The organism is Paenibacillus glycanilyticus, assembly GCF_023715145.1.
Lineage (GTDB): Bacteria > Bacillota > Bacilli > Paenibacillales > Paenibacillaceae > Pristimantibacillus > Pristimantibacillus glycanilyticus_A.
Map to the genome: position 1 here is coordinate 57672 of NZ_JAMBNP010000003.1, position 230686 is coordinate 288357.

The 230686-nt window shown below is 51.5% G+C and carries 221 protein-coding genes, 4 pseudogenes and 3 riboswitches (2 of these 228 only partly in view); of the genes and pseudogenes, 154 read left to right on the forward strand and 71 right to left on the reverse strand.

What is annotated here, in order from left to right; genetic code table 11:
* Window positions 1-1267: the 5' portion of an aminomethyl-transferring glycine dehydrogenase subunit GcvPA gene (gene gcvPA / locus M3194_RS09845; protein ID WP_251653266.1), read on the reverse strand. The gene continues 92 nt to the left of window position 1, outside the view; only the first 1267 of its 1359 coding nucleotides appear in the window; the start codon lies at window positions 1265-1267; the stop codon falls past the left edge of the window.
* Between the two features lie 9 nt (window positions 1268-1276).
* Window positions 1277-2389 carry a glycine cleavage system aminomethyltransferase GcvT gene (gene gcvT, locus M3194_RS09850; RefSeq protein WP_251653267.1) on the reverse strand — a complete coding sequence of 371 codons (1113 nt, stop codon included), beginning with the start codon at window positions 2387-2389 and terminating at the stop codon, window positions 1277-1279.
* Window positions 2390-2503: 114 nt separating this feature from the next.
* A riboswitch (glycine riboswitch) is annotated at window positions 2504-2597 on the reverse strand.
* Between the two features lie 3 nt (window positions 2598-2600).
* A riboswitch (glycine riboswitch) is annotated at window positions 2601-2703 on the reverse strand.
* A 154-nt stretch (window positions 2704-2857) separates the two neighbouring features.
* A riboswitch (glycine riboswitch) is annotated at window positions 2858-2969 on the forward strand.
* Between the two features lie 194 nt (window positions 2970-3163).
* On the opposite strand from gcvT, the gene gcvH reads away from it, so the two are divergent.
* The 6 genes from gcvH to M3194_RS09880 all read left to right on the forward strand — a co-directional run bounded on the left by gcvH (window position 3164) and on the right by M3194_RS09880 (window position 8126).
* Complete coding sequence (gene gcvH, locus M3194_RS09855; RefSeq protein ID WP_251653268.1) at window positions 3164-3556, forward strand: glycine cleavage system protein GcvH; 393 nt, start codon at window positions 3164-3166, stop codon at window positions 3554-3556.
* A 57-nt stretch (window positions 3557-3613) separates the two neighbouring features.
* Window positions 3614-4279 (forward strand): L-serine ammonia-lyase, iron-sulfur-dependent subunit beta, encoded by a 666-nt coding sequence (gene sdaAB, locus M3194_RS09860; RefSeq protein ID WP_251653269.1) that lies wholly within the window; start codon window positions 3614-3616, stop codon window positions 4277-4279.
* 29 nt (window positions 4280-4308) lie between these two features.
* Window positions 4309-5190, forward strand: coding sequence for an L-serine ammonia-lyase, iron-sulfur-dependent, subunit alpha (gene sdaAA / locus M3194_RS09865; protein WP_251654189.1), 882 nt, complete (start codon window positions 4309-4311; stop codon window positions 5188-5190).
* Window positions 5191-5214: 24 nt separating this feature from the next.
* Window positions 5215-6648 carry a dihydrolipoyl dehydrogenase gene (lpdA, locus tag M3194_RS09870; protein WP_251653270.1) on the forward strand — a complete coding sequence of 478 codons (1434 nt, stop codon included), beginning with the start codon at window positions 5215-5217 and terminating at the stop codon, window positions 6646-6648.
* A gap of 170 nt (window positions 6649-6818) precedes the next feature.
* Window positions 6819-7298: a 23S rRNA (pseudouridine(1915)-N(3))-methyltransferase RlmH gene (rlmH, locus tag M3194_RS09875; protein WP_251653271.1), complete on the forward strand. Its 480-nt coding sequence runs from the start codon at window positions 6819-6821 to the stop codon at window positions 7296-7298.
* Between the two features lie 621 nt (window positions 7299-7919).
* Window positions 7920-8126 (forward strand): helix-turn-helix domain-containing protein, encoded by a 207-nt coding sequence (locus tag M3194_RS09880; protein WP_311290584.1) that lies wholly within the window; start codon window positions 7920-7922, stop codon window positions 8124-8126.
* A 152-nt stretch (window positions 8127-8278) separates the two neighbouring features.
* Here M3194_RS09880 and M3194_RS09885 read toward each other — a convergent pair whose 3' ends face one another.
* On the reverse strand, window positions 8279-9265 hold the full coding sequence (locus tag M3194_RS09885) for an aldo/keto reductase (RefSeq protein ID WP_251653273.1): 987 nt from the start codon (window positions 9263-9265) through the stop codon (window positions 8279-8281).
* 180 nt (window positions 9266-9445) lie between these two features.
* Here M3194_RS09885 and M3194_RS09890 point away from each other — a divergent pair, with 180 nt between their 5' ends.
* Entirely contained in the window at window positions 9446-10417 is a 972-nt protein-coding gene (locus M3194_RS09890; RefSeq protein ID WP_251653274.1) for an AraC family transcriptional regulator, read from the forward strand.
* A gap of 379 nt (window positions 10418-10796) precedes the next feature.
* Window positions 10797-11291 carry a DinB family protein gene (locus M3194_RS09895; RefSeq protein WP_251653275.1) on the forward strand — a complete coding sequence of 165 codons (495 nt, stop codon included), beginning with the start codon at window positions 10797-10799 and terminating at the stop codon, window positions 11289-11291.
* Window positions 11292-11433: 142 nt separating this feature from the next.
* On the opposite strand, the gene M3194_RS09900 is transcribed toward M3194_RS09895, so the two are convergent.
* The 3 genes from M3194_RS09900 to M3194_RS09910 all read right to left on the reverse strand — a co-directional run bounded on the left by M3194_RS09900 (window position 11434) and on the right by M3194_RS09910 (window position 14184).
* Window positions 11434-12462, reverse strand: a complete 1029-nt coding sequence (locus M3194_RS09900) for a zinc-binding alcohol dehydrogenase family protein (RefSeq protein ID WP_251654190.1) — start codon at window positions 12460-12462, stop codon at window positions 11434-11436.
* A gap of 365 nt (window positions 12463-12827) precedes the next feature.
* Entirely contained in the window at window positions 12828-13547 is a 720-nt protein-coding gene (locus M3194_RS09905; protein WP_251653276.1) for an MBL fold metallo-hydrolase, read from the reverse strand.
* A gap of 4 nt (window positions 13548-13551) precedes the next feature.
* On the reverse strand, window positions 13552-14184 hold the full coding sequence (locus M3194_RS09910; RefSeq protein ID WP_251653277.1) for a TetR/AcrR family transcriptional regulator: 633 nt from the start codon (window positions 14182-14184) through the stop codon (window positions 13552-13554).
* A gap of 479 nt (window positions 14185-14663) precedes the next feature.
* On the opposite strand from M3194_RS09910, the gene M3194_RS09915 reads away from it, so the two are divergent.
* The 4 genes from M3194_RS09915 (at window position 14664) to M3194_RS09930 (ending at window position 16369) form a co-directional block, all read left to right on the forward strand.
* Window positions 14664-14912: a YciI family protein gene (locus M3194_RS09915; protein WP_251653278.1), complete on the forward strand. Its 249-nt coding sequence runs from the start codon at window positions 14664-14666 to the stop codon at window positions 14910-14912.
* Window positions 14913-15131: 219 nt separating this feature from the next.
* Window positions 15132-15455 carry a sigma factor gene (locus M3194_RS09920; RefSeq protein ID WP_251653279.1) on the forward strand — a complete coding sequence of 108 codons (324 nt, stop codon included), beginning with the start codon at window positions 15132-15134 and terminating at the stop codon, window positions 15453-15455.
* Window positions 15456-15511: 56 nt separating this feature from the next.
* The gene (locus M3194_RS09925) at window positions 15512-15916 is read left to right on the forward strand and encodes a DUF6596 domain-containing protein (protein WP_251653280.1); all 405 of its coding nucleotides are present in this window, start codon (window positions 15512-15514) and stop codon (window positions 15914-15916) included.
* 18 nt (window positions 15917-15934) lie between these two features.
* Window positions 15935-16369, forward strand: a complete 435-nt coding sequence (locus M3194_RS09930) for an RNA polymerase sigma factor (RefSeq protein WP_251653281.1) — start codon at window positions 15935-15937, stop codon at window positions 16367-16369.
* 92 nt (window positions 16370-16461) lie between these two features.
* Here M3194_RS09930 and M3194_RS09935 read toward each other — a convergent pair whose 3' ends face one another.
* Together M3194_RS09935 and M3194_RS09940 are read right to left on the reverse strand one after the other, a co-directional pair.
* Window positions 16462-16971 (reverse strand): dihydrofolate reductase family protein, encoded by a 510-nt coding sequence (locus M3194_RS09935; RefSeq protein ID WP_251653282.1) that lies wholly within the window; start codon window positions 16969-16971, stop codon window positions 16462-16464.
* A complete protein-coding gene (locus tag M3194_RS09940; RefSeq protein ID WP_251653283.1) occupies window positions 16968-17858 on the reverse strand; it encodes an alpha/beta fold hydrolase in 891 nt (296 codons plus the stop codon). Before M3194_RS09940 ends, M3194_RS09935 begins: the two co-directional genes overlap by 4 nt.
* 136 nt (window positions 17859-17994) lie before the next feature.
* On the opposite strand from M3194_RS09940, the gene M3194_RS09945 reads away from it, so the two are divergent.
* The 7 genes from M3194_RS09945 to M3194_RS09975 all read left to right on the forward strand — a co-directional run bounded on the left by M3194_RS09945 (window position 17995) and on the right by M3194_RS09975 (window position 24060).
* A complete protein-coding gene (locus M3194_RS09945; RefSeq protein WP_251653284.1) occupies window positions 17995-18357 on the forward strand; it encodes a winged helix-turn-helix transcriptional regulator in 363 nt (120 codons plus the stop codon).
* 240 nt (window positions 18358-18597) lie between these two features.
* Window positions 18598-19263 (forward strand): TetR/AcrR family transcriptional regulator, encoded by a 666-nt coding sequence (locus M3194_RS09950; RefSeq protein WP_251653285.1) that lies wholly within the window; start codon window positions 18598-18600, stop codon window positions 19261-19263.
* Window positions 19264-19376: 113 nt separating this feature from the next.
* Window positions 19377-20045 (forward strand): pentapeptide repeat-containing protein, encoded by a 669-nt coding sequence (locus tag M3194_RS09955; RefSeq protein WP_251653286.1) that lies wholly within the window; start codon window positions 19377-19379, stop codon window positions 20043-20045.
* A 13-nt stretch (window positions 20046-20058) separates the two neighbouring features.
* Window positions 20059-20820 (forward strand): ABC transporter ATP-binding protein, encoded by a 762-nt coding sequence (locus M3194_RS09960; RefSeq protein WP_251653287.1) that lies wholly within the window; start codon window positions 20059-20061, stop codon window positions 20818-20820.
* Window positions 20821-21588, forward strand: a complete 768-nt coding sequence (locus tag M3194_RS09965; RefSeq protein ID WP_251653288.1) for an ABC transporter permease — start codon at window positions 20821-20823, stop codon at window positions 21586-21588.
* 171 nt (window positions 21589-21759) lie between these two features.
* On the forward strand, window positions 21760-22155 hold the full coding sequence (locus M3194_RS09970) for an ATP-binding protein (protein WP_251653289.1): 396 nt from the start codon (window positions 21760-21762) through the stop codon (window positions 22153-22155).
* A 165-nt stretch (window positions 22156-22320) separates the two neighbouring features.
* Complete coding sequence (locus M3194_RS09975) at window positions 22321-24060, forward strand: ABC-F family ATP-binding cassette domain-containing protein (protein ID WP_251653290.1); 1740 nt, start codon at window positions 22321-22323, stop codon at window positions 24058-24060.
* 145 nt (window positions 24061-24205) lie between these two features.
* On the opposite strand, the gene M3194_RS09980 is transcribed toward M3194_RS09975, so the two are convergent.
* Complete coding sequence (locus M3194_RS09980; RefSeq protein ID WP_251653291.1) at window positions 24206-24598, reverse strand: TetR-like C-terminal domain-containing protein; 393 nt, start codon at window positions 24596-24598, stop codon at window positions 24206-24208.
* Between M3194_RS09980 and M3194_RS09985 the strand changes: the two genes are divergently transcribed.
* The 3 genes from M3194_RS09985 to M3194_RS09995 all read left to right on the forward strand — a co-directional run bounded on the left by M3194_RS09985 (window position 24597) and on the right by M3194_RS09995 (window position 26242).
* Window positions 24597-24908, forward strand: coding sequence for an NAD-dependent epimerase/dehydratase family protein (locus tag M3194_RS09985; RefSeq protein WP_251653292.1), 312 nt, complete (start codon window positions 24597-24599; stop codon window positions 24906-24908). The two genes, M3194_RS09980 and M3194_RS09985, sit on opposite strands and share 2 nt — an antisense overlap.
* Before the next feature lie 83 nt (window positions 24909-24991).
* Window positions 24992-25417: a Rossmann-fold NAD(P)-binding domain-containing protein gene (locus M3194_RS09990; RefSeq protein WP_251653293.1), complete on the forward strand. Its 426-nt coding sequence runs from the start codon at window positions 24992-24994 to the stop codon at window positions 25415-25417.
* A gap of 156 nt (window positions 25418-25573) precedes the next feature.
* Window positions 25574-26242, forward strand: a complete 669-nt coding sequence (locus M3194_RS09995; RefSeq protein ID WP_251653294.1) for a DNA alkylation repair protein — start codon at window positions 25574-25576, stop codon at window positions 26240-26242.
* Window positions 26243-26540: 298 nt separating this feature from the next.
* On the opposite strand, the gene M3194_RS10000 is transcribed toward M3194_RS09995, so the two are convergent.
* Complete coding sequence (locus tag M3194_RS10000; protein ID WP_251653295.1) at window positions 26541-27374, reverse strand: phytanoyl-CoA dioxygenase family protein; 834 nt, start codon at window positions 27372-27374, stop codon at window positions 26541-26543.
* Window positions 27375-27707: 333 nt separating this feature from the next.
* Here M3194_RS10000 and M3194_RS10005 point away from each other — a divergent pair, with 333 nt between their 5' ends.
* A complete protein-coding gene (locus M3194_RS10005) occupies window positions 27708-28598 on the forward strand; it encodes an AraC family transcriptional regulator (RefSeq protein ID WP_251653296.1) in 891 nt (296 codons plus the stop codon).
* Between the two features lie 200 nt (window positions 28599-28798).
* Here M3194_RS10005 and M3194_RS10010 read toward each other — a convergent pair whose 3' ends face one another.
* Window positions 28799-29887: a sensor domain-containing diguanylate cyclase gene (locus M3194_RS10010; RefSeq protein WP_251653297.1), complete on the reverse strand. Its 1089-nt coding sequence runs from the start codon at window positions 29885-29887 to the stop codon at window positions 28799-28801.
* A gap of 139 nt (window positions 29888-30026) precedes the next feature.
* Here M3194_RS10010 and M3194_RS10015 point away from each other — a divergent pair, with 139 nt between their 5' ends.
* The 7 genes from M3194_RS10015 to M3194_RS10045 all read left to right on the forward strand — a co-directional run bounded on the left by M3194_RS10015 (window position 30027) and on the right by M3194_RS10045 (window position 38773).
* Complete coding sequence (locus M3194_RS10015; RefSeq protein ID WP_251653298.1) at window positions 30027-30803, forward strand: AAC(3) family N-acetyltransferase; 777 nt, start codon at window positions 30027-30029, stop codon at window positions 30801-30803.
* Window positions 30804-31096: 293 nt separating this feature from the next.
* Complete coding sequence (locus M3194_RS10020; RefSeq protein WP_251653299.1) at window positions 31097-32041, forward strand: ABC transporter permease; 945 nt, start codon at window positions 31097-31099, stop codon at window positions 32039-32041.
* Window positions 32042-32055: 14 nt separating this feature from the next.
* Entirely contained in the window at window positions 32056-32985 is a 930-nt protein-coding gene (locus tag M3194_RS10025; RefSeq protein ID WP_251653300.1) for a carbohydrate ABC transporter permease, read from the forward strand.
* A gap of 93 nt (window positions 32986-33078) precedes the next feature.
* A complete protein-coding gene (locus tag M3194_RS10030) occupies window positions 33079-34596 on the forward strand; it encodes an ABC transporter substrate-binding protein (RefSeq protein ID WP_251653301.1) in 1518 nt (505 codons plus the stop codon).
* A 146-nt stretch (window positions 34597-34742) separates the two neighbouring features.
* Window positions 34743-36500, forward strand: coding sequence for a sensor histidine kinase (locus tag M3194_RS10035; protein WP_251653302.1), 1758 nt, complete (start codon window positions 34743-34745; stop codon window positions 36498-36500).
* Window positions 36475-37236, forward strand: a complete 762-nt coding sequence (locus M3194_RS10040; RefSeq protein ID WP_251653303.1) for a response regulator transcription factor — start codon at window positions 36475-36477, stop codon at window positions 37234-37236. Before M3194_RS10035 ends, M3194_RS10040 begins: the two co-directional genes overlap by 26 nt.
* A gap of 7 nt (window positions 37237-37243) precedes the next feature.
* On the forward strand, window positions 37244-38773 hold the full coding sequence (locus M3194_RS10045; RefSeq protein WP_251653304.1) for an ABC transporter substrate-binding protein: 1530 nt from the start codon (window positions 37244-37246) through the stop codon (window positions 38771-38773).
* A gap of 309 nt (window positions 38774-39082) precedes the next feature.
* On the opposite strand, the gene M3194_RS31235 is transcribed toward M3194_RS10045, so the two are convergent.
* Both M3194_RS31235 and M3194_RS10065 read right to left on the reverse strand, forming a co-directional pair.
* Window positions 39083-43258 carry a S8 family serine peptidase gene (locus tag M3194_RS31235; RefSeq protein WP_311290314.1) on the reverse strand — a complete coding sequence of 1392 codons (4176 nt, stop codon included), beginning with the start codon at window positions 43256-43258 and terminating at the stop codon, window positions 39083-39085.
* 43 nt (window positions 43259-43301) lie between these two features.
* The gene (locus M3194_RS10065) at window positions 43302-46703 is read right to left on the reverse strand and encodes a S8 family serine peptidase (RefSeq protein WP_251653305.1); all 3402 of its coding nucleotides are present in this window, start codon (window positions 46701-46703) and stop codon (window positions 43302-43304) included.
* Window positions 46704-47231: 528 nt separating this feature from the next.
* On the opposite strand from M3194_RS10065, the gene M3194_RS10070 reads away from it, so the two are divergent.
* Entirely contained in the window at window positions 47232-47393 is a 162-nt protein-coding gene (locus tag M3194_RS10070) for a hypothetical protein (protein ID WP_251653306.1), read from the forward strand.
* On the opposite strand, the gene M3194_RS10075 is transcribed toward M3194_RS10070, so the two are convergent.
* Complete coding sequence (locus M3194_RS10075) at window positions 47368-47751, reverse strand: ATP-binding protein (RefSeq protein WP_251653307.1); 384 nt, start codon at window positions 47749-47751, stop codon at window positions 47368-47370. The genes M3194_RS10070 and M3194_RS10075 overlap by 26 nt on opposite strands.
* Before the next feature lie 62 nt (window positions 47752-47813).
* Between M3194_RS10075 and M3194_RS10080 the strand changes: the two genes are divergently transcribed.
* Entirely contained in the window at window positions 47814-48380 is a 567-nt protein-coding gene (locus M3194_RS10080) for a DUF3502 domain-containing protein (protein ID WP_251653308.1), read from the forward strand.
* Window positions 48381-48438: 58 nt separating this feature from the next.
* Here the strand turns inward: M3194_RS10080 and M3194_RS10085 are convergent, their stop codons facing one another.
* Window positions 48439-49077 carry a nitroreductase family protein gene (locus tag M3194_RS10085; RefSeq protein ID WP_251653309.1) on the reverse strand — a complete coding sequence of 213 codons (639 nt, stop codon included), beginning with the start codon at window positions 49075-49077 and terminating at the stop codon, window positions 48439-48441.
* A 132-nt stretch (window positions 49078-49209) separates the two neighbouring features.
* Between M3194_RS10085 and M3194_RS10090 the strand changes: the two genes are divergently transcribed.
* The gene (locus tag M3194_RS10090; RefSeq protein WP_251653310.1) at window positions 49210-49572 is read left to right on the forward strand and encodes a MerR family transcriptional regulator; all 363 of its coding nucleotides are present in this window, start codon (window positions 49210-49212) and stop codon (window positions 49570-49572) included.
* A 21-nt stretch (window positions 49573-49593) separates the two neighbouring features.
* Here the strand turns inward: M3194_RS10090 and M3194_RS10095 are convergent, their stop codons facing one another.
* From M3194_RS10095 to M3194_RS10105, 3 genes are all read right to left on the reverse strand, one after another.
* Window positions 49594-50313: a DUF421 domain-containing protein gene (locus tag M3194_RS10095; RefSeq protein ID WP_251653311.1), complete on the reverse strand. Its 720-nt coding sequence runs from the start codon at window positions 50311-50313 to the stop codon at window positions 49594-49596.
* Window positions 50314-50521: 208 nt separating this feature from the next.
* Window positions 50522-50953: a hypothetical protein gene (locus tag M3194_RS10100; RefSeq protein ID WP_251653312.1), complete on the reverse strand. Its 432-nt coding sequence runs from the start codon at window positions 50951-50953 to the stop codon at window positions 50522-50524.
* Window positions 50950-51156 (reverse strand): helix-turn-helix transcriptional regulator, encoded by a 207-nt coding sequence (locus tag M3194_RS10105; protein ID WP_251653313.1) that lies wholly within the window; start codon window positions 51154-51156, stop codon window positions 50950-50952. The genes M3194_RS10100 and M3194_RS10105 overlap by 4 nt, the downstream gene beginning before the upstream one ends.
* A 284-nt stretch (window positions 51157-51440) precedes the next feature.
* On the opposite strand from M3194_RS10105, the gene M3194_RS10110 reads away from it, so the two are divergent.
* The 4 genes from M3194_RS10110 (at window position 51441) to M3194_RS10125 (ending at window position 55543) form a co-directional block, all read left to right on the forward strand.
* Entirely contained in the window at window positions 51441-52724 is a 1284-nt protein-coding gene (locus M3194_RS10110) for a glycosyltransferase (protein WP_251653314.1), read from the forward strand.
* Between the two features lie 182 nt (window positions 52725-52906).
* Window positions 52907-53560 (forward strand): response regulator transcription factor, encoded by a 654-nt coding sequence (locus tag M3194_RS10115; RefSeq protein ID WP_251653315.1) that lies wholly within the window; start codon window positions 52907-52909, stop codon window positions 53558-53560.
* A 2-nt stretch (window positions 53561-53562) separates the two neighbouring features.
* The gene (locus M3194_RS10120) at window positions 53563-54963 is read left to right on the forward strand and encodes a sensor histidine kinase (protein ID WP_251653316.1); all 1401 of its coding nucleotides are present in this window, start codon (window positions 53563-53565) and stop codon (window positions 54961-54963) included.
* Between the two features lie 70 nt (window positions 54964-55033).
* A complete protein-coding gene (locus tag M3194_RS10125) occupies window positions 55034-55543 on the forward strand; it encodes a hypothetical protein (RefSeq protein ID WP_251653317.1) in 510 nt (169 codons plus the stop codon).
* A gap of 59 nt (window positions 55544-55602) precedes the next feature.
* On the opposite strand, the gene M3194_RS10130 is transcribed toward M3194_RS10125, so the two are convergent.
* The 4 genes from M3194_RS10130 to M3194_RS10145 form a co-directional block, all read right to left on the reverse strand.
* Window positions 55603-57609, reverse strand: a complete 2007-nt coding sequence (locus M3194_RS10130; RefSeq protein WP_251653318.1) for a catalase — start codon at window positions 57607-57609, stop codon at window positions 55603-55605.
* 141 nt (window positions 57610-57750) lie between these two features.
* Window positions 57751-58794 carry a glycoside hydrolase family 18 protein gene (locus M3194_RS10135; protein WP_251653319.1) on the reverse strand — a complete coding sequence of 348 codons (1044 nt, stop codon included), beginning with the start codon at window positions 58792-58794 and terminating at the stop codon, window positions 57751-57753.
* A 21-nt stretch (window positions 58795-58815) separates the two neighbouring features.
* Entirely contained in the window at window positions 58816-61449 is a 2634-nt protein-coding gene (locus tag M3194_RS10140) for a transglutaminase domain-containing protein (RefSeq protein ID WP_251653320.1), read from the reverse strand.
* Between the two features lie 5 nt (window positions 61450-61454).
* Window positions 61455-62480, reverse strand: coding sequence for a carbohydrate-binding family 9-like protein (locus tag M3194_RS10145; protein WP_251654194.1), 1026 nt, complete (start codon window positions 62478-62480; stop codon window positions 61455-61457).
* Window positions 62481-62591: 111 nt separating this feature from the next.
* Between M3194_RS10145 and M3194_RS10150 the strand changes: the two genes are divergently transcribed.
* Complete coding sequence (locus tag M3194_RS10150) at window positions 62592-64880, forward strand: helix-turn-helix domain-containing protein (RefSeq protein WP_251653321.1); 2289 nt, start codon at window positions 62592-62594, stop codon at window positions 64878-64880.
* 70 nt (window positions 64881-64950) lie between these two features.
* On the opposite strand, the gene M3194_RS10155 is transcribed toward M3194_RS10150, so the two are convergent.
* From M3194_RS10155 to M3194_RS10180, 6 genes are all read right to left on the reverse strand, one after another.
* Window positions 64951-66567, reverse strand: coding sequence for a type 2 periplasmic-binding domain-containing protein (locus M3194_RS10155; RefSeq protein ID WP_251653322.1), 1617 nt, complete (start codon window positions 66565-66567; stop codon window positions 64951-64953).
* Window positions 66568-66614: 47 nt separating this feature from the next.
* On the reverse strand, window positions 66615-67523 hold the full coding sequence (locus M3194_RS10160) for a carbohydrate ABC transporter permease (RefSeq protein WP_251653323.1): 909 nt from the start codon (window positions 67521-67523) through the stop codon (window positions 66615-66617).
* Between the two features lie 18 nt (window positions 67524-67541).
* Window positions 67542-68510 carry an ABC transporter permease gene (locus M3194_RS10165; RefSeq protein WP_251653324.1) on the reverse strand — a complete coding sequence of 323 codons (969 nt, stop codon included), beginning with the start codon at window positions 68508-68510 and terminating at the stop codon, window positions 67542-67544.
* A 349-nt stretch (window positions 68511-68859) separates the two neighbouring features.
* Window positions 68860-70248 carry an aminotransferase class V-fold PLP-dependent enzyme gene (locus M3194_RS10170; protein ID WP_251653325.1) on the reverse strand — a complete coding sequence of 463 codons (1389 nt, stop codon included), beginning with the start codon at window positions 70246-70248 and terminating at the stop codon, window positions 68860-68862.
* A 26-nt stretch (window positions 70249-70274) separates the two neighbouring features.
* Window positions 70275-70772, reverse strand: a complete 498-nt coding sequence (locus M3194_RS10175) for a rhodanese-like domain-containing protein (protein WP_251653326.1) — start codon at window positions 70770-70772, stop codon at window positions 70275-70277.
* Between the two features lie 25 nt (window positions 70773-70797).
* Complete coding sequence (locus tag M3194_RS10180; protein WP_251653327.1) at window positions 70798-71436, reverse strand: DUF2306 domain-containing protein; 639 nt, start codon at window positions 71434-71436, stop codon at window positions 70798-70800.
* Window positions 71437-71616: 180 nt separating this feature from the next.
* Between M3194_RS10180 and M3194_RS10185 the strand changes: the two genes are divergently transcribed.
* The 11 genes from M3194_RS10185 (at window position 71617) to M3194_RS10235 (ending at window position 82690) form a co-directional block, all read left to right on the forward strand.
* Window positions 71617-72306 carry a response regulator transcription factor gene (locus M3194_RS10185; protein ID WP_251653328.1) on the forward strand — a complete coding sequence of 230 codons (690 nt, stop codon included), beginning with the start codon at window positions 71617-71619 and terminating at the stop codon, window positions 72304-72306.
* Between the two features lies 1 nt (window position 72307).
* Window positions 72308-73381, forward strand: coding sequence for a sensor histidine kinase (locus M3194_RS10190; RefSeq protein ID WP_251653329.1), 1074 nt, complete (start codon window positions 72308-72310; stop codon window positions 73379-73381).
* Window positions 73382-73436: 55 nt separating this feature from the next.
* Window positions 73437-74039 (forward strand): class I SAM-dependent methyltransferase, encoded by a 603-nt coding sequence (locus M3194_RS10195; RefSeq protein ID WP_251653330.1) that lies wholly within the window; start codon window positions 73437-73439, stop codon window positions 74037-74039.
* 162 nt (window positions 74040-74201) lie between these two features.
* Window positions 74202-74666, forward strand: coding sequence for a phage tail protein (locus M3194_RS10200; RefSeq protein ID WP_251653331.1), 465 nt, complete (start codon window positions 74202-74204; stop codon window positions 74664-74666).
* A gap of 231 nt (window positions 74667-74897) precedes the next feature.
* Window positions 74898-76385 (forward strand): PTS mannitol transporter subunit IICB, encoded by a 1488-nt coding sequence (locus tag M3194_RS10205; RefSeq protein WP_251653332.1) that lies wholly within the window; start codon window positions 74898-74900, stop codon window positions 76383-76385.
* 88 nt (window positions 76386-76473) lie between these two features.
* Window positions 76474-78540 carry a BglG family transcription antiterminator gene (locus M3194_RS10210; RefSeq protein WP_251653333.1) on the forward strand — a complete coding sequence of 689 codons (2067 nt, stop codon included), beginning with the start codon at window positions 76474-76476 and terminating at the stop codon, window positions 78538-78540.
* Window positions 78537-78974: a PTS sugar transporter subunit IIA gene (locus M3194_RS10215; protein WP_251653334.1), complete on the forward strand. Its 438-nt coding sequence runs from the start codon at window positions 78537-78539 to the stop codon at window positions 78972-78974. Before M3194_RS10210 ends, M3194_RS10215 begins: the two co-directional genes overlap by 4 nt.
* Window positions 78971-80137: a mannitol-1-phosphate 5-dehydrogenase gene (locus M3194_RS10220; RefSeq protein WP_251653335.1), complete on the forward strand. Its 1167-nt coding sequence runs from the start codon at window positions 78971-78973 to the stop codon at window positions 80135-80137. Before M3194_RS10215 ends, M3194_RS10220 begins: the two co-directional genes overlap by 4 nt.
* Window positions 80138-80151: 14 nt before the next feature.
* A complete protein-coding gene (gene ptsP, locus M3194_RS10225; RefSeq protein ID WP_251653336.1) occupies window positions 80152-81870 on the forward strand; it encodes a phosphoenolpyruvate--protein phosphotransferase in 1719 nt (572 codons plus the stop codon).
* The gene (locus M3194_RS10230) at window positions 81870-82133 is read left to right on the forward strand and encodes an HPr family phosphocarrier protein (RefSeq protein WP_251653337.1); all 264 of its coding nucleotides are present in this window, start codon (window positions 81870-81872) and stop codon (window positions 82131-82133) included. The genes ptsP and M3194_RS10230 overlap by 1 nt, the downstream gene beginning before the upstream one ends.
* Window positions 82134-82255: 122 nt before the next feature.
* Window positions 82256-82690 (forward strand): hotdog fold thioesterase, encoded by a 435-nt coding sequence (locus tag M3194_RS10235; RefSeq protein ID WP_251653338.1) that lies wholly within the window; start codon window positions 82256-82258, stop codon window positions 82688-82690.
* Between the two features lie 17 nt (window positions 82691-82707).
* Here M3194_RS10235 and M3194_RS10240 read toward each other — a convergent pair whose 3' ends face one another.
* The 3 genes from M3194_RS10240 to M3194_RS10250 are packed head-to-tail and all read right to left on the reverse strand — an operon-like array spanning window position 82708 to window position 86019.
* On the reverse strand, window positions 82708-83460 hold the full coding sequence (locus tag M3194_RS10240) for an SDR family NAD(P)-dependent oxidoreductase (RefSeq protein ID WP_251653339.1): 753 nt from the start codon (window positions 83458-83460) through the stop codon (window positions 82708-82710).
* A 24-nt stretch (window positions 83461-83484) separates the two neighbouring features.
* Window positions 83485-84447, reverse strand: coding sequence for a helix-turn-helix transcriptional regulator (locus tag M3194_RS10245; RefSeq protein WP_251653340.1), 963 nt, complete (start codon window positions 84445-84447; stop codon window positions 83485-83487).
* Between the two features lie 48 nt (window positions 84448-84495).
* Entirely contained in the window at window positions 84496-86019 is a 1524-nt protein-coding gene (locus M3194_RS10250) for an MDR family MFS transporter (protein WP_251653341.1), read from the reverse strand.
* 250 nt (window positions 86020-86269) lie between these two features.
* On the opposite strand from M3194_RS10250, the gene M3194_RS10255 reads away from it, so the two are divergent.
* Window positions 86270-86509: a glutaredoxin family protein gene (locus M3194_RS10255; RefSeq protein WP_251653342.1), complete on the forward strand. Its 240-nt coding sequence runs from the start codon at window positions 86270-86272 to the stop codon at window positions 86507-86509.
* A 140-nt stretch (window positions 86510-86649) separates the two neighbouring features.
* A complete protein-coding gene (locus tag M3194_RS10260; RefSeq protein ID WP_251653343.1) occupies window positions 86650-87258 on the forward strand; it encodes a MarR family winged helix-turn-helix transcriptional regulator in 609 nt (202 codons plus the stop codon).
* Here M3194_RS10260 and M3194_RS10265 read toward each other — a convergent pair.
* Complete coding sequence (locus M3194_RS10265) at window positions 87253-88143, reverse strand: LysR family transcriptional regulator (protein ID WP_251653344.1); 891 nt, start codon at window positions 88141-88143, stop codon at window positions 87253-87255. The genes M3194_RS10260 and M3194_RS10265 overlap by 6 nt on opposite strands.
* Before the next feature lie 79 nt (window positions 88144-88222).
* On the opposite strand from M3194_RS10265, the gene M3194_RS10270 reads away from it, so the two are divergent.
* Complete coding sequence (locus M3194_RS10270; protein ID WP_251653345.1) at window positions 88223-88930, forward strand: MOSC domain-containing protein; 708 nt, start codon at window positions 88223-88225, stop codon at window positions 88928-88930.
* Window positions 88931-88976: 46 nt separating this feature from the next.
* On the opposite strand, the gene M3194_RS10275 is transcribed toward M3194_RS10270, so the two are convergent.
* Window positions 88977-89849: an aminoglycoside phosphotransferase family protein gene (locus tag M3194_RS10275; RefSeq protein ID WP_251653346.1), complete on the reverse strand. Its 873-nt coding sequence runs from the start codon at window positions 89847-89849 to the stop codon at window positions 88977-88979.
* A gap of 729 nt (window positions 89850-90578) precedes the next feature.
* Here M3194_RS10275 and M3194_RS10280 point away from each other — a divergent pair.
* Together M3194_RS10280 and M3194_RS10285 are read left to right on the forward strand one after the other, a co-directional pair.
* Window positions 90579-91205: a nitroreductase family protein gene (locus M3194_RS10280; protein WP_251653347.1), complete on the forward strand. Its 627-nt coding sequence runs from the start codon at window positions 90579-90581 to the stop codon at window positions 91203-91205.
* Window positions 91206-91316: 111 nt separating this feature from the next.
* Window positions 91317-91688 carry a winged helix-turn-helix transcriptional regulator gene (locus M3194_RS10285; protein WP_251653348.1) on the forward strand — a complete coding sequence of 124 codons (372 nt, stop codon included), beginning with the start codon at window positions 91317-91319 and terminating at the stop codon, window positions 91686-91688.
* Here M3194_RS10285 and M3194_RS10290 read toward each other — a convergent pair whose 3' ends face one another.
* The gene (locus tag M3194_RS10290; protein ID WP_251653349.1) at window positions 91689-92744 is read right to left on the reverse strand and encodes an SDR family oxidoreductase; all 1056 of its coding nucleotides are present in this window, start codon (window positions 92742-92744) and stop codon (window positions 91689-91691) included.
* A 293-nt stretch (window positions 92745-93037) separates the two neighbouring features.
* Between M3194_RS10290 and M3194_RS10295 the strand changes: the two genes are divergently transcribed.
* Both M3194_RS10295 and M3194_RS10300 read left to right on the forward strand, forming a co-directional pair.
* Window positions 93038-93250 (forward strand): TetR/AcrR family transcriptional regulator, encoded by a 213-nt coding sequence (locus M3194_RS10295; RefSeq protein WP_251653350.1) that lies wholly within the window; start codon window positions 93038-93040, stop codon window positions 93248-93250.
* Entirely contained in the window at window positions 93219-93926 is a 708-nt protein-coding gene (locus tag M3194_RS10300) for a DNA alkylation repair protein (RefSeq protein ID WP_251653351.1), read from the forward strand. Before M3194_RS10295 ends, M3194_RS10300 begins: the two co-directional genes overlap by 32 nt.
* A gap of 81 nt (window positions 93927-94007) precedes the next feature.
* Here the strand turns inward: M3194_RS10300 and M3194_RS10305 are convergent, their stop codons facing one another.
* A complete protein-coding gene (locus tag M3194_RS10305) occupies window positions 94008-94529 on the reverse strand; it encodes a cupin domain-containing protein (protein ID WP_251653352.1) in 522 nt (173 codons plus the stop codon).
* Window positions 94530-94825: 296 nt separating this feature from the next.
* Between M3194_RS10305 and M3194_RS10310 the strand changes: the two genes are divergently transcribed.
* The 10 genes from M3194_RS10310 to M3194_RS10350 all read left to right on the forward strand — a co-directional run bounded on the left by M3194_RS10310 (window position 94826) and on the right by M3194_RS10350 (window position 103676).
* On the forward strand, window positions 94826-95596 hold the full coding sequence (locus M3194_RS10310; RefSeq protein ID WP_251653353.1) for a TerC family protein: 771 nt from the start codon (window positions 94826-94828) through the stop codon (window positions 95594-95596).
* A gap of 88 nt (window positions 95597-95684) precedes the next feature.
* Entirely contained in the window at window positions 95685-97232 is a 1548-nt protein-coding gene (locus M3194_RS10315; RefSeq protein ID WP_251653354.1) for a tetratricopeptide repeat protein, read from the forward strand.
* A 166-nt stretch (window positions 97233-97398) separates the two neighbouring features.
* Entirely contained in the window at window positions 97399-98226 is an 828-nt protein-coding gene (locus tag M3194_RS10320; protein ID WP_251653355.1) for a sugar phosphate isomerase/epimerase family protein, read from the forward strand.
* A gap of 206 nt (window positions 98227-98432) precedes the next feature.
* On the forward strand, window positions 98433-98930 hold the full coding sequence (locus tag M3194_RS10325; protein ID WP_251653356.1) for an RNA polymerase sigma factor: 498 nt from the start codon (window positions 98433-98435) through the stop codon (window positions 98928-98930).
* A 118-nt stretch (window positions 98931-99048) separates the two neighbouring features.
* Window positions 99049-99768, forward strand: a complete 720-nt coding sequence (locus M3194_RS10330; protein ID WP_251653357.1) for a DUF5666 domain-containing protein — start codon at window positions 99049-99051, stop codon at window positions 99766-99768.
* 87 nt (window positions 99769-99855) lie between these two features.
* Window positions 99856-99990 (forward strand): hypothetical protein, encoded by a 135-nt coding sequence (locus M3194_RS31240; protein WP_285889207.1) that lies wholly within the window; start codon window positions 99856-99858, stop codon window positions 99988-99990.
* A gap of 289 nt (window positions 99991-100279) precedes the next feature.
* Complete coding sequence (locus M3194_RS10335; RefSeq protein WP_251653358.1) at window positions 100280-100927, forward strand: hypothetical protein; 648 nt, start codon at window positions 100280-100282, stop codon at window positions 100925-100927.
* Window positions 100928-100965: 38 nt separating this feature from the next.
* The gene (locus M3194_RS10340; RefSeq protein ID WP_251653359.1) at window positions 100966-102270 is read left to right on the forward strand and encodes a polysaccharide deacetylase family protein; all 1305 of its coding nucleotides are present in this window, start codon (window positions 100966-100968) and stop codon (window positions 102268-102270) included.
* A 254-nt stretch (window positions 102271-102524) separates the two neighbouring features.
* Complete coding sequence (locus M3194_RS10345) at window positions 102525-102860, forward strand: YciI family protein (protein WP_251654195.1); 336 nt, start codon at window positions 102525-102527, stop codon at window positions 102858-102860.
* A 6-nt stretch (window positions 102861-102866) separates the two neighbouring features.
* Window positions 102867-103676, forward strand: coding sequence for a GNAT family N-acetyltransferase (locus M3194_RS10350; RefSeq protein WP_251653360.1), 810 nt, complete (start codon window positions 102867-102869; stop codon window positions 103674-103676).
* A gap of 100 nt (window positions 103677-103776) precedes the next feature.
* Here M3194_RS10350 and M3194_RS10355 read toward each other — a convergent pair whose 3' ends face one another.
* Window positions 103777-104418, reverse strand: coding sequence for an NAD(P)-dependent oxidoreductase (locus tag M3194_RS10355; protein WP_251654197.1), 642 nt, complete (start codon window positions 104416-104418; stop codon window positions 103777-103779).
* Window positions 104419-104562: 144 nt separating this feature from the next.
* Here M3194_RS10355 and M3194_RS10360 point away from each other — a divergent pair, with 144 nt between their 5' ends.
* The 3 genes from M3194_RS10360 (at window position 104563) to M3194_RS10370 (ending at window position 106909) form a co-directional block, all read left to right on the forward strand.
* Entirely contained in the window at window positions 104563-104931 is a 369-nt protein-coding gene (locus M3194_RS10360; protein ID WP_251653361.1) for a winged helix-turn-helix transcriptional regulator, read from the forward strand.
* Window positions 104932-104964: 33 nt separating this feature from the next.
* Complete coding sequence (locus M3194_RS10365) at window positions 104965-105135, forward strand: hypothetical protein (protein ID WP_251653362.1); 171 nt, start codon at window positions 104965-104967, stop codon at window positions 105133-105135.
* A gap of 259 nt (window positions 105136-105394) precedes the next feature.
* Entirely contained in the window at window positions 105395-106909 is a 1515-nt protein-coding gene (locus M3194_RS10370; protein ID WP_251653363.1) for a malate:quinone oxidoreductase, read from the forward strand.
* A 61-nt stretch (window positions 106910-106970) separates the two neighbouring features.
* Here M3194_RS10370 and M3194_RS10375 read toward each other — a convergent pair whose 3' ends face one another.
* From M3194_RS10375 to M3194_RS10410, 8 genes are all read right to left on the reverse strand, one after another.
* Window positions 106971-107873, reverse strand: a complete 903-nt coding sequence (locus tag M3194_RS10375) for a phosphotransferase (RefSeq protein WP_251653364.1) — start codon at window positions 107871-107873, stop codon at window positions 106971-106973.
* A 188-nt stretch (window positions 107874-108061) separates the two neighbouring features.
* Window positions 108062-108526 (reverse strand): SgcJ/EcaC family oxidoreductase, encoded by a 465-nt coding sequence (locus M3194_RS10380; RefSeq protein WP_251653365.1) that lies wholly within the window; start codon window positions 108524-108526, stop codon window positions 108062-108064.
* A 104-nt stretch (window positions 108527-108630) separates the two neighbouring features.
* Complete coding sequence (locus tag M3194_RS10385; RefSeq protein ID WP_251653366.1) at window positions 108631-110130, reverse strand: alpha/beta hydrolase family protein; 1500 nt, start codon at window positions 110128-110130, stop codon at window positions 108631-108633.
* A 13-nt stretch (window positions 110131-110143) separates the two neighbouring features.
* On the reverse strand, window positions 110144-110908 hold the full coding sequence (locus M3194_RS10390) for an ABC transporter permease (RefSeq protein WP_251654199.1): 765 nt from the start codon (window positions 110906-110908) through the stop codon (window positions 110144-110146).
* 1 nt (window position 110909) lies between these two features.
* Window positions 110910-111827 carry an ABC transporter ATP-binding protein gene (locus M3194_RS10395; protein WP_251653367.1) on the reverse strand — a complete coding sequence of 306 codons (918 nt, stop codon included), beginning with the start codon at window positions 111825-111827 and terminating at the stop codon, window positions 110910-110912.
* A gap of 117 nt (window positions 111828-111944) precedes the next feature.
* Window positions 111945-112868, reverse strand: coding sequence for a sensor histidine kinase (locus M3194_RS10400; protein WP_251653368.1), 924 nt, complete (start codon window positions 112866-112868; stop codon window positions 111945-111947).
* A 4-nt stretch (window positions 112869-112872) separates the two neighbouring features.
* Entirely contained in the window at window positions 112873-113574 is a 702-nt protein-coding gene (locus M3194_RS10405) for a response regulator transcription factor (protein WP_251653369.1), read from the reverse strand.
* Between the two features lie 72 nt (window positions 113575-113646).
* On the reverse strand, window positions 113647-114492 hold the full coding sequence (locus M3194_RS10410) for an AraC family transcriptional regulator (protein WP_251653370.1): 846 nt from the start codon (window positions 114490-114492) through the stop codon (window positions 113647-113649).
* A gap of 120 nt (window positions 114493-114612) precedes the next feature.
* Here M3194_RS10410 and M3194_RS10415 point away from each other — a divergent pair, with 120 nt between their 5' ends.
* Complete coding sequence (locus M3194_RS10415) at window positions 114613-115932, forward strand: alpha-L-fucosidase (protein ID WP_251653371.1); 1320 nt, start codon at window positions 114613-114615, stop codon at window positions 115930-115932.
* Window positions 115933-115996: 64 nt separating this feature from the next.
* Here M3194_RS10415 and M3194_RS10420 read toward each other — a convergent pair whose 3' ends face one another.
* Window positions 115997-116959 carry an alpha-E domain-containing protein gene (locus M3194_RS10420; RefSeq protein ID WP_251653372.1) on the reverse strand — a complete coding sequence of 321 codons (963 nt, stop codon included), beginning with the start codon at window positions 116957-116959 and terminating at the stop codon, window positions 115997-115999.
* Window positions 116960-116989: 30 nt separating this feature from the next.
* Window positions 116990-118462: a circularly permuted type 2 ATP-grasp protein gene (locus tag M3194_RS10425; protein WP_251653373.1), complete on the reverse strand. Its 1473-nt coding sequence runs from the start codon at window positions 118460-118462 to the stop codon at window positions 116990-116992.
* Window positions 118463-118700: 238 nt separating this feature from the next.
* On the opposite strand from M3194_RS10425, the gene M3194_RS10430 reads away from it, so the two are divergent.
* From M3194_RS10430 to M3194_RS10440, 3 genes are read left to right on the forward strand one after another with little or no spacing between them, the layout of a single operon-like run.
* The gene (locus M3194_RS10430; protein WP_251653374.1) at window positions 118701-121370 is read left to right on the forward strand and encodes an ATP-binding protein; all 2670 of its coding nucleotides are present in this window, start codon (window positions 118701-118703) and stop codon (window positions 121368-121370) included.
* A gap of 13 nt (window positions 121371-121383) precedes the next feature.
* Complete coding sequence (locus M3194_RS10435; protein ID WP_251653375.1) at window positions 121384-122226, forward strand: CheR family methyltransferase; 843 nt, start codon at window positions 121384-121386, stop codon at window positions 122224-122226.
* Window positions 122198-123970 (forward strand): response regulator, encoded by a 1773-nt coding sequence (locus tag M3194_RS10440; protein ID WP_251653376.1) that lies wholly within the window; start codon window positions 122198-122200, stop codon window positions 123968-123970. The genes M3194_RS10435 and M3194_RS10440 overlap by 29 nt, the downstream gene beginning before the upstream one ends.
* A 68-nt stretch (window positions 123971-124038) precedes the next feature.
* On the opposite strand, the gene serS is transcribed toward M3194_RS10440, so the two are convergent.
* Entirely contained in the window at window positions 124039-125316 is a 1278-nt protein-coding gene (gene serS / locus M3194_RS10445; protein WP_251653377.1) for a serine--tRNA ligase, read from the reverse strand.
* 291 nt (window positions 125317-125607) lie between these two features.
* Window positions 125608-126103 (reverse strand): annotated as a pseudogene (locus tag M3194_RS10450) (NUDIX domain-containing protein).
* A 326-nt stretch (window positions 126104-126429) separates the two neighbouring features.
* On the opposite strand from M3194_RS10450, the gene M3194_RS10455 reads away from it, so the two are divergent.
* From M3194_RS10455 to M3194_RS10465, 3 genes are all read left to right on the forward strand, one after another.
* Window positions 126430-127242 (forward strand): AAC(3) family N-acetyltransferase, encoded by an 813-nt coding sequence (locus tag M3194_RS10455; protein ID WP_251653378.1) that lies wholly within the window; start codon window positions 126430-126432, stop codon window positions 127240-127242.
* Between the two features lie 21 nt (window positions 127243-127263).
* Window positions 127264-127923: a hypothetical protein gene (locus M3194_RS10460; protein WP_251653379.1), complete on the forward strand. Its 660-nt coding sequence runs from the start codon at window positions 127264-127266 to the stop codon at window positions 127921-127923.
* Window positions 127924-128113: 190 nt separating this feature from the next.
* A complete protein-coding gene (locus M3194_RS10465) occupies window positions 128114-128563 on the forward strand; it encodes a helix-turn-helix domain-containing protein (RefSeq protein ID WP_251653380.1) in 450 nt (149 codons plus the stop codon).
* Between the two features lie 105 nt (window positions 128564-128668).
* On the opposite strand, the gene M3194_RS10470 is transcribed toward M3194_RS10465, so the two are convergent.
* The gene (locus M3194_RS10470; protein WP_251653381.1) at window positions 128669-129448 is read right to left on the reverse strand and encodes a DeoR/GlpR family DNA-binding transcription regulator; all 780 of its coding nucleotides are present in this window, start codon (window positions 129446-129448) and stop codon (window positions 128669-128671) included.
* A 256-nt stretch (window positions 129449-129704) separates the two neighbouring features.
* Here M3194_RS10470 and M3194_RS10475 point away from each other — a divergent pair, with 256 nt between their 5' ends.
* The 13 genes from M3194_RS10475 (at window position 129705) to M3194_RS31245 (ending at window position 144190) form a co-directional block, all read left to right on the forward strand.
* Window positions 129705-130511 carry a creatininase family protein gene (locus tag M3194_RS10475; protein ID WP_251653382.1) on the forward strand — a complete coding sequence of 269 codons (807 nt, stop codon included), beginning with the start codon at window positions 129705-129707 and terminating at the stop codon, window positions 130509-130511.
* Window positions 130512-130515: 4 nt separating this feature from the next.
* Complete coding sequence (locus M3194_RS10480; protein ID WP_251653383.1) at window positions 130516-131298, forward strand: ABC transporter ATP-binding protein; 783 nt, start codon at window positions 130516-130518, stop codon at window positions 131296-131298.
* A gap of 15 nt (window positions 131299-131313) precedes the next feature.
* The gene (locus M3194_RS10485) at window positions 131314-132666 is read left to right on the forward strand and encodes an FAD-binding oxidoreductase (protein ID WP_251653384.1); all 1353 of its coding nucleotides are present in this window, start codon (window positions 131314-131316) and stop codon (window positions 132664-132666) included.
* Between the two features lie 3 nt (window positions 132667-132669).
* Complete coding sequence (locus M3194_RS10490) at window positions 132670-133545, forward strand: ABC transporter permease (protein ID WP_251653385.1); 876 nt, start codon at window positions 132670-132672, stop codon at window positions 133543-133545.
* Window positions 133546-133580: 35 nt separating this feature from the next.
* Window positions 133581-134912, forward strand: a complete 1332-nt coding sequence (locus tag M3194_RS10495; protein ID WP_251653386.1) for an amidohydrolase family protein — start codon at window positions 133581-133583, stop codon at window positions 134910-134912.
* 221 nt (window positions 134913-135133) lie between these two features.
* A complete protein-coding gene (locus tag M3194_RS10500) occupies window positions 135134-136123 on the forward strand; it encodes an ABC transporter substrate-binding protein (RefSeq protein ID WP_251653387.1) in 990 nt (329 codons plus the stop codon).
* An 86-nt stretch (window positions 136124-136209) separates the two neighbouring features.
* The gene (locus M3194_RS10505) at window positions 136210-136905 is read left to right on the forward strand and encodes an NAD(P)H-dependent oxidoreductase (RefSeq protein WP_251653388.1); all 696 of its coding nucleotides are present in this window, start codon (window positions 136210-136212) and stop codon (window positions 136903-136905) included.
* 11 nt (window positions 136906-136916) lie between these two features.
* Entirely contained in the window at window positions 136917-138206 is a 1290-nt protein-coding gene (locus M3194_RS10510; RefSeq protein WP_251653389.1) for an amidohydrolase family protein, read from the forward strand.
* A gap of 117 nt (window positions 138207-138323) precedes the next feature.
* The gene (locus M3194_RS10515) at window positions 138324-139313 is read left to right on the forward strand and encodes a helveticin J family class III bacteriocin (protein ID WP_251653390.1); all 990 of its coding nucleotides are present in this window, start codon (window positions 138324-138326) and stop codon (window positions 139311-139313) included.
* A 174-nt stretch (window positions 139314-139487) separates the two neighbouring features.
* Window positions 139488-140417: a phage baseplate protein gene (locus tag M3194_RS10520; RefSeq protein ID WP_397334306.1), complete on the forward strand. Its 930-nt coding sequence runs from the start codon at window positions 139488-139490 to the stop codon at window positions 140415-140417.
* A 186-nt stretch (window positions 140418-140603) separates the two neighbouring features.
* On the forward strand, window positions 140604-141899 hold the full coding sequence (locus M3194_RS10525) for an MFS transporter (protein ID WP_251653392.1): 1296 nt from the start codon (window positions 140604-140606) through the stop codon (window positions 141897-141899).
* 35 nt (window positions 141900-141934) lie between these two features.
* Window positions 141935-143890 carry a GTP-binding protein gene (locus tag M3194_RS10530; RefSeq protein WP_251653393.1) on the forward strand — a complete coding sequence of 652 codons (1956 nt, stop codon included), beginning with the start codon at window positions 141935-141937 and terminating at the stop codon, window positions 143888-143890.
* A gap of 168 nt (window positions 143891-144058) precedes the next feature.
* Window positions 144059-144190 (forward strand): hypothetical protein, encoded by a 132-nt coding sequence (locus tag M3194_RS31245; protein ID WP_285889209.1) that lies wholly within the window; start codon window positions 144059-144061, stop codon window positions 144188-144190.
* A 50-nt stretch (window positions 144191-144240) separates the two neighbouring features.
* On the opposite strand, the gene M3194_RS10535 is transcribed toward M3194_RS31245, so the two are convergent.
* Window positions 144241-145245 carry a GNAT family N-acetyltransferase gene (locus M3194_RS10535; protein ID WP_251653394.1) on the reverse strand — a complete coding sequence of 335 codons (1005 nt, stop codon included), beginning with the start codon at window positions 145243-145245 and terminating at the stop codon, window positions 144241-144243.
* A 65-nt stretch (window positions 145246-145310) separates the two neighbouring features.
* Complete coding sequence (locus M3194_RS10540; RefSeq protein ID WP_251653395.1) at window positions 145311-145937, reverse strand: DUF2306 domain-containing protein; 627 nt, start codon at window positions 145935-145937, stop codon at window positions 145311-145313.
* Window positions 145938-146081: 144 nt separating this feature from the next.
* Between M3194_RS10540 and M3194_RS10545 the strand changes: the two genes are divergently transcribed.
* A complete protein-coding gene (locus tag M3194_RS10545) occupies window positions 146082-146408 on the forward strand; it encodes a hypothetical protein (RefSeq protein WP_251653396.1) in 327 nt (108 codons plus the stop codon).
* Between the two features lie 47 nt (window positions 146409-146455).
* Here the strand turns inward: M3194_RS10545 and M3194_RS10550 are convergent, their stop codons facing one another.
* Window positions 146456-147637 carry an MFS transporter gene (locus M3194_RS10550; protein WP_251653397.1) on the reverse strand — a complete coding sequence of 394 codons (1182 nt, stop codon included), beginning with the start codon at window positions 147635-147637 and terminating at the stop codon, window positions 146456-146458.
* Window positions 147638-147736: 99 nt separating this feature from the next.
* Here M3194_RS10550 and M3194_RS10555 point away from each other — a divergent pair.
* The 8 genes and pseudogenes from M3194_RS10555 (at window position 147737) to M3194_RS10595 (ending at window position 151967) form a co-directional block, all read left to right on the forward strand.
* Window positions 147737-148685 (forward strand): annotated as a pseudogene (locus M3194_RS10555) (helix-turn-helix transcriptional regulator).
* Window positions 148686-148740: 55 nt separating this feature from the next.
* The gene (locus M3194_RS10560) at window positions 148741-148917 is read left to right on the forward strand and encodes an Ig domain-containing protein (protein WP_251653398.1); all 177 of its coding nucleotides are present in this window, start codon (window positions 148741-148743) and stop codon (window positions 148915-148917) included.
* A complete protein-coding gene (locus M3194_RS31250; protein WP_311290376.1) occupies window positions 148907-149200 on the forward strand; it encodes a carbohydrate-binding protein in 294 nt (97 codons plus the stop codon). The genes M3194_RS10560 and M3194_RS31250 overlap by 11 nt, the downstream gene beginning before the upstream one ends.
* 71 nt (window positions 149201-149271) lie before the next feature.
* The gene (locus tag M3194_RS10575) at window positions 149272-150069 is read left to right on the forward strand and encodes a lipase family protein (RefSeq protein WP_251653399.1); all 798 of its coding nucleotides are present in this window, start codon (window positions 149272-149274) and stop codon (window positions 150067-150069) included.
* A 92-nt stretch (window positions 150070-150161) separates the two neighbouring features.
* A complete protein-coding gene (locus tag M3194_RS10580; RefSeq protein WP_251653400.1) occupies window positions 150162-150482 on the forward strand; it encodes a MazG-like family protein in 321 nt (106 codons plus the stop codon).
* Window positions 150483-150495: 13 nt separating this feature from the next.
* Window positions 150496-151077, forward strand: coding sequence for an LOG family protein (locus M3194_RS10585; protein ID WP_251654201.1), 582 nt, complete (start codon window positions 150496-150498; stop codon window positions 151075-151077).
* Between the two features lie 59 nt (window positions 151078-151136).
* Window positions 151137-151475 (forward strand): carbohydrate-binding domain-containing protein, encoded by a 339-nt coding sequence (locus M3194_RS10590; RefSeq protein ID WP_251653401.1) that lies wholly within the window; start codon window positions 151137-151139, stop codon window positions 151473-151475.
* Window positions 151476-151511: 36 nt separating this feature from the next.
* Window positions 151512-151967 carry a hypothetical protein gene (locus tag M3194_RS10595; protein WP_251653402.1) on the forward strand — a complete coding sequence of 152 codons (456 nt, stop codon included), beginning with the start codon at window positions 151512-151514 and terminating at the stop codon, window positions 151965-151967.
* A 58-nt stretch (window positions 151968-152025) separates the two neighbouring features.
* Here M3194_RS10595 and M3194_RS10600 read toward each other — a convergent pair whose 3' ends face one another.
* A complete protein-coding gene (locus M3194_RS10600) occupies window positions 152026-153321 on the reverse strand; it encodes a sulfatase-like hydrolase/transferase (protein WP_251653403.1) in 1296 nt (431 codons plus the stop codon).
* 605 nt (window positions 153322-153926) lie between these two features.
* On the opposite strand from M3194_RS10600, the gene M3194_RS10605 reads away from it, so the two are divergent.
* From M3194_RS10605 to M3194_RS10645, 9 genes are all read left to right on the forward strand, one after another.
* Complete coding sequence (locus tag M3194_RS10605) at window positions 153927-154565, forward strand: AraC family ligand binding domain-containing protein (RefSeq protein WP_251653404.1); 639 nt, start codon at window positions 153927-153929, stop codon at window positions 154563-154565.
* The gene (locus M3194_RS10610) at window positions 154562-154711 is read left to right on the forward strand and encodes an AraC family transcriptional regulator (protein ID WP_251654203.1); all 150 of its coding nucleotides are present in this window, start codon (window positions 154562-154564) and stop codon (window positions 154709-154711) included. The genes M3194_RS10605 and M3194_RS10610 overlap by 4 nt, the downstream gene beginning before the upstream one ends.
* A 183-nt stretch (window positions 154712-154894) precedes the next feature.
* Window positions 154895-156694: an FtsX-like permease family protein gene (locus M3194_RS10615; protein WP_251654205.1), complete on the forward strand. Its 1800-nt coding sequence runs from the start codon at window positions 154895-154897 to the stop codon at window positions 156692-156694.
* A gap of 58 nt (window positions 156695-156752) precedes the next feature.
* Window positions 156753-157238, forward strand: coding sequence for a MerR family transcriptional regulator (locus M3194_RS10620; protein ID WP_251653405.1), 486 nt, complete (start codon window positions 156753-156755; stop codon window positions 157236-157238).
* Window positions 157239-157302: 64 nt separating this feature from the next.
* Entirely contained in the window at window positions 157303-157737 is a 435-nt protein-coding gene (locus tag M3194_RS10625) for an SRPBCC family protein (RefSeq protein WP_251653406.1), read from the forward strand.
* Window positions 157738-157861: 124 nt separating this feature from the next.
* A complete protein-coding gene (locus M3194_RS10630; RefSeq protein WP_251653407.1) occupies window positions 157862-158437 on the forward strand; it encodes a GNAT family N-acetyltransferase in 576 nt (191 codons plus the stop codon).
* A gap of 80 nt (window positions 158438-158517) precedes the next feature.
* A complete protein-coding gene (locus tag M3194_RS10635) occupies window positions 158518-159018 on the forward strand; it encodes an SRPBCC family protein (protein ID WP_397334307.1) in 501 nt (166 codons plus the stop codon).
* The gene (locus M3194_RS10640) at window positions 158981-159661 is read left to right on the forward strand and encodes a YdeI/OmpD-associated family protein (protein WP_251653409.1); all 681 of its coding nucleotides are present in this window, start codon (window positions 158981-158983) and stop codon (window positions 159659-159661) included. Before M3194_RS10635 ends, M3194_RS10640 begins: the two co-directional genes overlap by 38 nt.
* 3 nt (window positions 159662-159664) lie before the next feature.
* A complete protein-coding gene (locus M3194_RS10645; protein ID WP_251653410.1) occupies window positions 159665-160042 on the forward strand; it encodes an MmcQ/YjbR family DNA-binding protein in 378 nt (125 codons plus the stop codon).
* A 32-nt stretch (window positions 160043-160074) separates the two neighbouring features.
* Here M3194_RS10645 and M3194_RS10650 read toward each other — a convergent pair whose 3' ends face one another.
* Window positions 160075-160596 (reverse strand): YfiT family bacillithiol transferase, encoded by a 522-nt coding sequence (locus tag M3194_RS10650; RefSeq protein WP_251653411.1) that lies wholly within the window; start codon window positions 160594-160596, stop codon window positions 160075-160077.
* Between the two features lie 150 nt (window positions 160597-160746).
* Between M3194_RS10650 and M3194_RS10655 the strand changes: the two genes are divergently transcribed.
* Window positions 160747-161709: an iron-hydroxamate ABC transporter substrate-binding protein gene (locus M3194_RS10655; RefSeq protein ID WP_251653412.1), complete on the forward strand. Its 963-nt coding sequence runs from the start codon at window positions 160747-160749 to the stop codon at window positions 161707-161709.
* Window positions 161710-161763: 54 nt separating this feature from the next.
* Here the strand turns inward: M3194_RS10655 and M3194_RS10660 are convergent, their stop codons facing one another.
* Window positions 161764-163260, reverse strand: a complete 1497-nt coding sequence (locus M3194_RS10660) for a DHA2 family efflux MFS transporter permease subunit (RefSeq protein WP_251653413.1) — start codon at window positions 163258-163260, stop codon at window positions 161764-161766.
* A gap of 371 nt (window positions 163261-163631) precedes the next feature.
* Here M3194_RS10660 and M3194_RS10665 point away from each other — a divergent pair, with 371 nt between their 5' ends.
* From M3194_RS10665 to M3194_RS10680, 4 genes are read left to right on the forward strand one after another with little or no spacing between them, the layout of a single operon-like run.
* A complete protein-coding gene (locus tag M3194_RS10665; protein ID WP_251653414.1) occupies window positions 163632-164627 on the forward strand; it encodes a sulfonate ABC transporter substrate-binding protein in 996 nt (331 codons plus the stop codon).
* Between the two features lie 37 nt (window positions 164628-164664).
* Entirely contained in the window at window positions 164665-165810 is a 1146-nt protein-coding gene (gene ssuD, locus M3194_RS10670; RefSeq protein WP_251653415.1) for an FMNH2-dependent alkanesulfonate monooxygenase, read from the forward strand.
* A gap of 11 nt (window positions 165811-165821) precedes the next feature.
* A complete protein-coding gene (locus M3194_RS10675) occupies window positions 165822-166619 on the forward strand; it encodes an ABC transporter permease subunit (protein ID WP_251653416.1) in 798 nt (265 codons plus the stop codon).
* Window positions 166589-167407 carry an ATP-binding cassette domain-containing protein gene (locus M3194_RS10680; protein ID WP_251653417.1) on the forward strand — a complete coding sequence of 273 codons (819 nt, stop codon included), beginning with the start codon at window positions 166589-166591 and terminating at the stop codon, window positions 167405-167407. Before M3194_RS10675 ends, M3194_RS10680 begins: the two co-directional genes overlap by 31 nt.
* A gap of 52 nt (window positions 167408-167459) precedes the next feature.
* Here the strand turns inward: M3194_RS10680 and M3194_RS10685 are convergent, their stop codons facing one another.
* Window positions 167460-168008, reverse strand: a complete 549-nt coding sequence (locus M3194_RS10685) for a helix-turn-helix domain-containing protein (protein WP_251653418.1) — start codon at window positions 168006-168008, stop codon at window positions 167460-167462.
* A 155-nt stretch (window positions 168009-168163) separates the two neighbouring features.
* Between M3194_RS10685 and M3194_RS10690 the strand changes: the two genes are divergently transcribed.
* A complete protein-coding gene (locus tag M3194_RS10690) occupies window positions 168164-168808 on the forward strand; it encodes an alpha/beta hydrolase (RefSeq protein ID WP_251653419.1) in 645 nt (214 codons plus the stop codon).
* 23 nt (window positions 168809-168831) lie between these two features.
* Window positions 168832-169602, forward strand: coding sequence for a DODA-type extradiol aromatic ring-opening family dioxygenase (locus M3194_RS10695; protein WP_251653420.1), 771 nt, complete (start codon window positions 168832-168834; stop codon window positions 169600-169602).
* Window positions 169603-169675: 73 nt separating this feature from the next.
* On the opposite strand, the gene M3194_RS10700 is transcribed toward M3194_RS10695, so the two are convergent.
* Window positions 169676-172219 (reverse strand): choice-of-anchor A family protein, encoded by a 2544-nt coding sequence (locus M3194_RS10700; protein WP_251653421.1) that lies wholly within the window; start codon window positions 172217-172219, stop codon window positions 169676-169678.
* 122 nt (window positions 172220-172341) lie between these two features.
* Here M3194_RS10700 and M3194_RS10705 point away from each other — a divergent pair, with 122 nt between their 5' ends.
* The 4 genes from M3194_RS10705 to M3194_RS10720 all read left to right on the forward strand — a co-directional run bounded on the left by M3194_RS10705 (window position 172342) and on the right by M3194_RS10720 (window position 177476).
* A complete protein-coding gene (locus M3194_RS10705; RefSeq protein WP_251653422.1) occupies window positions 172342-173625 on the forward strand; it encodes a glycosyltransferase in 1284 nt (427 codons plus the stop codon).
* A 136-nt stretch (window positions 173626-173761) separates the two neighbouring features.
* Window positions 173762-174856, forward strand: coding sequence for an endospore germination permease (locus M3194_RS10710; RefSeq protein ID WP_251653423.1), 1095 nt, complete (start codon window positions 173762-173764; stop codon window positions 174854-174856).
* Entirely contained in the window at window positions 174853-176313 is a 1461-nt protein-coding gene (locus M3194_RS10715; RefSeq protein ID WP_251653424.1) for a spore germination protein, read from the forward strand. The genes M3194_RS10710 and M3194_RS10715 overlap by 4 nt, the downstream gene beginning before the upstream one ends.
* 14 nt (window positions 176314-176327) lie before the next feature.
* On the forward strand, window positions 176328-177476 hold the full coding sequence (locus M3194_RS10720) for a Ger(x)C family spore germination protein (RefSeq protein WP_251653425.1): 1149 nt from the start codon (window positions 176328-176330) through the stop codon (window positions 177474-177476).
* A 2-nt stretch (window positions 177477-177478) separates the two neighbouring features.
* Here the strand turns inward: M3194_RS10720 and M3194_RS10725 are convergent, their stop codons facing one another.
* Window positions 177479-178219 carry an SDR family NAD(P)-dependent oxidoreductase gene (locus M3194_RS10725; RefSeq protein ID WP_251653426.1) on the reverse strand — a complete coding sequence of 247 codons (741 nt, stop codon included), beginning with the start codon at window positions 178217-178219 and terminating at the stop codon, window positions 177479-177481.
* A gap of 127 nt (window positions 178220-178346) precedes the next feature.
* On the opposite strand from M3194_RS10725, the gene M3194_RS10730 reads away from it, so the two are divergent.
* Both M3194_RS10730 and M3194_RS10735 read left to right on the forward strand, forming a co-directional pair.
* Entirely contained in the window at window positions 178347-179240 is an 894-nt protein-coding gene (locus tag M3194_RS10730; protein WP_251653427.1) for a LysR family transcriptional regulator, read from the forward strand.
* An 81-nt stretch (window positions 179241-179321) separates the two neighbouring features.
* Window positions 179322-179864 (forward strand): NADPH-dependent FMN reductase, encoded by a 543-nt coding sequence (locus M3194_RS10735; RefSeq protein WP_251653428.1) that lies wholly within the window; start codon window positions 179322-179324, stop codon window positions 179862-179864.
* 298 nt (window positions 179865-180162) lie between these two features.
* Here M3194_RS10735 and M3194_RS10740 read toward each other — a convergent pair whose 3' ends face one another.
* Window positions 180163-180378: a hypothetical protein gene (locus tag M3194_RS10740; protein WP_251654263.1), complete on the reverse strand. Its 216-nt coding sequence runs from the start codon at window positions 180376-180378 to the stop codon at window positions 180163-180165.
* A 246-nt stretch (window positions 180379-180624) separates the two neighbouring features.
* The gene (locus M3194_RS10745) at window positions 180625-181740 is read right to left on the reverse strand and encodes an S-layer homology domain-containing protein (RefSeq protein WP_251653429.1); all 1116 of its coding nucleotides are present in this window, start codon (window positions 181738-181740) and stop codon (window positions 180625-180627) included.
* 136 nt (window positions 181741-181876) lie between these two features.
* On the opposite strand from M3194_RS10745, the gene M3194_RS10750 reads away from it, so the two are divergent.
* The 4 genes from M3194_RS10750 (at window position 181877) to M3194_RS10765 (ending at window position 188401) form a co-directional block, all read left to right on the forward strand.
* The gene (locus M3194_RS10750; protein ID WP_251653430.1) at window positions 181877-184063 is read left to right on the forward strand and encodes a YhgE/Pip family protein; all 2187 of its coding nucleotides are present in this window, start codon (window positions 181877-181879) and stop codon (window positions 184061-184063) included.
* Window positions 184064-184532: 469 nt separating this feature from the next.
* Window positions 184533-185390, forward strand: coding sequence for a class II fructose-bisphosphate aldolase (locus tag M3194_RS10755; protein ID WP_251653431.1), 858 nt, complete (start codon window positions 184533-184535; stop codon window positions 185388-185390).
* Window positions 185391-185690: 300 nt separating this feature from the next.
* Window positions 185691-186437: an ABC transporter ATP-binding protein gene (locus tag M3194_RS10760; RefSeq protein WP_251653432.1), complete on the forward strand. Its 747-nt coding sequence runs from the start codon at window positions 185691-185693 to the stop codon at window positions 186435-186437.
* Complete coding sequence (locus tag M3194_RS10765; RefSeq protein ID WP_251653433.1) at window positions 186434-188401, forward strand: ABC transporter permease; 1968 nt, start codon at window positions 186434-186436, stop codon at window positions 188399-188401. The genes M3194_RS10760 and M3194_RS10765 overlap by 4 nt, the downstream gene beginning before the upstream one ends.
* 60 nt (window positions 188402-188461) lie before the next feature.
* On the opposite strand, the gene M3194_RS10770 is transcribed toward M3194_RS10765, so the two are convergent.
* Together M3194_RS10770 and M3194_RS10775 are read right to left on the reverse strand one after the other, a co-directional pair.
* Complete coding sequence (locus M3194_RS10770; RefSeq protein ID WP_251653434.1) at window positions 188462-189454, reverse strand: sensor histidine kinase; 993 nt, start codon at window positions 189452-189454, stop codon at window positions 188462-188464.
* A complete protein-coding gene (locus M3194_RS10775; protein WP_251653435.1) occupies window positions 189451-190122 on the reverse strand; it encodes a response regulator transcription factor in 672 nt (223 codons plus the stop codon). Before M3194_RS10775 ends, M3194_RS10770 begins: the two co-directional genes overlap by 4 nt.
* Before the next feature lie 183 nt (window positions 190123-190305).
* Here M3194_RS10775 and M3194_RS10780 point away from each other — a divergent pair, with 183 nt between their 5' ends.
* The 3 genes from M3194_RS10780 (at window position 190306) to M3194_RS10790 (ending at window position 194891) form a co-directional block, all read left to right on the forward strand.
* Complete coding sequence (locus M3194_RS10780) at window positions 190306-191037, forward strand: class I SAM-dependent methyltransferase (RefSeq protein ID WP_251653436.1); 732 nt, start codon at window positions 190306-190308, stop codon at window positions 191035-191037.
* Window positions 191038-191122: 85 nt separating this feature from the next.
* Window positions 191123-192739 carry a histidine kinase N-terminal 7TM domain-containing diguanylate cyclase gene (locus M3194_RS10785; protein ID WP_251653437.1) on the forward strand — a complete coding sequence of 539 codons (1617 nt, stop codon included), beginning with the start codon at window positions 191123-191125 and terminating at the stop codon, window positions 192737-192739.
* 160 nt (window positions 192740-192899) lie between these two features.
* Complete coding sequence (locus tag M3194_RS10790; protein WP_251653438.1) at window positions 192900-194891, forward strand: PAS domain-containing sensor histidine kinase; 1992 nt, start codon at window positions 192900-192902, stop codon at window positions 194889-194891.
* A 93-nt stretch (window positions 194892-194984) separates the two neighbouring features.
* Here M3194_RS10790 and M3194_RS10795 read toward each other — a convergent pair whose 3' ends face one another.
* On the reverse strand, window positions 194985-196193 hold the full coding sequence (locus M3194_RS10795) for an MFS transporter (RefSeq protein ID WP_251653439.1): 1209 nt from the start codon (window positions 196191-196193) through the stop codon (window positions 194985-194987).
* Window positions 196194-196407: 214 nt separating this feature from the next.
* On the opposite strand from M3194_RS10795, the gene M3194_RS10800 reads away from it, so the two are divergent.
* A complete protein-coding gene (locus M3194_RS10800) occupies window positions 196408-196986 on the forward strand; it encodes a sterol desaturase family protein (RefSeq protein WP_251654206.1) in 579 nt (192 codons plus the stop codon).
* Between the two features lie 320 nt (window positions 196987-197306).
* Window positions 197307-197813, forward strand: a pseudogene (locus M3194_RS31625) (phosphotransferase family protein); the annotation flags it as partial.
* Between the two features lie 54 nt (window positions 197814-197867).
* Here the strand turns inward: M3194_RS31625 and M3194_RS10815 are convergent.
* Window positions 197868-199235, reverse strand: coding sequence for a dicarboxylate/amino acid:cation symporter (locus tag M3194_RS10815; RefSeq protein WP_251653441.1), 1368 nt, complete (start codon window positions 199233-199235; stop codon window positions 197868-197870).
* A gap of 360 nt (window positions 199236-199595) precedes the next feature.
* Between M3194_RS10815 and M3194_RS10820 the strand changes: the two genes are divergently transcribed.
* Both M3194_RS10820 and M3194_RS10825 read left to right on the forward strand, forming a co-directional pair.
* Entirely contained in the window at window positions 199596-200378 is a 783-nt protein-coding gene (locus M3194_RS10820; protein ID WP_251653442.1) for a hypothetical protein, read from the forward strand.
* A 47-nt stretch (window positions 200379-200425) separates the two neighbouring features.
* Complete coding sequence (locus M3194_RS10825) at window positions 200426-203476, forward strand: S-layer homology domain-containing protein (protein ID WP_251653443.1); 3051 nt, start codon at window positions 200426-200428, stop codon at window positions 203474-203476.
* Between the two features lie 95 nt (window positions 203477-203571).
* On the opposite strand, the gene M3194_RS10830 is transcribed toward M3194_RS10825, so the two are convergent.
* Window positions 203572-204636, reverse strand: a complete 1065-nt coding sequence (locus M3194_RS10830; RefSeq protein WP_251653444.1) for an LLM class flavin-dependent oxidoreductase — start codon at window positions 204634-204636, stop codon at window positions 203572-203574.
* Between the two features lie 286 nt (window positions 204637-204922).
* On the opposite strand from M3194_RS10830, the gene M3194_RS10835 reads away from it, so the two are divergent.
* Window positions 204923-205843 (forward strand): aminoglycoside phosphotransferase family protein, encoded by a 921-nt coding sequence (locus M3194_RS10835; RefSeq protein ID WP_251653445.1) that lies wholly within the window; start codon window positions 204923-204925, stop codon window positions 205841-205843.
* 38 nt (window positions 205844-205881) lie between these two features.
* Here M3194_RS10835 and M3194_RS10840 read toward each other — a convergent pair whose 3' ends face one another.
* Window positions 205882-206505: a TetR/AcrR family transcriptional regulator gene (locus M3194_RS10840; protein ID WP_251653446.1), complete on the reverse strand. Its 624-nt coding sequence runs from the start codon at window positions 206503-206505 to the stop codon at window positions 205882-205884.
* Window positions 206506-206680: 175 nt separating this feature from the next.
* Here M3194_RS10840 and M3194_RS10845 point away from each other — a divergent pair, with 175 nt between their 5' ends.
* From M3194_RS10845 to M3194_RS10870, 6 genes are all read left to right on the forward strand, one after another.
* Window positions 206681-207853: a YhgE/Pip domain-containing protein gene (locus M3194_RS10845; RefSeq protein WP_251653447.1), complete on the forward strand. Its 1173-nt coding sequence runs from the start codon at window positions 206681-206683 to the stop codon at window positions 207851-207853.
* 116 nt (window positions 207854-207969) lie between these two features.
* Window positions 207970-208671: a response regulator transcription factor gene (locus M3194_RS10850; RefSeq protein WP_251654208.1), complete on the forward strand. Its 702-nt coding sequence runs from the start codon at window positions 207970-207972 to the stop codon at window positions 208669-208671.
* The gene (locus M3194_RS10855; protein ID WP_251653448.1) at window positions 208655-209752 is read left to right on the forward strand and encodes a sensor histidine kinase; all 1098 of its coding nucleotides are present in this window, start codon (window positions 208655-208657) and stop codon (window positions 209750-209752) included. Before M3194_RS10850 ends, M3194_RS10855 begins: the two co-directional genes overlap by 17 nt.
* Before the next feature lie 84 nt (window positions 209753-209836).
* Complete coding sequence (locus tag M3194_RS10860) at window positions 209837-210694, forward strand: M15 family metallopeptidase (protein WP_251653449.1); 858 nt, start codon at window positions 209837-209839, stop codon at window positions 210692-210694.
* 163 nt (window positions 210695-210857) lie between these two features.
* A complete protein-coding gene (locus M3194_RS10865; RefSeq protein ID WP_251653450.1) occupies window positions 210858-211439 on the forward strand; it encodes a TetR/AcrR family transcriptional regulator in 582 nt (193 codons plus the stop codon).
* A 111-nt stretch (window positions 211440-211550) separates the two neighbouring features.
* On the forward strand, window positions 211551-212369 hold the full coding sequence (locus M3194_RS10870) for an SDR family oxidoreductase (RefSeq protein ID WP_251653451.1): 819 nt from the start codon (window positions 211551-211553) through the stop codon (window positions 212367-212369).
* Between the two features lie 28 nt (window positions 212370-212397).
* Here the strand turns inward: M3194_RS10870 and M3194_RS10875 are convergent, their stop codons facing one another.
* Window positions 212398-213249, reverse strand: coding sequence for a pentapeptide repeat-containing protein (locus M3194_RS10875; protein WP_251653452.1), 852 nt, complete (start codon window positions 213247-213249; stop codon window positions 212398-212400).
* Window positions 213250-213392: 143 nt separating this feature from the next.
* On the opposite strand from M3194_RS10875, the gene M3194_RS10880 reads away from it, so the two are divergent.
* The 14 genes and pseudogenes from M3194_RS10880 to M3194_RS10945 all read left to right on the forward strand — a co-directional run.
* Window positions 213393-214379, forward strand: coding sequence for a phosphotransferase (locus tag M3194_RS10880; RefSeq protein ID WP_251653453.1), 987 nt, complete (start codon window positions 213393-213395; stop codon window positions 214377-214379).
* A 48-nt stretch (window positions 214380-214427) separates the two neighbouring features.
* Window positions 214428-215207: an RNA ligase family protein gene (locus tag M3194_RS10885; protein ID WP_251653454.1), complete on the forward strand. Its 780-nt coding sequence runs from the start codon at window positions 214428-214430 to the stop codon at window positions 215205-215207.
* Between the two features lie 14 nt (window positions 215208-215221).
* Entirely contained in the window at window positions 215222-215902 is a 681-nt protein-coding gene (locus M3194_RS10890; protein ID WP_251653455.1) for a hypothetical protein, read from the forward strand.
* An 89-nt stretch (window positions 215903-215991) separates the two neighbouring features.
* Window positions 215992-216960: a quinone oxidoreductase family protein gene (locus M3194_RS10895; RefSeq protein WP_251654216.1), complete on the forward strand. Its 969-nt coding sequence runs from the start codon at window positions 215992-215994 to the stop codon at window positions 216958-216960.
* Window positions 216961-217155: 195 nt separating this feature from the next.
* The gene (locus M3194_RS10900; RefSeq protein WP_251653456.1) at window positions 217156-217587 is read left to right on the forward strand and encodes a MerR family transcriptional regulator; all 432 of its coding nucleotides are present in this window, start codon (window positions 217156-217158) and stop codon (window positions 217585-217587) included.
* Window positions 217588-217589: 2 nt separating this feature from the next.
* Window positions 217590-218825: an MFS transporter gene (locus M3194_RS10905; RefSeq protein WP_251653457.1), complete on the forward strand. Its 1236-nt coding sequence runs from the start codon at window positions 217590-217592 to the stop codon at window positions 218823-218825.
* Window positions 218826-218982: 157 nt separating this feature from the next.
* A complete protein-coding gene (locus tag M3194_RS10910; RefSeq protein WP_251653458.1) occupies window positions 218983-219132 on the forward strand; it encodes a hypothetical protein in 150 nt (49 codons plus the stop codon).
* The gene (locus M3194_RS10915; RefSeq protein ID WP_251653459.1) at window positions 219093-219605 is read left to right on the forward strand and encodes a glucuronyl esterase domain-containing protein; all 513 of its coding nucleotides are present in this window, start codon (window positions 219093-219095) and stop codon (window positions 219603-219605) included. The genes M3194_RS10910 and M3194_RS10915 overlap by 40 nt, the downstream gene beginning before the upstream one ends.
* Window positions 219606-219758: 153 nt before the next feature.
* Entirely contained in the window at window positions 219759-220388 is a 630-nt protein-coding gene (locus M3194_RS10920) for a YhbD family protein (RefSeq protein WP_251653460.1), read from the forward strand.
* A 15-nt stretch (window positions 220389-220403) separates the two neighbouring features.
* On the forward strand, window positions 220404-221075 hold the full coding sequence (locus M3194_RS10925) for a polymer-forming cytoskeletal protein (protein ID WP_251653461.1): 672 nt from the start codon (window positions 220404-220406) through the stop codon (window positions 221073-221075).
* Window positions 221076-221095: 20 nt separating this feature from the next.
* Window positions 221096-221833: a hypothetical protein gene (locus M3194_RS10930; protein WP_251653462.1), complete on the forward strand. Its 738-nt coding sequence runs from the start codon at window positions 221096-221098 to the stop codon at window positions 221831-221833.
* 143 nt (window positions 221834-221976) lie between these two features.
* Window positions 221977-222594, forward strand: a complete 618-nt coding sequence (locus tag M3194_RS31255) for a TetR/AcrR family transcriptional regulator (protein ID WP_285889212.1) — start codon at window positions 221977-221979, stop codon at window positions 222592-222594.
* Between the two features lie 56 nt (window positions 222595-222650).
* Entirely contained in the window at window positions 222651-224516 is a 1866-nt protein-coding gene (locus M3194_RS10940) for an LTA synthase family protein (protein ID WP_251653463.1), read from the forward strand.
* A gap of 122 nt (window positions 224517-224638) precedes the next feature.
* A pseudogene (locus M3194_RS10945) lies at window positions 224639-224836 on the forward strand (FAD-binding protein); the annotation flags it as partial.
* 138 nt (window positions 224837-224974) lie between these two features.
* On the opposite strand, the gene M3194_RS10950 reads toward M3194_RS10945, so the two are convergent.
* From M3194_RS10950 to M3194_RS10960, 3 genes are read right to left on the reverse strand one after another with little or no spacing between them, the layout of a single operon-like run.
* Window positions 224975-225982 (reverse strand): FecCD family ABC transporter permease, encoded by a 1008-nt coding sequence (locus tag M3194_RS10950; protein WP_251653464.1) that lies wholly within the window; start codon window positions 225980-225982, stop codon window positions 224975-224977.
* Window positions 225979-226992, reverse strand: a complete 1014-nt coding sequence (locus M3194_RS10955; RefSeq protein WP_251653465.1) for a FecCD family ABC transporter permease — start codon at window positions 226990-226992, stop codon at window positions 225979-225981. Before M3194_RS10955 ends, M3194_RS10950 begins: the two co-directional genes overlap by 4 nt.
* Before the next feature lie 4 nt (window positions 226993-226996).
* Window positions 226997-227974: an iron-hydroxamate ABC transporter substrate-binding protein gene (locus tag M3194_RS10960; protein ID WP_251653466.1), complete on the reverse strand. Its 978-nt coding sequence runs from the start codon at window positions 227972-227974 to the stop codon at window positions 226997-226999.
* Between the two features lie 210 nt (window positions 227975-228184).
* Between M3194_RS10960 and M3194_RS10965 the strand changes: the two genes are divergently transcribed.
* Together M3194_RS10965 and M3194_RS10970 are read left to right on the forward strand one after the other, a co-directional pair.
* Window positions 228185-229237: an NAD(P)/FAD-dependent oxidoreductase gene (locus M3194_RS10965; protein WP_251653467.1), complete on the forward strand. Its 1053-nt coding sequence runs from the start codon at window positions 228185-228187 to the stop codon at window positions 229235-229237.
* Window positions 229238-229369: 132 nt separating this feature from the next.
* Window positions 229370-230059, forward strand: a complete 690-nt coding sequence (locus M3194_RS10970) for an NAD-dependent epimerase/dehydratase family protein (protein WP_251653468.1) — start codon at window positions 229370-229372, stop codon at window positions 230057-230059.
* On the opposite strand, the gene M3194_RS10975 is transcribed toward M3194_RS10970, so the two are convergent.
* Window positions 230031-230686: the final stretch of a histidine kinase gene (locus tag M3194_RS10975; protein WP_251653469.1), read on the reverse strand. The gene runs 1675 nt beyond the window's last position; only the last 656 of its 2331 coding nucleotides appear in the window; its start codon lies off the right edge, out of view; the stop codon is at window positions 230031-230033. The genes M3194_RS10970 and M3194_RS10975 overlap by 29 nt on opposite strands.

The following is a 230686-nucleotide window of genomic DNA, read 5'->3' on the forward strand; positions in this document are numbered from 1 at the left end:
GCTCCGGATAAGCGAGCCCAAGATCATAACCGCCAAGGTAGCCGGCCTCCAGCAGCTTGAGATTGGTCTCCTTGACCGAAACGCCATCCGGCAGCTTGATGACAAATTCATTAAAGAACGGAGCGTTGAACGCAAGCTCGAAGCCATGCTGCTTCAGCTCCTCGGCAGCAAAGTGGGCCTTCTGCAGGTTCAGATTCGCCACATCCACCAGCCCTTGACGGCCCATGGTCGACAGGTAGATCGAAGCGCATAAAGCCAGCAGCGCCTGGTTGGAGCAGATGTTGGAGGTCGCCTTCTCGCGGCGGATATGCTGCTCGCGAGCCTGCAGCGTAAGAACAAAACCGCGCTTGCCGTCCAGGTCGGTCGTTTGTCCAACAATCCGTCCCGGCATTCTGCGGGTAAGCGGCTCCGCAACGGCGAAGAAGCCGCAAGTCGGACCGCCCAGCGACATTGAAATGCCAAGTGGCTGCGCATCACCGACGCAAATATCGGCACCAAGCTTGCCAGGAGTTTCGAGAAGTCCGAGAGACATCGGGTTGGTGCTGACGACAAACAGGCCTTTGACGTTATGGATGATAGGCTCAACTGCGGCGAGATCCTCGACCGCGCCGAAGAAGTTCGGGGACTGGATCAGCACGGCAGCCGTCTCTGTCGAGATTGCTGCCTTTAATGCGTCCAGATCCGTTACGCCATTCGTATAACCGACCTCTACCACCTCAAGGTTTAAGCCACGCGCCATCGTAAGAACCATCTCGCGGGCTTCCGGATGAACGGTGCGGGAGATAACCAGCTGCTTGCGCTTTGTTGCGCCAGCGGCGAGAGCTCCGGCTTCGGCAAGTGCCGTTGTGCCGTCATACATGCTTGCATTGGCCACCGCCATGCCCGTTAGCATGCAGATATACGATTGAAATTCAAAGATCGCCTGCAGCTCGCCTTGGCTGATCTCCGGCTGATAGGGGGTATAGGCTGTATAGAATTCGGATCGTGAAATCATATGGTTAATGACAACCGGAAGGTGATGGTCATAGATGCCCGCGCCTAGAAAGCTTTTGTATCGGTCCGTATCGGCGTTGCGACCGGCCAGCTCCTTCATATGCTCCAGCAGGGACCATTCGTCCAGGGCGGATGATATCGGCAGTGTGCCGCGGTAACGAATGGCCTCCGGAATATCGCGGAACAGCTCTTCGGTATCCGAGACGCCGATGGTGGCAAGCATATCGGCCTGGTCTTGCTCGGTCATAGGAATGTAACGGTGAAGATTAGGCATAACGAATAATCACTCCTTCGGAAGTCTTTTATAAAATGGTGTAGGAATAACAGCTGCCTTCAGCCTTTTGCCGCGGATGTCGACTTCCAGCTCTGTGCCAAGGGCGGAATAGCGGGAATCAATTAAAGCCAGTCCGAGGTTTCGTTTTAACGTAGGCGATTGGGTGCCCGTCGTAATTTCGCCTATTAAGGCATCGCCAGCATAGACGGAATAATGGCAGCGGGGGATGCCCCGGTCAATCATTTCAACGCCAACAAGCTTGCGGGGAAGCCCTTTGGTCTTCTGCTTGACCAGCGCATCCTTGCCAATGAAATTCTCCTTGCTGAGCTTAACGAAAAAGGATAAGCCTGCCTCCAGCGGAGAAATGGTACTCGACAGCTCCTGACCGTACAGAGGCAGACGGGCTTCAAACCGAAGTGTGTCCCGTGCGCCCAATCCGGCGGGGAGAAGGCCAAATGGCTCTCCGGCGGCAAGCAGGCTATTCCAGACGTTGCCGGCTTGCTCCGCAGGAACATAAATTTCAAAACCGTCCTCGCCGGTATACCCGGTTCTGGAGATGAGGGTAGGCGAGCCGGTTAAACCGATATCGGTGCGGAAGTGGAAGGAAGAAAGCTCAAGCGTTTCGGAGTCTGCGCCCGCGGCCTTCAAAATCTGTACGGCCAGAGGGCCCTGCAGCGCAAGCAGCGCAGTCCGGTCGGACATATTCTCCATCACGACATCACCAATCAGATGCTCCTCGAGCCAGCTGAAATCCTTGTCGATATTGGATGCGTTGACCACAACCATGAATTGATCCGCAGAGATGCGGTAAACAAGCAGGTCATCAACGACGCCGCCATCGGGGTAACACATGAGCGTATACTGCGCCTGGCCGTCTGCCAGGTTGGAAACATCGTTGGTAGTCATGCGCTGCAAAAAGCTTTCCGCAAACGTACCGGTCACCATAAACTCGCCCATATGCGAGACATCAAACAGCCCGGCCTGCTGTCTTACGGCAGCGTGCTCCTGTTGAATGCCGGAAAACTGAACGGGGAGCTCCCACCCGCCAAAATCAATGCAGCGCACGCCAGTGTAATCGGAATAGAAGGGGTAAAGCGGCGTTCTTTTCAAATCAAGCGTCATGTGCGTTTTCGCCTCCACAAGTTGATGGAATAGGGCATATCTCAGTATGCCAAAAAGGACAGCAGCAAAGAGGGCACACGAACGGCTTTATACCGATCGCAGGTGTCCTCTTCACTCTGTCCTTTGTACCTGAGAGTTACCTTGGCTTCCGTCTCGAAGGCAAGTTTCCCCGTGGGCGACCCCGGCAACAGCGGGATTCTCTCCAGAGCTGCGTCCAGCAAAGGTCCTTTTGCCTGAGAGATTCTCCTCTTAGCGAGGGTTACTCCTTCGGCGCCGCCGTGGTGTAGCAGGGCGATCTCTCCCATTGCCTTCATACGCTATGTTCAATGTCTCACTTTATTATTACATGGTCACGTAAGCGGGTGTCAATACAATATGCCTAAAAATAAAATTTTATGTAAGGTATATTGACACAAGCTTGTCCATGCCTTATTCTAAGGGCAATCAATTCCAAATTCGATATGCGGATGACGATGCAAGGGAGAGACCGAAGGAGCAGGCGCTCCAGAGGCACCGAAGGAGCAAGTCGACGGCCGCCAGCCGAAGATTAATCTCTCAGGTAAAAGTACCTGCATCCGACGCGACTCTGGAGAGAGCGAACAGCCACCAAAGGGGTAACAACGGTCCGGCATCGGACTCGTTTAAACTCTCAGGTACCCGGGACAGAGAACATGGCTTTAAGGCCTGTTCTCTGTCCTTTTTTGCTGTTCTGCTGTACGCAGGGGCTTCCTGCTGTTTTTTGAGTAAACCCATTCTAGAGAGGAGTTTTTTATAATGAGCGAAGTAAATGCAGGCTTTGGATATTCGGAGGAGCATGAATGGGCGGAGGCGCGCGGAACGACTGTCCGCATTGGCATTACGGATTTTGCGCAGTCCCAGCTTGGCGATATCGTATTCGTGGAATTGCCCGAGGTAGGCATGAAGCTGGACGCCAACGATGCAATGGGCACGATTGAATCGGTTAAGACGGTATCCGATCTCTATTGTCCGGTGTCTGGACGTGTTGTCCAAGTGAACGAGGAGCTGCTGAATGCGCCGCAAAAGGTGAACGAGGATCCTTACGGAGAGGGCTGGATTGTTGAAATTGAAGTAGACGGCGATGCATCGGCCGAGGTTGCCGCCCTTCTGGATGCGGAAGCGTACGCGGCATATATCGCCAAAAAGTAATCAAGCGGATTTGTTAGCACGGTTTCAGGATTTTTGGGCATAGGAGGTCGTACCGGTATGCGTTTCAAGCATGTCTTCTCCATAATCGGGCCTGTTATGGTAGGGCCTTCAAGCTCTCATACGGCCGGTGCCGCAAGAATCGGGAGGGTTTCCCGGCAAATGCTCGGGTGCAGTCCGGAGGAGGCGGTTATTACCCTCTATGGATCCTTTGCCGAGACGTATTCCGGTCATGGTACGGATCTCGCGATAATCGGGGGTCTGCTCGACTTTGACACGGATGATGCAAGAATTCCGGAGGCGTTCGCGGAAGCGGAGAGGCTTGGCATGAAATATGACATCCGTGTTGGAACGGGTATCATGCCTCATCCTAATTTTGCGGAGATTACGGTGAAGGGCGGCGGCCGGGAAGCAACCGTTCAGGGTGCCTCCATTGGCGGCGGCAACATTGAGATTCATTCCATTAACGGGTTTGATGCAGGCTGCACGGGCAATTATCCTACGCTTGTTATTGCTCATCACGATCAAGTCGGAGTTGTTGCAGCTATAACGAATACGGTTAGTGCGGCCGGTCTAAACATTGGCTTCATGAATGTCGCCCGTAAGGCACGCAGCGGTGACGCCATGACGGTTATTGAAGGAGACCGGGTGCCATCCGGGGAGCTGGTGGAGGCGCTTCGCAGACTGACAAGCATAGAGAACGTGTCCATCATTGATGTCAGGTAGGATTAAGGGGAAAAAAGGAGATGGGCAATATGCGATTCCGCACCTTAAGCGAGCTTGAATCCCTATGCAGGAACGAGTCGCTCACGATTGCTGAGCTGATGATAGCAGAGCAGGCAAGGGAGACGGATGAACCGGCTGAAGCGGTTATCCGACAGATGAGCGGCTATTATCAGGTGATGAAGGAAGCCGTGAGCAAAGGGCTTGCGGCCGGTACGCAGTCGCGAAGCGGAATAACGGGAGGAGATGCGCATAGAGTGAACGAGTATGTCCTTGCCGGGGAGCCATCCGTTGGCGAATGGGCGGGCAAGGCGCTTGCCTATGCGCTGTCGGTGTCTGAGGTAAACGCTTCGATGGGCCGCATTGTGGCAACGCCAACAGCCGGCTCCTGCGGCATCATTCCGGGCGTATTCGTAAGCTCGCAGGAGCGCTTCGGATGGAGTGACGAGAAGCTTGTGCAGGGCTTGTTCGCTGCGGGGGCGATCGGTTACGTCATCGCGAATAACTCGTTTATATCCGGTGCGGAAGGAGGCTGCCAAGCCGAGGTGGGCTCCGCGATCGGAATGGCTGCGGGTGCGCTTGTCGAGCTTCGCGGCGGTACGCCTGCGCAGGCGGTGCATGCGGTTGGCATCGCGCTCAAAAACACGCTTGGCCTGATCTGCGATCCAGTTGCCGGGCTGGTGGAGGTGCCCTGTATCATTCGGAACGGATTAGGGGCAGTGAATGCTTTGGCCGCGGCCGACATGGCGCTTGCCGGGGTGCGGAGCGTCATTCCGTCCGATGAGGTCATCGGGGTCATGTATGAAGTAGGCGCAAAGATGCCGATGGAGCACCGGGAGACGGCTTTAGGCGGTCTAGCCGCAACGCCAACGGGACTGAAGCTGACGGAGCAGCTGAAGAGGATGAAGAAATAAGCACTTGAAGGGGAGAGAAGGCCAATGCAGCAATACGATATCGTCATTCTGGGAGGAGGTCCCGGCGGTTATATGGCCGCGATTCGAGCGGCTCAGCTTGGCAAGCGCACGGCGCTTGTCGAGAAGGAGAAGCTTGGAGGAACCTGTCTGCACAGGGGCTGTATTCCGAGCAAGACGCTGCTGCGCAGCGCGGAGCTGTTCGAGACGATGAAACGCAGCACAAGCTTTGGCATTCGAACGGGGAGTGTTTCCGTAGACTTCGGCGGTGTTCAGGCCCGCAAGGACGGTATAGTCGGGCAGCTGGAGAAAGGCGTGCAGTTCTTGATGAAGAAGAACGGCATTGACGTATATTCCGGCAAAGGGGTTATTGCCGACGCGGCCGGAATCGAGGCAGCTGAAGCGGGTCTGCACGGTATTATTGAGATAAGAAGCGGTGACGGGGAAACGGTACGAGAGGCGATTGGTTACAGGGATCTGATTGTAGCCACAGGCTCTCGTCCGCGCCGAATTGCCGGACTGCCGGCTCATGAACGGATCATGAGCAGCGACGAGGCGTTAGCGATGACAGAGGTGCCGGCATCTATTATTATTGTTGGCGGCGGTGTCATTGGAGTGGAATGGGCTTCTATGCTGAGCGACTTTGGCGCTCAGGTTACCATTATTGAAGCTGCGGAGCGTATCGTGCCTACGGAGGATGCGGATATTTCGCGGGAGCTGGCAAGACTGTTTGCCAAACGCAAGATTAAAGTATTAATCGGGGCGAAGCTGCTTCCTGAAAGTGTAACGGCGGATGAAGCGGGCGTTGCCTTGGAGATTGAACGCAACGGGAAGACGGAGCGGCTTGAGGCGGAGCGGATGCTTGTCTCCGTAGGGCGCGCGGCTAACGTGGAAGGCTTTGGCCTGGAACGAACGGGTGCTGTTGTCGAGCGTGGCGTCATCTCCGTCGATCATTCGATGCGGACGGCCGATTCTCATATATATGCAATTGGGGATGTAGTCGGCGGCCTGCAGCTTGCTCATGTGGCTAGTCACGAAGGGATAGCTGCCGTTGAGTCGATATGCGGATTGGAGACGCATGCTGCTGATCCGTCATCCGTTCCGAAATGCGTGTACAGCAGGCCGGAGCTGGCAAGTGTAGGGCTCTCGGAACAGGCGGCCATCGACAGCGGAAGGAATGTCAAAGTCGGCAAGTTTTCTTTTAAGGCGATCGGCAAGGCGCTTGTGTTCGGTGAATCGGACGGCTTCGTCAAGGTTGTAGCCGATACCGATACGGGAGCTGTGCTTGGCGTGCATATGATTGGACCGCATGTGACGGATTTTATCGGGGAGGCGGCGCTCGCTCAATTGCTGGAAGCCACGTCCATGCAGGTCGGGCGGATGATCCACCCCCATCCGACGCTGTCCGAGATTATTGGAGAAGCGATGCTTGGCGCGGACAAGCTGGCTTTGGGTATGTAAGTTTCGAAAAACCGCTCGGCAAGAATGGCGCTCAAATTTGGGCGCTTTTTTTGTTGCGTTTGGAAATAAGAGCTGGCGTAGTTGAACGTAATCTAGTTCATAATAAAGGGAAGATTTGTTATGCTTAATCAGGTCTGTCATAAATCAAGTACATAAAGGATGAATCATTCATGCATATACAGATTGCTTCGGTCGGCAAGCTTAAGGAAAAATATTTGGTGCAGGGCATAGCGGAGTACGCCAAGCGGCTTGGGCCGTACGTGAAGCTGACGCTCACGGAAGTGCCCGATGAGAAGGCGCCGGAGACGATGAGTCCGGCGGAGGAAGCGCAGGTTCGCGAGCGGGAGGGGGAACGGCTTCTGGCGCAGCTGAAGCCGGACGCCCATGTCGTGGCGCTCGCGATCGGCGGTGAGCTCTGGTCCAGCGAGGAGCTCGCGGACCAGCTCGATAAGCTGGCCACGTATGGGCGGAGCCACGTGGCTTTTGTCATTGGCGGGAGCACGGGGCTTGCTCCCGCGGTGCTGCAGCGCGCCCAGCAGAAGCTCAGCTTCGGGCGCATGACGCTGCCGCACCAGCTGATGCGGCTGGTGCTGATCGAGCAGATCTACCGCGCGGTGAAGATTAATCGGGGTGAACCTTATCATAAGTAGGGCAAATTTGTGGTTATAACAAGGAACCTCTTCGAAAAAGTCGGAGAGGTTCCTCGCTAAAATAGAAAGCCGGTTGGTTATCTGATCTATATTCTGCTAAGTGATCTTGACGTCCGCTCCAGGCCAATGGCAACGGTTTATTGCATAGGGTTGCCTTGCGCTGCATTCGAGACAGTCTCCCAGGCTTCCCAGGTTGCTAGACGGTCAGCATAGATGCCACGCGCCATAGGTAAGACTTTCCGAGCCGAGCGCAAATCGTAGTGAGGTTCAATAACGCCGAGTTCGCCAGCCTACTTCAGAAAACTGTTTATATATGATATCCCGTTGCTGTTCTTCATTTCGGTAGTCGTAGGGAATTTCCTGCTCCGAATAAAATCCGAGGAGGATATCGGTTTTGTTGTCGTACGCATTGAGCATGACCGTCTTGCCCAGCTCATTGTACATCTGTGACTGGCAAATCCGCCTTGCTTCAAACGTTACACGCAATGAATTCCAATTCGTTTATGAAAGTCAATGCGTTGCTTGAATACATCCATTGTCGTTACTTCGAAAAAATAGCGAGCCATGACATTGAGCGCTTATGTGAGTCCAACTTTGACTATTTAAAGTAATTTCAAAAGAATTACGGGGTATTCGATGATCCAATACATCAATAATGTTCGAATTGACCACGCCAAAGAACTGCTTCAGTCGAAGGACCTGAGCAAAGGAGAGGTTGGATATTTATCCGGTTTGAACGACCCGTATTATTTCAGCAAGGTATTCAAGAAACACATTGGCGTTTCCCCACTTCAATACCGACCCAGGGAAGCCTTCAAGACACGCTGATATATTGCATTGTTCCGTAGTAGCGATCTCGATTGGGTACATATGACTATGCTTAATCAAGCTAGGCTTTCTTGCCCGTTAGCGTGGATAAGGCAGCCGATTTTTGAGGTCGGCTGCCTTTAACGTATCTGGTTATACGGTGAGTTCCATCCTTAAAGGTTGAGGCTGCTCATCGCGGCTTCAGGATAACGCAAGCCAGAGGCTGTTCCTCGGGGAGCCACTTCGTCGATGCGCGCCAAGTCTGCTGTTGTCAACTCGACTGCAAGCGAGCCTACGTTCTCCTCCAGGTACTTGATCCTCTTTGTACCAGGGATTGGCACAATATCTTGTCCCTGAGCGAGCAACCATGCAAGCGCCAGCTGTGAAGGCTCGCAGCCCTTATCGGCGGCCAGCTCGGAGACCCGCTCGACGAGATCCAGATTGCGCTGAAAGTTTTCTCCTTGAAAGCGTGGGGAGAATCGGCGGTAATCATCCTCCGCCAGATCCTCGAATCTGCGAATCTGTCCTGTCAGAAATCCGCGGCCGAGCGGGCTGTACGGCACGAAGCCGATGCCGAGCTCCCGACATACAGCCAAGATGCCGTCCTCGACGTCGCGGCTCCATAGCGAATATTCCGTCTGAAGCGCGGCAATCGGATGTACGGCTGCCGCACGGCGAATGGTAGCTGGAGCGGCCTCGGACAGGCCAAGGTAACGTACCTTCCCTTCGCGTACCAACTCGGCCATCGCGCCGACCGTCTCTTCGATCGGCGTGTTCGGATCGACTCTGTGCAGATAGTACAGATCGATATAGTCGACGCCGAGACGACGCAGGCTCGCTTCGCAAGCGGCCTTGACGTATTCCGGGCGACCGTTAATACCTAGGTACTTGCCGTCCTCGCTGCGCATGTTGCCAAATTTGGTCGCCAATACTACCTTATCGCGGCGTCCCTTGACTGCTTTGCCGACCAGCTCTTCATTTTTGCCGACGCCATACATATCCGCTGTATCCAGTAGATTGATGCCCAGTTCCAATGCACGATCGATCGTGCGAAGGGACTCCTCGTCGTCCCTACCGCTGTAAAAGTCGGACATGCCCATGCAGCCAAGCCCGAGCGCAGACACTTCAAGGCCACTCTTACCTAACGTTCTTCTTTTCATAATTGGTTTCGCCTCTCTATTCCCTTAATTTGATCTACGCCTTTATTATGCGACGATGGGCGCCCAACCGGGTAGCCGGGTTGTATCAAGTTATTGCCTAATCCTCTCAACCGAACAGTCGCCGTCCCCGATCGGTGCTATAATGAACTTACCAAAGGGGATAAAGAATGGAGGGAAAAAATGTCGCATCCGCAGTTCACATCGGCGCTGTCAGGCGCCAATCAGGACGGGCATTCGTTCGATGGTGGACATAAGTCAGTTGACCAGCTTGCTGAGTTGGGCAGGTTAATCGAGCGTCATACGGGCAGAGACGGGATGTTCGGAACATCCGTGCCATCGCTGCATCTGATTCGCAGCTCAAAAACCACACTGCCGGTCAATACAGTTTATGAGCCAGCAATCGTCATCGTAGCTCGTGGCTCGAAGATTGTTATGCTGGGAGAAAATAGCTTCACCTATGGTCCCTCCTCGCACTTTGTTGTATCGGTCGATCTGCCGGTCACGTCACGGCTTATTCAAGCTTCTCCTGAAGCGCCTTATTTGTGTATGCGGCTTGGACTGAATCCCGCTCAGGTACTGGAAATGATGCAAGGCGCGGATGCGGAGGATGGCAGAGAGGCGAAACGGGGCGCCTTCGTCGACTGGACGAGTCCCGAGCTTCTGGACGCAGCAGTTCGGCTCGTTCGGCTGCTGGATACGCCTGGCGACATTCCTCATCTGGCGCCGCTGGTCGTCCGCGAGATCTATTACCGGATAATGAAGGGAAGCCAAGGTGGAACCTTTAAGCAGCTTGCCCTAGCTGGCAGCGGTACTAGCCGGATCGCCAGAGTCATCGCCCGCATCAAGCTTGATTATGCCCAGCCGCTTCATATCGACGAACTCGCAAGAATTGCCCATATGGGTCCCTCGTCGCTCCATCGTCACTTCAAGGAAGTGACTGCCCTGAGCCCGCTGCAGTACCTGAAACGGATTCGCCTTCAGGAGGCGCGCCGTCTGCTATTAGCCGAATCCCTCGATGCAGCTGACGCAGCCTATCGTGTCGGCTACGAGAGCGCCACACAATTCAGCCGCGAATACGCTAGGCTGTTTGGTCTCCCGCCGATCAGTGACATCAAAAGGCTGCGGGAAGAGACGGTGCAGGAAATCGATTGAGTTCTTGTCGTCACATTGATCCATGGATATTTATAAGCTGGCGGCCACAGGGCCGCCATTCTTTTTCGCCGATGCCCCCGTTAAGGTGAACCTTATCATAAGTGACGGCGAAATTTTAGGCCTTACCCGCGCACGGGGCGCGGAAAGTCGCCCCTGTGGGAAAGGTTGGGGTTGTGTCACTTTGGGAGACAATCGTCGCGTAGGAGGCAATGCAAACCAGACGATGATTGATGAAGGAGCTCTGGTGGATCGGATCGAATTGCGCGGAAACACGCTTTATTTTACGATTATAGACCCGGACGGCAATGTATTAATGTTAACCGGGAGGTTGCCATTGCAAGATGGACGGTATCATTCGAAGTTTGAGGAGTGATTGCAGTTGTTGAAACTGTTGCAGCAACAATACAATTGGATCAGATCCGCTAGACAAGATATGCTTGCGTTTTTGGAGGAGCTTCCTCTTCAAATCTTGCATCAACCGGTTCCCCAATTTGGGCGTGGAACGATCATTCGAACCCATCTTCATGTCGTTGATTGTTATAGGTATTGGCTGGAATCTTTTGCATTTAGGAGATTGAATGATCATTGGGATGTTTCCGTACATGAAACTGCTGACGTGAAGTTTGTCCATAAGAGATTTGCGGAAGTGGATGAACTCGTGCAACGGTTCTTGTACGAGTTTGATGATCGCTGGTCTGAACCGATTGAGCAAGACCAGAGCTGGCAGGGTTACCTGAAGGAACCCACTCCATTGCTGCTGTTAACTCATACGGAATCACACGAATTTCATCACAGAGGTCAAATCGTAACGATGGCAAGACACTTGGGTTACCCGCCTCCTGCAGATGATCGTCTAGGCGGACTCTTTACCTAAATCCCCAGAGATTATCACCCATCAATGGGGGACGCTCGAGACGGAGCGTCCAAGAAGAAAATCGCCAGAGGAGGGACGGAAATGTCCGAAGCCGACTGTAATTAGCAGTCGGCTTCTTGTATTTTTCAATGCGAGCGGATATTTAAACAAAACCTTCAAGAACAACCTTACCGATCGTCTTATTGCTCTCCAATAGCTTGTGAGCTTGACGAAGGTTCTCTGCCGAGATCGGTCCAAGTATTTGGGAAAGCGTTGTTTTCACTTTTTGCTGGTCTATGGCATCCGCGACCCGATTGAGTAGCCGATGCTGCTCGATCATATCAACGGTTTCGTAAATCGAGCGCGTGAACATAAACTCCCACACGAAGGTAGCGCTTTTGCGTTTGAGCAGGGTTAGCTTGAGAGGAGAAATCGGATCATCAATCGCACATACGATTCCTTGTGGCGCGACGGCTTCACAGATGCCCTCCCAGTGCTTTTCCAAAGCATTCAGGCAAAAAATGTACGGAACGCTTGGAAACCCAATGGCCTCAAGCTGCGGAAGAAGAGACTCATGGTGATTGATCGTATAGTCTGCCCCCATGGATTTAACCCAATCCACAGTCTCCGGTCGGGATGCCGTCCCGATGACCGTAAGCCCTGCTTGTTTCGCAAGCTGGACGGCAATGGATCCTACGCCTCCGGCAGCCCCGATTATAAGAATAGACTTTCCATCGTTTACGCTTGGATCTTGGGAAATTAACATACGGTCAAAAAAGGCCTCCCAAGCGGTAATAGAAGTCAAAGGAAGAGCGGCCGCTTCCGCGAAGTTCAATGAAGTCGGCTTACGCCCAACGATTCGTTCATCGACTAGATGGTATTCGCTGTTTCCGCCTTGCCTTGCAAGGCTTCCCGCATAAAAAACTTCATCCCCGGGACGGAACAACGAGCAATCCGGGCCCACCTCATCAATAATTCCTGCTACATCCCAACCTAGAATTTTAGGGGCAGCTTCAACCCTGTCTTTAGGTGCCCGCACCTTGACGTCAACCGGGTTAACCGATATGGCGACAACTTTAACTAAGATGTCACGGCCTGTTGCTTGGGGCTTGTCGATAACGATATCAACCAGACTTGCCGGGTTGTCAATGGGGAGGTATTGTGTTAGTCCTATTGCTTTCATGGTATTCATCATCAACGACTCCTTTCCTTACTAGTATATCATTTTCGATTATGGACTAAAAACAAGGCTGGCGGGACAGCGATGACGTTCGGCTCGAACGAAAATCCGAGTCTCGAGACATGCGCAAGCAGGCTAGGGAGGCACCATATCCAATTTCTTGGCTGAACCGGTCCAACGGTTCTCCTTGCGGATGCAATCCGGTCCTTGGTCGCAAAATTTGGAGGCCTCCGAATTTCGCATTTCAATGTCGACAGGAATAGAGTAAGACTTATACCATGGTTATGACGCTCGTTTCCGCTGACTCGGGTTCGACAGAAGTCGATGAAGCAGCATGAATTATTTTTTGCAGATGTGTGAGGTTAGCCATTGAATGGTTAATCTCTTCTTTGAATCTTGTCAGAGCCGCCAGCAGAGACAACGGATGTACGGTGCTTCTTCGATTCCTCAGAGATATAGTCTGATAACTGATCTGCCGGGTTGAACACGGAATGACCATGGCATACTTCCATTCGTTTAGGGAGCAGTTTGCCTACGACTAAACTGCTGTCCAGTACTTCCTTCATGTTCGGTGTGAAGAGTGGTTTGCGAAGTTTGCCGTTCTTAGACGAGAAAAGATCGCCTGCGAGCATAACCCGATCTTTTACGTGATAGAAGACGACGTGTCCTGGCGAATGACCTGGTGTAAAGTAAGGCTTTAGGCTACCAATAGCGTGTATTTCTCCGCCATCATCTTCGGCGAAAGCTTGAACCCCTCCATTAATTAAAGCGGCGACCGGCTTTTTACCTTCTCGATAAGAGCGTTCGCCTAGCAGGTAGGGGACTTCTTTACTGTGAGCGAAGACAGTAACCGTATCATGATTCAATATTGATTTAAGCGCTCCGACATGATCGGGATGCCCATGGGTCAGCACGATTTGTTTTAACGGGCCGGCGTTTAGCCTTTTGATGAATTTCAGAATTCCCTTGGCCATCATGGACATTCCTGTATCGACCAGAGTGACCCCGTCTTCTTCAATGACCACCCACACGGTAATCGGGATTATCATCCATGTCCGTAAGCTCCAAATATGTTCTGAAATTTGTGTAGCTTTCATTTCATCATCCCTCGCTCGTTATTTTTAATTTAAAGCCGGTGAGAAGCGTGTCGAAAGCTTCATCGAAAGCCGGGCTCAAGCGGTTCATCAGGTCTGAAAGGGATTCGTCTGTCAGCAGGTATGTGTTAATGATACCGTTCAACATAAAGAAATAGATTCGATTGAACCTCAGCAAACGATCCGAACTTGGTTGTATCGGAAATACGTCTTGAAGGGCCTGCCCAATCGCCTTGAATAGGTTGATGCGAAGCCGGTTAATCTCCAATACCGGTTCCTCTTCGTCCACCCGCACCCCTTTGACCATAAATACAACTTGATATATGGATTTATGCTGCAAACAGAAACGGAGGAATTCCATGCTGATTGCCTTGAGCTTAGCTTCTGGCGAGAGGCTGGTCCGATTCGCAATTACATCAATGTTTCTTTGTGCCTCGAGCAGTGGGGGCATAGACATCGCGTGCAAGAGTTCTTCTTTATCCTTGAAGTAAATGTAGATCGTCGTGTGCGAACAATTGGCCTCTTTCGCAATTTCCCTCATCGACACGCCATTATAGCCTCGATTCGCGAATAGCATTCCTGCGGCAGTCAAAATCGCTTGTTTTGTCTCCTCTGAGCGGAGCTTCTGGCGTGGTGCCATTCCCGTAACCTCCATGTCGAAAAGATAACTAACCACTGGTTACAACATAACCTATGGTTAGTTATTCGTCAACCAAATTAAGGGAAATTTTGTTAGCCCCGTTAAGCTGAACCGTATCACAAGTGACGGCGAATTAAAATTAATGTGCGAGCACTATTACCGAAGCGCTTCAAGGAGTTCAATTCTTTATTGAGTATCTATATTTCGGTTGATACAATATATGTAACATATCCGGGATTGCATCGGAAAAGGGGAGATGGCGTGATGGTTTTGGGCAATGGCTATGCGACTCCCCAAGTAGATTGGTTGATGAGATTTGTTGAAAGAAGATGAGTGAACACGCGCTGCACGGGATCACGCCTTAGGTAGTGATGGGTTTAACGAAGTTCCAGTTATCAACAAATTTCTAGAATTATAATATATATGAAAAGTCAGGAGGACTTTGCGGCAAGAAAGGATCCAGCGCCTGGACGCACTATGTGCATGCTTTGCGAGGGGCTGGAATTGTAGTATTCGGTTCGGGTCTTTGTGCTCCCGAGACTGCTGCCACAATGAAGCGTCGCTGCGGTCAGATGGTGGTTCAGGACGGCCCGTTTCGCGAGACGAAGGAGCAGCTCGGCGGGATATTCGTGGTGGATGTTCCAGACCTAGACATCGCACTAGAGTGGGCTGCTCGAGGGCCCATCGATACGGTTGAGGTCAGACAGAACATTCCTTCGTTGAAATAAATTTCATGGAACCTAATTAGGTCATTGAACAAACGGCCTTGCTAGGAAGCTGCTTCCAGCATGCGTTCCAGTTAAACTTCCTCGGCAAAGTTGAATCTCGGGAAGTGCAGAAGGTTTATGTCGAACGCATTTTACATTTGTTGTTCCCCAGTGATTACTAAGGGCCTGTCGATACGGTTGAGGTCAGACAGAACATTCCCCCGTTGAAGTAATCATTCTATGGAAACTAAGCAGGTAATTGAAAAAGCGGCACGTGATGCTTATGGCCGATTGCTCTCCTATTTAGCTGTAAATTGGCGAGATCTACAGGCTGTTGAAGATGCCATAGGGGATGCCTTTCTTGCCGCGCTAGAAACTTGGCCCAAGGTCGGCGTTCCGGATAAGCCTGAATCATGGCTGATTACAGTCGTCCGTAGGCGACTTATCGACCGTGCCCGCCGTACACGTATTTCAGAAAGTGCGCTGCCGACACTTCTTGCCATGTCAGAGGATGCGCAGCTTCTGACCTCTTCAAGCGCGCTGCCTCTCCGGACGAACGACTGAGGATGATGTTTCTGTGTACTCATCCGGCCATTGATCCAATTATGCGTACACCGCTTATGTTGCAGACGGTTCTTGGAATCGATGCCTCTCGAATTGCGTCTTCATTCATCATCAAGCCCTCCACAATGAGCCAGCGTCTTACTCGGGTAAAAACCAAAATTCGTGCAGAACGTCTCACTTTTGAAATGCCTGATGCAGAAGAAATTCCGGATCGTATCGATTCCGTTCTGGAGGCCATTTATGCTGCTTACGGGACCGGGTGGGATGAGGCAGCCATTGCCGACTCGCCTCGCAGGAAATTGGCGGAAGAGGCGATCTACCTAGGAAGGCTGCTTCTACCATTTGCTCCCCACGAGCCGGAAGTTTACGGTCTGTTGGCACTCATGCTGCACTGTGAGGCGCGCCGCGAGGCACGACATGATGACGAGGGGAACTATGTTCCCCTCTCTGAGCAAGAATGAACGCGGTGGGATCGGGATATGATCATCGAGGCGGAGCGGTATCTGCATACTGCCTCGCAAGCTGGCAGAATCGGCCGCTTTCAACTCATGGCTGCCATTCAATCCGTACATGCGCAACGTTTAAGCACTAGGCGTATCGAGTGGGAGGCGATTGCACAGTTATATGAGGGACTCATTGGTATGCATCCAACACTGGGAGCATTGATTGGTCGAACCGCCGCCATCGCAGAGGCCTATGGAGCGGAAAAAGGCATTGCCTTGCTGGAAGATTTTCCTTTTGCGAAAGTGGCAAACTATCAACCTTATTGGGCGTTAGCCGGTCACTTGTACAAGCGGATGAATCGAAAAGAAAATGCTCTTTCAGCCTATAGCCGTGCTATAGGACTAAGTATTGATGTTTCGGTTCGACAATTTTTAAATCTCCAAGCTACCGAGATCGAAAAGCGGCAATGATAAAAGGATTTCGGAGTGCACGAGATGACGATCTGCAGCTCTTTTAAAATTAAAAGACCCTTGAAAAAGGGTCTTCGTGCCGAGTAATCATTTTATCGTTGAATCGCATAGCGCAGTTGGACGATGCCACCGCCGAGGGGCTGGCAGTTCAGCAGCTCCACATGCTTATATGAGTAGTTATCTTTGTCGATTAGAAGATTCAAGCCCTTGCCTTCCATCACCGGCGCCACATTGAAAATAACTTCGTCTACCAGATCTTGACTGAGGAATGAATTGTGGATATCCGCGCCACCGCTAATGAGAGCGGTTTGATGGCCTTTTTGCCGCAGGTGGTTCAAGGCTTCCTCTGGCGATCTTACAACCGTTACGCCCGGGATATCCGAGGCGTTCTTAGAAACGATGACGATGTCGACTTCGCCAAAGGGACCTGGACCACCGTTGCCGCGCATACCTTCGAAAGTGCGGCGCCCTACAATAAAATTGCCTGCAGCTTTAGCGTGTGTCGCGAAATCGTGCAACGCTTCTTTCTTCGGTGGGTTATCTGGACCGGATTGCGCATAATTGCCATTGGCTGTTAAGGTTGCCCATAAAATTGTTTTCATAGTAAAACTCCTCCTCTTATTCTCTTCCGTATTCTTCGAATTGCTGCAACTACCCGGTCCGGACGATCCTCTTGCACGTAGTGCGATGCGTCTTCCAGAATCTCGGTTTCGTTTAACGGCAAGTATCTTTGCCATTTGGCCATCTGATCGATCGGGAAGCCTGCGCTGTCTTTCGTTCCCCACAATATTTGAGCAGGCAAATCGGATAAATTCGACAACTTCGATTCAATGTCGGTAAGCCACTTTCGTGACTTGCGGATCTGTCTTGGAAATACCCATGTCGGTATCCTGGACTTCGGAGTCGGGAACGGGTCGGTATAGGCTTTTCTCAAGCTATCCGTGACTTTCTCGGCATGGTGTATTCCGTGCGGAACAATGATTTTGGCGAAGAAGTTGCGCCGTGTTTGAAGCCAGCGACCGATTGGCCAACCTCCCATAGCGAGTGAAAACAATTTCATCGGCATAATTTCAGCAGGCCAGGCCCAAGTATTCATCACAACGATGCCGCGCAAGTTATTCCGATGCCGTACCGCGTAGTTCAGCCCAATCGGGCCTCCCCAATCCTGAACGACTACAATCATATCTTTCAGATCCAAATGGTTAATCAGATCTTGAATGGCTGCCGATTGCTCTTGCGGTGTAAAGCGGTAACCCGTAGGCGCCTTCGACATGCCGAATCCGGGGTAATCCGGAGCGACGAGTCGGAAATCCTCGCGAAGCTCTTTAATGACGTTCCGATAAAGATAGGACCATGTGGGGTTTCCATGGAGGAGAAGAACCGTTGGTCCTTGCCCTTCATCGAGGTAATGAATATAACCATCACGGTAAGGCAGCCAGCGATCAGTGAACGGGTACTCCATCGGATCCAATTCAAAGGGTCTATTCATGATGTGTCCTCCCTTCTAAAAAATAGAATATTTTTCCTCCTTCTTGGTTTACATCATAATTGCACCATGGTACATTTGAAAAGTAGTTACATTTAAGTGCAATAGTTTCAAAAAATGAACTAAGGAGAGAAAGCCAATGATGGATCGATCCTGTCCAGGCGTCGTTGAGCCCATCCTTGAGATTCTGGATGGAAAATGGACGCTTCTTCTCTTGTTCGAGCTAATTAACGGGACCCGACGGTTTGGGGAACTACGTCGTAAGCTACAACCCATAAGTCCGAAAACGCTGACAGACCGTTTGCGGCTGTTAGAGGAGAAGGGACTCGTCATTCGTACGCTTTATCCTGGCGTACCGCTGCATGTCGAATATGAACTTACAGAGAGCGGGAAGGCTTTGCAGCCGATTTTTGCCGCGATGTGGACGTGGACTCAGGAGCATGGGACCCTGCTCCGGAAGAATAGGAACGAAAGCGGCGAAGGAGCAGAAAAGGCGCTGTAATTTAAGGCCATCCGCTGAAGGATGGCCTTAAATCTTGCCGTTACAGACGGCGCGGTGAACCGTACCATAAGTAACGGCAAGTTTTTTAGACGAGGTGGAACTTTGGTCAGGCAAACGCAAAATCTTGTTTAAGGGGCTGCCTCCAAACCGATGTTTTATTTTTTTGGAAGGGGTTGACATTAAAAAGTCAATCGGGTATATTGTTTACATACCAACCGAATGTATGAAAGGGGAGAGCGAATGGCTAGAAATAAATATCCGGAAGAAACAATCAACCAAATTTTAACCGTGGCTCTTAACCTCTTCATCCAAAAGGGATACGAGCAGACCTCCATTCAGGATATTATTAATGAACTGGGAGGGCTGACAAAAGGGGCGATATACCATCACTTCAAGTCGAAAGAAGAGATCATGCAGGCCGTTACCGACCATATGTTCAAAGGCGTTGACGAGCTGCTAGCCCCCGTCAGGGACGACAATGGTCTGAACGGCCGGGAGAAGCTCCGCAAGATTTCCCGCGTCTCTCTCGACAATCCCGCCCAGAACGAAATCGCATCGGTGGCACCGAACCTCTTGCGTAATCCGAAGCTGCTGGCCGCACAGATTGAGAACATTATCGAAGTAGCCATACCGGTGTATATCCAGCCTATCATCGAGCAGGGTATGCGAGACGGCTCGATCCGAACCGACTATCCAAGGGAGCTAAGCGAAGTGTTGATGGTTCTCACCAATCTTTGGCTAAATCCGGCGGTCATCCCGGCTTCGCCCGAGATGATGCTGCGAAAGTTAAGGTTCTTCGATGAGATTATGAAAGGCCTGGGGCTTGACCTGTTCGATGAGCAAATGTTTCAACGATACGAGGAACTGCTTCGTTTGTCAGCTAGAGAAGTCAGCAAAGAAAACTAAACTGCCGAGAGGCAGCTTATTTTTAAACCTATACATACCAACGGTTGGTATGTAATAGACGATCCAGGTTCAAAGCGTTGATAAAAAACCTACTATTAGGAGATGTGAATGTTATGAATCAAACAATGACCTCCAGCTCGCTGGAACGGCAATTAGTGACAAACTTTAACGGAAGCAACCTATCGAAGAGCGACTTTGCTGGCGTTACCGCACATAAAGGAAAATTTACAGCGAGCACGCTACGCGGCTCCGACTTCACGAACGCGGACTTGACCTGCAGCTCATTCGCCAACAGCGATGTGCGAGATGCCCGTTTCGATGGCGCAAACCTGACGGATTGCAACCTGTCCACCCTCGACCTTGCGAATGCGAGCTTCCATCAGTCCATCCTTGTGAGAACCAACTTTAGCAAGTCATGGCTAGCCGGAGCTAAATTCACTGGTGTAAAGCTGACCGACGTCAAGCTGACCATGATCGACCTCAGAAAAACAAGCTTTGAAAACTGTATATTTGACGGCGTAGACTTCACCTCTTCCGATCTGACGGGACATTGCTTTGACGGGCAGACCATTAACGGCGTCAAGTTCGACAAGGCGGGTCTGAGCGAGGTTTCGTTCAGAGGCGCGACACTCAAGAACGTATCTTTCCAAGGGCATGTGTTGTCCAAAAAGTATTACCGCGCAATCAAAACCATCTGCTTCGACGGCGCGGTCATGGATAAACTGACCTATGCAGCGCTTAAAGGCATGGAAGCCGACTTATCCAAGGTTACAGTGAGATAAAGGAGGAGAAAAAATGACAAACAACTCCATTCAAGTGAAGGGGCTGCAAAAATCCTACAAGCAGCATCAAGTCCTTAAGGGGGTCGATTTCGAGGTGGAGCAGGGCAGCATCTTTGCCCTGCTCGGCTCCAATGGCGCGGGCAAGACAACCGCTGTCAAGATCCTCACCACGCTGCTCAAACCAGACAGCGGAAGCGTTACCGTAAACGGATTCGACGTTGCAACGAGGCCCGACCATGTACGGCAAGCGATCAGTCTGACCGGGCAATTTGCCGCTGTGGATGAAATTCTGACCGGACGGGAAAATCTGGTGATGATTGCAAAGCTAAGACACCTCAAAAATCCGCGTCAGGTTGCAGATGACATGCTTAAGCGCTTTGGCCTGACAGACGCTGCCGATCGCAGGGCGTCAACGTATTCAGGCGGTATGCGCCGAAGGCTCGACATCGCCTTGAGTATCGTGGGAAAACCGCAGATCATTTTCCTCGACGAGCCGACCACCGGGCTTGACCCTGAGGCGCGCATCGAGGTTTGGAAGATCGTCAAGGAGCTTGCGGACGGAGGTACAACAATATTTCTCACCACACAGTATCTGGAAGAAGCCGAGCAGCTTGCTGATCGAATTGCCATTCTGCACGAAGGCAGAATTATTGCCAATGGCACGCTCCAGGAACTGAAAAAGCTGTTTCCGCAAGCCAAAAAGGAATATGTCGAAAAACAGTCGACATTAGAGGAAATTTTCCTCGCCATTATCGGTAACAAGGAGGCAGTGTAAATGGAAACGGTAAAAAATCACTTTTTCAGCGATATGGGTGTTATGCTGGGGCGTTCTATGCGCCATGTGTTCCGCAGCATGGACACCATCGTCACGGTCTGCGTCACTCCGATTGCGATGATGCTGCTGTTCGTCTACGTGTTTGGCGGTGCCATTCAAACCGGTATGGATAACTATGTGAACTACCTGTTGCCGGGTATTCTGCTGATTGCAATTGCCAGCGGAGTTGCCTACACGTCTTACCGGCTGTTTCTGGATAAGCAAAGGGGCATTATTGAGCGGTTCCACTCGATGCCGATTGCGCGTTCCTCCGTGTTGTGGGGGCATGTGCTGACCTCGTTGGTATCCAATGCGCTATCGCTTGTCGTAATCATTCTCGTCGCATTGCTGATGGGCTTTCGTTCATCAGCGGGACTGCTGCCATGGTTAGCGGTAGTCGGCATACTCGCGCTGTTTACGCTGGCATTAACTTGGGTTGCGGCAATTGCCGGACTATCTGCCAAAACCGTGGAAGGCGCTAGCGCGTTTTCCTATCCGCTTATCTTCCTGCCGTTTATCAGCTCGGCGTTTGTGCCGACCGATTCGATGCCGACCGTCGTTCGCGTCTTTGCCGAGAACCAGCCGGTGACCTCGATCGTGGAAGCGATTCGCGCGCTGCTGGCAGATCAGCCGGTGGGCAATGAAATATGGACCGCGCTTGCGTGGTGCGTCGGCATTATGCTCGTGGCCTATATCTTTGCGATAAGGGCGTATAAAAGGGGGGTGTGAGGGGGCGACAGCGTCAGAATTAAGTCGGAATGAAATACGCAAACGAGGGCCAATCTGGCCAAAGTCCTCCAATCATTCTCCATCAGACGAGTAAGCAGCTCCGGTACTTCAACAAGAATCAAGTGGGCGACCATCTAAAGAGAAGAAGACCTATCCCTGAGGGGTAGGTCTTTGATCTATAATAGAGGAGTTGAAACGCATATTACTTTTTCGGGTGGAATGACGATAGAGTCAAGAAATACATATATTTATAACTCTCACCAAAAATGTTTTGATCATAAATTGAATCCCAATGATCTGCCAGCTCCTCAAGTAAAATTGCCGAAAAGTGTGTTGGAGCAAAAGAAGAGGGTATTGGATGAAATTATAATCGGAGATGATGGATTTGGCATGGATAAAGATACTTTAGAAAAGCTGTCTACTCCTTTTTATTCAACGAAAAAATACGGATGGGGTCTAGGATTATCGATGAGCTATAGTATGATTGAATTGCATAAAGGAAGAATAAAAGCAGGAAGCGAGAATGGAAAAGGGACAGCCTTTATCATATGGCTGCCGCAAACTTAAAGGCGCTTGCGCGCGAGACTGCTGCAGCTGCTGATCCCGATGATGGGATACAATGGAATTGAAGTTGGTTGTAAACAGTGTTACTCTAGCAACGGTAAACTTGAAATCTAAGTTTTGCAATACATCTAGTAATAGTCACTATTCTGGTTAAAGAAAGGTAACACTATGATAAAAGTTGATAAATTATCGTTCTCATTTCCGCAAAAGGAACTATATAAAAACATTTCATTTACGCTTGAAGAGGCGCAGCATTGCGCTTTTATAGGAACAAGCGGCAGTGGGAAAAGTACATTGATCGATATCTTGATGGATCCGGAAAGATATTTGTTCGAGGGCAAGCTAGAAATAGATCCGGCTTGCAAAATTAGGCATGTAAGTCAGTTCCCGCAATTCGACAAAACGAAAGAAACAACCGTTTTTGAATATATAGGGGAAGAATTTATTAAATTACAAGATGAAATAACAGCTATTTGTACGGAGATGGAAACATCATCGGATATGGATGCCTTATTAGAAAAGTATCAATTCGCTCTAGACGCATTTGATTCAATCGGCGGGGCTGATTTTGAAAGCAGCATTAATAAGAAGCTAAATCTAGCCAACCTTACAAAGCTAAAAGATCTTAGGGTATCCGACCTCAGTGGCGGGGAATTCAAGCTTATTCAAGTGATGAAGGAAATGCTTAGTCGTCCGGACTTACTGATTATGGACGAGCCCGATGTATTTTTAGACTTCGAAAACCTAAATGCGCTAAAAAATCTTATTAATTCTCACAAAGGGATGCTGCTAGTTGTTACGCACAATCGATATCTATTGAATCATTGCTTCAACAAAATCATACACCTTGAAAACATGGAGATCCAAGAGTTTGACGGGCGATATATGGATTATAACTTCTCATTGCTTCAGACTAAGATCGAGTTGCAAGAGCTCGCAATCGCTGAGGCTGAAGAAATGGAGAGAAACGATAAGATAATCGATAACCTTAGAGCTATCGCGACTTATAATTCGGAAGCATCTAGAGGGAGAGCATTAAAAGCTAGAGTTAGGTTCCAAGAAAGATTGGAAGCGCGTAGAATTAAAGCGCCATTTGTTGAGATTAAGCAGCCGAATATTCGTTTTGGCATTGAAAATGAATTGGAAGACACTGTTGTTGTAAAAGTCGATAATTATAGCGTTGCCTTTGATGAGCTGCTTTTAGACCATGTTAGCTTTGAGATAAATGCTACGGACAAAGTAGCCATTATTGGTCCAAACGGTACTGGCAAAACGACTTTGCTCCGAGATATCTTTAGAAATAATCATGCTTCAATTGAAATAAACGCGGATGCTAAAGTGGCTTATTTATCTCAGAATCAAGGCGAAGTGCTTAAGGATTCGAATACAATCCTAGAAGAATTCATTGATGCCGGATTTAACACGTATGATGAGGTTAGATCGTATATTTCGAGCTATGGCTTTGAAGGAGAAATCGTTAATCAAAAGATAGCATCTTTATCCGGCGGAGAAAAAAACATGCTTCAATTAGCTAAGGTTTCTGCCAGTAAAGCAAACGTACTGCTTCTTGATGAACCGACAAGCCATTTAGACATCTATTCGCAAATCGCGCTGGAGAAAGCGATTGAGGACTATAAAGGTGCCATTCTCATGATTTCTCATGATTTTTATTCTGTTGTAAATGGTATGGATTATGTTCTGATCATTGAAGATAAGACGTTTAGAAAAATGAGCATGCGAAAATTTAGGCAGATGATTTATGCTAGCCATTTTGATAAAGACTATCTGGCAACGGAACAAAATAAAAAATCAGTTGAAATGAAAATAGAATTGGCTTTAAAAGATAAGAATTTTGAACTTGCAAAAGTATTGGTTGATGAGCTCGAAGAGCTGATTAAATTGCTTTAAATGACAAACCTCTAATTGAAATAATTAGTCCGAGTTGACCATTGTTAAGAAGCAGAGTGCCAAAGCATCTGCTTCTTTTTTATTCTGGTTACGTCATCAAAGGAAAATTCACCTTGTTTTTTTATCACAAGTAATAACAGCTATGTCACTTATGAAACAATCTAAGCAGAGCCGAGATTTCCTCTAAGGATTCTTTTTGACCGTTTTTGATCCACATCACCCACACCTCAAACACGCCCGCGCTCATGAAGTCGATCCAATAGCTGCGTTTTGCGCCCGTCCAGTCCGGGAAGGGAACGATCTTATCATAAAGCCTGGCGATATGGCTCTTGAATATTTTGTACAGCACCTGTATATACTCGCTCTCAATGGCCATTTGAAAATCGCCGGAATGCTCGTGAAAAAACTTCGTCAAATCCGTTATTTTCTGCTCGTGGTTCGTTTGCAATGTAGTTTTATTAAAGATATCCGCATAGATAGGCTCGAAATATTCCTCCAATACTTGTTCAAGACTATCGAAATTTCTATAGAATGCCATGCGACTGACGCATGTTATCCATGTTGCATCTCCTACGCCCAATAAAGTCTATAGAGACGAAAACGAAATGATTCGACCCGCCCGGGACGGAGTACTGCGCGTTCTGAGAGCGGCGCGTGATGCAGGAGTCAAGCGCGCTGTTCTCACTTCGGCTTTCGGAGCGATTGGCGTGGGACATACGAATCACAAAGGACCATTCACGGAAAAAGATTGGTCGAATACGGACGCGAACATTCATCCTTATCAAAAATCGAAAACGATCGCCGAGAAAGCGCTTGGGCATTCATTCGCCAAGAGGGCAATGGATTAGAACTGGCAACGGTAAATCCCGTCGGCGTGATGGGGCCGATCCTAGGCAGTGATTATTCGCATTCGAATAGCAGCGTTCGACAGATGTTGGAAGGAAAAATGAAGGCCGTCCCTAAAATATATTCCGATTACGTAGACGTTCGAGACGTTGCGGAACTGCATGTTCTGGCAATGGTGCGTCCCGAAGCCAACGGCGAGCGGTTTATTGCCTCTACGGCAGAGAATCTTTCGATGTTGGACGTTGCCAATATCTTAAGAAAACATATGGGAGAAGATGCAAAAAACGCTCCAAAGCGACAAATCCCAAATATAGTCGTTCGCACTATGGCACTGTTTAAACCCCAATTAAGAATGATTGCATCCCTCTTGGGACTGGATATGTCAACGAGCAATCATAAAGCCAAACAGTTACTGGGATGGAACCCGCGTTCGGCAGAAGAAGCCATTGCGGCGACAGGCAAGAGCATGGTGGAAATCATGAAACAACAGCTAAATGAATTACGCCGATAGACTCGTTAAGCTGAACCGTACCATAAGTAGGGCGAAATGAATCACTCTTTTTTCAATAGTTATAGTATAATTATATGCAATAAAACTAATAACGAAATTGATGTATCGCGCGAAGGAAACATATGAAGCAGTCCTTTAATAAAGGAGTTGTGTCAAATGAATAAGAATAAAAGTACGGAAATGAAACGCTCTTCAAAAGCAGAAAACATTCTAGCCCAGGTCAATAGCAAAACTAAGCTAGGCGACTTGCGAATCATCGCGAAGGACATTAAAAAAGATCACGAACTAGCTATGGAACTTTGGTCAACCGAAGAGTTTTTGCCCAGACTATTGGCAACCTTGATTATGGACAAAAAACTTCTTTCAGAAGATGTGTTAAATAAGCTTGATAAGGACATGAAGATTCACACCTTTGATGAGCGAAATAACTTAATGGATTGGTTAATGGCTAATCAGCTCACCAAAGACAAGAAGACCATTGCATGGATGGAGTCATGGGAAAATAGTCCTTCTGCTCTTCAAAGGCGAGCCTTCTGGTATTACAAAGGGCGATTAAGATGGACCGGACAAACACCGCCCGATAACAACGAAGACTTACTAGCTGCAATTGAAGCTGCTATTACGCAGGAGGAACCGGAGGTTCAATGGGCTATGAATTTCACCGCGGGCTGGATAGGCGTGTATGATCAAAAGAATCGAGCACGTTGTATTCAACTTGGCGAGAAAACAGGTCTTTATAAAGATCAAATGGTATCAAAGGGCTGTACTCCCAATTATTTGCCGGAGTTCATTGCGATTGAAGTTAACAAACGAAATAATAGTTAGTTACCCCTGGAAAATTCAATATGGACAAAGGATCTGAAAGTAAGCTTCCAGATCCTTTTTTGCGTATCTACATACATTTAGAAAACCCGCACAAGGTACAATGATCAAGGTCGGGCAGTCCATCTATACGGCTTTGCGATTACGGCAGATGAATAAGAACGGATTCCGTTTAAAATGCTGCAGCCTTTTATCCAAGAAATCACTCCTTGTCGGGAGTGGTTTTGCCTTTCTATACGAGCCGGACATGCGCCACAAAACAAAAAGCCGCGCAGTCTGCGCGGCTCCCGCCTGAAAACTATTAAACCTGTACCCCCTGCTTCCGGTACACCTCCGGAAAATGATCGCCCACGAGCAGCTCGCCCGGCTGTACGTTGACGTAGGAGAGCATGACGTGCTCGCCTACAGGCTCGTAGCGGGTGTGGCCCGGCATGTAGTGCACGGCGATGGCGCGGCGCTTCATCTCCGAGCGGTTGTTCGGGCTGCCGTGCCAAGTCAGGCAGTGGTGGTAGCCCACTTGGCCTTTCTTGATCTCGAACGGCACGGCATTTACTACCGCGTTGTTTGGCAGCATCTCCGGCTGTTTATGGTACGGCATGAAGTCCGGCGTGCTATCCAGGTAACGCTGGTGATTGCCCCACTTGTGGCTGCCCGGCACCATCCACATGCAGCCGTTCTCGATGACGGCGTCGTCAAGGGCGACCCAAGCACTGACGAGGTCGGCGGGCTGGATGATCGGCCATAGCGGGTGATCTTGGTGCCATTGCGTGGGTCCGCCCGTAATCGGCGGCTTATATTGCACTTGGTCGTGCCAGATGCGAAGCGAATTGGAATGGCAAAGCTGGGCAATTTCTTCGCAGATGACCGGATGCGCGGCATGCTGGAGGAAGCGATCGCTGGCGAGCCAGATATTAACGATCTGGACGACACTCTCGCTCGTGATCATTTTCATATTGTCATACGGGGAATCCGAATTTAGCATGTCGCGATTTAAGACGGGTTTATTGACGGTCTCGCCGTTCATCACCTTGCCCAGCTCCTCGCGAAGCTCCTCTACCTCGTCCTCGCTCAGCACGACCCCACCTTTTAGAAAACCGTTGTTTTCAAACTCCGCGATTTGTGCTTGACTTAACATAGGATCCATTCCTCCTCAAATGAATTGTCACCCAAACAGCCGTATGGCTGTTCGTGATGATTCATACATCGAAAGCATGAGCTCAAATGAATTGTCACCCAAGCAGCCGTATGGCTGTTCGTGATGATTCATACATCGAAAGCATGAGCTTAAATGAATTATCACCTCAATAGACCGTGTACGGGCTATCGTGATGATTCATACATCGAAAGCTTTATGACTTGATGTGTTAAGCATAACGGAGTTTGTAAGCGGTGTATTTACAGATACGAAACAGGTCTTTGCACTTTTCAAATATCCTATATCCTTCCCGCGATGAGGTGATTTCGACGTATGCTCCAAGACCCGCCGCATTCACATCCGGACATTGTTCTTGGCGCGATAGATGACCTGCGGCCAACGGTTAACTTCGCGAGCCGGGCCGAAGTGCCTGCCGCCGAGCAATGGGGGCCGCGCATTATCCCGGACTATCAGCTATTCTGCCTGCTATCGGGCGAAGCCGAACTAACAATTGGCCAGGAACAATATACGCTGGCAGCAGGAGACAGCGCGCTGTACGGACCCCATTGTCCGCACCGAATCATTACGCGAACCGGTGCCGTCTTCATCGGCATCCATTTTGCATACCGGCATCCGTCGCCGGAGCCTGTCCATCCCGCATTCTCGATTGAAAGCTGCAGCGAGGAGGAGCTTAAGTCCAGCATTCGTCCCAGGTACAAGCTTGAGCTCCACAACAAAGAGCTGCTGGAGTTGCCGCCTTTCTTTACCAAGCCTGACCTCAAGCCGACCCTGATGCGTATTGTAAAAGAATACATGGACGAGCAGCCGGGCTACCGCATTGTGCTGCGTTCATTAATGACAGAGCTGGTCACCGCCATTGTTCGCAATCAGCTGACGAAGCGGCCGAGGTCGCCGGAACAAGGCAAGATTGATCCTGCCCTCCAGGCGATCAACAACCAGCCGGAGAAGAACTGGACCGTCAACGAGCTCGCAGCGCTGTGCGGCTATCACGTCATCTATTTCTCTTCGCTATTTCGCAAATGTACCGGCGATAGTCCGAAGCAATATCTTATCAACGAACGTATCCGCAAAGCGAAATACTACCTGCTGAGCGGCGAGAAGATGGAAGTGATCGCAGAGCGGCTTGGCTACGCCAGCGTTCATTATTTCTCCCGAAACTTTAAAGAGGAGACCGGGCTGACGCCTACGGAATTCAAAAATTGATTAAAACCTCGCAGCAGGATTGGAAGGGCTTGGTGGGATATGGGAAGGTTTTATAATACAGGGAGGCACTGAAATCGAAGCAGAATTAGAAGCGTATACGGAAGAAAAGGAAGTTGAACTAGTAAGCTGGAATAGTTGGTTCTTAGAGGCGTCAATGCTTATAGGAAGGGCCATATCGTGAACAGAATGGCCCCAAGCTATTATCTTGCGAGCTCTCCATTAATCGCAATCCGATTGGTGCCGTTCGCTTTGGCGATATACATCGATTGGTCAGCCACTCGTATGAGATCGAGCTCTGTCATGCCCGTTGCCCATTGCGTACAGCCGACGCTTGTGGTCATCGGAAGACGAAACTCCTTAATCAGCATCGCCGATTCCAATTGCTTGATTAACTGAAGGGCAACCTGCACCAAGCCGTCGTAGTCGTTCTGCAGCCATGCAGCCACCACGAACTCATCGCCGCCTACGCGCGCGACCAGGTCGGATTCGCGAATGGCATTCTTGATTCGATTCGCGAATTCGACAAGCACGAGATCACCGATTTCATGTCCAAAGGTATCATTGCACTGCTTGAATTTGTTCAAATCGAGGTAGAATAGCCCGAATAAGCATTTTTCTCGTCCGGCGCGTTTAATCCAGTCCTGGATTCGTACGCTAAAGCCTCTGCGATTCAGCAATCCCGTCAGAATGTCGCGCTCTGTCAATTGAATAAGCTCGCGCTCTAGTTTCTCGCGTCTTTCTATTTCGGATCTTAATTGAATCAATAATTGCTCGTAATCGTTCAGGATCCGAATTTTTTCGTCGTAATTGATTTGCTTGCTTAGCTCCGACCCAAGAGCGAGAGACAACAACTGCAACGTCTCGATATCGCGGTTAGAGAAGGCATCGGGACGGCCGGAGATGACCTTCAAGACGCCTACGGCATTGCTGGTCTCGAACAGGGGAACGCAGACCATGCTTCTCGCGCCGACCTTCATAGTGGCTTGCTTGTTGACGCGATCATCCTGCTGCGTGTCCGGCGAATATAAAATATTCTTCTCCGTCACGCACAAGCCCGACAAACTGCCGTCCTTATGGATTCGGATTCCATGATGAGGCTGTAAAGTGCCGCTTACGGCGGCATACACCATTTCATCGCCCGCCAGCATCTCGATAGTAGAGCCGTCGGCATCGGTTAATAGGCACATCCGATCACAAATCGTCTGCATAAACAGCTTTAAATCAAAGTTGGATAACAGCATCTGCTGCTGGACTTCCATGATGACTTTCAGGCGATGGTTCTCAATCATCGTCCCTGTTCCCCTCCAAGCTTATATAGTATTCCTGCCCGAACATATTAGATAACATGCTAGCATGTTTAAATAGGTTTGTCAGCCCGGCAAAAGGCAATTTATCATTCATACCGCGAGGTCACCAGGAGGTAAAAACATGCACACGAAAGAGAGCTTAATACAGCAATTTGAGGAGATGGGCATCGACAGAAAAGGAACTCTATTAGTCCATTCCTCGATGAAGAGCATAGGGAAGGTCGAAGGCGGAGCGGACACTGTCTTAGATGCGCTTTCGGAGTATATGAAGGATGGGCTATTGGTCTTGCCCACTCATACGTGGTCCTATATTAATGCCGACAATCCGATATTTCACGTGGAACATTCTCCTGTCTGCGTGGGCATCTTACCCGAGCTATTTCGCAAAAGGCCTGGTGTAGTGCGTTCGTGGCATCCCACTCATTCCGTGGCGGCATTAGGCTCGGATGCCGCAGCGTTTACAAAAGACGATCATCTATTCGATACTCCATGCGCTAGAGGCTCCGCCTGGGGGAAGCTGCTCGATCGTAGAGCGACCATATTGTTAGTGGGGGTCGATTTGAAGCGCAACACCTTTATTCATGGAGTCGAAGAATGGGTGGATATACAAGGCCGGTTAACGGATGGGCATGAGATGCTGTGCACGGTATTACCCGATGGCACGGAAATTCCCGTACCTTCCCGCAGACATTGCGGGCTGTCGTGGTCGCAGCATTTTTGGAAAGTAGACGAGGTACTCGAAAGTAAAAGCGCCATGCATAGGGGGCAGCTTGGTGATGCCGTTGTACGCGTGTGCGATGCGGAAGCGGTGGAGAAAGTCATCACGGAAATGCTCAGGAGCAATCCTGATTTGTTCTCGGATAACGAACCTTTGGACCATTCGCTTTATATCAGATAAGTGGATTAGCAAGCTAAAGATATTTCTTGATTTAGGGGCTTTCTCTGCAAAAGAGAAGGCCCCTTTTGTTATGCTGTCTCTTCGTTGAAGGCTCGAATATAAGGGGGGGAGTTGGAATTTAGCAAAAATCTAACGTTTGTTGACTGCGGTCTCATGTTTTTAGTCTGGAACTGAGCAGGCGATTTTCTATAAAATGACATCAATTAGATGGATCAGCATGTTTCTTGAAGGGGCTTACGGAGACTGAAAGCGCGTACATGCTGATCGCAAAAAAAACGCAAGGAGTGGCGAACATGGACATGAAGAGCGGGCCAAAACGCTTGCGAATACGCTGGCGCACGCAGGATACCGAACTGACGCTTCTGGCCTTACCAACGACCCTCTGGTATATCTTGTTTTGTTTCTTGCCAATGTTTGGCCTTATTATCGCCTTTAAAGATTTCAAGATCCACGGGGGTTTTCTGAGCAACGTCATCCACAGCGATTGGACCGGCTTCAAGAACTTCGAATTCCTGTTCAAGTCGAACGACGCTTGGGTCGTAATCCGCAATACGCTCGGCTACAATCTGATTTTTATCGTGCTGAGCATTGTGGTCCCCGTCACCTTAGCACTGATGATTGGTCAACTGCATAGCGGCAAGGCCGGCAAAATCTATCAAACGCTGATGTTCTTGCCGTACTTCCTCTCCTGGGTCGTGGTTTCCGCTATTGTTTGGGCGTTTCTAAGCTTCGATAAAGGGATCGCCAATCAATTCCTGGCCGTTCTTGGCAATGATCCGGTGAACTGGTATATGGAGCCGAAATATTGGCCGTACTTCCTGGTTTTCATGAACGTATGGAAGGGTCTAGGCTACGGCATGGTGATCTACTTGGCGACCATTACCAGCATCGACAGCACCTACTACGAGGCTGCCGTGATTGACGGCGCGTCCAAATGGCAGCAAGCGCGATACCTTACGCTGCCGCTTATGAAGCTCGTCATCGTGATGATGTTCATCTTGGCCGTTGGCCGCATCTTCTACACCGATTTCGGCCTGTTTTTCCAAGTACCGCGGGATTCCAACTCATTGTTCAATGTAGCGACCACAATTGACGTTCTTGTGTATAAGCAGCTCAAGTCCGCAACGCTCGGCATGGCATCGGCTTCCGCATTCCTACAATCCGTGATGGGCTGCGTAACCATTCTGATTGCCAACTGGGTCGTTCGTCTCGTAGACCGAGAGAGTGCAATGATGTAAAGGAGGAAGCGGAAATGTCATCAAAAGGGAATTTTGAGACAGGTTTGGACAAGTTCAACCGGATCCGAACCGGCACGAACGTGGTTTTCCATCTGATTTTTATCGTATTGGCGCTGCTTTGCCTAATACCTGTCCTTGTGGTGCTGTCCATATCGCTGACCAGCGAGGATTCAATACGGGAGAGCGGGTACCATCTCTTCCCGACGGCGTTCTCCGGTGACGCTTATCACTATATCGTGCAGCAGGGGACGATGATCACGAAGGCGCTTGGCATCTCCGTGCTCGTTACCGGGCTTGGTACCGTGCTGGGCGTGCTCCTTACAACATCCATGGGATACGTTCTATCCCGGCCAAATTACAAGCTGAAAGGGCTTCTGACGTGGATCGTGTTCATTCCGATGGTGTTCAACGGAGGCTTGGTGTCCAGCTACTATATCAATTCGAATATGCTGGGCTTGAAGGATTCGGTGTGGGCGCTCATTCTGCCGCTGGCCGTTTCCTCCTTCAACGTCATTATTTGCAAAACCTTCTTCCGAAGCACGATTCCGGACGCGCTGATCGAATCCGCCGAGATCGACGGCTCCAGCCAATTGCGCATCTACTTCTCGATCGTGCTGCCGATCTCGCTGCCGGTCCTGGCGACCATTGGATTGTTCCTCTGCTTCGCCTATTGGAACGATTGGTTCCAATCCATGCTCTACATCGACAACCAGAGCCTGTACTCGCTGCAGGCGCTCTTGAACAGCTTGATGACCAACGTGGACGCCCTGGCGAAGAATGCTTCCAGCATGGGCATCAGTTACGCGGAGCTTGTCGCAACCATGCCCAAGGAATCCGCGCGCATGGCCGTGGCCATTGTCATCGTGGTTCCCGTGGCCGTTGCTTACCCGTTCTTCCAGAAATATTTTATTTCCGGTCTGACGGTAGGCGCCGTGAAAGGTTAACCCGAAATAAACTCGGATTCGTCCGGTTTATGATATCCGCCGGGCATGGTTGACGGCGGGAATAAAGAAAGCTATTAAAGGGAGGAAATGTACATGAAAAGGACGAAGAAAAAATGGCTCACAATTAGTGCCGTAGCGCTTCTGACAACCGCTCTTGCAGGCTGCGGCAACTCGAATTCCAATTCCGAATCAAGCAGCAGCACGCCTTCGAATGACAACAAGGCGGCAAGCACGCAGACGGAAACAAGCAAGCCCGCTGATTCGGGCGAGGTGCCTACGCTGGTATGGTGGACCATCGGCGGCCAGACGCCCGCCAACTTCGACAAAGCGATTGCCGCGATGAACGACTACACGGCCGAGAAGATCGGCGTGAAAATCGACATCAAGGTAGCAAGCTGGGGCGACTGGGATACAAAGATCAATACCATCGTAAATACAGGCGAACCGTTCGACATCATGTTTACGAATAACTCCAAGTATAGCCAGCAAGTAACGATGGGCGCTTTTGCCGACCTGACCGACTTGGTGCAAAGCGAATCGCCCGATCTCTACAAACTGATTCCTCAAAAGGTTTGGGATGGAACAAAAATCGGAGGGAAAATCTACTCCGTGCCGACTTACAAAGACTCCTCCTTGACCCAGTACTGGGTGTTTGACGATAAGTACGTACAGAAGTACGGCATCGACACGGCTGCGATCAAGTCGTTGAAAGACCTCGACAAGCCGTTCCACGATATGAAGGCAGGCGAAGGAAAAAGCTTCTATCCGCTGTCGCTCACCCAAGGCGACGGATTTAACGGATTCTTCAACGGCTACGACGATATGACGCTTGGTCTGCCGCCAATCGGCGTGAAGGTCGACGACGCTTCCCGCAAGGTCGTCTCCGTGCTAGAGCAGCCGGACATCATGGACGGGCTCAAGCAGCTGCACCAATGGTACCAAGACGGCATCATCAATCCGGACGCGCCGACGAAAACGGAAGCGGACAAAGCCCGCCCGTTCTTCGCGGCACAGGCATTCCCGGGTGCGGAAGCAAGCTGGCAGATTACGGAGGGTGTAGAGAAGTACACCATGTTCCAAATCTTTGGCCCGATTTACACGACGAGCACGATCCAAGGCTCCCTGAACGCCATCTCGGCCAACTCGAAATATAAGAATGAGGCGTTGAAATATTTGCAGCTGGTCAATACGGATCCGAAGCTGCGCAATATGCTGGCCTTCGGCGAGCTGGGCGTTGACTACGACAACGTGGATGGAGAGAAAGTCATTGAGCGCAAATCGGATACATGGCCGCTTGCCGCTTATACGCAAGGGACGTTCTTCGACCTGGCTGTAACGAAAGGCGCTCCGGTAGATCAGTGGGATCAAGTTCGCAAGCTGAACGATCAAGCGACTTCCTCCACGAACTTGGGCTTTGCGCTGGACATCAGCAAGCTGAGCACCGAAGTGGCCAATACGAAAGCGGTATGGGACAAATATCGGTATGAACTGCTAACGGGCGCTTCCGATCCGGAGAAGATGGTACCGAAGATCGTTGCGGAATTGAAGGCCGCCGGCATGGATGCGATTACGAAGGCTGCCCAGGAGCAAGTCGATACGTACTTCAAATAAATCTTGTCTGTTATCAACATCCAGAAAACCCGAACGGATCGCCGTTCGGGTTTTCTGGCACAAAATTTTAGGATTGCTTTTATCGATAACAACGTTATATGTTTGAGCAGTGGGGGCGAAAAAGCCTATTGCAAAGGAGATGCCGCATGCGTTCATTTATGCAAATTAAGATCTATCGCGGCAAGTTCATTGCATATGCGGTATTTGTGGTGTTCATCGGCCTGGCGCTCGGCGCGCTTACCTGCGCAGTACTGCTGGACCAATGGGTAGGAAATTCCAGGAATGAAGCCGCCGGCGCGTTCTCCCGGGTGGAAAACAGCCTTCAGTACGATGCCGACCGTATCGAAGCGTTCATGCAGCGAGTGTATTCCAACAGCGGGCTGGTGTCCGACATTCGCAGTTTTTTGGGTAATAACGCGGAGGGCTATCTGACGAGCAGGCTGCAAGACAGCCACTATAACCGGCCGCTTGTCTCCTTTCCCGACGATATGAAATCCTTCTTAAGCAACGGGGGCAAGGGAGACATCACGCAAATCAGCCTGCATACCGAGCAAGAGGGCAACGTGGTGAGCTTTGACAATAACGGCAATACGAGTTACCTATTCCGTCTGCCGAGCTCCGATGAAACGTTCCGCGAGACGATTCAAAAGGGATTCGTCTACCACAAAAAGCTATCGGATCCGAACCAAATCTCGCGTCAGCTCGGCGAATTCCGCTTCCTGGTCAGCAGCGACCGGATTTTTAAGACGGTGCAAAACGACCATTTGGACGAAGCTGCTGCAGTCAGCGACTCGGGAGACGTGTACCTGATAGCGGGTAACGGCCGCGGCACGGAGGAGCTAATTCGCCGGATTGTGGCGGATGGCCGCACGCATGGCTTTCTATCAACGGGATTCATGGACCGTGCGTATTTCGTGACGTTCCACTCGAGCGAGTTCGATTATCGGTTCGTCAGCATCGTGGATTTAGCCTCATTGATCCGTCAAAAAGCGAACGTGCTGCTCATCGTATTTCTCATCGTACTGGCCGCGATGATCTGTGTTCTGCTGCTCATCGTTTACAATCTGCGCGAGGACGCAAACTTCCTGCGGCGGATTATTGTTTCCATCGGGCGCGTGAAAACGGCGGATTTTACGCCGGTGAACCCGGCCCGCTACCGAAGGAACGAATACGGCATGATCGCCCGGGAACTGGACGATATGATCCGTCAGCTCGATCGGCATATCCGCACCAATTATCTGCTAAAGCTCAAGCAGCAAGAAACCGAAATGAAAGCGCTTCAGCATCAAATCAATCCTCACTTTCTGTACAATACGCTCGAGGTGATTCGTTCCTCTGCGCTGATGAACAGCGCCGACCATACCTCCGACGCCATCGCCACCTTGGGTGCCCTCTACCGCGATATCGTGAAAAACGAGAATATTATTTCACTCGGAAGCGAGTTAAACTTGCTTCAAAAATACCTGAAAATTATGGAATTCAAATATCCGGAACGATTTTATTATCAGTTTAACGTGGAAACGGCGTTACTCGCCTTGCCCACCGTCAAATTCTGGCTGCAGCCGCTCGCGGAAAACTTTTTTATTCACGGCTTTCACCCGGAGAGCGAGTTCAATCTGCTCCTTGTGAACGGCTGGGAGGAAGAGACATGCTTCGTGCTGGAGATCGTGGACAACGGCAACCGGATTTCCGAAGAGCGTCTGGACGAAATCAGGAAAAAGCTCTCCAGAGGCGACGACCCGGTAGACAGCATTGGTCTGCGCAACGTGTATACCCGGCTGCGCTTTTTCTATGGGAAGGGCTTCTCCATGACGATCGACAATAACGAGGAAGCGGGCGTTAAAATAACTGTAATCCTATCCAAGGAGGCGACGAACGATGTACAAGCTGCTGATCGTGGATGACGAGCCACAGATTTTGGAAGGAATGAAGCGCACGCTGGACTGGGAGAAATACGGCTTTGGCCGCATCGAGACGAGCGAAACGTATGAGGGCGCGATCTCGAAGGCGGTGGAGATTTTGCCGGATTTGGCGATTTTCGATGTATGCATCGGCAAGCAGCGCGGTTATGATGCCATCCATAAGCTCAACGAACTGCGTCTTCCCTCGAAATATATTATCATGAGCGGCTATGGCGAGTTCCAGTATGCCTTGGAGGCGATTCGCTGCGGGGCCAAGGACTATCTGCTCAAGCCCGTCGATCGTTCGAAGCTGCAGCAGCTTGTCGAGAAGATTATCGTAGAAGATCTAAACGGTAAGCTGGCAGACGCGGATCGCAGCGACCTGGATATGGACCCGGTACTCGGCGTGCGCTATGACAGCCTGTCCAAGCTGACCAATCGCATTCTGCTCATCGTCAAGGCGGAGTATGCCCAGAACCTCAGCTTGAAGTCGGTTGCGGAACGTTTTCGCATGAACGGAACGTATCTCGGACAGTTGTTCCTCAAGGAAACGAAAAAGAAGTTTTCGGAATATTTAATGGCCTACCGGATGCTTCGGGCCCAGGAACGCATACAGTCCACGGACGAGAAGATTATCAGCATCGCGCTTTCCGTCGGATATCCCAACCTGAACTATTTTTATTCTCATTTCCACGCTTATTTCGGCAAATCGCCCTCGGACTTGCGGAGAAAGGAATAACGACGCCATGCGGGAACAACGGAAATGGAGTCGTCTCGCTGCAGCCTTTCTGCTTGTCATGATGCTGACACTGCCTATGTCCGGCTGTTTCTCTGCATCCGGCAATGACGAGAAGGCCGCGTTGGCGGGCGATACGGTAAATTTGATCTATTACACGATCGGGGATCCGGACAAGGATCTTAAGATGGTTAACGACAAGATCAACGAGATTCTGGCCAAGAAAATCGGTATTACCATCACGTATATCAAAGTGGGCTGGCAAGAGTACGAGGACCGTCTAAATACTCTCGTGTCGGCGGGAACTCCCTTTGACATCGCCTTTGCGCCGGAGTACGCAACCTACGCGCAGCGCGGCGCGTGGCTGAGGCTGAACGACTACCTGTCGAACGAGGGGAAGGATATGTATGACGCAATCGACCCTACTTTCTGGCAAGGCGTACGGATGGATGACGGCGGCATCTACGGCGTGCCGACCAATAAGGAATTAGCCGTTCGCGACCAATGGATGTACCCGGATACGCTGGTGAAGAAGTACCATATTGATATCTCGAAGTATACAACGCTTTCTTCCCTCGAGCCGCTGTTACGGATGATCAAGCAGAAGGAGCCCGCTTATCTGCCGATGGAGCTCGATAAGGAATCTCAGAACTTCTTCGCCTTGGACGGCTACGAATACGTATCGGAAAAAACGCTTCCGTTAATGCGGAATGTGCTGGATCCCGATTCCCCGGTTGTGAATATATTCGAAACCGACGAAGCCCGGAAGGTACTGGATCTTCTTCGGGACTATTATGTGAAGGGCTATATCAACGAGGACGCGGCCATGCGGGAAACCGAAGGACTGAAGCGGGGCGGGCTGGTATTCTGGAAAGCCGCTGGGGGAGGCCCGCTGGCGGAAAACAGCTGGAGCAAGGATCGCGGATACAAGCTGGTGGCTTACCCGGTAACCCCTGCGCTCATTACGACGGAATCCATTCGGGGAGGGGTTATGGCCGTCAGCGCGGATACGAAGCACCCCGTCGAGTCTGTCAAGTTCCTCAATCTGCTGAACACGGATCCCGAGGTTCGCAATTTGTTCAATTTCGGAATCGAGGGGGTGCACTACACCTTGGATCGCAACGGCCAGGTAGTGCCCATTCCGCCCAAGGACAAGAACGGCAATCCGATCCCGGACGCGCAGCCAAGCTATGGAGGCGTGCAATACACCCAGGGCAATTGGTTCATCTTGAAGACCATGGGCGGTGAATACCCGGATCCCTTGGACAAATGGAATCAATTCCGCGCAAGCAACAGGGAAGCGGTTGTATCAAGTACGCTGGGCTTTACCCCGGACTTGTCCCGGATGCCCATTCAGATGCAGAACATCCAGATGGTCTGGGAGAAATACTTTCCCAGCCTGATGACGGGCAGCGTGGACGTCGCTTCGGTGCTGCCGATGTTTAATCAGGAGCTTCGGCAGGCGGGTATCGACGAGGTGCGATCCGAAGTGCAGAAGCAGCTTGACGCTTGGCGAGCCGCCCATTCGTCACTCGGATGAGCCCCAGGAAGTGATGGAGGAAAGTCGGACCGGTAACCGGTCCGGCTTTCTCAGTAATGGGGAATGGAAATTTAAATTAACGCCAAAAGGTAATTTCCTCGCTAAGCATGACGGCGGGAATTCGTTATTAAGTAATAGCCATGGTTATTAACTCGTATACAGAGGGTATTTATGTAAAATAATAACCAATCGAATTCTCATCGGAGGTCCTGCTTCATGCTTAAAGTTCTGGGTATTATTCTCGCCATTCAAATCGTCAAAAAAAAGGGCTGCCCAGACATTGTCTCAGGCAGCCGCTTTGTTGAAAGGTTAATTTATTCGATTCGAAGCTTGAAGCAAATCATGAATGACTTTCGCTGCTGCTTCGCGTGTGGTAGCAGCGAAAGGTTGGAAGAAGTAGCTTCCCTTCACTTCAACCCCTTGCATCAGACCCGCATCCGTAACTGCCTGGATGCTGTCCTTTGCATACGCGCCGAACTTATCGGCATCAGCATAAGAATGTCCGTTGCCTGAAGTCGATACTTCCAAGCCGATAAGCTTGATCGCTCTTCCCAGCATTACCGTCAGATCTTGACGTGTAATCGTTGCATTCGGATGGAATTGACCGTTCTCACCTGTCACCAATCCAGCTGCATATGCGGTTGCCACATCGGAAGCGAACCAGTCATTGATCTTCACATCTCCGAATGTTGCTTGTGTCGCTTGCGTCTGCAAGCCAAGTGCACGTACGAGCATCGACGTGAATTGTGCACGCGTGACGTTCGATTTTGGCGAGAACGTACTTGCGGATGTACCATTCAACAAGAATTTATCCGCAAGCGATTGAATCTGTTCGCTCGCCCATGACTTGTCGATATCCGTGAATACCACTTGTCTCGTAGCTGCCGCGTATGTAGAGAATCCTGGGCGACGAATCGTCACGATGGATGCACCATCAGCCGTTTTCGTAATCACTGCTGCAACCGGGTTTACTTTGCCATTCTCTAGATAAAGCGCTCCGGCATGGCTGGTGTCAATTCCTTTGTGTACAAGGAATGATCTTGCCGCTGCTTCGCCAGCTTTCAACTGCAACGGCGTTGTTGTACCATTGCTTACTGTGCCTGCTTCGAACACATACGGCGTGCCAAGAATCGTTGCATTCTTCACTTGCTTCGTGAACTTTGCTTTGCTCGCCTCATCTTTCTTGATCGTCAGGATGAGCTCCGCACCAGTTGCGACTTGTTCCAGTGACGTCAGTGGCAAGGCAACTGTCGAATCATTCCATGCAAAGACAACAGTTCCTTTCACACCCGCTTCCTTCAACTTCCCAACCTGCGCTGCACTCAGCGTCAGCTTAGCAGCTGAAGCATCGGTAGATGCCGCTCCAACTGTCAAAGCTGCGGGCGTCTTCACCTCTTTCAATGCAGCCTGCAGATCCTCATCCTTCACAGTTACTGACAATTGCGAACCTTCCAAGCTTGTTTGTCCTGCAAGCTCAACACTTGTCTGTCCTTTCTCGAAGACAGATGCTGCAACTTCTTGGTTATACGCTGGTTTGACCGGTCCTGGCAAGCTTGGAGACGGGCTGCCCGTGCCTGGATTTCCTGGATTAGTTGGTTCTGGCTCATCGTTCACGTAGAATGTCTTAAAGGCAATATTCTCATCAATAAGGGCATAGTTCTCGTCTAGAACATCTGCAACTAATATGAGCTTATATCGTCCCTTGGGAAGCTGCTTGATCGAATTATTACCATCAATCAAATATCGACCTTCGGTATATGAACCTGAAAATTCTGTAAGAATAAAGTCTGTTGGAAGTGGATTTAAATGATCTGTCTTTTCGTCAATATCAAAGCCCTCTGCCAGTAAACCTAAAACGTTGTTTTTCATATCGAGAATAGCCACCGCTAGATAATTGACGTCCCCGGAAGGAAAAGATGCCGTCATATCAATTGGTTCAGCCTTGGTCACTGTTGGACTGCTGATTGCGAAATCATGAATTAAATAATCATTATCTTCTGATTCTTTGCCAATATGAATGACAAATGGTAAATGCAGAGTAGGATGGTCAGCACTTTCTAATACAACCTCACCCTCGTACACGCCAACTTTAGCTTGTGAGCTAGCTGCTGCGCTAAGATTAAACTCATAGCTAGCTGCTGCTCCAACTTGGATCATATCGCCATGAAGGCCCTCTAACTGCACAGCGACTTTACTCGTATCAGGCGTCGGAATGGGATCGTTAGGATCAGAAGTTACAGAAGAATGCATGACAACCTTTACTTGATATGCAACAGATGCATCGGACAGATTTTTCACTTGAAGCGGCTGCTTCACCGCTGCGGACCCTGGCTGAAGCATACCAAAGCTCACACTGCTTGCTTCACTCGGAATGACAGTCGGATTCATCTTATTATCATAGATTGTTATATTATCCAATGATTCAATAATAGCAGGTGTTTCAATCGCTCTAATAACATCAACCCGGCCTGCGCCTTGCGAGTAGACATCGTATGACGTGCCTATTTCATTCGAGAGTGTCTCTGCTGTATTAGCAAGAGCCGAACGAATGTCAGTCGGTGTCCAGTCTGGATGCGCTTGTTTCATTAGCAGCGCAAGACCTGCCACGTGAGGAGTGGCCATGCTCGTACCGCTCAGCTTAGCGTAAGCTTTATCATAGTTACCGCCGTATGCAGGCATCGTCGAGAGAATTTGAACGCCTGGAGCTGCTAGATCTGGTTTTATTCCGTAATTGCCATCAGAATTCGGACCTCGGGAACTGAAGTCTGCCATTCGATCGCCAGCCAAATCCGTTTTCTCGAAGTCGCTCTTCATAGTGAATTGAAAGGTTTGGCCTGGATTGTCACGCAATTCACGAGCCAGTGCGCGTCCAATCTGCCCTGGCATATCGAAGGTTGGCACATACTCATAGTTATCACCTAGGAAAGCAACCGGCCCAATTGGACCGTTACGACCAGGGATATCTTCTTTAAGATCTGGTACTGGTAGATGTTGTGCATTCTCAGTGGCATTACCGTTGAATATGATCAAAGCTTTCGCACCGAGTTTGGCTGCTTCTTTCACTTTTTCCTCGAAAGGGAATATACCGCGGGAAACGAACACTACTTTACCCTCTACCGATTCTCGATTCAACCCTAAATCTTCATAGCTATACTTATCACCAAGGCCAGCATAGACACCTTGAATCGGGCCAGTGCCAAACAACTCATTGAAATTCTCTTGTTCTGTTGTCCACGCCATCAAGTCCATCCGTAAATCTTGGGTAAGCGAGCCGACTTCGCTGAGTACGCTTCCCGATACACGAATCCCATCACTAGTAGCTGCGCCTACAGCAATCGCTAATTGAGAGGACGCTGGCGAGCCCATTGAATAGTAATAGTGCGGACCACTGCCTGCGTTTCCATTTGCAACGACGGCAACCACACCCGCAAGAACGGCGTTATTCAGTGCTATTGCATCTGGTGAATTAGGGTCTTTCTCGGAATCATTTCCTAATGATAGATTAATAACGTCCATGTTATCCTCTACAGCATGCTCAATTCCGTCTATGATTTGAGCAGAGGTACCCCCCTCTGGTCCTAGCACCTTGTATGCATATAAGCTGGCTTCATAAGCGACACCTTTTTGCTGCAAATTGGAACTAGTATTAGAAGCTGTACCGGCTATCGTACCAGAAACGTGAGTACCGTGATAGGAACCTTCATAACCAGGATATATTTCCGGCATATCTTCGTATGGATCATCATCCAGGTTGATTGCATCATAGCCACCCTCGACATAATTTCCTTCGAGGTCAGGGTGATTGTAGTCAATACCTGTATCTAGAACGCCAATCTTTAAGTCTTTTCCTGTCAACCCCCGATTCCATGCCTCCAGAACGCCGATTTGCTCCAGCGGCACGGTATCAATGGCCGACGTTTCTACCGCAGCCTGCTGGCTGTCAGAAACTTCTGCCGGGTAATAGATCGCATTTGGATAAATAGATTTAACCTCCGGCAGCTCTGCTAGCATCGGAATTTGATCTGCACGAACAGTGACCTCCATACCATTCAGCACGGTGTTGAACTTTCGTTCAACTTGCAACGGAATCCGACTAGACTGAGCGTTACGCACAAATTGGTCTTGTTCAGTTTGAACGGCAACCTCCGTAGCTTCTGCTGCTAATGCCTTGAAGCCTTGCTGAGCTGCATACTTTCCAACAGCAGTTGGTTCTCCTCTCAGCTGTACGATGACCTTAATTTCATCTTGTGAAGCGGTATTAATGCTCTTCGCTACATACGCTTCACCCAAAGCTGAATCAGCACTACTTAACTCAGGATCAACCTCTTCTAAAGAGCGACTAATTTCTTGTAATCTCTCTTTCGTAATATATGGTCTGTCAGGTTTATTTGCACCTGCAGCTGGAAGATTCGGAATTGCGAGACTTCCAGCCAACAACGTAACCGTCGCTATCGTAAGTGATTTCATTAATCGTGATCGTTTCACGTTCAGCTACCCCATTTCGGATCAATATGATAATCTGCTGCTACTATTTCAAGTTCTCGACCTCTAATCCTTCGATTGTTACAATATGGTTGCTTGACCTCGGATTGGTATCCCCTGCGTGTACGATCTTAATCTTATGCTCGCCCGCTTTTAGTTCCTCAGAGGTGAAGACCGCAACCTGATCTTGACGCTTATTGCTATACAAATCGATTGGTCTAGACGTCACAGATACACCATCGATAAATACATTCACCTTGCCACGATTGTTGCCCAGCGAGGACCATAGTGTAACTTTTGTTCCATTGAACGTATATTCCGAGGAACTACCCGGCGTCGTTGTATAGAGCTGAGAACCGTCTGCGAACTTCGCGTCATATCGAACTACCCATGGACCGACTTGGGTAGAAGATCTGGCTATTGGCGATATCAAGTTGGAGATCTTGAATGCATCCACATTGAATCCAATGTTTTCTTCACCAAACTCAGGTTCTACATTACTAATCTCGACTTCATGATGACCATTAGCCAGCACTGTTTTATATAATACCTGTTGCGTTTTTGGAGTTGCGCTAAATAAATTTAACCCAGATACCTGCAAACCATCGATGAAAACTTTCGCATGACCCTGCAGATCATTTGTCGTTGCTATCATCTCAAATGCATTGCCTCGAAAACCAAATTTTACAGAACCGCGTCCAGTGAGCTGCTTCATTGAACCATTCGAGTAACCTGATCCTGAAACTGTCTGCCAATCACCTTCATATCTCAGCGATGGATCATTGTCCTCGATCACGGCAGTCGTATTGCTATAGTCAACACGAAGTGAATATTGCCCTGCTCCTGCAACGGCAAAGACATTGATATAATATTTTCCGGAATTGGTTGCTCGGAACGTAATCGACTCATTCGATGTGCCCGGCGTCTCGGAATAGGCAATCGCACCGTCTTTGCTCGCTACTGTCGTTGCGGATGAATCGTATAAGATGAGATCGAAATCAGTTCCCTTAACCCCTGTAAGAGAGATCGTCGCCTCTTCTCCCGCATATAGTTCAATGGAATATACATGGTTTGGATCTTTCTCGTTATCAAGCTTGTTGGAAATGGAAGGATCAATCAGTGACATACCCGGGATATCCTTGTTCCAAAGGGCACGGTAAGCACTAATGTATTTTCCGCTTGCCGTATAGCGCTTAAGCTCTTTCTCAGATTTACCACTTGTCATGATGCGCTGTTTGATTTCCGTATTGCTCATATCCGGATACTCACTTTGAATAAGTCCTGCCACGCCAGCAGCATAAGCAGCAGCAAATATTGTCCCTGTTGCGTACGTATACGCTCCTGAGGTATTTTTCATATTAATGGTAGTCATTTCAGGCTTACTACTTGTTATGGTATTGATAAACAACGAAAAGTCCGGCAGCAAATACGTTTGTCCATCGAAAATGGAGTCTTTCGCACCCCAAGCTTTGGTTATCCAACCACCTTCAGCAGCATGCTGAACACCTAAAACATCTAAAGCGAAATTAGAATCTTGAATGGAATCGAGTGCATTCTGCCCTGCAAGCAGCAAATGTCCTCCATTATTCAGATAGTCAGTCAAGTTTTTTTGATCTTTTGCATTAATTAATAATTCGGTGTCAGCGTCACCTGCATTTCCTGTAAACCAGATTACAATATCGTAGTCCTCCAATGTAGTCAGGGAAGGCCCATCGGCTGCTATATTTTCTGTTGTAACCGTGTCGAAGTCATAGCTCGCATTATTGAGCAGCTCTTCATAAACGGGGAAGATTGCAGGTCCACCTGGTATGCCAATTCCAGGATCTCGACTAATGCCCCCAGCATTACCTCGTACACTGTCATCTACAAGCAACGCTTTTGGCACTGCATTACCGTCAGTATCTTTCATCCCATCTTTCAAGTAATTCATCACGCGATTGAATACGTCCTGACGTTGCGTGTTAATTACTGCTTGATCATCCGGAATCGGAATCTCTTCGAATCCTATACTACTGAAATAGGCTTTATACTTTCCTGGGTTATTAATTTGAGCGGCATATCCGAAATCAATATTCAAATCAGTTGAAGCAATCAATTCTGAAGGTGCCGAGACATCTATGGATTCTTTGCCTATTGCTGAAAGGTCTGACAACACGCCAGATATACTAATTCCGTTGACAGCTAATATATTGGGACTTGGATAGGAAGCGGGATAAATAGGCTTTATTTCCAAATTTAGAATATCTCGGTTCGCGCGATCTCCTGATGGTGCTACAAATAACATGCTAGAAGCATTGATCGCATCTTCAATGTATCTGCTTCTGTACTCGTAGACCATTCCGAACATCGCAATCTTAACACCGTTTTGCTCTGCGTAATCAATGGCTTCAACAATATCCGTATAGCGTCCGCCCTTTTTGGTCAAAACTTTGAGCGGCATAACTTTAACGTTCGGCGCTACACCGGCAATGCCTTCATTGTTCCCCCACTTTGCAGCAATTTGACCTGCGGCTACCGTTCCGAATGCGTCCGAGTAACTATCACTTCTATCAAATAATGAATTATCACGATTAGCAAAGTCCCAACCATTGAAGTCATCGTCGAAACCGTTTTTATCATCATCTTTTCCGTTGTTTGGTGTCTCGCCTTTATTCTCCCAAATCTGACCTTCCAGGTCAGGGATGTCAATCTTTGCACCACTACCAATAATGGCAATCGTTACATCTTCATTGCCCTTGGTAATTTCCCAGGCTTCTGGCAAATCCATATCTGCATCTGGAGTACCACCGGGAACCGTACCATCTTTTACCCATTGACCTGTATTATGAAGGCCCCACTGATCGTTAAATAGCGGATCATTTGGTAACTCTATTGCCGCACTATCTGTTTGAGCGGTTGTTTCAGCAGTGCCTGCAGCCTGCTCCAAAGCTTGTACAGCTTCTTCACCCTTACTGAAACTTTGGGCATTAATTGCATTAGGCACCATATAGTTGGGCTCTGCATAGAGTACATCTGGATTCTTCAGCAACTCATTAATCACGTTATGTATGTCTGTACCATCAGCGAGCTGAAGCAGTTCTGTGTTTGGAATCAATAACGAAGACGATCCCGTAATTTGTGCAGATACTGCACTCATGCGTGAGGAAGCAGCATCCGACTTATACCTAACGATGACTTCATCCGAAGCATACTCTGGTATCTCAGGTAATAAGCTTACATATTCAGGCTTGCCATCCGCATTTAGTGGTGCTTGTGTCTCATCACTTACATCAGAGCCAACAGATTTCGCAGAATCAGATAACGGTTGTATCTCTTTCATTTGGCTCTTTCTTAGGAGCTCGTTTTGCGGATGGTTTTGATAATGCATGGCTAAAGCTGGCGTCACTAATCCAAATGCCAATGCAGCAGAGATTAATGTTGCCGTCATTTTCTTGTTTTTCTTGAACAAGAGTCGTCACTTCCTTTGTAAAAATTTAGATGAATTATTATTCTGATTATTAAAATTATTATTAATGTTCTGAAATTTTTTAATAGAACAATCTTCTAATTAGCACATAATCTCCTTTCGCAAGTATGTATCCTTAAGTGGTTAGAGCTGCAGAACGATGCAATCTGTAAAAACTTAACTATGAATGCAATTCATGTCAACTAACCTGACAAGGACTAACAAAAATCTATTAACTAAAATATTTATAGTATATATATCATTAGTATACATCTGTAAATTTAATAGCGTCAATACATTTGTTAGTTACTAATTGTATCAGTATTGGCGATATGTAATTATTATGTCAGATTACTTGACGTAATTTATGTAAGATTTATATAAATAAAATGAATCCTATACATACATTTACTTGCACTTACTTCATAAAAAAAATAAAACCTTAGCAAGAACATTCAAAAAATGTTCTTGCTAAGGTTTTATTAAAGTATTTTTATCCTAAATATTAAATTTAATGAACGGTTCAACCGTTTGATCCATCTGCCGGACAGTCCGAGGCAGTTCTTCAGCGATATGCTCAAGAATCCGAAGCATAAGTACCATGCAAGGTCGCTCAAGACGCTTCGGAGACCGCTGGACAGTCAGGTCAAACAGATCGTTCAGCATGTCAAGAAGCAGTTGACCAAAGCGTAACGAAATTGACTTGATCTGCGTGTACGGCGGCGGAAGCCGAGCATCCGGCAGAAGCCGCGAGCGCTGTCCTCCACGAAGAGGAAACCTCTCCTCTCGCCAGGATCAGCAAGAACGAGGTTCCTTCTTCGGAACTTTCGCTCAATACTAGATTGCCTTTTTGCGTTTGCGCGAGCAGCTTGCTGAATGCTAAGCCCAGACCAAGCCCGCGCAGGCTCTGTTTCTTGTGCTCCCCGCGAAAGAAACGCTCAAACACGAGGCTTTGTTCGGAGCGGGGGATGCCGGAGCCGTTGTCGACTACAAGGATGTCGGCGTATCCATCGTTCAAGGAAGTAAAGTTCGACTCGAGCGCGATGTACAAAACGAGCAGCTGCTTCTTTCCGGTAAGACTAGCGTAACATTCGCCGATTTCGGGGAGGGGTTATGGCCGTCAGCGCGGATACGAAGCACCCCGTCGAGTCTGTCAAGTTCCTCAATCTGCTGAACACGGATCCCGAGGTTCGCAATTTGTTCAATTTCGGAATCGAGGGGGTGCACTACACCTTGGATCGCAACGGCCAGGTAGTGCCCATTCCGCCCAAGGACAAGAACGGCAATCCGATCCCGGACGCGCAGCCAAGCTATGGAGGCGTGCAATACACCCAGGGCAATTGGTTCATCTTGAAGACCATGGGCGGTGAATACCCGGATCCCTTGGACAAATGGAATCAATTCCGCGCAAGCAACAGGGAAGCGGTTGTATCAAGTACGCTGGGCTTTACCCCGGACTTGTCCCGGATGCCCATTCAGATGCAGAACATCCAGATGGTCTGGGAGAAATACTTTCCCAGCCTGATGACGGGCAGCGTGGACGTCGCTTCGGTGCTGCCGATGTTTAATCAGGAGCTTCGGCAGGCGGGTATCGACGAGGTGCGATCCGAAGTGCAGAAGCAGCTTGACGCTTGGCGAGCCGCCCATCTGAAACTCGGAAGAGTCCGAGGAAGTAATTGAGGAAAGTCGGACCGGTTGCCGGTCCGACTTTCTTTGTAAGGGGGAATAGTATTTCGTATTAGCGCCAAAAGGTAATTTCCTCGCTAGGCAGGCGAACGGATTCATGGCCTGCTTCTTTTGCTTTCCCAATGGAGAGGATCATGACAGGTACATACCGTTCGTCGTCCAGATCAAATGCGCTGACAATCTTATCGCGTTCAAAGCCGCCCATAGGATTGGTGTCATATCCATGCGCACGGGCTACCAGCATGAGCTGCATGGCAAATAAACTCGCATCGACTTTGGCAATTTCGATCTTCAATTCTCTCGGCAACTGCGGAAACATGCTCATTATCTGCGCGACCTGCTTGTCACGTACATCGCTGGGCATTTTCCCCAGCTCCACAGCCGTATTATAAATGTCTTCTACATATAATTCACTCCGAGTATCGCCCAAAATAATGAGCATCGCCGCAGACGTATCGTTTTGACGCGCATTAAACTGTACAAGAGGCCGGAGTTTGTTTTTCCCTTCAGGGGAATGAACGACGATAACACGCCATGGCTGCATATTCGCAGATGAAGGCGCTAGGCTTGCTTCTTGTAGGATTGCCTGTAATTCTTCCTTTGAAATTTTGACGTCCTCGTCGTAAAGTTTTACGGAACGCCGGCCCGTGATAATATTGGCAAAATCGTTGTTCCGGTTAGGTTTCAGCATGTAATCTCTCCTTTTGATGAGGCCAGTTGTTTTGACAGCAATGATGTCACTGGTTATCATGTTGTAAGTATGAACTATGAACCTTGGTTTATAGCAAACGCAAATCATTATAAGTCCAGAAGGGAACAGGTTATGAAAGCAAATGAAGTCTCCAAGCTGACGGGGCTGCCGATATCCACTTTGCGTTTCTATGAACGCAAACAGTTGATTCCGGAGCCATTTCTATCGAGGGATGACAATAATTATCGCGTGTACGATAGGGAAGTGGTTGAATATTTGCAGGATGTGAGAATGCTGCTCTCGTTAGGCTTTACGATTCAGGAATTAATTTTGCTTATAAGTGAAAGCTCCCATATAGAGAAGAAGGCATTGGTGATGGAGAAAATCAACTATATGCAGGAGTTAGAAGCGAAGTTGGAAGCGTCAAAAACATTCCTGGGGGATTTGTTAGAGGGCAGGGCAAATTTCCAGACCCATTGCAAATCTAAGCATTAACCGAGGCGGAGCGGCCGGCGACTAATGCCGAATAGGCGGAGGATCCACGAGCGTCGGATCAGAAATGTAAATGTTCCCCTTGTTATCGACGGAAGCGAAGAAGATATCGTCTTGGCCAACGCCTTTCGCTTGCAGCTGGGAATCCAGCCAGGCTGTATCTTTTTTGATATAAGAAAGCGTATCTTGGTATACCGTCCCTTCTACGATTAGGGGGTAGGACAAGTCGCTCTGCATTCTGATTAGCCCTAGCTCTTCTAGGGTAGGTGCCGATTTAGGGCTTTTTTTGTACACGGTCAATTTTCCGTTAGCCTCCAGTACGGCAAATTCGACGTCGGCAAGATGAAAAACATCCTTCTCGCGCAGCATCTGAAGAATGTTATCGATGGAATACCGCGCTTTCTTGAGGTTATGAACCAAAAGGTTTCCTTGATGTACGACGACGGTGGGCTCGAAGGAAATGAGCTTCCCGAATCTTCTGTATTTGATCGATAGGGAGGAAACAACTCGCTGCAGAAGACCAATCAATAGGATTGCTATTGCAATATGGATATGGTTAACGCTTGGTTCGGCAATATCGGCTCCGATAACAGATCCCAAGGAAAGAATGACTAGAAAATCGAATACGGGCAATTCACCCAGAGAGCGCTTCCCCATGATTAACCCTATCACTAACATTAGAGGGTAGATCGTCGCGATCCTTCCCGCAATCAGCAATGAATCCTTCGCGTAGTCCGTCCACATGCGCGCGCAACCGCCCTTCCTCAATTAATTCTAACCGGATGGTTTGTATTTTCTAATATTTCCAAAGCGCTATCCGCCTACTCTCTTACCTCGGCAGCTTCTTTTGACGGGGCAGGGGACGGATGCCCGAGCAAAGATAAAGCCCCTTCCACCAATCTGATGGAGGGACTCTTTGTCATCGATATCACGCCTCGCGGTTACTATTTTATTACATCTCTTTCGAGTACTTCACCCGATAATAAGTTCCGTATCCAAGGATGAGCATATAGACAATAACGAACAGCAGAACCAGGGTTAAATCGATTTTCATCAAGGCTATTGCCGTAATTAAGGCGCCAAACACAAAAACCATCATGTCATATGCTTTTGCTTTTGACCGGTTAATGATTGCCAGATTGCGCTCATCTTTTTGTTCAATCTCCAGCTGCTTTGCCGCGGCGGGATCATGCTTCATCGCGAAACGGGTCATGATTTCACCCATGCCGTGACCAAACATGCCGGAGCCAAGTCCAACGCAGATGCAAGGCAAAGCCCGAAGCAAGCCTTGCGGATCCTCCATTGTTTTGATGAAGAACACGCCGATTATTAGCAGGGCTACGCCTGCAGCGGCAATCAAATAAGACGCATTTGTTTTGTTCATGCCTTCTCATCCTCCTCGTAAATAAAGATCTCTTCGATACTCATACCGAAAAAACGAGCAATCTTGAACGCTAAGAGGATCGAGGGATTATAACGCCCGTTTTCTAATGAACCGATCGTTTGCCTGGACACTTCAAGAGCCGCCGCTAATTCTTCCTGCTTAATACCGCGTTGCTTGCGGATTTCTTCTAAACGGTTGTTCAATGCGTTCACCCCCTAATGGAAAGCTGGCTTTCCATGATGAAAGCATATCGCGCATAGCGATCAATGTCAAGCGAGCTTTCCATTTTGAAAAGGGAGCCGCCGGATTTATTGACAGCCCCCGAGGTGCCGTTAAGCAGCAATTTCTGCCACTCTCGTAATATCCATAATTTTATATATTTGGTTAAAATTTAACTAGGACAAAATCGTTAACTTTACAGTCAGTTAATTTAGGGGTGATATATTTAGAGCTGAAATAGATATAGATGAATGCTAGGAGTGGAACAATGTCTAAATTTTTATTCGCGGTTATGCCTATTCAAGGACATATCAGCCCGGGTCTTCCGATTGCCAAGCGACTGGTAGAGACGGGCCATGAGGTCATGTGGTACAGCACTTCTAAATATCGAGATAAAATCGAAGCAACGGGTGCACGTTTTGTCAAGGTGCAGTCAGCTAAGGATTTAGATGATAGTCGGTATGAAGTTTGGTTTCCCGAAAGAAGTCAGTTTCAGGGTGTCAATCAAATGAAATTTGATTTAAAAAATATTTTCTTTGGGGAAATGCCTGCATATGCTGCAGATCTCATTGAGCTATTAAAGGAGTTTCCCGCGGATGTGGTGGTTATGGACGCTGCATTCACAGGAATGCTGCCGTTGAAGCTGACAGGCAAGGCTCCGAAGATAGCGGCTTATGGAGTATTTCCTATGACTCTGAGCAGCCGCGATACTGCGCCCTTTGGGCTTGGAATTCTGCCGAGCACAAGCGCAATCGGTCGAATTCGCAATAAATTGTTGAACGGATTGGTTGAAAATATCATGTTTGCGGATGTGCAGAAGCATGCGAACAAATTATTATCCAGCATGAACGCGCCTAAACTTCCGCACTTTGCATTGACTGCCCCTGCGCTGGCAAGTGATTTGTTCCTGCAGGGCACGAGTACTTCCTTTGAATATCCTCGCAGTGATTTGCCGGGCACCGTTCGATTTGTCGGACCGTACTTGCCGGCCAAACCAACCGAATTCACGCCGCCCTCTTGGTGGGATGACATGAAGAACCGTACGGTTGTATATGTTACGCAAGGAACGATCGCAAACGAAGATTTTCATCAATTGCTTATTCCCACTATTCAAGCATTAGCGGGCGAAGATGTCCTGGTTGTGGCTACGACAGGGGGCAAGCCTCTAACGAACGTTAATATTCCATTGCCGGACAATGTTCGATTGGAAAGCTTCATTCCTCATCATGAACTGTTGCCTCATGTGGCTGCAATTGTGACTAACGGAGGATACGGCGGCGTACAGCAGGCTATCTATTATGGGGTTCCTATCGTTACAGCGGGTAAAACCGAAGATAAACCGGAAGTAAGCGCACGTGTTGAATGGTCAGGCGTAGGGATTAACTTGAAGACTGACCGTCCGTCGAAAGAAAAGATTTTGCATGCGGTGAAGCAGGTGCTGAACCAACCTCAATTTAAGAGTAATGTTATGCGATTGTCTAAGGAATTCCAATCAATGGATGCGATTGAGAATACAATGAAGGAATTAAGCAAGCTTGCCAATTCCAAATAATAGAGCAATATGATGGTGCCGATATGAAAATCGGCGCCATTTTTCAATTTCGGTAGCAGATGATACGCTATCCCTTTGAATGGATCAATTTCCACGGGGTAAGACTGTAGGATAACGAATTTTACAACTCTATGATAACTTTCAATCGGAGAATTGCTATCATGGCCTAGAGGTGTATTCTTATGGCGAAAATACTGATTGTAGATGACGAGAAGGCCATTAACGATTTGATTGCCGTCAATCTAAAGATGGTCGGGCATGAGTATGTCCAATTGTACAGCGGAGATCAAGTCGTGAAGACATTAAATGAGACGCGAATTGATTTGGTCATCCTGGACGTGATGCTGCCCGGGAGAGACGGCTTTGAAATTGTGCAGGACATTGTGAAGCGCGGCGTGCCGGTTATTTTCTTAACGGCCAAAAATTCGGTTTCCGATAAAGTGCATGGCCTCGAGATCGGAGCGGAGGATTATATCGTCAAGCCTTTTGAAGCTGTGGAGCTTATCGCCCGCATCCATGTCGTTCTAAGAAGGAACCAGAAGGCCGCGAACGAATTTAAGCTGGATGACACCATCGTCGATTTGGACAAGCATATGGTGACTGTTCATGGGCAAGAAATCGAGATCACCAACAGGGAGTTTCAATTATTGGATCTTCTCGTGCAAAATAAAAATATCGCGTTGTCCCGCGAGAAAATTATTGAGCAGACATGGGGCTTCGATTTTTATGGCGATACAAGAACCGTGGACGTGCATATTCAGAAGCTGAGGAAGAAGCTGAATTGGGAGAACCGGATCAAAACGATATATAAATACGGATACAGGCTAGAGGTGTAGAGGTGAAATTCTGGCAGAAAACGTATCTGAGCGTGCTGATTGTATTCCTGATCGCCTTCGACCTTGGAGCCTATGGACTGTTAAAAAAGAGCTACGAGCTAAACGAGCAGCTGGATGTCTCAAGAGGCATGAGCGTATACGGGAGCATCGAGAATTCATTAAGCTATATCCTTCGCGTATATGCTGAACGCACGGGCAGTACCCGTTACGAATCGATCATTGCCAGCTTTGCGGAAAATTATTATAAAGAGGATATCCTTCTCGAGGTTTATCAAGCGGATCGATTAATTTTCTCCAATGCCTATCAATTTGCGGGGAACCGGGCAGAGCTCCAGGCCGAACATCCCTATCAGTCCGTATATAGAAAGATGAATGGCGAGCTATGGCTGTTTATCGGCGGGAAGATGGAATTCCGGGATTTCAGGCTTGTGATGTCCAGAAATTCGGATTACTTGCAGGACTATTATGTTACGTTACGCCAGTATTTCATTACGCTTAGCGTCGTAATCTCGGTCCTTTTATCGGCAGCGCTTATTTTTCTGTTATTTCAATTAACCGCGCCGATCCGCAGGCTAAACAAAGGCGTAAAGGCAATTGCCTCGGGAGCGTATGATCGAAGGGTAACGGCAAGAGGGAATGATGAATTCGGGGAGTTGGCCCAGGATTTCAACAGGATGGCGGATGCGGTCTCCAATCATGTTGAGACGATCAAAAAGGCAAGCGAAGACAAGGAAATGTTCATCAATAACCTTACTCATGAACTAAAAACGCCCATTACGGCGATCAAGGGATACAGCGAGTTTTTAAATCACGCCAATCATAATGAGGAAGAGAGGAAGATGGCGGTCCGATATATTCATGAGCATATAACGCGGCTGGACGTCCTCTCGGGTAAAATGATGCAATTGTTATATTTGAAGAGCGGAGAGGTTGCTTTAGAGCCTATCCCCATTCATAATCTGTTTGCCTATGTGGCAAGCATGGAGCGGCATCATCTGGAGGCGAAGCAAATGACGATCAGAACGGAATGCTTGGCTGACGTCGTGCATGGAGATCAGGAATTATTGCAATCGATGTTCATTAATTTAGTGGAAAACAGCATAAAGGCCTCCCCGCTTGGAGGGGAGATCGAGCTTAGGAGCTACGCTTCTGGCGAAGGCGTCGTGCTTGAGGTGCTGGATCAGGGAAGAGGCATACCCGAGAAGGATATCGCCAAAATCACGGAAGCGTTTTATGTCGTGGATCGGTCCCGTTCCAAAGAATTGGGCGGGATTGGTCTTGGGTTGTCCATCTGCAATCAGATCGCCCAGCTCCATCATGCAAGCCTGCGAATTGAGTCCGAAGAAAATAAATTTACGCGAGTCTCGGTTTTTTTTACAACTCCGCAACAACTTGAAAATTAGTTCATAACTCGTCTCCATCATAATGGGTTTGTAGCTACGAAACACCATAAAATGTTGGAGGTAATGAAGGATGAGAAAAAAAATGACGGCAAGAGTACTGGCTACTTTGGGAGTAGCAACCGCTTTGATTGCAGGAAACGGCGTGATGTCGGCCTACGCGTCTTCCAATACGGATGCTCAAGAAGTGAAGGTTATCGCTAAGCAGGAGCAGCCCGATATTGCGGGTCCAGGCTCAGAGCAGGGGATCATCAACAAAGATTTGCCGGTAAGCGAGAAAGTAGCCGTTGTAACTGCGGAGGAAGCGGTTCAAGAGAAATTCCAAGTATCCTTAAGCGGCTTCAAAATTTCCTATGATTTGGGCACGCGGGTAGACAAGGAAGGCCAATTCTACTTCGTAACCTTTGTCGAACAAAAATACGAGTATTCCGACGAGGAGCTCCTCAAAGCGAAGAAGGACTTAAAGGATGGCAAAGACATCGGCATCGGGCAAAATGATATTTACACCGCATTCGTTAACGCGGAGACCGGGGAAATCGATTCCGTTGAGAAAAATTGGGCGGCACCTAAAGGCGCCAATTAGATCATAAATTGGCTCCGGGTCGTATTGGATAATACGACCCGGGTTTTTTTATTATAGAATTATAATTGCCGTTTCCAGAAGCGGCCTTGTGCGATTCCGTTAATAAACGCCTGAATCGTGGAATTCGTTAAATCGTATACTCCGGCCTCGTCGACCTTCACCCTTGCTGCCGCTAAAGCTTGTTGATCGCCAAGAGCCAGCGCCAACGGCTTATAATGCTTAAATGTCGTCTCGATGAAGGCCAGGGCGGGCGCCGGAATGACGGCTTCGCTGCTGACCAGTAAGACGGCGTCAAAGAGAGTAGGATCCGTTGTCTCATAGGTGGCCGTTACTCTTAATGGGTTAGGCAAGTCATGGAGCTTATGTCCTACAATCGTATAATGAACCTTATGCTCGGTTAGAGCCGTCGTCCATTCGGCAAACCGTTCCACATCGGGATCGCCGATTCGCACAATAGCGACATGCTTCGTATCCGGTACGAGGACCGTATCGGCCATGCTGAGCGCGGGAGATTTTTTGTCGGATTTCACTTCCATATTCTCTTCGGGTAGTGGAGCTCCGATGTGATGGGCAACCGCTTCCGCCAAGCCGCGGTCGATATGATTCAGCAAGGCGACTGCGTTTGCTTTTACGGAACTCGATTTGCATTTTCCGAGCTCGAAGCGGAAAGCCTTCTTCACATGCTCCTGTTCGTAAGGAGCGAGGCTGTTGTAGAAAAGCTTAGCCTGCGAGTAGAAGTCGAGAAAGCTCTCGCTGCGACCTCTTATTTTGTGCCCGTCAATCCGCTCTTGATAATGCTCATAACCGCCTTGCCGAGCTGGAACCGGCTCAGGCTGGTTGGCATTGAGGCCGTTCCGATGATAGCTTGTTTGCCCCTCATGAATGGTCATCTGGTGCATGCCGTCGCGTTGATTGTTATGGAACGGGCACACCGGCCGGTTAATCGGAATTTGGTGGAAGTTAGGGCCGCCCAACCGGGACAGCTGAGTGTCGGTATAGGAAAATAACCGCCCTTGCAGGAGCGGGTCGTTCGAGAAATCGATGCCGGGAATGACATGACCGGGGTGGAAAGCCACCTGTTCCGTCTCCGCAAAAAAATTGCTCACATTTTTGTTCAAGGTCATTTTACCGACCCGTTTCACGGGGACGTCCTCTTCCGGCCACAACTTGGTCGGATCTAGCAGATCAAAGTCGAACTTATGCTCATCCTCTTCCCGAATTAGCTGCAAACCAAGCTCCCACTCCGGATATTGCCCCCGCTCGATGGCTTCATATAGATCCTCTCTATGAAAGTCGGGATTTTTGCCCGCGATTTGCTGAGCTTCATCCCAGACGAGGGAATGTATTCCCAAGACGGGCTTCCAATGAAATTTTACGAAATGCGATCGTCCCGCCGCGTTCACCAAACGGAAGGTATGCACGCCGAAGCCTTCCATCATGCGCAAGCTGCGCGGAATGGCACGGTCGCTCATAACCCACATGACCATGTGGGCCGTCTCCGGATTCTGCCCGATAAAATCCCAGAAGGTATCATGCGCGCTGGCCCCTTGCGGGATTTCATTATGCGGCTCGGGTTTCACGGCGTGGACGAAATCCGGGAACTTGATGGCATCCTGGATAAAGAAAACCGGCATGTTATTGCCCACCAAGTCAAAGTTGCCCTCATCCGTGTAAAACTTCGTAGCGAATCCGCGCACGTCCCGAACGGTATCATTTGATCCCCGTGAGCCTTGAACCGTGGAGAAGCGCACGAATACGGGCGTGATTTTGGACGGGTCCGTAAGGAAATCCGCCTTCGTATAGTCTTCTAAGGATTCATACAGTTGAAAAAATCCGTGAGCCCCAGTGCCGCGCGCATGCACGATTCGTTCGGGAATGCGTTCATGATCGAAGTGAGTCATCTTCTCGCGGAAGTGGAAATCTTCCATAAGTGTAGGTCCGCGGTGTCCCGCCTTTAATGAAAACTCGTCCTCGGCTATTTTCAACCCCTGGTTTGTCGTCAAGCCATGTTTCTCTTCATTGTTAACGGTGTACTTCTTTAATTGCTCCGTTTTCTTATTATCCATAGAAACCCTCCTAGCCGTATTTGTTCGCATGCAGAGCCTTACGTTCAAATACCCTGTTGGCCAGGATTTAATCATCTGGTTGAAGAAAAAGAAGACCACCCGGCTAAAGCGGGATGGCCTTCTTGTAAGCCTGCTGCTTCGTTATTCCTGATCCCTCTGGAAACCCAGATTGATCGCGTCCAGCAGGCGATGCGTCTTATCGCAGCTATACTCCCAGAACATGATGCCCGCGAGCCCTTGGCTTATCACATACTCGCATTTGCAGCGAAGCGATTGCTCGTCTTCATAGGAGATAAAGGTTGACCCGTCGAACAAATACGGCGCGCAAGCCTCGTTGTCCCAGTACCGGATGAAGCCTTGCTTGTTTATGTAGTCAGCGTCTAATTCGGTGAAGGAAGGACCGTATCCCCCTGAGGTGCCGGCCATTTGGTGAAGGCCGTTATTGCGGCCCGGCACGCCGCTCCACTTGCGGGAGTAAAAGGCAGCGCCTATGACGATTTTGTTCCTAGGCACCCCGGCGTTAGCGAATATGCGAACGGAGGCATCCACGCTGATGCGGAACAAATCCCCGGTTGGCGTATGCAGATTGGTGTGATGGCCGGTGAGCACTTGGAAGCCGCCGCGCATATCGTAGGTCATCAGCTGCACGTAGTCCAAATACTGCTGCACCTTGTCCATCTCCGTGCCATCGACGTAGTACTGATCTGCACCGGCTGCAATCGTGAGCATATAATGACGGCCGTCTTCGGAGCCTTGGGCATCAAGCGCCTCCCGGATTGCCCGGAGCAGCAGCGTGAAGTTCTCTTTATCCGCCGGACTTGAGGCAATATCCGCTTCGCCGTAACAAGGATACTCCCAATCCAGGTCAATTCCGTCGAAAGGAAGCGTGCGAATAACCCGGACGGCCGAAGCCGCCATCTTTTGCCTGCCCGTTTCGGTCGAAGCCGCTTCGGAGAAGCCGCCAGCGCTCCAGCCGCCGACGGACAGGAGGATCTTCAGCTCCGGATGCTCTCTTTTGATGGCGCGGACGGCTTGAACTTGCTTCAAATGCTCCGTGACGATCTCATCCTGCCGGACATGGCCAAAGGCCACGTTGATATGCGTCAGCTTCCGCAGGTCCTCGCGTGTCATCTCGGGGAGCGCAGAGTCGCTTACATAACCTACTTTATAGTAGTGGTTTCCCATGGTTGGTTAGCTCCGTTCTTTTTATTTGTGAGGAATGAGGTCCGTTATGGTTTGCATGGCTTCCTTGACGTTTCCGATTCTGTACCCGGAGGCGGCATAACGAATTTGATCTTGGCGGTCCAGGGCGAACAAATGCGGGAAGCCCGCCTCGCTTGCCAATGCTTGGTTGGATGTCGCCGGCAAGGCAGCATGGCTTATATCCCAGACGAATACGGTACGCGAAGGCAGCTTCGGATAATCGGCCGGGTTAAAGGATGCGGTCCGCTCCAATTCGCCGGTAAGCAGGATAATTGGCGTTCCAAGCTTATTAAGCGGTTCGGCCAGCTCCGTTAGCTCACGGAACAAATGCTTGGTTGGCTCCCGTTCCGGTTCAATCCAGGCCACAATAGCGCCGTCTGTTCCGAGTAGCTGCTCCAGCACGGCGGGCGAGCCGCCTGGCAGCTCAATAGCTCTGTTGCGGTCGAATGCGCCGAGTACCGGTATTTCGGTCGTCGCGTCCCGGAATGTCAGGGGGACTTCCGTTGTTTCGCCGGCCCGCACTTCGAAATACGAGAGGCGTACGCGCACTGTGCCGTCCTTCAGGCGGATGCCCGACGTCAACCGGTATTGGCCAGGCAGCACTTCAAACGGCTTGTCGTAGACGTCTTTCTTGCCGTGAGGATACGCTAACGTATGGTAGACATCGTTCTCCAGACGGGCAAAGGTGAAGTTCTCCGCATAGGAAGCGACCGGCCCCTCGTCCGCCGAATCGGCGTCCTTCATTAATCGCAATAGCCCCCGATCGGTAGGTTCCTGCTCGCCGCCGGAAGCTGTTTGATCCGCGATTACGGCGTCAAACCAGCTGGCCTGCTGCCAATATTGCGCTCTTTGCTCGCTCGGATGCAGGCGCGCCGGAATCCCAAGGCTTCGGCAGATGGCTACAAACATAATATCGAGCGAGTGCGGATCTCCTTGCTTAAGCTTATAAGTTCCCGCCGGATTTCCCCGTCCCTCGAGATTCGGCAGATCCGTCCAGACGCCGAAGTTCTCCTGCAGGCTGCGGGCAAGCAGTGAAGGATCGGCTTGGAATGAAGCGGCTTCCTCCGCCGTGAATGCAGCCTGGAACAGCTTCCGGTATGGAACCAGCATCTCGTGCTGTACCCGCGGACAAAGCACATAACGGACGAAATCGTCCTCGGCCAGCGTCCCGCGGCTTGCGAGCGCACCAATCAAATGGTCCTCAAGCACGGGGCGGAACGTATCAATCAAATCCTTGCCCCGCAGCGTTTCCAGCAAGCGCAGCGGCCATTCGCCGTAAGCGCCGGACTGCTCGCGCAAAAAGGCCGCAATCTCCCGGCTGTTGCCCCGCGCTTTCTGAATGACGCCCCATACGCGATCCGAAGGCAGTCCCGCCTCCTCCGCAAGCGAGGTCGCTTCCGACTCGGAGAGGAATGTTCCTTCGTACTTGGTCCGGCACTGCGTTCCTTCCTCCAGGCGGCTGTTATGCTGTTGAGTCTTAGCTTCCGTCAGTGCTTGGGCAGGCTCTCCCTCGCGCTCCGGAGGCGGAACCATATCGAAATTTATAAGGCCTGTCGGCTGCTTGGATGCCGTTAAGACAAGCTCCGCTAAGTTCAATTCATCATCCGCAACCGAGATTTTTGTCTCAGCCCATAGGCCGTCTTTCGCCGCACGGATGACGAGATCCCCAAGACCCGTCTTGAAGGAAACCTTGCCCTCGTTATCCGTTGGCACGATGGCAATCGGAAACAATTCGGCCATGTTGTACAGCTCGAAGCGAACCTCCGCACCCGCAACGGGGGCGCCTTGCGTATTTTTCACCACGGCCTGAACCGTTTGGGTCTGTGCATAGTTATCAAGCAGGTTGATCTCCGTGAACCATTCGTGGGCAAGGGTAATGTCCTCAGGTCCCGAATAATTGGCGAAAATTCGCGTGTTGACCAGCATAGCCCGGCGAGCGGGCGGCGTGAACCAGCCCTGGTCGAGCCGGGCTTCCGGCTCGCAGGCTCCGATATAGTGCCACTGCCCGTCGGCCCATGCTTCCACCCAGGCGTGGTTATCGTCGCAGTGGGCCCAGCGCGGCGTATACACCTGGCGGGCGGGAATGCCGATGCTGCGCAGCGCGGCTACGGCAAGCGTTGATTCTTCGCCGCAGCGTCCGCGCGCGTTCCGAATCATGGAGAGCGGCGACAGCGTGCGCAGATCGCTGCCGATATAGGTTGCTTTCTCCTGGCACCAGTAATTCGTCTCCAATATGGCCTCAGCCATGGATAGATGCGCTGTACGCTCCGCTAATTCGCGGTATAGGATGCCGCGCGAATCCTCGATGTTTTCCGTATTAACCCGGTAGGGCAGCACAAAATGCAGGAAGAGCTCATCCGGAACGCTTGCGCCCCAAGGCACCTTGCTGCGTATATTCAGCGTCTGGCGCACATGGCTTAAGAATAAGGAGCCGTCGTAATCCGCCATGTCGTTAACCGGCATGTACGCGAACAGGTACTTTAAAGCCCATCTTTCTTCCTCCGTCAGTGCCTCTTGGAATATCCCAAACAGCTCTTGCAGCCGAGCCGTGCCAAGCTCCTGCTTCAAACGGAATTTCCGTTCAATTTGCTCCAAAGCCTCTTGATCCAGAGAGAATATCGTTGATCCAACTGTCATTGGGATTACTCCTTCCATAGCTTTCCGTCTTCGCGGATGCAGAACACCGATTGCCGGTCCGCGGAAGGCGCTTTAATCTGAAATAGACTGCTTGTCGTTTCGATAACGGGCACAATGCTCCAAGAATCCTCGCCCGTTAGAAGCTTCGCGTCGCTTATAAATTCACCATGCGCCTCGAAATAGTTGCGCTGCCGGTAATAGAGCCGGCGCAGCTCCCATTTGATCCCCTCGTCGGCCGGAAGCTCAAAGACCGAAGGTTCGCCGTCCCCATCCGTGAATACGACGTATCCCCACAGCTCCGGATAATGCATATTGATAATTCCCATTGGCGACCACACCCAATTATCTTCGGGATAGGGCTTGCCCGTCTCCGGATTCACCGTTTTGCGGTACTCGCCTTCGCGCACCTCGGCCTGCCACTCCACGCGCGAGAAATTAACGCGCCAGAACTCGCCGGCGGCCGGCGGTCTTCCTTCTGCCGCGCATTCGCGAAGGCTGGTCCATGGCATCGCGACTTCGACGCTCCATTTGCGGTTGTCCGCGTTAGGGTTATTAAGCTCCCCGTCGATATGCACGGCGGTCTTCAGACCCGCAATATCCCAGCCGTTAACCGGCGGGCCCCCGTCCCGGTAGGGCTTAATCAGAAGCAAATCCCAAACCGTATTCAGCGCATTAATCTCAAATTCGTAGTAGTTATGGCTGTCGCCGTCGGGATCGATGAAAATCTCGAAATCATTGTCGTAAAAAATGACCGAATCGCGCTCCGTCAGCGTCGCCCAGATCTGATCCTCGATTAATTCCGCCGCAAAGTAGAAATACTCGTCATCCCACAGCATTTTGACCCGCGTCTGCTTGGCGGGCTTGGGCCGGAGATCTCCCTCGATATCGACAAAATCGCCGGTCCACTCGGCAGCCTCCCAAAACGGCTTGTCAACGCGGCCGTCCAGCTTAAGGGGACCCGACGCGCGTCGGCATAGATAGTGTTCTGGCGAGTAAGCGATATTCGGCTCCGGCACTCCGCTTTTGTTCATCATTCATCCTCCGTATCTGTTTTACGTTCAATCGCGCTATGGGCAAAAAAATAAAAAGTTGATATGATTGTAAAAAAAATATTAACGCAGGACGTACAGGAGGCAGGAAGTTTGAAGAAAAACTACTTTAAATCAAAGCTTTTCCTGAAATACATCTGGTCCTACATGTTCATCTTGCTAATTCCCCTCGTACTCATGACTATTTTTATTTACGAAAATGCCGTCAGCAGCCTTCGTTCCGAAATCGAACAATCCCGGCTAAACCAGCTGACGCAGGCCATGGTCATCGTGGACGGCCGGATTAAGGAACTGAGCGAGATTGCGTCCCGCATCTCCTATGACACCCGGCTTACGCCCTATCGCGTCCATGACCCGATCTACAGCGGCGAAGCCATTCAAGGCCTGGATCAATACAAATCAACCAGCTCGATGATCGGCGAATTGCTGCTCTATTTCCACAAAGACGAGAAGATTTATTCCAGCAAAGGTCTCTACGATTTTGGCGTGTTCGCCACTTCCTTCAGCTTTGAAAGCTGGCCGGCGGACAAGCTGTACCACGATTTGAATTCGGTCAAATATCCGACGATGCGGCCGGCCGACACGGTTGTCAAATCTTCGAATATCGCGGAAAGCATGCTGGCCTATCTGATCCCGATCACGCCGAACAGTCCCACGCCGCATGGCACGGTCATGTATCTGATTCGGGAATCCGAACTCACCAGCCTGATCGATTCCATCCTAGGAAACTATCAGGGCCTCACCTATATTCTCGATAATGAAGGACATATTCTGGTCGACAACCGTCAAGGGGAGGCCATGACCAGTTCGGCGGCCAAATCGCTGATTAACCTGGAACCAGGCATTCACGAGCAGACGATTAACGGCAAAGCGCATTCCGTCGTGTCCGTCAAATCGCAAAAAAACGGCTGGACGTACGTTACGGCAATGCCAAGCGCGCAATTCTTCAGCAGCGTGCTGCATGTGCGAAGCTTCATCATTATGCTGTTCTGCATCGTTGTCCTTGTCGGGGCGGCCATCGCGCTTGTGCTCGCCAGAATGCAGTACCAGCCGATCTCCACGCTGGTCGAATTCGCTGCCTCCAAGAGGAAAGACAACCGTGCGAGAGGCGATGTCCCGGATCGCGGCAACGAGCTGGACCGGATCAGATCGGCGCTGCAGGAATACAGCTCGCGCATTGATCTTCAGGAACCGTTTGCCCGCAATCACTTATTGTCGATGCTGCTGAAATACGGCAATGTCCATCCCGAATTGCAGCATGCGTTTGATCTCCGTTTCGACCGCTCGAATCATTTCGTGGCGGTCATCGGATCGGGCGACAACGGAGGCTCTCCAACCGAGAGGCAAGAGAGGGTCAAGCTGCTCAACCAGATCGAGTTCCCGGAGCTGCTAGCGGTCGGGTACGGAGTTGAGCTGCCGCAGCTGGACCAGTTAGGGATAATCTTCAGCTTCGATCTGGACGGGGAGGAGGCCGAAGCGTTCAACCGCGTACGCGAGATCGTTGAGGCCATGCGAAGCAGGCTCCATGCCATCTCGGACGATATCCCGATGATTGGGGTCGGTACCTGCTACGACAGCCCGGACCAGCTGAACCAATCCTTCATCGAAGCCTGCTCGGCCTACGAGCTCCGCTCTTCAGCCGAGCCGGGCGCCATTACGTATTTCGAGAAGCTGTCCGATGCGCCGCAGCACGCGGACTGGATACCGAATAATACGCTGATGAAGCTTGCCCAAAGCTTGAAGCAGGGCAGCTACGACGTCGCGGTGCCCATTATCGGCTCGGCGTTCCAGAACCTGCAGACGACGCCGCAAGTGTCCGCTTTGCTTACGCGCTGCATATGCTTTGACCTGTTGAATACGATGCTTAAGACGGCTACCGAGCTCGGCATCCACAGCGTTGCCCTGGATATGGCTCCGGCCGCGATCTACGGCAATTCCCTGGACGAGATTGAACGCACCTTCCTGAACCTGGCTTCGCGCATCTGCGCTCAAGTGGAGCAGAATAACCGGAAGGAAGAGCATTCCCTGATGGACCGCATTGCCGCCTATATCGACGAGAGATATACGGATTATTCGCTGAGCCTCGAATCGGTCGCCTTCGCGTTCAGCGTCTCGCCATCTCATGTCAGCCGTTCCTTCAAGGAGAAGATCGGGACGAATTTCATCCAGTATATCTGGCAGAAGCGGCTTAATGTGGTGATTCAGCAGCTCAAGACGACCAGCGATCCGCTGAAGGACATCATTCTTCGCGTCGGCTACCAGGATACGCCCAACTTCACCCGCAAGTTCAAGAAGGAAACCGGCTATACGCCCGGACAATACCGCAAGCTGTTCTCGGAGAACGAACAAGCGCGCCGAATGTCCGAATTTGAAGAGGAATAATGCAATAGCCAACCCCCGGCCAAGTGGCCGGCAACGGTTGGCTATTTGCTTGTTACCTTGTTACAATGTTTTATTTGTTCCAGCTGTCGTAGGCGCTTTGGTAAAGCTCGACAATTCGGTCGCTGCCCATTTTTTTAAGCTGCGCTACATACTTGTCCCAATTGGAAAGCGGCTCTTGTCCGGTTACGAACTTCGCTTCCATCTGCGTCACGTACGTGCCCAGGTCAGCCAGCAGCGCCGTTGCTTCCGTCTGCTGCTCGTTCGTCAAGTAGACGTACGGGAACGGTGCTTTGGCGATTGGCACCAGCTTCTCCGCGTTCTGCTCATCAAGCCAGAGGTCGAATTCGCTCTTCAGGCCTTTCGTCAGCTCGGAGGAGCTCATGCCCGGTGCCGGAATGCCGTAGTTTGGCGTCATGGTGCCGCGAACTTCCTCGCGGTCTTTGCCGCCCTCGACAGGCAGCCATTCTTTCTCGTGCGTTTCTTTGTTCTTATATTTCCACAGCGTGTTCTCCGGACCTTGCGAGAATAACGTCGCTCCTTCGTAGCCGTACAGATAGTCAACCCAGCGAATCGACGCTTCAGGCGACGGATTCGAGCTTGTGATGGCAAAGGTGCCGTTCGTGGAAAGGCCCGGATGCTTGCCGTATACAGGAGATCCTTCCACTTCGCTCTTCACCGGCGTCATCAGCGGATTGTCGCCGCTAGGCTCTCCGCCCAGCGTGAAGTACGGGAACCAGTCGTTAAACAAAGCGACTTGGTTGTTTGTGCCTTTTGCTTTCTTCTGATCGCCCGTTTGCGAGAACGTCTCGTGGTCCAGCAGTTCTTCCTTCCACAGACGGTTCAAGAACGTCAAGTAGCCTTTATAGCCTTCTTCTTGCGGCGTATAGTGGACTTTGCCGTCCTTATCGGCGTAATACACCTCGTTGTAGATGCCCCAGAAGCCGAGGAAGTACATGCGCAGATCGTCGAGCTTAACGGAAGTAAGCGGAATTTCGTCCTTCTTGCCGTTGCCGTTCGGATCTTCTTCTTTGACTCGTTTCAAATAGGTGTACAGCTCTTCGGTTGTCTTCGGCTCTGCCGCGTTCAACGCTTTCAGGAACTTGCCGTTGTACCACATCGGGCCGCGATACCATACTGCCGACAGGTCAATATTCGGCAGGGAATAGATGTGACCGTCCGGCGTTGTATAGGACTTGCGGATATCCGGATGCTCATCGAATATTTTCTTGAGGTTTGGCGCGTAACCTTCATCGATGTACTTCTCGAGCGGCACGAGAACGCCTTGCGTTCCGTACGTAACTTGCTCGGCAGACGTCAGTTCCGCCGCATAGAACACGTCCGGCAGATCGCCGCTCGCGAATACGAGGTTCTTCTTCGTTGCGAAGCTGTCGACCGGCGAATTCTGGTATTCCATATGAATGCCCGTCAACTTCTCCATCTCTTGCAGGACCGACATCTTGTTCCAATCGGCAACGCCGACGTCCTGAGACATCATCTTAAGCGTCAGAGGCTTGTCTACGATCGGGAAGCCGTCTTTTTTTATGCCTCCGTCCGAGACGTTGGCGCTTGAGCCGGAGTTCGCGGCACCGTTGTTACCGCCGTTAGAATCCGAGCTGCAGGCTTGAAGCAGTGTTGCGGATGTTGTGAGGCTTAGGAGGATCAATGATGTCTTGCGAAACTTTGTCATGACAACAACTCCCTATATCATATTGGTTTGCATATGGCCAGACCGAATCAGCCTTTGACTGAACCGATCATAACACCCTGAACGAAATAACGCTGTAGAAACGGATAAATTGCGATGACGGGCACCGTCGCCACGATGATGACGGCGTACTTAACGAGGGCGGCAATCTCCGCCTTGCTGTTGAGCGCGGAAGCGGTGGAGGAGTCCATTGCTCCGCTCCCTTGAGCAGCCGTCTCCTGCAGAACGAGAATTTGACGCAGCACCAGCTGCAGCGGATATTTCGCCGCGTCGTTCAAATAAATGAGAGCCGAGAAGTAGCTGTTCCAGTTGCCAACCCCGTAGAAGAGAGCCATAACCGCAATAATCGGCATCGATAACGGCAGGACAATTTTCATGAACAGCCGCAGGTTGGTGCAGCCGTCAATCTGCGCCGCCTCCTGCAGCTCCCTGGGAAGGGTGCTCTGGAAGAAGGTGCGGGCAACGATTATATTCCAGATGGAGGCGGCCGACGGAAGGACGATCGCCCAGATCGTGTTGATCATGTGCAGCTTCTTAATGAGCAGGTATGTCGGAACAAGTCCGCCGCCGAAGAACATCGTGACCATAAACAGTCCCATGAAGATATTCCTGCCGGTAAAATCCTTGCGGCTGAGCGCATACGCCGCGGGCAGCGTCACCGCAAGGTTAATCGCCGTGCCGACGACGGTATAGAGAATCGTGTTGCCGTAACCGATCCAAATGTTCGAATTCTCAAATACCCTTTTGTAGCCGTCGAACGTGATTCCCTTCGGCCATAACCACATTTCGCCCGAGCCGACAAGCTTTGGATTGCTGATGGAAGCGCTGATCATATAGATGAGCGGATAAAACACGATAATAAATGCCAGAAACACGAAAATGTAGTTCATGACCAGAAATACTTTATCCCTGCCGCTTTCCTTTACGCTTGCTATCATGCTTAAATGCTCCCCTCTCTACCACAAGCTGTTATTGCTCATGCGCCGAACGACCTGATTGACCGTAATTAGCAGCACCAAGTTAATGACGGAGTTAAACAATCCGATGGCCGTCGAGAAGCTGTACTGGGCGCTCACAAGTCCCGAGCGGTAGACAAATGTCGAGATTACGTCCGACGCGGTCATGTTGAGCGGGTTTTGCAGCAATAAGATTTTCTCGAAGCCGACGCCAAGCAGGCTGCCCATGCTCAAGATAAGCAGAATGGTCATGGTAGGCATCAGAGTCGGGATGTTGATATGACGGACGCGCTGGAACCGCGTAGCGCCGTCAATAATGGCAGCCTCGTGAAGCCCGGGATCAACGCCCGACAGCGCAGCCAAATAAATAATGGTGCCCCAGCCCGCGCTCTGCCATACATCCGAGAGGACATACATGGTTTTGAACCATCGCGGATCGGTAAGGAAGTCCGGCGATTTGAAGCCGAGTCCTTCTATAATGTTCGTTACGATGCCCGTAGATGGCGACAGGAAGGTAATGATCATGCCCGCCATGACGACCATCGATATAAAGTGAGGGGCGTAAGTGACCGTTTGCGCTATTTTCTTGAAGTAGCCGTTCCGGATTTCATTAAAGGCAAGGGCCAAAATGATCGGAATCGGAAAGCCGACGGCTAAGGAATATAAACTGATGCTAAGCGTGTTCCATAACAGGTCCCAGAAGTAATAGGAATGAAAGAAGCGCACGAAATGGTCGAAGCCGATCCACGGACTCCCCGTAATTCCTTTAGTGGGAATGAAGTTTTTAAATGCGATTTGAATGCCGTACATCGGTCCGTAACAGAAAATAAGGAAGTAGAGCAGTGCCGGGGTAATAAAGAGGTACAGCTCCCAGTTTCGGACGATCCCTTTCCACGTCTTCGCGCCTTTTGTTGTCTGTTTTGTAGTCAACGCCGGACTACCGGCCACAGCCGTTCTTGTATCCTGCATAGGACCGCTCCTTTCGCCATTCTTCCCGATTTGGTTATCCGTCCTCAGGCCGTCGACTCTGCGACAAGCAAGAGGTGACAACGCTTACACCATTACGATAGCGGAGTATCCGAGCCAGCGTAAATATGTCGTTTTGGGCGAACCCCAAAAGCGCGCAACCATAGGCTCCGCGGACATTTGACAAGTGCGGGTGACAAGCGGACAATGTGTCGTTTTTGACCCTAAACGGGCAGTGTTGGAGAGTCCATCAAATTTGGCCAATAGACTTTTTCTATGCGCGAAAAGGGGAGGGAGGTCAAACGAAACAAACCACTCCCGGCAAGGGAGTGGTTTGTTGGCTGTACGGTATTTATTCATCTGTTCTCGGTCTTCCGCAAATGCCCTTTGGCACATCTTCATACTTCTTCGCATAGTATTCCTTCCTGGAAGTTATCTGTTGCAAAGCTCCTGCCAATTGATCCACTTCCGCAAAGGTGTTGTAGAAGCTTAAGCTAATCCGGACTAAGCCCGGAGAAGGGATGCCGGGATCGTTCCTTATCTGATCCATCCGTTCATCGCTCAGCTGCAAGAGCTTCTGTACGCAGGAATACGCGCAGAAAAAGCCGGCTCTAACGGATATGCCAAACTCGCCTGCCAAGATGTGCGCGATATCCTGGTGATGCAGCCCATTCATGGCAAACGACAATACGCTCACTTGCGGCAGGTTATCGTCCAGAGCATGAAATAGGCGCAAGCCGTCAATGGTGCGCAGCTTATCCAGCGTATAACTCATGATTTGCTGCTCATATTCCTTAATCGTCTCCAGATTAAGCTGCTGCAGGGTGCGAATGGCCGTGTTTAAAGCTACAATTCCCATCACGTTAGGCGTTCCGCCCTCGAACCTTTCGGGCGCCACGTTCCATTGAACAAAAGACTTCAAAGCAATTTGGACCGTTCCGCCGCCTTTAAGCATCGGTTCCGCTTCCCGGAAGTCATCTTTTCCTCCAATTAATACAGCCGTTCCAAACGGGGCATACAATTTATGTCCCGTGAATGACAGGAAGTCGATATTTTCCGCCGGGTTAAGCCGTATCATTTCAATTGTTTCATGTGGAACAAATTGAGCGGCATCGATATGTATTTTTGCCCCATATCGATGGGTTAGTTCCGCCGCTTCATAAATCGGATTGATGCTGCCTGTTACATTCGATGCCCCCGTTATAGAGACTAATGCGACTTGTCCCTGCAAGGCCGCAAGCTTTGCTTGCAGATTCTGCAAGCTGACTTGGCCGTCTTCATTAACCGCAATGTATTCCACCTCAAAGTGGGTCCTCCAAGGCAGATCATTCGAAATATGCTCCATTTCGGATACCAAAATTATTCGTTTATCCGTGGTTTGATGCCTAATATGCGAGAGCAAATGGATGGACTCCGTGCAGTTCTTCGTGAACACAACCTCGTGTTGATTTTCTTTGCCGCCTACAAAGCTCAATACATTTATGCGCGTTCGCTCGATGATTTCCGCTGAACGCGTAGACTTGTAGCCTTTTCCCCGGCCAACGGACGAATACCAAGGCGCGAATTGTTCAATAGCCGTTAGAACGCTCTTAAATGGGGGAGTAGTAGCGGCATTGTCGAAATTAATCCCCTTGATGAAACGTCCATCTTCTAAGGGAATTTTTTCGTCCACTCCAACGATCAAGTCTCTCAGCTTGTTTTGCTGTCTGGATTGCGTCCGTTTGGCAAGGAATTGTCTCATAATAAGCCTCTTTTCGGAATAGTGCATTATTTAAACCCGTAGGAGCGGATGATTCTCGTAATCGGATTATTGTTCGTGACGCCAAAGAGAATTGCTCCTATCGCAATAAACGAAGAGAAGCCCGTTCCCCACCAAGGACCGAGGAAGGAGAGGGGCAATGACAACAGCAGCAGGAATCCCAAGACCAAATTGTAGATCCTCTCCGCGCTCCATTTGCTGCCGATCGTCTCCGTCTCGATTTCTCCTTGCCACTGCGCCATACCGCCTTTGAAGTTAAATACCTTGTCATGGGATTTGGCTAACTGCTCTGATGCCCTTCGGCCGACATAACAAACGATCACCACTTCTTCCTCCTCCGCAACCTTGGGCGTTCTCGACCAGGAGGGATAAGGGATATTGATTGCTCCTTTTATATGGCCGCGTTCGAAGCTTCTAGGCGTTCGAACATCAATTATTTTTAAGCCGCCTTTTTTATTTAGCTTTGCTTGTAATTGTTGAAAGGTTAAATCCGTCACGGTTCCCATCCTGCTTCCTCCTTTGAAAATCCCATTACACAAACGGCTTGCGTTCTCGCTCCATTCTGAGAATCACTTCCGGAGCAGCGAGGAGCAGCACGATCGCCCCGTAAAGCCCAATCATATAGCTGGTTACATAGGCGATGCCGAGTACTTCGTGCAGCACGAAGGTGAGCAGATGAATCAGCATGTTCGTAAAGCAAAAGGCGTAGCTGCGGATCATCCACCGGCGGTGCTGGGCAACCCGTTTCTTCCAGATCTGGACCATCGCCGTTGTCGTTATGGCCAGCCAGATCAGATTTAGCAGATTGAAGCCCATGCTGCTTATTTTCCCTCCCGTTGCATAAGGAGCCATGTATCCGGAGGTCAGCACGACCAGCAGCACGGACGATACATAAACATAGCCGTTCAAGCGATGCAGCCGGCGGTGCTTCTCATAGCTGCGCGCCCAGAAGTTGAGGAGACCCGATGCCATGGCCACGCAGGCGAACGCGACATGAAAGTACATGACCATTAACCAGCTTGGCGTGTTTAACTCACGCGACAGATCTGTCTTGTGACGAAGAAAGGTCTCGGCACCAGGATCAATAATGTAATTGTTGATCCCCGCATACAGGATATAAATGACGCAAACGCACGAAATCAGCTTATAGAAGGATAAATGCTTACCCATGAGTTCTCCATGACCCCCTTGTATAATCCGTAGAATAACAGGAGAGTCTCTCGAATGAAGCGCACAAAAGATCACAAAACAATAAACAAACCGTCACAATATGCGCGGAGCCCGGATTTTTTTGGGACGAAGATGATACACTTTGATTAGGGATTGACTTGGAGCGAAGGCGGGATCGGCATGATTGAAGAATCGGTAATCTTGGTCGTGGACGACGACCAGAGCATCGTTGAATTATTGAGGGACTTTCTGGAGAATGACCGCTTCCGGGTCGTGACGGCGAGCGATGCGGATGAAGCATGGACGATGTTCCGGCAAAATGCCATTCACGGCATTATCCTGGACATCATGATGCCGGGACAGAACGGATTTGATCTCTGCCGGCGCATTCGGGCGGAGAGCAGCGTTCCCATTCTGTTCTTGAGCGCGCGAAGCGAAGACGTGGACAAGATTCGCGGACTAACCCTCGGGGGAGATGATTATATCGTCAAAACCGCTTCGCCCGGCGAGATCGTTGCGCGGGTAAAGGCTGTTCTTCGCCGCACGGGAGCACCGCAATCCAGTAAGGGCCAAGTGCTTGATTATGGCCGTATTAAGCTGGATATGGCTACGAGAGAAGTATGGGCAGATCAAGCAAGCGTCGCATTAACGCCGAAGGAATATGAGCTGCTGCGATTGTTCATGGAGCATCCGAAGCAGGTATTTACTTATGATCAGCTGCTGCAGAAATTCTGGGACGGCATCGGAGATAAACATACGATTCGCGTTCATTTGAGCCGTCTGCGCGAGAAGATTGAGCTAAATCCCGATCAGCCGCAGCATCTTATCAATATATGGGGAATCGGCTATCGCTTCGAGGGTGGTGGGTAATATGCATAAGCTTCGTCTTCGCACTTATTCCTTGCTCGGCTTGGGGCTTCTTTTGCTGCTGCCATGGCTTTTCTTCGTTGCTGCCTTTTTCATCATGACGCAATCGCTGCATATTAGAGAGGACCGGCCGGATTCTTATGCGGTTCCCATGGCTGCTGCCTTTGGGGGTCTGCTGGTCGCCTTTGTTATCATCGGCTTGCGAATGAGGGGGCTGCTCCTGAAGCCGCTTGAAGGACTGGGCTTGGCAGCCCGGAAGGTTGCGGGAGGCAAGTGGGACGTTGAGCTGCCTCAATCGGCCATTCGCGAGATCGCCGATGTTCGGGACGGGTTCGAACGAATGGTGAGCGGGCTTCAAGACTCGCAAGGGAAGCAAGCAAAGCTGGAGGAGGAACGGCGATTCATTATCGCCGCCGTAGCGCATGACTTGCGGACGCCGTTGTTTGCCTTGCGTGGCTATTTGGACGGGCTAGAGCAGGGCATAGCGCAAACACCGGAGCAAATCTCGAAATATGTGGCCGTATGCAAGCAGAAGTCCGCGCAATTGGACCGGCTGGTCGAGGATCTCTTCACCTTTGCGAAGATGGAGTATCAGGAGGCGGAATTAAGCAAGAATGCGGCCAACTTTGGGGACATCATTCAAAAGTCGATCGAAAGCCTGGAACCGCAAGCGGATGTCAAGCAAATCTCGATCCTCGCTCAGTCCGTGCCGAATGATTATGTCATTCGGGCGGATTCGCATTTGCTGGAGCGCGCCATAAGCAATTTATTGGACAATGCCGTACGGCACACGCCGGAGGACGGACGTATTCTCCTTCAATATTGGAGGGAGCAAGACCGGGTATCCTTCACTATCCACGATTCAGGGTTGGGCTTTACGCTTGAAGAGCAGGAACAGGTATTTGAACCTCTATATCGGGGGGAGAAATCCAGAAACCGCGCGACAGGAGGCGCCGGATTAGGGTTAACCATATCCAGGCGAATCATTAGGCAGCATGGAGGAGAGTTGGCTGCAGCCAACCACCCGGCGGGAGGCGCGATTCTCTCGGGCTGGATTCCTGCTGAACGAAACGGCTGAGGCCATGAGGACTGCATGATCGTGGTATGATAAAAGGCAGAATGGAGGAGTAATAGTGGGAAATACGGATAAGTTTGAAATGATCGCCAATAGTTACGACACTCCCGAAAGAATCCATATTGCACAGGTATCCTCCGATGCCATTCGCGGTTATTTGGTTGACGCCAAGAGCAAGAACGCTATTGATTTCGGATGCGGAACGGGTCTTGTCGGAATGAACCTGTTGAATGAGTTTAACTCGGTGCTTTTTCTCGATACCTCACCCAACATGATTAATCAAATACGGCAGAAAATCACGGATTTGCGCCTTCAGAATGCAGATACGTTATGCTTTGATTTTGAACGGGAAGGGTTAACGGATTTGCGTACCGACTATATATTCATGGCGCAGGTGCTGCTCCATATCCCTGATGCCGAGCTCGTTCTAACCCGTTTATTCGATGTTCTCAACGACGGAGGACATTTGCTGATCGTGGATTTTAATAAAAACGAAAAGGTCGTGTCGGATCTCGTTCATAACGGCTTTGACCAAGCGGAACTAACGGAAATGATGACTAAAATAGGATACGGGAATATACAATCCAAAACCTTCTATCAAGCAAGTGTAATATTTATGGGACAAGATGCATCGATGTTTATTCTTGATGCACAGAAATAACCTGCCCTTTTACGCAAAAGCATGGGGAACCTCACCATTAACCGGCCAATAGATTTACCAGTAAAACTTTTTTTTGATATAATATTTGGTAGATTTATGGATTGGTTTTACGGAAACGTGGAATCCTGTTAATAGGAATAACGAGAGAAAAGAGGAATGGAAATGTCCTACGTCGTTGATTTTAAGAATGTGTCCACGGTTGGTTTGGAGTCTTCCCCTGTCGTAGAAACGCTTGCCGGTCTGCGGGCGAATGAAGCCAGGTATTTTATGACCAAGTACAAGCATGAATTTACGGTTGTGCCGGCGAGCGAGAGCCAGGAGAGCCTGGATTATGTGAACCGGATTCTGAAGGAAGAGCGTGGACTTGCGTTCGCGGCCAAGCCATTGGAAACATCGCAGTTCCAGGTGGAAAACATCAAGTTTACTTACGTTTTTTACGAGGACGGGCTTTCGCTTAATGTCATGTACACGGTGGATGATCCCAAGAAGCGGGCGGTTGGCTTCAAGCTCTCCGAGGGAATGGAAGTGCCGCAGGAGCTGGAAGGGAAATTCAAGTTTGCTAGACAGAAGTCCAAGCTGGCGGGGACGATCCGGGGCTCGTATTTTGTCATCAAAGGCGAATACTAATACGTTGTAAATACAGGAGCAAGGCCATTCCTTTTATAGAAGGAGTGGCCTTTTTGCCGTCTCATGCGCCGAATGGCATCATAAACTTCTTAAATCTTGTCAACAGTATGATTGACAAAACCTCGTTTTCCTTTTGTTGTTCTGGCGGCAGGCATGACTTACGATGATAGTAATCGGACGGCTTTGCCGGATCGATAAAAGAAAGCGATTTTATAGAGGAGGAACCCAAATATGCAGCAAGTGCAAAACAGTTCTCCAACCGGGGGAATTCGTGTGGGAGTCCAGAAGTTTGGACGTTTTCTCAGCGGTATGGTTATGCCCAATATTGGTGCTTTTATAGCATGGGGGATCATAACGGCGTTGTTCATTCCTACGGGATGGCTGCCAAACGAAACCCTTGCAAAGCTCGTTGATCCGATTATCAAATACCTGCTTCCGTTGCTGATCGGTTATACCGGCGGCACGATGATTCATAAGCAGCGCGGCGGCGTTATTGGCGCACTGATGACGATGGGCATTATCGTCGGCACGGAAATCCCGATGTTCCTCGGGGCCATGATTTGCGGACCGTTGGCCGCATGGGTGCTGAAGCAGTTCGACAAATCGATCGAGGGCAAAATCAAATCCGGCTTTGAGATGCTGGTGAACAATTTCTCGCTTGGTATTATCGGTGCCATTCTTACTTTAATTTCTTATACCGGCGTTGGTCCGGTTATCGAACAGCTGACCAAAGTTTTATCGAACGGCGTGGAGTTCCTGGTTAACCACAACCTGATCCCGCTGGCCAACCTTATTATTGAACCGGCCAAAATCCTGTTCCTCAACAATGCCATCAACCATGGCGTGCTGAGCCCAATCGCCTTGGAGGAAGCATCCCGGACAGGACAATCGATTCTCTTCATGCTTGAATCGAACCCGGGCCCTGGCCTTGGCATTCTGCTGGCGTATATGATTGCCGGCCGCGGTACAGCCAAGCAATCCGCTTCCGGCGCAGCCATCATACATTTCTTCGGCGGGATTCACGAGATTTATTTCCCTTACATTCTGATGAATCCGCGTTTGATTCTGGCTGTCATTGCCGGCGGCGTAACCGGTACGCTGACCTTCTCGATGTTTGGGGCCGGTCTTGTTGCTCCTCCTTCGCCGGGCAGTATCTTCGCTTATGTTGCAATGGCGCCTAAGGGCGGTCTGCTCGCAGCTCTCAGCGGGGTTGTAACAGCGGCAATCGTCTCGTTTGTTGTGGCGGCGCTGCTGCTCAAGACCTCCAAGAAAGAAGCCGAGGACGGGGAAGACCTGGAGCAAGCCGCGGAGAAAATGAAGCAAATGAAGGCGGCGGGCACGACGGCAGCTGCGGCAAACGCGGTTGCGGCAGGGGCGGCGATGGAAGCGGGCGCACAAGTCTCGCAGCCGGCCGACGCGGCGGACCAGACGCTCAAAGCCAAAGAGGATGTTCATAAAATCGTCTTCTCCTGCGATGCAGGCATGGGTTCAAGCGCAATGGGCGCATCGATTCTGCGGAAGAAAATGAAAGCCGCCGGTTCGGAGATTACCGTAACCAATACGGCAATCAGCGATATTCCGGGCGATGCGGACATTGTCATCACGCACAAAACGCTCACGGAGCGGGCTAGAATTCAGGCCCCTAACGCAGAGCATATCTCCATTGATAATTTCCTGAAAAGTCCGGAGTATGACAAGCTCGTCGACCGGCTCTCGTAAGGGATCCTTTCTCCTCAAGGCTGCTGGCGTCGGAAATGTTTTTCCGGCGCCCGGGGCCATTCTATCGTTATAGGAAGGGTTTTGCGAAATGCGTATATCCAGCCGATCCCGCCGGATTCTTGAATTATTGCTCCGAAGCGATCAAGACCTGACGGCGGCTCAGATCGCGGCAGAGATTCAGGTTAGCTCAAGAACGGTACATCGCGAGTTAGCTGCGGTAGAGGAGATACTAAGGGCCGAAGGTGCGGAACTGCTTAAAAAATCGGGCTCGGGCATACGCCTGAAGGGCGATGAGGCGAAGCTTAAGCGAATAGCCGCGCTTGTCTCCGTGCCCGAGGATTTCGAGTTTTCGCCGGAGGAAAGACAGATTTATCTGTTATGCCTGCTTCTGGAGAGTGCCGAGCCGGTCAAGTTATTTACGCTCGCGCATGAATTCAAGGTAACCATTCCTACCGTAGCTCACGATCTGGATGAGCTTGACGGCTGGATAAGCAAATATGGAGCTTTATTGATTCGGAGAAGAGGTTATGGCGTAGAGCTGACCGGCGAGGAAGAGCAGCTTCGGGAGATGATCCGTCAGCTTATTACGCTGCGGCTTGACGATACGGAGCTGATTGCCAGCCGGGTTGAGCCTCCGCTTCATCCGCTCGACCGGCGCTTGTTCACTCTGGCGGGACAGTCGGAGATGGCGGCCGTCGAGCGCATCTTATGGGGCTGGGAAGAGCATGGGGGCAGCCGGTTGAGCGAGGACTCCTATACCGAGCTGTTAATCCGGCTGTCGATTGCGCTGCGGCGAATCCGGGCGGGATACTCCGGGCTGCAGCAAGGCGGAAACGCCACAACGCATTTCGAAGCCGACGCCGTGTACCTTGCGGACCGGCTGGCAGAGCTTACGGGGCAAGACATGACGCCGGCCGAGACGGCTTATATCGGCAGGCTGCTGCGATCGGCGCAGACAAATGATCTCTCCGTATTGCCTGCAGACGATCTGGCGTTAACCGAAACGGTTCGTTCCCTGATCGACCGCGTGCAGAGCGCTATGGGGGCGGATTACGACAAGGACCGCTCTCTGCGCGACGGGTTGTTCCTTCACTTGAAGGATGCCTTGCAGCGGCTGAAAGAGGGGACGAATATCCGCAATCCGCTGCTCGATCAGATCAAGAAGGATTATGCCTCCTTGTACAGGATCGTTCGCAAAGCGGCGGATCAAGTCTTCTCCGATGTTGTTGTGCCGGATGAGGAGATCGGATTCCTCGTCATGCATTTCGGAGCTTCGCTGGAGCGGCTGAAGCAGCTGCGGCACAATGTCCGTGCCATTCTGGTCTGCTCGAGCGGAATCGGCTCCTCCAAGCTGCTGCAGATTCGTTTGCAGAAGGAGCTGCCGGAGATTCAAATCGTTGACCGCGTATCCTGGTACGAGGCAACTCGTACGGGGAAAGACAAATACGATCTTATTATTTCAACGGTAGACCTGCCTCTTAACAGCGAGCAATATATGAAGGTTACTCCGCTCCTGACGCAGGCCGAGGCGGACCGGCTAAGGACGTTTGTCCAAACGGGACTGGGTCACAGGAGCGAGGGCGGGCTGGTCAAGGAAGAGAAGGCGGGTGCAGAAGCAACCACCTTCGAGCAGCTGGTCAGTCTTCAGACGACGCTGGATGAGATGGTGAGCCTGATCAAGCGCTTTGAGGTTGTAAGGGTCAAGGGGCAGAGCGGGGATTTGCCGGTTATTCTGCAAGAAGCCTGCATGCATGAAGAAGCCAAAGGCGTGCTTGCCGATGCCGGACTCGTCGCGCAGCGGCTTATGCAGCGCGAACAAAGCGGCAGCCAGATGATACCGGGAACCTCGGTTGCTTTGTTTCATACCCGGGGGGAAGAGATTATGCGGCCGTCCCTGTCGTTATACCGATTGGAAAAGCCGCTGACGGTTGAAGCCGGCTCTCCTTCGCGGTTAAGTCATTTCTTATTAATGCTGGCGCCGCGCACCTTATCCAAGGAAGCGCTGGAAGTATTAAGCGAAATAAGCGCCATGCTGCTCGATACCTTTATGATTGATTTGCTCGAAGCCGGCGAGGAAGCCGACATTCGAGACTATATAACCGTGCATCTTAGAATGTTTTTCAATATAAAAGCGGAAGCGAGTGACGTACAATGAGTATTCTGTCTACGAATAAAGTGAAATTGAATGCGGCGGTGAAAGATAAATACGAAGCCGTTCGACTGGCTGGCCAGCTGCTGGTAGACGCGGGGCATGCGGACCCAAGCTATGTGGAAAGCATGATTGAACGTGAAAATTCTCTTTCCACCTATATGGGCGGCGGCCTTGCTATTCCTCACGGAACAAACGAATCGAAGGGCTCCATCAAGTCGACGGGCCTGTCCATCGTTCAAATTCCGGCGGGCGTGGATTTTGGCGAAGGCAATATCGCGCATCTGGTCATCGGGATTGCGGCGGTTGGCGACGATCATCTGGAGATCTTGACGAATGTCGCGATGGTCTGCTCCGATGATGACAACCTGGAGCGAATTCTGAAAGCTTCCACTGCCGAAGAAATGATTGAGATCTTCGAAAGCGGGATGGAATCATGAAGGCCTTACATTTTGGAGCGGGCAACATTGGGCGCGGATTTATAGGACTTCTTCTGTCGCAATCGGGGTATGAGGTGATTTTCTCCGACGTGAATCAGGTGCTTGTCTCCGAGCTTCGGAAGCGCGGAGCCTATACCGTAACGCTTGCGAATGCCGCCAAGGATCAGCTGCAGGTTACGGGCGTAACGGCCATTGACGGAACGAAAATAGACGATGTTGCCGCCGCGGTGGCGGAAGCCGATCTGGTGACCACGGCCGTAGGCGTCAACATCTTGAAGCATATCGCGGCGGGCATCGCCCGCGGCATCCAGAAGCGGATCGACAGCGGCAAGGGGCGTCTGGCTATTATCGCCTGCGAGAATGCGATCGGCGGCAGCACCCAGCTGAAAGAGCATGTATATGGACATCTGGATGAAGAGACAAAGGCAAAAGCGTCTGAAATCATTGCTTTTCCCGATGCGGCCGTAGACCGGATCGTTCCGATTCAGCATCATGAGGATCCTCTCGCGGTAACGGTGGAGCCGTTCTACGAGTGGGTTGTCGACGAATCCGCGATGTTCGAAGGGTACAAGCCGGTTGGAGGCGTCCATTATGTCCAAAATCTTATGCCCTATATCGAGCGCAAATTGTTTACGGTGAACACGGGTCACTGTGCCGCAGCTTACCTGGGAAGCCTTGAGGGCTATGAGACGATCCAGCAGGCGATGGCCGATGAGACAATCGTTCGCGACGTGAAGGCGACGCTCAAGGAGACGGGAGCCGTTCTGGTTGCCCAATATGGATTTGACCAAACGGAGCATGACCGCTATATCGAGAAAATTATCGGGCGGTTCCGCAATGATCAGCTGACCGACGAGGTAACTCGCGTCGGGCGTTCGCCAATTCGCAAGCTGTCGCCCAATGACCGGCTGGCGAAGCCGGCTATGCAGGCTCACGAACGGGGCATAAAGCCCGTGCAGCTGGCTAAGGTCATGGCGGCGGCCCTAAGCTTCGTGAATGCGGATGATCCGGAGGCTGTCTTGCTGCAGCAATCGATTAAGGATAAAGGCGTTCGGCAAACGGCTGCTGAGTACACGTCCATTCCGGCGGGACACCCGGTATTCGAGCTGATCATGGACAGCTATGAGGCTATTTCGGATCCGCGCAAGAAAAACACAGTTTAAGGGAGGTTCGCAATATGGCCAATATCATTAGCGGTGTTGCCGCATCTCCCGGAATCGCTATTGCGAAAGCATTCCGGTATATCAATACACCCTATATTCCTCAGCAGAAGACCATTACGGATGCTATTGCGGAAGCCGGCCGTTTCCGGCAGGCGATCGAGCAATCCAAAATCGAGATTGAAGAGATCCGCTTAAAGACCGAGCAAAGACTTGGCGCGCAAAAGGCGGAAATTTTTGAAGCGCATCTGTTTCTGCTGGAAGACCCCGACCTTATTGATTCGGTGCTTGATAAAGTGAAAGACGAACAAGCCAGCGCGGAATACGCTTTGTACGAAGTGACGGCAGCCGTCGTGGAGATGCTGCTAGAGCTCGACAACGAGATGGTTCGCGAGCGCGCGGCCGACGTGAAGGACGTATCCGGGCGGCTCATGAGCCACCTGCTCGGCAAGCCGTATGCCTCGCTGTCCGGCATTTCCGAGGAGACGATCATCCTCGCAGAGGATTTGACCCCTTCGGATACCGCGCAGCTGGATCTGAATGTTATCCTCGGCTTTGTAACGGAAATCGGTAGCCGCACGTCGCATTCCGCCATTATGGCACGCTCGCTTGAGATTCCCGCCATTGTTGGCGCGGGCGCGGCATCCGCAGCCGTTGCGGATGGAGCCCTGGTCATCATGGACGCAACAGAGGGCAAAGTGATCGTTGATCCTTCGGAGGAAGTACTGGCCGAGTATCGGGAGAAAAAGAAGCAATACGATGAGCGCAAGGTGCAGCTGAAGCGACTGGCCCGGCAGCCGTCGGTAACGGCGGATGGCGAGCACCTGGAGCTTGCGGCCAACATTGGCAGCGTCGAGGACTTGAACAAAGTGCTGGAGAACGGCGCCGACGGCGTCGGATTGTTCCGCACGGAGTTTCTTTATATGGGACGAAGCTCGCTTCCGACGGAGGAAGAGCAGTTCCAAATCTACAAGCATGTGCTCGAGAAGCTAGGCGGCAAACGCGTCGTGATTCGCACGCTGGATATCGGCGGAGACAAAGAGCTTCCTTACCTGGAGCTTGCGAAGGAGAGCAATCCGTTCCTTGGCCTTCGCGCCTTGCGTCTATGCCTCACGAGGGAAGACTTGTTCCGTACCCAGCTCCGGGCACTGCTCCGGGCAAGCGTGTTCGGCAAGCTGAACATTATGTTCCCGATGATCGCGGTATTAAGCGAGCTTCGCGAGGCGAAGCGAATATTGGAGGAAGAGCGCGTGAAGCTGCAGCAGGAAGGGATTCCGGTGTCCGACTTGATCGAGGTGGGCATGATGATCGAGATTCCTGCCGCTGCGATTGGCGCCGATTATTTTGCGAAGGAAGTGGATTTCTTCAGCATCGGCACGAATGATCTGATCCAATACACGATGGCGGCAGACCGCATGAACGAGTCGGTAGCCTATCTGTATCAGCCTTATCATCCTTCCATCCTGCGGCTTGTTCGCATGGTTATCAAAGCAGCCGAACGCGCGGGGATTTGGAGCGGCATGTGCGGCGAGATGGCCGGCGATCAGACGGCGATTCCGCTTCTGCTCGGGATGGGATTAAACGAGTTCAGCATGAGCGCCGGTTCCGTGCTGCCAGCACGCGAGCTGATTGGCAAGTTATCCAAGCAGGAATGGGCGTCTCTGTCGGAAGAGGCTCTTGGAATGAGCACGCAGGAAGAAGTACAACAATTTGTTAAGCAAAGGAGACCCCTATAATGCTATCGCAAACCTATACCGTTATTCACCCATCCGGGTTCCATGCCCGTCCGTCCAAGCTGTTCGTTCAGGCGGCAACGGAATTCCCTTGCAGCGTGAAGCTGATCAAAGGGACCAAAAAAGTGAACGGCAAAAGCTCGCTGGGCTTGCTGACTCTAGGGTTGGCAAACGGCGACGAAGTTACGCTCGAGGTGGACGGCGAGCGCGAGGAAGAAGCGCTTCAGACGCTGGGCGCCATGTTGACCAAGATTTACGAGGAGTAAGACTGCGGGGTTGTTGCATGAACCTGCGGTTATCTAAGGGCACCCTGCCGGGTGCCTTTTGATTTTATTCTAATGCTGATATAGTGAACCTATTAGAGACAAAGAGACAAAGGAGATTCAGTATGGACAACAATGACAACCATTTCATGTTAAGCGATGACGCGGCTTATGAAAAAACGATGTTTGGAGCACTCGGGATGCGCATTATCGAATGTACGGGGGAGCGCGTTGTAGGTACAATGCCCGTGGGCCCTTCTACTTGGCAGTACTTTGGCGTCCTGCACGGAGGCGCATCGGTTGCTCTTGCCGAGACGGTAGCGAGCGTGGGCACGTACAATCTGATCGATAAGGAGAACCAGCTTGCCGTAGGGATGGAGATCAATGCGAATCATATCCGCTCGAAGCGGGATGGCATGGTTACCGCCGTTGCGACTCCTCTGCACAAAGGACGGACAACGATGGTCTGGGATATCAAGATCACCGACGAGGAAGACCGTCTGATCTGCGTGTCCCGCTGTACGGTAGGGATCATCCCCAAAGTGCGGGAGAGCAGATAGTTAACAGGGTGGAGCAGCTACTCCATGACAAGCCCGCCGGTTACGGGTGTGTAGGTTCCCGTCAGGAACCGCGCGCCGTCTCCGGCGAGAAAAACGATTACATCCGCCACATCTTCCGGCTCGGCGATCCGGCCAAGCGGCGTGAAGCTGCCGATGACGCGGCTCTCGTCATCGGAAATCATAAAGGGCTCGCCGCTCCTCACGAAGCCAGGGGCGACCACATTGGCCGTAATCCCGTGAGGGCCGAATTCTTGAGCGATATACCGGGCAAACGTATCTAGTCCGCCCTTCGCCGTGCCAAAGGCGATATATTCGGGAGTAGGGTCTTTGCCCTCCGTGCCGGACAGATAGATGATCCGGCCCGAATGCTGTTCTATCATGCCGGGAATGACAGCCTTTGTTGGTTCAAACGCCGCCTGTAATTCACCGGTCAGCTGCCGTTCGAAGGACGCCCAGGACAGCTCGGCAAAAACCGCCGCTTCGGCATCATGGCCCGCATTGCACACCAGAATATCAATCCGCCCAAGCTTTTGCTTCACGGCTTCCACAAGCCGTTCCATTTGCTCCTTGCTGCGGGCATCCGCCGGCATCGACATGGCTTCGCCGCCGCTTGCGGCAATCTCGGATACGACGGCTTCAGCGGCCATCTCGTTTCCTCTCCCGCTCACAACAACAACCTTCGCTCCATGTTTGGCGAGCGCTATTGATGTTGCTCTTCCAACCCCCTGGACGCCCTCGGTCACCATTGCTATTTTTCCTTGCAAGTTCATGATGAACAACCCCCCGTTCCTGACTCATTCCTTGTCCAGCGCACCATATTGTCTTGCAATATCCATAGCAGTCTGCCTGACTTTAGAGGCAACGGAAGCAGGCTCAATCACAACAACATCGGTCATATATTGCAGCACCATGCGGATCAGCCAGTGCTCGCTCAAGCAGGTCATTCGCACCATAAGCCGTCCGTCCGGGAGCCGCTCGATATTTTTCTCGTCAAAATGGTCCATGACGGATACGGCAGCTGAGGCTTTAAACTGAAGGACAGCCGTAAATCCCTCAGCGGCCTCGTTCCTCTCCGGCTTCTTCCACCTGTCGTTCAGCTGAGCAAGCGATTCCGCCCGGCGGATGAAGGTGCCATCTAGTATTTGTAATTCACGGATACGCGTCAGCTTGAAGATGCGGTAATCGTCGCGCAGGCGGCAATAGCCATGAAGGTACCAGGAGTAATTCTTGAGCACAAGCGCCATCGGCTCTACCTCGCGCTCTTGTTCTTCGCTTGTTCTGCCCGTATAGCTGAAGCGGATAAGCTTCCGGTCATTCACGGCCTGGCGAAGCAAGTTGTAGCGGCTTTGGTCTTCCTCGCTGTTTTTCCAAGGAGTGAAGTCAATATGAATGCGGTCTCCTTCGCCTGCCCGGCCTTGCTCGGCCTGTGCTACCATCGCGCCAACCTTGCCGAGCAGAAGATCCATATTCGAGCGGTCATAAGCCTTCGTAGACTCAAGACCGCGAAGAGCGGTGGAGAGGGCGGTCAGCTCATCGAAGGACAGCAGCTGCCGGTCCAGCCGGAAGCTGTCCATGATCTCATAACCGCCTTCCATGCCGGTATAGGAGACGATGGGAATGCCGGCCTGACCGAGCGAATCGAGATCGCGATAGATCGTGCGCAGAGACACCTCAAGCTGGTCCGCCAATTCCTGCGCCTGTACCCGCTTTCGATTAAGCAGCAATATCGTAATGGTCATTAACCGTTCAAGCTTCATGGTCATCTCTCCCAGACCGGCGTGCTTCCGCCCGCCATTATATGTGAATTAGTGGGCAACCGCCGCGAGCTCTTCGTCTTCGGCTGCGGGCTCCATTTTATCCTTCGTCATCAGGCATGCCGCGGCTAGCGCAAGTACGGCGGGAATCAGGCTCCAGGCAAAGGTTGCTCCAATGGAGCTCGACAGCCCGGCCGTAATGGTATCCAGCAGCTGAGGATCGACGGTTTCGCGAAACGCCGGATTCAGCAAGGCATGGGGATCGCTTAGATTCAAATCCGCCGGAACCGCCACGTCGCCGTTGCCCAGCGTGCCCGTGAGCTTCGTGAGCATGCTATGGCTTTGGATGATTCCGAAGATCGTAATGCCAAGCGACATGCCAAGCGAGCGATTGAAATTTAACGTCGAGCTTGCCGCCCCGCGCTGCGCGGCAGGGAAGGAATGCAGCACCGAGGTGCTTAATACCGAGAAGGATGCGCCAATCCCAAGTCCAATCAGAATCATAATTCCCGTGATGGAAAGTCGAGAAGATTCTACCGTAATTTGGGAGAGAAGGGCAAGGCCCGTCAGCAGGATCGCGAGCGTCCCGATCATAATGGTCCGGTATTGCAGCTTTGTCATTAGAAATCCGCCCAGCGTCGCGGTAACAACCGAACCCAGCATCATCGGCAATAAAGTCAGCCCGGAATTGGAGGCAGAGCCGCCAATGACGCCTTGCACGTAGATCGGAATAAAAATCGCCGCCGTCATGTAGGCTGCGCCGCTAAGCATGGCGACCAGATTGCTCGTCGTGTACAGTCTGCTGCGGAACAAGCGGAAGGAGATGATGGGTTCCGCCGCTTTTTTCTCAACGACGACAAGCAAGAAGGCAAGGACGGCAAATCCGGCGAACAATCCGATAATTTGCGCGGAATCCCAGGCATACGTTTTACCGCCGAGCTCCAGCGCGAATATAAAGCAGACGACAGCCCCAACGAGAAGAACAGAGCCTGCCCAGTCGATCTTTTGAAGCGAATGCGCTGCCGATTCCTTGTAGAACAGGGCAATCAGCACCAAGGCAATGAGGCCAAGCGGCAGATTGATGTAGAAGTTCCACGACCAGTTCAGATGATCGGTGATGTATCCGCCAAGCAAGGGACCAACCACGCTCGACAAGCCGAATACCGCTCCGAATGCGCCCATCATTTTACCGCGGTCCTTAGGCGATACGACGTCGAACAAAATCGTAAACGCGATGGAGACCATTGCTCCGGCGCCTACTCCCTGCACCGCGCGGTAGATGCTTAACTCCACGATTGACTGCGCCATTCCGCATAACGCGGAGCCGATCATAAACACGATGATCCCGAAGATAAAGAACCGTTTGCGCCCGTACATATCGGACAGCTTGCCGAAGATTGGCATGCAGGCCATCTCCGCGACCATATATGCGGTGGTGACCCAGACGAATTTATCGAGTCCCCCCATCTCGCCGACAATCGTGCCGATGGCTGTTGAGACAATGGTGTTGTCCATGGATGCCATCAGAATGGCAAGCAGCAGTCCTCCAACGATAGCAGCTAACTTGTTTGTCATATGCTTCATTCCTTCCTCTAATTAAGTGGTTGCTTAACAATCATCTGAGATCATCATAAGCTACCCTTGTTGACAACAGTCTGTCAGGGAAGAAAGGCGTTTCTAAAAAAAGTTTCGGCTCTTCAAAGATCATAGGCACAGCCTATCATCATCATACGAAATCATAAATTGTCGCAGGCGCCGCGCCATTATACAATCATAAATGTAGCAAGGCTACACAAAATGAATAAAGAAAAGGGAGAGATTCGATATGTCGAAAGCAGTATTCTATCATGCAGGTTGTCCGGTTTGCGTAGAGGCGGAGCAAGTATTCTTGAGCTTCCTGGACGAGAAAAAAGTAACCGTCGAGGTCGTACACCTTGGCCAGCAGCCGGACCGCGTCGCGGAAGCCGAGCAAGCAGGACTGAAGTCCGTTCCGGCGGTTGTTATCGACGGCACCGTATACCACATCAACTTCGGCGCGAGCATGGAGGAAGTTAAGAAAGGCTAACCGTTCTTAACTTGCATGTTAACGGGCGGCAAGGTGCACGGCGCCTTGCCGCTTTTTAATTTCCGCAGGTCCTTTCGTGCTTCCCTTATAGCTTAACTTTGCTCACGGAAGGTATGATAAGGGGTGAGGTGAAAGGCAATATGATCTATAATCCGCAGCATCGCAATAAGGACAGGGCTGCACGAGTCAGTATGGCCTTGTTGCGATTGGCGCAAGCTATCAAGACCATCAATCAGGAAGAAAGCGCGGAGTTTGAATTGTCGCCCGTTCAAATTCAAGCCTTGCTGTTTGTTCAACATACACGGGAAGACATGGCGACCGTAGGAAACTTTACGAAGATGATCGGTTCCTCGCATGTAACGGCAGTCAAAGTGCTGAATGGTCTTGCATCCAAAGGGCTGATCCGTAAAATTCCGAATCCAGCGGACCGCAGAGTTACGAGGCTGACGCTCACGAATAACGGAGAGCTGGCCGCAAGCAAGCTTGATCAATGGGGAAATACGCTTGGACAAATCGTTGAGACCTTGGAGGAAGCCCAGCTCGAGCAATTGGAGACAGGCCTCGGCGCCATTATTTCCAGCCTGAATCGGCAAGGACGGCTTGTTGTAGCGGAGCCCTGTTTAGGCTGCGTGCATTTTCGTCCCCATGCAGCCGAGGGGCCATCGCCCCACTTTTGCCGCCTGATCCAAAAATATTTGACGCATGAAGCTTCCCTGCAGGAATGCCCGGAGCATACGGAGGCGTTATAGTTGCGGGGTAACCGAGGCGCTAATATGCTCGATGAACACCTTGCTGGCCGCACACAAATACTTGTTGCGGCGATAAGCGATTCCAATCTGAACGCTCAAAACCGGATCTGCGATCGGGATGATTCGAATGGCAGGCTGCTTCAATCGCTGCAAATACGATAAGGGCAAGATGGCGGCACCGGCCCCTGCATCCACCATGCTTATCATGGCGTCCAGCGCATTAAGCTCCATGACCGTTTTCGGACAGATGCGATGCTCACGGAAAAGGCCGTCCAAAAACTGTCGAAGGCGATAAGGATTCTGGAGCATGACCATGGGTACATCCTGAAGGGAAGCCAGCTTGATCTCCGAAAGCCCGGCTAATTCGTTATCCTTATGTACGGCTAAGGCAAGAGCCTCATCGTAGAGATGGGCCACGTGCAATTCCTCGTGTTCAACCGGTAAATATACAATTCCGATATCAAGTTCATTGTGCAGCAGCTTCTCAATTATCTCTCCGTGCCGCAGCCCGGATAAAGCTAATTCGATTTGAGGGTAATGGGCATGAAAATTCTTGATGGCCGAAGGCAGGAGCTGATTCATGACGGAATGCAAGGCGCCTATTTTGAGCGTGCCTCTTTTCAGTCCTTGCAGTTCATTTAGGGCAGCCTGCGCTTGTTCTAATTCATGAAAGACATTGTAGCAATGCTTAAGCAGGATGCTGCCTGCTTCCGTAATGGAGATTTTTTTGCCTATGCGATCAAACAAGGGCATGCCGGCCTCATGCTCGATAAGACGAATTTGCTGGCTTAATGAAGGCTGGGAGATGCGAAGCTTCTCGGCTGCCCGCGTGAAATGCAGCTCCTCGCATACGGCTACAAAATATTCGAGTTGTCTCAGTTCCATGCTGCGGGTCAGCTCCTTTTTAGTCCTTATTATACAAGTTGTCCTAAGCAGTTGAAACGGTGAGAAGAGGAGGAACCCTATGAATAATAGAAGTGATTCGCCTATCAAAAGCGCCGAGGTCGTATCCCTTAATGTCGGCCAGCCAATTGTGGTGGAGCATCGAAACAAAGAGGTCCGAACCGGAATTTATAAGATGCCCATTGCAGACGGCGTTTATCTTTCAAGCTTGAATTTTGAAGGGGACGGTCAGGCTGATTTGGAGCATCACGGCGGCAAGGACAAGGCAGTCTGCGTCTATCCCTCCGAGCATTTTGCTCACTGGGAGCAGGTGCTTGGCGTACAGCTTAATCCAGGGGCGTTTGGCGAAAATGTAACTACAAAAGGGATTCTTGAAAGCCAGATTTGTATCGGGGACGTCTTTCGGCTAGGGGAAAGTTATGTACAGGTGAGCCAGCCCAGGCAGCCATGCTTCAAGCTGTCCGTGAAATACAACCTGCCCGCGCTTCCGCTTCTGGTGCAGACCACGGGATATACCGGCTATTATTTCAGGGTGCTGCAAGAGGGCTTCGTCCATGCGGAAGCGGGGCTTGTCTTGGAAGAAAGACAGCAGGATGCCGTCACGATCTCGTACGCGAATACGATTATGCACCAGGATAAGAAGAATATTGAAGGAATGGAGCGGATTCTTGCTCTTCCTTCGTTGTCCGCCAGCTGGAGAAAGACGTTTGCGAAGCGTTTGCAGGGCGAAGTGACGGACACGGCCGCGAGATTGTCGGGCAAGGAATAATAGCGAAGGGAGGGCGAGAGCCCTCCCTTTGCTATAGCCGATTTAATTATTTGTAGTCTTGAATAATGACTTCTATAACGCGTTTACCCCAGTCGGCGGCTTCCGAGCCCGGCTCATTCCAGGCATAGGTGATAAGCGCTTTCCATAAGGCCCAGCCGCGTGCTCGATTAATCATATCCTGGTCAACCTCCATGCGGTTCAGGAATACTTCGCGGCTCTCGTCATCGAAAAAGTTCCATGCCATGACAAGATCGCTTGAAGGATCGCCAACGCCCATGGTTCCGAAATCAATGACGCCGCAGAGCCGGCCATTCCGCGCAAGCAGATTGCCTACGGCCACATCGCCATGCAGCCATTGCGGCGTTGCTTCATACCTTGTCGCAAGGGCAAGCTCCCAGATTTCCGTTAGGAGCGTCCGGTCATATGGACCGTCAAGCTTCTCGAGGATGGCTCGTGTATCCTGATCGTAAACCGCCAGATTTCCTCCGCGGTGAAAGTTTTGGATGCCTGCGGGTATGCCGTTTGCAGCATCAATAGCCTGTAACTCCTTCAGAAATCCCGCGAGATCCTCAGCAAACTCGTTAAGATCACGTATGTTGGCATATGTCACGGTATCTCCTTCGATCCATCGGTTCACGGACCAGGGAAGGGGATAGTCGTCCGTTGGCTTGCCTTGCGCAATGGGAGCCGGAATAGGCAGGGACAGAAGAGGCTTGAACACGGGAAGCCACGTGACTTCCTTCTCGACAGCCGATGCGTAGTGTTCATGACTCGGCAGACGAACGGTCATATCGTCTCCCAGCCGGTAAGTGCGGTTATCATGCCCGCTTTTGTCCACCGGCTTGATCGCTAGGTCCTTCCACTCGGGAAATTGATTATGAACTAATCGACGTACCAGGTCGGTTGTTATTTCAATCATGGTTTTCGCCTCTCTTTTTTTCAAAGTCGATGCATCATAAGGGTATACCCATCATAACAACCCGACTTAGCCATATCAAAGGGTAAAACAGTTATAATTTACTTCCCCGTTTCGCTGGACTTATAAATGGCTGCTCTGCTCTTTATACTGTGTCATGAAAAGAAGTGACCCGGTCTATGCACCAGCTCATCATCTTCTCGCCAGAGCGAACCCATTTCATAAAACAAGGGGCCTCGGGCGAAGCATAATTTACATGAATGCTTTTTCCTTGAGGTACCGCCTGGAGGAGAAAACATGAAACAAGACACGCGGAAATGGCCTTGAATGACTGGGGAGAGTCTCACCTAGAGCATTTGGCTGGACGATACGGAGCAGATCGTTCGGAAAAGTAAGCCATAAAGTGCGATCTAAGCAGGCAAAAAGCACAGAAACCATGCTTTCGGCAAGCGGCGGGCAAGTTTGCGCTAGCATGGTTTCTTAGACTGTACGCTTCTCCCTTGCTCCGTACATCGCGCATCAATATTCATCTTCCGCAAATAAAAAAGGTTGCATTTTCCTTTTATATATCTTAAAATTAAGATAGCTAATTTGAGAATATATGTGCGAGGCCATGGGCAACCGTGAGTCCGCATAGCAACAGGAGGATCCTTTTTTTAGCCTACATATCTTAAAACTAAGACAATAAACGCAGTTAATAGGAAGAAATATAACATCGAGGAGGCGGGCGAAATGAAAGATTTCGTGTCCGTAGTTACGGAGAGAAGATCCGCAAATAAATTTAATACCGGCGTACCTATAGAGGATAAGGAGCTTCATGAGATTTTCGATCTTGTAAAGTACGCGCCATCGTCCTTTAATCTGCAGCATGCCCATTACATTGTTGTGAGGGATGAGGCCATGAAGCAGCAGGTGTACGAAGCTGCCAATAAGCAGTATAAGGTGCAGACAGCCTCCGCCGTTATTCTTGTTCTGGGTCATATGGATGCTCATCAGAATGTGGAGGAGATTAACGAGGGATTGCTGAACCTGGGCGTCATTAATAAACAGGAGTACGATTTCACCGTATCGGCCGTCCATCAATTTTACGAAGAGCGCGGCGAAGCCTTCAAGCGGGATGAGGCGATTCGTAACGCGAACTTATCCGCTATGCTGTTTATGCTTGCAGCCAAAGAGAAAGGGTGGGACAGCAGCCCGATGATCGGCTTTGACCCGGAAGCCATTATGAAGGTGCTGAATGTTCCGGATCGTTATGTCCCTGCGCTGCTTATTGGAATCGGGCAAGAGGATACATCCAAACGCAGAGTACGCGGTTACCGCAAGCCGGTCGGAGAGTTCGTCAGCTATGAGCGGTTCTAACATGCCAAAGGGCGTCCAACCTATGGACGTCCTTTCTTTGCTTCCGCCTCACCGCGGTACTCCTATGAGAGGTAAAATGGTAAAGTTGAACATAGGAGGCGATCTGAGCTTATGCAGGATGAGGAGAAAGTTTTCAATACCGCTGTTGAAGCCACTCTTGAAGTCATCGGAGGCAAGTGGAAGCCGGTTATTTTGTTCCATCTCACGTTTGGCAAGAAGCGTAATGGCGAGTTCATGCATTTGATCCCCGCCATATCGCAGAAAGTGCTGACGCAACAGCTGTCAGAACTAGTGAGGGATGGGATCATAACCCGCATTTCTTACAATCAGGTGCCTCCGAAGGTCGAATATGAGTTAACGGACTATGGCTGGAGCTTGAAAGAAATTCTCCACGGCATGTGCCGATGGGGCGATGGCTATATCGATAGGAAGTACGGCGAGAAAGGAAAGGTTCTGTTCCAGCCTCCGTACCTGACGAAGTGATTACGGAATGATCTTGCGCTTCCGGAAGTCCTCGAATATGTCCATGAACATCTGTTCCGTATCGATAAAGTCATGGAAGCCGAAGCGCCGGGCCTTCGAGCCGTCCGCGAAGAAATCGTAATCCCAGGAAAACACGAAATCCCCGAAACGCCAGGAGGACACGTCCTTATAGCCGATTTTCTGCAAATCGTATTTATCGACCATGGCATTCCAGAGAGGCTCCTTATCAGCCATGACGATATCGAGCGACATCGGTAAGGGAGGGGCTGTCTCAAGGCCGAAATAGGCGGCGATCTTCGGCCAGAGCTCATTCCACCGAAAGAGGTCGCCGTTCGTAATGTTGAAAGCCTGATTCGCGCATCGTTCATCGGTGGCCGCCCATACTGTCGCGCGGGCAAGCAGATTCGCGTCGGTCATCTCCAGCAGGCTGTGGTAAGCGCCGGGCTTTCCCGGGAAACGAAGCGGCAGACCAAGCTCCTTGGACATGGAAGCGTAGACGGCGATGACCATTGCCAGATTCATAGGATTCCCCAATGCAAAGCCGGCAACAACCGAAGGGCGTAGGGCCGACCAGGTCCAGCTGCTTCCCGGCTGCCGCTGCTCAAGAAATCGCTGTTGATCGACATTAAATTCGGGCGGCATATGATAAGCGTCCGTCTCCCGTGCCGGTGTCTTGAAGGGACCAAGATGCGCGCCGTACACTTTATAGCCTTGCATTAAGCTGATGTGCTGCAGGTTCCGGGCGACGGGTTCAATAGCATTAACTACGTTCACGAGCATGGAAAGGTTGGGGTGCACGAGTTCAGCCCAGGTCGATCGATCTTGATACGCGGCATAAAAGATATGCGTAACGGCGGTCAGGCCGCTTAACTTCTCGCGGGTATTTTCCTTGTCCAGAAGATCGACCGCAATATACCGCATCCGTTCGGAAGCCTCTCCGCCGCGCCTCGATAGTCCGATAATATCCCATTCGGGCAATGTCCCAAGATAATCAATAAGATTCCTTCCAATTACCCCGTTTGCTCCAACAACAAGAGCGGTTTTCGTTGTTCCCATTATCCATTCCTCCTCTGCTTCTGATCACATTGTGAGACAGAACGGAGGAGCTGTGAAGTACGCACTTTCAACTCCTATACGCACTTTAAGGTAACAAATGAAAGGTACCGGCTATCGCTCGACCTTTTATCGCCCTGTTCAAGACCCTCTGCTATAATGGAGGTCAAGAAAGGGGCTGCGTTAAGATATGTCGCCTAGAAACGCAGAGAAGGATCTTCTTCAAAGAGAGAAAAGAATCAATCACATTCTTGACTCTGCCCTCAAGACCATCGCCATGAAAGGCATCGGTTTCGGTGAGTATTAACGATATTGCTGCGGCAGCGGGCACGAGCATAGGCAACATGTATCATTATTTTAAGTCCAAAAACGAGATTATAAGCGAAATTCTGCGAAGGGGACAGAAGGGCTACGGAAACCACGTCGCCCTAATTGCCGGAAGTTCGATAACAAACCATTCCAAAGGAAGTGCGAACAATGATTCTAGAAGAGGTTATGCAAGAGCTTGAAGGGCTCGGCAAGGAACGAACCAAAAAGATCTACCAATCCAATGGTGCGCACGAACCGCTGTTTGGCGTGGCTACGGGCGAGATGAAGCCTATCTTCCGGAGGATCAAGCATAATCAGCCGTTAGCCGAGCAGCTTTACGCAACGGGCAACTACGATGCCATGTACTTTGCGGGAATCATTGCGGAGCCCAAAGCGATGACGGAGGCCGATTTCGAGCGGTGGATCGGCGGCGCTTATTTCTATATGATCTCGGACTTTGTGGTGGCCGTTACATTGGCGGAAACGGATATAGCGCAAGAGGTGTCGGATAAATGGATTGCAAGCGGCGAAGAGCTGAAGATGTCGGCGGGCTGGAGCTGTTACTGCTGGCTGCTTGGCAACCGCAAGGACAACGAGTTCTCCGAAGAGAAAATCGCCGGCATGCTGGAGCTGGTGAAGAATACGATCCGCGATGCTCCCGAGCGGGCAAAATACGCGATGAACAATTTCCTTTACACGGTGGCGGTATCCTTCAAGCCGCTTCATGATAAAGCGGTAGAGATTGCCAGTGAAGTCGGGCCGGTTGAAGTCGGCCAGGGCACCAAAAAAAGCAAGCTGATCAACGCTTCCGTTAATATTGAAAAGTTTCTGGCTCGAGGGCAGGTTGGCTTCAAACGCAAATATGTAAGGTGCTAAGCCGTAAGGATTGATAATGAGAAAGCCCCCATTCCATGGAAGGAACGGGGGCTTTCATTTGCTCATGGGAGCATACCGGAATTAATCGCCCGCCGGTCTCGTTTGTTGTACCGTTCCAAAGGGATGCTGCGGCGGGGCATAGATGGAATAGAGCTTTAGCGGCTTGTTCCCGGTATTAATGACATTATGCCATTTTCCGGCGGGGATCATAATGCCATAGTCCTCGTAGGCCATCGCTTGATAGTCCAGATGTTCTTTGCTGTCGCCCATTTGCACAAGCCCTTGGCCTTCCTCGACCCGCAAGAATTGATCGGTTGTCGGATGAACCTCAAGGCCGATGTCTTCGCCGACATTAATGCTCATTAAGGCTAATTGCATATAGTGACCTGTCCACAGCGCGGTGCGGTAATTGTTGTTCTGCTCGGTTGCCTCGTCTAAGTTCACCACAAACGGTTGTGTTCCGTAATCCTGCAGCGCAATATCCCTGTATGGCGGGCCGGGATAATTATAGCTCCAATTGTAATAACGGGGATCCCAATAATAACCCCAATTGCTCGGCATTGTAATCGGCCATTGATAATAGCGGTAAGGGTAGCTGTACATCCAAGTTCTCCTCTCGGGCAACGTTATCTCATCGCTTTATCTTATGCATGTGCCTACATAAAGGGGTTTAGGCAACCGATGATGATTGCTTCATAGACAGCGGGTATTCCAGGCCAACGTTGGCCTTTGTTGGATAGTCATTCTTCCTCCTGATCCACGATTTTCTTCCAGCCGGTTTCCAGTTCCTTTTTTTCTGTGAAAAAAATGAACTCCTTTGACGATATCTTACGTATATGCATTAACGGACAAGAGAAAATTACTTATACCGATTATGTACGAAGAGAGGGGAATCCACGTTGGAATCAATCTGGCTGGAGTATGCGTGGGCTTTACTAATCCTGATTGGATTGGAAGGATTATTATCGGCAGACAATGCACTAGTATTGGCGGTTATTGCGAAGCATTTACCGGACGATCAGAAGAAAAGAGCGATCAACTACGGAATCATTATGGCTTTTGTTTTTCGCTTTGGCGCTCTTTTTGCGATATCCTTCATTGCGAATGTTTGGCAGATACAGGCGATTGGCGCAGCCTATCTCCTATACCTGGGATTGAAGCACATCATTCAGGCGCGTTTTGGCAAGAAGAACGAGGATGTTCATAAGGATGAGAAACAAAAAGCGGGTTCGGGCTTCTGGCCAACAGTCAGCAAGATCGCAATCGCGGATCTCGCGTTTGCAATCGACTCCATTCTTGCTGCGGTAGCTCTTGCGCTTGGACTTCCGGATTCACCGCTCCGCGATTTCGGTGGTATGGACGGGGGCCAATTCGCAGTCGTGCTCCTTGGCGGAATTGCAGGGCTTATCTTGATCAAATTTGCGGCAGGCTGGTTTGTTAAGCTGCTTGGAGAACGTCCTGCTCTTGAGACAACGGCTTACGCCATCGTAGCATGGGTTGGCGTGAAGCTGGCCGTCATTACGCTGGCTCATGAGGATATTGGGCTGCTGGATCACCACTTCCCTCACAGCACCGGCTGGACAGTTGTCTTTTACGGGGTATTGGTTGCCATTGCGCTTATCGGCTGGTTTGCGCCAGGCAAAAAGCATCAGAAGGTCGAAGCGTCTTAACGGATTTTTGCTTTGTGTTTCGTAATTAGGCCCGTATTGAGGTAAGATAGAGGTAATGTGCAAAGTTCAGAAAGCAGGTTACCCTTAAATGACTACTTCAAACAAACAGCGTTACCGCTTCAGTGAAGCGCCGATCTGGAACATCCAGCGGGAGTATTATGAAAAAGAAGGATTGAGGGCCTGGAACAACGACCAGGTGCCTCAATATATTACGAGCAATCCGATGATCGCAACGGCTTATGCCGAGATGATATTCGGTTTTCTGCAAGACCGGGCCGATCACGCAGGGTCTGTTCAAATCGTGGAGCTTGGAGCGGGAGCAGGCCGATTTGCTTTCCACGTGCTTCATGAGCTGTGCCGGTTGATAGACTATGCGGGCATTTCCTTGCCTGCTTTCCGTTATATCATGACAGACCTCGCCATGAGCAATGTTATTGCCTGGCAGAAGCATCCTGCGCTGCAATCCTTTGTCGCACGGGGAATGCTCGATTTTGCGCCGTTTGACGCGGTTCACGATACCGAGCTGAAGCTGGCCGTTTCCGGCGAGACCATCAGCAAGGGAGATTTGGAGCAGCCTCTGGTTATCGTGGCGAACTACTTCTTTGACGGTATTCCGCAAGAGCTGCTCTACGTGGGAGAAGGTCAGATTTACGAGACCGACGTGATGGTGGAGTATCCGGAGAATCGAGAATCCCTTAAGCCTTCAGAGCTGTTGAGTCAAATTGCTCTAAGCTATGAGCACCGGCGGGCACCGAAGTACGAGGAAGCAACGTATCCTTACCGGGATATCATCGCTACCTATCAGGAAGAGCTTGAGGACTCGCATATTGTATTCCCGGTGGCCGGCTTAACCTGTCTGGATCGGTTGAACGAGCTGTCGCATGCGGGATATCTGTTACTGACTGCGGATAAAGGGGATCATTTGCTGGATAATTGGAAATTCGCGGATCCGCCGGAGCTCGTCCTGCACGGGAGCTTCTCTCTAACGGCCAATTACCATGCCATTCAGAAGGTATTGGAGCAACAAGGTGCCTTGGTTTTATTCCCCCATCATCACTATGAGAATATTAACGTCGGCTGCATGATTCATGTGGATGCGCCCGAGAGCTGTCTCCAGACTCGGCTAGCTTACCGCCGATTTGTAGAGCGGTATGGTCCGGATGATTTCTATAGCTTGAAGATCTGGGTAGACAGTAAGCTGGACACCATGGAGCTGCGGCATATCTTGAGCTTCTGGCGCCTGGGCGGTCATGACGCGGAGTTCTTCATTCAGAGCACGAAGCAGATCTCCAGTCTGCTGCCGGATGCCCTTGATGAAGAGAAGCAGGATATTTTGCTTGGGATACACATTATGTGGTCGTCCTACTACGTGATGCAGCAAAAGTATGATCTTGCGCTTGAGGCGGGGCTGCTGCTATTCGAGATGGAGATGTATGAGGAATCCCAACGGTTCCTGGAAATATCCATAGAGGAAGACGAAGAGGAGATTGTCTCGACCGTCTTCTATTGTCTGGCCATTTGCTGCTTCGAGCTGGAGCTGGAGGAGCAGGCTCTGCATTACTTGCGCGAATTATTGCGGGTTGAGCCCGACAATGAGGAAGCTTTGGCGTTGATCAGTAATTTCGAGACGGAATAGAAAAATTCTGCTTGTAAATGAAGCTGCGTCATCTGTCATCTATTAGAATAAGGTAAAAAAGAAAAACCCGGCTAAATGACCGGGTTTTTCTTTTTTACCTTCCAAGAAATTCAAAGTATAATGAGAGACAAAGTAGATTTCAGATGAACGTGAGAGGATGGTAATCATGTCAGTCGGAATTTTAGCTCATTTGCTTGGAACGCTGCCTTATAAGGAATTGGCGGAAAAAATAGCCGCGCAAGGATTTCCTTATGTTCAACTGGCGCTTGCAAAGGCGTTCTCGGATGTGGATTCGAGGCTTGGCAGGCTAAGCCCGGGACTTGCTCAGGAGGTAGGCGGAGCATTTGCGGAGCAAGGTGTCCGGATAGCGGTGCTTGGCTGCTACGCGAGCCTCGTCGATCTGGACGATGAGGCATACCGTCATAATGTGGACCGCTTCAAAGAGCATTTGCGGAATGCTCGGCATTTCGGCGCGCCAATTGTAGCAACGGAGGTTGGCGGCATAACGGATCCGGAACGCCGCGGCTTGCATATCGAAAGGTTAAACCGGGCGCTTGAGGAGCTGGTTGAAGAAGCGGAGCGATGGGGCGTAACGATTGGACTGGAAGCGGCTCAGGGACATATGATCGACACAACCGAAACGCTGGCCGAGACGATTGACCGGTTCCCATCCTCCTGCGTAGGCGTTGTCATGGACCCTTGCAATTTGATGAATGCGGCACGGTTTGAGAATCAGGACCAAACGGTCCGCGAAGCTTTCCGTCTGCTTGGCCCGCGGATCGTCAGCGCCCATGTGAAGGACCTGCGCCGCGCAGCGGACGGCACTTTGACGGAGACGGCGGCAGGCCAAGGCGAGCTGAACTACCCGCTATTCTTTGAGCTGCTGGAGCAGCACAAGCCATATGGCTTTGCCACGCTGGAAGCGGTAACCGAGTCGCAAATGGCTGAAGCGGCACGATTCGTTAGGGAAGGCCGGTTGGCCGCGAGAAAATAGATATTTCATGACTCCATCATTCAAAAAGGCACATCCCCAATCCTGCTCAGCAGGTGCGGCGGATGTGCCTTTTTGATTACTGGGCTAATTTACATGTTGGGAAATTGCATGCATTCGCGCGCTTTTTTACGTCTAAAAAAATAATTTGCATGAAATGAAAAATAACTGGGCACTCAGTTGTATTACAAGTGAAAGGAGGTGCTGAGGTGTACAATTCATATGAGCTCAATGAATCTGTGCGACGGGCCTTGGATCTATATTCGCAAAGCATGATCAAGATTGCTTTCGCTTATTTAAAAAATATAGCTGACGCGGAAGAAGTAGCGCAGGAGGTTTTCCTGACGTATCTGCAAAAGCGCCCTGTCTTTGAGAACAGCGAACATGAAAAAGCATGGTTGATTCGAACAACCATTAATAAAAGCAAAAACATGCTGAAAACCGGATGGTTCAAAAGCAGAAACCCTGTTCCCGAAGACCTGAGCTACCTCCCCAAGGAAGAAAGCGAGGTCCTGCAGGCCGTACTCTCCTTGGACAAGAAGTATCGGATTCCGATTCATCTGCATTATTACGAAGGATACTCGATCCAGGAGATAGCGGAAATTATGCAGGCCAAGTCCGCAACGGTGGGCACTTGGCTTGCCAGAGGACGTTCGCTCTTAAAAGACAAGATTGGAGGCCTGGAGGATGAAGAAATCTGTTTATAAATCCGCGATGTCCCGTGTTCGAACCAGCGAGGACTTCAAAGAGGCAACCTATCAGAAGTTAATGCTGGAATCAGAAAAGACATCACATACAACTACAATTAAAGAGGAGAGAATTAAAATGGAAAAAGCAAGCAAAAAGAAATTGACTGGTTGGACAGTAGGCATTGCAGCAGCAGCAATCTTGGCGGTTGGCGTAATCAGCGTAAACCAAAATCAAAATAACCCGGCGTCTGCCCCAACAAATCAGGAGCAAACGGCTGAAGCAACATCCAAGCCTCCTATCATGGGCAAAGTTGCGGTTAACATCGACGGCGTGATCTCCGAAGTAAGCGAAGACGGCAAAAGCTTCAAAGTAGGCGACCTGTGGGTAGAAGTAACGGATAAAACGCAGCTGGGAAGCAGCGAGCCAACAGCGGCAGCGCCATCCCAAGAGCTGCTCAATAAAGAATTTAAAGTAGGCGACATCGTATCGGGCTTTACTTCCCAAGACGTAAGCACTGGCAAAGTAACGGCTGACGTGATCTACAACCTGATCGCGCCTGAGAAAGAGGATGCAGGCAAGCCTGCTACGACTGGCAAAATGGCTGTTAACATTGACGGCTTCATCTCTGAAGTAAGCGAAGACGGCAAAAGCTTCAAAGTTAACGATGTATGGGTAACGGTAACTCCTGACACTATCATGGGCATTACGGAACCAACTGCAGGCGAGCAATCCGACGAGCTGCTGCAAAAAGAATTCAAAGTAGGCAACGCGGTATCCGGCTTCACAACGGAAGATCTGAGCAGCGGCAAAGTAAATGCTACGCGCATCTACAACAACTTTGCTCCGCAAAAATAATAGCTGTACCGGGAAAAGGCACCTGCTCGCAGGTGTCTTTTTTCATTGTGCTGGAGGATGCTGTGCGCCTGATGGGAGCTTGGCGCAATGGAGTACGAGCCTCTTATCGAGCGCGGGGTGAACTGGTTCACGGCATCCGTCGCAGATCCGTTCGGCAATATCATCGGCCTGATCCACAGTCCGCACTATAAAGAAATTTGGGGCTCAAGAAATAAGGATTAACGGCAACACCTCTAACCGCCCTGACCAAGGGTGGTTTTTTTGTGGCTGCCGATCAGCATAATCACGCACATCCTCCTGCATTACCACTCCTTTTAGCCTAGTTACACTAGCGTAATTAGGTACTTTAGCCCCGCATATAAACTTGGAAAATTAATCTATAATGAAGGAAACATTTTTCGATATTAATCGACATATTTTCTCAGAAAAGGTGAGTTGATCTATGTTTTCTCCTTTCCAAAAGAAGAAAGAGCAGCAGCAATCGCGAGAGGATCTTGGGACAAGGAGGGACTTGGATGAACCTCAGGAGGAAGTGTCGGTCCATTCGGTCAAGGTTGAGCAGAGCGATGAGTCTTCAGGCTCGATTCTGATCAATAAGGGCCATATGGACAAACGGTCGCTTGATCTCGTATTCGCCGTTGAGCAGATGATTAAAGCCAAGCAGCATGTGGAGATGAGCCATAACGATCTGCAGGACCGGCTGGGACATGCGAATGGTCAGATTGACCGATTGAACAGAGATTTGAAGAACCTCGGCAAGGTCATTGAGGAGCGCGAGAAGAGCATTCTGGATCTGGAGAAGAGACTTAGCGACAAGAATCTGAAGGTTGACCAGATGATGGATGACTACCGCGAGCTTCATTCCACCTTATCCGGCGAGATTGAAGAACTTAAGAGCGTTATTGAGCTCGAGCGTCAGAACTATGCAGGACTCCTGCAGAAGCACAATGAGACAACGGCCGAAAAGAATAAGAAAATGAATGAGCTTGAGGAGAAGAATACGCGGCTGGAAGCCGAGCTCTCCCAAATGAAACAGAAGTTTGATGCCCTCCGCCAGGAGAAGACGCATCTTCTTAACATTGTAAATGACTTTACGAACCGGCTGACGTCTCCGTTTGCACCAAACACAGGCTCTATTGATGGTGGTTCATCCGATTAAGGTCATGCCGGGAATGCGAAGAGAAGGACGATGTGGGGATGGAGACATACAGCACGCAGGTGATGGAGCTGCTGTCTCTTGGGAGGACCTCAAGTGGTGTTAGCCAGATTAAGATCGCCGTCACCCAAGACGACAAGTATGCAACATACGTGATCGAAATTGATGAGTTTACGTTCCTTGAACTTGAAGCACTGGGGCCACTACATGGAGACAGGATTCGCATCTCTCCCTACTCCAAGTGGGATCCTTACCGCAATTCGTACTATAGTTCCATAATCCGATCCACGGGCAGCATCCGTGTTCCGTTATATTTTGCATGCAGCGAAGCTTATGTTCATAGGATCAAGCAGCTGCGGCAAGGAGAGCTTCCGCCCTATTCTCCGGACGAGAAAGGACGGATGGATGAAGCTGATGATCAGAAGACTTCGAATCATCCAAAGCTGCGAAGCAGATTCTCTGCGCGCCTGCCGAAAATTGCCGTTGCCATTCTAATCGTGTTTGGCCTCTTGGCCATTCTCTCTATCGCAACCGGGGGCAAGGTGGATTCCGCGCGTATTCTGGGCGGACAAGTTGCCAAGGCTACGGTAAGCCATGACGATTCGAAGAGTATCCCTATCGCGCATGCGGCGTCTTCAACAACGGGTAACAAGAGCATGACGGAGGCTTCTCAGGCTGCCGAGGTGGTTACGGCGGATCAAGCCGTTATGGCACAAGACCAGGTGCAGTCTGAAGCCCGCGAGGAGCAGTCCGGCTTCACCATCATCGACGTAGATGAAGAGAAGAAGTTTTTCGGGCTGCCGAAGAACTACGTGGCTTTAACCTTTGATGACGGGCCGTCCAAGCTGACGAAGGAAATCGTTGATATCCTGACGAAGCAGGACGTACCGGCAACCTTCCTGTTTGTCGGGCAAAACGTATCGCATCATAAAGAGGCCGTAACTTACGCGTCCAACCATGGCATGTCGATCGGCAATCATTCCTGGGATCATAGCGTAATGACGAAGTTTACCCTGCAAGAACAGAGCGAGAATCTGTCCAAGGCGAGCAAGGCCATCGAAGCGCTGACCCATACACCGGTTACCTTGTTCCGTCCGCCTTATGGCGCGGTTAACGACGATCTTGTCTCCGCAGCCGATAAGCAGGAGATGAAGACCTTGCTGTGGAACCGGGACCCGGAAGACTGGAATGCAAAGAATCCGGACGATATCGTCCGCTACTTCCATCATGTTGAAGCAGCCGGCGGCATCTATGTCCTGCATGAAGACAAGAACACGCTAGAGGCGCTTCCATCTATCATTAAATATTTAAAAGGCAAGGACTTAACGTTTGTTGCTTTCAAGTAATCATCGATTTACTTATATCATTCGCAGCGAAGCACCCGTTTGGGTGCTTTTTTGTCCTTCTTTGAGAAAAAAATTTCGAAACAATTAGGGCAGCAGGTTTCGGGTTTCGATTGGAGAAAAATTTAATCATGAGCATCGGTCGATTTTGCCGGATTTCGTTCGTTGATGATGCATAGACGCCTAACCATAATCTAAGGGTAAAGGAGAATATAACGATGAAATTCCTTTGTTTGGGTTATTTAAACGCGGGTATAATGGATGCTCTTCCAAAAGAGGAGATTAATGCGGTAATGAGTCAATGTCCTCCCCATTTGGAGGAGTTCTATAAGAGCGGCCAGGTTATCGTGGATGCCGGTCTTGCCAAGGAAGCGACAAGCCTGAGGCGGGTTAACGGGAAGGTGAAGGTGCTGGACGGTCCTTTTATTGAGACAAAAGAGATGATCGGCAGCGCGTTTATCATTGAAGCGGAGAATTTGGAGGAAGCGGTTCGGATTGCCTCTCTGCATCCTGCCGTGCAAGTGGGGGCAGGAGAGACGTTTGAATGGGGGCTCGAGATTCGTCCCATTCATTATTTCAAGGGAGAGGATTAAGCGAAAATGGTCGTCAAAGAATGCACATTCGCCGAGATTAAGCAGCTTGCTGCAGAGTATCTGGAGGGCTTGTCCTCGCCTTTTGATTCCTTTCTGGAGGATCATATTCTGACCTCGGTCTTTTACCGGATTCAGGACGGCCCGGAGGATGCCGGCTATTACGCGATACACAAACAGGAGCTCCTGACGCAGTTTTATATCCGAAAGCCTTATCTAAAGCATGCGCAGCCATTGTTTCTTGAAGCGCTCGAGCGGCATGCCGTGAAAAATCTGTTCGTGCCGACCTGCGACGAGCTGTTCCTAAGCTTGGCTATCGATCAGGACTTCAAGATCAACAAGCAGGCCTACTTCTTCCAGGACAGCCAGTCCGCTATGGTGGCAAGCCCCTCGGAAGGGGAGGTATTCCGCCTTGCGAGAGAAGATGAACTGCAAGCCATACAGCGGGTATGCGGAGACTTCCTAAGCGATTATAAGCACTGGATTGCCGCAGAAAGGCTGTTCGTTTTCTACCGGGCTGCGGATCTGTTGGGCATTGGCATCATGGAGACGTCCAGGATGTTTGACGGGCATGCCAGCATCGGGATGTTCACGAATGAGGCCTTCAGGAAGCAGGGCAACGGAAAAGCATTAATCGTCCATCTGCGCAGATGGTGCAAAGAGCATGGCATCACCGCAATCTGCGGCTGCTGGTATTACAACGAAGCATCCAAACGCACCTTGGAGAGCGCCGGCATGGTGACCAAGACACGGCTGTTAAATATCGAAGTATCCACAGCGTCAAAGTCTAAATCTACAGAACAGAAGGATAATTCATGATTCCTGGAATAGAATAGCGGGGTCAGGCTGCTCCTCTTTATTGGCGGAGATGCTGCGGGAGAAAAAAGCGCCTCCCGATGATCCGGGAGGCACTCGTCATTTATTCTGCTTCGCCAACAAGCGTGAATCGTTGATTCACATGCTGCGGGTTCTCGATTTCATCCAGCACGGCGATGGCATAATCGGCGTAGCTGACATAGCTTTGGCCTTGGCTGTTGACGATGACATGGTCGAGGCCCTTCGTATAGGCACCTGTCCGTTTGCCGTTAGGGTCAAAGAAGGCTGCAGGGCTGATATAGGTCCATGTAACGGAGTCGGAGCCTTTCAGCTCATCCAGCTGTTTGCCGGCATTGGAAGCAGTCGGGTATACAAAAGCCGGGAATTCCGGCGTATCCATCAGCTTGGTTGTGTTTTGCTCGTCGACATACAGACTGCCCGCGCCGCCAACTACGATCAGCTTCGTGCGGGGAGCGTCCTTAAGCGCTTGAACGAGAGCTCTTCCGGATTCGATATAGAGATGCTCTTCACCCTCCGCGGCTTTGTAAGTGCTGACCACCACGTCAAAGGCTTTCAGATCCGAACCCGTCAGGCTGAAAATATCCTTCTCGAGAACGCCAACGTTTGCGTCCGCAATGGTAGAGGCCTTTCTTACAATAGCGGTCACTTCATGGCCCCGCTCTACCGCTTCCTTCAGAATGAGGCTCCCGGCTTTGCCGTTTGCGCCGATAATCGCAATTTTCATCATCTATTCCTCCATTTTCGCTATGGTTAGGTTGTGCAATTAAGCATAGTCTTATATTATTTCCTTAGTTCCTTTTTTTAAAGTAGTCATAATAATATAACCTAGTCATAAAAACAGAACCATGGATGAAACGGGGGATTGAGGATGGCTCGCAGCTCATTCGAAGGAGAAATTCCGGTGGAGCAGATCGCGGTTTGTCCCATAACGGAGACGCAGAACGTGATTGCAGGCAAGTGGAAGATTATTATTTTATGGCATTTGCGGGAGACAAAGCGATTTGGGGAGCTTCAACGACTGGTGCCCGGTATTTCCAAGGCCATATTAACCAGCCAGCTCAGAGAGCTTGAGAAGGATCAAATGATCCACAGAGAGGTCTATCAGGAGGTGCCTCCAAAGGTCGAGTACTCGCTGACGGAAGCGGGACGGCAATTCCTCCCGATTCTCGAAAGCATGGGGGAGTGGGGAAGGAAATATACGATGAACAAGCACCTTTTTACTCCATCATCCGTCTAAGTAGTCAGATGCGAAGCGGAAAGGGGGATAGGCATGCTGATTTTTATTGTGAAGCGTTACATGAAGCAGCGCGACTGGGATTACAAAGAGCAGATGGGCTCGGGTCTGGTTTTTGAACGGAATGGAGAATCTATTGTCATAGAGACAAGGCTATATACGAAGCATTACTATCTCTGGGATATTCCAAATGAAGTGGTAAGCTGAATTAATAAGAAACCACTCCAAACTTTGGAGTGGTTTTGTTGTTTTTCGGAGCGTTCGGAGCCGAATATGTGGAGAATAGTTCAGGGAATGGTTAAAAAATCATGTGGAAATAGCGTCGATTATAGCTTGAAACTGTCGTATAATAGATATAGACATTTTCATCTATCGTGATACAAATTATTTTTAGATACAGAAAAGATGTGTGAAACAGGAGCGTGAACATCCTTTCTGCAAATCGAAGGGCATAAGGACGGTTAAAATGAGCAAACAAACGAAAACAGACGTAATCTTAATTGGTGCCGGCATTATGAGTGCTACCTTGGGCTCATTGCTGAAAGAATTAAAGCCGGACTGGGAAATTACAGTGTTCGAGCGTCGCGCTACGGCCGGTGAGGAAAGCTCTAACGAGTGGAACAATGCGGGTACGGGGCACTCGTCGCTATGCGAACTGAACTACACATCGGAGAAGCCGGACGGCACGATGGACATCAGCAAAGCCATCAAAGTAAACGAAGAGTTTCAAGTTTCGAAGCAGTTCTGGTCTTACCTTGTTAACAGCAATTTGATCCGTAATCCGCGGGATTTTGTTGTACCCGTTCCTCATATGAGCTTTGTGCAAGGGGAAAAAGACGTAACGTTCCTGAAGAAGCGTTTCGAAGCTTTGTCGACTAATCCATTGTTCGAAGGGATGGAATACTCGGCAGATCCGGCTAAGCTGACGGAATGGATTCCGCTTATGATGAAAGACCGGAAAGTCAATACGCCTATCGCAGCGACCAGAATTGAGTCCGGGACGGACGTCAACTTTGGTTCTTTAACGCGTATATTGTTCAATCAATTGAAGAAGCAAAACGTCGACATAAACTACAACCATAATGTAGATGATATTAAACGTGCAAGCGACGGCTCCTGGGAATTGAAAGTCCGCAATCTGGAGGGCGGCAGCACGGAACGCATCAACGCGAAGTTCGTCTTTATCGGCGGCGGCGGCGGAAGTCTGCATCTGCTGCAGAAATCCGGCATTGAAGAGGGGAAAGGCATCGGCGGCTTCCCGGTAAGCGGTCTGTTCATGGTCTGCAAGAAGCCGGAGGTTGTTTCCCAGCATCGTGCCAAGGTTTATGGCCAAGCTCCGGTTGGCGCTCCGCCAATGTCCGTACCTCACTTGGATACTCGCGTAATCGACAACAAGGAATCGTTGTTCTTTGGTCCGTTTGCGGGCTTTACGCCGAAGTTCCTGAAATACGGTTCTAATCTCGATCTGATTACTTCCGTCAAACCGCATAACCTGACGAACATGCTGGCGGCAGGGGCGAAAAACATGTCCCTGACCACTTACCTGATCAAGGAGCTTATGCTCTCGAAAGAGCAGCGCATGGATGCTTTGCGCCAGTTCATTCCGAACGCGAAGAGCGAAGATTGGGAGCTGCTCGTAGCCGGCCAGCGCGTGCAGATCATCAAGGAGACTGCGGCAGGCAAAGGCACCCTTCAGTTCGGCACGGAAGTAATCAGCGCCGCAGACGGCTCGATCGCTGCCCTGCTTGGCGCTTCGCCAGGTGCTTCGACGGCTGTATCGGTTATGCTCGAAGTGATCGGCAAATGCTTCCCGCAGCATATCAAAGAATGGGAACCAAAGCTGAAAGAAATGATTCCGTCCTACGGAACCAAGCTGCTGCAGCATCCCGAGCTGATCAAACAGATCAATGAAACAGCTAATGAAGCTCTTGGTCTTGCAAGCACCGGCAAAAAACAAGCAACAAGCTCGGCGTTGGCCTAACGCCTGTCTGATCGTATAGGAAAGCCTTCAATTGCTGCCATTGCAATTGAAGGCTTTTTCATTAGGAGCGAAGCTCTTTCGCTAATATCTCTACATCATTCATCAGATCCGGCACCCAGGCATCGGAGCCCGGAATAATCTCCGTTCCGCCGTATGCGAGCCATCGTAACGTCTTGATGAGCCAGCATAATCCGCCGACGGATATCTGCCAGTTCAGCTGTTCGATAGTGATATCCGCGTCTTCCCGGTAGGCTGCGATTACTTCCTCTTTGGATAGACCGCCAAAGGCTTGCGCTTCTAATATCAAGCGGTACAGATCTCCAAGATGCGGGCTTAAATAACCGTTTGACCAATCAATCGGCATAATACCGCCGTTATGTTGAATCAGCAGATTCTTGGCATGGTAATCATGATGGACGATGGAGAGGGGTACGGAATGTTCAAGCTTTGCCAAGTGAGGAGGCAGAAGCTCCCGTAATCTTAATAAGCTTATTGACCCGGCTAACCTGTCAGAACGCAATAGATCCTCTAACAGACAAAGAAAGTCCTCGCTTGAGACGGTGTGTGCGTTTATGACCTCTTTCGGCAGCGATTCTAGGTTGGCGGTTGCCGCAAGCCTGAATCTTGCTAATTCTCTTGCTGCCTCCAGAAAATAAGCAGGCATCGGCTGCTCCTCCAGATTGCTGTCACCGGCATCCTCCATCACCATGACTCCGCTGTCTTGCAGCTCAACATAATGAAAGATCGCGGGTGCTTTAATTTGCAGGGGATAAACGAGCTGATCGTAAATATTCGCTTCGCCGGCCATTTCGTTCCCGCCCCACTTAATAATGCGCGATTCCCCTGTTGCTAGCGTTACTCTGTAGACCTCGGATAGTGCCCATTGCCGCAGCAGCGTCCATTCCGTAACGTTATGGAGCATGGGGATCGCGGCTTGATAGGCAGAGATGCGTGTTGGAATCATAATAGTTCCTCCCGAAGCATGTATTTAACGAGACCTATTTTTACATATTCAGGGAAAAAGATATAGACTTATGTTTTCCGCTCTGCTATGATGTTGAATAAGGTCTTGGAAAAATTCAGGACTCTTTTTTTATGTCTATTTATGTCCTTCATACACAAAGGCCATCCATTGCGGATGGCCTTTGTGATTTATACGCTGGCAGACGGCTTGCTCTTTGGCTGAAACAAAAGACGTGTGAGCCAATTGAATTTTTTGATGCGGCAGTTGTGGAAAGCGGCAATTTTCCATTCGCCATTTTGCTTCACAAGCACGTTTGTATTGATCGAATCCCGGCTGGCGGGCGCTTTCTTCTGCCATCGCATCAGAACGGCTCCGGTGGCATGGGCCAGCGCTATATCCGGGGTGATGAAGCGCAGCTGCATTTCCCTCAGATCGGCGATGAGCTTGGACCCGCGCAGCGGGCCGTCCCATAACGCCTGATGGGCGCTGTCGATAGCATGGCGGCCCTTCAAATGCTCCCCGAAGAAGGTGACGTAATCCGCATCGGCGGTGAAGAACTCGCTATAGGCCTTGCCGTCACCCTGGTCCCACGCTCGGTATAGAGCGCGAAATACATGGTGTATGGCCTGAATATCCTCTTGATTATCCGGCATCGGCTTGCCTCCTTCCTGCAATATCTCTTTGTTTACCATTATAAAATAATGATAGGAGGAGATGATCAACCATTGGAAGGAAGCTGCCTCAGACCTTGGGCGGATTAGAGCGTTACTTTCTCCAGCTCCGGATACTCTTGAAGCAAGGCGTTTGATGGATCTGATGTCGCGCCTTTCAAATGTTGATCGAAGAATGCCCGCGTTAAAGCTTCGGTAATGATAAGGCATCTTGCCGGATCTGTCTTACCGCCTATACCAATCTTGTTGCGGAGCCAATTAGAGCCGATAAGCAGGCCGAAATCCGTAAATTTCATATGATCGCTGCCTTTTATCGTATAGAGGCTGCCGGATGCTTCCAGCATGTCTGTAAGTCCGGTTATATTTTGCCTCGCCTTATTATAGGCCGCCTCATAAGCTTCCCTCGTGCCATAGACCGACTCCGAAATCAGCTGCTCTTGTTCTTCGGCCGCTACTTCATTCAGATCTTGAATCAGCGGTTTGCGGTCTTTGATCTGCTGAATGTGGTTCTTGTCATTGGCGAGCATAAGGAATGGCGCCATAGCCTTATCGTTCTCCGGCGTGACATATACCGCTCCATCCAAATTAACGGCAGCCTTCACGCGGCTGTCATGCATAGCCAGATTATACGCGGCGGCTCCCCCGACTGAATGCCCCATAACGCCAATATGGTCGAGATCCAATTTCCCTTTAAAGTCTACGTCCTGCATTTCCTTGCCTTCGTTCAGCTCGCTAAGCTTGTCCATAACGAAGGAAGCGTCATCGGCCATAATTTGAGTAATGATCTCTGCGGGCTCGGCGATATGGAAGTCCGTTGTCGCCTCCATGGCTGAAACGGCGTGGTCCGGAAATACGGTGCCCGCGGATACGTACGTGTGATCAATAGCGGCAACGATATACCCGTGACTGGCCAAATCCTCGTATTGCGAAGTATGAACGGCCATGGATGTACCTGCTCCATGGGAGAACAGTACGACAGGATATTGCGACAGCCGGCTGGAAATCGGAAGATCGGCCTTCGCAGCTGTTTTTACAAGGCGCAGATATTCAAGCGCAAATTCAGGTACATGAAAGAATAAAGCAAATAAGGTTATGAGTTCCGGCTGCAAATAGGGCTCATTTGGCTTTGAATTATTTTTCTCTGCCGGGTAATAAAGCTTAATCATAAGCTCGCGTGGTTGAGGTGACTTGTCAAGGAACGGATCATCACGGTTGTTATCCACCAAGCGCAGCTCCTCTACGCCTATCTTGTAGTCACCGGTAAGCTTTGGAAGGGTGAATACGGGAAGGGCATAAGAGAGGAAAGAGGTTAAGGCAAGACTTCCTGCGGATAGGCACATCACAAGCCCCTTCAGCACTTTGGGCAACCTGGTTGTGGTCTTGAATACGGTATAGATGATCAGCAGCAGCACGAAAGCATAGGCGAGAAACATTTGGTACCGAAAACCTTCAACAAGACCGTGAAGGAGAAGAACAGCCAGATTAACGGATGCGGTACTAATCCAAACTTTTCTGGGCAGCTTGCTAAAGCACAGAAGCAGCGACATGACGTTGACTAATATTAATGCCATTTCTAATATTCTCATGTTATGTTCCGCCTCATGATCCGCTATGGACATCAGATCTTACGTAATAGATGAGGCTGAAGGCCATCGAGAGGACAAAGGTTGCGGACAAAATAATAAGCGCGGGAACCGCATAAGGATTTGGGTCGGCGAGATCCGCAATATCCTGGGCGAGATGTCGGACCGGCCAATATGGCGTAAGCCAAGGGAATAGAATGCCGCCCTGGCCATGGCCAATCTCGCCAATAACCGTGACTATGGTTGCGAATACGCCAAGAACGGCAGCGGGAATGACATTTTTGGCGATAAGGGTGACGGCTGCTGCAACTGGAACCGTGCCAAATGAAAGGAGACATACCCATACATTCATCTTCAGGCCAAGCCAGATGATATCGAAGTTAATGCTGCCCTGCAGCAGCTTCACAAGGCTCGCGGCAAGCACGGCTATACAGGACAAGACCGTGGTCATGACAATAAGGATGAACACGACAGCGAGCTTGGCTGACAATATTCTTGCGCGTGATACCGGATAAGAGAATAGCTGGTTAATGGTACGCTCTTGATATTCCCTGGAGATGATATAGGCCGTGAACAAAGCGAATATGGAGGGTGCGATCATAACAAGCACCATGCCTTGCCGATAAAACATGTCTTGAATGTCTATTCCGGCGGGTGTTCCATCGGGCGCTATTTTCGGCAGGAAGGCAAACAGCGCAACCAGATTGGCAGGGATGGCACCAAGCAGCACAAGCCAAGGGATTTTGGTGGATTTAAGCTTTAGCAGCTCTGTATAGATCACGTTAACCAAGAGGAACACCCCCCGTTACTTTTAGAAAATAATCCAGGCTATCTCCTGACAGCCGGATCTCTTTTACGCCAACTCCATGACTTGTCAGTGCGAGATTGACGCTCGCAGATTGATCAAGAGAGCCGTAAAGATGCAGGATACCCGGCCCTGCTATCCGGTAATCGGATAAGCCAAGCTTTTGCTCCAGCAGATAGGCGGCCTTCTTGTCATCGTCCACCTTGATCTCAAGATAATGCCGGGTCTTCCGCTGCAAGTCATCATAGTTAATCTCCTCCATCAGAGTGCCGTGATGAATGATTCCAACCCGGGTGGCCAGCTGTTCGACTTCGCTCAGCAGATGGCTGGAGATGATAAAGGTAATGCCGCGTTGTCTGGCCAAATCGAGAAACAGCTGCCGAATTTCCTTAATGCCCGCCGGATCGAGGCCATTCGTCGGCTCGTCGAGGACAAGCAGCTCGGGATGATGGAGCAGGGCACGGGCAATGCCGAGTCTCTGCTTCATGCCAAGCGAGTAATGCTTCACCTTCTGATTCCGGGCATCCAGCAGGCCAACGATCGAGAGGACCTCCTCGATATATTCTTTATTGCCCATTCCCATAAGGCGGCGATGGATTTCCAAATTGTCCGCGGCGCTTAGGTTCAGATAAAATCCGGGGTACTCGATAATAGCTCCAATCCGCTCCATAGCTCTCGCTCTCCTGCCGAACAAGCTCTCGCCAAACAACTCGATCTCTCCCGCGGTAGGCTGGATCAAGCCCATAATCATCCGCAGGGTTGTTGTTTTGCCGGCGCCGTTTTGGCCGAGAAAGCCGTAAATATCGCCTTGCCGGATATTCATATGGAGGTTATTGACGACTGTTTTCCCGCCATAACGTTTCGTTAAGTGATTGGTTCGCAGAACATAGTCCACGTTGATCAACTCCTTTCGAACCTTAGTGTACAGCAGAGATTTCACAGGCTATTAATAAATACCTTACAAAAACCTTAAATCGAATAATAAAAAGAAAAAGCCAAACCGGCCGCCGGTTTAACTTTTCATAAGGTTGAAGGAAAATACGGTTTTCTCATTCGGAGTACTGGCTGCCGTTATATGACCGCCCATCCTTTCGACCAGATTTTTCGCGATGGTCAGTCCTAGTCCGGTGCCTCGAAGCGAGGCATTTCTGGAAGCCTCTCCGGTATAAAGCCGTTCGAAAATATGGGGTAAATCCTGTCGGGCAATTCCTTTGCCCCGATCCCAAACCTCTACCCAGACCTTGCCGGTATGTTCTCTTGCGGTGATCCCAATCTCGCCGCCGTCGGCGCCGTAGCGCAGGCTATTGGACAGAAGATTGTTGAGGACGCGTCTTAGAAATGCCGAATCTCCTCTGACAAGGAGCGGATCTTCCGGGAGATCAATCACAGGCGTTACATTGGTTTTCATTAGAGCGGGGTAGAAATCAACCAGCACCTCGGGTATCAGTTCAGACAGGTTAACCGGGTGCAGATCAGGTGCGGCATCATCGGTCTCCAGGCGGGCCAACTCGAAGAAATCCTGTAGAAGAGTCAGCAGATCATCGCCTTTGCTCACGGCTATGCGGAGAAAAGCTTCTTTCTCCTCGGCGGACAAGGTCGCATCCTGCTGAAGGGCTTCCATGTAGCCAAGCAACGAGGTGAGCGGAGTACGCAGATCATGCGAAATATTGGCGATCATCCGTTTGCGTTCGTCCTCCAGAAAGGTTGTCCGCTCAAAGGACTTTTGAACATAATCGACCAGCCGGTTTAACTCTTCCCCTAATTCGTTCAGAGGCTTATTGGCCGTATGGAGACGATAGCGCATATTGAGATTGCCGGTTCGGATGTCGGATGTGGTCCGAACGAGCTTCCGGATTTCCTTCTGCAGTTGTATATAGCGGTAGAAGATAACAAGGCCAAACAGCAGCAGTACAGCAATAACGATAGGGTAGGCCATTCGGTTACCCCTCGCCCAGCTTGTAGCCGAAGCCCCAGACCGTCTGGATATACTGCGGGCTCGAAGGATCCTTCTCGATTTTCGTCCGAATCCGGTTAATATGCACCATGACGGTGTTGTCGTCGGCCATGCTTTCTTCCTGCCACACGGCTTGAAAGATATGGGATTTGGCAAATACCCGGGTAGGACTGGAGAGGAACAGCTTTAGTATGGCATATTCCTTGGCGGTAATCGGTTTTTTCTGTCCCCGCACCGTCAGCTCGCAGGATCCGGTATCCAGCTCCAAATCGCCATGCTTAAGAATTTTAGGTGCCGCCGCTGCATGATCGGGTTGAAAACCGATATAACGGCGAAGCTGGGCTTTCACCCTTGCGACAAGCTCGCCAATCGTAAAGGGCTTCGTTATGTAGTCATCGGCTCCAAGCTCCAGCAGGCTGATCTTGTCCATCTCTCTGTCTTTGGCCGATAAGACAATAACCGGCGTGGTTCTGGTCTCGCGGATCTTCCGCAAAACCTCTTGGCCGTCTACAATCGGCAGCATGAGATCGAGAATAATAAGCTGATACTCTTCCTTGGCTATGAGGGCGAGAGCTTCTTTGCCGTTATAGGCAGACTGAACTTCGTAATCTTCTTTCTTTAGGTACCGGGCAACCAGCTGGTTGATTTCCTGATCGTCTTCAATAATTAGAATGCGGGTAGAGACCATATGTATTCCCCTATCATGAGGTTATCTTCCGTTCAAAAACGAATATACCTTAGTGCCTGCCCGCGATTCAAGTCAGCTCCGCCCCGCGCGAAGGCGGTATTCCGTAGGGGAGCAGCTTGCTTCCTTGCGGAAGGCCTTGCCGAAATGGTTCGTGTCCGGAAAGCCGACGAGCTCTGCAATTTCCTTAATCGCCAGATCGGTTGTGCCAAGCAGCGACTTTGCCTTCTGCATGCGCCTGCGGTTCAAATATTTGAGCGGAGAAACGGCGAAATGCTTGTTAAAATAACGGACGAGATAGTTCGGATGAAGATGGACATGCTTGGCCAGCTGTTCAAGGGTCAAGGCTTCGGCCAGATTGGCTTCGATAAACGCCTCGATCCGCTTTAAACGTTCAATCTCGCCAAGCCGGCCCGGAACGAATCTAAGATGAGTATCTGATTGGGAGAGGAACAAGGCGATGATTTCGAGCAGAATGGATTTTTCGCGGATCCTCGCCAGGTAAGAGCGGTCCTGATACAGCACTCCCAGCTCCCGGAACAGACTTATCAAGGTGTCCATATGGGCAGGCGTTACGTCGAGAATATGCGGGACCTCGAGCCACTGGAACAGATCCATCTCGCCCATCGTCGCTGTGAAATGGCACCAATATTTCGTATAAGGGCTATTGCTTACGGCGGAGTAAGATTGCAGGACATGAGCGGGCATATGGACAAGCTGTCCGGGGACGGGGCGGTATTCCTCTCCGTCGATCTTAAGCCAGCCTTCGCCTTCGCAGATCAGATAAAATTTATTATAAGAAGGGACATAATCCAGCTCGCGCCACTGCGGCGTGCATTCGGTATAAAAGGCTTCCTCCAGATGAACCTGCAGATGCTGAATCATCTCGTTCAGGAACTCGTGATTACGGTTGAACGGCATGTGGCGACACCTCGAATTAGGTTAATCAAATCCCCATACAAGCTAATTTGCTGCCTATATCATATCACAAATGACCGCTAGACTAAGGGTATACCTTAGCTTTGGAGGCGATCCTTTCCAATGAGTCAATCTTATATTGAGCAGCGTACGGAGCGGACCAAGTGGTTCCTGCAAGACCGGTTTGGCATGTTTATTCACTGGGGGCTTTACGCTATACCCGCACGCGGGGAATGGGTAAGAAACGCGGAGCGGATAAGCGTAGAGGATTATCAGGTTTATTTCGATCAATTTAACCCGGAACGATATGAACCGAAGCAATGGGCGAAGGCGGCCAAAGCGGCGGGGATGAAATATGCGGTGCTTACCGCGAAGCATCATGACGGCTTCTGCCTGTTTGACAGCAAGCTGACCGAATACAAGTCCACCAATACGCCATGCGGAAGAGATCTGGTGAGAGAGTTTCTGGACGCTTTCCGCGAAGAAGGCTTGAAGGTTGGGCTCTATTATTCGCTGCTTGACTGGCATCATCCGGATTATCCGGCCTATGGCGACAGCATTCATCCGATGAGGGATAATGAGGCTTACAAACGTGACCCGGAGCGGTTCGTAAATTACCTCGACTATATGCATGGCCAGGTCCGCGAGCTGCTTACCGGCTACGGCAAGCTGGATATTATGTGGTTCGATTTCTCCTATGGCGATCTGAAAGGCGAAGCATGGCGGGCAACGGAGCTGATGGAGATGATCCGCTCCATTCAGCCGCAAATTATCGTGGACAATCGCCTAGAGGCCAGCGGCGAGGAAGGCGGATCCATCTATACCGGCAATCCGAGCTTATATTCGGGGGATTTTGCTTCTCCGGAGCAGATTATTCCGCCAAGCGGAGTTACCGATGAAGAGGGCAATTCCATTCCGTGGGAAGCGTGCATCACCCTGAATAATAATTGGGGCTATAGCGCGGCCGATCTTACTTACAAGTCGGCGAAGACCGTCATTCGCAAGCTGGTTGAATGCGTCAGCAAGAACGGCAATCTGCTCCTTAATGTGGGGCCGGACGCGAAAGGCGAGATTCCGAGGGAGTCGCTGGAGATCCTGGAGGAAGTCGGGCAATGGATAAGCAGAAACGGCGACAGCATCTACGGCTGCGGTGAAGCAGAGCTGCCTAAGCCGGAGTGGGGCCGCTATACGCGCAAGGGCAACAAGCTGTATGCCCATTTGTTCGAAGAAAGCATTGGGCCGGTCAGCCTGGTTGGTCTGGCGGGGCGAATAAAGCAAGCAAGGCTGCTGTCGGACGGATCCGAGGTATTTGTAACACGACCATGGAATGCCCAGCTGTACCAGAAGGATGCCTACTTCAACTTCGCAAGACCGGAGCATTCTACTTATCCGCTCCCGGATGGGCGGGATACCGTTGTTGAGCTTACGCTAATCGAAGAATAAAGGTTAAATGCCCCGCGTTACAGGAACGCGGGGCATTTATTCTACAGCATTATTGGCTGTCCTTTCAGACTTCCACCGTAATCGGCGTTTCCTCCCGAAAGCAGATCTCGGCAAATAATAAGCCTAAATCATTTGCGGTCTGCTGCAATTGCTGCAATAGAAGAAGCACTTCTTCTGTTATATTTTCGCCGAAGCGCTGCTTACCCGCCCGGATGCTCGACAGCACATCACTGGTCTGGATGGATATGGTCTTAATCGAATGATGCAGAAGAGGATTCGTCTCGATATAGCTGGCGAGCGAGTTGATTCCGAATCGGACCGAACGCGGGAACTCCGCATTCAGAAGCAGAAACTCGGTCACCTCGGTCAGCCGTACATGATGGGCATGATATTTGCGGAAGGCTTCGTAGCCGCCGCAGGACTTGAGCAGAATAAGAAACCGGTTATAGCGGAGCTCATCATCCAGCAGCTTTACATCCTGCTGCATATTCCGATAGGTGGCGTGAATGAGGCGTACCGTACCGTTCAATCGCTCCACGAATTTGCCGGTTTGAATGAAATTCCAATTCTGCCCGCGGACCATCGTGGCATCTGCAGCGCCGTTAAACAGAGCCAGCGATTCGCTGATGCGCTTGTAGAACAGATAAGGAGATTGCAGCATCAGCTTGCTGACATCCTGATCCTTCAGCCATAAGTAGAGGGTGTTCATAATATCCCAGAGCTCGCCAGGAAGCATAGGGCGGAGAGTGCGGATATGATTTCGAACCTGCTGAATGCTGGAAAATATGCTTTCCGGATTTGTCCGGTCAAAGGTCAGATCATGCAGGACAGTCCATTCATTAGCGGGAAGATGAGGTTCATTGTTATAGTCTACAGCTGCTTTAAGCCGTTGCCAGGCATAACCCTGTTCATCTTCCATTAATTCATGGCGCATACTGTAATTGATATTGATGATGCGGGCATAATGATCTGCCCGTTCCACGCAGCGCCCGATCAGGAGCAGTAATTCCGCATAGCGGTTTATCATCTCAGATCACCTCGTAAGTAGATGGTGTTATTACGCAAGCACCCATGTATCTTTCGTTCCGCCGCCCTGCGAGGAATTGACGACAAGGGAGCCTTCCTGCAGAGCGACGCGGGTCAGCCCGCCAGGCACAACATAGGTGTCGGAGCCCATAAAGGTAAAGGCGCGCAAATCAATATGCCTCGGAGCGACACGGCCGGCTGTCAGCGAAGGGCAGCAGGATAGCTTCATCGTCGGCTGGGCGATATAACGCTCCGGATGCCGGACGATTTTTTCAGCAAAAGCTTTGATTTCTTCTTCCGTAGCCGAAGGGCCAATCAGCATGCCGTACCCGCCCGACAAGGAGCGTTCTTTGACAACCATATCGGAGAGGCGCGACAGGACATATTCTCTTTCATGCGGTCTCGTCAGAATATAGGTCGGAACGTTGCTTAGAATCGGCTCTTCCTTCAAATAGTAGCGGATCATATCTGGCACAAAGGCATATACCGCTTTGTCGTCCGCAACTCCTGTTCCAGGAGCATTAGCAAGAGCGACATGGCCGGCAAGGTACGCGTCCATTAGTCCCGGCACACCAAGTAAGGAATCTTTGCGGAAAACCTTCGGATCGAGAAACTCATCGTCAATACGCCGGTAGATGACATCCACCCGCCGCAGTCCTTGACGGCTCTTTAAGTACACGGTCCGGTCCTTCACGACGAGGTCGTTTCCTTCGACCAGCTCTATGCCCATTTCTTGCGCCAGGAAGCAATGATCATAATAGGCGGAGTTGTAAATGCCCGGCGTCAGCAGGACAACATGAGGGTCGGGATTGGAATGAGGAGCCAAGCTGCGAAGGCTGCTGAGAAGGGCGTTCATGCCTTGATCCAAACTGCGGATCCGATAATCGAAGCATAATTCCGGGAATAAGCTCGTCATTAAATCACGGTTCTTATACACATAAGACAGACCTGAAGGAGTTCTCAGATTATCTTCGAGCACATAATACTCGCCCGATTGGCCGCGGATAATATCAATGCCGGATAATGGTATATAAATGCCGTTTGGAACATCCACTCCTGCCATCTCCGGCACATAGTAAGGATTGTTCAGAACCATGTCTCCCGGGATCAGTCCGTCTTTCAGTATGTTCTGCTCATGATAGATATCCCATATAAAACGATTCAACGCTTTGGCTCGCTGCTTCAAACCCTGGCTCAGATGAGCCCACTCCTCGGAAGTGATCATTCTTGGCAGCAAATCGAAAGGAATCGTCCTTTCCCGGGAGGATTCCTCGGGATTATTGCTATATAAGGTAAAGGTAACACCTTGTGTAACCATTTCCGCCTGCATCATAGCGTCGCGTGTCTTTAAGTCTTCCAGTCCCATTTTGGTCAACCGTTGCAGCATTGCCCCATAGTGAACTCTGCCTTTTCCGCGTCCCTCGAACATTTCATCGTAAAAAGCCGGATGCTCATAATCAGCGAAGAGCTGGTTCATGTTATCCTTCATCATTAGCATGGCCATGACGGATATCCCTCCATTGTTCTTATTCCTTGTTCCATCTATTAGAGTGTGAATTTAACTAACATTTGGATAACAGAGCAAGTATAGATCAGAGGTTCCATGATTGTATGTCGAAACCGCTTGCTCAAATGTGTCTATTTTGTGACAATTCGATTTTGCATGTTTACTTCTATTTTTTGCTATATTCACTTGTTTGTAAGGATAGTAAGATATAGGAAATAAAAGGTGAGGTGCATGCATGAGGTTTACGATCCGAAGCAAGCTGCTTATCAGCTTCTTATCCGTTGCTTTCTTTGTGGCTGCGGTGAACATTACCGCGTACGTCTACAACGACAAATTGAATCATTCCTTCAATGATCTAATAGACCAGCGGGTAGCTGTGCTAAATAAGGCGACGGAGATTCAATATTTGGCCGTACAGCAAACGAACAGCTTAAGAGGTTATTTGCTGACGCAGGATCCTGGATTTATGGAGGAGCTGCGAACGTCGAATACCGCAATGTCCGTACTTGTCGGCGAAGTGGAAGACCTAATTATCCGGCCGGAGGCGAAGGAATCTTTTCAGGAGTTGGCCAATACCGATACCTCCTTTATTAGAAGCTCCGAGCAATTGCTGGCAAACCTCGAGAAGGATCATAATCAGGCGGACGCATTAGCTGATTTCAAAACAACCGTACTCCCATTAGGCGAACAGTTAGGTCCACTCTCCCGGAAGTTTGTGGAATACCAGCAGCAGCTGCTGGAAGAGGACCGGATAGAAAACTCTTCGATGGTCAACTTCGTTAACACCTTGACCGCTATCCTTACCGTTATTACTTTTCTTCTGACCCTTCTTATTGGACTCCTGTTATCACACCGCATCACGAGCAATCTCTTCAAAATAACAAGCGTCATTACCGGCTTTATCCATAATTCCAAGACAGCTTCGAACATTCCGCATATTGAAGTTCGATCCCAAGACGAGATCGGAGACATTGCCCGGTCATTTAATGAAATGGCCATTACGCTGAACAAGTATTCCATTCTGGAGCAGGAGCAGCGCTGGCTTGAGACTAATGTTGCCGACATGGCGACCAGATTCCAGGGCGTCAATAATCTTGAGGCTTTGGCTCAGCTGTTCATTACGGCCATCACTCCGCTAGTGGATGCCAGCTATGGCGTATTTTATTTGAAAGACGGCACGGGCCGGCGTCATCAGCTGAATAAGCTGGCGTCGTATGCGTATCAGCAGTCGGCGATCGGAGTAGATTCCTTTAAGAATGGGGAAGGACTAGTCGGACAAGCGGCGCTCGAGAGCCGCACCATTCTGCTGACCAATGTACCGGACAACTATATTCAGATTTCATCCGGGTTAGGGAAAGCCTCGCCTGCCAGTCTGCTCATCATGCCGATCCATTTCGAAGGTCAGGTTGTTGCCGTGATGGAGTTGGCGTCGTTTGGGACCTTTACCCCGATTCAGCAATCGCTGCTGCAACAAGTATCTACTCACCTCGGAAGCGTATTAAGTAGTCTTGCGGGTCGCATGCAGGTCGAGCAGCTGCTGGCGGAGTCACAGGTATTGACGGAGGAGCTGCAAACCCAGTCAGAAGAGTTGAGAGGCATTAACGAGAAGCTGGAAGAGCAGCACAAGAACTCCGAGCAGAAGACAAGAGAGCTGGAGAAGACGAAGACCCAGCTGGAGGAGAAGGCAAGGCAGCTGTCGCTAAGCTCCCAGTACAAATCCGAATTTCTGGCCAATATGTCGCATGAGCTTCGAACACCGCTGAACAGTCTGTTGATCCTGTCGAACATTCTGGCAAGCAATACCGAAGGGAACCTGAACAATCATCAAGTGAAGTATGCCCATACGATCCATCAGTCAGGTAATGATTTGCTGCAGCTGATTAACGATATTCTCGATCTGGCAAAGGTGGAAGCGGGCAAAATCGATCTTGTACACGGCAAAGTCTGTCTGCATGAAATTAGCGATTATGCCGAGCAGCAATTCCTTCCGGTTGCGCGTCAGAGTGGTCTCCGGTTTACAACGATTGTGGATTCTGATCTGCCGCAGGCGCTCTTTACAGATGAACAGCGATTATTGCAAATTATCAAGAATCTGCTGTCCAACGCCTTCAAATTCACCGAACGCGGCGAAGTGAAGCTGCATATTCACCGTGCGCAGAAAGAATCGCAGATGGAGGGGGGGATCGCCTTCTCTATTATAGATACCGGTATTGGCATTCCAAAGGAGAAGCAGGACCTGATCTTCCAAGCCTTCCAACAGGCTGACGGAACGACAAACCGGAAGTATGGCGGTACGGGACTAGGCCTATCGATTAGTATTAACATGGCGCATCTGCTGGGCGGAACGATTAACGTAGCCAGCGTGCCAGGCAAAGGAAGCGTGTTCACTCTTGTTCTTCCTTGTGAAGAGGACTATGAAGAGGGCAGTCCTTCCGTTGTGCTGCAGCAATCCGCTGCAGCTGCGACAGAACCCGAGGTTCAGGTTCTGGGAGACCTGCCGGCTGATGACGCGGATCTGGATGATGTGGTCTGGACAAACAAAAAAATATTAATCGTCGACGACGATATGCGAAATATTTATGCGACAACCATTGCACTTGAGAGTAAAAAAGTAAATGTGCTTTTTGCCGAGAATGGACTTTCGTGCTTGAAAGTGCTGAAGGAACATCCCGATGTCGATCTTATCCTGATGGATATTATGCTGCCTGAAATGGACGGCTATGAGACCATGCGAACCCTGCGGCAAATGCCCGGATTTAGCGCTTTGCCGATCATTGCTTTGACGGCCAAAGCAATGAAAGACGATAAAGTTAAATGCATCGAAGCAGGTGCATCCGATTATATGAGCAAGCCTGTCAAGCTGGAGCAGTTGTTCGCGCGCATCCATTCTTGGCTGAGCAGATAGGTGGTAAGTCAGCATGTGCATGAATGAAAAGGAATCGATGGACGAACGGGAGCAACTGGAGATTGAGCTGCTGCTGGAGGCGTTGTACCGGTATTACGGCGTAGATTTCAGAAACTATGTACTGCCAACAATACGCCGCAGAGTGTGGAACCGGATTCGGGCGGAACGCCTTAAGACGATTTCCGGTCTGCAGGAGAAGGTCCTGCATGACCGGCAGGCGTTCAAACGGCTTGCTGATGATTTCTCGATCAATGTCACGGAGCTGTTCCGCGACCCCAGCTTCTTCAAGGCTTTCAGGGACAAAGTTGTGCCCCAGATGAAGGATTATCCCCGCATCCGCATTTGGCATGCCGGCTGTTCCACGGGCGAAGAGGCTTACTCCATGGCCATCCTGCTGCATGAAGAAGGGATGCTGGAGAAGACAAGAATTTATGCGACCGATATGAATGAAGCGGTAATTGAAGAAGCCAAGCTGGAATCCTTTCCTCTCGACCGTTTGGTCCCTTATGCCCGTAATTACATGCAGTCAGGCGGGAAAAAGTCAATTAAAGAATATGTGTCGGTCATGAGCGACCGCGCGGAATTCCGTCCTTTTCTGGGAGAGAAAATTACGTTCGCCCAGCATAATCTGGCGGTGGATGAGTCCTTTAATGAGTTTCACGTGATCATCTGCCGCAACGTCATGATTTACTTTAATTCCTATTTGCAGAACCGCGTTCATGAATTGTTCTATCAGAGCTTGTCCCCTTCCGGCTTTCTTGGTCTGGGGCAAAAGGAGAGCATGACATTTACCAGCTTTACAGACTGTTACAAGGAGATGGAACCAAATGAGAAGATTTACCGAAAAGTTAAATAGCGCGGTATCCAAAGTGAATATTCTGATGGTCGATGACCGTCCGGAAAATTTGATTGCCCTTGAAGCGATTCTGGCTTCGCCGAATTACCGGCTGTACTCCGCCCATTCCGGCGAGGAGGCGCTGCGTCATGTGCTGACAACCGATTTTGCCGTTATTTTGCTTGATGTGCAGATGCCGGGCATGAACGGGTTTGAAACAGCAAGCCTTATCAAGATGAGAGATCGCTTGAAGCATGTTCCGATTATCTTTATTACGGCGATTAGTCAGGCGGCAGAGCATGTAAAGCATGGCTACTCGGTAGGCGCCATCGACTATATTTTCAAGCCGTTCCATGCCGAAACGTTAAAAATGAAAATCGAAGCATTCGTTCAGCTGTATCAATATCAGGAGCAGATCAAGCTGCAGAATGAATTATTAAAGGTCATTGGCGAGACCTCTAATGATACTATCGTAACCGTTGATGAAGCGGGTATTATGCAAACCCTCAATCCCACGGCAGCAAGGATGTTTGGCTATTCTCCGGACAGGCTGGCCGGCCGTCCCGTTGACGATATTGTACCGGCTCTATCTTCCTTTCTTCATGCCGGGAAGAGTCCGGGTGCAAAGCTTATCGAAACAACGGCTATGCGCAAAGACACCATCCCGTTCCCCGTAGATGTTCAGATTGGAAGAGCAAGCATTGCCCAGCAGCAGCTTTACGTTTGCTCGATTCGAGATGTGACCGACCGCAAGATGATGGAGGAGGAGAGGTTCCGCAAAATTTTTGACGCAACACCTTGCCTCATTGCTCTGAGATCTATGAAGGATAAGCGTTATATCAATGTCAATGAAAGCTTGCTGCAAGCGATGGGCTATGAAGGGCAAGGGGGAATCAATCAGACGTCGGATCTGCTGCAATATATTGTGGAAACGGAAGGCAAGGGGAATGAGCGCCATAATCCTTGGCTGCCTGCCCGTAATGTTCGGATTCGATATATGACCAAGACCGGAGATCTGAAGGACGGACTTCTCTCCAATGAAGTGATGCGGGTTCACGGAGAGGAATGTCTGCTTAGCGTAGTGACGGATATTTCAGAGCGCGTGTTTCTGGAGAAAGAAATTACCCGTCTCGACCGGCTTAATATTACCGGGGAGATGGCAGCCGGCATCGTTCATGAAATCCGTAATCCGATGACAACGGTACGGGGGTTCCTTCAGCTGTCGAGGAACAATCCGTCGAAGGAATATACGGACATCATGATTGAAGAGCTGGACCGGGTACATAATATCGTGACCGAGTTCTTGTCTGTTGGCGCACAGGCTCCAACCAGCCGCAAACTGAAGCGGATTAATACCATCATTGAAACGCTATTCCCGCTGATCCAGTCGAAGGCTTTGACCGGTAATCATGATATTGCCCTTGACCTGGGCGAATGCCCGCCGATGCAATTGGATGAGAAGGAGATTCGCCAGCTGGTGCTTAATCTCGTGCTGAACGGACTGGATGCCATGCCTTCCGGCGGCCATTTGAAAATCAGGACTTATGCGGACAGTAAGCAGGTGGTAATGGAGGTAAGAGATCAGGGGAGCGGTATTAAGGAAGAATTCCTGGAGAAGCTGGGAACTCCGTTCTTCAGCACCAAGGCGAGCGGAACCGGTCTTGGCCTATCCGTCAGCTATGGTATTGCCGCACGTCATGACGCCGTCATCAAGGTGCAGACAAGCGAGCAGGGCACGACGTTTTTTGTGCATTTTAACTTGTAGCGAATAGTGGTAAAACAACAGACCTCCTGCTTGGCAGAGAGGTCTGTTCTGTTTCGAGCGTAAGCACCTTACGACTGCAGGCGCTCCAATCCGTTCATATATTTGCGCAAGGCTTCCGGAATGCGGATCGAACCGTCTTCCTCCTGGTGATTCTCAAGCAGGGGAATAAGGATCCGCGGCGAAGCTACGGCCGTGTTATTGAGCGTATGGCAGAACCGCGTTTTCCCCTCGGCGTCCCGGTATCGGATATTCGAGCGGCGTGCCTGGAAATCCAGAAGATTCGACGACGAATGGGTTTCGCCGTAAGCCTGCCGGCTTGGCATCCATGTCTCGATGTCGAATTGTTTATAGGTTTTTTGCGACATATCTCCCGTACACACCGCCATGACGCGATAGGGAAGCTCCAGCTGCCGCAAGAGGTCCTCCGCGTTTTGCGTGATTTCCTGAAGCATCTGCTCCGAAGCCTCCGGGCTGCCCTCGCAAATGATAACCTGCTCCACCTTCGAGAATTGATGTACCCGATACAAGCCGTGGACGTCCTTGCCTGCCGAACCGACCTCACTTCTGAAGCAGGTCGAGGCGGCTGCCAGTCTTATGGGCTCGCGGACATCCACGATTTCGTTATCGTAGTACGATATCAGGGGAACCTCCGACGTACCGACCAGGTAGTTGTCATCGCCGGCTATCTGATAAGTCTGGTCCTGACCAAGCGGGAAGAAGCCGGTATTGTACAAGGCTTCCCTCCGTACCATGAGCGGAACCTCGAGCAGGGTAAAGCCTCTGGCTAGAAGAAGATCCAGGGCAAGCTGCTGAACGGCACGATGCAAGGCGGCGCCTGCGCCGGTTAAATAATAATGACGGCTACCGGCTGTTTTGACTCCGCGGGGGATGTCGATCATACGGTGAAGCTCGCCAAGTCTCACGTGATCCTTGGGTTCAAAGGTAAAGCCGGTTGGCTCGCCGACCTGTCTAAGCTCAACATTATCTTGATCCGAGAGGCCGACCGGCGTATCCGGCGATACGATGTTCGGGACATAAAGCATCAGGTTCGCGTATTGCTCGTGAACGGCTTTGTGCTCCTGTTCCAAGGCGGCTAGACGGTGGTTAATTTCCCTCATGTGCTGCTTCTTCTGCTGAAGATGCTGATGCTCATCGCTGTTGATCGACAGATTGATCTCCTGAATCGTCTGATTCCGCTCTTGGCGAAGCTCCTCGATTTGCTGCAGCAGCATCCTTCTTTGATCATCCCGTTCCACAAGCTGCGAGACGGAGATCGTCATCCCTTTCTGGTCCGCTACGGTTTGAATACGTTCCTGGTTGTTCCTGATCCACTTGATGTCTAACATGGCAACTCGCTCCTCTATAATGGAATACAAAAAAGCGCTCTAATCGTCCGATTGGGACGAAGAGCGCTTGTATTCTCGCGGTGCCACCCAAATTGATTAAACAGTACTGACCACTGTTTAATCCACTTAGTTCCGCGGTAACGGGCGGGTCCGGTTAACTTAGGGGATACTCCCTTGACGAGAACGCCTCCGAGTTGGATTCTCTTCATCGGCATAATTTCGTTTGAATTTTTACTAGTATAGCTTATGCCGCTCTTTTTATACAAGTGTTAGTTTTTATGGATATTAGGTTTAGCGCTGCTGGGCAGGGGCGAGCGAGTAGTAGCGCTCGGTTTTATCCAGCGTTTCTCTTATTTTCTCATCCCACACATAGCTCAGTTCAAACGTTCCTTCCTGGAAGAAGAGCGGGAATCGGCGCGCAAACCAGCTTTGCATGGGAAGCTTGAGGGCGTCATCCTTGTTCACCCAGAGCAGCTCGCCTTCCGGCGGATTCTCGAGCAGAGTCCCTTCAAACGAAGTCGCCAGGTAGTTGAAGACCATGTATCTGAGCTGCGTGTAAGGGTCGCAGAATTCTTCCAGTCCTTTATAGATGATATCCTTGACGATCAACCCTGTCTCTTCCCGGACTTCCCGAATCGCCCCATTCACCAGACTCTCGGGGAAATCAACTTTGCCGCCGGGAGCAATATAGCCCGGGAACCCCTTTTTTATCTGGCCTATTCATTAAAAGTACCTTATCCTTATCTTGTACCATACACATCGTATACATCTTATAGGTAATGGACATGACATGCCGCCGCCTATTCTGCTAGATTATGATTAATAGTTTTATTTTACCACAATGTTCAATTTTGAAGGGGTGCGCATCATCCATGCAAGGATACAACGTTCTAGTGGTCTACAGCCGGGACTTGAGCATGCTCCTGATGTGTGCAAACGTCTCAAGGATCCATACAAAGGATTAAGTAATTTGGTCGGCGGAAAAATCGAGCCCGGCGAGGCAGGATTGGATGCTGCATACTTGTGAGTTTATACGCAGGCAAGGGGAATATAGGACATATGATTATGCAGGTGAACTTGTACAAAGACAAACTATTCGGGGAGTGACAATCAATGAGTGAACAAGACATTATCAAGCAGACGCGGCTGCCGGTGACGGCAAGCGGAATGCTGCATGACCTGCGGCAGCTGGGCATACAAGAGGGGGATTATCTGATCGTTCATTCTTCCTTGTCCAGCATCGGGTGGGTGTGCGGCGGTGCGCAAGCCGTGGTGCAGGCGCTGCTCCAATCCGTCGGAGCCGAAGGGACGCTTGTGATGCCGGCGCAAAGCGGAGATTGGAGTGATCCTGCCGAATGGGGGAATCCTCCGGTGCCGCAGGAATGGATCGATATCATCTATAACGAAATGCCGGCGTTTGATCCGGCAGTAACGCCAACGCGGGGAATGGGGCGCATTGCCGAGCTGTTCCGGACTTATCCGGGGACGCTGCGGTCGGAGCATCCGCAGGTATCCTTCTGCGCGAACGGCAAATATGCGGAATACATGATAACCGGTCATCCGTTAACTCCTCAGTTCGGGGAAGCGTCGCCGCTTGGCAAGCTGTATGCGGCTGGTGCAAAGATCCTGCTCCTCGGGGTTGGCTTTGATTCCTGTACAAGCTTGCACCTTGCCGAGACGAGATTGGACGACATGCCGACCAAAAAGATGGGCACCGCCATGCTGATGAATGGAGAGCGTTCCTGGCAGTGGTTCACGGATTATGCGTATGACTCGGGTGACTTTGACCGGATTGGAGCGCAGATCGAAGGACAGATTCGGGTCCGGCGGGGCAAAATAGGCCAGGCTGATTGCATGCTGCTTCCCATGAAGGAGGCGGTGGATGCGGCAAGCAAGTGGCTGGGCAGGCATCGGAACTTATCCTAAAGGGAAAACGGAGCGGGCAATATGATCGAGCGGTTCATGTATAGAGCGGCATGGAAGGATGGACGGCAAGAGGATGGAATTGCCGCATTGCAGCAAGACGAGTATGTAATCGGTCTGGTAAAGCAAGGCCGATTGATGACGGCGGCGGCGTTCTACTGGAATCAACAGGCTTTTCTCTATTATGAATGCATGGACGGCAGGCTCGCTCCCGAGGAAGTTGCCGGTGCGGCGGAGCCGTATCTGAAGGATTGGCCGGGACAGACGGAGCCGCGCAAGTGGATTCGGATGATGGACGTATTTCACTTCAACGAGCCTGCCGATACGGAGCATTGGCTCCGTAAGCTTCCGGTAGAGAAAAGAGTGGGGCGGGTTGCGCATCTGAAGCCGGAGATGATCGGCAGCTATGTGTATTATCATTATCAGCTTCAGGAGGAGCGGGCTTTCTTCGGACCCAAATATGAAATAATCGGGATTCACGAGAATCTTCTGTTTGGTTATCAGGAGTTCCCGAATGTAACGGAAGAGCCCGTGGTGCCGGGACGTCTTCGCACAAAGGGGACGCCGGAGAACTGGAACGACTCCAGAATGGATCTGCATTTTCAACCGTGGGAAGACGGGCATCTGTATTTCAAGCCAATTGAGGGGATTTATGCTTATTACATAGGCGAAATGGCTGATTAGAGCATCGCGGCAAAGAGGGCTGTCCCGTATTTCGGGACGGCTTTTTTTGCTGCCATAACAGGCGGAAACCCGCGGATTTACTGGCGCAACCTGCGGTTGCGGGGCTTCGCAACGAAAGCTCGCTTTACTTCGTACATAGAATTCAGCATGATGTGGATATGAAATTGCTCGCGGAAAGGTGATAGCCGATATGGTGTTTGGAGAGAAGCTCAAGAGCATGAGGCAGCAGCGTGGCTGGTCGCAGGATGAGCTGGCGGAGAAGCTGTTCGTAAGCCGGCAGTCCGTATCGAAGTGGGAAAACAATCAGAACTATCCGAGTATCGAAATTATTATTAAAATTAGCGATCTGTTCGAAGTTACCATTGATGAACTGTTAAGGAGCGATGAGGAGTTGACAAAGAAGGTGATCGACGACAGCAAGCAGCTGGCTTATCCGGGACTAAAGGTGTTATTTGACTTGCTTTTCCTGCTCGGTGTAACTTTGCTTATTATTAAGCTTGCCGTGCTTGGACTGAACAAATTGGCAGGCATGGATCTTTCCCTCGGCGATTCATGGGTCTGGAATTTTGGTCCTCTTGTTCTCATGGTTGGCGCGGGGATTGGCTCCGGCATTGTGAAGGAGAAATATAAAAAAGAATAAACCAGTGATCCGGAGTTTACCATTATGATACCGATTGAACAAGAAAAAGCATAAAGCTTGGTCAAGGAGCCTCCGCAGAGCCTGTCTGCCCGAGGCTCCTTATTGTTACATGGCCCCCGTCACTACCGTTAACGGCATGCCGGCTTTGCGGTAGGATAAGACCTCATAAGCATCAAGCCGGCTGTCCGTAATAATCTCGTCGAATTCATCAATCCCCGCAAAAATGGCAAGCGAGTTATAGCTGAACTTGGTGGAATCGGCCAGCAGAATGGTTTTCCCCGCAGCTTCCATCGTGGTCTGCCGAACCCCTACGAGATTTGGCGACCAAGCCATGGCCCCTTTGGTCAATGAGACTGCCTCGCAAGTAAGGAATGCGGCGTCAACGGTCATGGCTTTCAGCATTTTCTCCGCGTAAATCCCGTCCAGACTATAGGCCCACTTACTGATTCTTCCGCCTGAGCAATACACATCAAAGCTGCCAAACCGCTCTTCGTTAGACAGCATGAGGGCGGTGTGCAGATCGCGGGTAATGATCTTGAGCCCCTTGAACCGCTCCAATTCATCCACCATAGAGGCCACGGTCGTGCCGGCATCCAGAATAATGCTCATTCCGTCCTGAATATGCTTGACGGCTTCCCTGGCAATCGCCGTCTTCTCCGTTTTATGCTCGTTTGCGCGCTGCTCGTATTTGGCGCCCATGAACCGTTTTACTTTCACGGCTCCGCCGTGGAAACGTTGAATCTTGCCCTCCGACTGTAGGAGATCAAGATCGCGGCGGATCGTCATCTTGGAGACGTTAAACTGCTCGGCAAGCTCGAGGATCGTTAACTGTGGTTTTGAATCGAGCAGCATCATAATTTCGTGGCGGCGTGTTCCGATTAGCATATTTATCCTCTCCCAATAGCTCACTTTTACATTCCATTACATGTTATGTATTTGTTCAATTATGTGAAAATTCTGTATACAACCTTTCATTTGTGTGATATAAGGTAAATAAGAGGTTGTTTTGTGTTACTTAGGTGTGACTTTAGTTTACTTAATATTCAGAAAATTTTCTAGTCCCTCGCAAACTTCCTTGTTTTTAGTTAAATATGTGTCAGTTAAATTAACATCATATTCTATTTGAAGAGGTGAGCGTCTGATGTTCTTTCGTTATCAGGGGGAAGCTTATGACCGCCGGTTCTTGCCGCGGTTAACGACCAAGGAGATTGCGGCCATGAGCAAGGAGGAGGTATTGCTCGTGCTGCCGGTAGGCGCGGTGGAGCAGCATGGTCCCCATATGCCCGTCTTCACGGATACGCTTATTGGCGAAGCGATGCTGGCAGCGGCTTTTGAGCATTTGCCGGAGGACGCGCCGGTCTGGCTGCTGCCCTCCGTGAACTATGGCAAGAGCACCGAGCATGCCGGCCATCCGGGTACCATTACGCTATCGGCCACAACGCTGATGGCGGTGCTGGAGGATATTTCGTCTTCCCTTGCGAGAAGCGGTTTCCGCAAGCTGCTGCTATTCAACACGCATGGGGGCAACGCGGATCTGCTTGGCATGATGGCGAGGGAAATCCGGATAGCAACGGGGCTTGAGGTGTACCGGCTTGATCCGGGTTCGGTTGGCTACAGCGATTCCTTCACGGATGAAGCGGAAAAGGCCTGCGGCATTCATGCCGGAGACGTGGAGACCTCCCTTGTGATGGCGATGTGTCCGGGCTGGGTAAACGCGGAGCTTGCGCCTCGGGAGATGCCAAGGTTCCCGGATTCCCGTTCCTTCTCTTTCCGGTCGCGTTCGTTTGCATGGGTAATGAACGATATTTCAAGCAGCGGAGTAGCGGGAGATGCGACCAAAGCAACGGCGGACAGAGGGGACGCGATGCTGAAGACGGCGGGGCCGCTCCTGGCGGAAGCTCTTGTGCATATTGCGGCGTTTCATATGGACTCACTGAAAAACGGATAGGGGGATGATCACCGTGACAACGATGACGGGAGCCAAGGAATGGGTAAGGATGGAGCGGTTGTCCAAGGTTTATCCGAACGGAACCGTAGCGGTCAAGGAGGTTGACCTTACCATCCACGAAGGAGAATTTCTTTGTTTTGTTGGTCCTTCCGGCTGCGGGAAATCAACGATATTCAAGATGATTACCGGCTTGTCTAATCCAAGCAGCGGCACTTTGGAGGTTATGGGAGGTGCGGCGAGCGAAGCCCGCAAGCAATCCGATACGGCATTTGTCTTTCAGGATCATACGCTGCTGCCGTGGAACTCGGTCATCGACAATGTGACGCTGCCGCTGGCGCTTCGCGGGGTGCCGCGCAAGGAGCGCCAGCGGGAAGCGGAACGCGTGCTCGAGATGGTTGGCCTGAAGGATTACATGCGCTCCATGCCGCGAGAGCTGTCCGGGGGAATGAAGATGCGTGCATCCATTGCCCGCGCTCTGGTTGCAAGACCTAAGCTGCTGCTCATGGATGAACCGTTTGGCGCGCTTGACGAGATTACGCGCCAGACGCTTCAGATCGAGCTTCTTGAATTATGGCGGCAGGATCCGGAGATGACGGTGCTGTTCGTCACCCATAACGTATTCGAAGCCGTATTTCTGTCGACCCGTATCGCCGTCATGACGCCGCGTCCGGGCAAGGTTTCCGATCTCATTCATGTGCCGGTGCCTTTCCCGCGCGACGAGTCATTCCGTACGACCCCGGAATTCGGGCAAATTGTCCGTTCCGTGTCGGAAGCCCTTAAGCATTAGAGAGGAGGAGAAACAATGATGAAGGATTGGATGGTTGAGATGCAGGCAGCAGTCGGGGAAGAGAAGCTGTTGTCAGACCCCGGACAGGTAGAGAAATTATCCAAGGACTACTACTGGTATTCTCCGGTGTTGGTCCCGCTGCTTCAGGATAAACGGGCAGAAGCGATTGCCGTTCCCCACTCCGTGGAGGAAGCGGCGCAGGTGCTCGCTTACGCATGGAAGCACCGGGTTCCGGTAACAACGCGTGGCGCCGGTACCGGCAACTACGGTCAGGCCGTTCCGCTCGAAGGCGGCATTGTTCTTGATCTGAGCAAGCTCGACAAGGTAATAGAAGTAACCGATACGTATGCGCGCGTGCAGGCTGGAGTACGGCTTGGCGGATTGGAGAAGCTCCTCCGTTCCGAAGGGAAGGAGCTGCGGATTTATCCGAGCACCTACGTAAAAGCAACGGTTGGCGGCTTCGTGAGCGGCGGCTCGGGCGGAATTGGTTCCATCACCTGGGGTAACCTGTGGGACGGCAACGTGCTGGAGGCGGTCATTCTAACGGTGGAGGAAACGCCGCGCAGGCTGACTGTCAAAGGCGACGACCTGATTGCTTACATTCATAATTACGGAACGACCGGCGTGCTCGTGGAAGTGGTCATACCGATTGCGGCAAAAGTAGAATGGACGCAAACCGTTGTCCAGTTCGATGATTTCGAATCCGCAGCACGGTTCTCCCATGCGGTAGCGCTTGACGAGGCTATCCGCAAGCGGCTTGTTGCGCCCGTTGAATGGCCGATTCCGACCTTCTTCAAGCCAATCGCCTCGAAGCTCGAAGCCGGCTGCAGCGCCTGTCTGCTGGAGACCGCGCATGGCAGCGAAGAACGGCTTGCGGCGCATGCCGGCGAGCTCGGCGGCCGTATCGGCTATACGATCCCGCCGGAGCAGTACCGCAAGGTGATCGGTTTGTCCGATTTTACATGGAACCATACGACGTTATGGGCGCTTAAGACCGACCCGACGCTGACCTACTTGCAGGCTGGCTTTGACAAAGACCGATACCTGGATCAGATTGCGCTTATTAAAGAGCAGTTTGGCGAAGAGGTGCTGATGCATCTCGAATTTATCCGCAGCGCGGGCGTTGTTGTTCCCGCTGCCCTGCCCGTTGTCCGTTACACCACGCATGAACGTCTGTACGAGATTATTGCCTACTTCCGGTCCATTGGCGTCCGGATTAATGATCCTCACACCTGGATACTGGAGATGGGAGGACGGGGAGAATGGGATGCAATGGTGAAGGCCAAGCGTGCCAATGATCCCCGGGGACTTCTGAATCCAGGCAAGCTGCAGACGCCGGTTGAGAGCATTTCGAATCAGGAGGGATAAGCGATGCGAGAGGAGACTATGACTAGCCCGGATTTATCGTTTGGGACGTCGGCAGGGGAGAACAAAGCCGCAAAGCTAAGCCATTCATTGCTGAGAAAAGGTTGGAAAAGATTTGGTCCGCCGTCCGTCGCCTTCATTCTGTTCATCGGCGGCTGGGAGCTGTTCTGCCGGATATCCGGCCTGAAGCCTTATTTGCTGCCTAAGCCTTCGGATATCGTGATGGCCGCATCGGAGAATGCTTCGAATCTGTGGGTATCGGTCTACACCACGATCACGGAGGCTGTGCTTGGATTCCTGCTCAGCATTATTCTGGGCGTCGGCTTTGCCGTCCTGCTTGCCAGCTCCAAGCTCATTGAACGAAGCATTTACCCTTATGCCATCATTATGCAGACCATTCCGATTGTCGCCATTGCGCCCATTATTGTGATCTGGTTTGGCGCGGGCATGAACGCCATCATCATTATCGCTTTCCTCATCGGATTTTTCCCGATGCTGTCCAACACCCTAATCGGCCTGAACTCGACCGACCACAACATGAAGAACCTCTTCTATCTTTACAACGCTTCTCCATTGCAGACCATGCTCCGGCTCCGTATTCCGGCCGCGCTGCCTTATATCGTGGCAGGCCTCAAAATTTCTTGTACGCTCGCCGTAATCGGCGCCATCGTTGGCGAGTATATCGCGGGCATCGGCGGAGGCAATGGCGGACTTGGTTATGCCATTACCGTGGCATCTTCCCGCCTGCAAACCGCCTATCTGTTTGCTTGCGGCTTATCCGCCTCGTTGCTTGGCATTGCCTTCTTCCTGCTCGTTAATGCCTTCTCCAAGTGGCTGCTCAGCTCCTGGCATGAATCCGAGATGAAATCTTCCGAGGGCTAACAAATACCGCCATAACCAATGGTGTTTTAGGAGGGATGAGCTTGCAGACCGAAATGCTCGAAATGATTAACGTCAAGCTTCCGCTTGAACAATGCAGTGATCTCTTCACGGTAAAAGCACGGGGAGGACGCTGGACGGCCGTCGACCGCCAGGAGGGGGTTATCTTCTCCTCGGAGCATCTCCCCATCCAGGCTCTATCCTTCGACGAGCTGAAGACAACGGTATTGCTGAACCTGGAAGGGAAGGTTATGCTGCCGGGTTTTGTAGACGCCCATATGCATCTCGACAAAGCTTATTCGCTGCCCTTTGTACGCAACAAGTCCGGAACGCTGCTTGAAGCGATCGAGAATTACCGCGCCGTGTCGCCGGCCTTTACTAAAGAAATCATCCGGGACCGTATCGTGAAGGCGGCGCTGAGCTCAGCCTCCTTCGGGTCGGCTGTCCTGCGAAGCCATCTCGATGTCCCGGTTCATCTCGGCCGCGATATCGCGATGCGGACAATCGAGGCGGCGCTTGAAGCGCGGGAGATGGTTGGCGGAATGGTTGATATTCAATATTTCCCGATGTTCTTCTACGATCCCGCTTATGAACGCGAGCTCACGGAATTCGCTTTCGAGACGCTTCTCATGGGCATCGACGGGGTAGGAGGCGCGCCGCATCTGTCGCCCAATCCGGAGACGAATATCGGTTGGGCGTTCAGGCTGGCGCAGAGATTCGACAAACCGATTGACCTTCATTCGGATGAATCGGATAATCCGGACACCAAGACGATCGATATTTACTGCGATTATGTGAAGGCGGGCGGATACGGCGGCCGGGCAACGGCGGGCCATCTCTGCTCCTTGTCGGCCATGGAGCATGGCGAAGCGGAGCGCTTAATTGCGAAAATGGCGGATGCGGGCGTAGCGGCGGTTACCCTGCCGGCGGTTAATCTCTATTTGCAGGGGCGCGGCGACCGGGGCAATGTGCGGCGCGGCGTCACCCGCGTCCGCGAGCTGACGGAGGGAGGAGTGCCGATTGCCGCGGCCTCGGACAATATCCAGGATCCGTTTCATCCGTTTGGCAGAGGGGATCTGCTGCAGATTGGACTGATGACCGCTTATGCAGCCCACCTGGCGAAGGAAGAGGATATCGTAACGGTGCTGCGCATGCTGACCTCCAATCCGGCGACGATCACGGGCGTCAAGCAATACGGAATTGCGGCGGGGAATCCGGCCAGCTTTGTTGTTCTGGATGCACGCTTGGAGGAGGAGCTGTTCCAGGAGCTGCCTTCCTCCAGATGGGTCTATAACAAGTCGAAGTGGACGTTTGCCTCCAAGCTTAGCCGTTTCGGGCTGGAGCCTAGTCTCTCGGGCTCGCCCGCATAGCTCAAAGATGACTTAAAGGTTGATGTTTGTCCGCTTCAATAGGGATGCGCATATAGAGGAGAAGAGAAAAATCTTATGCTTTCGATGTAAGAATCATCGCGAACAGCCATCCGCCTGTTTGGGTGAAAATTCGTTAAGCACATGCTTATGAAGTGAAAATGATCACAGTCGGCCTTGATTAGACCAATTGTGTGACCATTTTTTTAAGGGGGAAGAGAAGCATGCTGGGATCAAAGAAAACATTAGGTGGAATGACGGTAATTCTTGCCGCGGCGCTTACGCTGTCCGCTTGCGGCGACAGCAAATCATCCGGAGACTCGAAGGAGCTGACCAAGGTCAGCCAGGTAACCAACTGGTTCGCGGAGCCTGAGCATGGCGGGCAATATGCCGCGCTGGACAAAGGCTTCTACAAGGATGCGGGTCTCGACATGACGATTCAATCGGGTGGTCCGGGCATCTCTTCCACCCAGATCGTAGCCGGCGGCAAAGCGGAGTTTGGCATGGGGCAGGCCGACGAAATCCTGCTGGCGCGCCAGAACGGCATTCCGCTGGTGGCGATTGCGGCGACCTTCCAGAAGAATCCGCAGGGCATCATGTTCCACAAGGGGCAATACAAGGACATTACGGAGCTGAACGGCAACAAAATTTTTGTCGGCAGCGGCGTGGTGTTCTGGGAGTACTTAAAGAAAGCCTATAGTCTCGATAAAGTGACGGAGATGAAATATACCGGCTCGCTGGCTAACTTTGTAGCGGATCCGAAGGCCGCCACGCAGATCTACATTACCTCCGAGCCTTTCTCCATGCAGCAGGAGGGCGTTGACGTCGATTACTTCCTGAACTATGACCTTGGCTACAAGCAATACGGCAACGTGCTTTATACAACCGAAGACTTCCTGAAGAAGCATCCGGATACGGTAAAAGCCTATGTGGAAGCATCCGTTAAAGGCTGGGACTACTATAAAGATCATTCCGAAGAGATTAATAAAGTGATGCAGGAGAAAAACCCGGATCTCAAGCTGGAAGCGATGGCGTATGGCGCGAGGGCGCAGGAGCCGCTCGTCTACGGCGGAGATGCGGAAACCAACGGCGTCGGTTACATGAGCAAGGATATCTGGTCCGGCCTGCAGGCGCAGCTGGTGGATATGGGGCTTCTGAAAGAGGCCGAGCCGATTGAAGATGTATTTACGAACGAGTATTTGCCGGGCAAATAACGAGAACAGATGACGGAGCCGCCGCATGCGGGCATGCGCGGCTCCGGTTTCTATCAAGGCGGCAATACGCTTGAGGAGAGATGGCAATGGCCAATGTGCTCGTTATTTACTTCAGCGCATACGGACATATTCACAAGATGGCAGAGGCCGCCGCGCAAGGAGCGGAGCAAGAAGGGCATACCGCTAGGCTTGTACGCATTCCGGAGTTTCGCCATTCCGATAACATCACCGCGATGCTGGATCATCCAAGCCGCAGGCGGAGCGCGGAGGACAGCCAGCTGTCAGGAACCTTCCGGGTTGGAGCGCGGTGGGAGAAATATGAAGCCGCGCAGGCTGAGCAGCAGAACATGCCGGAAGCAACGGCCGATGATCTCCGCTGGGCGGACGGGATCGTATGGGGATTTCCGACCTATTACGGCTCGATGCCGGCGCAGGTTAAGTCCTTCCTTGACCTGTCGGGCAGCCTATGCGCAAGCGGGGAGCTGGAAGGGAAGCCGACCGGCGTGATGACAAGCGCCGGGTCCATTCATACGGGTCATGAAGCGACCATCCTGACGTCGATCATACCGCTGCTTCATTTCGGAATGGTGTATGTCGGCTTGCCGTATTCGCAAAACCCGGAATATTTGACCGCGGACGCCATTGGCGGTTCCCCTTACGGGCCGTCTACATTGGCAGGTCCGGACAGCGGAAGAACGCCGGATGAGCGCGAGCTTCGGATGGCCGGCAGACTTGGAGCGAGGGTGGCGAGATTTGCCGAAGCAACCAAAGGCATAAAATGAATGGCGGGGATATGATGACGATACCATTTGATTTGCTTGTTACCGAGGTTAGGCTGCCAGGCAGCGGATTAACGGATTTGGGCATAAAAGGCGGAAAGATAACGGCGATCGGCAAGTTGGCCGGAGCTGCCGCCTTAACAACCTTTCAGGCGCAGGGCAGACTGCTTCTGCCCCCTTTTGTCGAGCCTCACGTGCATTTGGACACGACATTAACGGCGGGCGATCCGATCTGGAACGAGAGCGGAACGCTCGCGGAAGGCATATCGGTATGGGCCTCCCGCAAAAAACAGCTGACGCGCGAGGACGTTCTGGCAAGGGCGGAGCGAACGCTAGAGATGTTCATCGGCTATGGCGTGCTTCATCTGCGCGCGATGGTGGACATCGGAGACCCGAAGCTTACTGCGCTGCGCGCGGTGCTGGAGCTGAAGGACAAATACCGCGAACGCATGCATATGCAGGTAATCGCTTTTCCGCAGGACGGCCTTGTGGCTTGCCCGGATAACGAAGCGAGACTGGAGGAGGCGCTGCGGCTTGGTGCTGACGGAGTATCGGCGGTGCCCCATCTGGAGCGGACCCGCGAGGACGGAGTATTAAGCCTGCGCAAAGCGTTTGCTCTTGCGGAGCGATACGGCGCCTTTATTCATGTCTTTTGCGACGAGACCGACGATGAAGCCTCACGGTACCTTGAAGTATGCGCCGCGCTTGCGCTTGCGACCGGTCTGGGCTCCAAGGTAACGGCCGCCCATGCCAATGCCGCGGCTTATTACAATGAACCGTATTTTCAAAAGCTGCTTGGACTGGTGAAGCAATCCGGCCTCTCCATTGTGGCTTGTCCGCTGATTAACAGCGTTATGCAGGGACGTTACGATGCTTCTCCGAAGGGGCGGGGCATTACGCGGATTCAGGATTTCCACCGGGCGGGCGTTAACGTCGCTTTGGCGCATGACGATATCCGTACTCCCTTTTATCCGCTTGGAACGGGAAATCCGCTGGATGCCGCGCATATGGCGGCTCATCTTGCCCATATGTGCGGCCGTCAGGATCTGCACGATATATGGGGCATGATTACGCATGGCGGAGCGAAAGCCATGCAGATAAACGGCTACGGCTTTGAACAAGGAAAGCCAAAGGTCGGAGATCCGGCCTCGTTCCTGCTGTTTGACGCCGCAGACCCCGCCGAGCTGATCCGGACCCGATCCGCCCCGCGTTACGTGTTCCATAAGGGCCGGCTGGCCGCGGAAACAGCGCCCGCCGTTACGAAGCTGCTGCACCTGGCGGGCGACAAAATGGCCATATTCTAATGTTGAAACAGGAATTAGATTAACATTTTTTAACCAAATTTTAGGTCATCCCGACTATTCAAAACGCCTTCCCTCTCCTTGATAATCAGGGGTATTCCATATCAAGGAGGGATTTGAATGCTTCGGAATTACGCGGTGAGCCTTAAAAACAGGCCGCTAAAGATTTTTGCTTCCGCCGTTCTTGCCATGCTTTTGTTCGGCTCGGCCGTCCTGCCGGCGTTTGCGGCATCCCCGGGGAAGTCCGTCAACGCTTCGGCTACCTTCGCTTATAGTCTTAAAGGGCTTAAGCATAATCTGGCTGTTCAGAAGGCCTATATCGCATCCAAGTATCTGTACGTCACCCAGCGCTCGGGAGGAACCGTCTATCTGTCGAGACTGCTCATGAAGGGAAGCACCGCCACCTACGTGGACGAAATGACGGTGACCCATTCCGGTCATGGCCAGACGCTGGATATGTACACCTACAAGGATATCGATTATTTCTATTTCAGTTCAAAAGCGGACCCGTCCACGTCGTATGACTGGTCGCTTCAGGTGGCCCGGCTGAAATACTCGGCGGGCAAGAAGTATGATTATGCGGATCTTCGCCGGTTCACCTACATGAACTATGCGAATAAGACCGGCAAGAGATTGGGCGATACCTATCGCGTGGACGGCGGCGGCAACAGCGGCTATACCCTTTTCCGCGTACAAACCGCCCAGGGCACTGTTACGTGGTCCATCTACAACACGGCGGCCTTAAACAAGCTTTTGGACGGCAGCGAACAAGTGCGGATGGACAGCGCGGCAGCCAAAAAGGCATGCGTGGCCAGCTTCACCCAAACGGGCAGCCGCATCGTTAGACCAAACGGCTCTTTCCAGGGCATGGATATGCTCTCGAGCACAAAAATCTATACGTCGGGCGGAGCGGAAGGGCAAACGCCGCGCATCGCCTTGATGTCGAACACAGGCTCTTACAAATCGCTGGTCAAAATTACGAATGTCGGAAATCATGAGATCGAAGGCGTACAGACGAAGAACGGCAAGGTATACTTCACGATCGTGACCAACCCGAAAAACAAGAAAGATACGCAGAAGGTCTACTATGTGCCGGAAAGCAAGTTTTAAAGACGCAATAATTATTTAACATTTATTGGTACAACCAGACTATTCTAAACCGCATCCTTCTCCTTGATAATCTTGGGTGATAGATAGAACGCACAAGATGATGGAGGGATAGGAATGTTGCCGCTTCACGCCGTACATGTTAGAACCGGGTCTTTAAGAGTTATCGCTTCTGTCATGCTCGCCATGCTTCTGTTTGGCACAGCCGTATTGCCCGTATTTGCAGCAAGTCCAGGGAAGACCGTCAACGCTTCGGCTACGCTCGCTTACAATCTCAAAGGACTTAACCACAACCTGGCCGTTCAGAAGGCTTATATCGCATCCAAGTATCTGTACGTCACCCAGCGTTCCGGGGGAACCGTCTATCTGTCCAGATTGCTCATGAGCGGAAGCAACGCCACCTATGTGGACGAAATGACGATTACCAATGCGGGTCATGGCCAGACGCTGGATATGTACACGTACAACGACATTGATTATTTCTATTTCAGTTCGAAAGCGGATCCGTCAACCGACTACAATTGGTCGCTGCAAGTGGCAAGACTCCAATATTCGGCAGGCGCGACCTATGATTATACGGATCTTCACCGGTTCACCTATCTGAACTACGCCGATAAGACCGGTGCGAGATTAGGCGAGACTTACCGCGTGGATGCCGGCGGCAACAGCGACTATACGATTTTCCGCGTGCAAACGGTCGAAGGCACCGTGACATGGTCCATTTATGACACGGCGGCCTTGAATAAGCTGCTGGATAGCAATGAGCAGGTGCGGATGGACAGCGCGGCAGCGATAAGCGCCTGCGTGACCAGCTTTACCCAATCGGGCGGCGATATTGTTCGGCCAAACGGATCCTTCCAAGGCTTCGATATGCTCTCGAATACGGAGATCTATACGTCGGGCGGAGCGGAAGGCGAGACGCCAAAAGTCGCTTCGATGTCTAACACGGGCGCTTATAAAACCCTTGTGAACATTACGAATGTGGGAACCCATGAGATCGAGGGCGTGCAAACGAAAAACGGCAACGTGTATTTCACCATCGTGACAGACCCGGACAATAAGAAAGACACGCAGAAGGTGTACTATGTAGCAGACAGCATCTTTTAAGCCGATTCTATAAAAACAGGGCTGCCTCCGTGAAGCGATTAGCTTCGGGAGCAGCCCTGTTTGCTGTCTACGACAAACGCTTTGCCGTTCTTCACGGCTGATAGGTTCTTCCTATCTGCATATCTGCGGGACACGCCGCATATGACGTAAGGAAGCTTCGCTTCGCCTATGAAGGGGGAATAAGCGATGAGCAGAAAATTTCTCAATTCTCCAACTGCCTACGCGCTTGGCATGTTTGCGATGATGGTGCCAAGCCAGGCGTTTGCCTCGTTTTTCAACTATTACTATGTAGAAAAGCTGGGCCTCAGCCTAGGGCTTGCCACCATTGCGCGCACCATCTACCTGATCTGGGACGCGGTCAATAATCCGATGGCCGGCTATTTGTCCGACAGGACCCGCACGCGTTACGGCAGGCGCAGGCCGTGGATCTTTTTCTCCACGCCGGCCTTTATGCTCGCCTTCATTATGGTGTTCTCCGTTCCGGGCGGACTTGGCAATACGGAGCTGTTTGTCTGGCTGCTCACTTCGCTGATTCTGTTCGAGGGGCTCGCAACGCTGCTGTGGGTGAACTACGGGGCGCTCTTTCCCGAGCTGTTCGTCGGAGACCGGCTTCGCGCGAAAGCATCGGCTGTTCAGCAAGGGTTTCAGATTGCGGCGATTCTGATCGGAACGGCGCTTACTCCCATTCTGTATGAGAGCATTGGCTTTGGATGGATGTCGGTGACCTACGCGATCGTATTTGGCGTGTTTATGACCTGGTTTGCCCTATCCGTCCGGGAGAAGGACAGTACGCATCAGGAAGCGCCGCTCCCGCTTATTGCGGCATTCCGCGAGACGTTGACCAATAAGCCGTTCTGGATCTTTAACATAGCGGGCTCCTTCGCCCAAACGGTAAACGGCCTTCTTGCGGCGCTGCTTCCGTTCTATGCGAAATACGTCCTGAATATCTCGGAGGGGGAGGTGTCCATTCTGATGGGCGCCGTCTTTGTCTCCATCATTCCGCTTGTTATTGTATGGTATCTCATCTCCCGCAAGCTTGGCGGCCTGCGCAGCTGGCGGCTGGCGCTCGCCGTTTACGGCTTGTCGGTCATTCCGCTCTGGTTCGCTGGCAGCCTCGGAAGCGGCATTCTCGCAGGCATACTGGTAGGCTTCGGGATGGCCGGATTTCTTGTTACACCCGCTATGCTTAGCAGCCGGATCATTGACCTGGATGCCGAACGGACGGGCAGACGGAGAGAGGGAATCTACACGGCGGTTGCCGGATTTATTACAAGATCGAGCGGCCTGATTGCCGCGGTAGCCTTCTGGATTGTTGGCCTGATCTACGGTTACCAGAGCGGCGATAATCCGGGTCCCCAGCCGGAGACGGTCTTTCGAGTGCTGATCTGCGTAGTGCCCCTTATTTTGCTGGCGGTATCGTTTGTCATCTCCCTATTCATGAAGAATTTAGAGGAGCCGGGTCAATCCAAACGTCCGGTATGATATGATAATGGCAAAATCAAACCAAGGGGATTCGCATGAAGCAGGTAACGATTGGCATGTTCGCGCATGTGGATGCGGGCAAGACCACGCTGGCGGAGCAGCTGCTCTATCATACGAACAGCATCCGGGAGCGGGGCCGGGTAGATCACAAGGATGCTTACCTCGACAGCCACGATATCGAACGGGCGAGAGGCATTACGGTATTCGCGGATCAGGCGGTTATGACTTATAAAGATTCTACCTATTATTTAATTGATACGCCTGGACACGTCGACTTCTCGCCCGAGATGGAGCGGGCCGTCCAGGTGATGGACTACGCCGTATTGGTTGTAAGTGCGGTGGAAGGCGTGCAGGGGCATACCGAAACGGTCTGGCAGCTGCTGTCGAAGCACCGGGTTCCGACGTTCTTTTTCATAAACAAGATAGACCGCACCGGGGCGGATATAGACCGCGTGCTGCAGGAAATCCAGCTTCATCTGACGCCTGATGCCTGCCTGATTACAGATAGCTTTGCGGGCGGCGCTATTGGCGAGCCGTTAATTGAGAGTCTCGCGGAGCGGGACGAGCAGCTTCTTGATGCCTTCCTCTCTGGTGAGGGCGATCAGGCCTTCTGGCTGCAAGCGCTGCAGGAGATGGTGAGGGGCTGCCGGTTATTCCCTTGCGTAAGCGGCTCGGCCTTGCAGGATGCCGGTGTTCGGGAGTTTTTGGAGCAGCTTCAGCTGCTGACGACCGTTGACTATAACGAGCATGCGGCCTTTGGAGGACGCGTCTATAAAATCCGTCATGACAGCAACGGCACAAGGCTGACGTACATCAAAGCAACAAGCGGTACGCTCAAGGTCCGGGAGGAGCTTCGTTACGGGAGCGGGGAGGAGCAGGTATGCGAGAAGGCGACAAGGCTGCTTCTTGTGAACGGCAGCAAGATGCAGGCGGTAGAGCAGGTGACAGCCGGCGATTTGTTCGCGGTTGTCGGATTGTCCGGCGCCGAGGCGGGGCAGGGCGTAGGCGTATATTCGGACAAGCTGTCGTACGATCTGGTGCCGGCGCTGACGTCCAAGGTGATTTTCCCCGAAGCGCTACCCGTGAAGGATGTGCTGAAGGCATTCCGCATACTAAATGCGGAGGATCCTTCGCTTAATGTCATCTGGGAGGAAAGCCTGCAGGAAATCCATATTCATGTGATGGGAATTATCCAGCTCGAGGTGCTGCAGCAGCTTGTGAAGGACAGGTTCGGATTCGAGGTGGTCTTCGGAAGCCCGGAGATCTTGTACAAAGAAACGATCGCGAGTCCCGTGAAGGGTTACGGACATTTCGAGCCGCTCCGGCATTATGCCGAGGTGCATCTGCTGCTCGAGCCCGGAGCGCGGGGGAGCGGCATCACGTTCAACAATGCCGCCCACGTGCATGATCTAAGTATAGGCAATCGGAATTTGATCGAGACGCATCTGTTTGAGCGCGAGCATCACGGATTGCTGACGGGCAGCCCGCTGACGGATGTACGGATCACGCTGCTCACAGGTGCCGGCCATAATGAACATACCCATGGCGGCGACTTCCGGGAAGCGACGTTTCGTGCGTTAAGGCAGGGGCTGGAGAAAGCGGACAATGTGCTGCTCGAGCCGTTCTACGAGTATAAAATCAAGGTGGAGCTGGATCATTTGGGCAAGGTATTATCGGATCTGCAGCGCGCGTCCGGTCAGTTCGACCCGCCGCAAACAACGGCATCGCATGCGGTGGTTACGGGCAGGGTGCCGGTTGCTACCTTTATGGATTACAGCACGGAGCTTGCGGCATTCACGCATGGCAGAGGCAGTATTCAACTCGTCTTTGCGGGGTACGGCCGCTGCCATAACGAGCAGGAGGTTATCGAGCGGAAGGGTTACCGGAAGGATGCCGATCCGCTGTATACGTCATCATCGATCTTCTGCGCGAAAGGAGCCGGCTATACGGTTCCATGGGATGAGGCGGAAGCGAAGATGCATCTGCTGTAGCGAACGCAAATAGAACAGTAACGAAAATAAAAATTATACATTTTAGAGGGTGATCCGATGCTGTCGGCATCTCATAATCAACAATCCAGATCTCAAGTATTGGGTGTACACTCCGTTCTGGCGGCTATGGAGAAGTCACTGGCCATGTTGAATTAAGCACGGACGGGCATGCACCGTTCGCAGACGATGGTCTCGGAAAGCCAGCAGCGCGCAAGGAAAGCGGTCGAAGAGTTCACCCGGATCGGACAGTCGGCCTCCGAGCTCGAAGAGAAGGCGCAGATATTCAAAAATCGGATATAAACGAAAGGCCATCCTGCTTAAGGATGGCCTTTCGTTATGCTAGGGCTTGGTCACAGCGCGCGGACTATTCTGTAGCTTCCCGGCTCTGCGCGGAAGCCCATCAGATCCCGGTTCACGCGAAGCATCGGAATATTGGCGGAATCGTTGTGCGTCCGCAGATAAGGCGCTCCGGCTGCCTTGGCGGACTTAAGGCCAAGCAGCTTCAAGGCAAGCGCAATGCGGCGCCCGCGGTATTCCGGCAATACCCCGGTGTACTCATGGTACATCGCCCCGGTCTGCTCGTTATGCTGCAGGGTTACGACGCCGATGTAGCGGTCGCCCTCCTTGGCGATATGAATCCATTCCGGGCGTACGCCGGGCAGGCCAAGATTCCATTTCTTCCACTCTTCGAACCAGGGGAAGTCACCCGAATAGCCGGGAATATCGAGATGCGTGATCTTGTACAGCTCATGCAGCTTTCGCTCGTTCTCCTCGCCCGGCTCCTCCGCCAGCGTAACGAACCGTATTCCGGCAGACTCGGCATGGGGAATGGATCCGAGCAGCTGCTCGGAAGCGGTGTACTCGCGCAGATCAAGCACGGATTCGAAGGACAGCCGTTCCCGGATGTAGCCATGCTTTTCGGCAAAAGCAAGCGATCTCTCGTCCGTCTCCTTCATGTTGAAGTTAATCAGACGCGATGCTTTTACTTCAAGGGCCCATGCATGGAGGGTGGCGTACAAGGCCGTGCCCACGCCTTTCCCGCGGAATTCCGGATGGACAATTAACGTATAAATAAGCGTCCCCGGTTCGGTCCAAGGCGCCCGCCAGACTATGGCGTAAGCAATGACTTGCCCGTCCTCTTCTTCGGCCACCCATTTAGGACGATCCCAGCCCATAAGCTCGCCTTCATCATTATAATGAAGCTGTCCCGGCGGGATCTTGTCCTCGTCCTCCTGCAGCCGTTCGGCTGTCGTTGGCTCGGACCAAACCAGATTTACGAGAGGCGCTACAGCCTGAAAGTCCTCGGGCTGCTTCAACTTGCGGATAATAAAGCTCATATGGACCACCACCGTCATTTAGATATTCCTAGTATGGCATACCTTTTATTCCAGCGGTTGGAAGATTTCAGTTATAACGAAACTTACTCATGCCCCCGCCGCCGCATGATCCACTCCACGATAATGAAGTTCACGAGCAGAGCCGCCCAAATGTTATTGTCCAATACCTCTTCGATCATTCCCGTGCGGCCCTCCGGCAGGGTGAAGCGGTGCAGCAGCAGGTAAACGAGGAAGAGCAGAGGGACCATCGCTCTTGCGCTGACCGCTGTTAAAGTCATGGCAAAGCTGCGGATCATCCATTGTTTATGCGCCTGCCAATTCTTGTTTACCGCTGAGCGGTATCCCATAGCCGTTGTGATCAGCCATAGCAGATCAAGGAAAAGAAAAGACAGAGCCCGGCCGTAATCGGGTTCGTAACAGGTGACGACAAGGGCAAGTCCGCCGCTCGCGAACACGGAGTAAACGTACGCTTTTCCCAGCCGGGCATGCAAGGAGGGTTTGTTCTTGCGTATGGCCTTGTGGAACTGGAAGAACCCCGCGATTAAAGCGATGAACGCCAGTGCGATATGGCCGACTATAGCAGGATACTGCATTGTAAGAGAGGAAATAGCAATGCGGCTGCTCGCCGGATTGAGCGTAAGATAGGGAATCACAAACGGCAGCATTATGGCAACGGATAAGAATAACATGACCCACCAGCTTTTTTTCATAGAAACGCTCCTTCATAATGGATGCCTCCAGTATAGCGGGGGGATGTTTATGGACTCTAAAAACTTTCTAAAAAAACGATAAAGCTCCTATGAATCGCACATATGGAGGGCTTTGAAAGGATATGGTAAATAGGAGGTGGGATAGTGAGGATCTATTTATTGAAAATGGCCTTGTTCCTTTCTATTTGCTTGCTGCTTGACGCCTGCTCCTTAAACGACGGAACTCCTGCCAAGAATAATGGAGAAGCCATCGTCTCCAATGTTACGATAGCGGATAAAGGCGAAGCGGATGGGCAGTACTGGATCATGGCTGCGTATCCCGACCGGAAGAAGATGAAAAGCGTAGTCACGATCACGGTTGATGAGAAGCGCTGGAAAACGATTCAAGTCCATCATAAATACACCGTGCATTATGCCAAACAAGAGGATGGAAGCTATTCTTTGTACGGGATTACTCCATTAACGGATTAATAAATAGGGGAGTCAACCAAGGGGTTGACTCTCCTTTTTGTCAGCTTTTATGCCGACTCGGATGTCTGTCTGGCCTGCGCCTCCTTGCTTCCAAGCAGTCCGCCCAGCCGGAACGTTCCAAGCGAGAGCGCGATACAGACGGCCGAGAAAATGCCAATCGATACGTAGCCGTTAAGGTGTACGTACAGCAGTCCGGCAAGCCATGCTCCAAGCGTATTGGCGCCGTTCATGGTCGAGTTCGCGAGACTGGAGATCGTTCCCCGGATGGAGGCGTTCAGGGCGGTAAGCAGTCCCATGACAAGAGGGAAGATTACGCCAAGAACGGCGAAGATCATGAAGTATACCGTTGCCGCAGCGGGAAGCCGGGCGATGTGGGGGCCAATCATATAGAGCAAAACAAGCAGCAGCATTCCCGCTGTCACGGTCTTGGTATTGCCAAGCTTGCGGACCACGGCAGAGCTGATTACGCTCCCGAGCAGCGTGCCAAAGCCAAGAGCCATCATCACGTTGCCGATGCCGCCAATCGACAGCTCGAAATGGTCAGCCAGCCATTTGCCCATAAACGCAATTGCCGTACCGCTTCCCAGATGAAGCAGCAGGTAAGCGAGATAGCCGCTTCTTGCTTTCCCGCTCTTTATTAAGGGCGTGTATCGGCTGATAATCGATGCGGGAGTCTGCCTGCTTGGCTTCATGTCGGGAAGCAGCAGGAAAGCTCCAACGGCAAGGAGCAGAGCCGCTGCTCCAATGCTCCAGAACGGGACGGGCCAATCGGCCGCTGCAAGCCAGCTGCCGATCGGCACGCCAAGCGCTTGAGCGGCAGCAAGTCCGCCAAAGGCGATGCCCATCGTTTTCGCAATCCGCTGCGGCGGCATGACGGCAGGAATGGAAGCCCATACCTGGGGAGCGGTGAAGGCTGCGCTAACTCCGGCGAGGAAGCGGAACAGCAGCATCATCCAGAAGCTGTCCGCGAAGCCGCATAAAGCGGTTGAGACCGAGAATCCGATCAGTCCGCAGATCATAACGGTTCTGCGGTTCCAGCCATCCGACAGAGGACCGGAGATTAATGCGAACAGGGCCGAGCCTAACGTATAGGCGCCAATCATCCAGCCGGCATTGCCGGTGGATACCCCGTATTCCGCCTGCAAGGTCGGGAGCAGGGGAGAGATCAGGAACGTATCGGTTCCGATCATGAACATGACTAGAAAGAACAGGATGGAATATTTGGACACGGGTAGTCACTCCTTTGAATTGGTGTTGCTTCTTACCCTCATCGTAGCGGATAATAGTGACACATTCTGTCATGGATATAAAATTAGGAGGGAAGCGGGATGCCCAAATCCAAACGGTTAATGGAGCTGATGATGACCGTCAACCGCAAGCGGCGGTTCAAAGTACAGGAGCTGGCGGATGAATTTGGCGTCTCGAAGCGGACGATTCTGAGGGATCTGCAGGAGCTGAGCGAGCTTGGAGTGCCTCTATATTCAGAGGTTGGACCGCATGGGGGTTATCAGGTGCTGCGGGAGCGGGTGCTGCCGCCAATTGCCTTCACGGAAGAGGAAGCGGTGGCGATGTTCTTCGCGGTACATGCTCTGCGTCACTACACCTCGCTGCCGTTCGAAGCGGAATCGGCTTCGGCATTGAATAAGTTTTACCTTCATATGCCAAGCGACGTGCGGGACCGCATCGACAGCATGAAGCACCGTGTTGACTTCATAACGCCAACAAGACGGGGAGATGCTCCTTGTCTGTCGGTGCTGCTTGACGCAGCGAGCGGTGCATCAGAGGATATTGGATATTGAATATGAGACGAAGGACAGCGAAGCGGGCTGCCGCAAAATCCAGCCGGTATGCATCTATGCGCATAACGGGCATTGGTACTGCACGGCGTATTGCTTCCTCCGCGAGGGCTTTCGCGTCTTCCGCTGCGACCGGATTCGCTCGGCATCGGAGGATATGTCAGGCATGGAAAAGCGCGACCTTGGCGAGATCCGCCTAAGCCGCAAGGAGGTTGTTCGGCCGGAAGATCCCATCCGGCTTCAAGTAGAGCTGACCCGGGTAGGGGTGCAGCGCTGCGAGGCAGAGCTATGGCTGGCCCCGATGCTTCGGGTGCAGGAGGACGGGAGCGGCATTCTTGATGCGGAGGTATCCCGGGGCGACCTGTCCTTTTACACGGATTTTCTGATCGGACTGGGACATGAAGCGGCGCTTAAGGGGCCGGAGGAGCTCAGGGAAGCGGTCCGGGACCGATTAACCGGGCTGATTGGCCGTTATAGCTGAGCGAAATAGGAATAGAATAAGCTCCCTCTGCCGGTCGGCAAGAGGGAGCCTTGGCATGGGCAGCGGGGCTTATGCGTATACGGTTATTGCCCTTGATGCTGCAGGCAACCGCTCATCGGCAAGCGTTGCCCTTACGGTAACCGACCAAGGCAGCCGTAGTTACGCCGCCAACGGGAACAGGCACATGGGACAGCGCCAAAATTTACGTGGCTGGCGATATCGTGACGTATAACGGCATAGAGTATAAAGCAGGCTGGTGGACACAAGGCGATCAGCCGGACAACTCCGATGTATGGAAGCCGGTATCGGCTTCGGCCGTGCAAGCCTGGAGCAGCGCGAAGGCTTACAACGGCGGCGATCAAGTCATTTATGAAGGACATACGTACAAAGCGAAATGGTGGACCAAAGGCGAGATTCCGGGCAAAGCCGGAGTAGGGTGCTCATTGCTTAATAGAAAGGGGCTGTCCGGAAGGACGGCCCCTTTGTTGTTGTTAACCGGCTGTGCGCGCCGCTAAAGAATTTTCCTTTATTTGTCGAAATAAAGGTAGGAATGACCATTTTGGCATGTGCAGGGGGAGTTATACGGATGAGTAATACGATAAGTATGGAGAAGCTGATAGACTGGGGACATTTTGTTAAGGTAGCTTATGAGATGTATGCGCAGGATCATCTGTCGCCGGTGAAGCCGGCAGACTTCCCGACAGGCTGGGAACTTGTGGCGAATCTGACGATGACGCCTCGCCTGGAGAAAATGAAGGAGCGGGAGTTCGGGGGCTTTATTGCCAGATCCATCGACAATCCGCTGCAGCAGGTTGTGGCGATTCGCGGAACGGAGAGCCCTCTGGACTGGCTGTCGGATTTCGAGTTCGTGCTGGAGACCTTCCATGAGGTTCCGAATGGCGGCAAGACGGAGAGCGGATTTACGAATCTGTACCGAAGCATGATGGTGGAATACGCGGATACCAGCGTTCCTGCCCAATCGCTGATGGATTCGATCGATACGCTGCCGCAAGGCGCGAAGCTTTTGGTCACCGGTCATAGCCTGGGCAGCTCGCTTGCGACGCTGCATGCTTTCCTCGCCGGAAGCAAGAATGTCGATGTTGAGCTGGTAACCTTCGCTTCGCCCCGGGTTGGAGACAAGAGCTTTGTTGAAGCGTTCCAGCGGATGAACATTCCGAATACCCGCGTATTTAATCATCCGGATATTGTGCCGCAGGTGCCCGTTGAAATCGCCGGTTACCGTCATCTGGAGCCGGGCCTCGAGATCAACTCGGTGCTGTTCCCGATTAAGCACTCTATTCCGTGCTATCATGCGCTCAGCACTTACCTGTACGTGATGGGTGATGCCGACGCCAATATTTCGAAGTGCAAAACCACTCCATAAGGAGTGGAAATAACAGGACACCCTTACTTTAAGGGGAGTCCTGTTTTTGTTTATAATGAGGTGAACAACGGGAGCAGGGGAGAATAGGCGACATGAGGGAAAAGGAATTTCAACAGTGGATTCAAGACTTTTACAAAGAGCGCGGCTGGTCCGGATACGGTCCGTTTGAACGAATGGCCTTTCTTACGGAGGAAGTCGGCGAGACGGCCAGGGTGGTCAGAACGATTGAGATTGGGCGGGATCGCCCGGATGAGGCTGCCCAGCCGGCCGAAGTGCTGAAGCAGGAATTGATCGAGGAGCTTGGGGACATATTGGCCAACGTCTATATCCTCGCGGGGATATACGATCTTTCCATAGAGGAAGTTCTGAACGCGCATAAAGACAAGCTGAGCAAGCGATACAGCAAAGAATAGCAGGGGGATTATGATGAATAAAATTTGCGTATTTGCAGGCTCCAATGCCGGAGTAAGTCCGGAGTACGGACAAGCGGCAACCCAGCTTGGACAGCTGATGGCAGCTCAAGGGATCGAATTAGTATATGGCGGCTCCCGAATTGGATTAATGGGGCTTGTTGCCGATGCGGTGCTGGCTAACGGCGGCCGGGTTACCGGAGTTATGCCGCGTGGTCTGTTCATTGGCGAGATGGCGCATAAAGGTCTGACGGAGTTCATTGAAGTCGGAAATATGCATGAGCGGAAGGCTCTGATGTCGGAGCTGTCGGACGGCTATATCGCACTGCCTGGCGGACTGGGCACCTTCGAGGAGTTATTTGAGGTTGCGAGCTGGGCGCAGCTTGGCATACACAAGAAGCCGGTTGGCATCCTGAACGTGAAGGGCTTCTATCAGCCGATTGCAGAGATGCTGACGCAAGCCGTTTCGGCAGGCTTCATGAGGGACACGAATCTGGGACTGATGCTCTTCGAAGAGAATCCATCCGTTCTGCTGGACCGCATGGCCGCATACTCGGCTCCGGAACAGGCGAACAAATGGGCGGAGCTTCCGAAATGAACGAGATTTGCTGTTCGTAGGCAAGCCTCGGCGTATTACATTGGATTTCGTGCAGCATAATGAGGCGTTGTGTCCGGTATCCAGAGCTACATTGGATTTACTGCAGGATCAATGCCGCATCGTTCGCTGACGGCTCCGGCGTAGACGGTGCTGCTCCGGGCGGAGGCGGACAACCGGCAAGCGGTGCCTCGGAAGGCCTGCTTACCATCAGCGGCGGCAATCTTTATGTGGACGCAGAAGGTGACGGTCTTGATGCGAATGGTTCGATTGCCATGACTGGCGGCAATGTCATGGTTAACGGACCAACGATGAACGGCAACGGCGCGCTGGATTACGACGGTACCTTCAATATGACAGGCGGCACGCTTGTCCCAGCGGGAAGCTCCGGCATGGTATAGGCCGCATCGGACAGCTCGACGCAGGCAGGAATTCTGATGATGTTCCCGCAGTCCCGGCAGGCCGGAACACTGGTGCATCTGGAAGACGATTCGGGTAAATCGATCATGACCTTCGCTCCTTCCAGGGCTTATCAAGCGGTCTATATCAGCACGCCGGATATCGCGAAAGACTCTTCCTACACGCTCTATTCCGGTGGTACATCAACCGGAACGGCAACAAACGGGCTTTATGAAGACGGGGAATACAGCGGCGGTACAAAAGTGGTATCCTTCACCGCGGAATCGCTTATCACTTGGGTGAACGAGTCTGGCGTAACGGAAGCCCAAAGCGGATTTGGCGGCGGCGGTCGCGGTATGGGCGGTGGAGGCGGCCGCGGCATGGGCGGCGGAGGCGGAGACCGGTTCAAGGGCGGTCAAACGCCGCCGGATGGAGCAGCACCAGACGGGGCCGCGCCTCCGGATGCGCCGGCAGCTACCGCAGCAGCACAATAAGCTCAATAAGCAAGAAGGAGAAGGGGCGTCCCGGCGGACGCCCCTTCTTTTTTTCTAATTATTGTGCTGCAGGCAAGATCACGGGCGCTTCTTCTCCTGCTTCCTGCATTCGGCGGATCAACGTTTCCCGCAGCTCCTCCCGAATGCCGGCATGGGATTTAGAGGTGACCAGGTTGTTTAATTCATAAGGATCGGCTTGCAAATCGTATAAAAAGTCCTCAACATACCGTTCGGCATTAGCCTCATTCGAGGCTGGAGAAGTTACGCTGTACTTCCAGCGCTTCGTCCGGATGGCCCGGCCGACTTGCGATTCGCTGATCTGGACGAATACCTCCTGCGGCCACTCTTCCTTCTCTCCCCGCAGCAGTGGAAGAATGGAGCGTCCTTGCATCTCCTCCGGCACTGGGATACCCGCGGCATCGAGCAAGGTTGGAGGCAGGTCAACGAGCGACACCAGCTCCTGAATGCGACCGCCGGATTTGAAGCGTCCGCCGGAGAAAGCGGTTGGAACGCGGATGGAGCTCTCGTGGCAGGAGCGTTTATATTCCGAGTTTCTGGTTTTGAAGTGGCAGCCGTGATCGGACGTAAACATGATAATGGTGTCCTCGTCCAGATCCAGGCTGATCAAGGCATCGTGTATTCGTCCTAATGCTTCATCCAGCCGTTTGACCATTCCGTAGTAACCGGCAAGATGGGCGTGAGTGGTGCCTCCGAGTGCGGCCAGATCGGACGGTACATATTGTCCGCCTCCATAACGAGCATCATAACCCTTAGGAGCAGGGTAATTGTCCCACGAATTTTGATGATGCGGCTCCAAATAGGACAGGAACAGGAAGAATGGATCGTCCTTCTTCTGATCCATATAGCGGATGGCCGCGTCGGTCAACGCGTCTACGCGGTATCCAGGCAGCTTTACGGCTTCATTGTCATTATTGTACACGACCGTATCGTAAGCATCCGAAGTAAGCTCAATGCAATTCGCGGCCAGCCAGTATTGATAGCCGCCTCTCATGTTCTCGGGCACGGCGCCGATTCCGCTGGCCAAATGCCATTTGCCGATATACCCGGTTTGGTAACCTGCCTCGTTAAAATAATGCGCCAGCGTCTTGGCATCATCGGGCAGAGGGATTCCGTTCACGTGACAGCCCGTGGCCGTCGCGTATTTCCCGGTTTGCAGCGATGACCTTGCGGGACCGCATACCGGCTGGCAAGTGAAGGAGTTGTTTACATGCGTCCCTTCCATCGCCAAGCGATCGAAGTTAGGCGTAAGACCAAGCGGATTTCCGTGAACTCCCGCGGTATCCCAGCGCTGCTGGTCCGTGAAGAAAACAATTACATTTGGCTTCTTCTTCATAATCACGTCTGCCTTTCTGTTAGTCGGTTATTTTCATTTAAGTATAATTTCAATTCAGGCAAGTAGATTATAGTAAAATTACACTGTAATGTAAACGCACTTAAAGTGAATACATAACCAGGTTCATCAGATGGATGCCCTGGGTTAGATGTATGGACTGCTATACGGCAATTGCTCCCTCACCCTCTTTTTCGTTTTTACGGCCATCTCAGGCACTTTTCACCCATTATCGACATAATCAACCAGGAATTTACTATTTCTACGAGGGCACGACCCAGGGATTCCAGTGGATAGATGCATCGGTACACTGACGTGTTTAGCCATACGGATGCCACAACAAGCGGGGGGCATATATGCAAGAATCGTGGAGCTTCAAGTGTTGGCGGAGTTTATCATATTGAGGATGTATAGATGAATATTGCTCGTAATCCGAGGGATTTCTAATTAAATAGTTAGGGTGTAATACGACAAAAACCGACCTTTTTTTGACGATCCGGTTTTTGCGGATTTTACTACGGGGCATAGAAATAGAAAACAATATGGTCAAAACATCAACGATCTGGTTGAATATAGGGAAAGAGCCGGAAAGGATGCGCAATTAGGTTATGAAGGCGATAGATGTTCATTGGAGCGAGTATTCGAAGCATGAGGAGCCCTTCCATGATTATTATGGCAACGGATTAGACAACTATATTATTCGCCTCCAGGTGGAAGGCGTATGCCAGGCTTTGGTGGACGGAAGCGTGCGGGATATTCGCCCTGGCGATCTGCTGCTGTTCAAGCCGGGCGATCTGTACGATCTGCGCATTGGATTTGACGAGGATTCAAGTCTGTCTCTCGATTATTACATTATTGGCGATGGTCCCGGCTTGCAGGAATGGTGGGCGAGGAAGAAGCGGCCCGCTCTTGCAAGGATCGCATCGGACAAGAGAATGAAGGCGTTCTGGCATCAGATCGTGCTGGAGAAAAGAAGGCTCGACGGGGGCAGCCCCGATATCATGACGTCTCTCGTCTGGTCGCTGCTTCTGCTGATCGACCGCGCGATTGAAGAGGTGCCGGAGAATCAGTCACCGCTTGCTTACCATGCCCTGCGCATGAGGCAGTATATTGAGGAGCATGTGACGGAGGCTCTTACGCTTCAGCAGGTGGCGCAGCATACGGGCCTTAGCGTCTCGCGCGCGGTGCATCTGTTCAAAGCGCATTTGGCGTATCCATCATCGGGTATGCGCAGCAGCTGCGGCTGAGCCGCGCGATTAATCTGCTGAACCACAGCGCTTTGTCGCTTGAGCAGATTGCGGCTGAGACCGGGCTTGGCAGCTACGCTTATTTCCACCGGTTATTCCGCGAGCGGTATGGCATGTCGCCGGGCGCATACCGGAAGAAGAGGTGAACCTTTCAATAATGTAAGAAAGCGTAAGGTTAATCGATAGATGCGAATTTCCCTCCTCTGTTACGATGAAGACAAATCAACAGGGAGGGCTTAATTATGAGCTTGCGGCGGTTTGCTTTCAATAATGTCATACGGAATCGAAGGATTTACGCGGGGTACTTTTTAAGCAGTGCTTTTTCGGTGATGGTATTCTTCGTGTATTCGATGTTCGCTTTTCACCCGGGTCTTGCAGACGGCCAGATTCATGCGACGGTATCGGTGGCGATGCATTTTGCCGAGTCGGTTATTTATGTGTTCTCATTCTTCTTCGTGCTGTATTCGATGGGCTCGTTCCTGAAGACGCGCAAGAAGGAGTTTGGCATTCTGGTCATGCACGGGATGACGAGCATGCAGCTTCGGCGCCTTGTTTTTATGGAAAATATCGTGATCGGGTTTGGTGCTACAATCGCGGGTATCGCAATTGGATTAGGCTTTGCCCAAATCCTGCTGATGTCGGCTCACAAGCTGCTTAGCCTCGATGCGGCGCTGCCGTTTTATTTTCCGGCCAAAGCGATTCTCTTGACCGGAGCCGCGTTTATGGTGCTGTTCATTCTTATTTCCTTATTTACGGTTACCGTCCTTCGCAACAATTCGCTGATTGATCTGCTGAAGGGTTCAAATAAGCCGAAGCCGGAGCCCAAAGCGTCCACCGTGCTGTCCTGGTTTGCGCTGCTGCTTATCTTGGGCGGCTATACGGCTGCCCTGCTGGCCAAAGGCATGGCCGTCTTTTATGCGATGATACCGGTGACGGTTGCCGTTATTATTGGTACGTACTTCCTGTTTACGCAGCTGAGCGTCTACGCCGTTCATAAAAGCCGCCAAAGCCGCTCGATCTTCTGGCGGAAAACCAATATCGTCCTCTTCTCGGACCTCGCCTACCGGATGAAGGATAACGCCAGAACGTTCTTTATGGTTGCGATTCTGTCGACCGTTGCCTTCTCGGCCATCGGCTCATTATTTGGCTTCAAATTCATGTACACGGATGTGATTCGCGACGAGAATCCGTTCCCGCTCAATTACATCGCTTATGATGAGCCGTACAAGGAGGATGCCCGGATGATTGAACAAGCCTTGAAGGAAGCGGGATTGTCCTATCGCGCCCATGAGCTGACGGTGAAATCGGTTGAAACTTCAGGCGGCAAGCAGGTTCCCGTCATCGCGGAATCCGCCTTCAACAAACTGGTTGGTGCGGCGAAAGGGAATAAGGCGGATCTCGAGGGCGATGAAGCGGCAATTGTCCATTACGCGAGCGCCATGATGGCTGCGCGGCAGCCGGAGCTGACGCCCGTCACCTTGAAGGAGCCGGCATTGACGCTGAAGCCTGTTCAGACGATTGACACGCCGGCCATTCAGGCGGGTGAGGACTATTATGTGGTGACGGATGAGCATTTTAATCAGATCAAGCAATACGCCAATATCACCTACAAATATGCCTTTGACGTATCCGCTTCGCATGCAGCGCTAAAGAAGGTCGGGCAGGAGCTTGACAGTAAGCTTAGCTCCTCGAAAAACCGGTTCATGAGCGTAGACTATGAGCTGTATAAGCAGGACCAGATTTTTGGCGTCGTATTGTTTGTCGGATTCTTTATCGGCATCGTGTTTTTTGTCGGGGCGGGCAGCTTCTTGTACTTCCGTCTGTATATGGACCTCGGCGAGGATAAACGGAAGTTCCAGGCGATTCACAAAATCGGGCTTACGGACCGGGAATTGTCGTCCATTCTGACGAAGCAGCTGATGATTCTGTTCTTTGCTCCGATTGTAGTGGCGGTCATTCATGGGGCCATTGCGCTAGCGGCGCTGCAGAATATGTTCATGTACAACCTCATGCGGCCATCGCTGACGGTGCTTGGTTCCTTCGTCCTCATCCAGCTGGTTTACTTCCTCTTTATCCGTACCAAATATATTTCGAACGTAAAATCGGCTTGGGGCTTGCACCTTACGTAACGTTATGTTTTACAATGGAGCTACCGGTATAAAGCTAGCGCGAACGAAAGGGCTGAGCATGAACAATCTTTGGAAAGTAGGAGACCTCGCCAAATTAACGGGGCTGACGGTCAGGACCTTGCGATTTTACGATCAGATTGGCCTATTCTCGCCGTCCGGGCAAACCGATTCGGGGCACCGGCTGTACGATGAATCCGATCTGTCGCGGCTGCATCAGATTCTGACGCTGAAGGAGCTGGGCTTGTCGCTGGAGGAGATTAAGGAGACGTTATCCGCCAAGCAGATCAGCCCGCTCGAGATGGTAACGCTGCAGAAGCAGCGGATCAAGGAGCAGATCGTAAGGCAGCAGAAGCTGCTTGAACAGCTGGAGCATGCCTCCAAGCTGCTTGTCGGCAAGAGAGGCTTGACGGTGGATGATTTCACGAGTCTTCTGCAGGCGATGAAGATGGAATTCGAAAAGCCCGTATTAGAGCGGCGCGCCAGCTGGGAACAGCATTTGGACAGGCTTGGCGAGATGCTTGAACGTGGTGAAGAGGAGCCGTAACTGCTTCGCAATTCGGTAGGTTTATGCTTACGTGGTTGCACAATTCATTTGAGGAGGATAACTCATGAACGAAAGATTTGTTAAACATGCGACTTTTGTTGTTGAACGTACTTATAAGGCTGGGGCCGAGCGGGTATTTGAAGCCTGGGCGGACCCGGAGGTAAAAGGCAAGTGGTTCTCGAAGCCGGATCAATTCGAATTCCGGGTAGGCGGACGCGAATACAGCAGCGGCGGACCGCCGGAAGGGCCGGTCTTTACGTTTGATGCGGTCTATCAAGAAATTATCCAGGATGAGCGTATCGTGTATACCTATACGCTTGATATGAACGGAACGCGGATGTCCGTCTCCACGACAACCATAGAATTGTTCGCGGTAGACGGCGGCACGAAGCTGGTGTTCACCGAGCAGGGAGCATTTTTCGACGGGCATGACACGCCGGAAATCCGTGAACATGGGACCGGCGAGATGCTTAGCGCGCTGGGCAAGCTGTTTGAATAAGGCAGTGAAGGGAAGAGTCTCTGGGCAGAGGCTCTTTTTTTATATATAGAAAAGCCGATTGCGTTCAGCCGCCCATTCAAGGTATTTTAGTTACACAAGAAGCGAAGGCGTGCAGGAGGCAGACATGACGAATATAACGATTGAGATTGTAACGGACGGTAATATTGAGCCTTGCCGGGAGCTGTGCAATGAACTGATGGCCTTTCAGCAGTCCCGGGCCGTTATGGCGCCCGAGGTGTTTGACTGGATGAACTTTGATACGCGCATGCGCAGAAGCTATGACAGTGCGCTTCACAAGCAGGTGCTTATCGCGAGGGATGGAGGCGTGCCGGTTGGTTATGCCTTCTCCACCATAGATGAGATTGAGCCCGGAGATGACAGGCTTCCCGCATGGGCGCCGAACCAGAACCTGGCCGCTATTAAAGGCTTTTACCCGGACTGGGTGGAGTTTCCGAAGAAGATCGGATTCTTGAGTAACCTGTATTTGCGTGACGGCTACCGGAGCATGGGACTTGGCAAGAAGCTGTTCGAGCAGTCGATCGATTGGCTGGAAAGCTTTCCGGATGTTGACCTGCTCATTATTTATGTCTCGAACGGCAATGAGGAGGCGCTGGACTTCTACCTGAAGCACGGTTTCACCTACAGCCACGAGGTGTTTGGCGGGTTTATCAAGGCAGTCTATCGGATATTGGATAAATAGCCGCTTGCATCGGGTTTAGCAGGTTGACAGCCGGTCAATATAGAAGTAAGGAAGAAGTAAGAGCATGGGGAGGGTGAATGATGGTGACAAATCCAGTGGCAAAAGCTGAAATGCTGATCAGAAGACCGGTAAGTGAGGTATACGAGGCTTTTATCGATCCGGCGATTACGACAAAATTCTGGTTCACCAAAGGCAGCGGGAAATTGGAAGCGGGCAGGCAGGTTGAGTGGACTTGGGAGATGTACGGGGCTTCGGCGCCGATCAGCGTATTGGAGCTTGAGGAGAATAAACGGATTGTGATCGACTGGGGCACCCGGGCGGAATGGACGTTTACCGCGCAGTCCGAGACGGAAACCTTTGTTACGATTACCGATTCCGGCTTTCAAGGGGAAGAGGAGGAGGTCGTTCAGCGGGCAATTGGTTCCACGGAGGGCTTTACAATTGTCCTGTGCGGAGCGAAGGCTTATCTGGAGCATGGCATTCAGCTGAATCTGGTGCATGACAAAGCGCCTTATGCCCATGTACGGGAATCGGAGGTCACCGATGAGCAAGACGATAGTGGAGAAGTTGAATTTACATAAGTATAAAAAAGCCGCTGTCCTGCATCTGCCGGAAGGCCATGAATCATTGGCCGGGCTTGAGCATTATGAGACAAAGCTGCAGGCGGGCAGCCGTTATGATCTTATCTTTGCTTTTGTCCTTGATATGACGTCTTTGCAGAAGCTGACGGCCGAAGTGATAGAGGAGAATTACCTGGAGGAGGGCGGGTACCTGTTCGCCGCTTATCCGAAGAAAGGGAATAAAGCATACCCGACCTATATTCACCGGGACAGCTTGTTTGAAGGGCTTGGCGCGGACGAGGAAGAAGGCTATATCGGGACAAGTCCCATCAAGTTTGCCCGCATGGTTGGACTTGATGATGTCTTTACGGTCGTGGGCTTTAAATCCGAGGCGCGCAAGGCCAAGGCTTCCTCTTCGAAGAAGCCGAGCCAAAGCGTAGCCGATTATGAGGCTTTGGTGGCGGATATTGAGGCGGATCTGAAGGACAACCCGGAGGTTCTGGCATTCTACCGGTCCCTTACCCCGGGCTACCGCAAGGACTGGGCCCGCTATGTTTACAGCGCGGTGCAGGAAGAGACCCGAACCAAGCGGAAAGACGAGATGAAGACGATTCTTGCCGAAGGCTATAAAAGTATCGATTTATATCGGAGAAGAGAGGGATAAGGGATGAAAACGCCATTAGGAATCGAGATGCTGGAGCAGGTGCAGAGCATTTGCTCGGAGCTGCCCGAGGTCGAACAAATCGTTGACGGCTTTGGCCACGATGTGATGAAGGTACGGGGGAAAACCTTTATTATGATGGGAGAAGGGCATAACAGCGCCCTGCCAAGCCTGTCCATCAAAGCCACGAAGGAGCAGCAGTACCTTCTGCTGGAGCAAGGCGGTTATGTGAAGACGCCGTATATCGGTCATCATGGCTGGGTGTCCGTTGAAATGGAGATAGGCCCGAACTGGGAGGAGCTTGCCAGCCTTATTCAGGAAGCCTATTTGCTGGCTGCCCCGAAGCGCCTCGTGAAGCAGGTGCTGGAGAGCGTGGCAAGGTAGCGGCATTGGCATTAAAGTTAAAAGCGTATGGGCTACCAGCCCATACGCTTTTTTAGTGATGTGATCTGCGCGAGGTGATGCCGGCCATGCCAGTCAAATCGCTGTATTGCCGTATCGAGAGACATTAACCCGTGTGTTGGGCTATTAAAGGTTCTCAGGAAGTCGTAGGACTGCAGCCCGTGGAGCAGCATCGTAAACCGGCTGCGCAGCGCTTCTAGGAGTACTAGAGAGCTCTCGATCGGCGCTTCATAGTCGTTAAGCTCGGCCCACATGTTCTGCCGGAACGATGAGGCGGTTGGATTCTCCTCGGTTAAAGCTTTCTTGAATCGGATATAAGAATTCATATCGTTATCCGCAAGATGATGAATAACCTGCCGGATGGTCCAGCCCCCGGGACGGTAAGGCGTGGACAGCTGTTCGTCGGTCAGATTCTCCACGGCTTGCCGAAGTCTCGACGGCATCTCGGTAATCTCCATGATCCAATTGCCGCGCTGTTCGGCAGTCGACTCGCAAATCTCTTCAAAAGGGCCGATCGGATATCGCAAATTGTCCATTGTCATATAACCCCCTCCATATTATTTCCCAACAAATAAATTTGAAATGTGTTCATTGACAGACTTCCAATAACCAATTATAGTTAATCAATGTGATATTGAGAATCATTATCGTAGTTAATGCCATTCAAAATAAAAAGGAGCTAGACCATGAAAAAGTTTATCCCTGCCATTATGATGCTTGTGCTCGTTGTTGTGCTTAGTGCATGCGGCAGCAACAAGACGAACAACGCTAACAACGGAGCTGCAGAAGCTACGGCAACGCCTGCACCGTCGGAATCCGCAGCAGCGGAACAGCCGGCAACCGGTACGGTTACCTATCAAGCGGAGAGCGGCCCTGTCGAGATTCCTGCTAACCCGCAGCGCATCGTAGCCCTGGCTTATGCGCCTAACATGATCTCCCTTGGAGCCAATATCGTTGGCGTAGACCAATGGACCAACATGAGCCCGCTGTTCACCGAGAAGCTGAAAGGCGTAGAGGTTGTATCCGATGAAGATCTGGAGAAGATCATCGAGCTGGATCCAGACCTGATCGTCGTTGGCACGGAGAGCAAGAACGTTGAGAAGCTGAGCGAGATCGCTCCTACGGTTGCTTTCACTTGGGGCAAGCTGGACTACCTGAATCAGCAAGTCGAAATCGGCAAGATTCTTGGCAAAGAGAAGGAAGCGCAAACTTGGGTTGACGACTTCAAATCCCGTGCGGCGGCACTTGGCGACGAGATTAAAGCGAAGGTCGGCGAGAACGCCACCGTATCCGTTATCGAGACAGACTCGAAGAGCTTCTACGTATTCGGCGACCACTGGGCACGCGGTACAGAAGTATTGTACCAAGCAATGGGCCTGAAAATGCCGGAGAAAGTAACGAAGGATGCGCAAGGACCAGGCTACTACACCTTGTCGCAGGAGCTGCTTCCTGAATACTCGGGCGATTACATCGTACTGAGCAGAAGCACAGCAAATGACAATGCCTTCATGAACACGGACACGTGGAAGAATATCCCGGCTGTTAAGAACGGCCATGTCATCGAGATTGACACAGAGGCTTCGACTTACAGCGACCCGACAACCTTGGAGAGCCTGCTGGCCATCTTCAAAGACGGCTTCCTTAAGTAATTGATGCTTTATAAAAAGCGCCTTCCAGAATAGCTTGGAAGGCGCTTTTTCAATTTAGTGGCTCATGCTTACGCGTTCTTGCTTCTCGCTCTCGGGCTTATCGCTTTCCGGCGGCGTAGTGCGTTTCACGAACAAGCCGATGATGATAGCGGCGATAGCAACCACAAGGCCAATCCAGAACGCATCGTGAATGCCGGATACCATCCCCTTCGCAGCCTCGGCAGGTGCGGTCGGATCTGTCGATGTCTTCAGGTAGTCCTTGGTGCCGTTACTCATAATACTGATGAACAGCGCTGTACCAATGGCGCCCGATACTTGCTGAAGTGTATTCAGAATCGCGGTGCCATGCGGGTACAGGCTGCGCGGCAGCTGGTTCAGACCGGAGGTTTGGGCTGGCATCATAACAAGGGAAATACCGACCATCATAATGATATGGATCAGGACAATATGACCGTTGCTTGCCGTTGCATCGATGCCGGTGAACATCCACAGCGAGACCGCTACAAGAATAAGGCCTGGCGTTACGAGAATGCGCGGACCAAACTTGTCGAACAATACACCCGACACAGGGGCCATAATTCCGTTAACGATACTGCCCGGAAGCATGATGAGACCTGAAGTGAAGGCCGTCATGAGAAGTGCTCCCTGCAAGAACATGGGCAGCAGCGTCATGGTGGAGAACAACGTCATCATAAGCACAAAGAGCAGAATGGTTACAATAGAGAACATTGGCGATTTGAATGCCCGCAGGTCCAGAATCGGAGCCTCGAGCTTCAGCTGGCGCCAGATAAAGATAAGCAAGGCGACGGCGCCAACGGCAATCGTCCAGATTACTTCGGGATCCGACCAGCCCTTCTCGCCTGTCGAGCTGAAGCCGTATACGAGTCCGCCAAAGCCGATAGTGGAGAGAAGAATGGAGAGGATATCCACCTTAGGCTTTGTAATATCGGATACGTTCTTCAGGAACATGAAGGAGAAGATGATCGACAAGGCTGCCAGAGGGATAACCAGAATAAACAGCCAGCGCCAGTTCAGCGAGTCCATGATGACGCCGGACAGCGTTGGTCCAATAGCGGGGGCGGCCATAATAACGAGACCGATCAGACCCATTGCGCCTCCGCGCTTCTCCGGCGGGAAGATCGCCATAATCGTATTCATCAATACGGGAAGCATCAGACCGGTTCCGATCGCCTGCACGATACGTCCTACAAGCAGAACGCCAAATTCGGGCGCAACGGCCGAAATGACGGTGCCGGCAAAAAATAGCGTCATGGCGCCAATAAACATTTGTCTGGTCGTAAACCATTGTTGGAGTAAGGCCGTTACCGGTACAAGCACGCCAACCACGAGCATATAGGCCGTAGTCAGCCATTGGATAGTTGAAGGGCCAACTTCAAAGGCCTTCATTAACTCCGGAAGCGCGTTGCCGAGCAGCGTTTCATTCAGTATGGCAATAAAAGCGCCAATAATAATAGTAGCAATAATGGGCCCGCGCTTAATGTTGCTTAAGTCGGGTGCCGAGCTGGATCCGCCAGCTTGAGAAGCATTCATGGATAATTGCCTTCCTTTCCTTCGTTTGGGCACGAAGAGGTATGTACCTTATTTTGTTTAGGCTCTCTGGACAGTAAGCAGCCGCGTAATGTCCTTGTTTTCCCCTCCACGGATCTTTATTCAAGCCCAATTTCCACTTTATCACAGGGGGCTAGGCAGAGAAAAGAGCTGGCGGTGATAACAAATGATTATAATTTTTGTTAATTCATAGTTGACTTATAGGAATTATGTGGTTATATTAAAGGCATTAGATCGATAAAACTTACCGGACCACCGGAAGTTTCCCCGACTGACACTCCCTCGAGGGAGCTTGGCTTGTGGAAACTTCCGGTTTTTGTTGTGTCCAAAATCAGAAAACAGGGGTGTTAATAATGAAAAAGTATCGGAAATTATCCTTCTTCATCCTTACATTGATCAGCTTGATGATGGTGACAGCCGCATGCGGTTCCAACAATACAAACAGCCCGGCTGACACTTCTGCCTCCAATAACACATCCGGAAGTTCCAAAGATAAAGTGATTCGAATCGGCTACCAGAAATACGGTACGGTAAACATTTTGAAAGCAAAAGGTACCCTTGACGAGCGTCTTGAAGCGGAAGGCTACAAAATTACGTGGACGGAGTTTCCCGGCGGCCCTCAATTGCTCGAAGCTCTTAACGTAGGCAGTATCGATATCGGCCATACGGGCGAAGCTCCCCCGATCTTTGCTCAGGCTGCCGACGCGCCGCTTGTTTATCTGGCTCATGAGCCGGCAAGCCCAACCAGCGAAGGGATCATCGTGCCGAAGGATTCGGCAATCGCCTCTCTCGCGGATTTGAAGGGTAAGAAAGTCGCATTGAATAAAGGCTCGAACGTTCACTATCTGCTTGTTAAGGCGCTTGAGAAAGCTGGCGTTGATTATAACGACATTACTACCGTTTTCCTGCCTCCCGGCGACGCGCGGGTAGCCTTCGAGAACGGCAGCGTAGATGCTTGGGTTATCTGGGATCCGTTCCTCGCGGCAGCTCAGACCGCAACCGGCGGCAAGCTTCTGACGGACGGCAAGGATCTGGTCTCGAACATCGAGTTCTACCTCGCATCCCGCAAGTTTGCCGAAGAGAACGCATCCGTCATTGATGTCTTTAAGGAAGAACTGAACAAGATCGACGAGTGGGCGGCTGCTAATCAGAAGGATGTGGCAGAGCTGTTGTCCCCGCAGCTTGGCATCGACGTTCCGTCTCTTGAACTGGCGGCTTCGCGCAGAGGCTACGGTCTTAATCCAATTGACGACTCCATTATTGAAGCGCAGCAAAAAATCGCCGATACCTTCTTTGGCCTGAAGCTTATCCCGAAAGAAATTCAAGTGAAGGACGCTACTTTGAAATAAGAAATAAGAAAGCCGACAATGGAGAGGGGTTATAACAATGGAAGTATTCTGGTTTATTCCGACGCATGGTGATGGACGTTATCTTGGCAGCGCTGAAGGAGCACGCACCGTTGATGCGAAGTATATGCAGCAGGTTGCGCAGGCAGCTGACCGTCTAGGCTACGGCGGCGTGCTGCTGCCGACCGGAACCTCCTGCGAGGATGCCTGGGTGGTTGCGTCTTCCCTAATTCCCGTAACCGAAAAGCTTAAATTCCTCGTAGCGCTCCGGCCCGGCTTGATGTCGCCAACGTTGTCGGCGAGAATGGCATCAACGTTTGACCGGATTTCAAACGGACGCCTCTTGATCAACGTCGTAACCGGCGGGGATCCGGTAGAGCTAGCAGGCGAAGGGGTATTCCTCGGACATGACGAGCGATACGACCTGACAAGCGAGTTCCTTGAAATATGGCGCAGAGAGCTGAAGGGCGAGGTTGTTGATTTTGAAGGCTCGCATCTGAAGGTAGAAGGCGGGAAAGTGCTGTATCCGCCGGTACAGGCGCCGTATCCGCCGCTTTACTTCGGAGGATCTTCCCCCGCGGGGCAACAGGTGGCGGCAGATCATGTCGATGTTTACCTGACTTGGGGAGAACCGCCGCAGGAAGTGGCGAAGAAGATCGATCAGGTGCGTCAGCTTGCCGCTGAGCGCGGAAGAGAAATTCGATTTGGCATCCGGCTTCATGTCATTGTCCGCGAAACATCGGAAGAGGCATGGAGAGAAGCGGACCGCCTCATAAGCAAAGTGGATGGAGATGCGATTGCAGCGGCGCGCAAAGTATTTGCCCGTTATGATTCGGAAGGGCAGAAGCGCATGTCGGATCTGCATGGCGGAGACCGGAGCCAGCTTGAGATTTATCCGAACCTGTGGGCAGGCGTTGGTCTGGTTCGAGGCGGAGCGGGCACTGCGCTTGTAGGCAACCCGACTGAAGTTGCCAATCTAATGAAGGAATATGCGGCCCTTGGTATAGAGACGTTTATATTGTCCGGTTATCCGCACTTGGAAGAAGCTTATCAATTCGCCGATCTTGTATTCCCTCTGCTTCCTCTTAAAGGAGTGCAGTCGGCCAACGGTCCATCATCTACTAGTCCGTTCGGAGAGTTGATCGCCAATTCGGTGAAGCCGGCGGAGCGGGCATCAGTTAAATAGGAGGCGGCAATATGAAGAGTCCAGCAGCTCGTAACTGGAAAACTGGAACGTTATCTATAGGACTCGAATGGTTGATACCGATCCTTGTTGTAGCGGTCTGGCAATGGTTAGGCAGTGCCGGATGGATCTCCCAGCGCATCCTGCCCACCCCGGTATCCGTGGTGGAGGCCGGCGCAAAGCTTATTCGCAACGGGGATTTGTTCGTGTATATCGGCGACAGTACAAGGCGTGCGCTAGTGGGCTTTGTGATAGGAGGAGGCATCGGCTTCATTCTGGCTATCTTAAACGGCTTGCTGCCTTTTATAGAAAAACTGACGGATTCAAGCATTCAGATGATTCGGACGATCCCGCACTTATCCCTTATTCCGCTTATCATTGCATGGTTCGGCATCGGCGAGCAGGGTAAAATTTTTCTTGTTGCGCTTGGTGTAGCCTTCCCGATTTACTTGAACACCCTGCATGGCATCCGGTCCGTTGAACCGGGCTTGATTGAGATGGGCCGTACTTACGGGCTCCGAGGCTTCGCGCTGTTTCGTACGATTATTTTTCCCGGCGCGCTCCCGTCCATCTTGGTTGGCCTGCGGTTCGCGCTCGGCATTATGTGGATTACGCTGATTGTCTCGGAGACGATCTCCTCCAACAGCGGAATCGGGTTTATGGCGATGAATGCGCGCGAGTTTTTCCGGATGGACGTAGTTGTGCTTAGTATTGTGATTTATGCTTTGCTCGGCAAATTGTCCGATTGGCTGGCGAAGCTTATGGAGAGGAGTTGGCTGCAATGGCATCCGCACTTTCGGCGTCAGAAGTAATCAATCAGCCTGGGGCGGGATCGCCCGCGCAGGCATCATCCCGCGGTTTGCAGGTTGAAGTCAGGGATGCGGTTGTCCGGTTTGGCGATCTTACCGTACTCCGGGATCTCGACTTGACGATTCCATCCGGACAGTTCCTTGCCGTCGTTGGCCGGAGCGGTTGCGGCAAAAGCACGCTGCTCCGCCTTCTCGCCGGACTCGAACGGTCCGCTCAAGGCTCGGTATCCTTCGGAGGCAAGCCGTCCTCAGGCTTGAGATCGGATGTGCGGGTAATGTTCCAGGATGCCCGGCTTCTCCCTTGGAAGAACGTGCTGGATAATGTCCGGATCGGCGTAGAAGGAGGCGACCGCGCCAAAGCGCTGGAGGCGCTGGAGCTTGTGGGTCTGGCAGACCGCGCGAAGGAATGGCCATCCGTCTTGTCCGGCGGGCAGCGGCAGAGAGTTTCTCTTGCCCGGGCGCTTGTCAGCAATCCAAGCATCCTGCTGTTTGACGAGCCGCTGGGGGCGCTTGATGCGCTTACCCGCATTGAGATGCAGCAGCTAATCGAACGCTTATGGCGGGAGAGAAGGTTCACGGCGGTACTGGTCACTCATGACGTGAGCGAAGCGGTGGCGCTTGCCGACCGCGTGGTTCTGGTGGAGAACGGCACCATCTCGCAGGATATTCCGATTGCCTTGGCTCGTCCCCGCGAGAGGGATAACGGATTTACCCATTACGAGAACAGCATTCTGAACCGCGTATTGGGAAAAGCTCCGGCAGGCGCCAAGGACGAAGGTTTCTCGATTTAAATAAAACAGCAGGAAATAAAGGGCACCCGCCGCGGGTGCCCTTTATTTGCGTTTAGATCAGAGCCTTCGAAGGATCGGACTCCGTATAGATCGAGATCATCACGATGGCCGTATCCTCTCCGATGTTTTTTACCGTATGCGGGGTACAGGCATTCCAGCTGAAGGAGTCGCCGGCGCGTAATTCAGCCGCATCCTCCCCTTGCTCAACATAGACCGATCCCTGGACGACAACATGCACTTCCTCGCCTTCATGGGCGTGGTTCTCGCCCGTTGACGCGCCTGGCGGAAGCTCTACAAGCATCATGTGGACATTTTTTGTGGAGCTGAGATGGAATACCTTCAGCTTGTCCGGTCCGCTTGTTGTTACGCGGCGATCCTCCTTGCGGATAATCTGCATCTTTTCCTTTTTGCTTAACAGCAAATAAGCTAACGGAACCTGCAGCGCATTTGCGATATTTTCCAAGGTGGCGATAGAGGGTGAGGTTTTATTCGTTTCGACCTGGCTCATAAAGCCCTGAGACAAGCCGGTTTCTTCGCAGATTTGGGCGATCGTAATGTTCTTCCGTTTCCGGATGGCCCGAATGGTAGAGCCGATATCCATGCTACAGCTCACTCCTTAAAATATTAGTGATACACAACTTATATACATATTAGCAATTTTTTGATTGACAGGCTAGACCTTTGCGTACTATATTTCTTATATAAAATAAATATTCACATTACTAATATATTACGGCGAGGATGGAGGGTTATCTGATGAACTCGGTTTATGAATATGATGTCAGGCTGCCGTCACGGCTCGAGCCCGGCAGAACGTACCCCACGATTTTTACCCTTCACGGGAAAGGCTCTAACGAGCGGAATATGTACGGTCTGATTGAATCGCTGGCCGATGATTTTATTATTATCGGGATCCGCGGCAATCTTCCGCTCGGAGCGGGCTATCAATATTATGAGCTCAAAAGCCTTGGCAATCCCGTTCGCGATCTGTTTGACCAGGCAGTGACGCGGCTTGAAGCTTTCATTAAGGAAGCGCCAGCCGAATTTCCGGTCGATCCGAAGCGCCGGTATTTGCTTGGCTTCAGCCAAGGGGCGATCCTGTCCATGACCCTGGCGCTTAAGATGGGGGACCAGTTAAAGGGCATTGCGGCGTTAAACGGTTATGTGCCGGGCTTTGTGAAGGAGGAATATCCGCTGCAAAGCGTGGAGCGGGTATCCGTTTATATCTCGCACGGAGAATTTGATTCGATCTTCCCGGTCAGCATCGGGTATGAGAATGAGGCATACTTCAAGACGCGGACTTCCGGCCTCGCGTTCAAGACTTATAAGTCCGATCACGGCGTAACGGAGGAGAACCAGCGGGATCTCCTGCAATGGTTCAAGGAAGACGCAGTAAGATAATTCAATCAGAGGAGTGACCGGTAATGCTTCCATCTTACTTTTTCGCGCATGGCGCGCCATCAATTGTCCTTGAGGAGAACAGCTATACGGAGCTTTTGAAGTCCTTTGCTGCAAATCATCCGAAGCCTAAGGCTATCGTTCTTTTTTCCGCCCACTGGGAGGAGGTTGCGCAAGCCGTCAGCGGTGCGGACACGTACAGCACGATTTATGATTTTGGCGGCTTCCAGGAGGAGCTGTATCAGATGACCTATCCGGCCAGAGGCGATCAAGCCTTAACGGACCGCATCGTATCGCTCTTTGAGTCGAGTGGCGTTCGGACGGTGCAGGATAAGGAGCGCGGACTTGATCACGGGGCATGGGCCGTGCTTAAGCTGCTCTACCCGGAGGCAGATATTCCGGTTATCGCTTTATCGGTTAACCGTTACTTGACGAATGAACAGCAATATCAGATCGGCAAAGCCTTGGCGGAGCTTCGGGAGCAGGATGTGCTCATTATCGGGAGCGGGGGCACCGTTCATAATTTGCGGGCTCTGAACTGGCGTTCGGCTGGCGTTGACGACTGGGCCGAATCCTTCGATAACTGGCTGCAGGAGAAGCTGGAAGCGTGGGATACCGAGTCGCTGTTCCGGTATGAGACGCTGGCTCCATATGCGGCGCAGGCGGTCCCGACAAGCGAGCATTTCATTCCGCTGCTGCTGGCGATGGGCGCGGCGGACGGCACCCGCCAGGCGAAGCTGCTGCACCGCAGCTATCAATACGGTAATTTAAGCCTTAGCTGCTGGGAGTTTGCATAAGGATAAGCGGAAGGCAGGAACGGGAAAGCCCAAGACCTTTGATCAGCAAGGGTCTTGGGCTTTTTTTTTCGTCCTATTCCTCGTCGTCTTCGACGATGATTCGCACCGTATTGGTGAGCAGTCCTGCCCGGAAGCAGGAGGTTCCGAAGCGGAATTCGAAGAGTACGGCCGCCTGGTTAACAATTAAGCCGCCCATCGGCTCGGCCAGCACGTTCACCATGAAGGTCAGTCTTCGCGTAATCCCCGGTCCAATCGTACCAAGCGGGATGCCCGCTTGAGGATCAGGCTGAGGAATACCATCCACAGTGAGGCTTCCCGATGCAAACTGAAGCTGGTTATCGAGCGGATCGTAGAAGATGACGTTGGCCGCGGTAATATCCGGCGACAGGTTCGTGAGCGTAATATTGTAATGATAGCTGTCTCCAACCCTGACGATTTGGGCGTCGGTAGTTTTGAGGAAGGAGGCATAGTCCGATGTCCGAATCGTGGATACCGGGTTCGATATCGTATTGGTCGAATAGATCTGCGACTGGATCTGTTGATTTGGCAGCAGGAAGTCGGCTTTTACCTGGGCCGTATTCGTCAGTGCGCCGCTTCCTCTTACCAGTACGTCAAACCGGACCAAAACGCTTTGATTTTGAGCAATAGGTCCAAGACTAATGCCTTCACTCGGAGTATCATCGAGCCTAAGCACGTTATTCACGCGAATGGTTCCTGGAATGAACAAAGCATTAGCCGGGAGGACGTCTGTTAGAACCGTTCGGCCGGATACCGCGTTGCCATTGTTGACGACAAAGATCGTATAGGTGATCCGCTGTCCGACAAATAGGGTAACGTCAAGGAAGGCTTTGGAGACGAGCAGGTTAGGCGCATTCATGACCGTTGTCCATGGGACAGAGACAAAGCTTGTCGAGACGATTGGCTGAATCGTTCCTGCCAAGGCCGGTATGGTCACGCCAACAAGCGGTGTAAGGGTAATGCCCGGAACGGTTACCTGCTGAGGCAGCAGAACAGTTCCATCCGGCCCCGTAATCGGCCCCAGATTAGGAACCTGCCCCGGCGCTGGCGTTACACCAGGCTTAAAGATTGGAAGAACAGGGAGCATAAGTCCGGGCACAGGAGTTACGCCCGGCATGGTTGTAAGGGATAAATCACCCGGCGTACAGGTCGCCGGTACAGTACCCGGTGGTACGGCAATGATAAAGCCGGAATTCGTGATTTGTCCACTTGCGGGATACCCGGAAACAAAGGCCTCGAATTGGAGCGTCACGACCTGGCCTACGTTGATGAGACCAATGGCAACCTGCTCGGTAATGTCTACACCGCTGAATCTTCCTCCATTAATAAGTAAGCTGGACGGAACGAATTGCACGCCCGGCGGAAGGATCTCTACGATCAAGGCTTCCCCTGGAGCGGTCCCTACATTCGTCACCGTAATGGTATAAGTAATCGTATCTCCGATCTGTGCGGTTGTTACATTTGCGGTTTTGATTGCTGTCAAAATAGGTCCCGTGACAACAGCCGGTGTCGTAGTTGAAGTTGTGGTAGTGGTTGTGGTCGTTGGCACAGGCGTTGTTGTCGTTGTAGTGGTTGTTGAAGTGGTAGGAACAGACGTTGTAGTCGTTGTTGAAGTGGTAGGGACAGCCGTTGTTGTACTGGATGTACTCGAGGTTGAAGACGTGCTTGATGTTGATGTGGTGCTTGTGGTGGATGTTGTAGATGTTGTTGATGTAGAGGTAGTAGATGTCGTTGACGTTGTAGATGTCGTCGTTGTTGAAGATGTCGGCACAACTGAACCGGGAAGGCAACCCACAAACGGGATATTATGCGCCTCCAATGTACCGCCTACATTGGTGAGTGACTGGGCGATTAGCGTTCCGTCTATATTGCCGAAACCAATTGCCTCCCAGTTCGCGTAAGGAGCCAGAACGGAACCGGTAATGGATAAGTTCTGATTAAAGGCGGTGATCGCCTGGTACAAGTTCCACAGAATGAGTCCCCCGTCGCTAGGGGTAGTGGAAATTCCGTTGCGAAAGATCTGATAACTTCCAAATCCGACATTGGCATCTCCAACATTAATGAGAATCGTTGAGCCTGCCGGAGCAATGATATTAATGCCGTTTGCGGTATCCAGCCGCAGTCCGTTGCCGTCTACATTATTGCCGTTGAACATAAATATGTTAATGGCGGGATCTGTTCCCGTAAGTACGATTTGGCCAAAGTTATTGGATACTGTCCCGTTGACCGGCAATGCGGCCAGGTTAAGGGACAACTGTGCCAGATCTTGCTCGGCCCCGTCAAAGTCGATTGGCGTTCCTACCAGGGGCTGGCCGGGTACTCCGTTATTATTGGTCATCGTATAATTAATGACCGTGCTGCCTGGGAATATCACGGTATTGCCCGCGAAATTGGTTCCTTGAGAGATATTCACATTGCCTCGAACGATAAGATCCGCTCTTGTCGTCGATACGGGCAGCGTATTGCCTATCCCGTAGCTCGTATAAGTGGCATTGCCTCCAACGGCTACCCTTCCCTCCGAATCTACGAAAGATTGGGTGTGATCGCCAAACAGAAATACGTTAAAGCTATTTGCTATCCCGAGATTGACACAGGCCATCCGGTTATCCCCTCCATTAGCATAGTATTCAGCCCTATTAGGCACACCTTAGATACCTATGCATATTCCCTTTTATTCAGGCATAAAAGACAGTATTTGTACGAAAAAAAGGGGGGCGGGCGTTGAAAGTAGCCATTCTCACGATGTTTAACGGGCTGTCGAAGACCTATTCCCTGGTTAGTGTCGTGGAGGAGCATTTGCATATGCTGCTCGGCGGGGGAATGAAGGTTAAGGTGCTCGTCAGCCAGGACTGCCCGGACTCCGAGCGCTATGGGATCTATAGCGATGAGCGGATTGAATGGGTGAAAATAACGAACCGGCTGCATGGAGAGCAGATTCACTGGCTTGATTATACCCAGCCAACCGGCAGGGTGCATCCGACTTTCTTTCAGGAGGCTGACGTTATTACGGACAGCCTATACGAAGCGCTGCAGGATGTGGACGTTGTATTTCTTCACGATATTCTGTATCAAGGCTGGCATCTCGTACATAATGTTGCCGTTCGTCAGGTGCAGGTCCGGCTTCCGCGGCTGCGGTTCCTCGCCATGAATCATTCCTACCCGGCCGTGAGACCAAAGCGGATGGACTGGCCTCTGTCGGCCAGATTTATGCCGCTGCCCAATACGACGTATTTGTACCCGGCAGAGTCGGGATTGACGGCCTTGGCAGAGCAATACATGGTGCTGCTCGAGCAGTGCAGGGCGATTCCCAACAGTCTGAACCTGTATGGCGGAATGGGGGAAGACATTCAGAGGCTCGGAGGTCTGACCGATCTGCTCACGCCGGATATTTTGGCCGTCTATCCCGGCCGGCTGACGCCAGGCAAGCAGATGGAAAAAGCGGCCACGTTGCTTGCGGTTATCAGCGCGGTGTCCGGGAAGCGGGTAAAGCTCGTTTTTTGCGACTTTCCGTCTCTTGATATTGAACCTGCCGCTTACAAGCGCAGCATACGAGACGAAGGGGAGCGGTACGGTCTTGGCCTTGATGCGCTTGTTTTTACCTCCGACTTGGGCTGGCCAGACGGATTTCCGCATCGCGGCGTTATGGATTTGTTCACTTTGAGCAATCTGTTTATTTGCACATCCTATTCCGAATCGTTTGGGCTTATTGTGCTGGAGGCGGCAAGCCGGGGCAACATGCTTGTCCTTAATCAGGCGGTGCCTGCCCTCGAGGAGCTGGGCCATCGGCTGCAGGCCTATTTTATGAGATGGCATGCCCGGGGCTTTGGCGTCGATACCAGGGAATCCTACCATCCTTCCGAGGAGGCGTACTTGCGCGAGCACGCGGAGATAATCGCAGGCAGGATGAATCAAAACCCGGTTATTCAGGCTAAAACCATCACCCGCCAGCAATATAACCCTCACTGGATATGGGAGCACCGGCTTAAGCCTTTAATTGAAATTTAGCTAATAAACCAATGTTCAGCCCCCTCCGCAGAGGGGGCTATTTGCCGCTCCCATGAATAATTTGGAAGGCCAGGAGGGAATGTATAACATATCTTTTTCCCTTAAAAAGGGAATGTCGGAACGGGATGATCAGCTTATGAGCGGAACGGCAAGTAAAATCAATATCGTCCAATTGCTTATGATATTTGCTTTGACGAACGGTCTTATCGATCATGTCATTATCAATCCGATGCTGCTGGGTGCCTCCGGGCGTGATGCCTGGTTGACCGTTCTGGTAACGGGACCTGTATTCGTTGTTTGGTGCTTGCTGCTTGCATGGATGATGAAGAAGTCCGGCCAGCAGAAATGGCAGAAGTGGATTTCGGATAAGACCCATCCCTTTGTGTCGTGGATTCTGATCGTGCCTGTGTGCGTCATTTTATATCTGATCGGGGCTACAACCGTCCTCCATACGGTGAAATGGAACACAACCAATTATTTGCCGGCTTCCCCGGCGCTGGTGCTTGTTCTGACGTTGGTCATTATCTGTGTGTTAATTACGGTATGGGGGCTCCGCGTCATTGCCGTTACTTCGGGAATCCTGTTTCCCATTGTCTGCGTGCTGGGCGTGTTTGTCAGCGTTTTTAACCATTCGGAAAAGGACTACAAGCTGCTGACTCCGATTCTAGAGCACGGGTGGTCGCCTGTTACTCACGGCATCCTATATACATCTGGCGGCTATATCGAGATTGTCTTTCTCCTGCTTCTGCAGCACAGGCTCAGCCAAAAGATTAAGTTGTGGCAGATTTTCGGCTTCAGCCTGTTCATTATCGGCATTATGCTGGGGCCAATTATCGGGGCCATCACCGAATTCGGGCCAAGGGAGGCAGCCAATCAGATGACTTCTCCTTATGAGCAGTGGCGCCTGGTGAAGGTGGGGGAATATATCGAGCATGTCGACTTTTTCTCGATCTTTCAATGGATGTCTGGCGCTTGTATCCGGATTTGCATTGCGGTGTATCTCTTGACCGACGTTCTGAAGCTAAGCGGGCGTGCCCGCAAATGGGCAACAGCCGTTATTATGGCAAGCTACATCTTTATTGGCATCATGCGCACGAACGATTATTCCTATTACCAGTGGATGTCTAGCGTGTTTATACCCGCCTCGCTTGGCATCCTGCTAATCGTGACATTGATATGGATGGTCATTACTCTGTTTGCCAAACCATACCGGAAGGATGAGCATCAATGACAGCACCCGCAGTCAGCATAAGCTGGACCGAAGAAAGTCTGAAGCAGCTCTATCAGGGATCGGCTGATGTATGCGTCAAGCCCTGCCGGTTCGGAACAAGAGGCATAGCTTCCGTCGTACTGGTATATGCCAGCGCCCTTTGCGATACGGGACAAATTCACGAGTTTGCTCTTCCCGTCCTTGCCGAATATTACGAGAGAGCCGGTAGAGTAACGAGCGAAGAGTTGAATCTGCTGGCGTCCAGACTGTCGCTGTTCTCTTACAAGGCAGCTCCGACCGCCGAGGAAATCGACGAGACGATCTTTGAGGGCGGGCTGTTCCTCCTTTTCGTGCAGGAGAAGCGTTATTACCGAATGGAGATCAGTAACCGCCCGCAACGGATGCCGACGGAATCGAGCACGGAAATTTCCATCAAGGGGCCAAAGGACGGCTTTAACGAGGATATGGCCACCAGCGTGGCGCTTATCCGCAAGCGGCTCCGCAGCCACTCGCTTCATGTGCAGGAGTATACGCTTGGCAGGCGCACGAGGACGAAGCTGTCGCTGCTATATTTCGAAGATATCATCAGTCCCAAAATATTAAGCGCGGTACAGAAGAGCCTAAGCTCGATAGATACCGACGGAATCTACAGCATTAACCAGCTGGAGGAATGCTTAACCGGCTCCAGATATAAGATTCTCCCGCTGCTGGATTATACGGGCAGACCCGATTATTGTGTAAACTCCCTGCTCTCCGGCAGATTCCTGATTGTAATAGACGGCAATCCGCTAGTCATTGTAGGGCCAGCCGGGTTAAGCCTGCTGTTGAAATCGCCGGAGGACATCCACTTTAACTACACCTATATCACCTTTGCGAGGTTGATCCGGCTGTTTAGTTTGTTTATTACCGTATTCCTGCCCGGTATTTGGGTGGCATTCATGGCCTTCCATCAGGATCAGCTGCCGTTTCGAATTATGGCGACGATATCGGTTTCCCGTCTGGGGCTTCCGTTCTCCGCTCAGATGGAGATGTTTATTCTGCTCATGCTGATGGAGATTTTCCGGGAGGCGGGTGTCCGGCTGCCGACGTCTATCGGCCAGACCTTAACTTCGATTGGCGGTCTTATTATCGGCGATGCCGCAATCCGGGCAGGGTTGGTGTCGCCATCAGTTGTCGTAATCGGCGCGATTACGGCGGTCTCGGGCGTAACGCTGGTTAATCAATCGTTAAGCACGGTCGTCAGCATTATCCGGCTGTTTTTCTTCGTGCTGTCTTCCTTCCTCGGCATGTACGGGGTTATTCTCGGGGTTATTATTTTTATTGCGCTTATGGGCAACCAGCAGTCCTTCGGGGTGAATTATCTCTCTCCGTTGTCGCCGCTTAAGCTAAGGGATGTAGTGTCCTCGTTTCTCAGGCTTCCTTGGTTCTTGATGAAACGGCGTCCGGCCAGTCTTCAGGGGCAGGATGATGATCGGTAAAGGAGCTCGGTGTAATGCGTCTGCTTATTGGGAAAATGCTTGTTTGCTTGCTCTCTCTAGGATTTCTTGCAAGCTGCGCGAATTCCAGGGATATTCAAAATCTGGCCTATGTAACGGCGCTTGGCATTGATTACGAGAATGGCGAATACAAGACCTATGTTCAAGTGCTTAATTTCTCGAATATCGCAAGATCCGAAAACACGCAGCTGGGCAAGAAGGTACCGATCTGGATCGGTACGGGACACGGGGATACGCTTGCTCTCGCGCTTGGGGATACGAATGCAACCTCACAGTTCCCCCTATTCTGGGGACATCTGAAGACCGTTGTACTTAGCGAAAATATGTTGAGGCGGGGCGGTAAAGAAACTTATGGAACGTTAAACCGCCATTATGAAGTACGGTATAACGTGCTTGTATTCGGGACCAAGGAAAAACTGGAGGATATTTTGACCCAAAGATCTATATTCAACCTGTCTCCTCTGGATACCATTATGTATACGAGCGTACAGAATCGCAGCCAAAGTCCCTATGTTATCTCCTCCTACGGCAACCGGCTCATTGCGAACATGAATGAACCGGGCAATTCCTTCTATATGCCGTCCATTACGATTAATAAGGAGACCTGGCTGGAGGATAAGGCCAAGCGAGGGATGTTCCAAATGGACGGGGCTTTCTTTTTCGATAAAGGCAAGTTAGTGAACTGGATGTCCGTAGAGGAGCTGAAGGGGCTTCGGTGGGCTACGGAAAAAATCGTTAAGACGCTGCTTCAGGTACCTTTGGAGGACGGGAATAAGGGAGCTATCCAGTTCTCTCATCCTACAATGAGGGTAATCCCCAAGGTGCAGAGTAACGGAGATGCCGTGTTTGACCTTAAGGTCACGGCAAAAGGAACGGTCAGAGAGTCCTTTAATACCCATATTCCGAATATGGAGAAGAAGGCGGAGCAGGCTATCGAACAGGAGATTAGAGAAACTTTCCTGGTTGGTCTGGTGAAGCATTGCGATCCCTTTCAGCTCGAAGAAGCGTTATACCGGAAGCATCCCGATACCTTTCACAAGCTGACCAAGGGAGGCTTCTTCTTCTTGACTAAGCAGTCCCTTGGCCGTGTGCAGGTCAATGTGAAAATCACTAGCACGGGGAAGTACAAGGAGATCGTGAAGTAGGCTTACAGCGTTTGGCCGCTGTCGACGGTAATGATTTGGCCGGTCATCGCTTCTTGCTCGAGCGCGGCGCAGATGAGCTGCGCAATATCTTCGGGCGTGGATAGCTGCTGGAGGAGCAGATGAGGGGCAAGCTGCTTCATCTGCTCTTCTCGGCCAGCCCACCATCTGGTCGCCACGGCTCCTGGCACGACGCAGTTCACTCGGATAACGGGAGCCAAAGCGCGGGCAAGTGACTTTGTGAGGCCATGGACAGCGGCTTTGGATACGGCATAGGGCAGGGACGAGCCTAAGCCGGTTGTGCCGGCAATGCTGCCGACGTTGACGATGGCTCCTTGTCCCTGCTTGTTCATATACGGAGCTGCAGCACGGGCACAGTAGAACATGCCCTTTACATTGACATTGAATAAGTCATCCCATACCTCTTCCGTAGCCGCTTCCAGGTCAGGGAACGGAATATGGCGGGTGATGCTGGCATTATTCACGAGCAGATCTATTGTGCCGAAATGATTGGCAATCCGGTCCGCCATTTCTCTAACCTCCTGATCCTTCGAGACATCCGCCTGCACCGCGATCGCTTGTCCGCCAAGGCCCTGAATGAGCCGGACCGTCTCCTCGGCTTCCTGTCTGGAGCGGGAGTAGTTGACGGCAACGGAAGCTCCTTTGCCGGCTAATGCCAGGCAGACTGCCCGGCCAATTCCTGTTCCGCCTCCGGTTACCAGCGCTATTTTATGCTGAAGATCCATCTGTTTTCCTCCTTTTGATGCCGCTTTACATCCATTGTAGAGGCCGTATATCTATTTGTATAATTGAATAAAATGAATGAATTATTCAATTATATTGAACTCATAATCGATAGGGAGAAGATAACGGATGGATCTGAAGACATTGAAGACGCTGCAAGCAATCGTGCGGCATGGCAGCTTTAATCAGGCGGCGGAAGAGCTCAGCTATGCGCAGTCGACGGTGACGATGCAGATTCAGAGGCTGGAGGCGGATCTGGGGGTACAGCTGCTCGAGCGGGGGAAGAAGGTACGGCTGACGGAAGCGGGACGGCTGTTCTACGAGCAGAGTCTGGATCTCGTGAACCGGATGGAGCGGCTGCAGAGTCATTTGCTGGAGATGAAAAACGGTGAAGCCGGAAAGGTGCGGCTTGGCGTAACCGAGCCGTCCGCAAGCTCGCGGCTGCCGCGGCTGCTGATGGCTTTTATGAAGAAATATCCCCAAATAGAGGTGTCCCTTGATATCGCCAGTACGCCTGCTCTGGCGAGCAGCCTGAAACAGGGGGAGCTGGACTTTGCCTTATGCTCCGCGCCGGAAGCCGGAGAAGAACTCTATTTTCAGCCCTTGTTCCAAGAGAAGTTTGTCATGCTGCTGCCAGAGGATCATCCGCTCGCGGCGGGAGACGGGGGAATCGGTCTTGCGGAGCTGGAAGGGCACAGACTGCTTATTACGGCATCCGCTTGTCCTTACCGCAAGAAGCTGGAGAGGGTCCTGAAGGATAACGGAACAGTCTCGATCCAGGCGATGGAGATTGGCAGCATGACGGCGCTAAGGCATTATGTGGCGAGCGGTTTTGGCATCGCCCTTGTGCCGCAGACGGTCCTGGATCCCATGCCTGCCGGCACGATAACAAAGGAGCTTCAAGGCGTATCCATCGATATGCTGATGGGACTGCTTAGCCGCACGGGGCCGCTTTCTCCGGCTTCGGCCAAACTTTACGAGAATTTAAGGCAGAGTCTGGAAAGGATTTCAGCCCCTGCATAGAGAAGGAATGATATGGAAACGATAGAGCAAGTGATTGAGTGTTCAATCGTTAAACTTCAAACCAAGAAAGAGGGAAAATTCATGTCGAACTTGAATATTGGCATCATTCTGGGAAGCACGCGCCAAGGCCGCGTATGTCCGCAAGTAGGCGAGTGGGTTAAAGGCGTTGCCGATAAACGCGGCGATGCGAACTACGAGATTGTAGATGTTGCAGACTACAAGCTGCCGATGTTTGGCGAAGTGGATGCATCGGAGCAAGCAGGAGCTTGGAATTCGAAGCTGGCGAGCCTGGACGGTTTTGTGTTTATCGTAGCGGAATACAACCACAGCATCACGGCTTCCTTGAAGAATGCGCTCGATTTCGCGCGTGATGCATGGAACAACAAAGCAGCCGGCATCGTGAGCTACGGCTCGGTGGGCGGCGCCCGCGCAGCAGAGCATCTTCGCGGTATCTTGGGCGAGCTGTCGGTGGCGGACGTACGCGTTCATCCGGCGCTGTCGCTCTTCACTGACTTTGAGAACGGCTCGGTATTCAAGCCGGCTGATCTGCATCTGACCAATGTAAACGGCATGCTCGATCAGGTTCTCGCTTGGAGCGGAGCACTTAAAACGATTAGACAATAGAATGAGTTTCGAGAAAGAGCATCCTCAATTGGAATTGGAGGATGCTCTTTTTTTGTTAATTTAAGGGTCCATGTAACCTTCTTGTCATATTTAACGTCAGTAAAATCGAACTTATTACCTGACATCAAGGAGTGTGCTGCTTGTGAAAAAACCGCTGATTCTGAACAGCCCGGAGCGGCATGTACGAGGCAAAGTAACCGGTTATGGTATTTAGCAGCCTGTTATTCCTGTTTTTGTTTTTCTGCCTGTCGTATTCCTGCTTTACTGGCTGTCGCCGCGCAGAGGGAAGAACCTTATCTTATATCGAATGCCAGAGCAGCCCGATATTATTGGCCAGCAGCACCTTCTTGGCCAGCCCGATAATAAAGCGCTTTACACCTTCGGCGAACATTTCCATCGTCACGCGGCGTTCTCTGTAGAGGGCAATTACGTCCTCTTTGTCATCTCGGAAAGCGCGGATGATTTGGTGAAAGCTTTTAAGGCCGAGCTGAAAAAGTAAGGATGGCACGACCAAAGCAGAAATGCGTCTGCATAATTTGGCGCCGTAGATTCATCCTATTTGGGTAAGAGCTGGAGTAAGGAGGTTGCCCAAATGAGTGAAGATATGGTCCATCTGTTATATATTATTCTGCTTGGCGTGCTGCTGGCGCTTGGACTTGTGGCTATGGGGTGGTTTGTGTACCACCGCAGGAGAAGAAAAATAAGATAATGAGAAAGCCATGACTCTCCGCCGGGAGGTCATGGCTTTACTTTTGACGGGTTACGTTCGAATCCAAGCGCTTTTGTAAGGACCGTCGATGACATCAGGCTGCTCCTCAAAAGTCGACCACTCCGCACCCTCATTAAGCGTGGCATGCCCAATTGTGCCTCCGCCGTTTACATCCGCCCGCGCATTCAGCACCAACAGCTCTACGGCTGTATCATCGCTTAAGCTCAAGGTTAGCGGGGTGTCTGCCGTCAGCTGCGTAATCGCAGTATCGCCTTCCGTCGTCACGAAGGTATGTTCCTCCGGCTGAGCAACCACCTCATGCAGCGAGGCATCGGTCAAATGAAGCGCTGGCGAGCCTTTGCCCCGAATGATGGTATGTCCCTCCACAACGACATGGAGAAGACGATAGTCTCCGCTTCCGCCTTCGATAACCAGATTCCCTTTGATATGCATATCCCGCAAGGTTATATCGGGGGCTGTTAACGTGACGCTTCCGTATACCGTTTCCACGGCGGATTCCAGGCCATAGGTGCCAGGTGCCGCGTAGCTGCGGTTCACGATCCCCGACTTCAGCAGCGTATCGATCATTACGACAGCGCTTGCACGAGTAACCGGCTCGTTGGGACGGAAAGTGCCGTCCGGGTAGCCCTTAATAATCCCTTTTTCCGCTAAAGTCGCGATGGCTCCCCTGTTTGCTTCGAGAATGGATTCCTTATCCTTGAACGGAGGCTTCTTCTCTCTCGGAAGCTCCAGATGAACAACGGATGCAAGGAGGAGTGCGGCTTCCTCCCGGGTTAGGATCTGCCCGGGCTTGATGCTGCCTTCCCCGCCGGCTATGTAGCCTGCTTTTACGGCTTTGGAGATGTCGGTATAGAACCAGTCTGCCGCCGTTACATCTTGAAAGGAGAGAGGGGCGGTATCCGTCAGGACGAAAGCTCTGTTAAGCAGGGATATCATCTCTGCCCGCGTTACGGATTGTTCCGGTTTAATCGTGCCATCGAGATAGCCCTGCAGCCATCCGAGATCGAGCCATTCCTTTAACGCCGGGGCGGCCCAGGACTGGTCTGCTTCTTCATATGCCGCTCTGGTAGCCGCATAGCCTGTAACCGCAAAGGTCAGAAGAGAACATCCGATTAACAGCGGTAACAAAGGTTTCCATCGGCTCATCCGCATCACATCCCTTCAAAATGTGGGTCCTCTATGAAATTGTACGAGATCCCAAATGCAATAGCTGTCGAATGGAAGTGGGAGGCCAAGGAAACAATAGGGGGACGATGAATGACAGATAAAGGATGGATCATAGGTGGCTAATCCGTTTCGCGTGTTTAAGAAGGACGTAGGCTATTTTCTGAAAAATAGGATGCTTATCATTACGTTTCTTGGCGTTTCCCTTGTACCCATGCTGTACGGCGGATTCCTGATCAAGGGGAATTGGGATCCGTACGGCCAGCTTCAGGACCTGCCCGTTGCCGTCGTCAATCTGGATAAAGGCGCGGAGTATCAAGGGAAATCCATGAACGTGGGCGAGGATTTCGTGAATGAGTTGAAGGAAAACGAGACCTTCGATTGGCAATTCGTGAATGAGAATGCAGCCAAAGAGGGGATGGTCAGCAACCGGTATTACGCTACGATTACCATTCCGGAGGAGTTCTCCGAGCATGCGGCATCTTTAACGAGCGAAACACCGCAGAAGGCGGATATTATCTTTGAATCGAACAGCTTTTATAACTTTATTTCCGGGCAGATCAGCGAAAATGCGACAAAGGAGCTGCGAAACAAGCTGTCGCAAAATCTGACGGAGGCGTATTCGCGCAGCATGCTGTCTCAATTCTCTACCCTATCGAGCGGTCTTTCCCGGCTGGCTGCAGGGGCGTCCGATCTGCATAGCGGCGCGGTGCAGCTGGAGGATGGGGCAGGGACACTGAACACCAAGCTTCAGGAATTGTCCAGCGGCGCGGCCAAGCTTCACTCCAGTATCGGCCAGCTGGAGGAAGGCGCGGCGCAGCTGAATGCGGGGCTGACGAAGCTGAGCAGCAGCGCAGGCACCTTATCTAGCGGCGCTTCGCAGTTAGGCGCAGCTTCGACGCAGCTGCAGGAAGGGGCAGACAAGCTGGCGGACGGTTCAACGCAGCTGAAGACGGGCATCCAGTCCGCCAAGAACGGCGCGGATGAGCTGTATGCAGGCATGCAGCAGACGGCGGCGGGCAGCAAGCAGCTGGAGACGGGGCTGACAGCCTCTTCGTCAGCCAGCGACACGCTGGCTGACGGGAGTGCCCAGGTAGCCGCGGGCTTGCAGCAGCTGGCGGACGGCAATGCCGAGCTGGCCTCCGATCCGGCTGTGCAGAAGCTGCTTGCGGCAAGCCAGGCAGTGGCAAGCGGTGCGAAGGAGCTGAGCAAAGGCCAGCAGCAGCTGCTCGCGGGCAGCCGCACCTTAAATGCCGGGCAGCAGAAGCTGCTGGCCGGCGGCAAGCAGCTTAGCGCCGGTCAGAGCAAGCTGCTGCAGAGCGCCTCGCAGCTGGCAACGGCGCAGAATCAGCTCCATGACGGCATCACTCAGGTGTTCTCGAAGTTCCCGGCTTTGGTATCGGGCAGCAAGCAGCTTGGGGAAGGCGCTTCGCAGCTGGCGCAAGGCGCCGGGAAGCTGAAGGGCGGTATCGCCCAGTTCGAATCGGGCGGCGCAGCCCTCGCAAGTGGTGCTTCCCAGCTGGCCGCCGGGGCAGGGGAGCTTAGAGAGGGGGCTGGCAAGCTGGCATCCGGCTCCCAGCAGCTAGCTGACAGCCTGGCGGATGCCGCCGAGCAGACGGCTAGTCTTAAGGCCGATGAGAAGACGATCCAGATGATCGCCGAACCGGTAACCATAGTGGCCAACGACGACCGGAAGGTACGGCTGTATGCGAACGGAATCGCGCCCTATTTTCTGTCGATGGCCTTATTCGCCGGTTCTCTCGTCTTCACGACGATGTTCTCGGCAAGGCAATCGTCGTCGGCGCAAGGAGCGGACGGGCTGCCTTTGTTCCTGAGCAAGCTGCTCACCTTCGGGCTTATGAGTCTGGCTCAGTCCCTTATTCTTAGCACGGTGGTTCTGTATGTGCTCGGGCTAAAGGTGCAAAATGTGCCGCTGTTCTATCTGTATACCATGATGACCGGCTTTGCGTTTATGTTTGTCGTCCAGGCCTTTGTCACCTGGCTTGATAATCCCGGCCGGTTTGTCGTGCTGCTGCTCATGATCTTCCAGCTTGTATCGAGCGCCGGCACGTTCCCGTATGAGCTTCTTCCGGGCTGGGCGCAGGCGATGAATCCGTGGCTTCCGATGACTTATAGCATTCGCGGCTACAGGGATGTCATCTCGAGCGGCGACTTCGGCCATATGTGGGCGCAGATCGGGCATCTCGTTATCTACGTCGTGATCTTCATCATCCTGACAGGGCTGTACTTTGTCGCGACGAGGAAGAAGTCGAAGGAAGAGCAGCTTATTCCGGTGAAGATCTAATAGACAAGCTGCCGGTGGCGTGGGAACGGCAGCTTGTTTTCATGAGCTTGTCTTTTGTTTCGGTGCTCTTCATTTTAACGAACATTAATGTTGTGCGGGGGCTGCTTCGTACGGATCGCCATTCCGAAGATTTTGGCTATGAGGACACGCATTTTGTCGTTTGCCACGGCCCTTTCCAAGGCTCTCCTTGGCTTGCGGCGTCGTGCTGGCTGCTGCTCATTTTTATCGCTTCTATTATAGCGCTTACAATCTTTAAATTAATTTGGTTTGCCTTTCGCAAAAGGGGCTTGACCTCCAATAGGTAGTCTTATGCCGAATTTTGTGATAACATATTGACTTAAAGAGAACGTGAACGAGTACATACGCCCATTCCGTTCGGGCCGATAGATCTGCCGGTTGGAACCGCATAACAGCAGTTGAATTGGGTATGATTGAAAGGTCTAGTCATTTATCTGAGGAGGATTTAACAATGGCATTGGAATCAATGAAAGACATGCTGAACAAAGCTTTGCAAGGCGGTTACGCTGTTGGTCAATTCAACATCAATAACCTGGAATGGACGCAAGCAATCCTTGACGCTGCTCAAACAGAGCAATCCCCGGTAATCTTGGGCGTATCTGAAGGCGCAGCTCGTTATATGGGCGGCTTCAAAGTGGTTACGAACATCGTAACGGCTTTGATCGAAGAAATGAAAATCACGGTTCCGGTTGCCATCCACCTGGACCATGGCTCCAGCTTTGAAAAATGTAAAGCAGCGATCGACGCTGGCTTCACTTCCGTTATGATTGACGCTTCCCATGATCCGTTCGAAGACAACGTTCGCATCACTAGCGAAGTTGTTGCTTACGCTCACGAGCGCGGCGTTTCCGTTGAGGCTGAACTGGGTACAGTTGGCGGCCAAGAAGACGACGTTGTTGCTGAAGGCGTAATCTACGCTGATCCTAAAGAGTGCCAAGAGCTGGTACAACGTACAGGTATCGACTGCCTGGCTCCAGCCCTCGGTTCCGTTCATGGCCCTTACAAAGGCGAGCCTAAACTGGGCTTCAAAGAAATGGAAGAGATCTGCCAAACTATCAAGCTTCCACTCGTATTGCATGGCGGTACTGGTATCCCTACTGAGCACATCAAACGTGCCGTATCCCTGGGTACTGCAAAAATCAACGTGAACACAGAGAACCAAATCGCGTTCACGAAAGTTGCTCGCGAGATCTTGACGAAAGACTCCGATGTATACGATCCGCGTAAATTCCTGGCTCCAGGCCGCGAAGCGATCAAACAAACCGTTATGGGTAAAATCCGCGAGTTCGGTTCCTCGAACAAAGCGTAATTTAGCCATTAGCCAAAAGACCGAACAACTGCGTCCCGCAGCTGTCCGGTCTTTTTTTCTTGTTGAAGGTCTAATTACCGCGGCCGGACATGAGCTGATTGCGCGGTGATTGTGCGGCAGTGGCTGGAAGTAGCGAGAGTTTAATAAACATAATCCGTTAAGGAGAATGGTCTTTTTCTTTGCATATTCAGCCTCCCGACCGCCATCGTGACAAAAACGTCACTTTGGAGCATCGTAGTTCGATGGATGCCCGCCTTCAATATGTCTATATTAAGGGTATAAAGCGGAGAGGGGCATACCATGGAGACGGTTATCCAGACGAAAAACTTATCAAAGAGCTACGGGGCAACGCCCGTATTGAAAAACATCGATCTTTCGATTCAGTCCGGCGAGCTTACGGCTGTAATGGGGCCATCGGGCTCGGGGAAATCAACGCTGATGAACGTCTTATCGACCATTGATCAGCTGAGCGGCGGCGAGGTATGGATTGAGGGGAAATCGCTGCTCGACATGAAGAAGAAGTCGCTTCGGCAATTCCGGCAGGAGCGGATGGGGTTCATTTTCCAGGATTATAATCTGCTCGACACGCTGACGGTGAAGGAGAATATCCTGCTGCCGCTGTCGCTGCGCCAGTTCAAAGCGACGGAGATGGAGGCGCGGCTGCAGCCCATTATCGAAGCGCTCCACATTGAAGGCCTGCTGGCCAAGTACCCGAATGAAATTTCCGGCGGGCAAAAGCAGCGGGTAGCGTCGGCGCGGGCGATCATCACGGAACCGGCAATCGTTTTTGCCGATGAACCAACGGGCGCGCTGGATTCCCGTTCTGCCACCCAGCTGCTGGAGCAGCTCGTGTCGCTAAACACGGCGTTTAATACGACCATAATGATGGTTACGCATGACAGCTATGCGGCCAGCTACTGCAAACGGGTTGTTTTTCTGCGGGACGGTGCGATTGTTAGCGAGATTTATGCCGGCGAGCAGAGCCAGAAGGCCTTCTATGAGCGTATTCTGGAGACGCAAAGCCTCATAGGAGGCAAGCTGCGATGAGCCTGTTCGACCTGACGATCCGGAATGTAAAACGCAACTTTCGCCTGTATTCGATCTACTTGCTGTCCATGATTATTGGCGTCATTATTCAATATACGTTCTCGTCGCTGATGTACAACCAGGACATTATCGACGCGCTGCAGAACCGCGAGCTGTTCCAGACGGGGATAGCCATTGCGTCCGTCGTTATTTTTCTGTTCATTATTTTCTTCATCTTATATGCGAATTCGTTCTTCATGCGGCAGCGGAAAAAAGAGTTTGGTATGTATCTCCTTTACGGTCTGAAGGAGCGGCAAATCGTACGGATGGTCTTCTATGAGACGCTTGTCATGGGAGCAATCTCGCTTGTTATCGGGATTCTGCTCGGGGGACTGCTGTCCAAGCTGTTCGGCATGCTGCTGATGAATCTGATGCAGTACGATCAGGTCATCTCCTTGTCCTTCCCGATTGGAGCGATGGCAACGGCAGCTGCCGTCATCCTTCTGATCGCGCTTATCGTAAGCGTACAAAGCTACATTCTGGTCAACCGGGTACAGCTGACGGAGCTGTTCCATGCCAAGCAAAAGGCGGAGAAGCCTGTCCGCGTGTCTGCCGGAATGGCGATTCTGGCCGTTTTCCTGATTGGCGTAGCATTCTATCTCATCTGCAGCGGTCAATATTCGGCCGTCTGGCAGGATTACGGGACGTATAGCCTTATTGCGACGGCGATCGGCATTATCGGGGGAACTTATCTGTTCTTCCGCCAGTTCGCGGGATGGTTGCTGCAGCTAATCAGCCGCAGGAAGAAATACCATGAAGGCAATACGGTGCTGTGGACGTCATCGCTGCGTTTTCAAATTCGGGGAAATACGCTGAATCTGACGTTTATCTCCCTGTTCAGCGCGGTTATCATGATGCTGCTCTGCTTTGTTACGATTAACTATAAAGTGCAGTTTGAAGCGGTAGGCCGGAATGTACCGAATTCTATCGCTTATGAGTCGCTAGATCCGGCAACCAATCAGCAGATTGACCAGGTAATCAAGAGCTCCGGGCATGACATCCGCTATCATCTGAAACCGGAAGCGTTGGTTGTAGAAGCGGTTACCGACCGGGGTGTAGCTTTTGATAATCCGGAATATTATATTCCCGGCCTTTGGCTGGTCTCGGAGACGGAATATAACGAATTAATTAAGCTGCGGGGCGACAAAGAGCAGGTAGAGCTGCAAGGGATGGAGGCCGTTGCCCTCTCCCAAGGCTCGGACTTTCCGAAGCATTTTGCAGAAGGCGAGAAGCCTGACTTTACAGTAAAGGCAGCGGAGGGAGAGAAGACCTTTAAGCTCTTCGAGAAAAAGGACTATGCCTACTTGGGCTGGGCTACCGACCCGGTACTTGCAATGGATAAGAAACCACCGGTGTTTGTCGTCTCCGATGAGGCTTATGCAGAATTAAGCGGATATACGGAGAAGAAGAGCTTTGAAATTTACGGGCTGACGGACGCGAAGAATGCGGAAGAGCTGTCGAAGCAGGTGAATGCCATTGTATCGAAAAAAGAGAGGGCATACTACTCATCGTTTGCAGACGTGTACTCCAAGCAGATCGAGAGCTCCTCGCTGATGTTGTTTGCTGCCGGCTTCCTTGCGCTTATTGCCACCTTCGCGCTGGCGAGCGTGATTTACTTCAAGCAGCTCCGCGAGGCAACCGATGAGAGGCAGCAATATTCAATCCTGCGTAAAATGGGCGTGGAGAACCGCCAGTTCCGGAGCGTAATCCGCAAGCAGCTGCTGTTTGTTTTCCTTCCGCCGATTGTACTCGGTTTGCTGTACAGCTGGACCATTATCAAGTATTACATTCTTGATTCGGTTAAGGATTTCCCGGAGCTTCCGGGTATCGTATGGAGCATCATGGGGATCTACTTCCTCATCTATCTGGTGTTCTACGCCTCGTCGGCAAATCTGTATTACCGGATTATTAACCAGAATCCTTAAACGAATGCAAATGACAAAAAGGACTATCCCAACGACTTTTGGGACAGTCCTTTTTGTTGTTTATTCCTTCCGCTGGAGCGTATCCAGATAAGGATCATGATGCTTGGGGAAATGAATCGTGAACGTTGTTCCGCTGCCAGGCGCAGACTCGCAGGTGATATAATGCCCAAGCTTCTTGGACAGCTCCTGGGCCAGATATAAGCCCATCCCGGTCGACTTCGCGTGCGTGCGTCCGTTCATCCCGGTAAAGCCCCGGTTGAAGATCCGCGGCAGATCCTTCGCTTCAATGCCGATGCCATTATCGCGGAGAATCAGCAGCTTCTCCTCAGGAGTGGAGGCTGCCTGCACGCGAATTTCTCCTTGCTCCCCGGTATATTGCAGGCTGTTCGTAATGATCTGGTTGATGATGAACAGCAGCCATTTGGAATCGCTTTGCACGATGGTAGGCGGAAGCTCGAGCTGAACCCGGATTCTTTTTGAGATAAAAGCTTTGGAATGGGCTTTAATCACATCCTTCACCAGCGGCTCCAGATCGCAGTTCACGATCTCGTAATCCTGATTGAAGCTGTCGAGCTTCGCATAGTACAGAGCCTGGTCGACATAATGCTCGATACGCGCCAGCTCCTCGTTCAGGCTATGCGGATCTACCTCCGTCTGCTGCATCAAGCGCAGAACCGAGATAGGCGTCTTGATCTCATGGAACCAGGAGATGATGAAATCATAATATTCCTTTTGCCGCGCCTGCACTTCGTTTAAGGAACGAATATGGGCGATGCCCGTTTCCTCCAGCGTGTCCCGGTAAGCCTCGGACTCCAGCGACAGGGGCTCCGCGTCCTCGCTCTGCATCCGGCGAATTGCCTGCAGATTGCGCGTATAGCGGTAAGCGGCGAAGGCCGCAAGCCAGAGCGATACAAGCGCCAGGGCATAGAAGAAGGTTGGCCAATGCCAGGAGGACAAAGGATCGGTTGCAAAGACAGCGATGGTGAGCAGAAAGGCAACGCCGTAGAGCAGGAAATAAGGCCGTTCGTATCTCAGGAATCGCCAGAAGCTCATTCGATGATATACCCCATTCCTTTGCGCGTGACGATAAAGTCCTCCAGTCCCAGCACCGCGATTTTGCGCCGCAGCCGGTTGACGTTAACCGTTAAGGTGTTGTCGTCGATGAACTGCTCATCATTCCACAGCACCTGCATCAGATCGTCCCGCGAAACGATCTTCCCAATATTGCGCATCATCGTTTGCAAAACAATAAATTCGTTGCGCGACAATTCAGCGGTCTGGTCTCCGTATTGCACGGAGGAGTTCGACAGGTGGAAGACCAGCTGCCGGTGCGACAGCTGCAGGCTGTCATCCTGATACGTATAATTGCGGCGGAGCAGCGCGCTGACCTTGGCAACGAGTACGCCCAAGTCAAACGGCTTCTGCACGAAGTCGTCGGCACCCATATTAATCGCCATAATGACGTCCATATTCTGATTGCGGGAGGAGATGAAGATAATCGGCACCTTCGAGACCGAGCGGATTTGCTGGCACCAATAAAACCCGTCGAATACCGGCAAATTGACGTCGAGCAGCACCAGATGGGGCTGTGCCGCCTCAAACTCGCCAAGCACATTCTCGAAGGAGGTTAACTCGATCACCTCATACTGCCATTTGCGCAAAGCGTCGGCGACGATTCTGCGGATCTTCTCGTCGTCTTCAATGATCATAATCCGAAACAACAGAATAACCTCCTGCCAGATAACAAGCTATAGCAAATAACAGGTAAATTATATCATTTCCGGGCGGCAAAAGCCCCCTTTACAAGACTTGCGTCAGGGCAAGATGAATTAATCTATTTGTGCAGGAGAGAATCGATCAGCTATCATACATATGAACGTTCTATCGAACAGGAGGCGTTAACCATGAAGCAAAACAAATACGATGATCCCGATTTCTTCGACAAATACAGCCAGATGGCTCGTTCAATTGGCGGTCTGGATGCGGCGGGGGAGTGGCATGTCCTGCGCACCATGCTCCCAAGCCTGAAGGATAAGAACGTGCTCGATCTCGGCTGCGGCTACGGCTGGCATTGCCGTTACGCGCGGGAGCAGGGGGCTCGTTCCGTGCTGGGTATTGATATTTCGGAGAAAATGATTACGCGCGCGAAATCTTTTAATGAAGATGCAGCCATTACATACCGCGAGGCTGCTATTGAGGATATAGCTTTCGAGCCGGAGCAGTTCGATGTAGCGATCAGCTCCCTGGCGCTTCACTACGTAGAGGATTTCGAAGGCGCCTGCCGGAAAATCTATGACAGCCTGACGCCAGGAGGATCTCTTTTGCTGTCGATGGAGCATCCGGTCTTTACGGCGATTGCGGCACAGGACTGGCATTACAGTCCGGATGGAGAGAGGCTGCACTGGCCGGTCGACAACTACCAGGACGAAGGCTCGCGCGTAGCCCGGTTCCTTGATGCCGATGTCGTGAAATATCATCGTACGGTGGCAACGATTATGAATGCTCTCATCCATGCCGGCTTCCGCATCACGGAAGTTGCCGAGCCGGGGCCGTCCCAAGAGGCATTGGCGCAATACCCGGAGATGAAAGACGAGAACAGACGCCCGATTTTCCTGCTGCTGGCTGCAATTAAATAGAAATTAAAGGAACCTCCCACATTTGTTGTTAGATGTGTTACGATCAGTGGCAAGAGCTAATTTTTCATAACGGAGTGCAACAAATATGGGAACACCTTATTCTGCTATCCTTACTCTCATGGTTACAGCCGGAGTTATTAATATCATCATGGGCATTTATGTCTTATCGAACCGTTCCAAGCAGGCGATGGCCCGGACGTTTATCGCGATGTGCTTTCTATCGGCGATTTACGTATTTGGTTCCGCCCTGGAGCTGTCGGCCGGCACGTTAAAAGAAGTGAAATTCTGGATAACGGTAGAATACTTCGGCATGCCTTTTTTGCCGCCTGTCAGTCTGATGCTGATTATGCATTTTCTTGGGCTGGAGCGGTTTTTGACATGGCGCATGCGCTATTTGATGTACCTGATGCCGCTTATTACGCTGCTGCTCGTCATCACGAACGACCTGCATCATTTCTATTACCGCTCTATTGAACTGCAGACCTCTGCCGACATGCACAAGGTCGAATTAAACGCGGGACCTTGGTATATCATCCAAGGCGGCTATACGTTTGGCTGCATGATTGGCGGAGTGGTGCTGCTGTCGCTGTATTGGAACCGAATGCGGTCCTCTTACCGTCTTCAGCATATCACGATGTTTATCGGACTTTTGCTGCCGATCATCGGCGACTTTCTCTATCTGGGCAATCTGACGCCGGCCGGGATTGATCCGATTCCCGTCGTTATGGCGATTACCGCCGCATTGTATATGTGGGGGCTTGTATCCAAGGGGATGCTGAATGTCGCGCCCGTCGCCAGGGATACGCTGTTTGAAAGCATGAACGACGCGGTATTGGTGCTGGACCGAAGCAACCGGCTGGTCGACTTTAACCCCGCAGCCGCGGAGATTCTCCCCGAGCTTACCACCTCTGCGCTTGGACAGGCTATCGAGCCGCTTCTCGGGCTGCATACGGATCTGTCGGCGCTTGACTTTGATACCGAAGCGGGCGAGGATATCCCCCGCATTTATGACGAAGTTCATTGGACGGTTAATGAACAATCCTACTATTATCAGATCCGTTCGTCTTTTATTAGGAAGAAAGGCGGCCCGGAGACAAGCAAGCTCATTGTTATGATTGACATAACGGAGCGGGTAAGGCTTCAGGAGCAGCTTCGGGTGCTGGCGTATCATGACGGCTTGACCGGGATCTTCAACCGGCTTCATTTTATCCACCTGAGCGAAGCGCTTCTGCATCAAGCGGCTGAACAGGAAGAACCTCTTGCCCTGATGCTGTTCGATATTGATCATTTCAAGCAGATTAATGATGCTTATGGCCATGATATGGGGGACCGGGCCTTGCTTCATGTGGTAGACGTCTGCCGGCAGCTGCTTCGTCCGGAGGATGTTTTTGGCCGCTATGGCGGCGAGGAATTTGTTGTCGCGATGCCGGGCTTGTCACGAGAGGAAGCAATGGCTGCGGCACAGCGGATCCGAAGCGAGATTGCCGCGCAGTCGATGGCGGCTGCTGGCTCGGGGCCACCGCTGTCCGTGACAGCGAGCTTTGGCGTTGCGATGGCGGGAATGTCCTGCAAGGAAGCGGGAGGGGGCATTAACCAGCTGCTGAAGGCGGCGGACAATGCCCTGTACGAAGCGAAGAACAGCGGACGGAATACGGTTCGCCTGGCGGATATGGAGCCAACCAAACAAGCACTTCTCCGATAAGGAGAGGTGCTTGTTTGCATTTTGATGTGTGGAAAAATAGCGCATTTATAGAAGTCCTATCTTAATTGGAGGAATAAGGATGATTTTAGTAGAAGAGATGTTATTATAGAAAATAAAGGGAAAATAACGCGGTTGCAATAAGTTGAAGGGGGGGCCATGATTGTTTCGCGGCAGGAGTTTTTCGTTTCACGTAGGGATGATTCTATTGCTGCTTTGCGCCGTTTGGCTTCTGTTACTGCGCAAGGAATCATTCTCCGGAGCAGCCGTAAGCAACGTCCTTCAGACGCTGGCTGCTGTATACGCGGCGGTTCTGGTGCTAAGGGCTTCAAGCAAAGAAGAGAAATACTGGTTTTTTTATGGCCTCGGGCTGCTCGTTTATTTTGTCGCTCAGCTGATCTGGACGATCGTTACGCTCATGAGAGGCTCTGAGCCGGATTATATGGGAATCCCGGAGATGTTGTGGAGACTTCAGTTTATATTCTATCTCATCGCGCTCTATAAGCAGTATCAGCAGCGCCATTCCAATCTGGCGTTCCGCTTTATTCTGGATATTTTATTGTACGGGACGATGGCTTCCACCCTATATTGGAACTTTCAGCTCAAGCCCATCCTGTCTGATCATTATATCGACGGCGATGTGGTTGGCTACAATATGTTTAATTCGTCTTTCAGCGCCGTAATCGTGTTCCTGCTGCTCTTCTTCAGCTGGTATGGCAAAAAAACCGCCTCCACCCGGGCAAACCTGTTCCTGCTTAGCGGCTTTGTATTCAAGCTGCTCGGCAATACCGCCTTTGTGTATCTGTTGTCATACGAAGCGGCTGGCGAGTACTTGCTCTGGATCTCCGATCTCTGCTGGTTCCTCGGCCTGATGTTTATCGGCTTTGCGGCTTTGCCGGACAGGGAGCTGCAGGACGCTTATCTCCGGCCGGGCAACGAATCCAAACAGACCTTCATGAGGCGTTATGCTCTGATTATCTTTGTCTGCGCGGCGTTAATCGCCGTCATCTGCCGGCTTGGCGAATTCTCCATCATCAGCGCGGGCGCTATTCTTGCCGTCGTGCTGCTTGGAATCCGGCTGTCCGTGGGAATCTACGAGCTGGAATCGGCAGGGGCGGCCTTGATGCAATCGAGGGTGAATTACGATAATTTTGCAGAAAGCTCGTTGTTTGGCGTGTTTATCGAGCAAAATGGCCGTCTGGTCTATATGAACCCGCACGGGGAAAGCATGTTCGGCAGCCAGCCTGGGCTGATGCTGGGACAGCCGCTCGCGAGCTTCCTGCTGGAAGAGGACAGAGACCGATTAAAGCAGGAATTTAGCGCCATCTGCCGGTTGAACCAAACCTCAAGGCTTGCCGTTGCGGCACGGAAGGCCAATCAGACCGATCTATTCCTCGAGATGCAGGCTGCCCCGGCGTTCTTCAAGGGTAAACCGGCGATATCCGGCCTGCTGCTGGATGTGACGGAGAGCAAGCTGTCGGAGCAGCATTTGATCCGGTCCGAGAAGCTGTCCGTCATCGGGCAGCTGGCGGCGGGAGTTGCCCACGAGATCCGCAATCCGCTGACCGCGCTGAAAGGATTCACTCAGCTGCTTCACCGGAGAACGGCGGATCAGAACCGCCAATACTTCGCTATGATGCTGACCGAACTGGAGAGGATTAACTATATTGTTGGCGAATTTATGCTGCTCTCCAAGCCGCATCAATGGCAGCAGATGAACCACTGCAACATGGCCTCGCTGCTGGATGATATTGTACCGATTATGGAGTCGCAGGCGATTATTACGAATGTCAGCATCTCGGCGGAGAAAAGCCCGGATCTGCCTATCGTCCTATGCGATGCCAATCAGATCAAGCAGGTCCTCGTTAACCTGATGAAAAATGCGATTGAAGCGATGCCGGGCGGAGGCGAGCTTCATGTCCATATGAAGAAGGACCATAAAGGTCATATTGTCATCGACATTATCGACCAGGGAATCGGCATCCCCCAGCATGTGATCGACCGGCTAGGCGAGCCCTTCTATACAACGAAGGATACCGGAACCGGCCTCGGGCTTACCGTCTGCTTCAAGATTATCCAAGCCCATGGCGGCTCCTTATCCATCAGCAGCGAACCAAACGTCGGAACGACGGCGACCATCAGACTGCCGGCATAGACGGCCGAGCGAACAAATCCCCCGGAGTTCATTGGAGTGCCAATGATGAACCGGGGGATTTTTTTGCCGTCTAAATGCGGAGCTGAATGCGTGTTACCCCGCTTTATGATCCGTGCGATAGCTGAGCAGACCAAGCATTAAGGCGAGGCCAACCAGAATCGCGCCCACCCAAGGCAGCGCGCCAAGGGAGAGATGGGTAATGACCCAGCCGCCGATGAAAGCGCCGGTTGCATTGCCCAGGTTGCCCGCCGAATGGCTGGATGTCGACGCCAGCGCTGGAGCAGCCTGCGCCAGGCTCATAATGCGGACCTGAAGCCCCGGGAATACCGCGAAGGATGCCGCGCCCCACAGGAAAATCGTGATGACGGCAGCGATCTCGTTATGCACGGTAAAGGTGAGGATCGTCAGGACGACCGCAATCGTCAGGTAGAGGCCCAGAATGGAAGGCATCAGCTTCCAATCCGCCAGCTTGCCGCCGACGATATTGCCCACCGTTACCCCAATCCCGAACAGGATCAGAATCCAGGTTACGTTATGCTCCGCAAAGCCGGTAATATCGGTCAGGAGCGGCGTAATATACGTAAATACCGCGAACAGGCCCGCATTGCCCAGCGCCGCGATGAGCAGATAAACGAGCAGCTTAGGTCTTGCCAGCGCGGATAATTGCTGAATGACGCTGACCTGCTTGCTGAGCTTAAGCCTTGGAATAAAGATGATAATGCCAATGAGAGCGAGTATGCCCATAACGGCAATTGCGCCAAAGGATGCGCGCCAGCCCCAGTTCTGCCCAATATACGTGCCGATCGGAACTCCGATAATATTGGCGATGGTCAGCCCGGCCATCATTATCGATACGGCTCCTGCCTGCTTATCGGCCCTTACCAGCTTGGAGGCGATAACAGCGCCAACGCCAAAGAAAGTGCCATGTGTCAAGGCCGTAATCATCCGGGCGATCATCAGAACGGCATAGTTTGGCGCAACAACCGACAGACCGTTGCCGAGGATAAAGAGCAGCATAAGAATGCAGAGCAGCTTTTTCTGCGGAATACTTCCCGTCAGGATGGTCATGATCGGAGCGCCAACCGCAACGCCAAGAGCGTACATCGTAATCAGCTGCCCCGCTGCCGAGATGCTGACGTTCAGATCGCTTGCGACATTCGGGAGAATGCCCATAATAACGAATTCCGTCATGCCAATGGCGAAGGCGCCGACGGTAAGAGAAAGGACCGAGATCGGGAAAGGCTCCTTCCCGGCTTTGCCTTTCATGACTTGATTGCTGTTTAATTGCTGCGAAACTTCCATATGGTAAAGCCAACCTTTCTGATGCGCATACATCTAGCTGAATAATAAACCCTATTATTTCGCTTCGCGGGCATATAAGCAAGAACATTTTTTGTTAAATTACTGGTAAGATAAGAAGTAAGGGCTTACATGAAAATAAGCGAAGAGGAAGGGGTTAAACGTGGGCAAAAGAGGGCTTTATCGCGATTATTTTTTGCATGCCGACATTCTCATTATGACGGTCGTTTTGATCGGTTTGGGGGCCTTGGCTGTCATGGAGAGTCTTACGTTTTACAGTCTGCTGTTTTTCGTTATCGGGCTTGCCGGCTTTATGTTCAGCGAATATTTGACGCATCGGTTCTTCTTCCATTTGAAGGCGCCAAGCAATCCCTTCTTTCTCAAATTGCTGAAGCGTCTGCACTACGATCATCATACCGATCCGCATGATCTGAAGCTGCTCTTCCTGCCGGTCTGGTACAGCCTGCCGAACCTTGGCGCATTTGCGCTGTTGTTCTATCTGGTATCGGGCTCGCTTGGCGTTACCCTTGCTTTCGCCGCTGGCTTGGTCACGATGCTGCTCGTCTATGAGTGGAAGCATTATGTCGCGCATCGGCCCATTCAGCCAAAGACGAAATTCTGGAAATGGAATAAACGGATGCATCTGCTGCATCATTTCAAGAACGAGAACTACTGGTACGGCGTATCGACCCCGCTTGTGGACGTCATCTTCGGAACGCTGAAGGATGAGAAGGATGTACCGACAAGCGAAACGGTGAAAAATCTGGAGAAACGCGGACAGACGCTGTCTTCCTGAGGCTCTGACGAAGCAGATGCGAGAGGTGTTCCCATGGCAAAAGGGCCGTTAATCGGCAAAGGCATGACCGCTGAGGTGTATGAATGGGGCGGCAGCCAGGTGCTGAAGCTCTATTACGAGGAAATTCCAAAGGATTGGATTCATTACGAGTCGGAGATCGGCAGAGCGGTGCATCAGGCGGGTGTACCCGCACCCGAAGTATGCGGCCAGATAGAGGTGGAGGGGAGAAGCGGGCTTCTCTATGAGAGAGTCGCCGGACATTCCTTGCTGGGCATGATGATGAGAGATCTGGATCAGGCGAAGCATACTGTACGGTTCTTGCGCGGCTGCACGCGGATATTCATCGCTGCAGGGCATTCGGTCTGCCGAGGCAGAAGGACCGGCTTGCGATGTTCGTCAGGCAGTCTGCCCCGTACCTGGGAGATCGGCTTCAGCCGGTACTGGAGGAGCTGGAGCGTCTGCCGGAGGGCAGCTCCGTCTGTCATGGCGATCTGCATCCGGACAATGTTCTTCAGTCGGAACGCAGCCTGAAGGCCATTGACTGGATGGATGCCAATACGGGAGATCCGTTATGCGATGTGGCAAGAACCTCCATGATGTTTCTTTCGCCGTTTGTGTCGATGCCTCCGCTTTCGATTAGTCCGTTGATCGGCAAACAACTGAACGATGCTTATTTGACGGAGTACAGCAGGCTGACGGGGGCAACCGCGGCGGGCATCGACCGCTGGCGTCTGCCGGTCGCGGCGGCGCGGCTTCGTGAGAGGATACCCGGCGAGCAGGAATGGCTGCTCGCCTATATCGACAGCCAGCTGGAAGCACGCAAATGAAAAAAGCCTCCCTTTCCGCATGGTGCTGGAAAGGGAGGCTTCGTGCCGAATCTATTACACGGCGTTTAACGCAAGCTCTTCGTCCTCATCTTTGTTGAAGGCTTCGCGGTCAAATTCACCTTCGGAATTCGCCACAAGCAGAGCGGTAACGGTTGTGCCCGTTGCGTTAACGGCCGTACGAGCCATGTCAATCAGGGCCTCTACGCCTGCAACGATTGCAAGTGCTTCAAGAGGCAGGCCAAGCGCGGTCAGAACAACCGTTGTCGAGATAACGGCCGGTCCAGGGACGCCCGCAACGCCAATCGAAGAGATGATGCTTACAAGCACGAGTACGACGTAATCCGTTAAGCCAAGCTCAATGCCAAACGCCTGCGAAGTAAAGACGACAACGATAGCCGGCCATACGCCGCCGCAGCCGTTAAAGTTAACGGATGCACCAAGCGGTGCTACGAAGCTTGCGATTCGCGGCGAAACATGCAGACGCTTTGTAATCACCTCGAGGTTAATAGGCAGAGTTGCATAGCTGCTTCGCGTGGTGAAGGCAACCGCAATGGTAGGATAAGCCTTCTTGAAAAATTTAATAGGATTCACTTTGGCTACGAGGAGCACAAGGCCGCCAAATACAAGAACAAAATGAATGATAAGAGCAACATACGATGTGATGATGACGCTTCCGAGCTCTTGCAGGGTATCCCAGCCGTATTTGGCCGCAACGCCGGCAATCAGGGCGAATACGCCGTAAGGCGTAAGGCGGATAACGAATTTAACGACCTGGTGCAATACTTGCGTAGCCGATTGGATGAGGTCGCGTACAGGCTTAACGGCCTCTTCGTTCTTCGAACCAACCTTAATGATCGCAACAGCGAGGAAGATGGCGAAAATCAGGATAGGAACAACCTTGCCGTCCGCGGCTTCGCTTACGGGGTTGGAAGGAACGAGACTAAGAATAACCTCGGAGAAGGTCGGGATCTCGCGCGGCTCCGCATCGCTTGCGGCCGGTTGTTGAATGCCATGACCAGGGCTGAACACAAGAGCAGTCAAGAGACCAATAATAGAAGCAATACCTGTTGTGCCAAGGAACCAGGCAAAGGTTTTGAAGCCGATCTTGCGCAGGTAATCCAGGCTTGTGAGTGAAGCAATACTATTTAATACGAGAATAAAGACGAGCGGAATAACGAGCATCCGGATCAAGCTGATATAGATGCTGCCGAATGTGGTGATCCCCTTGATCTCCAAGGAATCCAGGCTCTGGAACAGGATGCCGACCACAAGGCCGAGACCTAGGCCGATCAGTACCCTCGTACCGAAGCCGACACGTTTGCGTGCCAAGAAATAAAGCAAGGCGAATACAAAGATTGCGGTAACAAAGCTGTACCAGTTCGTTTGGATAGCTAGCAACAAGTTGTTATCTATTTTATCCATCTAACAATTCCCCCTTAATCCAAGTTGTATGATAGGAATTACTCTTTCAATAATTTACAAACGTCTGAAGCAAATGTCAATCTATTTTTTGGTAGTAAAATAATTTCAATTACTGAGCCAAAAACAAATCCGACTAAAACTATGGGAAATAGCAAAATAGTTATTGACATCCAATGTCTTACATCCTAAGATAGGTGTTAGAAACCGGAGAATCATAACGTAATTGGATAAGAAATTAATCGACTGGACCGCCAGAGATTCAATGTTCAAGCATCAACAGATGCGTGCATTGAATCTTTTTTTATGCCTAATTACAAAGTGAGCCGCTAACAAACCTAAGGGGAAAGGATGAGTTTCATCATGAAAAAATGGTTTAGCTCCAAATTAACAGTCACTTTCGTTGCCGCAGCCGTCGTCTTCTCATCGCTGACATATGCTGCCGTTTACGCTAATAAGGAGGTTGCCGGCGCTGAGCCAGCTGAAGCTCAAGCACAAGCTCAAGCACAAGCTCAAGAGCCTGCCGTAACAACAGAACAACAGCCGCAAGCGGGCACAACAAACACGGCTGTAGTAGCTGAGCCGCAAGCAACAACGGAAGCAACGACAACAGCAGCTGATACGGCTGTCGTTCAAACCGAGGAACAAGAGCCGGCTGCGGAAGCTGCCGAAGTTCAAACGCAAGAGTCCGCTGCGGCTCCTGCCCAAGGGAAGCAATCGGAAGTAAAAGCAGTTAAAGAATCCGTTCAGAACCCATCAAGCTCTGCGCCTGCTGCAAATACAAGTGCAACGACAACAACAACGAAGCCTGTTGTAAAAGCGTCCGAGCCGGCAGCAACAACGAAACCGGCAGCACCTGCCGCAACACCAGCACCTGCTGCAAAACCGGCACAATCGACTCCGGAAGCAAGCAAACCTGCCGCATCCGCGCCTGCCGATAACAAATCCGAGGATTCGGGCAAAAAAGTAACTTTCATTAAGAAAGATGAATCGCAGCCTAAAGCGCCGGCTGTGACAGCTCCGTCCAGCAGCTCGTCCTCTTCGGGCTCCTCGAGCACGCCTTCTTCCGGCGGATCCTCGACGGCTCCTTCTACATCTCCTTCGGATTCCGGCGGATCCACAGGTGGAGAAGAAGAAATCTGCTAATTAGACGCACACGTACTTGGTTCAAATAGGGAGAGGAGTATATACACATGAAACGTTTCAATCGTACATTATCTCTTCTGCTTGCATCCGCGCTGGTGCTGCCGGTCTTCCAGACCGGCACGGCACGCGCAGCGGAAGTAAGCAGCTTCAATAGCGCAGTCAGCCATTATGATTACTTTAGCGATGTATACCCGCATTTGAATGATGCGAACCATGTCCTGAAGACCGTAACCTACGAGGATTTGGTTACGCTGCTGGACAGCAAAGGTACATATGCCGTCTTGTTCGGCGGACAGTGGAGCGACGAGACGCAAGCGGATATCGGCTTCATCAATCAGGTGGCCAAGCAGTACGGCGTAGATACCATCTACAACTTCGATACGAAGCTGGATGGCGAATCGGTTGATATTGCCGAGCAGCAAGCAGCTCCTTACTCCAAAGTAGTAACCTCCACTTCGCAGGGCGTTGCAACAAATACCACGAACTACTATGATTTCAACGAGCTGTACGTGGAGCTGGTAGAGAAGTATTTGACGAACCTCAATGCGAATACGGAAGCTACTATTACATACAGCAAAAAGTCGCCGCAAAAAGAAAGCGGCGGTACGGTTACGGTGCCTTCGACTGTTCTTGCCAGCGGTGAAGCGAAGAAGATCGAGTCTCCGTTTCTGTTTATCTATGACAAGGATCACAAGGACGGCGAAGGCAATGCCGCGCCAATTATCGCTTCGCTCGAGAAGCATGGTTCTTCCGCGGATTACACCTGGAACGATTTCCTGACGGCTGATCCGAATGACGGCAACGCATTGGATGCGGCGAAGGTCGACGGCTACAAGGAACAAGTTCTGAACGTATTTAATAAAGTGCCTGCTGCCGATTACGACAGCCTGACGAATTGGGATTTCATCGCTCCGGCGTTTAACAAGCATGAAGACCAAACGGTAGGACGCGACATTTTCCCGACACGCGAGGAGAATGGCGAAGTTGTCGGAGTTGACGGCGAGCTTGTCTATGAGCATGTTACTTATGACGAGTTGACTCATTTGCTAGACAGCCAAGGCAACTATGTCATCCTGTTCGGCGGCTCCTGGTGCCCGAATACGCAAGCCGCGATCCGTTTCATTGATGAGTATGCGAAGAAATATAACGTAGACAAGGTTTACTTCTGGGATACGAAGCTGGACGCGGGCATCTCCCTCCTTGATCCAAGCGCGGATCCGCATAACAGCACCTTCCTGCAGGTGCGCGATACGAACCACCCGCTCGCGAAGCTGTATGTGGATCTGACGAACAAGTACCTGACGAACATTAAGACGCAATACCTGCCGGCTTCGAACAACGTAAACTATACGGAAAATGGCACAAATGTCGTTGCTAACAAGCTTCAGGTTCCTTACCTGTTTGCTTACAACAAAGACAACGTGAACGCTGACGGCGGCAAAGCGCCGATTCTTGGCCACGTAGAATTGATGTACACGTGGAAAAACATTCAGCCGGATCTTGTCGTAGCTGATGGTGTTATCCGCAACCATACGAACTACACGAACGCGCTGAACAAATTGCTCACTCGTCTGGAAGTTACGCCAACTGGCTTGACTGGCGTAGCGCCAACATCGAGCTCGAACAACAACGGTCAAATTACGGGCACAAAAGACAAAGCATTGGAATACAAGCTGAAAAGCGCAGCTGATTCGGCTTACACAGCCGTATCCGGCAATGCCATTACGGGTCTTGCATCCGGTACGTATTCGGTGAGATATGCAGCGAAAAACGGTTATAACGGTCCAACCAATGCTCAGAACGGACCAACAGCCGTTCCTTATGCAGCAGGCCAGGCGGTAGACGTTGTGGTACCGGCTTATGACGGTCCATCGACGCCAACTACTCCAACAACGCCTTCGAATCCAACTACACCGGTTGAAGAAGTAAATGCGGTAAATTCGGTGACGGTAAAAGGTACAACCGATTCGGCAACGGGCGAGACCGTAGCCGTTGTATCGGCGAGCGACGTTACAAGCCTGATTACGAAGGCTTCCAAAGCGGAAGCGGCAGGCAAAGCGGCGGTTATCGGCTTCGAGGTGCCTGGAACGGCGGATACTACCTCTACGCAGCTGACGATTCCAAGAAACTCCTTCAACTCGATTGCTTCGGGTACAAATGCGGCGGTGAAGGCAAATCTGTCGGTCGGAACCGTAACGTTTGATTCGAAGTCGGTAGAAACGATCAGCGCGAATGCCGCTTCCGGCGACATTAGCGTCATTGTCTCCCAATTCGAGCTGACGGCTGAAGGCAAGGAAGTGCTTGGCGATCGTCCGGTTTATGATCTGTCTGTCTTTGCGGGCGATAAACAAATTTCGAGCTTTGGCGGCGGCAAGGCGCAAGTGAGCATTCCGTACACGCTGAAGGCCGGAGAAGATCCTGAATCCATTATTGTGTACTATGTAGCGGACTCCGGGGATCTGCAAACGATTCGCGGCCAATACAACGCAGCTGCGGGAACGGTTAACTTCACAACCACTCACTTCTCGCAATACATTATCGGCTTCAATAAAGTAAGCTTTGTTGACGTACCAACAAACGCCTGGTTCCATCATGCCGTCAGCTTCCTGGCTGCGCGCGATATTACCGGCGGTACGGATGCCGCTCACTTCAGCCCGAATGCGGAGCTGACAAGAGGTCAATTCATTGTTCTCTTGCTGAATGCTTACGGCATTGCGCCTGAAGCAGACGGCGCGGCGAACTTCGCCGACGCGGGCAAGACGTATTACACGAACTATCTGGCTGCTGCCAAACGTCTTGGCATCGCAACGGGTTCGGGCGATAACAAGTTTAATCCGAACAACAAGATTACGCGTCAAGAGCTGTTCACTTTGCTGTACCGTTCGCTTGAGCAATTAGGCGAGCTGCCAACGGTGAAAACAGGCGCGACCGTAGCTTCTTATACGGATGCCGCGGATATCGCAAGCTATGCGCAAACGGCCTTTACAGCCCTTGTTGAGACAGGCGTTATTAAAGGAAGCGGCAATAAGCTGAATCCGGAAGGCGTGTCGACAAGAGCGGAAGCGGCGCAAGTGCTGTATAACCTGTTGTCCGAATAAGAACGTTAAGGAAGGGCGGCCAATGGCCGCCTTTTTCCTTATTAACATAAAAAGTGCGAGCCGTTAGACAGCCCGCACTTTTTGCTATACGACGATTATTTTGAAGCAGCCGCGATTTCCTTGCGGACAATCGGCGCCACCTTGGTGCCAAGGAGCTCAATCGCACGCAGCATATCCTTATGCGGAATCGAGCTGGTGTCGACATGCAGGAAGAAGCGGGTTAAACCAAGATTCTTATGAAGCAAAATGATTTTTTCCGCTACATATTCAGCCTCCCCGACATAAAGCGCCCCGCGCAGGCTGCGCGCAGCATCATAGGCTTCGAAGGTGTACGGAGGCCATCCCCGTTCGCGGCCGATTACATTCATCATTGCCTGCTGGGCAGGGAAGAAGAGCTCGGTAGCTCTTGTGTCCGTGTCGCTGATGAAGCCATGCGAGTGCGTGCCGATCTGCATTTTCTTCGGATCATGACCCGCGCGGGTATAAGCTTCCTTGTAGAGCTCGACAAGAGGAGCAAACCGCTCCGGCATGCCGCCAATGATGGCGAAGCATACGGGAAGGCCAAGCACGCCCGCGCGAATGGCCGATTCCGGGTTGCCGCCGGTCGCAATCCAGACAGGAAGCGGATCTTGAACCGCGCGCGGATAGACCGCCAGATTATTCATTGCCGCGCGGTGGCTGCCCTTCCAGGTCACCTTTTCCTCCTTCGTAATTTGGAGCAGCAGCTCCAGCTTCTCATCGAACAGCTCATCATAATCCTCGAGGCTGTAGCCAAAGAGCGGGAACGATTCAATAAACGAGCCTCTGCCCGCCATAATCTCGGCACGGCCGCTTGAGATCGCATCTACCGTCGAGAAGCCCTGGTAGACACGGACCGGATCATCCGATGATAATACGGTTACGGCGCTTGTCAGGCGAAGATGCTTCGTTTGGGCCGCAGCCGCAGCCAGAATGACATGAGGCGCGCTCGCCGCATAATCCGCGCGGTGATGCTCGCCGATGCCGTATACATCAAGGCCGACCTGATCGGCCAGAATCATCTCTTCTACGCTATTGCGGATCCGCTCCGCATGGCTGTATGCCCCGCCCATGCCCGGATAAGGTTTTGCTTCCAGAAAGGTACTAATGCCAAGTTCAAAATGCGACGCCGATTCGGTCATATAAGTCCGCCTCCTTCATTTCTTCTAGTGTACTAATTTTTTAACAGTTTCTCAATTATAGTAAGCAGATTATCCGGAAAGTATTTTTAGGATAGGAAGATATGGCGGCAAACATACAAGGAAAGCAGCATCGGGCAAAAGGATCCGTTTTTTGATTCCATGCAACAATTCTTCCATTTTGGCGTACCTTTTGTATGGAAAAGGGGTGTTTCTTTGTTTATTACGATGAGCAGGGAGCAGCTCATGCGGAGCAGTTTGTAACCTTTTTACCGGAAGGAGGATAGATATGAACGTATTACTGACGGGTATACCCGAGCTTCAAGACTGCGTGAAGCTGGAGCTAATTGATAAAGGCTACTCCAGCGACAGCAAATATACAGCCTATGGCCGGGATGGCGAGCCGCTTTATCTGCTGCGGACCTATGCACCCGAAGAGGATGCGAGGAAGCGGGAGGAGTTCCGGGTGCTTGAGCAGCTGCGGGAGCAGGATGTGCTGTGCTCGAGGCCGATTGCGATTGGAACCCTGGAGGAGCCGTCATTGGGCTATATGCTGTTATCCTATATCGAGGGCGGGGATGCGGCTGACGAGCTGCCGCGTTTAACCGGAAGCGAGCAGTATGGGATTGGGCTCCGGGCAGGGGCCGAGCTGCGAAAAATCCATCAGATCCATGCGCCGGAGGGCATGGAGTCGTGGGAATCCCGCGTCGTTGCGAAGTATAGACGATACCGGGAGGGCTATGAACAAGGCGGGGCCGCAATCGCTTATGAGGACCGGCTGTTTTCTTTTATCGAGGCGAATCTTGGCCTGTTGAAAGGCCGCCCGAATATCCTGCAGCATGATGACTTTCATACGGGAAATTTGATTGTGAAGGATGGACGGTTGTCCGGCGTTATTGACGTCAACCGGTTTGACTGGGGAGATCCCGTGCATGAGTTTCTGAAGGCAGGCTTCTTCAGCGCGGAGGTTAGTATTCCGTTTGCGGTAGGGCAGATCGACGGCTATTACGGGGCCGGGGAGCCGGATGCTTCCTTCTGGGCCTTATACTCCCTTTATATTGCGATGACGATTTTGTCTTCGGTGGTCTGGATACTTCGAGTGCGTCCGGAGGAGCTGGATGATATGCTGGTTAGAATAAACAGGGTATGGGAGGACCATGACGGCTTTGAACGCCTTGTGCCGAAATGGTATTCCGAATATAAGAGATAAAGGAAGGGAGCCCTCACGCGAGCGAGGGCTCCTTGCTTTTAATTCGACAACTTGGCAGGCGGCCTTTCTTTTAACCCGAAAGAAACCAAAGGGCCATAATTCACGATATCCATCATAATGTGGGCCATCTGCGCCGGGGTTTGATCCAGATCGCATTCGATCCAATGCATCAGCATGCCGAAATGCGCCGAGGTCATATACGCCACCACGTAATCCCTTCTTATCTTCAAATCGGCAGCCTCGGGAATGTTAATCTTCTCGTAAATATGCCTGGTCATCAGCTTGCGGAACTGTATGGCGTAGGAGAGATCGCCTTTTGGACCAAACATTACCTTCAGGAAATCGGCATGCTTCGCAAATTCCTCGAAGATCTGCAGACCAAGCGGGTATGTCTCCTGCCGGTCCCCGTACTCCATCGCCATGCGGAAGTCGAGCTTCATGACCAGCTGCTCGATACTCTTAAACACATGGTCCTTCAGCTGCTGCAGCATGTCGGGAACATCCCGGTAATGGAGATAGAAGGTTCCTCGGTTCAGGTTAGCATGGTTCGTAATATCGGTAACCGTTACATGCTCAATGCCTTTTTCGGCGATCAGAGTCATAAGCGACTCGTAAATCTGCTGTTTGGTTTTTGCTTTTCTGCGGTCGATCTTCTCTGACATGGCTGCTTTTCCCCCGTCATTTTCTGCGTTTATGAACACTCACCGCCGATGTGATGAGTAATGAACAGGCCGGTGAGGACTGATTATTGTATTTCCATTCTCTCTCATTATAATTAACAACGTGATCACTAATCAACAAGTTGTTCATTTATATAGATGGGAGATGAGGATTGAAGTGGCTATTTTTAAACAAAAAATATTATGGATAGGCGTTCTCGTCATTACGCTCGTACTCACTGTGTTTGGTCTTGCGATGATGGGCTCCGTACTGGGCACGAAACCGCATAATGTTCCGGTGGCACTGGTCGTGCTCGATGAGCCTGTTGACCTGCCGACCGGCGATAAGCTCGCCGTAGGCGAGATGATCAAGCAGCAATTAACCTCGAATACACAGCTGCCGATCAGCTGGAAGCTCGTCAGCTCGGAAGCAGAAGCCCGCGAGGGGATGAATTCGCGCGACTATTACGGGGCGCTTGTGCTGCCGAAGGATCTGAGCGCCGGAGTAGCGTCGTTGACGAGTCCAACGCCAGCACCCGCAACCGTGCAGATTATAAGCAACGAAGGTATGAACACGCAGGCGGCAACGGTTGTGAAGCAAGGCCTTGGCCAAGTGATGAAGATGGTGTCTCTGGAGCTGTCCAAATCAACGCTCGGGCAGCTGTCCCAGCGTTCGGATCAGATTCCGGCCGCAACGGCAGCGGCGCTGCTCGCTCCGCTTCAAGTGACGGAAGAGACGGTTCACCCGGTTGGCGCCAATAACGCGAGCGGCAATGCTCCTGGGCTTATGACGCAAATCATGTGGATGGGCAGTCTCGTTACTGCTATGATGCTGTTCCTGGCAAGTAATAATGCGAAGAAAACGACCGGCCGCAAATGGGGAGTTCAACTCCTGCAGCCGATTGTGGGAATTGCTCTGGTTGGCGGCGCATCCGGCTTCCTGGTCTGGATGGCAAATGCCTGGTACGGCATGGAGATGACGGCCGCGGTTGATACGTGGCTGTTCCTCTGGCTTGGCGGCTCCATGTTCTACTTGCTGCAGTCGATGCTGCTGAACTGGATCGGCTTGCCGGCGATGGCGATTCTCATTCTGCTCATGTTCTTCTCCATGCCGATTCTGAACATGCCGGTGGAGTTCCTGTCGGGGACCACGCATGACCTGCTGTACTCATGGACGCCGCTCCGTTTCGTAACCGGCGGCTTGCGCGAGATTATGTACTTCGGCGGCATGGACGCCGTAGGCACAAACGCGGCCGTGCTGTGGAGCATCGCGGGCGGCTGCCTCATTCTGCTGCTTGCCGCGGGCGTGAAGAAACGGAAAGAAGCGTCGCAATACTCTTCCGCAGCGTAATCAAAGGTAAGACCGTCCCGCCCGGGACGGTCTTACCTTTGATTATGGCCCCGTCCAGAGGTTACAATAAGAGTTGGATTATACAAGAAAATGACAAGGAATGATTTGGGATGGGGATGCAACGAACAACAATCTTGATTGCGGAGGATGACCCGGATATTGCCGAGCTGATCGCGCTCCATTTGGGCAAGGAGGGCTACCAGGTATTAAAGGCCGTTGATGGACGAGAAGCCGTCCGCCTCGCTCAGACAAGCGAGATCGATCTGATTATTCTCGACATCATGATGCCGAACATGGACGGTTACGAGGTTATTCGCGTCATTCGGGAGCAGCACAGAATGCCGATCATTTTCCTGAGCGCCAAGACGTCCGACTTTGATAAAATAACCGGCCTCGTTATGGGAGCCGACGATTATATGACCAAGCCGTTTAATCCGATGGAGCTGCTCGCGAGAGTCAATGCCCAGCTGCGGCGCTTTAAGCAGCTTAATCAGCCGATATCCTCCGCGGCGCAGCCGGCTCTGATCGCGGGAGGATTAACGATCGATCAGGAGCAGCGGATGGTCACGTTGTATAATGAACGGATTGAGCTGACGCCGAAGGAATTCGATATCTTGTACCTGCTTGCAAGCCATCCGAAGAAGGTGTTCAGCGCGGAGAACATTTTCCAACAGGTGTGGGGAGAGGCTTATTACGAGAGCGGCGGCAATACGGTAATGGTCCATATTCGGATGCTGCGCAAGAAGCTTGGCGAGGACAAGCAGCAACAGCAGTGGATCAAGACCGTATGGGGGGTCGGATATGCTTTTCAAGGGTAAAAAATTGCGCAGCTTCCGTACCCGGATGATTGAACTGTTCGTCATGAGCCTGCTCGTATCCGGAGCGGTCACCTATCTGCTCTACCGGCTGCTTCAGTCGTATTATAACCTGCGAGTCCGCTATGCGGATGATCCGATCGCCCAGGCACGAAGCTGGATCAACGACATTGGCGATTTGAACTTCTTTCTGATCTTCTTTATGCCGTTATCGTTTATCTTCTTTTATATGTTCACCAAGCCGTACGTTACCTACTTCAAGGAAATTTCGAACGGCATTCACCGGCTGGCAAGCGGCGACTTCAACGGGCGGGTTCTGGTCTCCTCGGATGACGAATTCGGCGTTATCGCAAGCGACCTTAACCTGGCGGGCGAGATGCTGCAGAAAGCGGTGGAGCGGGGAGATTTCGCCGAGACCAGCAAGGATCAGCTCGTTCTCAATCTGGCGCATGATCTGCGGACGCCTCTTACCTCGGTACTTGGCTACTTGGATTTTATTTTGCGGGATGATCAGCTGACGCTTGATCAGGTGAAGCATTTTGCGGCGATTGCGTTTAATAAGTCGCAGCGTCTAGAGCGGCTTGTAGACGAGCTGTTTGAGGTTACGCGGATGAACTACGGCATGCTGACGCTCGAGAAGCGGGAGATTGACCTGTCCGAGCTGCTGCTGCAGATGAGCGAAGAGCTGTATCCGCTGTTTGTGAAGAGCCGCTTGACGGCAAGGCTGGATCTCCCTCCTCATCTGATCATGGAGGCGGACGGCGAGCTGCTGGCAAGGGTATTCGAGAATCTGCTGACAAACGCCGCCCGTTACGGGCAGGATGGACACTACGTCGATATCAACGGTAGGATCGAGAACGGGGAAGCCGTTCTGGAGGTTATCAATTACGGCGATTCGATCAAGCCGGAGGATTTGCCGCATCTATTCGATATGTTCTATACGGGCGACCGTGCCCGGTCTCCGGAAGGAAGCACCGGACTAGGGCTCTTTATCGTCAAAAATATCGTTGAGCAGCATCAAGGCACCATTACGGCGGAGAGCAGCACAATCCGTACCGTTTTTACCGTGAAGCTGCCGATTTAAGAAAAACTTTAACTTTTTCCCCACTTCTTCTTAAAGAGTGTTTCGTATCCTTAGTTGCATGAACAAGCAAAGGGGGAGTCGAGCGTGAAGAAGTGGGTTTTTGCGTTTATCCTTGTTATCCTGCTCAGTTACGGGATCTCGCAGCTTAATGTAAAAAGCGCCGGGGAAGACAAGGTTGATATAGAAAACGGGTCGCTGCCGAGCGAGGACAGCCAGATGATTACGGTGAGCAAGGAGCAGATGTATCAGGGGGATCTGCTCCTTGTGAATACCAACTATGCGCTGCATCCCGCAGGGGTACGCAAAGATATCGTCTCGTTGTCTAGCCGAATGGATCTGGTGAAGGGTTACGGCTTGCTTGATCCGTCCATTCAGCTCTCCCAATCGGTAGCGAGATCGTTTGGCGAAATGGTGGAAGGAGCGAAAAGAGACGGCGTGGAGCATTTTCTGATCAGCAGCGGCTATCGCAATGCGGAGAAGCAGGATCAGCTATACCGCGATATGGGACATGACTATGCGCTTCCTGCGAATCATAGCGAGCATAATCTTGGCGTATCGCTGGATATCGGTTCAAGCACCGCTAAGATGGACGATGCCGAGGAAGGCAAATGGCTGAAGAAGCATGCTTGGGAATATGGGTTTATTTTACGCTACCCGAAGGGAAAAGAAGACATTACCGGCATTCAATATGAGCCATGGCATTTCCGTTATGTCGGAAAGGCGCATAGCGCCATCATGTACGAGAAGGACCTGACGCTTGAGCAGTATCTGGACAAGCTGAAGGAGACGAAGGCGATGTCCGTCACCTTGGATAATCAGAAATATACCGTTGCTTATTACCCGATGGTCGGAGACGGCGCAACCGTTCGAGTACCGAAGGGCACGCATTATGAGATCTCCGGCAACAATTACGACGGGGTTGTCGTAACGGTATCCGCCTAGTCATGGTTATCCCCTCGTTTGGGGATTCTTTGTTTGCGCATATTCCGGAAGGCTGCGGGCATCCTACTCCTTTCCAGTTGACATCGGCGGCAACAAGGAACATAATAGGCACTAGAATGAACGTTCTATCTAATGGACTTTAACTTGCTGGAGGATGCATGCCGTGTTCGAATCATACAACAAAGTACAGAAGGCCGTGCTGGAAACAACGCTTCAGATCATTATCCGCAAAGAGCTCCAGGCGACTTCCATGGCGCTGATTGCCAAGGAGTCCAAGGTGTCGACGGGCAGTATTTATCATTATTTCAGCAGCAAAGAAGAGATTATCAATGAGCTGTACACGGCCATCGTCGCGTATAACGGACAATTCGTGCAGGAAGGCCTGAACCGTGAAGGCACGATCCGGGAACGATTCGCATGGGGCTGGGAACGAGTGATTGAGAACAGCCGGCAATATCCGGAGGGCTTCCAGTTTATTGAGCAATACTCCTTCTCGCCTTACATTTACGAGGAAGTGAAGGCAAAGGCTTATAACGGGGGCTGGTGCGCGCCGATGAACAGGCTTTATGCGGAGGCGATGGAGCAGAAGCTGTTCAGGGAGATGGATCCAAAGCTGCTTGTTCAGATGCATTATGGCTCCATGGTCTATATGGTGAAGAGTTATCTGCATGGCCATTCGGATTTAACCGATGAGGGGATTCGGCAGGCGATAGAGGTATGCTGGCAGGGAGCGATTAAGGAGTAGGCTTACGTTAGGACCGAGCTTGCTCCAACAACCGCGGTCCGTAAGGGCCGGCATACGAGCCTATTAGAATGAACGTTCGATCTAAATACTAAAATAGAGGAGAGACTCATAATGAATAAAACAGTCTTGATTACAGGAACAAGCAGCGGGCTGGGCAAGCTGACAGCTATCCATTTTGCAAAGCTCGGCTGGAATGTGGCGGCAACCATGCGGACGCCGGAGAATGAGACGGAGCTGACGCAGTACAGCAATATTAAGCTGTTTAAGCTGGACGTAACGGACGTTGAGCAGGTCCGGGAAGCCGTTGCGGCTGCAATTGAAGCCTTCGGTCGCATCGATGTCATTGTGAACAATGCCGGTGTTGGAGCTTATGGAGCGCTGGAGCTGGCCAAGGAGGAGACGATCGACTGGCAGTTCGGCGTGAATGTACGCGGTCCAATTAACGTGATTCGCGCAATGCTGCCGCATTTTCGGGCGAATAATTCCGGCATGTTTATTACGGTCAGCTCGTTTATGGGCGTGACGACAGCGGTTCCGACGGGTTCCTTATATAATATGTCCAAGTTTGCCTTGGAGGGATTAATTGAAGGCTTGTATTACGAGCTGAAGCCGCTTGGCATTGAACTGAGACTCGTGGAGCAAGGCGGTTCATCCGGCAATAACTTCGTGGACAAAATCGTCTGGGGCCAAAGCGAGGAAATTACCGATTATGATGCGATTACGGCTAAGGTGAAAGCGATGATGGGCCAAAGGGCAGATGGCGTGCTTGATGATCCGCAAACGATCGTAGATGCAATTGCCGGGCTGGCGCTGGGAGAGAGCAAGCAGTTCCGCACGCTGGTGGGCGAAGCCGCTCACCAATTAACCGAAATGAGAAAATCGCTGCCGATTGAGGAGTATCTGGAACGGATCGCAGCGCAGTACAAATAAGACCATGCATGGAAAGCCGGCCACCGTCTCAGGACGTGGCCGGCTTTTTGCTGCTCCAATGATCAGGGCGGGCAAGGGACGGCGGAAGCTTGGTAGCCGCGCTGCCTTTTGCCGCATGAAGCTGGACCTGGGTAAGAAACAGACTTTCGCTTAAGTCGGCGCCGCTCAGGTCGGTATCCCGCATATCCGCTCCGATCAGATCGGCATGACGCAGGTCGGCTCCTCTAAGATCCGCTGCAATGAGATAAGCGCCGCGCAGATTGGCTCCCCGAAGGTCGGCGCCTTGCAGCCGGGCTCCCATCAGATCGGCACCGCGACCGATGGCCTTCTTCCCGCGCCGATCCATCTTGATTGGAGGTGCTCCAGCACGTACAAGCTCGCTCGTCTTGAGCAGCAGGCCGTTCACGTCGGCGCGGTGGGCGGCCACATCCAGCTCCAGCAAGGCGCCTGCGGGCAGCAGGGTAAGACGCTCGGTCTCCTCGAGCGCGGCAGACAGCTCCTGCCGGATTGGCTGTGCGGCTTGCTGCTCAATGGCATCGTTCAAATACCAGAGCAGCTCTTGAAGATGCCACATGGCGGGGAATACCTCGAACATTTGCTTCGCGAGACGAGGTTCCCGCTGCCAGTCTCGGCCGCCGAAGGTGAGCTGCGACAGCTTTTGCCCGGCTCCAAAGCAATCATACACGGTACAGCCGCGGAAGCCTTGCTGCCGCAGTCTATTATGGATGCCGCACCGGAAATCCTCCTGCAGGTTATGGCAGGGCTGGCCGCTGTGTTTATCTATGGCGAAATCCGCGGATGCGGCAAATGGAAGAGCAACGCAGCATAAACCAAAGCAGTTATCACAATCTCCTCTTAAGCGAGTGCGGTCAGGAATCATTCTATTCCCTCCTTGCAGGGTCTATCTCTCTATCTTAACGGAACCGGTTCTTGAGAGAAATGGATAAAACAATTAAATCCCTTTATGTGGAAGTTCTGCTCGATTATGATAGAGAGAGGTTGGATGAAGGGAATGGATAGAGTATGAGCAATCAGTCAATGGCCGTCAGCTCCGTGCTGGCGCCTGAATATTTGATAGGCTGCCTAAGTAGTCAATATGCGCTTGGCCGCTGGACAGCGTGCTTGTACTGGCTTCGAGGGCTGAATGATACTTACCGTGTCCGCACGGATGCGGGAACTTATATATTGCGGATCTATCGGCAGGAAATTGGGGAAGGCGATGCGGCTTATGAGCTGGCGCTGCTCTGTCAATTGGAAGAGCGGCTGGCCGGGACGGGGACTTCCGCGGCGTCTCCGGTCGGGAAGGCGGACGGCACCCGCTATTCCATTATTGCGGCGCCGGAAGGGGAGCGGATTGCCGTTCTTTTCGAATACGTGGAAGGCGTGGAGAACCTGCTTCAGGAGGAGGACAGCTGTTACGCGTTTGGACAATCGGCCGCACAGCTGCACCTTGCGATGGACCGGATAAAGCTCGAACTGCCGCGCCGGGATCTGGACGCGGAGTTGTTGATCGGCGAACCCCTGAAGCGAATTATCCGCTATATCGGCGAAGACAATCCGGCTGCGGAGTTCCTCCGTCAGTATGCAGCCGCTCTGAGGAACAGAGTTGCTTCCGCAGCGGCCGCGGGACTCGACTGGGGCCTTTGCCACGGCGATATGCACGGCAACAATAACGCGGTTGAGACGGATCTGCGGTTCACGCATTTTGATTTTGAATGGTCTGCACCGGGCTGGCGCGCATACGATCTTGCCCAAGTCCGAAACAGGAAACGGCAGTCCGGAGAGAGGAAGGAAGAGCTGTGGCAGGCGCTGCTGGCGGGATACCGCTCCGTGCGGCCGTTCTCGGAGCAAGATGAACAAGCCGTCGAGCTGTTTGTGCTGGTCCGGAGATTTTGGATCATGAGCCTGGACGTCCTCTTTGTCCCGACTCAATTCGGCGCGCTTGATTTTGGCGAAGACTGGCTGAATGACTTCCTGAAGGAGTTTCGCGGCGCGGGGTTAGTGGAATAGTGAGATAGTGAGATAAGAAACCTTGTTTTTATAAGGAGGGAGAGAAATATGGATTTAAGAAAAATCAACTCTTTAACCAAGTATCCAAGCATTCTTACCTACCATAAGCTAGGCGAGCGGGGCAAGCTAACGGAGGAGTTAACCGAAGAACGGGGATATCTGAATGCCACGGATCGCATCTATGCGCACGAGAAAGTAGACGGAGAGAACGCAAGAATGATCTTCTTGCATCATGAATCCGGCGAATTAGACTATTTGATCGGATCCAGAGAAGAGCTGCTCTATGCAAAGGGAGACCGTATTGGGAATCCGTACGGGAATATCGCCGAATTTCTCAAGCCTTTAGCTGAAAAATACATTGAAAATAATTTTCCTCGGGAGGATAGGGCTTTAACGGTTGTCTATCAGGAGTCCTATGGCGGGAAAACAAAAGCCGCTAAGAATTATACCGAAAATAAGACACAGGCCTACCGAGTGTTTGATGTCTTCTCCCTAACCAAGAGCGAGCTGGATCATCTCCTCGCCCTGCCCAATGAGAAGATAGCGGAATGGCGGGAGCATGGCAATCAGCCGTTCTATAACGAAACGGAGAAGATTAAATTTATAGAGGCGAATGAGCTTGACTATGCGCCTTTGTTAAACGAGATCAGTGGTTCGGAATTCCCGATTTCTCTAGAGGATACGTTCCGTTATTTGAAAAGCTTCGAGCAAACCAAGGTTGGAATTGACGCAGCTGGCAAATCGGAAGGGATTATTGTCCGTTCTGCCGACCGGAAGCAGATCAGAAAGATTCGTTTCGAGGACTACGAAAGAACCTTCAGAAAATAAGGAGTACCTATTCCATGGATAAGCAAAAACGATCAAGTCCGTTGTGGGTCAAATGGGGTTGCATAATACTAGCTTGCTTGGTCTTATTTGTTGGTATGGTTTACGTCTATGACCGGCCCGGCGGAATCGCGGACTGGCGATATTCGCGCGCGGCGGGTTACCCGGGGACGATACGGATTCCTGTCGGGGATACCCCGGAGCAGGCGGTAATGAAGTTCAGGAACATGCCCGCGTATCAAATCATTCACCGGGAAGCAATCGATGGAGGTGCCCTGGTGTTTACGAAACGAAACGATCAGAAGGACGGCACGGATCTTGGCATAGAATATGTTCGTCAAACATGGCTGGGCTGGAAGTGGGTTTATGGCGGCGCATACGGCTTGTCGCCAATTGCGGATGAGGCCGTTAACTATATGAGCATGCCAAAGACTAAGGGCATAAAAGGTCCCTTCCCGATTGTGTTTGGTCAAATCGCGGATCATTCCGTTACCCATATCGAGGTTACCGCCGGAGGCGAAGCTTATCCTGCTAAGATCATAAAAGAAGCAGGCGTGGAGCAGCTCTGGTATGTCGAATTGCCTTCCTCGTCCGGTGCTCCGTACAAGATTGAGGCGCTTAACGATCAACGCGCTGTCGTAGCCAGCAAAACGTTTCAGGATGCGTTTGATTCCGGAAGCATTCTGGTATCTCGCTAACAAAGGCGAATGAAGGCTTGTCCCGAGAGGCATATTTGAAATAGAATGAAGTTCGAAATGAATGATGCGGGGGCAGCGGGATGAACAGCATGAAGGCATTAGTGTTTGAACAGTTTGGCGGGCCGGAGGTATTGGCGTACAAGGAGATTCCCGCGCCGGAGCTTAAGCCGGGAACGGTATTGGTGCGGCTGAAGGCGGCCGGCCTGAACTACGCCGATATTTACCGGAGGCGCGGCAATTATCATCTGGCGGGGAATCCGCCTTATATACTGGGTTATGAGGGAGCGGGCATCGTGGAGGAAGCCGGCGCCGATGCGGCAGGACTTGCGCCGGGCGACCGGATCGCCTTTTGCGATGTGCCGCATGCCAATGCGGAACTGGTCCGGGTGCCGGTCGAGAAGGTGATTCCGCTTCCGGCGGACATCAGCTTCGAGACAGCGGCGGCGGTGCTGCTGCAAGGCATGACCGCGCATTATTTGACGCAGGACAGCTATAAGGTGCAAGAAGGCGACGAGGTGCTTGTCCATGCTGCTGCCGGAGGAGTCGGGCAGCTATTGGTACAGCTTGCGAAGCGGCAGGGAGCACGCGTGCTGGGGCTTGTCTCGTCGGAGGCGAAGCGGGATGCCGCACGGGCCGCCGGTGCAGATGAAGTGCTGCTCTACAGCGGAAGTTGGGCAGAAGCGGCCAAGAGCTGGTCAGCTGGCGGTGAAGGCGTATCGGTCGCCTATGATTCGGTTGGCTCCACGCTGATGGACAGCTTTGCCGCCGTGCGGACGAAGGGAACGGTCGTCTTCTACGGAATGGCGGGAGGAGACCCCGCTTTTGTAGATCCCCGGATGCTGATGGATACGTCGAAGACGTTAACCGGCGGAGATCTGTGGAATCATGTGACGTCCCGCGAAGACCGTATTCGCCGGGCCGATGAATTGTTCGGCTGGCTTCGGGACGGCAGCCTTAAGCTGGAGACACCGCGAGCTTTTTCTCTGGCGGAAGGCGCAGAGGCGCATCGGCTGCTCGAAAGCCGCAGGAGTACGGGCAAGATTATTCTACTTCCATAAACGTAACGGCTGGCCGGGAGCGAACCTTTTTACAGGGACGTTTCCCGGCTTTTCTGCGGAATGATATCGTCTGGGGAAGGACATCTTAATGAAAGAGGAAGATGGCACCAGAGATGTTATTCTTTCAAGATTAACGTTGACGTTAACATTAACTTGGTGGTATCGTAGATAACAGAGAGCAAGAGAAAAGAGGCGATGGTCATTTTTTACAAGATTGAGGATGTTGCAAAGATGGTTGGTTTAACGAAGCGCACGCTTCGTTATTATGAGGAGCTTGGTCTGCTGATACCTCCGGAGCGCAGCGAAGGCGGCTTCCGTCTGTATACGGACGATCATGTTGAGAGGCTGAAGAAGCTCATTAACGCACGCGACGTGCTTGGCTTCTCGCTTCAGGAGCTGCAGCAATACGTGGCGATGAGCGAGGAATTCATTAATCAGCGCGATGAGATAAGGCAGACGGAGGACGTGGAGCTGCGTCTGAGGAAGATTGACGAGCTTGAGCAGACGGTGGATAAGCAGCTGGAGATGATTGATCTCAAGCTGGAGAAGATGAAAAACATGCGTTCGGAGATCCATCAGCTCAAGGATCGGATTAACGAGGCCAAAAAGAAATATAAACGGGAGTGAGAATGAGCGTGGCAAATTCATCTCAATCAACAACCTTATCGGATGAAAAGGGCGGATTCCTGAATCAGCCCCGTGCGGTCTGGGCCGTATTCTTCGCGGGAATTATCGCCTTTATGGGGATTGGTCTGGTTGACCCCATACTGAAAGCTATTGCGGAGGAGATGCATGCTTCCGCAAGCGAAGTAAGCTTATTGTTCACCAGCTACAACGCCGTTATGGCGGTAGCGATGCTGATTACCGGCGTTGTTACCTCGAGGCTCGGCATCAAATGGACGCTTCTGCTTGGCGTCGTCATAATTGCGATCTTCTCGCTGCTTGGCGGGTTGTCGAATGATATTTGGGCACTGGTCGGCTATCGGGCCGGCTGGGGCCTTGGCAATGCCTTCTTTGTAGCAACGGCGTTAACGGCTATCGTATCCTTGTCCAAGAGCGGTGTGACTAAAGCCATCATTTTATATGAAGCTGCGATTGGAATCGGGATTTCGGTAGGTCCGCTGCTTGGCGGCGAGCTGGGCTCCATCTCCTGGAGAGGGCCGTTTATCGGCGTTGCCGGGCTTATGGTTATTGCTTTTCTGGCCATTATCTTGATGATGCCAAAAGCAGCAGGGACGCCAAGAGCATCCGCTGTCCCGGCCAAGAAAACCTCGCTGCTCGATCCGTTTCGGGCTTTGAGGCATCGTCCGCTTGTTGTCTTTGGGCTGACAGCGTGCTTCTATAACTTTGGCTTCTTCACTCTGATGGCTTATGCGCCTTTCGTGATGGGCCTTGGCATCCATGGACTGGGTTATGTATTCCTCGGCTGGGGTATTCTGCTGGCCGTGACGTCGGTCTTTATGGCTCCGTGGCTGCAGCGCAAATTCGGTACCGTCAAATCGATGGCCGTTATGCTGACGTTGTTTGGTCTTACGCTGCTGGCAATGGCGATTTGGACGGATACCGAATGGGTCATTATCGCCAGCGTCATCTTCGCCGGCGCCCTGCTTGGCAACAATAACACCTTGATTACGACCGGCGTCATGAATGCCGCCCCTGTTGAGCGCTCCACCGCATCCGCGGCATATAGCTTCCTGCGGTTTATCGGCGGCGCGATTGCTCCTTACTTCGCGGGCAAGCTTGCGGAATGGTATAACCCGCATGTGCCTTTCTATGTGGGAGCGGGCTTTGTGATCTTGTCCGTTCTGTTTATCCTAACGAATCATAAGCACGTGAAGCATGTCGACCTTGCCGCCGGCCATTAATCCATCCTTCTTAAATACAGAGAGCTGTCCTTCCGGAACGAACATTGGGCCCGGCGGGACAGCTCTTTCTTTATTTAATGAAGGAATGGATTTGCTTTGCCCGCGGCAAATGTGATACTCGGGACTTCTATTTATCCATGGGAAGGATGTGCTGGTCTTGTCTATTCGCAAGGGAACCTACGTCAGCCCGGCTGAATTGCCGCTTACGCGGGAGCTGCCGGATCCGTTAGTTTTTCAGGATGGCCGCCGCGTGGTGACGACATCGGATTGGGAAGAACGCTCGGAAGAACTCTGGTCATCGGGATGATGGATAAACGGTCTGCCCTTGTCAACCCTCATGCTTCGTTCGAAGGGAGGGAGTACCCTTGGGGAACGGCCGGAAGGAGCGAGCCGCTGGAAGCCCTGCACAGCGAAAGCCTGGCGCATTGGTTCAACTCGGTATTCCTCCAGTTCAAGGATCCGGCGGCTCTGCCGTTCGACCAGCATGAGCTGGCCGCGCTTATCGCGCCAAGAGCCCTGCTCTTAACCTGCGGTTACGAGGATGATTGGATTAATCCCGAAGGGATGTATGTTTCTTATGCGGAGGCGGAGGAGGTTTACCGGTTTCTTGGCGCCGAAGATCATATAGGCATGGCTTATCGGCGAGGCGGCCATAATCGGACACAGGAGGATGTCGACCATCTGCTTGAGTATTGCGATTGGCGCTTGAGAGGAATCCAGCCGGTACATACAGATTTTAAGTCCAGCTTGTATGAGCCGTGGAGACAAGGCATAGACTAAGAATAAGCCGCTTGCAGAAGCCCCATTCTGTGAGCGGCTTCCTTTTTAGAAGAATAAGAAATTATAGTTCGCTTCGAAACACATGCACCTGCCTTCTTGCGTCAATAACGTAACAATGTTATGTTATACTAAGAGAGAAAAGGAGGCCGTGTAATGGAGGAAGAACTGATATCCAAAAAGGATTTACTGGAGTTAACCGGCATATCGTATGGGCAGCTGTACCGCTGGAAGCGTAAAAACCTGCTGCCGGAGGAGTGGTTTATCCGCAAATCGGCATTTACCGGGCAAGAGACTTTTTTTCCAAAGCAGAAGATATTAGACAGAATCGATAAAATTGTGCATATGAAGGACGATCTTTCCTTGGATGAGCTGGCAGATATGTTCTCGCCGGCATCGCAGGCGATTTCGATTCCAATGAAGCAGCTAATAGAACGAAACATTGTTTCATTAAATGCGGCAAAAGCAGCGGAAGCTTTTATCGGGCAGTCGGAGTTATATACGTTTGAACAGACATTATGTGTCTACATTCTCGATTATTGTCTGCAAAGGGGCGAGATCAGCCTCGACGAAGGCAAGACGCTTATTCCCACCTTTCTTGAGCATTACAAGAAATTCAAAGAACAGCAATGCGAGCTGATCCTGCTTCGCAAGATGGGCGTATCGGTGTTCCTTCTTGTCCCTGCCGGCGGTGAAATTCATTTCGAAAGCGGAGTAAAGATCATCCTCCGAGTGGATGTGCCCGGTATGATCGAGCAATTAAAATTGAAATTAATGGCGATATAAAGGGGGGCAAAATCAATGGAAACGACACGCAAACTGATCATTACCGGAATCGGCAAATCTTACGGCGGAGATGTTCATACCGCAAAGATTGAGGGTCTTGGAAAAATCGAAGGCGATATTCATTGCTATGAATTTCAGATCAATGGCAGAGGCGAAGTGCAAGGCAGTCTGAGGGCCGCAACCGCCTCCGTTAACGGGATGGGCAATATTCGCGGCGACGTGCGGGCAAACAAATTCAACCTGGAAGGAAAGCTGACGATTGACGGCAACTTAACCGGCGAGCAGCTCCGGATGAACGGCATGGTTACGGTGAAGGGGAACTGCGAGACCGAAACCTTCGAAGCCAACGGCCGGATGGACATCGGGATGTTAAATGCGGGTCAGATCAAGCTGACTTTGCAGGGAAGCAGTCATATCAACGAGATTGGCGGCGAAGAAATCCAGATCCGCAAGCAGCCCGGCTCCATTCTGGAGAAATGGCTGAAGTCGGTACCGGGACCGTTTGGCAACAAACTGAATGCCGGAATAATCGAGGGCGACAATATTTATCTCGAGCATACAATAGCAGATGTCGTGCGGGGCGGGGACGTCAAGATTGGCCCGGGCTGTACGATTGGCAGCGTCGAGTATAAGCAGAGTCTTGATGTTCACGGCAGCTCAAAAATTATCAAGAGCGCAAAGAGATAACCAAGGACGGAGGCGATCCCATGAATCAGCTTACAAGCGAAAAGATGAACAGAAGCTTAACGATTACGGGCAGCTCAAGCGTGATGGGCGGCAGCTATAATAGCGTCAAAATTGTCGGGGAAGGCACAATTGAAGGGGATACGTCCTGCAGCAAGCTGAAATGCGTCGGGACACTGGAGGTTAACGGCTCTGTAGCCGCAGAACGGATGAGCATTGTAGGCACCTGCGACATTAAAGGCGGATTGCAGGGAGGTTTGCTTAAGACCTCCGGCACCGTGACCGTCGGCGGGATCTCGCGTCTTCGGGAGCTGAACCTGGCGGGCTCCATGGAGTCGAAGGATCATGTATACGGCGAGCAGATCAAACTTAGAGGCATGCTTCAAACGCTTGGTGACTGCGAGGCGGAGGTATTTACGGCCAAAGGGATCTTTGAGATCGGAGGCCTGCTGAATGCCGGACAGCTTGATATTAAGCTTTATCGCGATTGCAAAGCCCATGAGATCGGCGGCGGCAAGATCAATATCAGGAAAGCGAGTCTGCTGCATCCGCTTAGTTTGTTTTTTAAACCTTCTTCCAGCGCTAGGCTAACAGTCTCAGTTATGGAAGGAGATCATATCTATTTGGAAAATACGATTGCTGATATAGTAAGAGGGAACAAGGTTGTGATCGGGCCGGGCTGCGAGATTGGACTTGTCGAATATAAGGAACATTTTGAGAAAAAAAGAGACGCCGTCGTAAGGGACAACCGAAAAGTTTAGGCGATTTTGTGATGTTTTGGCAGATGGATTGACATCACCTTGGCCTTGCGCTAAAATTTCGCTGTGCGATCGTTCAGTGAAATTTGTGCTTACGGAGTAAGAATTGTCGCCAAAAGCAACAATTCTTTTGAGGAGGTGGCGATATGACTCGCAACATCCGTAAAGAGCAGGCGGCTGAGACGCGTGAGAGAATATTAGAGGCAGCAAAATCATTGTTTGCGGAAAAAGGATACCATGGAACCCCCGTTCGAGAAATTACGAGGAAGATCGGAATGGGCGACGGTATCCTTTATCATTATTTTCCCGGCGGCAAGCGCGAAATTATGACGGTGCTGCTACGTGAGAGCTTCGAGCACCGTAGAAAAGGAATACAGCAGCTGAGCCGCGTCATTGAAGACCTTGATCTCAGGGACGCCATGATAACGATAAAACGCCGTTTGTATGAGCTGTTTACGGCTGACATGGATTTGACCCGGATTCTGTTCCGGGAGAATGACCTCTTGGGCTTGGAAGAAGCCGAGCAATTAACGGCGCTGCTCCGCGAGCAGAGCGCCATCTTCGAAGAGTTTCTGAAGGTCCGGCACGAGAAGGGCGAAATTCGCGATCTCGATTTCCGGATAGCCTCAAGACAATTCTTGTCCACGAGCTTGCATGCGATTATGAGCAAATCGGTTGGGATTCAGCTTCTCAATGAACCGGATGTTTATAAATACATGGAAGAGAATGTGGATTTTACAATAGATCTATGGAAAACTCCTTGAGCTACAACAGAGAAGGCTTAAGGTTTTTTGGCCTGACTGATTTATAAAGAAAGGTGATGACAAGGGTGTCTTTTATAACAAGATTCTTAAATAGACGATTTTATTATTTCCTCATTATTCTGTTGATCAAAAGCATCGTTGCCCGTGACGTGGTCTTTGGCAATGGCTTCTCGTGGCTGACGCTGCTGACGGAGATTCCGTTCATCGTTGCTGTATTCTGCCTGATTGAATTTTTCGCCGGCAAACGCAAGATGCTCTATTATCTTATCGTCAATCTGCTGTTCACGGTCTTATATTTCTCCATACTCATGTATTACAAGTATTACGGAATTATCGTTACGGCCGATGCTTTAACGCAAGCCGATAAAGTTACGCAGGTAGGAGAAAGCACCTACTCCCTGATGGATCCGTATTATCTGCTTATTTTCCTGGATATCATCGTGATTGCCGTCGTGCTGCTGCTGCCAAGATACAAGAAAGCCCGCCAATCCGCTGATATGCGTCCAAGAAAAAGCAAGCTGTGGATGGCTGCATTCGCATTGTCGATTACGGTATGTCTCGTGAACGTTTGGCCAAACCGCGCCAGCATGAACGAGAACAAGCAGGCCGAAGAGATGGGCTTGCTCGATTACGAGGTCTACAATATCGTTGACAAGATGATGGAAGACGAAGCCCTTACGCCTATGAATCAAATCACGCAGGCGAAGATTAATGAACTCAAAGGCATTACAGAGCCTGCGGCGCCGAAATACTTTGGCGCGGGCAAAGGCAAGAACGTTATTATTCTGCAAATGGAGTCCTACCAGGACTTCCTGATTGGCCTTAAAGTCGGCGGCGTCGAAATTACGCCAAACATGAACAAGCTGGTCCAAGAAACGGCTCATTACAAAAACTTCTATACGATGGTCGGCCAAGGCACAACCTCCGACGCGGAGTATGTGGTAAATACATCGCTGTACGTTCCAAAGCATAAAGCAGCGACCGACGTTAACGTTGACAAAGCACTGCCAAGCTTGCCGAAGCTGATGAAAGAGAGCGGTTATGCAACGGCAACCTTCCATACGAATTCCGTTGATTTCTGGAACCGCAAAGAGCTGTATTCGGCAATCGGCTGGGATAAATACTATGATCAAGCATTCTATGGCGATGAAGATCATGTAGCCTTTGGCGCTTCCGATGAAGTGCTGTACAAGAAGACTCTTCCTGAGCTTGTGAAGATGGATCAGGCAGATAAGCCGTTCTACGCGCAAGTCATCTCGATGAGCGCGCATCATCCTTATAACATTCCAACGTCGAAATACCGGATTGAGCTTCCCGCGGAGTTCAAGGATGACAGTCTGGTTACCCGTTATTTGAAAGCACAGAACTACGCGGACTATGCGCTGGGCGAATTCATTGACGGTCTGAAATCGAGCGGTCTGTGGGATGACAGCATCGTCCTCATGTACGGCGATCATCAGGGTCTGCCGCTGTACTCGCTGGATGATGACGAGAAAGCATTGATGAAAGAAATGCTTGGTACGGATTACGGTCATACGGAAATGTTCAATATCCCGCTTATTATGCACGTTCCCGGCGTTACGCATGCGTCCGTGATTGATCAGGTTGGCGGTCAAATTGACATTCTGCCTACCGTTGCGAACCTGGTTGGCGCATCGCTGCAGAACCAGATCCACTTCGGGGAAGACCTGCTGAACCAAAGCTCGGAGCTGATTCCAATGCGCCACTTCCTGCCTAGCGGATCGGTTATCGACAATACGAACCTGTATATCCCGGGTATCGAATATCAAGACGGCACAAACCATAAAGTGTCCGACGGAAAAGAAACGAAGGAAGGCGGCGTAACCGAAGACGAATACAACAGAGCCCTTGAGCTTCTGCATTTGTCCGACAGCTACGTTCAGCAGCTTCCTCATAAATAGCATTTCAATCAGGGCTTCCCTTTATGAAGGGAGGCCCTTTTCTTGTCTTGACTTCTATTGCCGGTGATTAATAAATTAAAGCAAGAATGTTGCTGAAGCGCGCGGCGGGGGGAGAAGGGCCGATGAAGTTTGATGCCATCGTAGTAGGAGCAGGGCTTGCGGGAGCGGCAGAGATTGCGGATGCGGGAAAAAGGGTGCTGCTGCTCGACCAAGAGCCGGAGTCATCGTTTGGCGGGCAGGCCTGGTGGTCATTTGGCGGCTTGTTTCTGTTGGATTCGCCGGAGCAGCGCCGGCTTTGGCGGCGGCGGTCTGCACGGCTGCCGCGCGCTCGAAGGGACCTTCCTTGGCGGTTGCCTCTTTGCGGGCCGGACCGCCGGCCGCGCGATTGCAAGGGAGCAAGGTGCCCAATAAACGAAGAAAGCCCCATAGCAGATCATCTGCTGCGGGGCTTTCTTCGTTTATTTCTTCAGCAGCAGGTACAAGAAGTACGGTGCGCCGATAAGGGACACGACAATCCCGGCTGGCAGGCCGCCGGCGATGTCGATCTGGCGGCCGATCGTATCGGCGAGCATGAGCAGCCATCCGCCAAACAAGATCGAGATCGGGATAAACAATTGATTGCGCGGACCTACCAGAGCCTTCGCAATATGCGGTGCGAGCAGCCCGATGAAGGCAATGCCGCCCGTCACCGATACCGCAGTCGCAGCGAGGGCAACCGCCGAGAAGAGCAGCACAATGCGCTCCCTCGTAAGAGAGACGCCGACGCCAACCGCTACATGCTCGTTCAACGAGAGAATGTTGAGGCGGTTAGCCTTGTACAGCGTGAACGGAATGAAGATGGCAAGCCATGGCCACATGGCATGAATAAATACCCAATCCGTTCCCCATATGCCGCCGGCAATCCACTTGGCGATAAAATCAACCTTCTGCCGGTCAGCCGAGGATATCAGCACGATCATAACGCCGCTAAGCGCCATTTGGAAGCCGATGCCCGTCAGCACCATGCTGACCGGCTGAATGCCGACATGTTTTTTCCAAGAGAACAGGGCGATCAAGCATGCGGTTATCAAGGCGCCGATAAAGGCGACAACCGGCAAGGCATAGACGAACGGACCTGCTTCCGTCGGGAAGAACAGGAAGAAGACCGTAATGGCAACGCCCGCCCCCGAGTTGATGCCGATAATGCCGGGATCCGCCAGATCGTTGCGGGACACGCCCTGCAGGATCGAGCCGGATAAGGCAAGCGCCATGCCAGCCAGCAGGGTGATGATGACGCGCGGCATCCGGATATCGAACAAGATGAAGTTTTCTTTTTTCGTGCCTTCACCGAACAGAACGGGTATTAACCGCTTAAAGGTCAGTGTTGAATAACCTAGACTGAGGCTAGTAATGATCGTCGCGATAATAAGCAGGAACAGCATGCCCAAGATAATGCGTTGTTTTCGAACCTTATGCGATAACATCATTTCAGTGCTTTGCCTCCTCTTCTAACGATAATGAGGAAGAAAGGCAGGCCCACAACCGCAATAACGGCCGCTACGGGAGTCTCGTAAGGCGAATTGACGGTCCGGCCGATCAAATCCGCAAGAAGCATAAAGGAAGCACCCGCAATAACGGACATTGGAATGGAATAACGATAGTCTTGGCCGACAATAGCCCGCACGATATGCGGGATCATGAGGCCAAGGAAAGCCAGATTGCCGACCAGCGCAACAGAGGCGCCGGCGAGCAGAATCGTGACGGTAAACAGGATGCCTTTGATCAGGCCGGTCTTTTGCCCGAGGCTTGTCGCCACATCCTCGCTAAGGCTAAGTACGGTCAGCTGCTTCGACATCACGATGGCAATGAGAATGCCGACCACAATAACGGGAACGATGGTTTGGAGCTGCTCCCAGGATGTGCCGATAAGGCCGCCGGCCGTCCACATATTGACGTCCTTTGATACCTTGAAGGTTAGGCCGATGCTTTCCGCAACAGCGTACAAAAACGTAGAAACAGCCGCTCCCGCCAATACGATGCGAATAGGGGAGAAGCCGCCGCGTCTTGCCGCGCCAATGCCGATAACAAGAATGGAGCCAAGGGCGGCACCAATGAAGCATGCGATCATAATGCCGAAATAATTGATTTCGGGGAAAAGTGCAACCGTTGCGGCAAGGGAGGCGTTCGCTCCGGCCGATAAGCCGAGAAGCCCCGGATCGGCCAGCGCATTCCGGGTTACCCCTTGCATAATGGCGCCGGATACGGCTAGCGCCGCACCAACAAAGATTGCCGCGAGCTCTCGCGGCAGCCTGATTTCGCGCAAAAGCGTCACCTTCTCACTCGTGTCGTGAGGTGACGTCAGCGCGAGCCATGTTTCGTGGACCGTGGTGTCGGCAGCGCCGAACACCATGGCCAGGAAGAAGATTGCGATAAAGAGCACGATCCCCGCGAACAATTTAATTACAAAAGGGATAGGTCGTCTCGTATCTTGTGTCATCGACTTATTTACCCAGGAACTGCTCTTTGAAGAAGTTCAATTGATAATCGAGCGTAAAGGCATCGTTGAAGTAGAAGCCTCTGGCATCTGCCGTGATGACATGATTATTTTTTACGGCCGGAATGTTTTTGTAAGTCTCGGTTTCCGTAATGGAGCCTGCCGTATCTTTGCTTTGGCTGAAGACGATGTAGTCGCCCGCGTATTCAGGAAGAACCTCCAGGGATAAAGCATACCAGCCGTCTTTCGTGGTCATTTCTTTGACTTTCTCCGGCATCTTCAGGCCCATCGCCTGGTACAGAATTTCGGTGCCGCGGCCCCAAGCATCACCGAACATATAAAGTTCCTTGTCGTAGTTCTCAATGACGGTAACCGTAGAATCCTCACCGATTTTCGCTTTAATGTCTTTGCCGATTTGATCAGCGCGTGCTTTGAAGTCTTCCACCCAAGCCGTTGCTTCTTTTTCCTTGTTAACGGCTTTGCCGACTTCGATATGCTGCTGCAGATAATCGACTTTATTGTAAGTGAATATAACAGTCGGAGCGATTTCTTTCAGTTTATCTACGTTTTTGGTTGTTTCGGTGCCAATGATCAGATCCGGCTCCAGCTCGAGAATTTTTTCGACATCCTCTTCGGATACTTCGGTTACATCCTTCAGCTGCTCCGTGAAGTTAGGATTGTCCTTCGCCCAGGAGGTGACGCCAATAGGAGTAAGGCCAAGGGATATCAAGCTGCCGGTATAAGAAGAAAGGTCAACAATGCGCTTCGGATTGGCAGGCACTTCCATAGGTCCGCTTTCCGATTGGAACGTGATGGTGCCTGTTGCTTCGGCAGCCGCGTCTGCGGATGGAGATGCATTTGCCGTCCCCGCGTTGTTTGAAGCCGTTGTGTTCTCCGCTCCGGCGTTATTGCCCGAGTTGTTGTTTCCGCATGCGCTCAGAATAAGAACGAAGAGCATCGAGAGGGAGACAAGTGTTTTTTTCATGGTGGTGTATCTCCTTTTTTTATAATGAAATATTTGCAAGCTGATGATCATATAGTCAACAAGAGATGATAATGATTATCACTACTAGTGCCATTTACTAAATTATAGTGATTTAGCCGGATTGTCAATGCTTATTGAAAAAAGTTCTCAAAGGCCGTATACTATTGATAATGATAATCAATGACAGTGCTTTTCCGAGGAGGAAACTTCATGCTGCAAGAAGATTTGTTTGACGTAACGGTAATTGGGGGCGGTCCTGCCGGGCTGTACTCGACTTTCTATAGCGGGCTTAGAGAAATGAAGACAAAGCTGATTGAATTCCAGCCATTTCTAGGCGGAAAGGTCCACGTGTATCCGGAGAAAATGATCTGGGACATCGGCGGCTTGACGCCTACTCCGGGAGAGCAGTTGATTGAGCAGCTGGTCAAACAAGGCCTTACCTTCGATCCGGAAGTTGTCCTGAATGAGAAAATCGAATCCATTACGCGCAATGAAGACCATATCTTCGAGCTGCAGGGCTCCTCGGGCCGCATCCATTATTCGAAGACCGTCATCATCGCCGTTGGCGGCGGCATTCTGAATCCAACGAAGCTGGCGATCGAAGGGGCGGAGAAGTTCGAAGTAACAAATCTTCATTATACGGTGAAGTCCTTGAAGCGATTCAAGGATAAGAACGTAATTATCTCCGGCGGCGGCAACTCGGCCGTGGACTGGGCGATGGAGCTTCTGCCATTCGTGAAGAAGATCTACATTACTTATCGCAAAGATGCCTTGTCCGGGCATGAAGCGAATGTATCCACCCTGTTGAACAGCACGAAGGTCGAGTGCTTGTTCCATACCGAAATCACGAAGCTGCTTGCGAGCTCCGGCGATGAGCTTGTTGAACGCGTCGAACTGACGAACGCCCAAACGGGCGAAGTATCTCAGCTGGCTATTGATGAAGTGGTTATCAATCACGGATACGATCGTGATTCCTCTCTGCTAGAGAACAGCAAGCTTAACATTGAGATGGTCGAGGATTGGTATGTGAAAGGAACCCCTAGCGGCGAATCCTCCGTGCCGGGCCTTTACGCCGCAGGCGATATTCTGATGCATGACGGCAAGCTGCATTTGATTGCAGGCTGCTTCCAGGATGCGGCCAATGCGGTTAACAGCGCGAAGTCCTTTATTCAACCGGATGCCAACAAGTATGGGATGGTCTCATCCCATAATGAATTATTCAAGGAACGGAACCGTGAACTGGTGAAGCAGTTGATGGCTTAAATAGAAGACAAGGACGAAGCGGAAGTAAATCCGATTCGTCCTTTTTTATGTCCTTGCGCATGCGGTTGAGTGAGGTCGGAAGCCTATGCCATAATGACTATAGTGCCTTTTGAAAAAGGGAGAGATGCGAGAATGGCTGCTAATCCGCAGAGACAGAAAATTAAAGCGATTGTTACCGGAGCGACGGGGATGGTGGGAGAAGGCGTCCTGATGGAATGCCTGCTTCATCCGGATGTCGAGCAGGTGCTGGTCATTACCCGCAGGCCCTCCGGCGTTACGCACCCGAAGCTGAAGGAAATCATCCATAAGGATTTCTACGATTTGACTCCCATTAAGGATGAGCTGATAAGCTATAATGCTTGTTACTTCTGCCTTGGCGTCTCGTCGGTCGGCATGCCGGAGGCCGACTATACCCGCGTCACCTACGACCTGACCATGCATGCGGCACGCCTGCTCTCCAGCCTGAACCCGGACATGGTCTTCTGTTATGTGACCGGAGGGGGAACCGATAGCTCCGAGAAGGGACGCGTCATGTGGGCCCGGGTGAAGGGCAGAACGGAGAATCATCTGCTGCAGCTGCCATTCCGGCGGGCGTTTATGTTCCGACCCGGCTATATGCATCCGACGAAGGGGCAGGTGAGAGTGCCGAAATGGGCTAGAGCATTGACTTGGCTGTACCCCATCCTCCGGCCGATTTTCCCAAACCATCTCATTACGCTTCGGCAAGTTGGCCTCGCCATGATTCGAACGTCCTATACCTCGTATGAGCGACGCATTCTCGATCCAAAGGATATTATTGCTCTTGCAAAGGAAGGCAGCTGACGACCATCACATCCATGTTTCGGCCGCTCTGCAAGATCTTCTTCACCAAGGACGGCCGGAATATTCTCGCGAGCCAGCCTCTTTTCTCCTGACCGATGATAAGCTGCGTGCTCCTTACGGCATTGGCATGCGTAAGCAGAAAAGCCGGCAGATAGGGCGACTGCTTCATCGGCTTCGCAATAAACGTGCCTCCCAGCTGCTCCGTTAATTGAAGGAGATCCTTTATGCGGCGTTCTATGGCCGCATCTTCTTTTTTGCCGCTCTGCACGGCCATGACATGCCACTCCGCTTTCAGCCGGTAGGCGATGCGGAACCCTCTGCGGATAAGCCGCTCCCCTTGGGCAAGGTTGGTAATGGCAACGAATATGACCTCCCGTCTCCGCCACGGTCCGCGCAGGGCGTCGGTCCGCTCCCAGGATTCCAGCCGTTCATCCACGTCGTCGGCAATCTCTCTTAAGGCTAGTTCCCTAAGCGCAATCAGATTGCCAAGCTGAAAGAAAGCGCCAAGCGACTCCTCTATTTTATGAACCGGATAGATCTTCCCCTGCCGCATTCGCTCCTGCAGCGCTTTAGGCGATACGTCAATCAGCTCTACCTCATCAGCGAGACGGAGCAGGCGGTCCGGAA

Bases quoted from the DNA above. Each gene is read 5' to 3' on its own strand.
- gcvT (WP_251653267.1), bottom strand. From the start codon at position 2,389: ATGACGCTTGATTTGAAAAGAACGCCGCTTTACCCCTTCTATTCCGAT.
- gcvH (WP_251653268.1), top strand. From the start codon at position 3,164: ATGAGCGAAGTAAATGCAGGCTTTGGATATTCGGAGGAGCATGAATGG.
- sdaAB (WP_251653269.1), top strand. From the start codon at position 3,614: ATGCGTTTCAAGCATGTCTTCTCCATAATCGGGCCTGTTATGGTAGGG.
- sdaAA (WP_251654189.1), top strand. From the start codon at position 4,309: ATGCGATTCCGCACCTTAAGCGAGCTTGAATCCCTATGCAGGAACGAG.
- lpdA (WP_251653270.1), top strand. From the start codon at position 5,215: ATGCAGCAATACGATATCGTCATTCTGGGAGGAGGTCCCGGCGGTTAT.
- rlmH (WP_251653271.1), top strand. From the start codon at position 6,819: ATGCATATACAGATTGCTTCGGTCGGCAAGCTTAAGGAAAAATATTTG.
- M3194_RS09885 (WP_251653273.1), bottom strand. From the start codon at position 9,265: ATGAAAAGAAGAACGTTAGGTAAGAGTGGCCTTGAAGTGTCTGCGCTC.
- M3194_RS09890 (WP_251653274.1), top strand. From the start codon at position 9,446: ATGTCGCATCCGCAGTTCACATCGGCGCTGTCAGGCGCCAATCAGGAC.
- M3194_RS09900 (WP_251654190.1), bottom strand. From the start codon at position 12,462: ATGAATACCATGAAAGCAATAGGACTAACACAATACCTCCCCATTGAC.
- M3194_RS09905 (WP_251653276.1), bottom strand. From the start codon at position 13,547: ATGAAAGCTACACAAATTTCAGAACATATTTGGAGCTTACGGACATGG.
- M3194_RS09910 (WP_251653277.1), bottom strand. From the start codon at position 14,184: ATGGCACCACGCCAGAAGCTCCGCTCAGAGGAGACAAAACAAGCGATT.
- M3194_RS09920 (WP_251653279.1), top strand. From the start codon at position 15,132: ATGGAAACTAAGCAGGTAATTGAAAAAGCGGCACGTGATGCTTATGGC.
- M3194_RS09925 (WP_251653280.1), top strand. From the start codon at position 15,512: ATGTTGCAGACGGTTCTTGGAATCGATGCCTCTCGAATTGCGTCTTCA.
- M3194_RS09930 (WP_251653281.1), top strand. From the start codon at position 15,935: ATGATCATCGAGGCGGAGCGGTATCTGCATACTGCCTCGCAAGCTGGC.
- M3194_RS09935 (WP_251653282.1), bottom strand. From the start codon at position 16,971: ATGAAAACAATTTTATGGGCAACCTTAACAGCCAATGGCAATTATGCG.
- M3194_RS09940 (WP_251653283.1), bottom strand. From the start codon at position 17,858: ATGAATAGACCCTTTGAATTGGATCCGATGGAGTACCCGTTCACTGAT.
- M3194_RS09945 (WP_251653284.1), top strand. From the start codon at position 17,995: ATGATGGATCGATCCTGTCCAGGCGTCGTTGAGCCCATCCTTGAGATT.
- M3194_RS09950 (WP_251653285.1), top strand. From the start codon at position 18,598: ATGGCTAGAAATAAATATCCGGAAGAAACAATCAACCAAATTTTAACC.
- M3194_RS09955 (WP_251653286.1), top strand. From the start codon at position 19,377: ATGAATCAAACAATGACCTCCAGCTCGCTGGAACGGCAATTAGTGACA.
- M3194_RS09960 (WP_251653287.1), top strand. From the start codon at position 20,059: ATGACAAACAACTCCATTCAAGTGAAGGGGCTGCAAAAATCCTACAAG.
- M3194_RS09965 (WP_251653288.1), top strand. From the start codon at position 20,821: ATGGAAACGGTAAAAAATCACTTTTTCAGCGATATGGGTGTTATGCTG.
- M3194_RS09975 (WP_251653290.1), top strand. From the start codon at position 22,321: ATGATAAAAGTTGATAAATTATCGTTCTCATTTCCGCAAAAGGAACTA.
- M3194_RS09985 (WP_251653292.1), top strand. From the start codon at position 24,597: ATGCGACTGACGCATGTTATCCATGTTGCATCTCCTACGCCCAATAAA.
- M3194_RS09980 (WP_251653291.1), bottom strand. From the start codon at position 24,598: ATGGCATTCTATAGAAATTTCGATAGTCTTGAACAAGTATTGGAGGAA.
- M3194_RS09990 (WP_251653293.1), top strand. From the start codon at position 24,992: ATGTTGGAAGGAAAAATGAAGGCCGTCCCTAAAATATATTCCGATTAC.
- M3194_RS09995 (WP_251653294.1), top strand. From the start codon at position 25,574: ATGAATAAGAATAAAAGTACGGAAATGAAACGCTCTTCAAAAGCAGAA.
- M3194_RS10000 (WP_251653295.1), bottom strand. From the start codon at position 27,374: ATGTTAAGTCAAGCACAAATCGCGGAGTTTGAAAACAACGGTTTTCTA.
- M3194_RS10005 (WP_251653296.1), top strand. From the start codon at position 27,708: ATGCTCCAAGACCCGCCGCATTCACATCCGGACATTGTTCTTGGCGCG.
- M3194_RS10010 (WP_251653297.1), bottom strand. From the start codon at position 29,887: ATGATTGAGAACCATCGCCTGAAAGTCATCATGGAAGTCCAGCAGCAG.
- M3194_RS10015 (WP_251653298.1), top strand. From the start codon at position 30,027: ATGCACACGAAAGAGAGCTTAATACAGCAATTTGAGGAGATGGGCATC.
- M3194_RS10020 (WP_251653299.1), top strand. From the start codon at position 31,097: ATGGACATGAAGAGCGGGCCAAAACGCTTGCGAATACGCTGGCGCACG.
- M3194_RS10025 (WP_251653300.1), top strand. From the start codon at position 32,056: ATGTCATCAAAAGGGAATTTTGAGACAGGTTTGGACAAGTTCAACCGG.
- M3194_RS10030 (WP_251653301.1), top strand. From the start codon at position 33,079: ATGAAAAGGACGAAGAAAAAATGGCTCACAATTAGTGCCGTAGCGCTT.
- M3194_RS10035 (WP_251653302.1), top strand. From the start codon at position 34,743: ATGCGTTCATTTATGCAAATTAAGATCTATCGCGGCAAGTTCATTGCA.
- M3194_RS10040 (WP_251653303.1), top strand. From the start codon at position 36,475: ATGTACAAGCTGCTGATCGTGGATGACGAGCCACAGATTTTGGAAGGA.
- M3194_RS10045 (WP_251653304.1), top strand. From the start codon at position 37,244: ATGCGGGAACAACGGAAATGGAGTCGTCTCGCTGCAGCCTTTCTGCTT.
- M3194_RS10080 (WP_251653308.1), top strand. From the start codon at position 47,814: ATGGCCGTCAGCGCGGATACGAAGCACCCCGTCGAGTCTGTCAAGTTC.
- M3194_RS10085 (WP_251653309.1), bottom strand. From the start codon at position 49,077: ATGCTGAAACCTAACCGGAACAACGATTTTGCCAATATTATCACGGGC.
- M3194_RS10090 (WP_251653310.1), top strand. From the start codon at position 49,210: ATGAAAGCAAATGAAGTCTCCAAGCTGACGGGGCTGCCGATATCCACT.
- M3194_RS10095 (WP_251653311.1), bottom strand. From the start codon at position 50,313: ATGTGGACGGACTACGCGAAGGATTCATTGCTGATTGCGGGAAGGATC.
- M3194_RS10100 (WP_251653312.1), bottom strand. From the start codon at position 50,953: ATGAACAAAACAAATGCGTCTTATTTGATTGCCGCTGCAGGCGTAGCC.
- M3194_RS10110 (WP_251653314.1), top strand. From the start codon at position 51,441: ATGTCTAAATTTTTATTCGCGGTTATGCCTATTCAAGGACATATCAGC.
- M3194_RS10115 (WP_251653315.1), top strand. From the start codon at position 52,907: ATGGCGAAAATACTGATTGTAGATGACGAGAAGGCCATTAACGATTTG.
- M3194_RS10125 (WP_251653317.1), top strand. From the start codon at position 55,034: ATGAGAAAAAAAATGACGGCAAGAGTACTGGCTACTTTGGGAGTAGCA.
- M3194_RS10130 (WP_251653318.1), bottom strand. From the start codon at position 57,609: ATGGATAATAAGAAAACGGAGCAATTAAAGAAGTACACCGTTAACAAT.
- M3194_RS10135 (WP_251653319.1), bottom strand. From the start codon at position 58,794: ATGGGAAACCACTACTATAAAGTAGGTTATGTAAGCGACTCTGCGCTC.
- M3194_RS10140 (WP_251653320.1), bottom strand. From the start codon at position 61,449: ATGACAGTTGGATCAACGATATTCTCTCTGGATCAAGAGGCTTTGGAG.
- M3194_RS10145 (WP_251654194.1), bottom strand. From the start codon at position 62,480: ATGAACAAAAGCGGAGTGCCGGAGCCGAATATCGCTTACTCGCCAGAA.
- M3194_RS10155 (WP_251653322.1), bottom strand. From the start codon at position 66,567: ATGACAAAGTTTCGCAAGACATCATTGATCCTCCTAAGCCTCACAACA.
- M3194_RS10160 (WP_251653323.1), bottom strand. From the start codon at position 67,523: ATGATAGCAAGCGTAAAGGAAAGCGGCAGGGATAAAGTATTTCTGGTC.
- M3194_RS10165 (WP_251653324.1), bottom strand. From the start codon at position 68,510: ATGCAGGATACAAGAACGGCTGTGGCCGGTAGTCCGGCGTTGACTACA.
- M3194_RS10170 (WP_251653325.1), bottom strand. From the start codon at position 70,248: ATGAGACAATTCCTTGCCAAACGGACGCAATCCAGACAGCAAAACAAG.
- M3194_RS10175 (WP_251653326.1), bottom strand. From the start codon at position 70,772: ATGGGAACCGTGACGGATTTAACCTTTCAACAATTACAAGCAAAGCTA.
- M3194_RS10180 (WP_251653327.1), bottom strand. From the start codon at position 71,436: ATGGGTAAGCATTTATCCTTCTATAAGCTGATTTCGTGCGTTTGCGTC.
- M3194_RS10185 (WP_251653328.1), top strand. From the start codon at position 71,617: ATGATTGAAGAATCGGTAATCTTGGTCGTGGACGACGACCAGAGCATC.
- M3194_RS10190 (WP_251653329.1), top strand. From the start codon at position 72,308: ATGCATAAGCTTCGTCTTCGCACTTATTCCTTGCTCGGCTTGGGGCTT.
- M3194_RS10200 (WP_251653331.1), top strand. From the start codon at position 74,202: ATGTCCTACGTCGTTGATTTTAAGAATGTGTCCACGGTTGGTTTGGAG.
- M3194_RS10205 (WP_251653332.1), top strand. From the start codon at position 74,898: ATGCAGCAAGTGCAAAACAGTTCTCCAACCGGGGGAATTCGTGTGGGA.
- M3194_RS10210 (WP_251653333.1), top strand. From the start codon at position 76,474: ATGCGTATATCCAGCCGATCCCGCCGGATTCTTGAATTATTGCTCCGA.
- M3194_RS10215 (WP_251653334.1), top strand. From the start codon at position 78,537: ATGAGTATTCTGTCTACGAATAAAGTGAAATTGAATGCGGCGGTGAAA.
- M3194_RS10220 (WP_251653335.1), top strand. From the start codon at position 78,971: ATGAAGGCCTTACATTTTGGAGCGGGCAACATTGGGCGCGGATTTATA.
- ptsP (WP_251653336.1), top strand. From the start codon at position 80,152: ATGGCCAATATCATTAGCGGTGTTGCCGCATCTCCCGGAATCGCTATT.
- M3194_RS10230 (WP_251653337.1), top strand. From the start codon at position 81,870: ATGCTATCGCAAACCTATACCGTTATTCACCCATCCGGGTTCCATGCC.
- M3194_RS10235 (WP_251653338.1), top strand. From the start codon at position 82,256: ATGGACAACAATGACAACCATTTCATGTTAAGCGATGACGCGGCTTAT.
- M3194_RS10240 (WP_251653339.1), bottom strand. From the start codon at position 83,460: ATGAACTTGCAAGGAAAAATAGCAATGGTGACCGAGGGCGTCCAGGGG.
- M3194_RS10245 (WP_251653340.1), bottom strand. From the start codon at position 84,447: ATGAAGCTTGAACGGTTAATGACCATTACGATATTGCTGCTTAATCGA.
- M3194_RS10250 (WP_251653341.1), bottom strand. From the start codon at position 86,019: ATGACAAACAAGTTAGCTGCTATCGTTGGAGGACTGCTGCTTGCCATT.
- M3194_RS10255 (WP_251653342.1), top strand. From the start codon at position 86,270: ATGTCGAAAGCAGTATTCTATCATGCAGGTTGTCCGGTTTGCGTAGAG.
- M3194_RS10260 (WP_251653343.1), top strand. From the start codon at position 86,650: ATGATCTATAATCCGCAGCATCGCAATAAGGACAGGGCTGCACGAGTC.
- M3194_RS10265 (WP_251653344.1), bottom strand. From the start codon at position 88,143: ATGGAACTGAGACAACTCGAATATTTTGTAGCCGTATGCGAGGAGCTG.
- M3194_RS10270 (WP_251653345.1), top strand. From the start codon at position 88,223: ATGAATAATAGAAGTGATTCGCCTATCAAAAGCGCCGAGGTCGTATCC.
- M3194_RS10275 (WP_251653346.1), bottom strand. From the start codon at position 89,849: ATGATTGAAATAACAACCGACCTGGTACGTCGATTAGTTCATAATCAA.
- M3194_RS10280 (WP_251653347.1), top strand. From the start codon at position 90,579: ATGAAAGATTTCGTGTCCGTAGTTACGGAGAGAAGATCCGCAAATAAA.
- M3194_RS10285 (WP_251653348.1), top strand. From the start codon at position 91,317: ATGCAGGATGAGGAGAAAGTTTTCAATACCGCTGTTGAAGCCACTCTT.
- M3194_RS10290 (WP_251653349.1), bottom strand. From the start codon at position 92,744: ATGGGAACAACGAAAACCGCTCTTGTTGTTGGAGCAAACGGGGTAATT.
- M3194_RS10300 (WP_251653351.1), top strand. From the start codon at position 93,219: ATGATTCTAGAAGAGGTTATGCAAGAGCTTGAAGGGCTCGGCAAGGAA.
- M3194_RS10305 (WP_251653352.1), bottom strand. From the start codon at position 94,529: ATGTACAGCTACCCTTACCGCTATTATCAATGGCCGATTACAATGCCG.
- M3194_RS10315 (WP_251653354.1), top strand. From the start codon at position 95,685: ATGACTACTTCAAACAAACAGCGTTACCGCTTCAGTGAAGCGCCGATC.
- M3194_RS10320 (WP_251653355.1), top strand. From the start codon at position 97,399: ATGTCAGTCGGAATTTTAGCTCATTTGCTTGGAACGCTGCCTTATAAG.
- M3194_RS10330 (WP_251653357.1), top strand. From the start codon at position 99,049: ATGGAAAAAGCAAGCAAAAAGAAATTGACTGGTTGGACAGTAGGCATT.
- M3194_RS31240 (WP_285889207.1), top strand. From the start codon at position 99,856: ATGGAGTACGAGCCTCTTATCGAGCGCGGGGTGAACTGGTTCACGGCA.
- M3194_RS10340 (WP_251653359.1), top strand. From the start codon at position 100,966: ATGGAGACATACAGCACGCAGGTGATGGAGCTGCTGTCTCTTGGGAGG.
- M3194_RS10345 (WP_251654195.1), top strand. From the start codon at position 102,525: ATGGATGCTCTTCCAAAAGAGGAGATTAATGCGGTAATGAGTCAATGT.
- M3194_RS10350 (WP_251653360.1), top strand. From the start codon at position 102,867: ATGGTCGTCAAAGAATGCACATTCGCCGAGATTAAGCAGCTTGCTGCA.
- M3194_RS10355 (WP_251654197.1), bottom strand. From the start codon at position 104,418: ATGAAAATTGCGATTATCGGCGCAAACGGCAAAGCCGGGAGCCTCATT.
- M3194_RS10360 (WP_251653361.1), top strand. From the start codon at position 104,563: ATGGCTCGCAGCTCATTCGAAGGAGAAATTCCGGTGGAGCAGATCGCG.
- M3194_RS10365 (WP_251653362.1), top strand. From the start codon at position 104,965: ATGCTGATTTTTATTGTGAAGCGTTACATGAAGCAGCGCGACTGGGAT.
- M3194_RS10370 (WP_251653363.1), top strand. From the start codon at position 105,395: ATGAGCAAACAAACGAAAACAGACGTAATCTTAATTGGTGCCGGCATT.
- M3194_RS10375 (WP_251653364.1), bottom strand. From the start codon at position 107,873: ATGATTCCAACACGCATCTCTGCCTATCAAGCCGCGATCCCCATGCTC.
- M3194_RS10380 (WP_251653365.1), bottom strand. From the start codon at position 108,526: ATGCCGGATAATCAAGAGGATATTCAGGCCATACACCATGTATTTCGC.
- M3194_RS10385 (WP_251653366.1), bottom strand. From the start codon at position 110,130: ATGAGAATATTAGAAATGGCATTAATATTAGTCAACGTCATGTCGCTG.
- M3194_RS10400 (WP_251653368.1), bottom strand. From the start codon at position 112,868: ATGGCCTACCCTATCGTTATTGCTGTACTGCTGCTGTTTGGCCTTGTT.
- M3194_RS10405 (WP_251653369.1), bottom strand. From the start codon at position 113,574: ATGGTCTCTACCCGCATTCTAATTATTGAAGACGATCAGGAAATCAAC.
- M3194_RS10410 (WP_251653370.1), bottom strand. From the start codon at position 114,492: ATGCCGTTCAACCGTAATCACGAGTTCCTGAACGAGATGATTCAGCAT.
- M3194_RS10415 (WP_251653371.1), top strand. From the start codon at position 114,613: ATGAGTCAATCTTATATTGAGCAGCGTACGGAGCGGACCAAGTGGTTC.
- M3194_RS10420 (WP_251653372.1), bottom strand. From the start codon at position 116,959: ATGATAAACCGCTATGCGGAATTACTGCTCCTGATCGGGCGCTGCGTG.
- M3194_RS10425 (WP_251653373.1), bottom strand. From the start codon at position 118,462: ATGGCCATGCTAATGATGAAGGATAACATGAACCAGCTCTTCGCTGAT.
- M3194_RS10430 (WP_251653374.1), top strand. From the start codon at position 118,701: ATGAGGTTTACGATCCGAAGCAAGCTGCTTATCAGCTTCTTATCCGTT.
- M3194_RS10435 (WP_251653375.1), top strand. From the start codon at position 121,384: ATGTGCATGAATGAAAAGGAATCGATGGACGAACGGGAGCAACTGGAG.
- M3194_RS10440 (WP_251653376.1), top strand. From the start codon at position 122,198: ATGAGAAGATTTACCGAAAAGTTAAATAGCGCGGTATCCAAAGTGAAT.
- serS (WP_251653377.1), bottom strand. From the start codon at position 125,316: ATGTTAGACATCAAGTGGATCAGGAACAACCAGGAACGTATTCAAACC.
- M3194_RS10455 (WP_251653378.1), top strand. From the start codon at position 126,430: ATGAGTGAACAAGACATTATCAAGCAGACGCGGCTGCCGGTGACGGCA.
- M3194_RS10460 (WP_251653379.1), top strand. From the start codon at position 127,264: ATGATCGAGCGGTTCATGTATAGAGCGGCATGGAAGGATGGACGGCAA.
- M3194_RS10465 (WP_251653380.1), top strand. From the start codon at position 128,114: ATGGTGTTTGGAGAGAAGCTCAAGAGCATGAGGCAGCAGCGTGGCTGG.
- M3194_RS10470 (WP_251653381.1), bottom strand. From the start codon at position 129,448: ATGCTAATCGGAACACGCCGCCACGAAATTATGATGCTGCTCGATTCA.
- M3194_RS10475 (WP_251653382.1), top strand. From the start codon at position 129,705: ATGTTCTTTCGTTATCAGGGGGAAGCTTATGACCGCCGGTTCTTGCCG.
- M3194_RS10480 (WP_251653383.1), top strand. From the start codon at position 130,516: ATGATCACCGTGACAACGATGACGGGAGCCAAGGAATGGGTAAGGATG.
- M3194_RS10485 (WP_251653384.1), top strand. From the start codon at position 131,314: ATGATGAAGGATTGGATGGTTGAGATGCAGGCAGCAGTCGGGGAAGAG.
- M3194_RS10490 (WP_251653385.1), top strand. From the start codon at position 132,670: ATGCGAGAGGAGACTATGACTAGCCCGGATTTATCGTTTGGGACGTCG.
- M3194_RS10495 (WP_251653386.1), top strand. From the start codon at position 133,581: ATGAGCTTGCAGACCGAAATGCTCGAAATGATTAACGTCAAGCTTCCG.
- M3194_RS10500 (WP_251653387.1), top strand. From the start codon at position 135,134: ATGCTGGGATCAAAGAAAACATTAGGTGGAATGACGGTAATTCTTGCC.
- M3194_RS10505 (WP_251653388.1), top strand. From the start codon at position 136,210: ATGGCCAATGTGCTCGTTATTTACTTCAGCGCATACGGACATATTCAC.
- M3194_RS10510 (WP_251653389.1), top strand. From the start codon at position 136,917: ATGATGACGATACCATTTGATTTGCTTGTTACCGAGGTTAGGCTGCCA.
- M3194_RS10515 (WP_251653390.1), top strand. From the start codon at position 138,324: ATGCTTCGGAATTACGCGGTGAGCCTTAAAAACAGGCCGCTAAAGATT.
- M3194_RS10520 (WP_397334306.1), top strand. From the start codon at position 139,488: ATGCTCGCCATGCTTCTGTTTGGCACAGCCGTATTGCCCGTATTTGCA.
- M3194_RS10525 (WP_251653392.1), top strand. From the start codon at position 140,604: ATGAGCAGAAAATTTCTCAATTCTCCAACTGCCTACGCGCTTGGCATG.
- M3194_RS10530 (WP_251653393.1), top strand. From the start codon at position 141,935: ATGAAGCAGGTAACGATTGGCATGTTCGCGCATGTGGATGCGGGCAAG.
- M3194_RS31245 (WP_285889209.1), top strand. From the start codon at position 144,059: ATGCACCGTTCGCAGACGATGGTCTCGGAAAGCCAGCAGCGCGCAAGG.
- M3194_RS10535 (WP_251653394.1), bottom strand. From the start codon at position 145,245: ATGACGGTGGTGGTCCATATGAGCTTTATTATCCGCAAGTTGAAGCAG.
- M3194_RS10540 (WP_251653395.1), bottom strand. From the start codon at position 145,937: ATGAAAAAAAGCTGGTGGGTCATGTTATTCTTATCCGTTGCCATAATG.
- M3194_RS10560 (WP_251653398.1), top strand. From the start codon at position 148,741: ATGGGCAGCGGGGCTTATGCGTATACGGTTATTGCCCTTGATGCTGCA.
- M3194_RS10575 (WP_251653399.1), top strand. From the start codon at position 149,272: ATGAGTAATACGATAAGTATGGAGAAGCTGATAGACTGGGGACATTTT.
- M3194_RS10580 (WP_251653400.1), top strand. From the start codon at position 150,162: ATGAGGGAAAAGGAATTTCAACAGTGGATTCAAGACTTTTACAAAGAG.
- M3194_RS10585 (WP_251654201.1), top strand. From the start codon at position 150,496: ATGAATAAAATTTGCGTATTTGCAGGCTCCAATGCCGGAGTAAGTCCG.
- M3194_RS10590 (WP_251653401.1), top strand. From the start codon at position 151,137: ATGAGGCGTTGTGTCCGGTATCCAGAGCTACATTGGATTTACTGCAGG.
- M3194_RS10595 (WP_251653402.1), top strand. From the start codon at position 151,512: ATGATGTTCCCGCAGTCCCGGCAGGCCGGAACACTGGTGCATCTGGAA.
- M3194_RS10600 (WP_251653403.1), bottom strand. From the start codon at position 153,321: ATGAAGAAGAAGCCAAATGTAATTGTTTTCTTCACGGACCAGCAGCGC.
- M3194_RS10605 (WP_251653404.1), top strand. From the start codon at position 153,927: ATGAAGGCGATAGATGTTCATTGGAGCGAGTATTCGAAGCATGAGGAG.
- M3194_RS10615 (WP_251654205.1), top strand. From the start codon at position 154,895: ATGGTATTCTTCGTGTATTCGATGTTCGCTTTTCACCCGGGTCTTGCA.
- M3194_RS10620 (WP_251653405.1), top strand. From the start codon at position 156,753: ATGAACAATCTTTGGAAAGTAGGAGACCTCGCCAAATTAACGGGGCTG.
- M3194_RS10625 (WP_251653406.1), top strand. From the start codon at position 157,303: ATGAACGAAAGATTTGTTAAACATGCGACTTTTGTTGTTGAACGTACT.
- M3194_RS10630 (WP_251653407.1), top strand. From the start codon at position 157,862: ATGACGAATATAACGATTGAGATTGTAACGGACGGTAATATTGAGCCT.
- M3194_RS10635 (WP_397334307.1), top strand. From the start codon at position 158,518: ATGGTGACAAATCCAGTGGCAAAAGCTGAAATGCTGATCAGAAGACCG.
- M3194_RS10640 (WP_251653409.1), top strand. From the start codon at position 158,981: ATGAGCAAGACGATAGTGGAGAAGTTGAATTTACATAAGTATAAAAAA.
- M3194_RS10645 (WP_251653410.1), top strand. From the start codon at position 159,665: ATGAAAACGCCATTAGGAATCGAGATGCTGGAGCAGGTGCAGAGCATT.
- M3194_RS10650 (WP_251653411.1), bottom strand. From the start codon at position 160,596: ATGGACAATTTGCGATATCCGATCGGCCCTTTTGAAGAGATTTGCGAG.
- M3194_RS10655 (WP_251653412.1), top strand. From the start codon at position 160,747: ATGAAAAAGTTTATCCCTGCCATTATGATGCTTGTGCTCGTTGTTGTG.
- M3194_RS10660 (WP_251653413.1), bottom strand. From the start codon at position 163,260: ATGAATGCTTCTCAAGCTGGCGGATCCAGCTCGGCACCCGACTTAAGC.
- M3194_RS10665 (WP_251653414.1), top strand. From the start codon at position 163,632: ATGAAAAAGTATCGGAAATTATCCTTCTTCATCCTTACATTGATCAGC.
- ssuD (WP_251653415.1), top strand. From the start codon at position 164,665: ATGGAAGTATTCTGGTTTATTCCGACGCATGGTGATGGACGTTATCTT.
- M3194_RS10675 (WP_251653416.1), top strand. From the start codon at position 165,822: ATGAAGAGTCCAGCAGCTCGTAACTGGAAAACTGGAACGTTATCTATA.
- M3194_RS10680 (WP_251653417.1), top strand. From the start codon at position 166,589: ATGGCATCCGCACTTTCGGCGTCAGAAGTAATCAATCAGCCTGGGGCG.
- M3194_RS10685 (WP_251653418.1), bottom strand. From the start codon at position 168,008: ATGGATATCGGCTCTACCATTCGGGCCATCCGGAAACGGAAGAACATT.
- M3194_RS10690 (WP_251653419.1), top strand. From the start codon at position 168,164: ATGAACTCGGTTTATGAATATGATGTCAGGCTGCCGTCACGGCTCGAG.
- M3194_RS10695 (WP_251653420.1), top strand. From the start codon at position 168,832: ATGCTTCCATCTTACTTTTTCGCGCATGGCGCGCCATCAATTGTCCTT.
- M3194_RS10700 (WP_251653421.1), bottom strand. From the start codon at position 172,219: ATGGCCTGTGTCAATCTCGGGATAGCAAATAGCTTTAACGTATTTCTG.
- M3194_RS10710 (WP_251653423.1), top strand. From the start codon at position 173,762: ATGAGCGGAACGGCAAGTAAAATCAATATCGTCCAATTGCTTATGATA.
- M3194_RS10715 (WP_251653424.1), top strand. From the start codon at position 174,853: ATGACAGCACCCGCAGTCAGCATAAGCTGGACCGAAGAAAGTCTGAAG.
- M3194_RS10720 (WP_251653425.1), top strand. From the start codon at position 176,328: ATGCGTCTGCTTATTGGGAAAATGCTTGTTTGCTTGCTCTCTCTAGGA.
- M3194_RS10725 (WP_251653426.1), bottom strand. From the start codon at position 178,219: ATGGATCTTCAGCATAAAATAGCGCTGGTAACCGGAGGCGGAACAGGA.
- M3194_RS10730 (WP_251653427.1), top strand. From the start codon at position 178,347: ATGGATCTGAAGACATTGAAGACGCTGCAAGCAATCGTGCGGCATGGC.
- M3194_RS10735 (WP_251653428.1), top strand. From the start codon at position 179,322: ATGTCGAACTTGAATATTGGCATCATTCTGGGAAGCACGCGCCAAGGC.
- M3194_RS10745 (WP_251653429.1), bottom strand. From the start codon at position 181,740: ATGAGCCGATGGAAACCTTTGTTACCGCTGTTAATCGGATGTTCTCTT.
- M3194_RS10755 (WP_251653431.1), top strand. From the start codon at position 184,533: ATGGCATTGGAATCAATGAAAGACATGCTGAACAAAGCTTTGCAAGGC.
- M3194_RS10760 (WP_251653432.1), top strand. From the start codon at position 185,691: ATGGAGACGGTTATCCAGACGAAAAACTTATCAAAGAGCTACGGGGCA.
- M3194_RS10765 (WP_251653433.1), top strand. From the start codon at position 186,434: ATGAGCCTGTTCGACCTGACGATCCGGAATGTAAAACGCAACTTTCGC.
- M3194_RS10770 (WP_251653434.1), bottom strand. From the start codon at position 189,454: ATGAGCTTCTGGCGATTCCTGAGATACGAACGGCCTTATTTCCTGCTC.
- M3194_RS10780 (WP_251653436.1), top strand. From the start codon at position 190,306: ATGAAGCAAAACAAATACGATGATCCCGATTTCTTCGACAAATACAGC.
- M3194_RS10785 (WP_251653437.1), top strand. From the start codon at position 191,123: ATGGGAACACCTTATTCTGCTATCCTTACTCTCATGGTTACAGCCGGA.
- M3194_RS10795 (WP_251653439.1), bottom strand. From the start codon at position 196,193: ATGGAAGTTTCGCAGCAATTAAACAGCAATCAAGTCATGAAAGGCAAA.
- M3194_RS10800 (WP_251654206.1), top strand. From the start codon at position 196,408: ATGACGGTCGTTTTGATCGGTTTGGGGGCCTTGGCTGTCATGGAGAGT.
- M3194_RS10815 (WP_251653441.1), bottom strand. From the start codon at position 199,235: ATGGATAAAATAGATAACAACTTGTTGCTAGCTATCCAAACGAACTGG.
- M3194_RS10820 (WP_251653442.1), top strand. From the start codon at position 199,596: ATGAAAAAATGGTTTAGCTCCAAATTAACAGTCACTTTCGTTGCCGCA.
- M3194_RS10825 (WP_251653443.1), top strand. From the start codon at position 200,426: ATGAAACGTTTCAATCGTACATTATCTCTTCTGCTTGCATCCGCGCTG.
- M3194_RS10830 (WP_251653444.1), bottom strand. From the start codon at position 204,636: ATGACCGAATCGGCGTCGCATTTTGAACTTGGCATTAGTACCTTTCTG.
- M3194_RS10835 (WP_251653445.1), top strand. From the start codon at position 204,923: ATGAACGTATTACTGACGGGTATACCCGAGCTTCAAGACTGCGTGAAG.
- M3194_RS10840 (WP_251653446.1), bottom strand. From the start codon at position 206,505: ATGTCAGAGAAGATCGACCGCAGAAAAGCAAAAACCAAACAGCAGATT.
- M3194_RS10850 (WP_251654208.1), top strand. From the start codon at position 207,970: ATGCAACGAACAACAATCTTGATTGCGGAGGATGACCCGGATATTGCC.
- M3194_RS10855 (WP_251653448.1), top strand. From the start codon at position 208,655: ATGCTTTTCAAGGGTAAAAAATTGCGCAGCTTCCGTACCCGGATGATT.
- M3194_RS10870 (WP_251653451.1), top strand. From the start codon at position 211,551: ATGAATAAAACAGTCTTGATTACAGGAACAAGCAGCGGGCTGGGCAAG.
- M3194_RS10875 (WP_251653452.1), bottom strand. From the start codon at position 213,249: ATGATTCCTGACCGCACTCGCTTAAGAGGAGATTGTGATAACTGCTTT.
- M3194_RS10880 (WP_251653453.1), top strand. From the start codon at position 213,393: ATGAGCAATCAGTCAATGGCCGTCAGCTCCGTGCTGGCGCCTGAATAT.
- M3194_RS10885 (WP_251653454.1), top strand. From the start codon at position 214,428: ATGGATTTAAGAAAAATCAACTCTTTAACCAAGTATCCAAGCATTCTT.
- M3194_RS10890 (WP_251653455.1), top strand. From the start codon at position 215,222: ATGGATAAGCAAAAACGATCAAGTCCGTTGTGGGTCAAATGGGGTTGC.
- M3194_RS10895 (WP_251654216.1), top strand. From the start codon at position 215,992: ATGAAGGCATTAGTGTTTGAACAGTTTGGCGGGCCGGAGGTATTGGCG.
- M3194_RS10900 (WP_251653456.1), top strand. From the start codon at position 217,156: ATGGTCATTTTTTACAAGATTGAGGATGTTGCAAAGATGGTTGGTTTA.
- M3194_RS10905 (WP_251653457.1), top strand. From the start codon at position 217,590: ATGAGCGTGGCAAATTCATCTCAATCAACAACCTTATCGGATGAAAAG.
- M3194_RS10920 (WP_251653460.1), top strand. From the start codon at position 219,759: ATGGAGGAAGAACTGATATCCAAAAAGGATTTACTGGAGTTAACCGGC.
- M3194_RS10925 (WP_251653461.1), top strand. From the start codon at position 220,404: ATGGAAACGACACGCAAACTGATCATTACCGGAATCGGCAAATCTTAC.
- M3194_RS10930 (WP_251653462.1), top strand. From the start codon at position 221,096: ATGAATCAGCTTACAAGCGAAAAGATGAACAGAAGCTTAACGATTACG.
- M3194_RS31255 (WP_285889212.1), top strand. From the start codon at position 221,977: ATGACTCGCAACATCCGTAAAGAGCAGGCGGCTGAGACGCGTGAGAGA.
- M3194_RS10940 (WP_251653463.1), top strand. From the start codon at position 222,651: ATGACAAGGGTGTCTTTTATAACAAGATTCTTAAATAGACGATTTTAT.
- M3194_RS10950 (WP_251653464.1), bottom strand. From the start codon at position 225,982: ATGATGTTATCGCATAAGGTTCGAAAACAACGCATTATCTTGGGCATG.
- M3194_RS10955 (WP_251653465.1), bottom strand. From the start codon at position 226,992: ATGACACAAGATACGAGACGACCTATCCCTTTTGTAATTAAATTGTTC.
- M3194_RS10960 (WP_251653466.1), bottom strand. From the start codon at position 227,974: ATGAAAAAAACACTTGTCTCCCTCTCGATGCTCTTCGTTCTTATTCTG.
- M3194_RS10965 (WP_251653467.1), top strand. From the start codon at position 228,185: ATGCTGCAAGAAGATTTGTTTGACGTAACGGTAATTGGGGGCGGTCCT.
- M3194_RS10970 (WP_251653468.1), top strand. From the start codon at position 229,370: ATGGCTGCTAATCCGCAGAGACAGAAAATTAAAGCGATTGTTACCGGA.